This is a genomic window from Thermococcus pacificus (assembly GCF_002214485.1).
Lineage (GTDB): Archaea > Methanobacteriota_B > Thermococci > Thermococcales > Thermococcaceae > Thermococcus > Thermococcus pacificus.
This window is the reverse complement of record NZ_CP015102.1, coordinates 1,264,462-1,487,700: the sequence shown is the minus strand read 5'-3', so window position 1 is coordinate 1,487,700 and position 223,239 is coordinate 1,264,462. Positions and strand designations below refer to the sequence as shown.

The following is a 223,239-nucleotide window of genomic DNA, read 5'->3' as shown; positions in this document are numbered from 1 at the left end:
TCTGCCGGCTATGACGTTTATGTTTCCGCACTCGTACTTTGCACAGAGCCCTATGCATTCCGCCACGCTCACATTAAAGCCCCGCTCTTTAAGGGCTCTAACAACATCCTTCAGGTTTTCCCCGGCACAGAATTTGCAAACTCTCGCTTCCATAAGCACCCCTTCATAACCTCTCCGGGGGCTTTTATGACGTTTATTTTTTGCGGAGTGGAAAAGTCAAAGTGGGGGATATTCCAGATTGAAAGGCTTCTGAGGGAGATGGAAAAACAAAACTTTTCGGAAATGATGAAATAATAGGCCTAAGAATCTCCAAACGCCTCTTTCAGCTGTTTTACCCTCAACCTCCCCCAGGTGAAGCCAACTACCGCGGCCACCATGTTTCCGAGCACGATTCCCATCCATACCCCTATAAGGCCAAAACCCGTGTAGTTGGCGAACAAGTATGCAAAGCCCACCTGCATAACTACCGTCCGAAATATCGTGAGCACGAGGGACTTTTCGCCCTCCCCGATTCCCTGGAACATTGCCGAGGTCATCATGCCGAATGGTGTGAGCACGAGAAAAATCGGAAGGGTTCTGAGGGCCTCTATTAGGCCTTCTTTTATCACGAGCGCCGATTCTGAGTAGGTGAAGAGGTACGAGATCTGAGGGGCAAATACCATTATGAACGCCACGACCCCGAGCTCTATCATAAAGGCGAGCTTTATGGCATACAAGTAAGCAGTTTCGAGCTTTTGGATGTTCCTTTCGCCATAGGCGGCTCCCGTAACCGCTGTCGTGGCGGAAGCCATTCCGAGGATGGGCACTATCCCGAGCATCGTGACGCGCCACGCACTCGTGAACACCGCAACCCCGTTTTCGCCCCCTGCCATGATAGCTATCCTGTTGAGGAAGAACATAGCTATGGACATCGTGAGCTGTGCAAGCGACGAGGGGATTCCGACGCGGAGTATGTCCTTCAGGACTTCCTTGCTGGGAGAGAAGTCCCTCAGGGTTATGTCCACATAGGTATCGCGCTTTATGAAGAGCCAGTATGCTATGAAGAGAGACGTCACGATCATCGAAAGGAGCGTGGCGTAGGCTGCCCCAACTACTCCAAAACCAAGGGTGTAGATGAATACCGGGTCGAGGACTATGTTCAGACCCGAGCCGAGGACCATGGCATACATAGCCCTGTTCGCGTCTCCCTCTCCCCTTAGAATCCCGTTGCCAACGTTGTTGAAAACCATAACCACCGCACCTATCAGGAGGACGCGTGAGTACTCAATGGCAAGTTCAACAGCCCTGCCCTTTGCGCCCATGGCCGTCAGAATCTGACCTATGATGGGGAGCATGGTAACGGTCAGCAGAATGCCAAGGATGAGGGCTAAAATCAGGGAGTGTATCGCGGCATTGTCGGCGCCCTTTTTGTCTTTAGCCCCTATCCTTCTCGCTATCGCCGAGCTCGCACCTATTCCGAGGCCGGAGGAAAGGGCTATTATACCCATGAAAACCGGGAAAAACAGACCCACCGCAGCCAGCGCCTCAGGGCCAAGGCCGGAGACCCATATACCATCGGCCAGATTGTAAACCGTCTGGACGGACATGCCTATCATCATGGGTATTGAGAGCTTTATTATGGCTTTTTTAGGGTCTCCCCGTAAAATTTGGACGCCCTTTGTGACTTTCTCGCCCATTCTTCCCCCTCCAAACCTTCTACGGCTTTTGTTGAGTAGTTAAAGGCCATGAAATTTTCTCATGACCCCAAATTTCAATGGAAACCCTGAACTTAAAAATGCTCGGACTGCCTTTTGACAACTTTCCCCCATAGAGGCCATTGATGTTCGTTGCTGCACGAAGGAAGTCCTTAATGGAAAAAATTTTATACTCGAAAATGATAAACCTCTGGGGTATTGCCATGAGGGTGCTGTCTCCAGGGAGAGTCAACCTGATAGGGGAGCATACGGATTACACCTTTGGCTACGTAATGCCAATGGCAGTAAACCTCTACACGGTCATTGAGGGGGAGAAGGCAGGGGACGTGAAGCTTTATTCGGAGCACTTTAACGAGGAGAAGGCGTTCTCCCTGAATGAGCTCGTTAGGGAAGGCTCCTGGATGGACTATGTCAAGGGAGTCTACTGGGCCCTCTTTGAGGAGGGATATAAACCGGGCGGGATTCATGGCAGAGTAGGCGGCAACCTTCCCCTAGGGGCCGGGCTGAGCTCATCGGCGAGCTTTGAGCTAGCTGTGGTGGCCTTCTTGAATAAGGCATACAACTTAAATCTGTCCAGACTTGAAATGGTCCTGCTGGCCAAGAAGGCCGAGAACGAGTTTGTGGGCGTCCCCTGCGGGATACTCGACCAGTTTTCAATAGCCTTCGGGAAAAAGGGTCACGTGATCTTTCTCGACACCGACACGCTCGAATACGAGTACATACCCTTCCCCGAAGACGTTTCGGTTCTCGTCTTCTACACCGGCGTCAAGAGGGAGCTCGCCTCTTCCGCCTACGCCGAGAGGAAAGAGGTGGCTGAAGAGGCCCTGCGCCTCCTTGGAAAGAGGACTTCGAAGGAAGTGAGCGAGGAAGAAGTCTCAAGGCTCCCGGCCCTCTACGCCCGCTATCTGGGCTACATCGTGAGGGAAAACAGGCGCGTGCTCGAGGTCAGGGACGCGCTGAAGGAGGGCGACATCACGACGGTCGGGGAAATCCTCACGAGGGCGCACTGGGACATAGCGAAGAACTACGGGGTGAGCAGCGACGAGCTCGACTTCTTCGTGCGGAAGGCGAACGAGCTTGGAGCTTACGGCGCGAGGCTCACGGGGGCGGGCTTCGGTGGTTCTGCGATAGCCCTCGTGGACAGGGAAAGGGCAGAGGAGCTTGGAAGGGCAATTTTGGGGGAGTACCAGAGGGCCTTCCCGTGGAGGGCCGAATACTTCGTCGTTGAGCCTTCGGACGGGGTGGAGTGAATGAGGGCCCTCGTTTTTCACGGCAACCTGCAGTACGCGGAGATTCCCAAGGCAGAAATCCCAAAGGTCATTGAAAAGGCCTATCTCCCCGTCCTCAACGAGCTCCTGAAGGCGGAAGTCCCCTTCGGCCTCAACGTGACGGGCTACACCCTCGGCCTTCTCTCCGAGGAGGTTCTTTCCCTTATCCGCGATGGAATAGAAACCGGCCTCATAGAAATCATCGGAACATCTTACACCCACGCCATTCTTCCTCTCCTCCCCCTCGACAGGGTGGAGGCCCAGGTGGTGAGGGACAGGGAAATCAAGGAAGAGCTCTTTGGGGTCTCCCCGAGGGGATTCTGGTTGCCCGAGCTTGCCTACGACCCCATAATCCCGGCCATTCTGAGGGATAACGGCTATGAGTACCTCTTCGCCGACGGCGAGGCAATGCTCCTCTCGAACCACCTCAACTCCGTGGTAAAACCGATAAAACCCCTCTATCCGCACCTAATAAAGGCCCAGCGGGGAGAGGGGAACGTGTACCTAAACTACCTCCTCGGCCTCAGGGAGCTGAAGAAGGCGATAGGCCTGGCCTTTGGGGGCAAAGTCACCCTGAAGGCCGTCAAAGACATCGAGGCCGTGCCGGTCTGGGTTGCAATCAACACGGCGGTGATGCTCGGCATAGGGCGCTTCCCCCTCATGAGCCCCAAAAAGGTCGCCGGCTGGCTCAGGGAAAAGGACGACGTGCTCCTCTACGGCACTGACATAGAGTTCATAGGCTACCGCGACCTGGCCGGGAGGAGGATGGACGTTAAAGGCCTCCTCGAACTTCTCGAGGAACTCGGGACGGAGCCCTGCCTTCCGTCCAGGATGAGGCACAGCGGGAAGGAGCTCTACCTGAGAACCTCAAGCTGGGCCCCCGACAAGAGCCTGAGGATTTGGACGGAGGACGGGGGCAACGCGCGGCTCAACATGCTCACGCCCTCTGCTAAAGGGGAGCTCGCCTTCCTTGCTGAAAACAGCGATGCCCGGGGCTGGGAGCCCCTCCCCGAGAGGAGGCTCGATGCCTTCCGGGCGATTTATAAATCATGGAGGGGTGAAGAATGAGGAACCTGCGCAGAAAGGTCTCTATTGTTTTGCTTGTGTTGATGGCGGCGTTTTTGATGGCCGACCAGAACCTGCTTCCCCCAAACTACGAGGAGATAATGGCGGAGTTCGGCATAAGTGAAACCCAGATGGGGCTTGTTTCAACGATATTCGTTGCCACGAGCGCTATAATGACGATGCTCTGGGGCTTCCTGTCGGACATTGGACAGAGAAAGAAGCTCCTCGTGATAGGCGTCCTCCTCGGTGAAATCCCGTGCTTCCTTACGGCCTACGTCAACAGCTACTACCAGCTCTTGGCCATGAGGCTCCTCACGGGAATAGGCATAGGCTCGATAATACCCATCGGATACTCCCTCATAGCGGATATGTTTGAGGAGGAGAAGCGCGGCAGGGGCTACTCGTATATCGAGACGGCCTTCGGTTTTGGAACGCTCTTTGGAATGATAGTGGCGGGCATGATAGCGAGCTGGAGAACACCGTTCATAATCGCGGCCGTTCCGAACTTTATACTGGCGCCGCTCTTCTACATAATCGCCGAGGAGCCGAAGAGGGGGGAAGGCGAGAAAGAGCTAAGGGAAGTCCTCGAAGCTGGCTATGAGTACACCTACCGCCTGAACTGGGAGGCCATCAAAAAGTCCTTACAGACAAAGACGAACATCCTCATCTTCCTGCAGGGCATAATAGGAACCGTGCCGTGGGGCGTCATAATGTACTGGCTCGTCTCGTTTCTTCGGGTCACAAGGGGAATGGACAAGACCACTGCAACTTTCGTCCTCCTGATAATCGGAATCTCCAGCGTCGTTGGGAGCCTCCTCGGCGGCTTCGTCGGCGACTACTTTGAGGCAAGACAGAGGGGAGGAAGGGCAGTCATAACGGGCCTCGCCATCTTCATAGGCATGCTTGCCGCTATAGGGATAATCCTCTACCCGCTCCCGAGCAAGCTAACCCTCCAGCACTGGGTTGGAATAGCCATTTACTCCGTCCTCTTCGTCCAGTTCGTTTCCTATGCGGGGCCGAACGTCAGGGCCATAGTGTCCCAGGTCAACCTGCCTGAGGACAGGGGCACGGTTTTCGGCCTCTTCAACATCCTCGACAACGTTGGAAAAGCCACGGGGCCGCTGTTCGGCGGCTTCCTCATCGAGGTCCTAAAGGGCATGGGATACAGCAAGGCCCTGGCCTACCAGTACACCCTCCTCATAGGCGCGCTGTTCTGGATACCCTGCGCACTGGTGTGGCTGTGGATAAGAAAGAGCTACCCAGAGGACAGGGACGCGGTAAAGGAAATACTGAGAAAGAGGGCAGAGGAACTTAAGGCCTCAAAGGCCCTTTAAGCCATATTTTTTAATGAGTTCCTCTCCTATCTCTCCTTTCTTCGCTATCTCTCCGTAAAGGTACGCGCTCTCCCTCGGCTTCCTTTCGAAGGTGTCGTAGTCCACCTCTATGAGGCCAAACCTCGGCTCAAACCCTTCTCTCCACTCGTAGTTGTCCATTAGCGACCAGTAGAAATAGCCCCTGACGTCATAGCCCTCGCTTATGGCCTTGTGCACGTACTGGAGATGCTGGACTATGAACTCCTTCCTCCACTCGTCGTCGAGGGTTGCTATGCCGTTCTCCGTTATGTACATGGGCTTTTTGTAACCGGCCATTTTGCTGATGACCCGATATATGCCCTCGGGATAAACGCTCCACCCCATCTGGGTCTTTCTGTCCCCGATTTCGGCGTCCCTGGCATCAAAGAAGAACTTCAGCGGGTTCCAGCTGTGCCTTACCTCCGCCGCAGTGTAGTAGTTTATCCCGATGAAGTCAACGTCGCTCTCCGGGACTCTGTAGGATTTAAAGGCTCCCCTGAAGTTCCCGCTCCATATCGCGTCCATGAAGTTCCAGTTGAAGAGGTTGTCCGCCTTCTGAGCAGCTTTTCTGTCCCTCTCGCTATCGCTCGCGGGAAGCATTACTGGGACGTTCTTGACGATGCCCACGTTGAAACTGCCGTGGAGCGTCTCGTAGGCAATTGCATGTGCCTTGAGCAGGTTAGCAGCGACTTTAAACGCTTTGAATGCACTCTTGACGAAAGGCGGCCAGTAGGCGGTCAGGTAGCCCATCATGACGTATACCATCGGCTCGTTGAAGGTCGCGACGAGTTTTACCCCCTTCAGGATGTCGGCAACGGTTTCCACGTACTTCTCCCAGTATTTGAGGTTCTCCTCCCTGAGGAAGCCCCCCTTCTTCATGAACCACAACGGCGAGGTGAAGTGGTGCAGTGTCACGTTCGGCTCTATGCCCTTCCTGCGGAGCAGCTCAAGGATTTCAGTATAGCGGTTGAGGGCATCTTCGTTCAATCTGCCCTCCTCCGGGAAAATCCGGCTCCACTCTATTGAGAAGCGGTACGCGTTGTAGCCGAGTTCAGCCATAAGCCCAATGTCCTCTTCGTATTTCTCCCAGTGGTTGCAGGCTTTGCCTGATTTGTATGGAAGTTTCCCTATTTGCTCGTAGTACCACCAGTCGTTCCAGCGGTTTTCGCCCTCTATCTGGTGTGCGGCGGTTGCGGTGCCAAAAAGGAAACCCTCCGGGAACTTTAGGGCCATGGTTTCACCCGGAAAATATAATAAGCTTAAAACTAATTAAACTTGCGGTGGTAGGATGAGAGAACTCCGCTACAACCCTTTAACAGGACAGTGGGTAATGGTATCGGCGGTGAGAAAAAAGAGGCCTTGGAGGCCCAAGGATTACTGCCCCTTCTGCCCAGGGAGTGAGGAGACCGGCTACGGCTGGGAAGTCCTTATCCTGCCGAACCGCTTCCCGATGCTCTCCTTCGACGCACCAAGGCCAGAAAACGCTGGGTTCTACAAGAAGGCCCGCGCCATCGGCCAGTGCAGCGTGATAGTGGAAACCCCGGAGCACGACCTCAAGGACCTCGACTGGCTCACTCACGAGCAGATGGCCAAGGTTGTTAAATTATGGAAAAATGTAACTGAGGAATTAAAGAAAAATCCCAAAGTTGCCTACCTCGCCATCTTCAGGAACAAGGGCGAGGAAATCGGGGTAAGCCTCATACACCCCCACGGCCAGCTCTACGCGCTTCCGTTCATACCGCTGAAGGCGAGGCTCAAGCTTGAGAACTCAAGGAATTATTACAACCGCCACGGGGAGTGCCTCTTCTGCAGAATCCTCGAGGAAGAGCTCAAAGGGGAGAGGCTGATCTACGAGAACGGGAGCTTTGCCGTCTTCATGCCGTTCTTCGCGAGTTGGCCCTTTGAAATCCATATCTACCCAAAAAGGCACGTCCAGTGGCTGACCCAGCTGGAGGAAAACGAGGTGGAAGACCTAGCGGAGGCTATAAGGGTGGCCACGGGAACTCTCAACGAAGTCCTTGGCAGGGACATGCCCTACTCCATGATGGTCCTCCAGGCGCCCTTCAAAGGAAACTATGAGTTCTACCACCTTCACATAGAGTTCTACCCCATACTGCGCGACAACGGCAAGATAAAGTACGCCGCGGGAATAGAGATGGGGACGTGGGAGTTCACCTACGACGGTGTTCCAGAAGAGAACGCCGAGAAGCTGAGGGAGGCGTGTAAAAAGGTTTTAGGAAGGCTTGGTGCGAAAGGGGGATGTCCTGAAGCCGTGGAATGAGCAGGGGGTTAGGGTTTAAACGGCCTCCCGAACTCGTTTTTACTAGCCTTTTCCCATTCGAAAACCTCATCCCCGTGCGGAGGCTTCTTCTCCGCGGGATAGCCAATCCCAATGATGCAGAGGACTCGGTAGTTTTCGGGGATGTTCAAGAGCTCCCTGACGTAGTCCTCGGCCGTTTTATCTTCACTGTGCACCCTGTTCCTTATCTGCACCCAGAAGGAGCTTAAACCAAGGGCAAAACTGGCCAGATGAATGTGCTCCGCCGCTATGCTTGCATCCTCAATCCATACGTCGCTCCTGCTCTCGTCAGCCGTGATAACTATCGCCAGCGGCGCGGTGGCCAGACCCGAAGCCCCGAGCTTGGCCTTAGACAGAGCCTTCAACTTCTCCTTGTCGTCAACCACGATGAAGTGCCAGGGCCTTTTGTTGAAGGAACTCGGTGAGAGGAAGGCCGCCTCTAAGAGCTTCTCCACAAGCTCCTCCGGAACGGGCTTATCCTGAAAGCGCCTCACGCTTCTCCTCCTGCGAAGGACTTCGAAGAACTCCATGCCACCACCATTAAGGGTTCTCCAAAGGCTTTAATACCCTTACGCCGCTTCCCATGCATCGTCACCGGAGACAGCCTCAGTCAGGTCGCCAGTCAGATCCTCGCCAACCTCTACTTTGGGACCATGAGCGCGTTGATTCCCCGCCCACAGGCCCCTCCTGGGCATGGACAAGGAGGAGATAGTGGCGATAGCCAGGGGGATGGGAACCTACGGGGCGTTCCTTGAGTACCCCTACTGCGACTGTCCCTTCCATCCGGAGAGGGTCGTGACAGGGGGTAAACTTGAAGAGTTCGAAAGGGTAAGGGGAGAGCTCAAAAAAGTGGGCCTCATATGAACGGAACTAAAACTTAAATACTCCAAATGAGAACATACTACGGTGATGGCGATGTTGAGTGAAAGGATGCTTAAGGCCCTGAACGAACAGATGAACAAGGAGCTCTATTCCGCGTATCTCTACTTTGCTATGGCAGCTTACTTCGATGATCTCAGCCTCGAAGGCTTTGCAAACTGGATGAAGGCCCAGGCGGAGGAGGAGCTCGGCCACGCGTTGAGGTTTTACAACTACATCTACGACCGGAACGGAAGGGTTGAACTCGGGGAAGTTCCGAAGCCGCCTAAGGAGTGGGAGTCCCCGGTTAAGGCCTTTGAGGCGGCCTACGAACACGAGCAGTTCATAAGCAGGTCAATTCACGAGCTGGCGGCTCTGGCGGAGGAGGAAAAGGACTACCCGACGAGGGCGTTCCTCGAATGGTTCATCAATGAACAGGTTGAGGAAGAGGCCAACGTGAAGAAGATTCTCGACCAGCTCAAACTCGCCCAGGACAGTCCGCAGATGGTCTTCATGCTCGACAGAGAGCTTGGCGCGAGGGCTCCCCAGCTTCCGGGCCTCCTGCTGCAGGGTGAGTGATACTCCTTTTTATTCCACTTTTTGAGAATAGAAGCTTTAAATCCCAATCGTGATTAGTACGAATCATGATTGGTGAATTTGTGGACCGCGAAAACGAGCTTAAGTTGCTCGAGGAGCGGTGGGCGAATCTTCCCTCGTTTGTGGATTGATATGGGGGGAGGTCTGGAAAAACCCGCCTTTTAGTCGAGTTTTCAAAGGAAAAAATAGGCGTTCTTTTACACGTTTATGGACTTCTTCGTTCAGTTCTTTCTGGGGATGCTCATCTACGGGGGTTCAAAGGATAGAGTCCTCCGTTACGGTTCGGATGTTCTCTCCTTCTGACTTAAACCTAACCTCCCGCTGCTTATCCCAGCAGTATCCCATCTCACTGGAAAGCTTTATAATCCGCGTTTGTGTCTCGGGGGCGGTGGGGGATAGTGGCTAGGGGCCTGAAGGAATTTATAAGGAGGGAATGGTTCCTCTCCTCACTCCTCGTGCTCTACGTAGTCCTGCTTCTCAGAGACGGCTCGCTTCTCAAAAGGACGCCTGCTCTCATAGACTGGGGCGGGCTTTCACTGATAACCTCGCTTATACTCGTCTCCAGAGGACTTGAACTGTCAGGGGCCTTCATGAGGCTCTCGCTCCAAATCATTGCCCTCTCCCGCGGTTCAGAAAGGAGGCTTGCCCTGATTCTCCTCCCGGCCATAGCGTTGTCGTCGGCAATCATAATGAACGATACAGCCATGCTTATTTTCATCCCCTTTATTGTAGCTCTCTCGCGCCTCATTGAGAGGGACATGACAGCTTTGGTCGTCTTTTCGGCCATAGCGGCGAACGTCGGCTCCGCCCTGACCCCGATAGGAAACCCCCAGAACATAATAATCTGGAGATATTACGGCGTTCCCTTCCCGGACTTCGTGGCCTATATGCTCCCCTTCGTCCTGCTCTGGCTGATCCTTCTCCTCCTCTTTGCCTTTGTGACATTCAGAGGTTCCCTCCCCGAAAGAAAGCTCCACCAAGTGAAGGTTCGTGAAGGCCTGCTGTGGAGTTCACTCTTCCTGCTGATAGCTAACATCGTGCTCGCCCGGGAAGGAAAGGCCCTCTGGACGTTGCCCCTCACCGTGGGAGTCCTCTTTCTGGTCGGGAGGGACGTTTTACTCAGCTTCGACTGGGCCCTGGTGTTGACCTTCGCATTCATCTTCGTGGATTTCGGCGAACTCTCCGAGATTATGGCCTCGCTGGGTCTCCACCCACCTTCATCGGAGATCGGGCTTTTCATCTCTTCAGCACTCCTCAGCCAGGTGGTGAGCAACGTGCCCGCCACTGTCCTGCTCCTTTCCGCAGAGAACTGGGGCCCGCTCGCCGTAGGAGTTAACGCCGGCGGGACGGGCTTTATGGTGGGCTCACTGGCGAACCTGATAGCGATAAGGATAGCGCGGATGAGCATAAGGAAGTTCCACCGCTATTCGGTGCCGTATTTCCTTCTAATCCTTCCTCTATCCACCCTGTTCCTCTGGATTCTCCCTTAGGCGGAATTCGGTTGGTGAAACGCGCTCCAAACCTTCCTCGGAGAAGCCGCTGGTCAGGTTTGCCTGTCCAAGCATTTAAATGCTCCAATCTCCACTGCAAAAGCGGTGATCCTACGATGGGTGAGGGTTTTTGGCCTCAGCAGGGCAATTAGGAAAAGCAAAAAGAACGCCGTGATAGCGGAGCTAAAGGTCTATTCTCCCAAATATGGAGACCTCTTAAATGGCAGGGACCCCTTTGAGATCCTGAGGGCGTATGAGCGGGCCGGGGCCGTTGGAATTTCTTACATCACCGAGCCCCAGTATTTTCACGGAAGCTTCGAGTTCCTGAAAAGGCTTTGCAGGGAAACAGAGCTGCCGGTCCTCAGAAAGGACTTCATAACGACAAAGGAAGAGATAGAGAGAACTGCTGAAGCCGAAGCCTCGGCGGTTCTCCTCATAGCACGCCTCCTCGGCGAAAGCCTTGGGGAGTTCGTTGATTATGCAAAAGAGCATGGATTGGACAGCCTCGTCGAGGTTCACAGCAGGAAGGAACTTTCCCTGGCCGTTGAAACGGAGACAACGATGATAGGGATCAACAACAGGGACATAAGAAAGCTCGAACTCGATGACGGGAACGTGAGCCTCACCGAGGAGCTGGCACCCCTGATTCCGAGGAGGTACGTCAGGGTCAGCGAGAGCGGAATATCCTCAGTTGAAGACCTCAGAAGGGCGTTGAAACACGCCGATGCCGCCCTCATAGACACGGCCCTAATGAAGGTGGACGATCCAGAGAAGTTCCTCAGACAGCTTCGTGGAGGTGAGGTTATGAGCCTTCTGGAAAAAAGCTGATAGAGCGAAAGAACCTGAGCTTCGAAGAGGCCTACGAGCTATTCATGGAGCTGAAGAACGAGAGCGACGTCAGAATAGCGGCATACCTTGCGTCGCTCCAGACGAAGGGCTTCACGGGAGAGGAGATAGCGGGCCTCGCGAGGGCCATGCGGGACAGTGCTGTAAAGGTGAACCTTGGAGAGGTCGGCGATACAGCCGGAACCGGCGGGGACGGTTCCTCAACGATAAACGTAAGCACAGCATCGGCGATTGTACTATCGTACTTCACCAGGGTGGCAAAGCACGGCAACGTCTCAATAACCTCAAAGAGCGGCTCCGCCAACGTCCTGGAGGCGATGGGAATAAACATCCGGCTCCCGCCCGAGAAAGCCAGAGAGATGGTGGAGAAGACCAACTTCACCTTCCTCTTTGCACCCCTATATCATCCCGCACTAAAGCCGATAATGCCGGTGAGGAAAGCCCTGAAGTTTAAGACAGTGTTCAACGTCCTCGGGCCCCTCCCCGAGGAGGGCCAGGAAGTAAGCCCTGTGAGTGTAGCTCTTCGACGGTGGGGCCCTCACCTCTCCCTGTATTTCTTCCTGTGGCCTTATAATTACCCGCATACGTTATTCGGACGGCTGTGCGCTATTTATGTTTTTGGGCAGGTCTCCCTGCCTTGATAGGGGAAGTTTTTGGCAAGCCGTCCATAGGCGAAGGCGCTCTTTTTTGGAATACGCTCCCATGTCTCTGGATTAAACGAGACCAACCCAAACTTGGGAACAAAACCTTTGTCCCACTCATAGTTGTCGATGAACGACCAGTAGAAGTAGCCTCTGACATCGTATCCCTCTTCCATGGCTTTTTTAACCCAATTGAGGTGATCCTGAATGAATTTGATCCTTTCGTCTTCGTTCTCGGTGGCTATGCCGTTTTCAGTTATATATATCGGCTTTCCATATTTGGAAGCTTTCACTATCGCTTCGTATATACCTCTAGGATAGATTTTCCACCCCATTTGAGTCCTCCCGTAGCCCCCGAATTCGTACTCGTAAAGACCCCTGAGAGGTTCTGTATCCTTAGAAACAATGTGGAGTGTGTAGTAATTCACCCCAATAAAATCCATGGACGAGGGAAGAACTCTCATATCTCCAAGGGGCGTTTTGAGAACTCCCTCGAATATTGCGTCGAGGAAATAGAAGGTCTGAAGGTTCTCAACTTCTTCGGCAACTTCCCCATCTGGAAACTTTATGGATGGCATGCTTTTGACTATACCAACTTCGTGCTTTCCGCTCAGCGTCTCATAAGCTATGGAATGTGCGTTGATCAGGTTCTTTTCCACCTGAAATGCCGTCTTTGGATCGCGAAGGAAAGGCGGCCAGTTTCCGGTAAGGTAGCCCTCGATGACGAGCTCCATCGGTTCGTTTGTAGTCGCTATGAGCCTTACACCATTGAGGATGTCGGAGACTGCATTAAGGTATCTTTCCCAGTACTTAAGGTTCTCATCCCTTGCGAAGCCGCCCTTTAGGGCGAACCATGTCGGTAGCGTAAAGTGGTGCAGGGTCACCATGGGGTCAATTTTGCTCTTAAGGAGCAGCTCTATGATCTCCCTGTATCTCGCGAGCGCCTCTTCGTTTATTTTGTCCTCCTCTGGAAATATCCTGCCCCATTCTATTGAAAAGCGGTAGGCATTGTAGCCGAGTTCTGCCATCAATTTTATATCCTCTTCGTATTTCTCCCAGTGGTTGCAGGCCTTACCGGCCTTGGGAAGTCTTCCCTTTTCGCTCCAGTACCACCAGTCGCTCCACCTGTTGTCCCCTTCAATTTGATAAGCTGCTGTGGACGTTCCGAACAAAAATTTCCTCATTCTTTCACCTCCATTAGGTTAATAAGTTCAACAGCACCCGCGGCGCTCCACGCTTGAGGGGAATTCGCGTAGGGCAGGGGAGTAAGTTCTTCCAGCCCGCTGAAAAGCTCCGGGATTTTTCCTAACCTGTATAGAGCGTTCAAAAGTGATGAAGCCAGTTTAAGGGCCTGATTCTTAAACCCAGCTTTCCATAGCCCGAGAACAATTATAGCGTTGTCATGGGGCCACACACTGCCGTTGTGATAGCTGAAGGGGTCATAGGCCCTTTCCTTTGAGCTGAGAGTTCTAATTCCCCATCCTGAGAACATATCCCCCTCAATCAATCTCTCGGCAACCGCTCTGGCCCTCTCCTCCGGCAGTATCCCGGTAATTAGAAGATGCCCCATATTGGAAGAAACCACCTTTGAAAGCCGGTTTTCGCCATCTAAAGCTATTCCATAATGTTCCCCGGTCCAGAACTCTTTGTTAAACCTCCTTTTCAATCTCTCGGCTGTCTTTTCGAGCATCTTTTCATCGTAATCCGTTAGATTGAGTTCAGACGCCGTTTTAAGGGCCAAATATGCGTATCCCTGGACTTCCACAACCGCGACAGGGTGCTTAACCTGCACCCCATTTTCATCGGGTATGCTGTTCTTCCAGTCCTTCCATCCCTGGTTCTCCAGACCTAGAGGAGTTTTGTCGTATCTTATATAGCCCCCTCCCTCTTCCAAACGTCTCAGAATCCATTCCACTGCCATGTTCAAATTGTTTTTTATTGAATCAAGAAAAGCCCTATCTTCGGTTCTTTTGAGGTATTCACCAGCCAAGGCAACATAAAGGGGTGTCGCATCAACGGTGCCGTAGTACGGGTTGAACGGTATCACTCCCGCCTGACAGAGTTCACCAAATCTGAACTCGTGGGGAATCTTTCCGGGCTCCTCTTCAGTCTTAGCGTTGAATCGCTTTCCCTGAAGCCGGGAGAGAACTTTCAGGACCCCTCTGGCTATTTGGGGGTACTCCTCCAGCAAAAAGAGCGCCGTCCAGATTGAGTCCCTGCCGAACACCGCTCCAAAGTCCGGAAGACCGGCGAGGGGGAAGGGATACCCATCTATGTCAACTATCAACTGTTCCAAGTCCTCAATGGCCCTGAGGTAAACAGCCGATTCAACCCTTTCAAGGGGTTTCCAGTTGAACTGGAAAGACGCTTTCCTGAATGTTGGAAGCAGAAATTCCCCTTCAACGAAAGGAGTTGCTGAGAATTCAATCCTCCCAAACCCTCTGGGGGGAATGGAAACCCTGAAACTCTCCCCTGAGATCCTTACGGTTCTCCTTCTCCCATCCATTCCGAGATAGGCGTAGACATTTCCCTCGCGTTCGATTTTTCTCTGTGGAGATGCCTGGGGATAATCCCTTTCAAGAATGTCCGCCATGGGGACGGTAAAGACGTATCTCCCTTCAATGACCCTCTCGTCATCAGCCCGGCTGAAAAAGATCACCCTCTCCCTGTAACCCCCTCCCAGCTTGACCCTTCTTACGGCCCTGATGCCCTCTCCGGAGTACGTGATTACCACTTCATCGCTGGAGCGAGTGATTTCGAGGGGCTCCAAAGGAACGCTGGTGGACAGCCTTATTCCGCTTAAAAAGAGCGTATCGTAGGCGTAGAAATCCACAGTCCCTTCTTCTGCCTTAAAGACCAAAAATTCGTGGCCAGAAGAGATTACGTGCCTCATAGTGCTTCCCCCACACCTGTAGTTAAGGGACTTGATATATGCTTTTTGGTTCATCTCAGCTTGGTCACCATTACCTCCCCAAACCTGTTCCATTCATGGATAAGGTTTTCTGGCTCCTCAGCCAGGGCAAAGAACGCCGGCCCCTTCCCGCTCAAGTCGGGGATAGCGCCAAGCTCAAGGGCGATCTTAATCGGCTCCGGGTTATAACCGAGGTAGGTTGAATATACCGGACCGTTCAACACGAGGGCCTTTTTCCACCCGCCTCTAAGGGCGAGCTCAAAGGCTTCCTCAACGTAAGGTGCTATAACCGAGAAGTCCCTCCCGCGGAGGCTTTCCGTCAGAACCCTTTCCTCCGGAAGGAGAACTACCATAGGGGTTTTCTCGACATCTTCCATCTTCAGCACTTCGTCCGAACGGTTGTCTGTCAGACAGAGGGAACCCAAAGTAGGGAGGCACAGGCATCGTCGAAGGCACCGGTGAATCGACCGCCGTCCCAGATAAATAGCCGTGAGATTGTTCACTCAAAAATCAAAAGAGCCCCAGAAAGGTCATTGTTTAGCCTCCTCACGGATAATCCTTATCGCCCAGTAAACGCGAGCAGGCATCGAACAGTTGAAAATGAAAGAAGAGCAATTGTCAGGTTTTCCTCTTTTCTTCCCGCTAGAGAGCTTTTTGAGTGTCTATCAGGCAGGGCAACGCAGGCATCTCATCCTTCGAGGAGCTCCTTCAATACCTCACGCATCTCATCCCTGTCTTTCTTTGCCCTCTCTATGAGCGTCCTTATCATTGAGGCCAGCTCTGTATCCTGGAGGAGCATCTTAATGGAGTCCTCTATGACGTTTTCGTCAATGTATATCATCTTCTTCGTCATTCCGCCGTCTATGACCACGTTGATACCCGTCATCCAGCCGGCTTCGTCGGAAGCCAGAAAAGCAACGAGCGCGGCAACATCCTCCGGCCGTCCGACCCTTCCAGCAGGGTGCTGTCCGTGGTCAAGGGGGCTTAACTCAGGTTTTCTTGGGGGTATCTGCCACTCACTCGTGTCTATCCAGCCGGGAGAAACTGCCAGGACCCTTATCCTGTAAGGCGCGAGGCTCATCGCGAGGGCGTGCGTTAGTGCGAGCAATCCGCCCTTGGAGGCCGAATATGGCTCCGTATTCGGCTCGGACTGGAGTGCCCTCGTGGAGGCTATGTTTATTATCACACCTCCTCTCTCCTTCATGTATCTGACCGCATGTTTGGCACATAGATAGGGCCCGGTGAGGTTAACATCTATTACTCTCCTCCACTCATCAAGCGTCTGGAGCTCCAGAGGTTTTCCGTATCCTATGCCGGCATTGTTCACAAGGACGTCGATCGAGCCAAAAGTTTCATAAACCTCCTCAATGGCTTTGGAAACTTCCTCCTCAACGGAGACGTCCGCCTTGAAGAACTTGACCGATAAACCCATTGAAGTGAGCTGCTTCTCCCTTACCCTTCCTGCCTCTTCGTCAACGTCCAGGATGGCCGTTTTACAGCCCTCAGATGCGAGGCGGTGGGCTATCGCCGCACCTATGCCCCTTGCACCCCCGGTTACGATGCAGGTTTTGCCCTCAAATCTACCGGACATTTTAACACCTCCCAGAGCCCTTCCTGTCGTTTAAGCATTTCCCAAGCCCATACTCCTAGAATATACTTCTTTTTAAGAAAGTTTACGCCGTGGAAAAGCGGGAAGAGAGGCTCGATTACTTGAAGAAGCGCCTTGAAGAGGAGGGCTTTCTCCTCATAGGGGAGCGTATTCCAGTGGCCATTGTAGGGAGGGAAGACGGAATTGTGGCAGACTACCACCTCCTCTTCATCTGCCACAGCGAGCTCGTGGAGGAACTGATCAGGATAGACCCGAACATAGGTGCCCTTCTCCCGTGCACTGGCTTCGGCTACCGCAGGGAGGACGGGAACTACCTCGGCGTTACCCTGCCAAGTGTAGCGTGGAAAATAGCTGGAGAAGATGTGGCTAGGCTTATGAAGCCTATGGAGGAAAGAGTTATCAAGATTGTAAACTCCTCATGATTCCCAATTTTTCAGGCTTTCTTCTATGGATTTTCCATTCTGGGAACGATAAGCCCCATAAGCTTTCTCTCCGAGTTCTAAGTGGTGATGCTAATGACGAAGGCAGTTTTGAAGATACCCAACATGAGCTGCAAGCACTGCGTTATGAGGATTGAGAAGGCAATAAAGAGTGCTGGTGCAGAGGGGAAGGCCGACCTCGAGACCAAAACGGCAGTGGTCGAGTTCGACCCCGGAAAGGTCCGCCTGGAGGAGATAATCAAAGCCATCGAGAGGTATGGCTACGAGGTGAAGTTGGGCTGAACGCTGATTAACACTCTCTCCAGAATGGAGCCAGTGAGGAACTTAACTTAAAGGTGAATGCGAAGAGAAACCCACTGTTTTCGCTTTTCCCTGTAGGGCCTAATTTGGAGAAACTGGGGTAACTTTTATGTGAAAAAACGCTCATTAATTTCTGGGTGATGGTATGGAGGTCAAACTGCCCGAGCCGAGGACTCAAGGTGAAATGAGCCTTGAGGAAGCAATATACAGGAGAAGGAGCATAAGGGGATACACGACAGAACCACTGACCATTGAAGAGCTTTCCCAGCTTCTATGGGCCGCTTATGGAATAAACGCCTGGGGTAAGAGGACGTCTCCAAGCGCTGGGGCGAGGTATCCTTTCGAGGTCTACGTGGTAGTGGGCAATGTGGAAGGCCTTAGGCCAGGTCTCTGCCACTACGATGGGAAGAACCATGTTCTAAAGCTTATTCGCGAGGGAGACTTGAGGAAGGAGCTTGCAAGCGCATGCCTTGGACAGAGGCATGTTGAGGAAGCCCCGGTCAACATTGTAATAGCGGCCCACTACGAAAGGACGACGAGCAGATATGGACAGAGGGGGATAAGGTACGTCCACATCGATGCGGGACATATGGGGCAGAATATTTATCTTCAAGCGACGGCGTTGGGCCTTGGAACCGTTGCTGTTGGCGCTTTCCGGGACGATGAGGTCAAAAGGGTAATCGGCGTTGAAGGGGAGCCCCTGTACATCTTCCCCGTTGGGAGGCCCGTGGAGTAAAGGCACTGGTTTAGAAATTGAATTGGAAGTTCCCAAAACTAAATCGCAGTGCAGGCCTGTAGACTATCGGCTCGCCTGTAATCTCTTTCCCGCAGTAGTTGCAAATAACAGGGGATACCATTTTTTCATCAACTCAAACCATCAGACGGGCCACCAGAACCACGAAGAGCGTCGATAATATATCTGCCAGCGTCGTTATCGTTGGCACTGTTACATTGTCCGGGTCGAGTCCGAGCCTGTCTCCGAGTATCGCGGTGAAGTAGGCAACCCACATTGCCACGAAGACGATGAAGGGGTAGAGGAGAATGAACGGCAGGACTATTCCAACGGTCTTGCCAAAGAGAAACCGAACGACGCCGATGCTTATGAGGTTTCCAATGAGGGCCAGCGGGAAGGCCAGGGCAGTGTAGGTTCCTATCTCCAGGAGGATTGAGCGGCTGAAAAGGCCTTCCAGCTCTCCAAGGTGTATCTTTGTCGAAGTTTTTGCTCCGATTATCGAGCCTATGTTCCCGGTCGTGTCGAGGACCATAGGATACATCACGCTGAAAATCAGTGTCTTCTCGATGACCTCGCTGTAGGACTCGAGTAGGGATCCCGAGATGCTGGAGAGGAGTGCAAGCCCCCCCACGACCATAAGAAGCTCTCTCGTGTTTTCTATATCCCTCTTCGTGAGTTTGGCCCTCCACCCCAAGAGGAGCAGCAGGAAAACGGCAACGGCCGTCATAAGGGCAAACTGGGAGCGATGGGGATAGAGAAGCATGAACCCAACGAGCAGTGGGACCGTTATAAGGTCCGCAACAGAGGTAATCACCGGAGCCGCTACGGAATCGGGGTCAAGGCCTTTTTTAAACGGAATTATCGAGACCAGCGCGGTGGAATAACCGAGGATCAGACTCGCATATACCGTGGACATAAAAACTATCAGGAGAACCGCCACAGCTACTCCCGGGTCTCCAACCTTTATCGCGCCCACCGTCCAGAGGAAGATAACCGGAATTAGAGAAAGGACTATGCTGAGAAAAATGTTTCTCATGACTTTTCTATCCCTGAGGCTCGGCTCCATTTCACCGAGGTAGAGCATCGTGGAGAACCTCGAAGCGAGGGCCCCAAAGATGTTACCCCTCATTCCCATAAGTCCCGGGAGAATGACGAGAATTATCGGGTAGCGTGTCCTTATCAGGGTGAAGAACTTTCCGAGGAATACTCCCGAGAAGAAGTCAAGGAATACACAGACTACCAGGGCTGGAAACGACACCAGGAGGGCGTCTCTGATGAAGCTCTGCCTTCCTGATCCGTTCCTGCCTACTGCAAGGCTCATCCCTGTCACCCCCCATCCCTGAGCACCTCCCTGGAATCGTTTTGTTCCACAGGGGTTTGTCCATTGACGTTATAACTTTTTCCTCTCTTGCTCGAACAGCCACTAATTTTGTGGTATTGGTAGCAATCCATAAATAACTCTTCGAACAAAACTCCACCAGGCGGACCGGATGGGTTCAAAAGTATCCCGGGTGTGCCGGACTCAGGAGGAGGCAAAGAAGCTCTACGACAGAATCAGCAGATTCTACGATTTGTTCGCTTTTCCCGAGGGGAAATACCGGGAGAGGGCGCTGGAGCTCCTCAGCATCAAAACCAGAGAAACGGTTCTAGAGATAGGCTTTGGAACGGGCCATGCCCTGGTGAGGATGGCCGAGCTTGTGGGGAAGGAGGGAAAGGTCTATTTGATGTCGTCTTCATGAGCTTCACCCTTGAGCTCTTTGACACGCCCGAGATTCCGAAAGTGCTCGGCGAGGTTAAAAGGGTTCTAAAACCTGGCGGAAGGTTTGGCGTGGTGGGTATGTCAAAGGGTGAAGGGCTGACCGTGAGACTCTACGAATGGCTTCACGAGAGGTTTCCCCAGTACCTAGACTGCCGGCCGATTGATCTCCCTGAGGTCGTGAAGGGTGCTGGCTTTGTGGTGGTGCACGAGGAGGAAGGGCGGATTTTCGGGCTTCCAGTTACAATCGTCATCGCATTAAAACCCAAGAGGAATCACCATGGGGAGGGCACTCGTTAGAAGGCTCACCTCCACGACTACTGACGTACCTGCCCCTCATGAACGTCTGGATTGAGGTGAACGTCCCGGTGGCGCTGGTCACGTCATCTGCTGGCCTACTTCTGTTTCTGAGGGCGGTTTATAATGGCATCAGGGAGAGGGGTTAATTCTGGCATAAACGCGAGGCTTTTGGGGCCTGAGTTTTTATTCCTCTTTTAGATTTACGAGACAGTATATGTACTCCCTCAAGGTGCTCTCAGATTTTTTAATGTCACTAAGGTCATAGTACATGACGTGAACTTGTCTCTCTTTAAATCTAAATACTTCGGTAGAAGTTCTTTTTCCCCATGAAGGATAAATTAGCAGGCTATTCTTAATACCAAATTTCTCAGCGTAGAGCAAGATTTGATAAAAGTCATCAGTGACCGGTTTAGATTTATATTTTGCATCAACAACAAGAACTGGCTTGTCATCTTTTAAGATTAGGTAATCCAGTTCTAAGCTGTACTTATTATTATCATCAAAGAGTTGCTGAGTAGGGTGTAACTTAACACGATACTCGTATCCCAGTTGTTCTTTCAAAACTGCATATAGATAATTTTCAAAGACTTTGTTCATGTATACTGCAAAGGCTCTAACCTTAAACCTCTTTGGAGATCTAAACTCCAGAGTTGAATTAGCTATAAAAAACATGCATAAATTGAGTATGCTATAATAGTAGCTTCTGCTATTTGGGAGAGCCCGAAAAGTTAGTATCTTTTCGATTTCTTCTATAAAGCTCATATTTTTTGGCAAACTAACATCCTTGAACCATAAGTATTTCTTAAAAAGCTCATTTTTTATTTCATCTCCTAGTAAGTTGGAGTACATATTAATTAAGCTCCATAGCGTGAACTTTATGGAGCTATTAACTATGTTATCCTTCGAGAGCTCAAATTTCTCACACACTACTTTTTGTTGGTTTCCCCTTAGCCATTCATTGATCGTTTCTTTGGTTAGCACTTTTCCTTTTATTATTTTGTCTTGGGTGACATGCTGTGAAGTTTTTAGAAATCCCAGCCTTTTCAGTTGTTCTAACTCGGCCAATAATGCAGTTATTAGGAAATGGAATACATTAGGGTGTTCTATCCCATATTTTCTTCCCGCTTGGGCAATCTTCTTGATATCCTTTATATCCAACTTTATCCCCTGCGCTTTATAGAACATATAAAGAAAATCTTCCACTGGGGCTTTTGGACTAACCGTTAGTATAATGTCATCACTCAATGGAAAAACACCTACGTAATCTCTCGCCTTAATTTTAACTCCGCGGGGGGAAATATCAACTATATCAATGAATTTTTTTACATCTGGGGGTATGCTCCTAATTGGTATGAAGGGATTGTCTTTAAATTCAGGTATCTCACTTATATCCTGCCATTCCTTGAGGTCAATCCTCAAGTTCAAGGCCCTCCCAGTAAATCCTCTTGATCGTTTCATACGTCTCTTTTTGCAGATCTGTGAAGTATTCCTTCAAGAGAAATGAGAGCTGGTGATTCCAGAGCAACTTTAGATCCTGCTTGGATTTTACATCTTTAAAGTACGCATGCCCAAGGGGGTAATATTCCTGGATCTGCTTGAAAACGTTGATAATCTTCTCTATTAACTCCTCTTCAACCTCATTTTTCACAAGCATCTTCCTGAGAACATTTGGATCTGGATTGACCTCAAAGAACTTAAACCGCCTCATCAATGCAAAGTCTAGATCAACTGTGGACTTGTCTATTGTGTTCATGGTTCCAATGATGTAAAGATTTGATGGGATAGTTAACTTTTCTCCAGAGTACAGCAACCTAATGGCTTCCTTTCTATATTCAAGCGCGGAGAATATCTCTCCAAAAACTTTTGAAAGATCCGCTCTGTTTATCTCGTCGATTATGAGGACGTACTTTTTGTCTGGATTAGCATCTGCCTTTTTACATAACTTTTTGAAGACCTTGTCCTTAATATTGAATTTTATAATCTTCGTCTCCTCATCTACCTCAGGAAAGATGCTTTCTACGAAGTCTTCATAGGAATATGAGGGATGAAACTGAACAAGTTCAACGTTATTAGGATCATTGGTTATCGCAAGTGCCAGTCCCTTTGCATAGTATGTTTTACTTGTTCCGGGGGGGCCGTATAAAATTACCTGCTTGTAGTTTTCTATCGCCTCGAATACTTCCCTCATCCTTGGATCTTCTAAGTTTATCTCGGGGATAGGAGCGATTTCACGTGGTGGATTCCAGACTTCTAGGCATATATTCATGGCATCTAGAAGGTCATCCCAATCGGTGATAAGAGTGCGCAGTCTATCTCTGTATGCCCTCAGATAGTCATTGAGCACATAATCTAAATAGTCCCTCTTTATATTGGATGGACAGTACGGATTGTTAACAATAGCCTTAACCACCCGGGGATTTTCTTTGTGGTCATTGTACAGGCTTTCTAGAACCCTTGGATCATCAGTAGTCTGGGCTAATGATAAAGCTCCTTTCTCAGTACGTGGAATATCCCTAAGCCCAGAAATACCATCCTCTTTCATGACTCATCCCCCACACTCTTTAAGCCAAGAAGTCTGTTGAGTTCTTCCATAGCTTGAGAATGAAGTTGTTTAGAAAGCAGAAGATTGTTTATTATGTTTTTCATTTTATCCGAGATTGTACGCATGTCATTAGCAGATAGTATAGGAACTAGGATTTCTGATATATCCTTCTCAAGGACTGCTGGATAATTAGCATTGCTCATTCTTTGGGTTAGTTGAATTAGACCATATTTAGATTTTAAGAATGCGCATAGATAGTAGCTATCTACTGGGCTATTTGGTTTTGGATATGAAACAGAGAACCCAGTGGTTGCTATTGCACCGTCATACCGAGAATCAACAACTGCTATTGCGCCCCTGTAAGGTCTTGTTAAAGGGATTAGAAGCGCATCTTTCCTAATTATTTTTCTTGCCCTGCTTGGTGCATTAGAGCCTTTAACTACACTATGGCTAGATATGAATCCATAGGTAATATCCACATCGGCAATTTCTACGTAGATAAATTCATCAATCTCTGAGGGGTTAATAGTTTCTCTACTAAATTCCACTAATTTAGACATTTTTTCTATTTTTAAACCAGAGTTTTTCAATAAGTCCAAGACTTTTAAGAATCCAGGAAAATAAAAATGTGGATCCAAGCGCTCATATTCGAGAACTTGAGAAAACTTATATGTATAACCTCCTAATTTCTCAAAATCTATATCTCCTAAGTTCTGCTTAAAAATTTCTTGGATCTCTCTCCTTTTCTCTTCAGCTTCAATCTTTTTATCTATAGCTTCCTTTAGTTTGTTCCCTATGGAGTCTTGGATCTCCCTTGGAGGCAAGAGTACGGGCAAGTCTTCAATATCCTTAGGGTACAGATGAACTGTTTGTCCTCTTACTGAATAATTAAGGAGATACTTTCCAATAGCGCTGTTAAGGTATAGTGTAAGGTAGTAAGGATTAATCTTGGAAGTATCTGGTCTTAATCTAATAAGTTCTCCTATGCAAATCGCCCTCTCATTTTTATCAAGGCGTACTATTGAGGTGTTCGTCCCAATGTATCCTTCAGCATGGGCAGCAGATAGCACAAGTATATCTTCGTTTTGTAGACGCCCTTTTTCAGATGCATTATATGCTTCTTCTGTTGTCGTTTCACAGTTTGTGAGGTCTACGAAAAATAAACTCGTCAAATTTGCTGGCTTTACTATCTTAACGTCTCCATTCTGTGATAGAGGCAATCCACTTCTCCCAGAAGAAGGAGGCAATTTTAGAAGTTCTACTAATGGTACAATGTCATATCCATACTCCTTAGCTATTTGGTTAAGGTGCTCAATGCCTTTAACCTTCTTCGGATGGGCCGAATACGGGTCAGCACGATAGTTTCTTTTGAGTTCTTGGAGGTTCAGGACTACTGAAATATTTGAAATGGCCCTCATACCCCTTCCCCCTTACAGGTCTGCTCTCTCAATTTTCTCTCTCCACACTGGGCAGTATCCCTTCTTGTACCAGTCGCAACATTCCTCGATTTTTGAATTCGGGTCTTTGCACGGCTCGCACATCCGTCCTAATCCCAGATAGAACCTCCAGTCACACAATACCTTTCCTAGGTCATTGTGATCAGGGTCAGGTGGAGTGTCCTGTTTGTTGAGAACATAACCAAGGTGCTGGGGTAAAGCGCCAAAAATTTCATAGTCTTCCGGTGGATTTCTTAGTTTCTGATAAAGGATTACTGCGGTTTTAACTCCAGTCCCTGCAGCTTTGAATGCATTGTGGGGGAACTCAACGATTGCATGTATCCGTGAATTCCTATACAGGAATCTTCTTACATACTCATCTTCGCTGTTGGATAGAACCCCTGTATCAACAACTGTGAATACATATCCACCCTCTTTAACGAACCTTAAGAACTCCTCTAGGAAAACAACCTGTTTAGGTAGTGCCTCTTTGAAAAGAATGGGTTCTCCATCCTCGTTATAGTAGATGGTGTGTTCATCTCCTGTGGCACTGTCCTTTATGGTAAGTTTCGTGGAGTAGTCATATACGTCTTCGACAGTAATCCACTCCCTCCCCAGTTTTTCTTGGATCTTGGAATAGAGGAATTCTCCGACCTTGGATTTCCCTCCTACTTTGTCATACAAGATCCTAGACGCAAGTTTTTTGATGAATGAGTCGGGCAAAGAGTCTATGCTTAGGGATAACTCCCCGTCAATTAAAATTTCGCGGTTAAGTTTGTCTTTAAGAGCGTCAACTATTTCCTTCTTGGATTTTCCTTTTGTTGGAATTCCATGTTTTTGGGCGAGTCTCTTTAATAGTTTGCTTGGTAGATCATTAAATTTGATCTCATATTCTTCTCTTGTCTCTCTGATTTTCAGCTCTTTTAGACTTTTCCTGTAGAAATCTACTACGTCCATTTCAAACTGCTTTTCTATCAATTTTTCGGCGAGTTCCTTGCTAATATCCCCAAGCCAGAGTTCCGTTGCTAGTTTATATTGACAAAGAATGTATGGATCAGTTACCATCAAGTCTTGACTACCCCTTCCAAAAGGAGGGTTCGTTATTATTAAGTCAAATCCATTCTTGATGTGCGGATGCTCCTTCACCCATTTCAACTTTACAATCTCAGAGATGCTTTTGAAATCTCTCCTCTTGCTGAGTTCTTCCAAAGTTGGCCATTTTATGTTATATTTGTGATGGAGGGATATCAATTTATCAAGCAACCTAAAGAGAGTCTTGACTTCTTCGGATTCCAAATCAATCTCGTTTTTCTCTTTAAGGTCATCAACTATTTGTGCCATTTCTTTCAGTTCATTAATAGCCTCTCCAACATCCCTTTGACGTATTCTTTTGATCTTCTGAAGCTCACTAGGAAGTTCTTCCAGAAGCTTCTGAATCAGATTCCAATGAACCAGAAATCCATACCAATTTAATGAGTCTGCGTTTTCTATGTTGGTTGCCCCGTCTCCATGGAAAATCATGTTCCAAGTTGCCCAGCTTGCGACTTCGGGACTTATATCTATTCCGAATAGGTTGTCGGAATATACTTTCTTAAGCTCCATGTCGGAGATTTCGTATTCTCTTTTGATTCTATTTGCCCAGTGCACCAGATATCTACCTGAACCACAGCAGGGATCACAAACTGAGACTTTAGTTACGTCCACATCTTTTGCCTCGAAGATAGATCCTATCATCTCAACAACCGTCAGGATTATGTTCTTTGGAGTGAAGAATCTTCCTTCTTTTTTATCGAATACCCCACTATGAGCTGCAAGAGTCTCAAAGAGGAGTCCAATGAAGTCTTCCTCACGTTCAAGGCCTTCAAAGAACTTATCAGCTCTAAGAAGTCTTTGTTTTACTCTCTCTATCTTGGCCTCAGGAAGCCTTTCAGGGCTTATCGCGTTCAGGGACTCATTTATTAGTCTCTCTAGAAGAGGATTGATATTACTGTGTTCTCTTTTGATTTTTTGCAATGTCTGCTCCATCATTCTTCTATCTAATTTTTCTAGATCTTTTTTCAACTCTACTATCGGATCTTCGCTCTCATTACTCTTTTTTTCTTTGTATTTGTCAAGAACGGTGAGCATTAAGGGTAGTAAAATCTTTGTATCGTTTAGCTCTTTATATAAAAAGTCATGCACTTTTTGAATCTCGATAATCAAACTGGACTGGGCATTATTAGAGTGTGCGCTCATAGTTCATCCCTCCTAACTATAACTACCAACTCTAGAGTCATATCTTCCATTTGGTACTTTAAAATCTTTTGATAGCAGTATTGAGAAACATTATGAATGCAAATGTATAAATTCGTGCTAGCCTATTGTCCTGTGAAAGTCTCCAATGTCAAAGACCAGGTATCCCTCCTCCCTCAGCCCCTCCTTGTCCTCAACGTGCCTTGCGATAAGCCCGTGGTACCTCTTCTCCCCTTTGATGTTGACCATCTCGCTCTTCTCCTCCAGCCTCCTGAGAACCCTGAGAGCCTCTCTACGGGAGAGCTCTTTCCATTTTGCCTCAAAGAAACCGGCCTCATTGGTTAAGCTGTTCACAGCCACGAGGTCTATCTCCTCCCCCTTGTCCCACCACCGCCCTATCTTCGTGAACCTGAACGGCAGCTTGCCCTTTGCGTTAAGCGCCATCAGGAACTCTCTGGCAACCCTCTCAAAGACCTCGCCAAGGTATACGTTGAAGTCCTTCCTGAGGTCATCAAAGCTTATCGCCCCAATCTCAATGTCGTCCCTGTAGGGATACACGAAGCGGAGCCAGAAGCGGTAGTAGAAGTCCTTAACCCTGTAGATGCCAAACCTCCGCCTCTGCCTAACCGTCACCGGAAACTCCTTGTAAACGAGGTCGAGTGTTTCGAGGGTCTTCAGGTACTTCGGCAGGTTGGTCACCGCGACTTTCGTCTCGCTGGCTATCTCTGTGAGCTTTGTCTTCCCCTCGTTTATCGCTCTGAGTATGTTGAGGTACGTCACCGGCTCCCTCAGCTCGTCTTTCAGGAGTCTCTCGGCGTCCTCGTAGAGGATGCTCACCCTGCTGTAAAAGTTGCGCTCTATGTTCTCTTCGACGCTCATGGAGTCGTCGAAGTACTGGAGGTACGCGGGGATGCCGTCTATGGTTCCATAGACCTTCACGAGGTCCTCCCAGGAGTAGCGGGGAAACGCTTCCCGAAGGTGGAAAAATCCGAGTGTGGAAAGCTTAATCTGCGCCGTCCTCCTCCCGTACAGGGGGTTCTTGTAGCTCATCAGGCTCTCCATTGTGGATATCGAGGAACCCATGAGGATCAGCATGATTTTCGAGTCCATGAGTATTTCGTCCCAGATGTACTGAAAAGTGGAGGGGATGGACTTGTTCTTCTCGACCCAGTAGGGGAACTCGTCTATAACGAAGATCAGCTTCCCAAACTTTCTAACCTCTTCAAAGAACTCCTCCAGGTTTCGGGCCTCTATGAAGACGTTGAACTTCCTGTTGAAGCTCCTGAGCAGGCGGTCGAGCTCAAGCTCCATCGGCTCCTTTCTTGCCAGGAAATAAAAGCTCTGCCTCCCCTTGATGAACTGCTTCACAAGCTCCGTTTTCCCGATCCTCCTTCGCCCGTAGATGAGCACCAACTGGGCCCTGTCCTGGGCGTAGAGCCCTTCAAGGGTCTTGAGTTCAGGTTCGCGGTCAATGAACTTTAGTATCATGATATTAAATATCACGTTATTAAATTTAAGCGTTTCGGAGAGCCAATGCCCAACCTTGGCCCTTCGCGGAGGTTGTGCCGGCAGATATAAAGTTTTTCCCGTTATTTGCTTTATATTGTGTAAAAATTTCCTTGAGGACCTTTCCTATCTGTCAATAATAAGCCCTATAGCCTTTCCCACTGAGAGGCCACTGGAGGTATCAGAATGATGTTTGAAAGCGTTGGAAATGAATTCCTGGCCCACGTTGGAGAAGGAACATGGGGGTGGCACGACATGATGGGATTCGGCTGGTTTGGCTGGTTTGGGATGCTGTTCATGGTCATCTTCTGGGTAGCCGTGATAGTGGGTATAGCGTGGCTGGTGAAGTGGCTCTCCGAGCAGGGCTCAGGTGGGAACAGGAGCTCAAGGAGAAGGGCGCTTGAGATCCTCGACGAGAAGTACGCACGTGGCGAGATAGACGACAAAGAGTACGAAAGGCGGAGAAGAAAGCTTCTGAAAGAGTGACATCTTACCGCTTTATTATTTCTTCTTTTTGAATGCCTTCAACTGGCAACGCAAATTACGACTTCATCTTTTCATTCCTGAAAAAATCAACCTTTTTGGTTGCCAATCTGCGAATAATAAGCATATTATTCCTTCCGACTGACCGCCCTATGGAAACAACGCAAGAGGTGATGCGGAATGGAGTGGAAGTCGCTCTTCATAGGGCTCCTCATAGGGGCGCTCATAGCCGTTCCCCTGGGGATGGCACACAGTGGAGGATTCGACATAGCCGAGAAAACCGACCTGCGCTGGGGCTTCGGCCCAATGGGCGGCTATGGCATGCACGGTGGAATGATGGGCTACGGCATGATTGACGACGAGATGTACGCGCAGATGCAGGACTACATGGTCAGCGGCAACTTCACGGAAATCCATGAGGAAATGGAGGCCGAGATGGAGGAGCACATGGTATTGACTGGAAAGAAATAAAGGAGATGCACGAGGCCTGCGAGAGGTACATGGGTATCGAGGAAGATGGAGAGGAGTGATAGACCATTCCTCACTGGGAGTGCCCTTCGTGGGCGCTTCCTTCTTCCTTCGGCTTGAACTTTTCTATGCTTTCCCTCGTCTTCCTGAACTCCCTCAGACAGGTCGGGCAGCAGAAGAAGTAGACCTTGTTGCGGTATTTGTATACTATGGGCTCCCCGACTATTTCCTTCCCGCAGTAGTCGCACTTGAAGGGCACCTTGACCTTCGGTGGGTTCTTCCTCTCCACGCTCCCCAGAATGGGCATTATCTCGATGACCTCGAAACCGGCTCCCTCGATAACCTTTCTGAGCTCTTCCATGTTTTCAACGGCTATCTTTATGAGGTACTTCCTGCTCGTGAAGCGGTTTATCTCGATTATCTCCTCGAACTCGTTCATCTTCTCGGGCTCATCCGTCTTCACGATGAGCGCGACGACGTTGTGCGCCCTGAGGAGCTCGGGGTTGAGCTTTACGGTGTAGCCCTGGATTACCCCCTCCTTCTCCAGCTTCTCAAGCCTCGCCCGAACGGTCGGCCTGCTCACGCCGAGCCTTTCCGCCAGCTCCGAGATGCTAAGCCGCGAGTCGTCCATCAAAAGGTAGATGAGCTTCAGGTCGAGTTCGTCCATCTTCACGTCCATCCCCGTCCAACTTGGTTCCAAACTATAAAAATTCTCCGGTTCTGCTTTCCAGATTGTAAAAAATAACCCCAATAAAGCCGGCAACGTAGTAACTAACAGGTGAAGAAAATGGAGATCACTCTCAAGGTCAGCGGCATGACCTGTGCGATGTGCGTTAAAACCATAGAGATGGCCCTCAAGGAGCTTCCGGGCGTTAAAGACGCCAGGGCAAACCTGGGGACCGAAACGGTCCTTGTGAAGTTCGACGAGTCGGAAGTGGGCCTGAATCAAATCATCAAGGCCATCGAGGACGTCGGCTACACCGTGGTGCGCGAGAGGAAAGACGTAGTCCTCAAAATCGGCGGAATGACGTGCGCCATGTGCGTCAAGACGATAGAGGCCGCGCTCAAAGAGCTCCCCGGCGTTCTTGAGGCCAGCGTAAACCTGGGAACCGAGACGGCCAGGGTAAGCTACGACCCGAGCGTGGTTGACATTGAGGACATCAAAAAGGCCATCGAGAGCGTGGGCTACCAGTTCATCGGCGTGGAGGGAGAAGAAACGCACGACGTCGAGAGGGAACTGAGGGAGAAAACCCTAAGGGACATGAAGAGGAAGCTGGCCGTCGCGTGGGGCATAGGGATAGCGCTCTTCGCCTCAATGCAGGCCGGTCGCTTCGGGCTCGAGATACCCTACCTGATGCCGCTTCAGTTCGTTCTGGCGACGCTTGCAATAGCCTACGCCGGCAGGGGGATATTCGGGAAGGCCCTCTCCTCGCTCAGGCATAAGAATTTGACGATGGAGGTCATGTACTCCCTCGGCATAGGCTCGGCATACTTTGCGAGCGTTTTGGCGACCGTTGGAATAATCCCCAAGGAATTCAACTTCTACGAGGCGAGCGTCCTGCTCATGGCCTTCCTGCTCCTTGGGAGGTACCTCGAAACGAGGGCCAAAGGAAGGACGAGCGAGGCAATAAAGAAGCTGATAGGCCTTCAGGCGAAGAAGGCCACCGTCCTGAGGGACGGGGAGGAGGTTGAAGTCCCGATAAGCGAGGTTAAGGTGGGCGACGTCGTCATAGTGAAGCCCGGCGAGAGGATTCCGGTTGATGGCATCGTCCTTGAGGGGGAGAGCTACGTTGACGAGTCCATGATAACCGGCGAGCCGGTGCCCGGCCTCAAGCGGGAGGGCGACGAGGTCATAGGCGGAACGATAAACAAGAACTCCGTCCTCAAAATCGAGGCGAAGCGCGTGGGCAGGGACACGGTTCTGGCCGGGATAATAAGGCTCGTCGAGGAGGCTCAAAACACGAAGCCGCCGATACAAAGGCTGGCGGACAAAATAGTGACCTACTTCATCCCTGCCGTGCTTACCATAGCGCTCCTCTCCTTTGCCTACTGGTACTTCGTGGCGGGTAAGCCTCTCCTCTTCGCGTTCACGACGCTCCTCAGCGTTCTGGTTATAGCGTGCCCCTGCGCCTTCGGACTGGCAACTCCAACCGCTCTAACGGTCGGCATGGGCAAGGGGGCCGAGATGGGCATACTCATCAAGAACGGTGAGGTGCTCGAGATAGCGAGGAAGGCGACGGTTGTCCTCTTCGACAAGACCGGGACGCTCACCAGAGGCCAGCCCGAGGTTACGGACGTCATAACCTTCGGGATGGACGAGAAAGAGCTTTTAAAGCTGGTTGCCTCTGCCGAGAGGCGCTCCGAGCACCCGCTCGGCGAGGCTGTGGTGAGGAAGGCTGAGGAACTCGGCCTTGAGCTTGAGGAGCCCGAGAAGTTTGAAGCGATAACAGGGAAGGGCGTTAGGGCAGTAGTCAGCGGAAGGGAGGTCTTGGCGGGCAACAGGAAGCTCATGGTTGAGAGTGGCCTAAACCTCGATGAAGTCGAGGAAACCCTGAGAAAGCTTGAGAACGAGGCGAAGACGGCCGTAATAGTTGCGGTGGACGGGAAAATAACTGGAGTCCTCGGCATAGCGGACACGATAAAGGAAGGCGCCAAAGAGGTCATAGAGGAGCTCCACAGGATGGGCAAGAAGGTGGGTATGATAACCGGCGACAACAGGAGAACGGCCGAGGCGATAGGAAGGGTTCTTGGCGTGGATTACGTCCTCGCGGAGGTTATGCCGGGCGAGAAGGCCAACGAAGTGAAAAAGCTCCAGGAAAAAGGGGAGATAGTGGTCTTCGTTGGGGACGGCATAAACGACGCACCAGCCTTGGCCCAGGCCGACATCGGCATAGCCGTTGGAAACGCGACCGACATAGCGATGGAGAGCGGCGACATAGTTCTCATGAGGAACGATCCAAGGGACGTGGTGAGAGCTATAAAGCTCAGCCAGAAGACCCTCGGGAAGATAAAGCAGAACATCTTCTGGGCGATGTTCTACAACACGATACTCATACCCTTCGCCGCCGGTCTGGCCTTCATCCTCTTCGGGATAGAGTTCAGGCCGGAGTGGGCCGCTGGGGCGATGAGCATGAGCAGCGTGAGCGTCGTTACAAACTCGCTCCTGCTCAAGAGGGCCAAAATCTAAGCCCTCTATTCCTATTTCGCGGAGGTGCATAAGTTGATAGTTGAATACGACGGAAAAACCGACTTCGAAAGCGGAAAGGTCGTACTCTGGTTCTCCATCCCCGGCTGTCCACCGTGCAGGCTCGTCGAGAGCTTTATTGAGGATGTCAGCAGAGAGTTCTCGGAGATTAGGATACTCCACGTAAACGCGGAGGAGTGGAATGACCTCGTGAGCCGCTTTGACGTCCTCAACGTCCCGACGCTGATCTATCTAAAGGACGGGAGGGAGGTGGCGAGGCAGAACCTGATAAGGAGCAAAGAGGAGGTGCTGGTAAGGTTCGAGGAGCTGGCGCGGCTGTAGGGCCACGCTTATAACCCTTCCCCCATCCTTTGTTGGGGAAGGATGATAGGCGCCGTGCTTGCCGGCGGAAGGGGAGAGTGTTTCGAGGAAAACAAGTTCTTTTCAAAGTTAACGGTAAGCCCTTCCTGCTCCACGCACTTGAGCGTCTGGAGAAGGCGAGGAGGATAGAGAAAATCGTCCTCGTGGGTTCCCCAGGCAACAGGAGAAATCTGGAGCAGTTCGGCTACGAGATGGTGGTGGACGAACTCACAGTGGGTCGATGGGGGATACACTGCCCTTGTAGTGAGGGATGCCTTCGTGGTGGCAGAGGACATGCCCCTCTAGTCCTGGAGTTCATTGACCACCTCATAGAGCGCTTTTGTGGGACCAAAAAACTCGCGTGCATCCCAGATGGAGCAACGGTTACCTCGAACCGCTCCACGCAACCTACTCTGTGGAGTTCCGCGGAGTTCTTGAGGAAGCCCTTGGCAGAGGTAGCTACCTACTAAACCAGGCAATAAGGGAGAGCGACGTCTGCTATGTCGAGATAGAGGCGCTCCCGGAGAGGTGGGGGGAGCTTCTTCAACGTGAACACGAAGGGTGACCTAAGGAGAATTCGTGGCTCCGCAATCCCCCAAAAGGTAGACGTTCAAAGCCGAAGGTTGCACTAAACTTGAAAGGGAGGTTGACGTATCATAGGTGTAATACGTTTCGGTGTCTCCGTTCCTGAGGAGCTTCTTGAGAAGTTCGACCGTATAATAGAGGAGAAGGGCTACGTCAACAGGAGCGAGGCCATACGCGATATGATGCGCGACTTCATAGTCAGGCACGAGTGGGAGCAGGGCGACGCTGAAGTGGCCGGGACAATAACCTTGCTCTACAACCCCGACGAGGTCGACGTTGTGAAGGAACTCCTTGATCTGCAGCATGAGTACATAGATGAAGTGGTCTCGAGCCTCCACGTCCACATGGACGAGCACAACTGTCTTGAGGTCGTTATCGTCAAGGGAAAGGCGAGCAGGATAAAGGAGATAGCGGACAGGCTGTTGAGCCTGAAAGGGGTAAAGCACGGCAAGCTCGTCATGACCGGAACCGGAAAGGAGCCGGTTTAGGGTTTGCTGGGGCGGTCTTTATTTCTCCTTTTGGAGTTCTTCATGGGCTAGACGTTTGCAACCTCCGGTTAATAACACCCAGATTAGAAAACTGTTAAAAATCGTGCTACTTTATCCGAAATTGGTGATACCATGCTCACGCTCAACAGGCTCGTTGAGGAGAGGGACGCCGAGGGCATCCTCGAGTACGCGAGGGAATTCCACGGGCACGTCTGCCCCTACCTCGCGCTCGGGATAAGGGCCTCCCTCCTGGCGATGGAGGAACTCGGCGTCAAAAGGCTCGACTACTCCGGCAGCGTTGATGAGAGCATTCTCGCGATAGTCGAGGTGAACAGCTGCTTCACGGACGGCGTGCAAGTTACGACGGGCTGCACCCTCGGGAATAACTCGCTGATCTATCTCGACCTTGGAAAGACTGCCTTGACGCTCGTGAAGCGCTCTACGTGGGAAGGGGTGAGAATCTACGCAGACGCGGAGAGGCTGGCCCGGTACTACCCACCCGGGGCGAGGGAGCTCTTCAACAAAGTCATCCGGGAAAGAAGGGGAACTCCGGAGGAGAGGGCAAAACTCAGGGAGCTCTGGGAGGAAGCCGCTCACAGAATGCTCCACCTGCCGAGGGAGGAGTTCAAGGTCGAGCGCGTTAAAGTGCCGCCGATAGAGCAGGCGCCCATATTCGATAGCGTGCGCTGCTCGAAGTGCGGTGAACTCGTCATGGAGACGAGAGCTGTCCACGTCGATGGAGAGACCTTCTGCCTCCGCTGTGCCGGGGAGAGGTACCTCGGCGTGGTCGGCAGGGGGATAATCGAACTCGGAGGGATGGAGTGAAATGAGGAAATTACTTTCCCTTTTCCTCATCGTGCTGGTTGTATCCCTCAGCGGCTGCATAGGGAGCATGAACACGGGGGGCACTGGTAAGGAGACCGTGACCGTCACTGACGCCCTTGGGAGAACGGTCGAGGTGCCGGCGAAGGTGACGAAGGTTGTCGCCGCTGGGCCAGGGGCATTGAGGCTCATCGTCTACCTCAACGCTAGCGACATGGTGGTTGGTGTTGAAGATTTTGAGAAGCGCTACAACTTTGGGAGGCCCTACATCATAGCCCATCCCGAACTCAAAGAACTGCCCAGTATAGGCCCCGGCGGGCCTGGCAAGCTGCCTGACGTCGAGGCCCTGATAAACCTCAAGCCTGACGTGATATTCCTAACCTACGTCGACGTGAAGACCGCCGACGATATACAGGAGAAGACCGGAATTCCGGTCGTGGTTCTCAGCTACGGCGAGCTGGCAACCTTCGACGACGAGGAGCTCTTCAAGTCCCTTGAGCTCGCTGGCAGGATACTCGGAAAGGAAGAAAGGGCGAAGGAGGTCATAAACTTCATCAAATCCGTCCAGGACGACCTTTCAAAGCGCACTGAGGGTGTGGAGCCCAAGAAGGTCTACGTCGGTGGGATCGGCTACAAAGGCGCCCACGGCATAGAGAGCACCGAGGGGAAGTACCCACCGTTCGTGGCGGTTCGCGCGGATAACGTCGCCGACGAACTCGGCAAAGGGCACCACTCAATAGACAAGGAGAAGCTCCTCGAATGGCAGCCGGACTACATCTTCATCGACGAGGGTGGACTAAAGCTCCTCCTCGACGACTACAGGAAGAACCCTGACTTTTACAGCTCGCTGAAGGCAATAAAGAACGGCAACGTCTACGGCCTGCTCCCGTTCAACTTCTACACGACAAACATAGGCACTGCGCTGGCGGATGCATACTACATCGGAAAGGTCCTCTACCCAGAGCGCTTCAGCGACGTCGACCCAGCGGAGAAAGCAGACGAGATATACACCTTCCTCGTCGGGAAGCCGGCTTACAGGGAGATGGCCGAGCAGTTCGGCGGCTTCGGAAAGATAGACCTTGAGAACGGAACTGTTAAGTACTCACTACCAACCTCACCGTGATGGCCATGGACTACGAGAGGTACGTGGCAAGAAAGCTCTCCATTGGCGTTCTCCTTTTCCTCTTTACGATTCTGGTCAGCCTCTACTCGCTATCCCACGGCTCCTACTCAATCCCCCTCAGGGAAGTGCTCGACGCTCTCCTTGGAAAGGGGAACGAGAGCGCTCACCTTGTCGTCTGGAAGGTCCGCATGCCCCGTATAGTGGCCGGTCTCCTCGTAGGCTCTGCACTTGCCGTCGCTGGCGCTGTGATGCAGGGATTCCTGAGGAACCCCCTTGCCACGCCTTTCACGATGGGCGTTTCCCACGGGGCCATGTTCGGTGCCTCCCTCGCCATAATCCTCGGTGCCGGCTATGCCGAGAGCTCTGGAAGGATATCCCTCGACAACCCCTACGCCGTCGTGCTCTTCGCATTCATCGGCGCAATGACCGCGGTCGGGGTGATTCTGCTCCTGGCAAGGCTTAAAGGCCTGTCCCCGGAGGCTATAATCCTCGCCGGAGTGGCCATGAGCTCCCTCTTCGTCGCCCTCACCACATTCGTCCAGTACTTTGCCGACGAGCTTCAGCTGGCGGCGATGGTCTACTGGAGCTTCGGCGACCTCGGCAGGGCCACGTGGAGAGAGGACGCCATAATGCTGGCCGTGTTCACTCCGGTCTTCATATACTTCGTCATAAAGAGGTGGGATCTGAACGCTTCGGCCGCCGGCGATGAGGTGGCAAAGAGCGTCGGCGTTGAGGTCGAGAGGGTCCGACTGATATCGACCTTTCTCGCGGCGCTGATAACGGCCGTCAGCGTTGCTTTTGTCGGAGTTATCGGCTTCATCGGTTTGATAGCACCGCACGCCATAAGGCTCGTCGCCGGTGGTGACTACCGCTTCCTGATACCGCTTTCAGCCCTCGCGGGTGCGTTCCTGCTCGTGACGGCCGACACCGTTGCCAGGCTGGTACTGGCCCCGATGGTGCTTCCGGTGGGGATAGTGACGTCGTTCCTTGGGGCACCGACGTTCATATACCTGCTCGTGAAGATGGAGGGAAGGAGATGAAAGCTATAAAGGCCAGAAACCTCAGCTTTTCCTACAACGGCGCCGATGTTCTGAAGGGGATAAACCTTGAGGTTGAAGAAGGCGAGTTCTTGGCGATTCTCGGCCCGAACGGGGCAGGAAAGAGCACCCTCCTCAAGTGCATCTCAGGAATCCTGAACTGCAGGGGCGTCGAGGTCTTTGGGAAACCCATCGGGGAGTATTCTCGGAATGAACTGGCCAGAATAATCGCTTACGTGCCCCAGAGAACCGAGCCGGGCTTTATGACGGTTTTCGACACCGTTCTCCTCGGAAGGAGACCTTACATGGGACTGAGGCCATCGAAGAAAGACCTCGAAGCTGTCAAAAGGGCGCTCGAAAGAATGGGGATAGCTGGCTTTGCCCTGAAAATCACCAACAAACTGAGCGGCGGCGAGCTCCAGAAGGTGGGCATAGCCCGAGCACTGGCCCAGGAGCCAAAGATTCTTATGATGGACGAGCCGACGAACAACCTCGACATAAGGAGCCAGCTGGAAGTCATGCGCCTCGCGAGGGAGTTCTCTGCAGAGGGCGGCACGGTCATCATGGTGATGCACGACGTCAACCTTGCCCTCCGCTTTGCCGGACGGTTCGTCTTCATGAAAAACGGCAAAATAGTGGCGGACGGCGGGAGGGAGATACTGAAGCCCTCCATCTTCCGGGAGGTTTACGGGGTTGACGTTATAATAGAAGAGGTGAGGGGAATCCCCCTCGTCGTGCCCGTTTAACTGATCCAGCTCACGAGCTTTCTTACCCCTTCGCGAAGCCTTTCCTCGTCTTCCTGTGTTGGCATACCCCTGCTCTCGACCGTATCGACGAGATCGAACTTGCTCCTGCTGATGAGGGTTTCTATCTTCTTACCCGCGACTCCTCCCCAGCCGAAGGCCCCCACGACGAGGACAGGCTTCTCGTAGTTGGCCTTGTCGAGTATTTCAAAGAGGGCGTAGCGTATGCGCGGGTGTATGTCCGCCTCGTATGTTGAGGCACCGATTATCAAAGCCTCGCTGTCCGGAACCTCGCCGAGTATGTCGCTCACCGCTGGGACCTCCTTGTCCGTGAAGCGGTAAACGATGGGATTCTTGCCGAGCTTCTTCAGCTCATCGATAACGATGTTCATCCTCCTCTCGACGAAGCCGTACATCGAGTCGTAGATTACCAGAACCTTATCCTTGGTCGGAACGCCGGCACCAACGCGCTCGTAGTGCTCGAAAATCCTCACGGGGTTCTTTCTCCACACGAGTCCGTGGCCGGGCAGTATCATCCTGGCGCTTTCAACGATGCCGAGCTCCTTGAGCTTCTTTATGTTCTGGACGATGTACTTGTGGTAGTGGCCGATGACGGTAACGATGTACTTGGTGACGTGGGGTAGATACTCTTCCACAACTTTCTCATCGCTGTCGTCTATCGTTTCCGGAATCCCGTATCCGCCGCCTGCATCGCAGCTGAATATGAGCCTGTCCTCGACGACGTAGGTTATCATCGTGTCGGGCCAGTGGAGCCAGGGAACTGCTATGAAGCGGAAGGTCTTTCCACCTATATCCATCTCCTCGCCGTCCTTGGCGACCTTGAAGTTCTCCACGACCTTGTCGCCGTAGAAGCCCTGGAGGAGGTTCCTCGCGAAGGTGGTGCCTATAAGCTGTGCCCTGTAGCCGTTCTCTTCAAGAACCTTCGGCAGTGCCCCACTGTGGTCAGGCTCGGTGTGGTGAACTATGATGTGCGTTATCTCCTTCGGGTCAACGAGCTTTTTCAGTGCGTCCATGAAGAGGTCTGCATACTCGGCTTTGCTGGTATCGAAGAGCACAACCGCGTCTTTCAGCTTCATCAGGTAGGAGTTGTAAGTTATGCCCTCGGGGATGTCCCATGTTGCCTCGAAGTACCTGATCTTGCCATCGTCAATCCTGATGATGTACAGTTCGGGGTCGGTGCAGAGCTGCTCAACCCTAACTTCAACCATTGGCATCACCGTAGGGAGTTCGAAAGGACGGATAAAAAGGTTTTCATTGAAAAAGTGGAAATTCGAAAAGGGAACTCCCTTCAGGTAGAGAACCGCCAGGGTTATGGCGTAGAGCAGCTAGCCCTTCTTTCTCATGCTTAAAAATCTCCAGAAACTTTAAATTACCCTGCTGAACTCTGTATAATGGTTCAGATTGCATTGTGAACGTGGACTATTGTATCAGCATTAATACCATGACATTTCAAAAAAGTTTAAGTGCTTGAGAGCGTGCTTACTGGGGGGTGAGAGGGTTGTTATCAACCGGTATGGAGAGACTTGATGAGATCCTCGGTGGCGGGATCCGAGAGGGACTCAACGTCGCCCTCATCGGTTCCTTTGATGAGGACAACCTCCTCCTGATGCACCAGATGGCGTATAACTTACTCAAGAGCGGCCACCGCATTCTCGTCGCGGAGTTCCGACAGGCCCCGGACGTTCTCAAGGAATGGCTCTCGTATTACGGGATCAAGTACGATGACTACATTGAAAACGGCCGCCTGAAGATCCTGGATGGGTTTACAAACCTCTATTCATCTCAACCTGTGCGAGGAGAGGGCATAATACCCAACCCGCGTGATCTTGGGATAACTGCGGGGATAATCCAGAATGAGCTCACCTCCGGTAACTACGACGTTCTTATAATCGATGACCTAACAGTTCTCTACGCTCTCCACTCAGATAAAGACGCGTATATCCGGGTGATAATAAGGTTCATCAACTCAATAAAGAAACTCGGGAGGCAGGTGTTCGCAGGGATAAACTCTGAGGTTACTGAGAAGGGAGACCTCGCGAAGCTTCTCCTTCCCTTCGAGTACGTCATTGAGGTAGCGAACGGTCGGATAAAGCCCCTCAGGTCTTACTACCCCCTCAGGCTCCCGGCGGGGCATATCCCGTACAGAAAGACCGAAAATGGCCTGGAGAGCACTTGGGATAGCTATTTATCCCTCCAGGAGCTTAAGAACAGCCTGTACCTGGATGATGAAGGCAACCTGTGGAGCGGAAGCGATAAGGTTCAAATAATCAACGAGGAGAGCGAAGCATCCCTCATTGAGTTCGTGTATCACTACCTTGGCCCAGGAGAGGGCAGGAAGTTCCTTTACCTGTGGGGGCGCTATGAGTTCCGCGGCGTTGGGGAGGCTTATAAAAACATACATGAGTCCCTCAGGGCCGTCCTTGAAGACATCGCCGCCTCAACCGAGACTTCCGGCGGTGGCAGACTGGAAATAGTCCAGCTAGAAGATGATCTAGTAGTCCTAAGGGGCAGGAACCTCTTCCCGCGCATAAAGGGGTTTAAGCATCCAGCTCACGTGAACTACGCCGGTGAAATCGCTCAGCTCCTGGAGGAGTATACCGGGGAAAAATGGGAAGGGGATGAAACCCGCTGTCAGGCGATGGGGCACAACTACTGCGAGTTCGTGTTCAGAAGGAAAGTTTCCTGACCAAAAAGTTGTTGGGCATGCTCTCAGAATATACGACTACAGCTCGGAGCTCTGATAAACTCCAAGGCCTGATTTCCCTTTCATTTTGATGGAGATGTCCCAGAAAAACATGAGTAAACATGAGTAATGTGGAGATATCTATTTTTAGTTTGTCCCATTATCTGGATCTTCTCAGAAAAAGAACCCAAAGCAAATCAGGAAGAAGCAAGCAAAAGGAGAAGAAGCTCACTCGAGCTTCTTGTGGCAGAACCACCAGTCGTAGCACTCGATCTCGCCCTTGGCCTTTGCTTCCTCGCGCTCCTTGATCTGCTCGACGGTCCCTGCGGGCGGAACTATGACCCTGTCGCCGATGAGCTCGTTGTTGGGCCACTTGTGCGGCAGGGCAACGCCCTTCTCGGTGCTTATCTTGAGGGCCTTCACAAGGCGGAGTATCTCGTCCCAGTCCCTGCCGACCTCGGCCGGGTAGTAGACGATGGCCCTTATGGTGCCTTTGTCGTCAACGACGAAGACGGCCCTGGCGGTGTGCGTTGAACCGCTCGGGATCATACCGAGCTTGTCGGCGAGCTCACCGCGGTCGTCGGCTATGACCGGGAAGGTTATCTCCTCGCCGAGGTTCTCCTTTATCCACTCCATCCACTTGAGGTGGCTGAAGACCTGGTCAACGCTCAGCCCAATCGGCTCGACGCCGAGCTTCCTGAACTCCTCGGCGCGCTTCTGCATGGCGTAGAACTCGGTCGTACAGACCGGGGTGAAGTCAGCCGGGTGGCTGAAGAGCACGAACCACTTGCCCTGCTCGGTGAAGTAGTCCGGCAGCTTTATCCTGCCGTGGGTGGTGTTAACCTCAACTTCCGGGAACTTTTCTCCTATGACGACCATTTTTCATCACCTCTCGTTTTTCTGTGTCGTCTTCACTATAAACCTAGTAGGTTCGAATATATAAACCTTTCGGTTCGCCTAACGGCATTAACTTTGTCGAATATCCAAGCTATTTAAGAGCCCACCGGTTAGCCATGCAAAGAATGTGCTCCATTGCTCGTCATTGTGAAAAAAAGGCTAGAGAGAGTTTGTCAGAAATCGACTCAGAAAATCCCTATTTCGCCTTAAACCTTCCTCACGTCCACCCAGGTTGAATGATAGGCAGAGCCGTTGCCGTAGTTTTGAACTGTTTCATCGATCGTGAGGAAGTTTGCGTTCCAGCCGAGCAGCTTAACCCAGAAAGCCTTGTATAAGAGGACGACACCCCTGGGCACGTCGTCGCTGAGTTTTGCGACCGTCCTGATCCGTCCGTTCTCGTTGAAGACTTCCACTGCATCGCCGTCTTGGATACCCCTCTCTTCAGCGTCCGCCGGATTGATGTAAAGGTTAGGGTCTACCATCCCGTAGGTGTTGTGGTACTGGCTCGTTATGGTCATCCGGTACGTTGGAGTGAGGAGCCGGAGTGGGTATTTGCCCTTGAACTTCCTGTACTCCGGGAACGGGCTCAGACCCCTTTCAACCACTCTCTGTGAGTAGAACTCTATCTTCCCGCTCGGCGTTTCCCACTTCCTTGGCTTTTCAGGCACTCTGACGAAGCCCTTCTCCTTGAGCTCGTCCCAGCTCAGGCCGTTGAGTTCGAGGATTTTTCTTATCACTTCCTCGTCGCTCTCGTAGAGATAAGGGTTCTCTATTCCAAGGGCCTTTGCCAAGAGCCTTGTCACCTCGCTGTTGCTCTTTCCATGGAGCCTTGCAACCGGCTCGTTCAAAGCCACGTAGCGATGGTAGTAGCTGTCGGCTATATCAAGCCGCTCGAAGAATGTGTTCGCCGGCAGGACGACGTCCGAGTAAAGTGCCGTGTCCGTCAGAAAGATGTCGTGCGTAACGACGAAGACGTCGCTCTCAACTAGTGCTTTCCTTAACCTGTTCTGGTTCGGCAGGCTCGCGAGCGGGTTGGAGTTGTAGACGTAGAGGAACTTAATTTCACCCCTCTCGATATACTCCGCGAGCTTCACCTGCGGAATTCTCTTCGCCGGCTTGCTCCTCAGGAAGGCCCCTTCCGCGTAGCTTTTATCTATCGTCTTCATGTCGTAGATGAATCCAAAGCGGTGACCGACTAAAGCCGGAAGAATCGCTATTGCCCTGACAGCCTCCCCGCCTGCCAGGGAGCGCTGGAAGCCGTAACCGATGTGGATTACGCCCCTCTTTTCGGCGTAGCCTCTGGCAAACTCCTCAATATCCTCAATGCTCAAACCGGTCTCCTTGCTTACATAATCAAGCGATAATGTTTTTACATAATTCTTGAATTCTTCAAAGCCGTAAACGTTCTCGCGGACAAAGGCCTTATCGTAGAGGTTTTCCTCAATGATGACCTTTGCAACGCTCAGCGCGAATAGAACGTCCGTGTCGGGCCTTATCTGGAAGAACCTGTCGCTCCGCTTTGCAGTCTCTGTTCTTACGACATCTACAGTCCATATCTCGAGGTTGTTCTTCTTAGCCAGCATGAAGCCGTGAAGGTTCGTCCAGAATGCGTTCATCCCCCAGTAAACGAGCAAGCGCTGATTTTTGAGCTCCTCCGGATCCATGCCAACCGCTGTGCCGTAAACGTCCTTCAACGCCTCGTGTCCGGCCCTGTCGCAGATTCCGTAGTCGAGCATAGATGTGTTAAGGTAGTGGAAGAGCCTCAGAGGGAAGGCGTAGTTTACCGCACCCCGATCACCCGCGTACTGGTAAACCAGGACGCTCTCGCTTCCGTGCTCTTCAATTGTCTCCCTGAGCTTGTCTACAACGACCTTTATCGCCTCTTCCCAGCTCGTCTCTCTGAATTCTCCGCTTCCCCTCTCGTCAGTTCTTATGAGCGGTTTCTTGAGCCGGCCCTTTGCGTGGAACCACTTAGGCAGAAGGGCACCCTTTGGACACAGAAAACCAGCGGTTACCGGATGCCTGGGATTTCCCCTAACCGTGAGCTTCCCGTCTTTAAATTCACTTATCATGGAGCAGGTGTCGTAACAATCCCGCATGCAGACGGAGAAGGGCATGGGCATCACGGGGTGAGCCTTATCCTCTCAGCGACATCTCTTTCGACGAGAACCTTCGCAATGCTCCTTGGCAGTATGACCATGTCGCCGGCCCTGAACGGCCCGTACTCTCTCAGCTCCGGGTCGAGTACCCTGGGCAGATCGACCTTGATTATGTATGCCTCGGTTGGAATGCTCTTTTTCGATGGCTCCGATGGCTGCTCTGGAGTGCTCTCGGGCACAGTTTCAGCCAGCTCCCCTCCGGAAAGGGGAACGTTAAGCTCCTCGCGCTCTATAAATGCCCTTAGAATCGTGAATATCTTCCTCTCCTCCTCAGTCATTTCGGCAGGGATGCCCTCTACCACGAGGTCAACGATTTTATGGAGCCTGATTTTTATTATCTCGCGGGCGAGCTTCTCCGCTATCTCCAGCTGGGCCAGGTAGAGGCGCTCCTCCACATCTTCCCCCCTCTCGCGGGAGCTCTCGGCGCTGAGCTTGAGGGCTTTGATGAGGCTGTCGAACTCCTTGTAGAACTCCCCGTCCAGATCCACCAGATCCGGGGAGGAAAGCTCCTGCTCCAGCAGTTCCCTGAGCTTGACGATGTCCACGCTACCACCAGCCTAAGGAGAAGGAAAGAAAAATCACTCCTCGACGCGCGGCGCGAGGAGGAATATGAGCTTGCCCTCGTCCCTTATCGGATACTCCATCTGGAGCGGCATCTCGTTGCCGAACTTGATTATGACCTCGTCGGCCTTGCCGATGCCCTTGAGCATGTCCGCAAGGTAGCTGATTCCGTAGGCACTCTTGGTTTCCTCTTCGACTTCGAGGTCGAGTAAACCTTCGTCCTCAAGGGTGAGCTTTATCTCAACCTCGTTGGTCTCACCCTCGGCCTTCATGATGAACTCGTTCTCCCTGGCTATGAACTTCATTGAGTCACTGACAAGGGAAGCGTCCTTAACGGCCTCCTTGAGAACCTCGCCGAGGACGACGACCTTTGCCGTGAACGGAAGCTCTGGAAGGTCGAGCTCAAGCTCCTCGACCTCTATGAGCGGAAGGCGGAAGGTCCTCTTTGCCGTCCCCTCGAAGGTTATCTCGAGGAAGTTCTCGTCGCCCTTCCTGAGTATGAGGGTGTCCTTGCCCTTCCCGCGCTTGAGAATCTTCTTGAAGTGGTCCATGTTCACTCCAACGGTCTCCTCTTCCTCGACCTCGTACTTGGAGAATATGCTCTCGGGCAGGTTGAGGTCGATGAGAACGACCCTGCTCGGGTCCATGGCACGCATGCTTATTCCTTCCTCGGTTATCTTAAAGGCCGCCTCGTCGATGAGGTTGCTTGCGGTGGCTATAAGATCGGCGAAATCCTTGGCACCATCAAAAACTATCTCGAACGGCATCTTTACCCCTCCTTTAGTATATCGAGCATCAGCCTAACCCTTTCTTTTCCGCGGAATAAATAAGCTTTTCCGTTGTCGGCCTCGGGTATCCTGCGGTAGGCCTCTTCCAGCTCCTTCAGGGCCTTCTCCGCGAGCTTCCTGAGGGTTTCCTTCTCTAGTTCGGTAAGCTCGCGGGAGTTGGTCCGGGTCACTCGTAGGCCCTCCAGACGTGGCCGCACTTGGTGCACTTGTAGAATATCGTGCTCGGCTCGTCTCCAGCGCGGGTTTGCATCTCCCACCAGTAGGCGGTGTCGTTGCCGCACTTGGGGCAGGTTACCTTCGTGGTTGGCAAGGTCTTTACGTCCTGCTCAACGACGATTATGCCCTCGTCGGGTTTGTGCTCGACCTTCTGGGTAATCTTTGTCTTCTCCCTGTCCTTCTCCTCGTCGAAGGGCTCCTCGTAGCCACAGGAACGGCAGACCCAGACCTTCCTCTTCCTGTCCGGAAGCATGAGGTTACCGCACTTTGGACAAAACTTCATCTTTTATCACCCCTTTAGCCGAGGGCTGGGTATGTGGGAGGAGGATAAAAAGTTTTGCTCCGATCATGGGAGTATCTCGAACTCGACGCTGCCGTTCACACAGCCCCGTGGCCAGCCGCAGATTTCTTTGACGAGCCTGTATTCCCCCGGTGGGAGATTGTAAAGCGTGGGAACGGTTCCGGCGCTTTCGTTCTCCGGCAGGTACTTCAGGGCGATTTCCTGTTTCCACGAGCCAAAGGGGAGCAGGTCATAGAGGAGGGAGTTGAAGAAGAAGCCCTGCCTAACGCGGACCCAAGTTCCGTTCTCCCGGCGGTAGAGAGTGTAGGGCTGGCCGAAGTAGATTGGGAGTATACCCGTGTTCCTTAATGTGAGAACAGGCTCCTCTCCCGGGTGATAACTCTCCTTATCAAGGCCCATGTAAAAGTGCGAGCCGGTGAGGCCCCAGATCAGGAGAATTAGAACGACAATAGCCGCACTGGTTTTCCACCTCATTCCACCACCTCGAACTCAGCGGAGAGGGTTATCTCATCGCTCCCCCTCCCGCACCGGCCCCTCTCGATGGTTACCATCTTTGTAATCCTGTACTTGCCAGGAGGCAGCGGCTCAAGCTTTCCAGCGCCGTCAGAAACATGTGTAACGAGCGGAACAACCTGAGTCCAGTTGCCACCGGGAGGTATCGTGTAGCCTATGCCTGTGAAAGAGAACCCGAGGTCGAGCTCTTTCCACTCTCCGTTTTCCAGCCTGTAGAGCCTGTATGAAGCCCCCACGAGCAGTGTCTCGCTCCCGGTGTTGATTATGGTAAGGGTGAGGTCGTCTCCGGCGTGATAAACCTCTTTGTCGAGCCTCATGACGGCGGTCCCGGTATCGGAGGATGTATTTTTGGAGGTCTCGTTTGTCCCGACGTAGAAAATTCCAAGAACAATAATGAGAACGGCGAAAGCGGTCAGGAATCGATTCACCGGCCGGCCCCCATCACTCCCTCACGTCGAACTCAGCCCATACATCTAGGCCAGCGCCATTTTGGTCACCGGGTCGGTGACGGAGACCGTCTTTACTATCCTGTAGTGTCCCTGATCGAGTTTGAGGTCGGCCAGGTTCACCTTCTGCTCCCAGCTCTTCCCGGGCTCGATAACGACCGCAACCTCGATGAAAACCAGGTTGACGGGAACCTCATTCCACGTCCCGTTCTCCAGCCTGTAGAGCCTGAAGGCGTAGCCCGTCGTGATGTTGCCGTCCCCTTTGTTGGTTATCGTTATGAGCATCGTGTCGTTGGGGGAGTAGACGGTTTTATCAAGCTTCAGCAGAGTCTCGGTACCCAACCCGCTATCCGGGGAGGTGTGGGTGAGATCTTTCCCGCCGGAGGAGCCGTCGGCAGGGCTTCCCCAGTACGAAGCGAAGTAATACCCGACCGGAACCAGGAGGATTATCAGCAGAACGGGAATGACCTTTCTCATGCCACACCACCAAATTAGAGTGTGCAGAAATCCTTTTAACGGTTCCCAACGCTTCGAACCGGCTTGAAATGAAAGAATGGAAAGGGGTCACTCCCTCATCGGGAGTCCGTAGTCGAAGGAGTAGTAGACCTTCTGGAACTCGGCGCGGAAGCCGTAGACGTCGCGCCTGACCTTCTTCGGGTCCTCCTTGTCGAGGAGGACGCGCTTGATGAAGTGGGCTATCTCCTTCATGTCGTCCTCCATCATGCCGACGCGGGTCATCTCCTGGACACCTATGCGCAGACCGCTCGGCTTCTCGACCTTCTCGAGCGGGTCCCACGGGAGGAGGTTCTTGTTGAGGATTATGCCGGCCTCCTCAAGGAGAGGTGCCGCCCAACCGCCAGCGGCCTCGTGAAGGTCGCTGACGTCAACGATGACCTGGTGGCTCTCGGTGTAGCCCTTGTCCTCACCGATGACCTTGAAGCCCTCCTCTGCGAGGGCCGCGGCAAGGGCCTTGGCGTTCTTGACTATCTGAGCCGCGTACTTCTCACCGTACTCGAGCATCTCCGCCGCGGTAATCGTCTTTCCGGCCATGTGGTGGAGGTGGTGGTTGCTCAGAACGCCCGGGAAGATGGCCCACTGGAGCTTGGCTATCTCCTCAGTCTCTCCAAACCTCTTGTAGATTATCACACCGCCCTGCGGGCCGGGGAAGGTCTTGTGGGTCGAGGCGGTGATTATGTCGGCTCCTTCCCTGAGCGGATCCTGGAACTGCTTTCCGGCTATGAGACCGAGGACGTGGGCGGCGTCGAACATGACGTAGGCACCGACCTCCTTTGCAACAGGCGCGAGCTCCTTGACCGGGTGCGGGAACGGGAAGAGCGAGCCGCCGAATACGACTATCTTGGGCTCTACCTCGCGGATGAGCTTCTCCGCCTTGTCCACATCTATGTTGAACTCCTCGTTGTCGAAGGGCCAGGTGTAGACCTCAAGGCCCCTCATTCCTGCCGCACCGAAGGGCATGTGGCTTATGTGGCCACCGTGGCTGGTGTGGAGAACTATGGCCTTGTCTCCCGGCTGAGTCAAACCGAAGAAAACCGCCTGGTTGGCGTTGGTTCCGGAAATCGGCCTTAAATCGGCGAAGTCACTCCCGAAGAGCTTTGTGAAGAGCTCGACGCCGATGAGCTCGACCTCGTCAACGTACTTGCAGCCCTGGTAGTACCTCTGCCTCGGCCAGCCTTCTGCGTACTTGTGCATGAAGCCGCTGGCAACGGCGCGGGTAACGCTTGGAGAAGTCACGTTTTCGCTCGCTATGAGGTTTATCGTGTGCTTCCTCCAGTTCTCGTGCTCCTCAATAAAGTCCAGAACCTTGTCGCGGTATTCTCTATATCCTTCAGCCATGGGAAACACCTCGATGGGGATTTGAACGGGGGGAATATAAATCTTACCTAACGTGTGCACGTGCGCAGAAATGTACACTGCAGTATGGGAAAAAGAAGGAGTGAGGATTTCACTTCCGAAGCTTCGCTGACAGCCACATGAGCACGGGAAGCACAATGAAGGCCAGCATGTCCCCTGTGTCACCAGCAAACGCTAAGACGTCGGCGAAGTTTCTGACACCCGCAAAGTAAACAATGGCCGGCGGAACCACCGTCAGGGCCCATGCAATAGGCTTCCTGAGCCTCACGAACTCCTCGCTATTGCTCTGCTGTGCCAAAGCTATGCCTATGTAGCTCGTCGTTATCGCGAGCAGCGGAATGAGGTTGCCCACGAGCCAGCCGGCCCTGCCGTAGAGGGACTCAAGGCCCTGTGTAGCCACCTCAGGAGTTCCCCTGCCGAAGACGAGGAGGAACGATGCCATGAATACCGCGTAGATGACTGTGGGTATAAGGAAAGCCAGCACGAGCACCTTCCTCGTTTTCTCGTAGCTTCCGAGCCCCTTGTAGACGTCCGGTATGATGGTGTGGCAGCCGAGGGCGAAGATGGCAACGCCCATTATGCTCAGGAGTCCAGATAGGTCGGCGTAGAGCCCGTTCTCCAGCTTCGCGTGGGGAACCAGCATGAAGGTGACGCCGATGAAGAGGGCGAGCATGATGTAGCTCATTATAAGCTCGGTCTTTCCGCTCGCTTCGAGGCCGTGGTAGACCACTAACGATGCCAGAACCCAGAATATGGCGCCGCCAATCGTCTCACTGACACCAAAGAGGCTCGCGAACACCTGTCCCATCCCAGCCATGTAAGCCAGCAGGGCCCCAAAGCTCATCAGGGTTATGCTGAGGTACATGAGCCAGCCGCCGGCTTTGCCGAGGGTCCTGCTGGCTATAGTGCTCATCTGGGCTCCGCCCATCTCGGCGCTGAACCTGAGCACTATGAAGGCCGTTCCGAGCATGAGGAGCATTACCCCAATAAGAACTCCAAGGGCAGGAATGAGACCGACCTTGCTCGCGGCGTAGGGGAGTCCGAGGACTCCGGCACCTATCTGCGTTCCGATGAGTATCGCGAGGGCCTCACTCTTTGATATGTGCGCCTTTTCCACCCGTATCGTGCTCGTCCTTATAGCTGCAACCCCCTTCCTCTTCCGCATGAGCTGTATGAGGGTCGCCTTCCGCCTGAGCTTCTTCCGTCTCGCCAGTGCCACCCTCTCAGCGTAGTAGTGACCGTGTGATGTTGTGACCTTACTCCTGGGAACACCATCGCTCACTGGCATCCTCACACCTCCTCCTGAATGTGCCCATGGATACAATTTAAACTCTCGCACGAAAATATGAATTCTTCTTAAAAGATTATTCGAGAACCAGTTCTGGTCTCCTAAACGGCGGGCAGGATTTTTAAGGAATGCCGAATAGTTGGAACCATGATAGAGGAAGCCGCCAAACTGCTGGCACGCTCAAGGTTTGCGATTGCTTTTACCGGTGCCGGAATAAGCGCTGAAAGCGGGGTTCCGACGTTCAGGGGCTTCAACGGCCTCTGGAAGAAGCACAGGCCCGAGGAGCTGGCCACTCCCGAGGCGTTCAGGAAGGACCCACACCTCGTCTGGAGCTTCTACAGGTGGAGGATGGGGCTGATAAGGAATGCAAAACCCAACAGGGCACACTACGCCCTGGCGGAGCTTGAGGAGATGGGCATCCTCAAGGCGGTCATCACTCAGAACGTCGACGACCTCCATCGCGAAGCCGGAAGCAGGAGAATCATTGAGCTCCACGGCAACATCTTCAGGGTCAGGTGCACCTCCTGTTCCTACAGGGAAAACCTCAAGGAGAGCGGCAGGCTTGATGAGTTTCTGGAGGAGAAAGACCTCCCGAAGTGCCCGGAGTGCGGCTCTCTCCTGAGGCCGGACGTGGTGTGGTTTGGCGAGCCGCTCCCTAGGAAGACGCTCGAAGAGGCATTCAAACTCGCAGAGAGGGCCGACCTCGTCCTCGTCATAGGCACAAGCGGCGTCGTTTATCCTGCGGCCTACATACCCCAGATCGTCAAGGAAACCGGGGGAAAGGTCATCGAGGTGAACCCGGAGGAGAGCGGAATAACGCCCATAGCCGACGTTTTCCTGCGCTGTCCTGCGGGAGAAGCCATGGAAAAGCTGATGGAAAGGGTAAGGAGGCTGATGTAATGGGGAAGGTTCTTCTAGTAGGTTTCAGCCCGGATGAAGCGGAGGCCGTCAGAGCATCCCTCGATGGGCTGGGTGTCTTTGAGGTTCCCGAGTACTGCAGGGACTGGGTCGTGAGCGAAATAGTGGCGAAGGCCGGAGAACTGAGCGGTTCCAGCAACTGGCACCTCAGGAAGTTCGTCATAATGCACGGCCTCAGCAACGAGGAGTTGAAAGAAGTTATCCGCTCAGTCAAAGCCCTCAACCCGGGCAGGGTCATCTTCGCCACGACCACGGAGACAGCTCTTGGGTGGAAGCTGGAGGACTACCTTAACGAGCTGATGGAAGAAGACGAATACTTCCAGGCCATGCGCTGGGCCAGGAGGGAGGCCTCTCAAAGGAAGGGGCAGTTCCTCGACATCGGGAAGGGTTAAATACTCCCTGAGCTAAAAGCCTTCGGTGGGGGAGGATGATTAAGGTTGTGTTCTTTGATCTAGACGATACCATCGTGGATACCACCAAACTGGCTGAGATGGCGAGGAGGAACGCAATAGAGAACATGGTGAGGCACGGCCTTCCCGTTGATTTTGATACTGCCTACCAAGAGCTCTTGGAGCTTATAAGCGAGTACGGGAGCAACTTTTCGAGGCACTTTGACTACCTCCTCAGGCGCCTCGACCTGCCGAACAACCCCAAGTGGATAGCGGCGGGCGTCATCTCGTACCACAACACCAAGTTCGCCTACCTGCGGACGGTTAAGGGTGTCAGGCAGGTCCTCCTTGACCTTCAGCGGTCTGGATACAGGCTCGGCATCATCACCGACGGCGACCCGATAAAGCAGTGGGAGAAGATACTCCGCCTGGAGCTCGATGAGTACTTTGGGGGAGTCTTCATCTCTGACCACCTCGGTGTCAAGAAGCCTCACCCGAAGATATTCAGGAAAGCCCTCCGGAAGATGGGGGTCGAGCCAGGCGAGGCCATAATGGTCGGCGATAGGCTTTACTCTGATATATACGGGGCGAAGCAGGTCGGCATGAGGACGGTATGGTTTAAATACGGGAAGTACGCCGACAGGGAGCTGGAGTACCTGGACTACGCGGACTTCACTATAAGCTCGCTGGAAGAGCTGCCAGAAATCCTGAGGGGGTTGAAGCTTGAGGAGGAAAGCGAAGGCGGTTCAGATAAGGAAGTTCATGCTGATTGACTCCGCCTACAAGTCGAGAATCCTGCGCGGCGACAAGGTGACAACGGTACGCTACGGAGACTACGAGGCGAAGCCCGGGAGCGAGGTCTATCTAGTGGTGACCCCGAGCGACACTGCAGTAGCCAAAGTCAGGATAACCCGTGTGGAGAAAAAGAAGGTAAAAGAGCTGACAAACGAAGATGCAAAGCTTGACGGCTTCTCCGATGTCAAAGAACTCCTGGGGGAGCTCAGCAAGATCTACGGCGAGCTCTACGGGGACGACGAGGTCACGATCATAGGCTTCGAGGTCATAAAGCGCTTTGACGACGGGATTCCGCTCAAGTGGCTAAAGGGCCTCAACTACCGCGAGCCTGCCGAGATCGCGAGGCTCTACCTTGAGAATCAGGAGAAGCTGAACCTCAATCGTGAGACCGACTTCATAATGAGGCGCATTTACAACGAAGGCCTCGGAAGGGCCGTCAGAACCTTCGGGCCGAAAAAGGTTCAGAACGCGCTGCTCAAAACCTACCACGCGCTCTACGCGGCAGGGGTTATCTAACTCAGGAGTTCGACAAGGAAAAGCTTTTTTACTGCCCCGACCGTTTTTAGGGTGCCATGGCAAAGTCTGAACACAAAAGAGGTTTCCTGGCACTCACGCTCGCGCTCTTTGCCCTCTTGACCCTGCAGATAACCGGAGCATTTAGCGGGGTAAACGAGTGGGTGAACTCGGTCCTTCCTTCGGGCGGGCCCCTGACCAGTGCCTTCACGGACACGGCGAGCTTCGCCCTCACTGCCGTTTACATCCTTCTCTTTCTCCTGTGGGATTTCAAGGAAAGGGGGAGGTTAAGCAGGTTCACCCTTGAACTAACCGCCGGTATTGCGGTCTCTATGGTCATAGTGGGCCTGTTAAAGGTTCTAACCAGTGTCCCCCGGCCTGGAGAGGCTCAGGTTCACTGGAGTTTGTTCGAAGCAATAAAGAACGCTGACTACTTTGCCTTCCCCTCGGGCCACACAACAAGGGCTGCCGTGCTTGCGTATTTCCTGAGCAGACGCTGGAAGAGGCTCTGGCCGCTCTGGTGGGGCTGGGCGCTTGGAGTAGGCCTTTCAAGGCTTTTCCTCCACGCCCACTGGTTCAGCGACGTGCTCTTTTCAGCGTTCCTCGGGCCGTGGGTTGCCTTGCTGGTCGAGATGACCGAAGAGTGGTGGCTCCCCTACTACCGCGCCGTCGTGAATGCGCTTAAACTGGGGGTGCTGAACGTTGAATGAGTTCCTTCAGGTCTTCCTGCTCTCGCTCATCCCGACATTCGAGGGACGCTACGCGATAGTCTATAGCATAGGAAGGGGGTATTCCCTGTGGGAGACGCTCTTAGCGGCATCCCTCGGCGTCCTGTTCCTCTCTGTCATCCTTCCTGCAGTCCTTCCATACATAGACCGCGTTATGCTCTGGCTTGAGAGAACCCCCTTGAGGAAAATAGCTCACCTCTACCTCTACTACGTCGAGAGAGTGAGGAAAAAGGCACACCCCTACGTCGAGAAGTGGGGTTTCTGGGGCCTCTTCATCTTCGTAGCGATTCCCCTCCCTGGAACCGGCGTATGGACCGGTGCTTTAGCGGCTTATATACTCGCGGTGGAGGAGAATAGGGCGTTTTTGGCCCTCCTCCTCGGCGGGCTGTTCAGCATGGCGATAACCCTTGGCCCGGCGCTGGGTCTGTTCGGATAAAAGAAGAAAAAGAATCGGGCAAAGTTCCAGCACAGGATACCGAGCGAGAAGAGTGCAACGATAACGTCTCTCGACATGATGTTCTCCGCCCTTGTGATGGCTACCTTCTACACCCTCTACGGGTTCGCCGTTGACCGCATGGGACTCCAAAAGGCGAGGCTGGCCTTTGCAGTGCTTCTCCCAGGGATAGGATTGGCCTTCAAAGTTATGCAGAGCATCAGTGTCCTGGGTGATGTCGAGCCAAGACATCTAAGTAAAAGGTGATTAGAACGCGTGCCTTAGATGTCCAGCCTTTCAAACTCCCTCATCAGCATCGCCATCTGCTTCTTGGAATATGCAGAAGGCTCGATTACCACAACGAGGGTTCCGTTGTACTTCACGACGGTGTCCTTCAGGGAGAGCAGGAATTTGAACGCGTTTTCAAAGCCGTTCTCCACCATCAAGTACTCAAAACAGTCGATCACTACGAGGGAATGCCCCTTTTCGAGGTGCCTCTTGACGAGGTCTATGAGGATGCCTATATTGGTTGGGGAGAGCGCTATGATGTTCTCGCCTATCATCCCCGACGCAACCTTGGTCATCCAGAACACCGGAAATTTTGGTTTAAAGCCCTCCAGGGACTTCCTTGTGATGAGAACCCCATTTCCACTGGACTGCATCTCCTGGAGGAGAATATCAAAGGCTCTCCCACTGTCCGAGTAGAAGGCGCCGGTGGGAAGCTCGGTTATTGGCATCTCCGGTGGTTTCACAGTCAGAAAAGCGCACCTCATCATTCCAAGGAACATCATAGCCCTAAAAAGTGCCCCCAACCCGTAGAAATAGCTTGCTACGGAAGTCCTGGCGGTCAGAGGGTAGGTGAGGTTGATGGCTCCCAGCAAAAACGCCCCGACGGGAAAGAGAGTGGATACCGTCTTTAGACCGACTTCCTCTTTAATTAAGGAATAGCCGAGGAACATGAGGGAAACGCCCATGAATGGGACTGGAAACGCCGTGATGACCAGGGGTGAAGCGTCAAGGAGCACTGTAAGCAGGACATACGTTGGGCCGGCGATACCGCAGGCAAGGAGCAAAAACTGGCCCCACAGTGTCTTAATTCGATCCCGAAGCGAAAGAGATGCGGCAATCAGGAGAATGCCCTCAAACACTGCCATGAGCGACATAAGTGGTATCAGGGAAGCTAAGTTAGGGTTTAGGCCGAAATCGGAGAGTACTTGCTTCTGGGTAAGAGCCGCCAAGAAATCCATCCAAAGGGCGATGCTCAGTAGGAGCATGAAGTACTCGCCCCTCTTTCTCCATCTATAAGTGGCAAAACCCCACGTGAGAAACCGCATGATTACGTTTAGTATTTCCAACACCAATCTCACCCGCCACTAGAGCCCTCTGCACAAGCTCTGGTGTCAGGTTATAAAGATTTTTCGTCAATGAATAATGGCAAAAAGAAAGGGAAAGGGCTCACTTCGTCGCCCTCGTTATCCCAACATCCTTCACCAGAACGTAGGGCGTTGAAACCGGCGTATCAACCTCCCACCAGTGGACGTGGTGGCTCTCCTTGGTAAGGGCCGCTATGCTCTCCAGTATGTTCTGGAGGTTGTCGCTGACGCGGATGTTCCTTATCGGCCTAAGCTCGCCGTTCTCGACGAGGAATATTCCGTCCCTCGGGATGGTGGAGAAGTCGCCGGTGACGTAGTTCTGGAAGCGCGTGTACCAGACGTTGGTTATGTAGATGCCGCGCTTGACCTCGCTGAACAGTTCTTCCCTCGAGTAGTCACCCGGCTCGAGGACGATGTTCCACGCGTGCGGCATTATTAAACCTGCGTTGGCCGTTGTCTCGGTCTTGTACTTCCTCGCCAGGCTCGTGTTGAGGAGGAACGTCCTGAAGGTTCCGTTCTCGATTATCGCCGTTTCCCTCGTGGGAACGCCCTCGTCGTCGAACTTTCTGGTCCCGTAGCCGTTCGGCATGTTGCCGACGTCCTTGATTGTCACTATCTCATTCGCAACCTTTTGGCCGAGCTTGTTGACGAGGAAGCTGAAGCCGGCCTCGGCGGCGTAAGCTGACGTCATGAAGCTCATGTAGCTGAGCAGGTTGGCAAACGCTAATGGGTCGAAGATGACGTCAAACTTCCCTTCAGGTCCCTGCTCCGGGTTTCTCGCCAAGCTCGCTATCTCCCCGGCCTTTCTTCCGGCCGATTCGGGGTCGAACTTCTTGAGAACCCTTACGGAGTTCGTCCCGTGGCCGCTCTCGAGGTCGCCGATGAATGCCCTGACGCTTATCTCTATCCCTGTTCCCTCGTCAAAGGCCTCCACGCCGTTGCTCGTGGTGAGGTAAATCCTGTCGTGGTCGGTGTAGAGGACTCCCGCTACCCTCTTGGCACCTTCCTCAAGGGCCGCGTTTATTGCCCTCTCCACGTACTCGTTCGGCTCGTCGAGCTCGACGATGGCTTTATCGAAGGTCTCCGGGATGTCCCTGTACTCAAACGGGCCCTCCGCTATTCCGTAGTAGTCCTCCTTGGGTGCCATTCCCTTCATGTTGCTCAGGAGCGTCTTGAGGGTGCGCTCGATGTTCTCCTCGCTCAGTTCGGTTATCGTCGTCCCGGCTATTCTCTTCTCCAGCTCGACGAAGAGCTCGACCTTTCTCTCGTGCCAGTTTTTCGCCACTGTTATCTCGTTGTTGGCAAAGCGGACCTGCCTCCTGTTCATCTCGTGGGAGAGAACGACGACGTCGCCGAAGCCGAGCTCTTTGGCCTTCTTCAGGATGAGTTCGTTAACGTCAAACATCTCCACCACCTCACGGCCTCCTAAGCGGTATGTCCCTGAGTCTTGCATGCGCTCCACCCATCCAGACCGGGACGCCCTGTCCTGGCTCACCTTTGCCGCAGGTTCCAGGATAGAATTCGACGTCCTTCCCGACGGCATCAACGCTGCTCCAGAGTGCCCTCGTGGTTATCTCCAGAATCGGCCTCCTCACCGGGTGCTTAATCTCGCCGTTCTCGATGAGGTAAGCTTCCCTGCCGATGTATCTCTGCTGATACCTGCGGTCGTCGATGTTCCACTCGTTGAAGCTCACCATGTAGACGCCGAGCTTGATATCTTCAATCAGCTCCTCAAAGGAGTGGTCACCAGGCGCGAGGTAGGTGTTTGCCATCCTCACGATTGGCTCGCGGTTGTAGTTGATGGCGCGGGCCGCTGCGTTCGACCTCTGCCCGAGCTTGGCCGCGTATTCGCGGTTGGTGAGGAACTCGGTGATGATTCCGTTCCGTATGAGGTAGCGCGGGCGGGCTTTCACACCTTCGTCGTCGTAGAGGTAGAAGCCCCAGCTGTTGGGTATCGTCGGGTCGTCTATGACGGTAACGACTTCACTGCCAATCCTCTCGCCGAGCATCTCCGGCTTGACGAAGCTCTCTCCCGCTTGAGCGGCTTCCCTTCCGAGTATCCTATCGGCCTCGTATGGATGCCCGACGCTCTCGTGGACGGCTATGCCTGCCACTTCAGGGCTTATGACGAGGTCGACCTTCCCCTCGGGCGGCTTCTTGCCCTCGTAGATGAGCTTTTTGAGAGCCTGCACATCCTTGACGGCCCATTTCCATGGCTCGTCCTTCTCGATTAGCTCAAGGCCGCCGGAGAATGCCCTCTGGACGAAGGGCGCCTGCTCCATCTGGCCGTTCTCGAAGACGACGAGGTTGTAGGTGGTAGAGATACGCGGGATAACGCTCTCGATGAACGCTCCATCGCTGTTGGCTATTATCTTGTGCCACACCTGGTCATAATACCTTATGAAGCGCATCGGCACGTTCACGCCGGTGGCCTTTACTTCTTCCTCGATTTTCCTGAGGAGTTCAAGCTTCTCCTCGGGAGAAACGTCGCGGAAGTCCTTCTTCATCTTGACCTTGTATGAAATGCGGTGGAAGTTTTCCTCGGAAAAGCGAATCGGCTCGTTCCTAACGCGGGAGGCCGCTTTGGCCAGTTTCACGGCCCTCTTCACCGCCTCGGCAACACTCTCCTTCGTGAGAACGTTGGTGCTTGCAAAGCCCATGCCCCCGTCCACGAGAACCCTTATGCCCATGCCCTTCTCGGCTAGGACCTCCAGGCCCTCCGGAGAGCCGTTCTTCATTGTCAGAGAAGTGCCGTTCTTTTCTTCAAAGCGCGCCTCCGCGTAGGAAGCCCCCAGCTCGAGGGCCTTCTCAACGGCGAACTCCACAAGTTCATGCATGCACACCACCTCGGTTTACTGCATAGAATAGTGCCCGCCGAAGTATAAAAGTCTTTTCGTTTAGATGGCTATCTTAACGTCCACACTTATGAACATCAGCGCTCTATTAAGCTCTTTAAAGCACAAAATTTTTATACACGAAAGACGAACTATCACCGGTGATACCATGGGTGACCCCAGCTCTGCAAGAAATTTGATACACATAGGCGACATAATAAACCTGGTAATCGGTGTTTTGGTGTTCTTGGTAATAGTAGTGTTCAGCTTCGGACTCGGCATAGTGGTCGCATGGATTCCACTGGCCATCGCCATATGGACTCACTTAAGGGCAAAGAGTGCTTTGGAACTGATAGACGAAGGGCGCTACAAAGAAGCAAAGGACAAGATTCTGATACCGGCCATTCTATCGCTGATCTTCAACTCGCTGGTGGGGGGCCTTATAATACTGCTCGGGGCCATATCGCTGCCATCTGAAAACGCCTCAAACCCGGTCGAAGGGACGGTAGAGCCGTTTTGACCTTTTAATTCTTCCTTTGAGTTTTCATTTCAGAGCTTCTCCTCGCACTCGCACGGGTTCTTCCCACAGTAGGGGCACGCTCCCGGATACTTCTTCTTTGCAGCTTCCTCGATGTCTATGCCAAGAAGGTTCGCCAGACTCGCGAGCCACGCCAGAACGTCGGCGAACTCCTCCTCCATCGCTTCGCGGTCGTTCTTCCTTATGGCCTCGCTCAGCTCGCCGACTTCCTCCACGAACCAGAGGAAGGTCTTGTCAACGCCGCGCTTGGAGTCCTTGTGGAAGTAGATGTCTCTAATCATTTCCTGGAATCCCCTGATCTCCATCTCTCTCACCTGAAGGAAGGGGAAGAAAAGGGCTTAAAAATCACTCGGCCGCGAGTTCGATGAGCTTCCTCATGTGGATGGCGGCGGTGTCGAAGACCTCAACGGATACATCGCCGGGCTTTATCGCCAGCGGGAGCTCGGTGCAGCCGAGGATTACCCCCTCGATGCCCTTTTCCCTTGCGTACCTCTCGACGAGTTCTATTAGGTAGGGCTTGCTCTTCAGGTTCTCGAAGGCGAGTTCGCTGAATATTATTCTGTCGATCTCGTCTATCTCCTCTTCGCTCGGCGTTATTACCTCAAAGCCAGCCTCCCTGAGGGCGTTCTTGTAAAAGTCAGCCGTCATCGTCGTCTTGGTACCGAGGAGGAGGACTTTCTTAACGCCCCTGCGCTTCATCTCTTCGATGAGGGCGTCGATTATGCTAACCATCGGCACGTTCACGGCTTTTTGAACCTCAGGGAAGACTATGTGCGGCGTGTTCGCGGACATGGCTATTATCTCCGCCCCGGCCCTCTCGAGGGCCCTGGCCGCGTTTATGAGCATCTCCTTCCTGCCCTCCCAGCCGCGGGGGTTGTTCTTGAACTCCTCGAAGTCTATCGAGTAGACTATCAGCTCCGGGAAAGTGAAGGGGCCGAACTTCTCGCGGCTTATCTTTATGTAGTTCTGGTAATAGTAGCAGGTCGACTCAGGTGTCGTTCCACCTATTATTCCTATCTTCTTCATGAGAACCACCGTTTGGACAATGTCAGGGGAGTTTATGAGAATTTCGGACATTACAAGAAAAGTTCTTCGATCGAGTAAGCCAGCTCTGAGACAGGGTTCTCCATCTCCCACATCTCGCAGAGAAGGGTGCCCGTGCGTGTGGACTCGTGTATTTCGACATCGTAGGGGATCGTTCCTATTACAGGAATCCCCAGCTCATCGACTATGAAGTCCTCGAGTTCTATGAGGTTCTTCTCTGGAATCAAGGGCTTGTTTATGAGTACCCACAGCTTCTCGGCCCCCATGTGGGAGAACTTTATGATCAGGGACTCGACCCACATCTTGAGGTTCCGAAGTGGGACAATTGTGGGGTCAATGACTAAGATCTGGTGATCTATCTCGGGAATGATTGGAAGGGGCTCTACTGGAAGCCCTGGGGGAAAATCCACGATTATCACACCGTAGTGCTCGCGGAGATACGCTATGAGGAACGTCATGAGCTTGAAGGAGTAACGCCTCTGTATTGGCTTCATCGGCTCGCCTAGGATCAAGTAGAGGTTTTTGAGACCTTCATGGGGGGTCACCAGCCATTCTATGTCCATCTCGTGATCTTCGAGGTAGAGGTGGAGTGGGTAGTTCGGCCTCATATCCAGGTAGAAGCTCATATCGGGAAAGTACAGGTTCGCGTCGATGAGGAGCGTCCTGGCTCCATTAACGGCCAGGTATCCTCCGATGTTGATGGCGAGGGTAGTCTTCCCGGCCCCCTCTGGACCTGTAACACCTATTACTGGCATATGCCTCACGTCGTTACATGTTTAATCGAGCTATAAATCAATACCTGAATTAGGTGGGGGAACTTCAAAAACATTTTGATCAAAAATGTGAGAACGGATTCATCCTTCCGTGCCATTGATGTGCACGTCCAGCTGTGGGGATGGTATCTCAATTCCCTCGCTGGTGTAGAGCCCGTAGATACCCTTCGTGAGGTCGCCCTTGGCCGTCCGGTAGTTCTCTGTCTTCGCCCTGGCCCTCAGCTGCAGGTTGATGGAGGAATCCGCGAGGGCGGTTATGGTTACCCCTGTGCACGGAGCGACTCATCCAACGCTACCATGCTATCATCCCGAATGATTTTAGAAAGAATTGGTTAAAATATAAAAAAGTTTCAATTTTTCATGAGAGAATCGAAATGATTTCGTCCCAGAGCCTCTCCGCGAGTTCGCGCTTGCCCATCTTAGGGAGCCGTTTAACGGAGTCTCCGGTGACGAGCAGGACCTCGTTCTCCTCACTTCCAAAGGCGCTGAGGGTGTTGGCAACAACCAGGTCGCTTCCAGCCCTCTCGATCTGTTTCCTGGCCGCCGCTATCAGCTCCTCCTCGCTCAGCCCGGTTTCCGCCTTGAAGCCGACGAGGAAGGTATCTGGCTGAAGCTCCTTAACGCGGTCTATTATCTTCGGTGTCGGCTCGAGTTCGAGCGTTAGGGGCTTTCCGCTCTTTATCTTGACGTCGGCCTTCTCCTTCACCCTGAAGTCACTTACAGCGGCGGCTAAAACGACAACGTCGTACTTCTTTGCCTTCAGCTCGTTTTCTATCGCCGCGAGCATCTCCTCTACCGTTTCGACCTCTATCTGGTTCTCGACGAAGCTTGAGACGCTCCCTCTCGTCTTTATGAGCGTAACTTCAGCGCCACGGAGTTCGGCCTCTTCAGCGAGAGCAACGCCCATCTTCCCGCTGCTCGCGTTGGTTATGTAGCGAATAGGGTCTATGTACTCCCTCGTTGCGCCGGCTGTGACGAGAACGCGCTTTCCGGCGAGGGTCTTCGGGTGGAGCTTTTTGATGACGCGGTAGACTATCTCGTCTATTGAAGCCACCTTCGCCTTGCCCTCCTCGAAGCGCGGTTCTATGAACTCGACGCCGAGCTTCTTGAGCTTCTCTATGTTCTCGACGACTATTGGGTGGTCATACATTGTAGAATGCATTGCAGGGGCTATCATTATCGGTGTATGGGCGAAGGCCGTCGTTACAACAGTAGTGACTGGAGTGTCGTCTATGCCGTTGGCTATCTTCCCTATGGTGTTTGCCGTCGCTGGACAGACTAAAACGAGGTCGGCCTTGTTCTCGTGCTCTCCAGCGAGCTCAACGTGCTCAATGAAGCCGGTGATCTCTGTCACGACCGGGTTTCCAGTGGCGAACTCCATCGCATAGGGGTGGATTATTTTTTGCGCGTTCTCGCTCATGACGGCGTGGACTTCCGCGCCGTGCCTTATAAGCTCCCTCGCGAGCTTGACGCACTCGACTGCCGCTATACTGCCGGGGATGGCCAGGACGATTTTCTTGCCCACCAGCTTTCTGCTCTTGGTTGCGTAAATCAGCCTGACGTGGTGAAGCATGTGAACACCTCCGGAGAGAATTGGCGGAACTGATTAAAATATTACCGGATTCCCGCAGATCAGCCAACTGTCAGAAGATGCTCCGTATAAGTCCTTTCTGCTACACCTGTCTTAAGCCGCATTATCAGGGTGTTGTTGCTCACAGAGCGGCCAACATGGCTGGCGGTGGACAGCCGAACCCGCCCGATGGTGAGGTTCATGACGGAGTCTATAAGCTCTTGAGGGGGGTTCGGGAGCGTGACTATCGTTATGTCCGTCGGGTAGAACACACCCCTGTAGTACTCAAGGAGCACCACAACGGGATAGCCGCCGGAGACAGTGTTTAAATGTATCAAAAAGGCCTCATGGATGTAGGTCTTCTGGTGCTCTGTCTCGGTGATGGTAACCTCAAGGGGGCCTGCCGCCATGGCCAGGCGGAGGAGGAACCATTCCAAACATTCCCTGGGTACAGAAAGCCTAAAGACTGCACTGCCCCTCTTTTCGTTGTAGTACACCCACTCAATAGATGCGTCGTTCCAGACGATCGCGTCCATGACTTGATTAAAGCGTTCCATCGGGATTTCAAATTCGAGCGCAAGCATCTCCACGCCCCCACGGCATTAACGTTTTGTTCTATGTCTATCCCATTCAACATAACATTTCTCATTATCCCCTTATTAAGTTAACGGGTGTTCTAGTTTGACCGAGGGGGCGTAGGAATATTCATCAGAGTTCCCTTATGGCGTCTTCCTCGAACTTCTTAACTTCCTCAGAGGTGCCGACCCAGACCACTATGATGGGCTCAACGGTTATCATGCCGTCCTTTATCATGGGCTTTATCTCACATATCGCCTTCTCTATCTTGTAGCCCCTGTCCACGACCTCGATAACAATCGGCAGATCGGTTGATAGCCTCATGACATCGGCGGAGTGAACACGACTCTTCTTACCAAAACCGTAGATGCCGCGGTAAACAGTTGCCCCGGCGATGCCCATCTCCCGCAGCTTTTCAACTATCGCCTTGTAGAGGGGCTTCCCCTCCCAGCGGTCGTTCTCGCCGATGTAGATTTTAAGGCGAAGGGTGTTCCAGTGCTCGACCTCGACCATTCAATCACCTCCGGGCGAGAATAAATCCCACGAATACTAAGGCAATGGTGATTATAACGTTTGCCGCGACGTTTATGCCCGCCATCAGGTACTCCCTCTCGCGCAGGAGCGAGAACGTCTCGTAAGAGAAGGTCGAGAACGTGCTCAAAGCGCCGCAGAAGCCCGTCCCAAAGAATGCCCTCCAGTCCGCTGGAACGTCCAGTCCCCAGAACATGAGGCCGTAGAGGTAGCCGAGGATGAGGCTCGCGAGACTGTTGACGAGGAGCGTCCCCACGGGAAAGTCTCTGTAAACGGGGAGTATTCCGGACAGATAGAACCTTGTGAGGGCCCCAAGCGCCCCGCCTGTCATGATTGCTATGATTATCCTTGCATTCACGTCCCATCCCCGTCCCTAACGCTTCAGGTGTCCTTAAAAAGATTGAGACCCATGGCTTCAACAACTGCCAGTGCCCTGTAGGTGTTCTGGAAGTTTGAGATGCCGAGCTCCAAAGAACGCCTGAAGCCGCCGTTGGAGTTCTGGAGCTGGCGTATAAACCAGACGTGCCTCTTCGGACAGGACGGCATCTCTCCCTGGAGCTCAAGTCCCCGGGTTGCATAGAAAGTCGGTTCAAGGTACGGAGGAAGGCTGTAGGGAACCTCAGTAAAGCCGCCCCAATCACCGCAGAGCTCGCAGTTCTTAAAGTGCGAGCTTTTCGGCGGCATGTAGCCGAGGGCGTTGAGGGTATAGAGGGCCTGGTAAGTCATCGTTGTCGTCGGCTGCTTCACCCCGTAGCCGTTCCCGTTTCTAAAGCGCATTACGAACTCCCTGATGGCCTCTTTTTCTTCCGGAGAGAACTCGTACCCAATAGCCCTGAACGCCTTAACGACCCAGTAGGTCGCTTCAAGAGGTGTCGCCGTTCCAAACTCCTCGCTGCCGCCGAGGCCGACGGCGAACTTACCTTCGAGAGGGTTGTATTTCGTGAACACGATGTCGGTGTGCTCCACTGCAACGTCCTTCGCCCCAAGGAGGGCAAGTCCCTCTAACGCCATCGCTATGGCAACGACCGCGGTCTGGGGCTGGATTGCCTCCTCAAAGAACTCTATTGTCTTCTCCCCGTTAGGAACCTCTAATCCAAGGAGGTCATAAATTTTAACCGCGTAGTAAGTGTCGTTCACGTTGGTGTCGTCCAGAACGCTCACGAAGCAGTAGCCACCGTCATCGTGGCGTCTCTCCTCGATGTAGTCCAGAATACCCTTTACGTTGATGTAGCGTCTCAGCTCGTAAAGCTTCGAGCCCATTCTACCGCCTCCCAAATTTTCTAGCGGAGAACAGGCGTCATCAGCCCATGAGGGCGGTTCGGCTCGAAGCCCGGGCGGACGCCATCGCCCATGGAACCTCCGAACGGGGCTTAAAAACGTTTGCGGTTCAAGGTTCTAAAGAATCACCTAAAAACTTAATAAGTTTGAAAGGGTCTCCCTTTGTGGTGTAATCATGGAGTTCATAGCCTTCACCTACGTCGGCAACTTCATGGAGAAGGAGGTTATAGACGAGGTAGTTTTCACGGTCTTTGACGAGGCCAACCGCTTCTTCCACGAGAACGATATACCCATGAGGTTCCTCTACATCGATAAACTGAAGCTCGAGCCGGGCTACCTCATCAACCTCAACACCCCCGAGGGGAAAATAAGGGTCTACCCGCTGGAAGCCTTGATTGACGTGCTCCACGCGCGGCTCCTTCAGGAGATAGAGGAGAGGCCGGACATAGCAATGAACAAGATATTCGCCATTACCACCTTCCCGCTCGTCTCGAGGAATCCATACTTTGACTTCTACGAGAAGTTCCTTGGAATCCACGAGACGAGGCTCGGTTTGAGGATAATGGTGCTCTCCATGAAGCCCTTTGAGCCGGAGGGCCTCAACGAGATGCTGAAGGAGATGGCGGGCAGTGAGAACCCGAACCCCAGGCTCAAGAGGAACGTCAGGGAGCAGCTCACCCTCTTCAAGGACAGGGTTCTTAAGGGCGTCCTCCACGAGATAGGCCACGGCTTCGGCCTCGAGCACTGCTCCAACGACTGCGTTATGAACTCCCCCTCGAGCATGGGGGAGTGGGACTCACGCTACCCCGGCTACTGCGACTCCTGCTTCATAAACCTCAAGAGGGCGGTGGAGTGGTCGGAGCTGACCCTGAGACAAAAGGAAGGGGAGAAGCACCAGGACTGAAAGGCCAGTTCAGCCTCCAGCTCTCGCGTGCATGAGCCTCTCCATAAAGCGTTCGACCTCTTCTTCGGGCCCCTCGATCCTCGCCCTATACCGGGGTATCCCATGGAAGGGCTTCACATTCTCGACCGTCAGGCTAACCCGGGCGCTGGACTTCTCGGCGATTTCCCAAGCTCCTCCGGAGAGATTGCGGTTACTATCTCCTCATCATTCTGCTCTCACGAGCTTCTTTGCCTCCTCAAGCACCTTGGCGGCGTGGCCCTTTGCGCGGACGTTGATCTTTTTCCACACGATTTCGCCCTCAGGGTTGAGGATGAAGGTGCTTCTTATAACGCCCTCGTACTCCTTTCCATAGCGCTTCTTCTTGCCCCACGCTCCGAGGGCCTTTATCAGCTCCGCGTTGGGGTCGCTGAGGAGTCTGACCTTCAGGTTGTGCTTCTCCTTGAACTTCAGATGGCTCTTCACGGAGTCCTTTGAGACGCCGATAACCTGGAAGCCCAGCTTCTCGAACTCCGGCAAAAGCTCCGTGAACTCTTTCGCCTCGGTCGTGCAGCCGGGCGTGTTGTCCTTTGGATAGACGTATAGAACCGTCCACCTTCCGAGGACGGCGTCCTTCAGGGGAAGCTCCTTCCCCTCCTCGTCGAGAACCTTGACCTCGAGCGGGTTCATACCATCACCGGATTAATTAGGGCGCCCTAATTCTTAAGCCTTTTGGCAAAGGTTATTAGGAACCATCCCGAAGGGGTAGGGGGTGGAAGATTATGAGGCTCCCATCACACAAGACGAAGATCATAGCCACGATAGGCCCCTCATCCCTCAAGAGAGAAACGATAGAGGCCATGATAAAGGCAGGCATGAGCGTCGCGCGCATAAACTTTGCCCACGGCGATCTGGAGCAGCACGCCCGAACGATAGAGCTCGTCAGGAGCGTCTCAGAGAGGCTCAACAGGCCCGTCGCCATTCTGGGCGACCTGCCAGGAGTGAAAATACGCGTCGGCGAGATAGCAGGGGGTTCCGTGGTTCTGAGGCGCTGGCAGACTGTAACCCTAACAACACGCGACGTTGTGGGCAACGAGGGGGTCATTCCCGTCCAGTTCAAGGACTTTCCAAAGCTGGTCTCCAAGGGGGACATCATATACCTCAACGACGGCTTCATAGCGCTCCGCGTTGAGGAGGTTAGAGAACCGGATGTCATCTGTAAGGTTCTCGTCGGCGGAACGCTCTTCTCCCACAAGGGCATAAACGTCCCCAGGGCGAGGATGGCCATCGATGCTGTTACTGAGAAAGACTTAGAGTTCATAGAGTTTGCCCTCGAGCACGGCATTGACGCGGTCGGTATAAGCTTCGTCGGCTCTGCCTACGACGTTCTCAAGGTGAGGCGCTTCGTGGAGGAGCGGAATGCCAGGATGTTCATCGTGGCCAAGATAGAGCGCCCCGACGCGGTCAAGAACTTCGACGAGATACTGAACGCCGCCGACGGAATAATGATAGCGAGGGGCGACCTTGGCGTTGAGATGCCAATAGAGAGGCTCCCCATCCTCCAGAAGAAGCTGATACACAAGGCCAACTGCGCAGGAAAGCCCGTCATAACCGCCACTCAGATGCTCGAGAGCATGACCGAGGAGAAGCTTCCCACGAGGGCAGAGGTCACCGACGTCGCCAACGCCATCCTCGACGGCACCGACGCGGTTATGCTCTCAGAGGAGACAGCAGTGGGGAAATACCCAGTCGATGCAGTTAGGATGATGGCAAGGATAGCGAAGACGACCGAGGCCTACCGCGACTCCCTCTGGTCTGCCCGCATAGTCGAGCTCAAGATGAGCGAGTGGAAGGGCAGGGTTCAGAGAAAGGGGACCATAAAGGACGCCATAGCTAGGAGCATCATTGAGGCGCTGAACTCAATAGATATCAAGTACATCCTCACACCGACTAGGACGGGTGAGACAGCCAGACTCATCTCTCGCTTCAAACCGAAGCAGTGGATTCTGGCCTTCGTGACCGACGAATGGGTCGGCAACACGCTGATGTTCTCCTACGGCGTCTACCCGTTCACCGTAGAGGAGACGAGCGAGGAGGAGATACTGCGGGTCATCAGGAGTCTCGGGCTGGTCAAGGAGAATGACACTGTGCTGCTGACCAAGGGAACGCCCATAGGCAAGATCGTTGGGACCAACACGATAAGGATATTCACGGTCTGACCCCAAATTTTTTTAGTGCTGCAGTGCAATATCTCGTCCGTTGAGGTGCACCTATGAACATCGATCAAATCCTCGGTACAGCGATTGTTTTCGGGGCCTACGGCTTCATGTTCTATCTTCTCCATGCCCCCCAACCGCACGATAGAGGAGATGAAGAGGCTAAGGTCTGGGAAGCGGAGGAGGTACGCCAAGAAGAGAATAGGCCACGTCCTTGAGGTTCAAAGGAATCCGAGGCACAGGGGGCGGTGAAATGGAGAACAGTGAAACCATCGAGCTCTCCAGAGGTCTCTCGCTCGTTCATCTCATGATATGGGAATAGGATGACTAAAAGCGTGATACCTGAAGAACTGGAGCCGCTCAGTACTTTATCCTCGGGTTGTACTCGAGCAGCATGAGCCCGTTCTTGAATATCCTTATCGTGCCGCTCTCGGAGAGACTTATTGCCATAGCCTTCGTGAGCTTGGTTATGCCCGCGGCCGCTATGTGCCTGCTCCCGAGGCCTGGGGGAAGCATGAGGTCTATCACTCTCGGCTCGACCTGAAGGTATCTTCCAGCGGCCGTTATCCTGCCGTTCTCCCTGATTACAAACGCCCCGTCAAGCTGGGCGAACTCCTTGATTATCTCCTTGCTGTCCCTGTCAAGGACGTTCACCTTGTGGCCTTTGAAGGGGTTTGGGATGAGCTGGTGCGAGTGCCTGAGGACGCGCCTCGTGTCTCCGATGACAAATATCGTCCCAACAGGAGTTCCCTCGCGGCCCTCTATGCTGAGTTCGATGGCTATCTCAAGGAGCCTCTGGAGAACGTTCTGGTTCTGGGCGAAGAATCCGCGCATCGCTGAGAGGCTCTTCTTGACGGTCTTGATTCCGATGGTTTGTCTGGTCACGTAGACGAAAGAATCGCCCTCTCCGAGGATGTTGTGCTCTATCAGGAAGGCGGATATGAGGTTGAGGACGTTATGGATGTCGAGGTTTTGGGGGATGGAGACTCTCTTCACCCTCTCGTTCTCTACATCGAAGGAAGAACCGACTATGACGACGGTAACGTCAACCTCCGGGAGCTCCTCGGGCTTCACGTCCTCGAGGACGACGAGGGCTTTTCCCCCGAGTTCCTTAACGATTCGAACCGCGCTCTCCAATAGCACACTGGGAATTCCCTTCTCCATACGAATCAGCCGTTAAGTGGTACTCTGAACAGTATAAAAATTTACCGACGGAGGAAAACCCAGAAAACGTTAAAACTTGGGGCGCGTAATCAGTTCGGTGCACGGGATGAAGGTGATAGTTGCGATAACCGGGGCAAGCGGGGCCGTCTACGGGCTCAGGCTAATAGAGGTTCTCAGGGAGCTGGGACACGAGGTAGTGACAGTAGCGTCAAAAACAGGTCTGGCGGTTGTGAGACATGAGACCGGAGTGGACTTTAAGCCAGACTACACCGAGGAGAACCTCTTCGCCCCAATAGCGTCGGGCTCGAACCCCTTCGACGCGATGGTGATAGCCCCCTGTTCGATGAAGACCCTCTCCGCGATAGCCAGCGGCTACGCGGACAACCTGATAGCCAGAGCCGCCGATGTGGCCCTTAAAGAGCGCAGAAAGCTTATCCTGCTGGTCAGGGAGACGCCCCTGAACTTAATACATCTGCAGAACATGATGGCCGTTACACAAGCTGGGGGGATAATTATGCCAGCTTCTCCAGGATTTTACACAAAGCCCAAAACTTTGGACGATATGATAAACTTTATAATTGGAAAAATCTTAGACCTTCTTGGAATTGAGAACGAGGTATACCCCCGTTGGAGGAGTTGATATGGTACAGCTCGATGACCTCGACAGGGCGATCCTTCGGGTACTTAAGGAGGATGCCCGGCTTACAATATCGGAGATAGCCGAGAGACTCAACAGGCCCGAATCGACGATACACTTCAGGATAAAGAAGCTCCAGGAAAGAAACGTAATCGATAAGTACACCATCGTCCTCGGCGAGGATCTCCAACCCCGTGCCCTGGCCGTCGTCTACATTCAAGCAGAGACGCCCATAATCGAGGACTTCCTCGAGAGGTATGTCAAACACATAATAAAAACCCTTTCCCTGCTCCCGAACGTTCTGGCCGTAGCCAGGAGCGGTAAGGGCGGGGTGATAGCCCTCATAGGGGAGGAGAGTTCCGAGAAGCTTAACCGGTTCGTTGACGAGACGATAAGGGTCCTCCCGACGCTCAAGAGGGTTGAGGTAATGCACATAGACGAGTTCGGCAAGGGAAAAGACCTCGTGGGCTTTCTGGTGAACGTATGATGGAGATAGAGGTCAAATTCCGTGTGGATTTCAACTCCCTCAGGGCTGTAATAGAAGCCCTCGGTGCATCGTTCGTCCGCGAGGAAGTACAGGAAGACGTCTATTTCTCCATCCCCTTACCCGAGTTGCTTAGGGTTAGACGTATCCCCAACCTCGGGAAGACTTTTCTCACGTACAAGCGCATAGCTGACCCTGGAAGAAACGAGGAGTTTGACGAGCTCGAGGTCGAGGTCTCGGACTTCGAGACTACCGTTGAGATCCTCAAAAGACTCGGCTATAAAGAGGATGTCATCGTTAGGAAGCGCCGTCTCGTTTACAGGCTAAATAGGGTTACCTTCGAGCTGAGCGAGGTTGAAGGTCTCGGCGGCTTCCTTGACATCGAGGTTATCTCCGACGATGTGGCCGAGGCCAAGCGCGAGATCTGGGAAGTGGCGAGGAAGCTCGGTCTTAGCGAAAAGGATGTGGAACCCCGGCTCTACCAGGAGCTGATCCGTGAAAGAACATGATGGATAGCGGGGATAAGAAAATAGAAGAAAACTCCTCTGGCTCAGCGCGCGGTCGCGACTATCTTTATTATGTCGTTGAACTGGAGCTCGTAGTCCTCGCCAACGCGCCTGTGGGTTCTCGCGTTGACCGCGTAGAGGAAGGTCTTCCCGAGGTCGGTATGCACCTTGTAGGCAAGATCGCGTGGTGTCGAACCCTTCGGGAGAAGGTGGACGTGCGGCAGAACGTTCCCGAACTGGTCGGTGAGCTTGTGCTCGTCCTCCACCGGGTAGACCGGGACGAGGTTGAGAAGCTCGAATGTGGCAGTGTTTATGACCTCCTGCACGCCGGTCGAGCCAAACCTGTTCAAAACGCGTTCCCTGATGAGCTCCAGCGCCTTCTCCTGCTTCGGGCTCATCTTCTTGAGGATTTTGAAGTCCGAACTACCGGGAACGTAATCGATGAATCCAGCCTTGGCTGCCTTCCTCAGCGTGAGCTCCGCGGCGGCGCTCGTCGGGATGACGATGTATCCCCTGCTCCTCCCCTTCTTTATGAGCCTCTCTATCTGAGCGTCGGCGGCCGCGTCAGCCTTGTTGGCGGCTATGATTATCGGCTTGTTCACCTTCCTCAGCTCGCGGACGAAGTTGAAGAGGTCCTCGTCGCTCCACTTCGTCGGGTCGTTGTCGAGGCCGAGCTTGTGGATGGCCTCGAAAGCGTCCTCCTCGGTCACGCCTATCCCCGTCAGCTGGTCGGCTATCGCCTGGGCGAGCTTGAGGTGCTGGAGTTTGATGCGCTTGGAGAACTTGTCCCAGTTCTTTCTCAGGATGCCGTATATCCAGTAGTCTATCTCCCTCTCAAGGAACTCGATGTCCTCCACGGGGTCGTGGTGATCCGTCGGCTGCCCCTCGGCGTCGGTCTTTCCGGTCGCGTCGACCACGTGGATCAAAGCCGACGCCATCCTAAGGTCATCGAGGAACTTGTTACCCAAACCCCGTCCCTCGTGGGCACCGGGGACGAGACCTGCGACGTCTATCATCTTTATCGGGATTAGAGACTTCCCCTCGCGGTACTCATAGTTCTGCGGGTTCGGGGTGCAGCCGAGCTCCTTACAGGGGTGCTCAGCTATCGCGTAGGTGACACCGACGTTCGCATCTATCGTCGTGAAGGGATAATTGGCAATCTGGACGTCAACGAGTGTAGCCGCCGAAAAGAACGTCGATTTCCCAACGTTTGGCTTTCCAACGACACCTATCTCCATACTCACCACCGGGCTAATTTCGGGGGAGGGTTTTAAGGGGTTTCGGCGAAAACTATAACTTCTTCTTTGTCCTAATCCTTCCGGTGAAAAACCCATGCGCGTAACCGTCCTCGTCGAGGACTATTCTGGCTATGAAAGCCCGTTTCTGGCGCAGCACGGCGTCAGCTTTCTCGTTGAAAAAGGCGGGAAGAGGATTCTCTTCGACACGGGGCAGAGCGCCGAGCCGGTTCTCCACAACATGGAGCTCCTCGGAATAGAGCCCGGGAGCATCGACTACATCTTCCTGAGCCACTGCCACTACGACCACACCGGCGGCCTTCTGGGAATCCTCAAGGCGGTCGGGAGGAGGATTCCCGTCATAGCGCACCCCGAGATATTCAGGAAGCACTTCATCACGAAGCCCTACTTAAGGAGCGTCGGGATACCCTTCAGGAGAGATGAGATTGAGGAGCTGGCGGAGCTTTATTTCACTGCTGAACTCATCGAGATAGTTGAGGATCTATACTCAACGGGCGAGATAAGGGGGCGCGAGGACTTTGAGAAGGCCAATCTGGAGGTTTACACCCTGAGAGGCAGAAAGGTCATAAAAGATGAACTCCTCGACGACACGAGCCTTGTCGCAAAAACCGAAGAAGGTCTTGTCGTCGTGAGCGGTTGCAGCCACGCGGGCATAGTGAGCATAGTGAAGCACGCGATAAGGCTCACAGGCGAGAAGAGGGTTAAGGCCATCATTGGAGGCTTTCACCTCATCGACGCGAGTGAGGAACGCATCGAGAGGACAGTGAGGGAGTTCCTGGAGCTCGGAGTCGAGGAGGTCTACACCGGGCACTGCACCGGATTGAAGGCTGAAGCTGCTTTCCTCCAAGCCTACGGCGAGCGCTTCCACAAGCTCCACTCTGGGGTGGTGATTGATTTCCCTGACTGAGGTGATCGAATGGGTGAGGAACCGGAGAAGCCGCGGATAACGGTGATAGCCTATTCAAAGGATAGGTTCATGAGCGGGAAGCTCTCCGATATTCGGGAAGTCCTTGAAATAACGGGCTACGACGTCGTCTGGGTGAACGTGGATACCGTCTCCCTCATCCCGGAGCTCAAGGAAGTCCTCGGCATCCACGAGGTTCTCGTGAGGGACTTCAAGAGGGGCGCCGGAAGGCCACGGGTGATGGTTTTCCCGGACTATCTCTTTGTCCTGCTCCACCAGATATACGAGAAGGATGGCGGGCTGAAGAGGGAGCGCATAGGTCTCCTCCTCAAGGGCAACCTCCTCGTCACCGTTCAGGAGATTCCCGGAGATGTCTTCGACCCCATAAGAGAGAGCATCCGCGAGGGGGAGGGACTCTTCCGCGAGCGTGGCGCTGACTACCTCCTCTTCGCACTCCTCGAGGCGATAGTCGAGAACTACGTGCCAATAATAGAGAGGATAAGCTCCAGGATGGAGGAGCTCGAAGCGAGGATACTATCAAAGGGGGATGAGACCGTTCTGCGCAGGATACATAGCATAAGGCAGGAGATACTCTTCATGAGGAGAACCGTCTTCCCGCTCCTCGAGGCCTTCAGGAAGCTCGAACTGGAGGGGACGAGCTTCTTCAGCGAGGAAACCAGGCCCTATATCGAGGAGCTTCACGGTCACGTGATGGAAGTCCTCGAAATCCTCGAGGGACAGCGCGAACTCGCCAACAGCCTCGTGGAACTCTACTATTCGACCATATCGATGAAAACCAACGACATCATAAGAATCCTGACGGTGGTCTCAACGATATTCATCCCGCTTACCTTCATAACCGGCCTCTACGGCATGAACTTCCGCTACATGCCAGAGCTCTACTGGCGCTACAGCTACCCTGTGGTTCTGCTCGCTATGTTGGTGATAGCGGTTGGCATGCTGGTCTATTTCAAGAAAAAGGTGTGGATTTAAAAGTCCTCAAGGCCGAGGGCAAGCTTCACAGCTTTTTCCGCTATCACGTCCATCGGGTCTATCAGGGGGACGCTCAAGTCCTCCTGCCTCAACGCCACGCTCACCTCGGTGCAGCCCGCTATTATTCCATCGGAGCGCCTTTCCAGCCGCCTGGCCACTTCGAGGAGAAGCTTCCTCCCCAGTTCAAGGTTTCCGGCTTTTACCCCCTTGTATATGCCCCTCATAACTTTCTCCTGGTTGGTCTTGTCCGGTACCGCTATCTGGACGCCGTGTTCAAGGAGCGCTCTGTGGTAGACGAGTCCCTTGATGGTTCCATCGGTGGCAAGGAGGCCGACTTTTCTCAGGCCCATTTCCCGAACAACTTTAGCGGTCTCATCAATCATGCTGACGAGGGGAATGCGTATAGCCCTCTGTATAGTCTCTGCGAAGAAGTGTGCCGTGTTGCAAGGCATTATTATGAAGTCGGCACCGCACTCTTCAAGCTTTCTCGCGCTGGCTATCAGCTCGGGCCTTGGGTCTTCACCCTGTCCAAGTATGAACGCTGTCCTGTCCGGTATCTTCGGGTTGTTGTAGATGATTATCCTCGGATGGTCCTGATCGCGTTTCGCGGGGGTCTTCTCAACTATCCTCCTGAAGAGGTCGGCCGTTGCTAAAGGTCCCATGCCGCCGAGGATTCCTATGACACGCTCGGCCATACTCTCACCAGCCTACTCATCCAGCCACACCGAGTCGTCGCCGTAGTAGTTCAGCTTAACCACGAAGAGCCTGAAGGGCTCATCCTTCTCGTTGACGACCCAGTGGACTGTTTTAGGCTTGACGAGGAAGATATCGCCGGGCTTTGCTAAATACTCGGTCTCCCCTATCCCTAGCCTCGCCTCACCGCTTATTATGTAGAACAGCTCGTACTGGCGCTCATGATAGTGCTTTTTGACGGTTTGATTTGGTTTGACCTCGACTATCTGGGCGTAGCTCCCCTCGGGCAGCTCGCCCTCAAAGAGCGGGAGCTTTCGATAAGTGCCCCTATCAATGAGGTTCTTGATTTCGGCCTTCATAGTATCACCGATAGTCCCCTGCGAAGGAGGGATAGATAAACCATTCCCTCAACTAGACGAAGTCAGGCTTCAAAGTCTGAAATCCGTTGGTTATCAGAGCACCCTCTTCCTGAACAGCAGCACGAGCGGGACGAGCCACAGGAGGTGGACCATGACGGCAATTGGGAAATCCGAGTAGTCGTTGGCGGGAATGCCATCAAAGACCTTGTAGAGCCAGTATGTGGGCAGAAAGGCCGTGAACCTGCTCCAGTCGGTGGAAAGGTTCCTCCAAACGACGACGAGCTTTATCAGCGGGGGTAACATCAGGAACCAGCCGAGAACCTTGGAAACCGTTAGCGCCTGCATCCTTGACTCCGAGAACACCGTGATGAGAAGCCCGTAGATCCACACCTCGAGGAGGAAGAGGGCGATCAACGCGAGAATTCCCTTTTGGGGCATCTCTATGTCGAGGATCCAGGGAGCACCGGCGGTCATCAGCGCGGTGACTATGGAAGCCCACGTGAGCCTGTAGGCTAAGAAAGCCTCGCTTGATATTGGAATGACCTGAAGTGCCTGTATGGTCTTGTCTTCCTTCTCGTCGGCCATCATGAAGCCGGGAATCATGCCCAGTATCATGGGAATGAATATCAGCGTCAGGAGCGCGAGGAGAGGGTAGTAAACGCCAACGCGGTCTTTGAAGTAACGGACGATTAAGAGGAGCACCAGCGTCATTGCAACGCTGTAGAGGAGCATCGGATCCCTCCTCAACAGTTTGATGTCCGTCCGGTAAATTGCCCCAAACTTCTTCACAAAGCTCATCTCAATCCCTCCACGGCGTATTTGTAGAACCTCCTTTTGGCGAGGTAATAGGCCACACCCGCCCAAACAACTAGAGCTATTCCCGACTTCACCAGTGTATCCGTTGAAACCTCCACGAAAGGAGCTTTGAAGAAGTAGAGCACCGGGTAGCTTGGAACGGCGTAAAGAACCTTCCAGATTTCGCTCGTGAGGTAGCCGTGGTAGTGGGCGAAGGGCAGGAGGGAGACTATAAGGACCGCCATGATGGGCACGAAGTAGTCGTCGAGGTCGCGGTACTTTGCCGAAACCGCAATCCCGAGGAGTGTATAGACCACCGATGCCAGAAAGGCCCCCACCGCCACATAGCCCAGTCCATCGAGCGAGCGGGTGCCTATGGCCATTATCAAAACCGCCCCGATGACCGACAGCAGGCTCATGATGAGTGTTTTGGCGATGATGTAGTCCCTCCACTCTATGGGCGTCACCGCTAAAGCCCCTATCGCCCCGTCCTTCTTCTCGGCGAATATCTCCGTGCCGACGAACATGAAGCCGACCAGCCCCGGCTCGAAGAGGAGGAATATGGGCACCATTGTCGGAAGGTATCTCTCTGGAAATATCATGAGCATCAGCCCGTAGGCCAGGCCTATCAGGACGTATATCGGGTAGACGTAGCCCCTCACACCGAGGGTGAGGTTCGTCTTCACGAGCCTTCCAATCATACGAGCCTCCTCCCCGTCACCTTCAGGAATATCTCCTCCAGTGTGGGCTCCTCCGTGTTTATCCTCCTGACCTCGTGGTTTTTGATGATATTCAGAAACTCCTCGTTTCTTCCGAGGTTTTCGAGCGGGAACTCGGCCATCTTAACATCATTGTCATCCACGTACTCCACCCTGACGAGCCTCTTCCCCATCTTCACCTTGAGCTCTCCCGGGCTGTCAACGAGGGCTATCTTTCCCTCAACGATGAAAGCTACTCTGTCGCACAGCTCGTCCGCGACGTACATGTTGTGGGTTGTCAGGAAGACCGTCTTGCCGTTTTCCCTCATCTCGAGGAGAAGGTCTTTTATCTTCCTTGCACTCGCGGGGTCGAGGCCTTCAAGCGGCTCATCGAGGAAGAGCACCTCTGGGTCTGGCAGCAAAGCCCTCGCGAGGTCGAGCTTCTTCTTCATGCCCTTGGAGAAGCCGGATACGAGCTGGTCCGCCTCTTTCTCGAGCCCAACCATCTTCAGGACTTCGAGGGGGTCGAGGTGCCTTTTGTAGAAGCTCGCGAAGAATTGAAGGTTTTCCAGGGCGGTTAGCCTCGAATAGACGGCAGGAAACTCGAAGGACACGCCGATTTTGTTGTAGTAGTCCTTTCCCCACTCCCGGAGATCCTTCCCAAATACCTTCACAGTGCCCTCGTAGTCCTTGATGATCTTCACGAGGATTTTGACCGTTGTGGTCTTTCCGGCGCCGTTCGGCCCGAGGAAGCCGTAGATTTCCCCCTCCTCCACCGAGAAGCTGAGCCCATCAACGCCCCTCACATCACCGTAGTACTTCCTAACGTTCTCAACCTCTATGACCGGCATGCTTTCACCGGTTTAGAATACGCGCTTGGTGTAGTTATAGTTAGCCACGCACATGTGCGGGATAAGTTATCAAGTACTTCCACACCTTAAGAAAGGCGTCATTGTGATAGATAAAGCTCTCTATTAAAACAACCCATTGTGCTTGAGAGCCAACTAAAAATCTATAATACTGCCCAAATTGGTTTATCCTAAACAGTGTGTAACGTAGTTAAGAAACCTTTAAATCCTCTTAAAGCCCTATAATTGTCCGAACACAAAAGTTACGGAGGAAGGAGGTTGTGGGAAACACTCACTCCCAGGCGAATCTCACGCTGAAACCAAAGGATATAATCAGAAAAATTCAGGAGGAACTATTTGGAATTGGTATTGATTCCAGTGAATTACCTGAAAATGTAAAAAACTACATTTTACGCAATAACGAGTTTAAGAGAGATGCTGCAAAACTTGCTGAGGATATCCACACTAAAAAGCCCCACTTTGTTTTTGAATTAATCCAAAATGCAGAAGACAACGAATATAAAGAGGCCGTGATACCAAAAATCAAATTTATTCTAACCTCAGATTGTTTAATAGTCCAAAATAATGAGACTGGATTTAAAGAAGAGAACGTCTGGGCTCTATGTAAAATTGGAGGTTCTACCAAAACAAATAAATCTCTGGGATACATCGGTGAAAAAGGGATAGGATTTAAGTCCGTTTTTATGGTGGCAAACGAAGTTTGGATATTCTCAAATGGTTTTCAGTTCAGGTTTGAATACAATAAAAATGACCCTCTAACAATGTTAATCCCAAGGTGGATTGAGCATGTTCCAGATTTTGTTGATCCCACTCAAACAAACATTATACTGGTACTAAATGATGAATCAAAGACAAAGGCCTCTAGATATTTAAATGATGTCCACCCTAATTTGCTACTGTTCCTTCGGAAATTAAAGATAATTGAAATTGAAGACAGAACTCGGGGGATATACAAAAGATTCGAACGTTTTGAAAAAGACAACGTGGTTGAAATCAGAATAGAAGAAAAAGCCGACAAATTAAACAAAACTTCTACACTGAGGTGGTTTGTTGTTAAAAAAACTCTAACAGTGCCTTCTGAAATTTTCGAAGATAAACGGAGAGGTGTAAAGGAAACAGAAATAATCTTAGCGTTCCCATTAAACGAGGATGGCTCTCCAGACGCTTCAAAAGAACAACATGTTTTTGCATTCCTACCGGTTAGGAGGTATGGATTTAAATTTATTCTCCAAGCCGATTTTATCCTCCCCATAACTCGAGAGGATATAATCAGAGATAGCCGTTGGAATGCCTGGCTTAGAGATTTCATCGTGGATGTTTTTATGGATGCTGTTGAAGAATTCAAGAAAGATGATAAACTAAAATATTGCTTTTATGAGTATCTTCCCCTTGATGAAGTTAAAGATGAATTCTTTTTGCCAGTAGTGGAGGGGATATATAGAAGGCTTAAAGAGGAAGAGTGCATCCTAACAGACGCCAATATTTGGAAAAAGCCTTCGGAAGTCATAGTAGGGAATGAAGAGATAAAGAAGATAGTACCCAACGAATATTTGTATCAATTCCTCGGAAAGGAATATTTATCCAGTAAAATAAAAGCCAAAAAACAGGTACTCCACAAATTAGGGATTAGAGATTTTTCAATTGATGACCTGATTAAAATACTTGGGAACACTGAATGGCTTAAAAAACAGGGTGACGAATGGTTTGCAAGTTTGTATAGATATCTCAGCAATAGAAAACTTTCTGAGGAACAGTTAGAGGATCTAAGGGATCTGGATATTGTCAGATTGGAGAATGGGGAACTAACTTCCATAAACAAAGGCACAGTTTTCTTCCCAATAGAAAAAGAGAGAATCTATGGATTTGAAAGTGAACTCAGAATAATTAGAAGAGATGTTATCGATATCATTTCAAAATACGGAAAAGAAGAGGGAGATAAGATTCTTGAGTTCCTTAAAGAGTTGGGAATCAGACATGCAACACCATACGAAATTATCGAGAATTATATCTTACCAGCTTATGAAGGTGAAGACTGGAAACAAAAAGATTCAAGGACATTGATTGGATATATTAGATATATCAAAGATAATATGCACAAATACGAGAGAGAAAGTGACAGAAGATTAAATGCCAATAAAAAATCGTGGGAAACTAAAGAAGATCCATTAAAGCGCCTTAAAAAGTCACTTCTTATACGCATAAACAGAGATGAAGGAGAAGAATGGTATGACAACCCAGAAAATACATATTTGCCTAAGATCTACGGGAACGAGAATGACTTGGAGGAGTTATTTGAGGGAATCGACGTAAGTTTTGTGCATCCATGCTATCTCGAGCAAGATATAAGGCACATCAATAATGAACTCTCTGAATTGGAGAATAAACTAAAGGATAGAAGCAAAACATGGAAGAAAAAGCACAAAAAAGAAATGAAAAAAATAGAAAAGAGAATTAGGGACTTGAAAGAAGAAAAAGAGAAGAGGATTAGGGAATGGAAAGAGTTCTTTCTAAAGCTTGGGGTTCATGAAGTACCTAGGGTCGAATATTATGAGGGGAGCTGTGGGTTAAGCTATTCTCACACTTATTGTGATTTTCAGAGCAGATTTGGAATACCCAAGGAAGAAATGAAATATTCAACTAGAGAGCACAGGATTAGAGACTGGAAGCTCTCTCCAGAACTCGAATACATACTAGAAAATGGGAATGAACGGAGAATGAAGATTTTACTGACCCTACTGGACAAATATTGGAGCGAAAAATACTCAAAATATCGGAATATGGGTTATTGGTGGTTCTATTACCTCGAGTATTATAGGTCATTTCCTTCATCGTTTATCAGAGAGTTAAAAGAAAATATTAAGCTCCCCACAACACAAAATGTCCTTGCAAGTCCCCCAGAGGTATTCCTAGATAAACCAGAAATTCGAGAACTCTTGGGGGATACTGTCCCATATCTGGCAGTGGAAATTAAAAATAATGAGTTCATTGAAGCCTTGGGTATCAACACTCAGGCTAATGTAGGGGGTGTACTAAATTATTTAAAAGCTCTTGTGAGGCAGGAGAGTACAGATAAGGAAAAATTTGAACGGCTGTATGAGTTCTTGGATAAGCATTTTGGGGAAGACGCAACTAACATTAAGAAGGAATTTGCTGAAAATTCTCTTATTTTTGTTCCCAACTCAGGGAAAAAATATTACAGCACTGAGGAAGTTATCTGGAAGGATGTGGGCAATATTTTCGGTAAAAACAGGATATATTTGGAAAAACACTATCCCAAGCTCAAAAAATTCTTTGTGGAAAAACTTGGCATAAGTGAGAAGCCCACCCCAAAAGATTATGCCAACGTATTGGTTGATATCTCCAAAAAAGAGGAGATTTCTAAGGAAGATAAGAAAATTGTTTTGAAGATATACGAAGAACTGAACCGTAGCTTAAATCCTGATAGAGTTGAAACCCTTATATCTCAGGAAGATTGGTGGAAAGATTTCATCGAGGAACCAATATTCTTAACCGACAGGAACGAGTTTTGGTATAACGATAATGACATCTTCATAAACGATGATAACGAACTTTATGAACTGTTTAAAGACGAAGAAAACATCAGTTTTCTATGGTTGCCCGAGGAATACCCCGTAGATAAGATCAAATTTTTCATCGAAGCATGCAATCTTCGTTATATATCTAAAAGCACTAAAGTTGAACCGTTGCTTGAAGAGAGTGAATATTTAAAAGATCAAGAACTCACAAATCGCATTCGGACTCTCATACCCTATGTTTTACGGTATCTTTATTGGAGAGAAAATGCAACATATGAAAAGCTCAAAAAAGAGGGAATATTCGAAAAGATCGGAGAAATTAAAGTTTATATCTCAGAGACTCTAAAGGTTAAATATTCAATAAGTATTAGCGAAAGGAACACAGTAGATAAAATTGCCGAGAGAAAATGTATTTACTATGGCGGCAATTTGTATGTCGAAAGAGAGAATGCTAGCCTCAATGATCTTGCAGTAGAATTTTCCAAAGTGTTCGGAGAAGTTAAGGGTCTTGACTCATTCCTGTTGCTCATTATAAATATCCCTCCATCAAAAATAGAGAAAATCATGGAGATACAAAAAATAGGGAAACTACCCGAGGGTAAGGCTGAGTTTTTAAGAAATGTGCTCAAAGCTGAAAAGATAGAAGAAGAGAAAGAGCTTGAAAAGAGCGCAGAAAAAACCCTTTCAAAAGAAAAAAGACGTGAAGGAATCCATCTTTCAATATTAACAAAAACTACCCCCAAATTGTCAACAAAGCCAAAGGAAGAAGAGAACATTATTGGAAGTAATGAAGGTATCCCAGACGAAACGGGGGAGAAAGAATGGACTCCAGAATTTTCTTCAGAGGAAGTTCCGGTTAGGGTTGAAGAATACAAGCTTCAAAAGCAAAGCCACATACAAGAAGGACATGGCAAAAATTCTTCCATGGAGGAAATTCACACTTTATTATCTTTTAGGTCCACCAATTCACCTCCAGAAAACCTGAGCGAAAAAACAAGAGAGGAGATTGGACGGTGGGGAGAAAAATACGCCTTAAGATGCATCAAAGAAGAGTTAGTGGATAGATACCCTGATGCCTCTTTAGTGGATACTGAACGGGGCTTTAGATTGGAAAGGAGAGGTAATGTGATTGTAGAGGTGATATGGGAAAACAAAAAAGGTGAAAGTGGCAAGCCTTATGACATTAGGATTATACATAAAAGAGAAGGGGACAAAGAAGAAGCTTTTTTTGTTGAGGTTAAGACTACACCTTCAATGGCTAAGGCAATATTTCACTTGTCCGGGAATGAATGGAATTTCATGAAAGAAAACGGTGATAAATACTGTATCTATAGGGTATACGGGGCAGGAGGAAGCAATCCCAAGGTAGTCAAGATCTCAAACCCAATAAAGTTAATATATGAAGGAAAAATTAAAGTGAAAAATGCAACTGTAGAGATAGACTCGTCATAAATTTCAAGAAGAATTGCTACTCTATAACCTCCTCCAGCACCCTCTTCAAGCCCTTCCTCAGGTGCTCCTTCACGGTGGAAGGGCTCAGGCCGAGCATCTGGGAGAGCTCCCTGAGGGTCACGCGCCTCGGATTGTCGAAGTAGCCGCTCTTGTAGGCCAGAAGGAGAACCTCGAACTGCCTCCCGGTCAGCTTCAGGAGTGGATTTTCCCCCGGAGTGTAATCCTCAACGCTGACCACTCTGGCCCCGTAAACTTCCTTAACCGCCGAGATTACGTCCCCGAGGAGGCCTTCCTCGCAGACGACGTAGAGGTAAAACCCCTCCGTGCTGAAGGTGCCCTTCTCAAAGACCACCATGCCCCTTTTCTGCACCTCAAAGAACCGGGAGACGTTCTCCGGAAGGGACGCATGGAGAAGGTTCGCTCTCACGTAGAGCAGGTAGTGATCGTTTTTCGGGATGAGCTTCGCGTCCTTCACGTAGGGAATTTTGAGCAGTTCGCCGAGAACCTCCTCGGGCTTCACGCCCTCCTTAAACTTGACCTCCACCAGCTTGACCACGTCGCTCCCGAGAAGGAAGTAAGTATCTCCATAACCCCACTCCACGGCCTCCAGGAAGCTCCTGAAGGCGTTGAAATAATCAAGGCTGATCGGGATGGAGAACTTTATCCTCTTCATGGGGCATCAAAGGAAGTAGGAACTGGTTGTTATTAGGGTTTCTGAAAAAACAAACTGGCAGGTACACCAAAACCGCAAAAGCTGAGGGTAGCGGCAACTGATATATTTCACCTGTTTTGACTTCCATCGAAGTCCTCACAAGACTTTTATAGGTCGCTTTCCACTCATCAACGGACAAACGTAATCGGTGATGACTATGGAAGCACTTGAAAGAGCCCTTAAATGGGCTGAGGAAAACCTAAAGGCTGAGTACATTGAGCTCCGCTACGAGGATCTGAAGAAGACCACCCTAGGACTCAAGGACGGCGTTTTTACGAGCTTTACAGGAAAGCTCCACAGGGGAGTCGCAATAAGGGTTCTGGCAGACGGCGCCTGGGGTTTCTCATCAACCAGCGACCTTTCTAGCCTCGAGAAGAAGATTGAAGAAGCATACAAACTGGCAAAGGCCGCGGCCCAGACGAAGAGGGAGAAGATAGAGCTGGCCGAGATAAAGCCCGTTGAGGACTTCGTTAAGAGCAAGATGCGCGTTAAGCCCCGCGAGGTTGACATCGAGGAGAAGGTGAACCACCTCAGGGAGCTGGAGAAGCTCCTCAAGGAGGACAGCGCGGTTAAAAGCGTCCAGATACGCTACGAGGACGGCGGCGGCAGAAAACTCCTCCTCACGAACGAGGGGACGAGGATAGAGTGGGATTACAACTACCTCTACCAGGGAACCTACGTCACGGGCAAGGCCGACGGAAAGCTCGCTATGGCGAGGGACAGCATAGGGGCGGTTGACTACGGCTGGGAGCTCATGACCGACCACGAGCCGAACGAGAAGGTGACGGAGAGGATTCTGAGGAAGATGCACAGCCAGCTGAAGGGCGTTGCACCAAAGCGCGGCGAGTGGCCGATCGTTGCAGGCCCGATAGTAGTTGGCATCATCGCCCACGAGGCGCTTGGACACCTTGCGGAGGCTGACTTAACAATAAACTCGCCCTTCAAAGACCTTATCGGCAAACAGATAGCTCCAGAGTACGTAACCATGAGCGAGCGCTACGTTGAGGGAGGCTTTGGTAACGATAAGTACGACGACGAAGGCGTCCCGGTTAAGGACATCCACATAATCGAGAATGGTATTCTCAAGGAGATTATGCTGAACAGGGAATACGCGGCGAAGTGGGGCATGGAACCCAACGGCCACGCTAGAGCTGAGAGCTACCGCTATGCCCCGATAATCAGGATGCGCAACACCATCTTTGAGCCCGGCGACCACTCCTTCGAGGAGCTGATAGAGGACATCAAGTTCGGCTACTACGTCGTTGACTTCCGCGGCGGCCAGGCCCAGCTCAACTCGGCCTTCCAGGTCGGAATTCAGGAAGGTTACGTCATCAGAAACGGCGAGATAGCCGAGCCGATAAGGGACACCTCGATCACGGGCGTTGCCATCGAAGCTCTCAAGAAGATTTCGGCGGTCGGCAAAGACTTCGGCCTCGAGGTCGGCTTCTGCGGTAAGGGACAGACGGCCTTCGTAAGTTCAGGCGGCCCACACATGCGCTTTGATGGAGGAATCCTGATCGGGTGAGGTGGTGAAGATGGAGAACCTCATACGCTTCGGCGAGAAGCTTTTCGACGAGCTCGAGATAGCCGTCTACCGCTCAAGGGACGTCAGCGCGAGCGTCGAGCTGAACGAGATTTCGATGGCCTCGACGAGGAGCGGCGCTGTAACTGTAATCCGCGGAATAAAGGACAAGCGCCTCGGCCTTGCTATCGTTGACAGCGACGAGCCGGAGAGGATCAAGGAGGCCATAGAGCAGGCCGCGAAGATGGCAAAGCTCAACTCCTCAGATGAGAAGTGGGTCTCCCTCCCAGAGCCGGGGAAGTACAGGGAGAAGCCAAAGCCAAACTACGAGCTTAAGGAGACTTCCCCCGACATACTCGTCGAGAAGCTCGTCCACGGAATAAAGCTCGCCCGCGAGAAGGATCCCAACGCGGTAGTAGCTGGCGGCGAGGGCGGCGTCTCCTGGGAGGAGAGAAGAATACTCAACTCCCACGGTATCGACATCTTCCAGGAGGGCGGAGCGGCGTTCTTCTACCTCGAGCTGGTTGGAAGGAAGGGAGACGTCGTAACGCCGGGCATCTTCGACTTCGACGCCAGGAGAGACCTCAACCTTGACGTTGATGGCGTCGTCGAGAGGGCCGTCCAGAAGGTGGGGTGGGCCTACAACGTGGAGAAGAGCAGGAACGAGGAAGTGCCGATAATCCTCGGTCCGTGGGCCATAGCGGGGCTCTTCAGCTACGCGCTCCTTCCAGCGTTCAGCGGTGAGCGCTTAGTCAAAGAGACCACCCCGCTCGCTGGAAAGGTCGGCGAGATGATAGCAAGCGAAGTTTTGACCATCTACGATGACCCGTTCCACCCGCTGTCGCTTGAGCCGGTTATAGCCGACGGCGAGGGCGTTCCGACGAGGAAGAACATCCTCATCGAGGAGGGAACGTTCAAGGGCTTCGTCTGGGACAACTATTGGGCCAAGGTTTACGGAACCGAGAGCACCGGCAACGGGAAGAGGGATTTGAGAAGCGGAGGCATAAACATCGGCTTCCACAGCGTCGTCATCGAGAACGGCAAGCGCTCGCTCGAAGACCTCATAGCGGAGATAGACCGCGGCTACCTCGTGGACGGCCTCCAAGGTGCACACTCCAGCAACCCGGACAACGGAAACTTCGCAGTCACCGCTAACCCGGCCTTCCTCATCGAGGACGGCGAGGTCAAGGGCGCGAGCGTGTTCCTCATCGCTGGAAACGTCTACGAACTGCTAAAGCAGACGAGCGAGGTAACGAAGGAGCAGACGGTCATGCCCTTCATGAACACGATGATAACGCCGCACATAAAGTTCGAGAACGTGAAGATAGCGGGGAAGTGATTACCCTTTCTTTACCCATTCTTCCACGGGCAGGAGCTTGATAACGCGTCCCCCGAGCTTAATTTTCTCCTCCTTCCCTTTTTCCCACGTGACCATCGTTGGCTCTCTGATTCCCGTTTCAGAGGCGGCTTCAATAAGTGCCGCCAGCTCCCTCTCCCTGTTCTCAGGATGGAGTTTCCACGAGACCTGTATTAGCTCCTCTCCGGGGATTATGAAGTCAACCTCCCTGCCACTTCCTGTTACGTAGAAGAAGAGGTCCTCGTTTGGCCTGAGACCGCGTTTGAGGAGCTCGGTGAATACGAGGTTCTCCAAGAGCCTCCCGCGGTCGCTAACTCCGAGAACCGTGAGAAGACCGTTGTCAACGAAGTATGGCTTGAAGCCGAGGAGCTCTTTCTTCTTTTCAGATTTCACATAGGCCCTTAGCGGGAAGGCAACCAGGGCATCGCTGAGGTATTCCACGTAATTGGCCAGCGTCGGCTTTCCGACCGCTATGCCTATGCTCTTCATCGTGGAGTGTAGCTTGGTTACCGACGTGTGGCTTGATGAGGCCAGAAGCTTGAAGAGGAATCTTAGCGCTTTGAGGTTGTCAACGCGCCACCTCTCGACGATGTCGCGGTAGATTGTGACGTCAAGTATCTCTCGCAGAATCTCGCGCCTGAGCTCCGGCTGGAAGACAACCTCAGGGTAGGAGCCCCACTCAAGGCACTCCTGCACAACCCCCAGGAGCTTTCCTCTTGTCTCCAGCCCCAGGAGGGCTTTTTCGAGCCCCCTCACCCTCAGAACCTCGGAGAGCGAGAAGGGGTAGAGGTTCAGGGTTATAGCCCTCCCCCTCAGGACAGTTGCTATCTCCTTTGAGAGAAGCTTTGATGAAGAACCTGTCAGGATTACTTTGTGTCCCATGTCGAGGACGTACCTGACGAAACGCTCCCAGCCTTCAACCACCTGGACTTCATCGAGCAGGAAAAGGAGCTTCTCACCTTTGGGAACGGACATCAGGGAATAATAGCTCCTCAGCATCTCCATTAAGTCCTCGGCGGTTGCCCCAACGAGACGTGGATCCTCGAAGTTTACGTAGAGGCTTCTTCTCCGCTCCGGATCGAGTTCGTCCCACAGCTGGAAGAGGAAGAACGTTTTTCCAGCACGTCTCGGTCCCACAATGGCCAGAGCACGGCTCTTGGGGAGCTTAACCTCGACATCTCGCCTGGTGTATTCCACCCTCAGCTCCAGATAGTCCGAGAGTACTTCCTCCCAAGTTGAGCGTCCAATCATGTTTTATACATAAAACATTCTATTTAAAAAGATTGTTTTATGCAGAAAACATCACTCCACCTTAAAGTCTATAGCGATGTTGAACTGCCTCGGCGCGTAGGGGCGCACTTTCCTCCGGTCAAGGAACTCAACCGAAAGGCCCAGCTCTTTCGCCACCGCTTTTATCTTCACCTCATGCTCGGAAAACAGGTCTTCCTCTGGACCAAAGCCGTAGTAGTGGACTATCCCGCCGGGCTTGACGCTCATCATCGCCTCCCTCAAAAAGCGGTCGGCGAACTTGGGGAGGTTCATTACCACGCGGTCGGCCTTGATTTTTCCGGCCACCTTTCTCACGTCGCCCAAAATCGGGACGACGTTATTGACTTTGTTCAGGCGTACGTTCTCCTCAAGGTAGCGGATCGCCCAGGGGTTTATGTCGCAGGCAAATACGAGCTTTGCCCTCTTCGCAAGGAGTATTGAGTACGGGCCAACTCCGGCGAACATATCGAAGACGACCTCTCCCGGTTGCGTCTTCTCAAAAACCCTCCTCCTCTCGGTGGCGAGCCTCGGGGTGTAGTAGACCCTCGCGACGTCGAGCTTCAGCCTTATCCCGTTCTCGCGGTGGACGGTTTCAGTCCTGCTCTCGCCGGCAAGGTGGATGAGCTCCCTCACGCGGTACTCGCCCTCAACTTTGCTCCCCTTGGCGAAGACCGCCTTTATGTGGCGATGGACTTTTAGAATGGCCTCGCCGATGACCCTTCCATAGGGCATCAGCTTCTCGGGGAGTTCGATTATAGCAATGTCCCCGATGATATCGAAGGAACTCGGAAGGAGCGGTCTAAGCTCTTCGGGAACTTCAACAACCTCGCGGTAGCTGTGATACCTCTTCTCCAGCCTCTCAAACTCGGACTCAACGAGCTCGAAACCCTCAACCTGTCCAGTAACTGGAAAGAGGACAAAGTCTCCCTCCCGTTTTATGGCGTATCCTTTAGCCAGGACGCCCAGTTCGAGGAGCTTCTTCCTGATCTTTTCTGCCTCTCGCTTTGGGACTTTTACGGCGAGCATCGGTGTGGAATGGGAGGGGGGATTAAAAAGGTTTACAGTGGTGGAATGCTCACCAGCTGAACTTGTCCACCAATTTGCCATCGGAATTGTAGAGGTATGCGGTGTCATGGTCGTTGTTCCATATTGCTCTTCCGGAGCCCCAGTAAAGGTCGTGGGCCGTATCGGTTCCTTTTCCCGTGTGGAGGACGATCTCTTTCCCCGGCTGGAGGGTTATCGAGGGAAAATAATAACGGTGGTCTGCCTCATCCTCAATGAACCATCCTTTAAGGTTCACGGGAGTTGAGCCTTTGTTCTTTAGCACTACGTACTCATCATTCAGAACTTCCGTGTCCCTAACGTTAGGTCCGCCGGCATCGTAATGAACCTTCACAATGACGACATCCCCCGTCGATGCCACGTGAGTGGCTACACCATTCACATCCGCATATTTTCCGAACTCACAGCCCCATAAGCCGAGTTTCTTGGATTCTGCGCTCTTCTGGTAAGAGACGTACCTCTGCTCCTTTTTGAACTCTCCCTCGGTATACACCCTAGCGTACCCCTTTTTCACCCAGTGAAATCGGTGCCGTTCTTGAGGTAAATGTACGCCAGAAGACGACCGTAATAACCCCTTCTACCCGCGATGGGATCGAATTCAATATAGACGACCTTGTCTTGGATGTAATCCCTTACAAAGAACTTGGCCGCAACGCCCCAGCTGGCGAGACATTTTAAATCAGTTATGTGGTCGTACTCATTGGCCTTGTTCCTGGAAGCAGAAGTCTCCGGTGTATCCACACCGAGGAAACGGACCCTGTCCACAGTCCCGTTTGGGAAAGCAACGTCAATTGTGTCCCCGTCTATGACCTTAACCACGTAGACTTTAATCGCGTCTGCTGGGACGTTATGGGTGGACGTTGAGAATGTGGAAACCTTTGACACGCTTGTCTCAGTGGAATAATTCTCCGTAGGTGTTGTTGAAGGAGAACCGCCGATGCAGGCTGAGGCAACGACTGAGAAGAGGACCATTGCGAGCACTAAGACGACATATCTGGGGCGCGGGGTCATAGATAACACTTCCAAAGATAACGTCAGAGTTTATGGTAGTTAAGGGTTTTGGGAGGGGAAAAGGACTACTTGTAGCACTCAACCTTTAAGGAACTACGTAGGTCATACTGTCTCTAACCATGACTCAAGATGAGATAATCTGCATATCTTCTTAGAAAGCTGCCATACCACAATACCAATCTGAAAGTAGGTTAACATTTTGCCGCCCAGTAATGGGGGGATCTACCTGAAGTCATGGAGAGCATTAAGAACGGTCATCGAGCTTCAAGGTCATCATCGCCGAGAACGGGGGCATGTTTTCGGGGGTGATAAAGGAGAAAGAGTGAAGAAGCTCTGCATCAGCAGCGATTTGCCATGATTTCTCTCTCAAAGGCATACTCGCCCATCTCTTTAATTTCATGGAAAATGTCCTCAGCTATTTGTCTCATTTCTTTAGATTTCTTCTCTAATTCGGCGGCAAGCCTATGTTTCTCTTCCCTAGGAGTGCCAGGTTTTTTGAATTTGGCGATCATGCCATTATATTCCTCTAACTCGTCCAAAGAGAAGCCCTTCTTTTCAAGTAATCTCTCAATAAATTTTGAGATTCTCCATACCCACCCTTCTTCAGATGGAGATAAGCTGGTACCGATTCTCGTCCGATATCTCTTATAGAAATAAGGATACGGTTTCTCAACAAGGACATAATTCGGAGAAGATGCATTCAATGCCTTAATCAAATACTGAATGTAGCTTACAAGCGAATCTTTAAGTTCCTCTATCCTCATGCGGTCTTTTTTCATTTCCATAAGAGTTTCGCCCATAATTGCTACTTGCTTCTGCATCTCTTCCATGGATCGCTGTGTAAGTTGGGCTTGTCGGATCATTTGTTTTACCTGTTCTTGGGCTTGCTGAGCCATTACAATGGTAGCCCACGCTTGGTAGGCCACGAAACCAGCCATGAAAATTGTAGCAACAACAAGGGCGCTCTCTACCAAAAGAGTATCTCTAAAGAGATATCCTGCACCTGTCCACAGAATGAAAATCGCAAATAAAACTATAATCTGCCATTTAAAAGAGTTCATGCATTTTGCCCCCTCGCGCGTGTTTTGAATCTTCCATTTTAACTCCCTCACGGCACGCCGCCGATGAACTGTCCGTCAAGCGTTATCTTCCATGCAAGGTTCAGAAATACTATTGGCTCAATCTCAAGCACCTTATCCTCATTTTGCCCAACCCTAAACTTCACGGGGCCTTTGATCTTCTGATCGAGCTTGAACCCATTCACCGTGAGCTCCACGTAATTCTTGAGGAGGCCGCTCTTAAACTCCATGACTATCTCGTCGCCATCTACCTCTAGGATAACACGCTTGCTGAGGGTATATAGCACTCCAAAGAAACCAACGAACATCAAAATTCCCCCCAAGGCTTGGTACGCGTCCTTGTCAGTAGTGTCCTGAACTTTCCTGTATACTGCCTCATGGAGAGTGATATACTTGGAAGTCACCACGCTAAAAGAATTGTCCAAATAAATCGTGTATTCTCCGACGCCATACCTGCTCAAATTCACGGTCACGTGAACCGGGTTTGTCAACCGTCCATAATTGACTCTACCAGATGGCGTGTCAATGTAAACATCCAGATCTCCATTCCCACCACTAACGGTCGCGTTAATCTCTAAGAAGGCATCATGAGGACTCTCAAGTTTCCACGTGTGATGATTGTAGTACCCTGGCTTGAGCTCCCAAGACTTGTCCCATCTGTCAGCAACCACGTATTTTACCGTTGGATCGAGCGAAGCACCATAACCTATGAGAACCATGCCAAGGACCAGCATAATGAGGAAAACATACCCAGATGCCCTGAGAAAGGTCTTTTTCTTGAACCTGACCCCTTTAGGAATGTACAATTCCTCAGGCGAATTTTTAGCCTCAGCCACCTTCTTCAGACTAGGAATATTCTCACCCATTCTCCGGGCCCTCCTCCGCTCGTTTTTGAATCAGCAACTAGGACATATTACCACGAAGTATTTTAACATTTCGCCTGTTGCAGGCTGAGAAAAGCCAGAATTCGAAATATTACTCAAAAAGCCGAAAGATCCTGAACACATTACCCCGAGAAATTCACCACTGCGTCCACTCCAGAATCCACCTACAACAGACTAGTATCTTCGTAATCATTACGCATTAGTATGCACTGTGAATACTGGCTATGCAAGATGCATAACATTTATATAATTCCGTACGGAAGAAAGGAACGGTGAGAAAAATGGCCAAATTTGATGGTTACGAACTCATACTGGAGACTCCAGAAGAGCTCCAGAACTTCGTGAGAGCATTTGAAAAAGCCAAAGAGCGGGACCCTAAAGAGATAGATGACACTGTCAGGAGAGCTCTCACCATTGCAGGCCTCATCTGAATTCTTTACTCTTAAATCGCTCAATTAATGCTCTTCTAACTGCAATGGCCTCGGCGGCAAAAGGATAGAACAACTCATAAGTACTACCCTTAGAAACAGCCTGAAATCCACTCGCGAGAGGATTCTTTTTGGGATTCAAATAGAACCGCTTTGCTACTTGCTTTTTAGCATGGAGAGACAAACCAACTCCCCCAATCCGAGCAGCATAAAGAACTGCATAAGGCTTAATGACTTTAGCCAACAACTCCCCACCAATTCCCCTACCTCTATACTCATTCTGAAGGCAGAATTGACCAAGAAGAATCGTAGGTACCGACGAATACTTGATATCCATGCCCAACAGCCTTTCAAGCCGACCCCGTAGCTCCATGACAAGCTCTTTTTTGGGTTCGGGCATATTTTCACGGATTTTCAGACTAACAATAAACGGCGAAAGGGTAAAATATGAAACAAGACGGTTCTCGCTCAGAACAACAAAAACCGTTGAAAGACACCTTCTATGAGAATCCCATGCCTCCTCCCGTGCAAAATTCGTCTGCTCTTCTCCACCCTCCCCACAGTTAACTGATTCAATTAGACCGACATAATCCCCTCTCAAGAACTCAACACGGACCTTATTTCCAAGAGTTGCTAATTCAACCTCGTACGGCCTTAGCATTACAACACCAAACATTACAATGAAGACAGCCCTTAAGTAAATTACGGACGGAAAAATTACTCTCCGAGTTAAACGGCTACAACAAACAAAGAAAAAGACTCAGCGTATTATTATCTTTCTCCGCGCGTCTTTAATGATAATCTCTCTCGAACGGCCTTTTCGTTTAATGTCTCCCTCCAGTACCACAACCTCGGCCCCAAGCTGACGGAGCTTTTTGATATAATTGTCAATGTCCACGTTGGCCCCAACGTCAAGAATCACAGCAATAACCTCGTCGAAGTACTCCACATAATCCAAAACCTGACCGGCCAAACGCTGGAGCTTACTCCTACTCTCCGCAATCTTGATCTCAATTCCAACTCTGCCGTCAACGGCGATGTCAATCTTCTGATCTCCAGCAGGATACTGTCGCGTGACCCTACTTCCGAGGCGTGCTTTAAGGTATTGATAGAGCTGTTTTTCAAGATCCTCTTCATCCCTTACTGTTTCAGGCTCAAAGTCAAAGAGAATGTCCACAATATCCGGTTCCGGCTGGTAATCCCCTTCCCCAAGGATGTATTCCTCAAGGGCTTCCCCACCAAGAGATTCAGCGCTCTCCTCTTCAAGCTCAATGGTAGCAACCTCGTTAGACTCCTCCCCGAAAAGGTGAGCCTTATATTCGTTAAGTTTGCTCCTTGAATGCCCCTAATGCCTCGTTAGCTTCCTCAAGCCATTTCTGGAAGTGCTGAATTATGTGGCGGGACTTGACCTTATACCTCTTGGCGACTTCGGCAACTTCCTCAAGAGTTAAATGGCTCGCAACAACATCAATAAGTTCATCCTTGTTCCGTATCTTGTAGCGGCGCTCCTCGCCATTAACAATTTGTGTTCGGTAAGTAGGAATGCCCTTGGCGGCACAGACAGCCTCAAGCTGCCTCATCTTGAGCTGAGAGAGGATTTCCCTCTTGGCCTCAAACTCCTTTCTTGCAGCTTCTTCTCGGAACTTTCGTTCAGCCTCGGCGATTTCCCTCTTAATATCCAGAGCCTTTGCTCGGTACTTGGCCTCTTTAGCTGCACGATCCATCGCTTTCTTGGTGGCATCCCCAACCTTTTTGAGAAAATTCCCGATTCCCATCAGCACCACCGACCTTTAAGGTCTACTTACGTGAACATATAATAACTTTACGCCAAACTTCACTTGTGTTGAAGTAATAGACGGAATGTATCCCAATCGGATACAGAAAAAAGAAGTATTGTGTGGGTTTACTGGAAGTTTGCGGCTTTTGGAGAGTGTTCATTAAACCGGCTTAACTAGGAGATTTTCTTTCTCGTGGATGGTTGACAGTATCAGCGTGCAGTTTCAAATTCCCGTTAGGTAGGGGTTTAAATTCAATAGAAGCTCCTAAAACTAGTTTGCGCTTCATTCCGGCGTCCGAAGGACGCCTTGAGGAAGGCAAACACTGAGAAATGACCATTGACGAGTAAACCACCTGAAAATTTGCATTTTCAGAAAAGCACGCAATCTTTCCGCCAGCGCTTTGCGAAGCAAAGGGCTGTTTTGGTGCCCCGGCCGGGATTTGAACCCGGGGCGCGGGCTCGAAAGGCCCGCATGTTTGACCGGGCTACACCACCGGGGCTCGATATTAGGGAAGGATGAGGATTTAAAAATCTTTCGTCTGGTGTTTCAGCAACCTTTTTAACCCTCTATCTAAGCCTCCACCCGATGGCTATGAAGACGCTCGCCGACGTATTCAGGGAAGTACTCATGGAGAAGGGCATTGAGAGCATCGGAACCCTCTCGAAGAGGTTTAGGAAGTCAAAGAACAAGCTCCAGGACATAGCGATTGAGATAGTCCACGGAAAGGGAGCAATCTTCAGGGTTCCGGAAAAGACGGCCGTTGCTTGGGACCTCAGTGGAAAGCGCGTTGAGGGCTCTTACTACGCCTACGCCCCGCTCTGCATGATGGAGAAATTCGAGCCCATCTTAACCCCCGACGAGCTCCGCTTAAGGCTCCCGGACTGGCCGTACTTCATAGTTGACCTCCAGCTCTGGGATAAGCACACCCAGAAGGAGAAGGGCAAAGTTTGCCTCCAGATTAACCAGTGCTACGGCCTGCTGAGGGACTACTTCACGGGAAGCGAGGTTGCCGTCACCTGGGCCAACGAGGAATTCAGAAAGATGTTCCACGGCCCGCTCGACAGGATAACCGTTTACGATGACCCAACCGCCGAGTTTCTGAAGGAGAATAAAATAGACGAGGTCGTTCTCCTCGACCCCTGGGCAGACGAGGTTTTGAGCGAGAAGGACTTCGACGTTAAGGCCTTCATAATCGGAGGAATAGTGGACACCGGCGGAGAGAAAAAGCTGACCCCCAAGATAGGAGAGGAACTGGAGAAAGCTGGAATAAAGGTCCGTCGGCGGAAGATTGTTCTCAAAGGCGACATCATAGGCGTCCCCGACAGGATAAACAGGATTCTCGGAATAATCCTCAAGATGATGGTGGAAGGGAAGAGCATGGATGAAGCTGTTTACGAGATGCAAGAACCCCTGCACGCGCGCTGGCGTCTCAGGAAGGAGCTTCCAAAAAGGGCAATCCGCTACAAGGTGGATGGGAAGACCTACCGCGTCGTGGAGAAGGAGCTCTTTGATTACTATTCCAGCTGGCTCAAAATCCGCTGGGAAGACTTCGTGAAAGTCTTGAGGGAGCTTGACCTCATAGCCCTCGAGCGAAAGAGGATACACCACCTCAACAAGATATCCAACGCGCGGATAATCAACGGGAAGGCCTACCGCGTCCTGCTCCTCAAGAAGGCCGCGATGCTGTGCTACAACTGCTGATTTTTTGTCGTTCTTAGATTCTTTATTTCCCGGCAAGTTACGGCAGAAGAAGTCTAAAATGGAAACGAAAATCCCTACCAAAGACTGCAAAACATCATTTCCGGTATCCCCGTCTCCATCCTTCAAACAAGATTAGCAGGAGGGCCAAAACTTTGAGGGCAATTCTCTGGGTTCCAGAAAGCTCTGGAAGTTCGATGCCAAAGTGGACTAAAAGAGCTACAATTGCAACCACTGCCGCAAGGATCATCAGCACTTTTTTCCACCACGGCGGTGAAATTTTGATCCTACCCTCGAAAAGATCCTTGGCAAAGTTCTCGAAACCCTTTTCGCTGGTAATTATGATTTCTTCAACTCTGCCTTTCAGTCTCTTTGCTATCATATCCTTTACTGTAGTGAGCTTGACGTCACCGGGACCCTTGCCATTACCGCTTTCTTGAATTTGTCCGTTCGGAACTGCGTAGAATCCTCCGGGCAGATTCACGACAACTGCACTTCCCTTTTCCATGCAGAGCTTCTTCAGAACTTTGGCTATATCCTTGGGGCCGTATAATTGGATGGGCCAAATATCCATTGATTTAAGTTCCTCCGAGAGCAACACCCACTCTTCAGGCTTTTTTAGTTCCCCCACGTAGTATATGAGGCACCTGCCCATCCCACCACCGGTTGGCTAAAAAATCCGACACCTTAAAAAAGTTACTTAATTTGGTTTTTAGTGAAAAACGAATAAAAAATAGTATTCAGAAGAAGAGAACAACCGCATCTCCAACGACCGCGGTCTCTACCTCCTCGCCCTCGCTGAACACCGCCTTCCTGAGCACTATGTCGTCCTTGGTAAGCTCTACCTTCTGCCCATCAACCTCGAACTCGACCTTTCCGCTCTCCTTGAGGGCCTTCGCCACTTCTTCCGCGTTATCCTTGAGGTAGGCGGTAATCTTGGGCACGAGCTTGCCATAGCGCGGCCCGACCGTCCTGAAGTTCGGCTTGATTTCGATGATTCTCTCCTCAAGCTCGGGCTCGCCTTTGATGATTTCAAGCCTCTCGATGTTCATCGTTCCGGCTATGTCCTTCTCGATGGTCTTGAGCATCTCGTAGGAGTCGGTGGCATATATGGCAACGTGCTTGAGCTTGGCGTTCAAAGCGAGGCCGTGACCGTTCTTATAGCGCCTCATGGCGCCGACTATTTCGCGGGCGAGCTCGCCGAGCTTCTCAGCCTTTTCGTCTATCTTTCCTTCATCGTATTTCGGCCACTCGAGGAGGTGCACGCTCTTGGCTCCGACGTGCTTCTTGAACATCTCCTGGTAGAGCTCCTCGGTGATGTGCGGGACGAATGGAGCGAGCAGGAGCATGATGTTGTAGAGCAGCTCGTAGAGGGCCGCTTTAGCTTTGAGCTTGCTTTCCTCGTCGTCGCCGTAGAGGCGGTACTTGATCATCTCGATGTAGTCGTCGGCAACCTCGTGCCAGACGAAGGTTATCAGCTCGCGCGTGAGCAGGTTGAAGCGGTAGCGCTCCATCTCCTCGGTGGCGAACTTTATAAGCCTGTGGAGCCTGCTGAGTATCCAGCGGTCGAGGGGCTCAAGCTCACTCGGAGCATTAGCCGGGTCGAAGTCCTCAAGGTGCCTCTCGGCGAAGCGGTAGATGTTCCAGACCTTCTGGAGGAAGCGGTAGTTATAATCGACAGTCTCCCACTTGAACGGGTGGTCCTCTCCGGGCGGAGCTAAGGCAGTCCAGAGCCTAAGAGCGTCGGCGCCGTACTTCGGAATGACCTCGTCCGGAGCAACCACGTTGCCGTAGCTCTTGCTCATCTTTCTGCCGTCAGGCCCGGCCACCATACCGTTGATGAGGATGTCGTGCCAAGGCTTCTCTCCGGTCAGAACCCACGTCCTGAATATCGTGTAGAATGCCCACGTCCTTATAATGTCCGTTCCCTGCGGCCTGAGTGCCGTCGGAAAGTTGTGCTCGAACCAGCGCTTGGCTTCTTCATTGCCCTTTATGGCCTCGTGCCACCTGCTTATTATTAGCGGGGTTATGCTCGAATCGACCCAGCAGTCGAGGACGTCTGTTACAGGCTCAAGATCGGCGCCGCAGAGGGGGCACTTCTCCACGGGAGGCTTGTCAAAGCGCGGGTCAACGGGTAAATCCTCCTCCTTAGCAGGAACTACGTGCCCGTTCTTGCAGACCCAGAATGGAATCGGCGTTCCAAAAACCCTCTGCCTGCTTATAACCCAGTCCCAGTCCATTGACTCGGCCCAGTCCTTAAGGCGGAGGAACATGTCCTCGGGATACCAGTTTATCTGCTCGGCAACCTTGACTATCTCGTCGGTGAAGTCCTTGACCTTTATGAACCACTGCTTCTTTGGCAACAGCTCGATCGGTGCCATACAGGAGCTCCTCTCGGTGTGCCTCAGAACGCGGTGGTGGACCTTCTTCCTGTCGTAGAGGAGGCCCATATTCTCAAGGTCTTCGGTGATCTTCTTTCTCGCCTCTTCAGTCTTGAGACCCTTATAAGGCCCGGCCCTCTCATTCATCGTGCCGTCCTCGTTGATGGCAATGATTACGGGTAGGTTGTAGCGCTTCTGCCAGACAACGTCCTGCTCGTCACCGTAGGTACAGTTGTAGACCGCTCCGGTTCCGAAGGTGGGATCAACGTCCTCATCAGCCAAAACAGGCACTTCCCTTTCGAATATCGGGAGCTTAACCTTCTTTCCTACGACGTCCTTGTAGCGCTCGTCATCCGGGTGGACGAAGACGGCAACACAGGCAGGCATGAGCTCGGGCCTGGTGGTTGCTATCGGCACGTGACCGGAACCGTCAGCGAGCGGAAGCTTGATGTAGTAGAGGTAGCCGTCCTCCTCAACGTAGCCAACCTCTGCTTTGGCCAGGCTGGTCCTACACCTGGGGCACCAGTAGACCGGGTGCTCGTCGCGGTAGAGCATGCCCTTCTTGTAGAACTCGAGTAGTGACTTCTGGACGGCAGCCTTGTACCAGTCATCCATTGTGTGGTACTCAAGGTCCCAGTCGGCTGAGTAGCCTATCCTGATGAACTGGTTGCGCATTGCTTCAATAGCCTGCCAAGTCCACTCGATACACTTCTGGAGGAACCTCTCGGGCTGGTCCTTGCTTATTCCAAACTCCTTCTCGACCTTAAGCTCTGTCGGAAGTCCGTGGTTGTCGAAGCCCTGCGGGAAGAGCACGTTATAGCCGGTCATTCTCTTGTAGCGCGCGATTATGTCAATCCACGTGTGGCTGAGCACGTGGCCGAGGTGGAGCGTTCCGCTCGTGAACGGCGGAGGGGTGTCTATAGCGTAAGCGGGCCTCTTTTCGTCCAGCTCGTATTTGTAGATTTTCTCATCCAGCCAGAACTTCTGCCACTTGGGCTCAATCTCGTTGGGGTCGTAGTTCTTGGGAAGCATAGCCATCACCTTTTCGGTTTTTTGAAGATGGAATACCCTCAGAAGGGTGACTTAAAAATCTTAGCCGCGGTGGTGCCAGAGCTGAGACTAACCCAGAAGGGCGGAACGCTTGGGATTCAGGGGTTGAAATCGTTCCTACGGTGGACGATAGGCACCACCAAGGCATAAAAGTAGGCATGGGTTTAAAAATTTTGGGGTTACTTTTTTCTTCTGAAAGCCTCGCCCTTTAGGGCGGGGAGGAGGTCAGCCAACCTTATTATGGGGTTTTCTCAAGGCGATCTCGTGGTTCTGGTGGTGCTGGACATCATAGTCGTGGGAGCTGCCACGCTGGTGGTAATAGTCCCCTGATAGCAATCATAGGTATAATCGGTTGGATCACGGAAAACGCCGAAAGGAATCCAAGGACCTCAAAGACCCCCATGCAGTACGAGGAATGGGAGCACCGGGGCTGGTGAACCCCTCTATTCTGTTAAACGCTTCCGTTTGCTGAAAGGTTATTAAGCCCACCGCGGAGTTTAACTCGGTGGTAGTATGGGCGCTGAGGAGCACAAGAGAAAGGCCCTAAGGAGGTTCAAGTTCGCGGTCGTAACGGTCAGCGATACGGCCAGCAGGGGTGAGAAAGAGGACAAGAGCGGAAAGTTCCTCGTGGAAGAGCTGGAGAAAAACGGCCACGAGAAGGTTTACTACGCCGTCGTTCCTGACGAGAAGATGGAAATCGTCGGGGCGGTGATCAGCGCCTTCAGGGCGGGCGCCGACGTTGTCGTCACCTCTGGTGGAACTGGGATAGCCCAGAGGGACGTCACGATAGAGAGCATCAGACCTCTTTTTGACAAGGAACTAACAGGCTTTGGGGAGATATTCAGGCTCCTGAGCTACGAGGAGATTGGAACGGCTGCCGTGATGAGCAGGGCCACAGCTGGAATCATCAAAAGCTCGGGCAGGGCGATGGTAGTCTTCTGCCTTCCCGGAAGCCTCGGAGCCGCGAAGACTGGCATAAAGATAATTCTCAACGAGGCCGGGCACGTACTGAAGCACGCGGGGGAGTGAGGATGAGGGAGTTCAAGAAGCTGACTCCTTACAAGGAAGCCCTCCGGCTCATGCTGGAGAGCTTGGCGGAGATTGGAGAGGTGGAGGAGGTTCCTCTCGACGGGGCCCTCGGAAGGGTTCTCGCAGAAGATATCGTCTCACCCATAGACAGCCCGCCCTTCGACAGGGCCGCCGTCGACGGCTATGCCCTCCGCGCCGAGGACACCTTCCAGGCGAGGGAGTACAACCCGGTCGAGATCAAGGTCATCGACGAGATAGTGGCCGGGGAGAAGAGTGGGGCTAAAGTCGAACCCGGCACCGCAGTGAAACTGACCACCGGGGCCAAGATACCCGAGGGGGCCAACGCGGTCCTCATGCAGGAGATGGCCGAGCGCGAAAGGGACATCATAAGGGTTCTCAGACCTGTCGCCCCTGGCCAGAACGTCGCCTTCGCAGGGGAGGATGTGAAGAAGGGAGAGGTCGTTCTCAGAAAAGGACAAATCCTGAGACCCCAGGACCTGGCGCTGCTTAAGAGCATCGGGCTCAAAACCGTCAGGGTGAAGAGGAAGCCCCTCGTCGGCATAATCGTCACCGGCGACGAACTCATCGAGGAATTCGACGAGGGAGCCCTCAAAGCCGGCAAGATCCTCGATAGCAACTCGGTGATGCTTAAGGGCCTCGTGAGACAGTACTTCGGCGAACCGAGGTTTTATGGGGTAATCCCCGATGATGAGGAGAGGATTGGAGAGGCGATAAGAAAGGCCAGGGAGGAGTGCGACCTCGTTCTCATCACTGGCGGCTCCGCCTTCGGCGACAAGGACTTCGCTCACCGCTTCGTCAGCCTTCTCTTCCACGGGACGACAATAAAGCCGGGAAGGCCGATAGGCTACGGCGAGAAAACCTTTGTCATGAGCGGCTATCCAGCTGCAGTGTTCACCCAGTTCCACCTCTACGTCAAGCACGCCCTCGCGAAGCTCGTTGGAGCGAGGGACTACGAGGTAAAAGTCAGGGCGAGGCTCACGGAGAGGGTTCCGAGTCAGCTCGGCAGGTACGAGTTCATCAAGGTTCGCTATGAAAACGGGGAGGCGAGGCCGATACGCAAGAAGGGAAGCGGGATAATAAGCTCCCTCGTGGAAAGCAACGGTTACATAGGAATCCCAGAGGACAGCGAGGGGTATCTGGAAGGAGAGTTGGTGGAGGTAGTGCTTTACTAAAGGAATACCGACAGAAACGCTACTCCTCTATTTCCTCTATCAGCTCTTTTTTGTCCGGTTTCTTCACTATTGACTTGATCTCGCCGGGGAGTATGTCCGGGTCGATGAGGCCCTCGACGATTTCAATCGCTTCTTCTCTTTCCTTCGCACGCTCTTCAATAACCTCACTCAAAAACCTGGGATTGCCCCAGGGGAGAACCGACTTGATCTTTTTCTCGTCCTCCTCACTTGGCGCGAGATTCTCTTTCTCGGTCGCCATTTTCATTCCGGGATGTGTCAATATTTCCCCTAATAAGCCTTACTTCTCGACGGGTAGGATATGGCCCGCCCGTAACCCCCGCTCTCATAGGAGCCTGACGGCAGAACTCGAGCGGGTTAACCCGAGCGGGCCGTCTGTGCCCGGCCTGGGTTTCCCGCGGTCATCGCGCTCCGTAACGCGGAAGGCCCTCCCGCGGGGACCTCGCTGTAAGGCCGGGCTGTTGCCCCCGCATCGCCCCCCGGTTCATTCTCCCCGGGGTCCTCGCGCAGGGGCATTGGGGGGTTAAAGAAGAGGGGTATATAAAACTGCTCACCCCTAGTTTGACGGGCTGTGCGTACTTCGTCAACTCCCGGTTTTAGAGGTTTCTGATCTTCTCCCCCCACTTTGTTGTCACAATGCCGAAAACTTATTTAAGGCAATTCTCAAATATCCAGCGGTGGTGCCGATGGATGGAAAGATTATTCACGACGGGATTCACGGTAGCATGAAATTAACCGGACTCATCTTCGACCTCGTCAAAACCCCGGAGTTTCAGAGGCTCAGGAACATAAAACAGCTTGGGCTGGCTTACCTCGTTTATCCCGGTGCGAACCACAGCAGGTTTGAGCACTCACTCGGAGCGTGGAACATCGCTAAAAGGCTCTCCAGCGAAGTTGGCCTGAGCGATGACGAGAGCATGCTCCTCCAGGTTGGCGCGCTCCTCCACGACATCGGCCACGGCCCATTCAGCCACACCTTCGAGAGCATCTACCAGCACTACGTAAAAGAGCGCGACCACATGCGCCTCGGACAGGACATCATCCTCGGAAGGATAAACATAACCGAGAGTGAGAACGGGGGCAGGATTTCCGAGATAATCGAGAGCTACGGCTACGACTTCACTCCCAAGGACGTCGCGGATCTTATCCTCGGAAAGGCGGAGAAGCCGTACCTCGGTCAGATGCTCCACGGGGATGTGGATGTGGACCAGCTCGACTACCTGATCAGGGATGCCCACTACACCGGCGTCGCCCACGGCATAATCGACCTTGAAAGGCTTTTGAAGGTGCTGAGGATCCACGACGGGGAGCTTGTGGTGGATGAGAAGGGCGTTGAGGCCGTCGAGGGAATGATGGTGGCGCGCTCGCTTATGTACTCGCGCGTTTACTTCCACCACACAGTCAAGATTGCCGAGGGGATGCTGACCAGAGCGCTGGAGTTCGCCCTCGAGGAGGGTCACCTCTGGGACTTCTGGAGGATGGTGGACTGCCGTGTCTTAGTCGAGCTTGAGGACCTGGAAGGTCTCCCCGCGGAGATGGTCAGGCGTGTTAAATACCGCGAGCTTTACAAGGCCGCTGTTCTCGCGAGCGCCGACGGATTGAGCACCGAGGAGAAGAGGGAGCTTCTGGCAGCTTATAGGAACGTCAAAAGGCGGCAGGAGATAGAGCGCGCTTTGGCGGATGCAGTTGGCGCGAGGGAGGGGGAGGTCATCCTCGAGTTCAGCATAGCGGACCTGATGCTCAGCGAGCCGAGGCTCAAATCGACGGAAATAAACGTTCTCCTCGAGGACGGTGAGGTTCAGCCGCTTACTAAGGTAACTCCCCTTGCCAACGCCCTCAAAAGGCGCCAGACTCCGAGATGGGCCGTTTTAATAGCCTCTCCGAAGGAGTACGTTCCCAAGCTCAGGGAAGTCTGGAGAAGGGTCATATTCAGCTGATATGAGAAGGGAGGAAGCCGCCAGGCAGATCAACCGAAAAGCTGCCTTTTTATCTCCTTTTTCAGCTCTTCTATGAGGTCGATAAGCTCGTCAGCATCTTTAACCTCTTCAAGGCTATCCTTGGGGATCAGGGGGACATCTCCAACCACTTCCTTTCTCGTCCTTTCGAGGATGAAGACTCCATCGGAGTTGATTATCTTCCCCACCTCAGCCACCATCTCCGCCCTCTTTACAGTCGAGCGGGTCTTGCGCTCGTCTATGCCTGTCAGAATCCTGAATTCATCCTCCTTTGAGACCGCGTTGAACGGTGCCTTCTTCACCTTGACGACTCCGAGGCCGAGCTTCTTCAGGCGGTCGAAGATTTCCTTTTCGAGGGGCGTCTCAGGGTTGACGTTGAGGTTGGCCTCCACCCGCGCGCTTAGCACATCTATTGGCTCGGCGAGGGGTTCATCAAAAAGCTCCTCCATGCGGATGGCCACCTCGAGTGAAACCGCCTGTTCGCCGCGCTCGTAGTTTATGAGGCTCTTCCGCGAGACACCGAGTAGCTGGGCCAGTTCGTTTATTGAATAGCCCCTCTCCTCGCGGAGACGCTTCAGAAGTGCCCCGTTGACCTTTACGTAGAAGCCGCCGCGCTCGGCAAAGATGGCCGGCAGTTCGTTCTCTGCGAGAATGTCGTAGAGGGTCTCGGGTCTGACTGCGTAGATTCCAAAGCGCTCGTAGACAACGCCCTCCTCAAGCTCCGCGTTCTTCGTCTTAACCCCAACGATGAGGGGGGAAGCGTTGAAGAAGCTCGCCAAGCGCTTCAAATCCTCGGCCTGTTCCTCCGTAACGGTGTCGATGTTCGTAGCTACCTTGATGAAGAGAAGAACCATTAACCTGCTCGCCACCACGTCAAAGCACGAGCCCCGGAAATCCATGCGCGCGGTTTTGTATCCTGCCCCTCTGAGCACCGCCTCGACCGTTTTGATGAGCCTTTCCCTGTCCATCATTTTTAAATACGCAAACGGCTTAATAAGTTTAAGGTGTTTCCATGAGGCCAATCCTACTCAAAGGCAACCTCGTGTCCCTGGGCATACTGCTGAGGGAGGATCTGAGGCAGGTCTGGCTCTGGTACAACGACCGCGAGGTCAGGAGGTACCTCGCATTCCCGGAGGAGATATTCTTCTACGAGGACGAGCTTGAATGGTACGAGACCCTGCGGCGGGAAAAGAGGGGCGAGAAGGTATTCTCAATCCTCGAAAACTCCTCGCGCTCGCTCGTCGGGCTTGTGGGACTCCACAGGATAGACTACCACAACGGCCATGCAGAACTGGGCTATTTTCTGGCGAGGGAGCACTGGGGCCACAGATACGGAAGTGAAGCTGTAAAGCTCGCCCTGGAGTACGCCTTCACGTGGCTCAACCTGAGAAAGGTCTACGCCCGGGTGTACGAACCCAACCTTCCTTCGATCAGAATACTCGAAAAGAACGGCTTCCAGCTCGCAGGTAGATGGAAGAGGCATCAGTACGTGCCCGGCGAGGGCTTCGTCGACGTGCTCCTGTACGAGAGGTTCAGGGAGTGAGGGGCTATAAATCGAACCCCTCAATCGCCCCTGCTCTTCAGCTCCGCCGGTTCAAACATAAGAACATACGAGGGTTCGAGAGCCTTCGGGCAGTGCTCCACCCCCTTGGCCACAACGGCCATCTCTCCCTCTTCCAGGGTTATATCCGGCTGGCCTCTAAGCTGAATGACTATCCTGCCCCTGTAGACGTAGAAGAGTTCATCCTCGTTCGTGTGCTTGTGCCAGTGGTATTCGCCTTCAAAAAGGGCCATCCTGACGACGTAGTCGTTCACTCGAGCTATCTCAACCGGCGACCACGGTTCGGTAATCTCCCTAATCTTTTCATCCAGACTAACCTTTGGGATCACGGCTTCCACCGTTCTGGATTGTGCCCTAGGTATTTTAATTTTGGCCACGTTAAAAATATAAGTGCAGACTCCAGCTACCATAAAGGTGGAAAGAATGCAAAGCGTTCATTTAACCAGGCTCCTCGCCCTGATGCTTGCTGGAATGATCGTGTTCTCTGCCGGCTGTCTCGGAAATGGAGGCGCTTCGGTGACTACTTCACCATCGCAGTCCGAAAAGACGACCTCTGACCCTAACGGGACAGCCGGCGTCCCCCACAGCACCACACCCACGACGTCCGCGGCTTCCACAGAATCCACTCCGACAACCACTACCTCAAGTACCACGGCGGCGGAGACAACCTCTTCGGAGACCAGCACAACCACTCAGACGACGTCTACACCCACGGAGACCTCAAGAATGGTCGAAGTCACTTTCATCGTCTCCGTCCCGGACTACACACCGGAGAATGACCCGGTTTACATAGCGGGCGACTTCAACAGCTGGAACCCGGGCGATGAAAACTACAGGCTCAGGAAGCGTGATGACGGAAGGTGGGAGATAACCCTCGAGTTTCCCCAAGGAACGAGCATAGAGTTCAAGTTCACACGCGGCTCGTGGGAGACCGTCGAGAAGGGCAGGAATGGAGAGGAGATAGCCAACAGGCGCTTCACGTTCAAGGAGAGCGGAACCTACGAGTTCACGGTCTACCACTGGAGGGACTACGTGGAGGAAGTCGGCGTCGGCGAGCACACGATAACGGGCAACGTGACGACCTTCAAGATGCTCATCCCCCAGCTCAACAGGACAAGGAGGATATGGGTCTACCTGCCGCCAGACTACGGGACGGACGGGAAGCGCTACCCGGTCCTCTACATGCTCGACGGCCAGAACCTCTTCGACAGGGCGACTTCCTTCGCCGGCGAGTGGGGAGTGGACGAGGCCCTCGAAAGGCTCTACAACGAGAGCGGCTTTTCCCTCATAGTGGTCGGCATAGACAACGGCGGCGACAAGAGGATCGACGAGTACGCTCCCTGGGTGAACGAGGAGTACGGCAGGGGCGGCGAGGGGGATGCGATGGTCCGCTTCATCGTTGAGACGCTCAAGCCCTACATAGACCTCCAGTACCGCACGCTACCGAACGAGACGGGGATAATGGGCTCCTCGCTCGGCGGATTGATGGCAATCTATGCAGGCTTCTCCTACCCTGAGACCTTCAAATACGTTGGCGCGATGAGTTCGGCCTTCTGGTTCAACCCGGAGATATACGACTTCGTGAAGAACGCTCCCAAGGGACCGGAGAAAATCTATATCGACTGGGGGACCAGCGAAGGAAGCGACCCGAGCGAGATGATAGAGACGAACGAGCGGATGGTAGAGATACTGAAGGAAAAGGGCTACGTCGAGGGAGAAAACCTGATGGTTGTCGAGGACGAAGGGGCTACACACAACGAGTACTACTGGGGGAAGCGCTTCCCGAAGGCCGTGCTCTGGCTCTTCGGCGGTTGATTTTTAAACCCCCTCTCCTTTTCTCCAAACATGCTCATCCACATCGGGATCGACGACACTGATTCGCCAAACGGCATGTGTACCACCTACCTCGGTGCTCTCCTCTACCGCGAGCTTTCGAGGATAGCGGAGCCTCTCGATCTTCCGAGGCTGATAAGGCTAAACCCCAACGTCCCATACAAGACGCGCGGCAACGGGGCCGTAACTATGAGCTTTGATGCCGATGAGGGAGTTATTCCGGAAATAAAGGACACCGTCCTCTTCTACGTGAGCCAGCTGTCTGACTTTGAGCACGAGAACACCAACCCAGGAGTGGTTTTCTTTGAGGGTGAAATCCCCGACGAGCTGAGGGAGTTCTCGCTCAAAGCTTTGAGGGAGCACGTTACGATCCAGGAAGCGGAGAAGGTCGCGAGAGAGGTCGGGGCCGAGTACTTCAAGTTCAAGCTCGGCCGAGGAGTTATAGGCTCCTTAGCCGCCATCGGCTACCCCCTGGAGCGGTTCACCTACGAGCTTCTGGCCTACCGCGAGCCGGAGAACTGGGGAACGCCAAGAAGGGTAAACTCGGAGAGCGTTTTCCGAGTGGACAAGTGGGCCTACCCCTTCAGCTACGACAATGTTGATCCATACAAACGGAGCGTTTTGATAACGCCGCACGGCAAAGATCCAGTTCTGGTTGGAATCAGGGGAATTGATAAAACCAAAGTCATTCAGGTCTTCGAGCGCGTTGAGTTCGGGGAGCCGGTCGCGTTCTACCAGCTCTACAAGACCAACCAGAACACCGACGACCACCTTGCTCCGAAGAAAATCGGCGAGCTTAAGCTCTATGACAGCGCCGTCGTGAGGGGTAGGGTCGTGGGAGAATACTGGGAGCGTGGGAGGCACGTCTTCTTCGAGCTGGAAGACGATACTGGAAGAATTCGCGTCGCGGCCTTCGAGCCGACCAAGAAGTTCCGCAACTATGTGAGAAAGCTCCTGCCCGGTGATGAAATCATAGCGGCCGGTGGTGTCAAGGAGCACGAGGGCGTTCTCACGCTCAACCTTGAGAAGTTCTACCCAGTGAAGCTCGTTCCAAAGGTCGAGTACCAAAAGCCGAAGTGCCCGAAGTGCGGCGGGACGATGAAGAGCAAGGGCGACTACCTCAAGTGCAAGCACTGCGGCTACAAAATGCCGAAGAAGCTGATCCCGGTTGAGGTGCTCCGCGACTTGGAGAAGAAAATCTACGAGGTCCCTCCAGATGCGAGGAAGCACCTGTCGAGGCCGTTGGTGTTGCCGGGCGGGGAGGATAAACTGTTGGAGCTTTTGTGATTACTGGATGAACTGACACCAAAAACTCTCTTATAAATCCTGTCCTTGTATAAGGACGATATGCATTCATATCGTCTGGGAAAAAGGACGAAGGGGGCTAACCCCGCATCACCTTCCACACCAGCAGCGGGAACACCAATGTCGCATCTGCCCATATCTCGACGTAATCGGCTTTGGCCCTTATCTTGCCCCAGCTGACGCCTTCGCTCGGCGGTGCACCGCTCAGCGAGCCGTCCCATGGGATGGCTGTTGTAACGTAAATCGCGTAGTCCGTCCCTCCACGGAAGAGGTTGGCGTTGATTATCGCATGCTTCGGTAGCGAACCACCAAGGATTATTGATGCCGTCTCCTTTGCCGTAACCGCGAGGTTGTTGAGCTTCACTATGTCGTTGGCGATGTCTATGATAAGCTCCCTGTCCCCGCGCTCCTCCTTGAAGAAGTAGAGCATGTCTCCTATCGAGCCGTCTGTTATAGCCGGACAGAATATCGGGACGTTCCGCTTGTAGGCCCAGTATATAATCGAGCGCTCCTTCTCCTTTCCGAGCTTCTCGTCCATGTATCTGCCGAGCTCGTAGATGAACTCACTTGCCGTGAGCGGCTTTCCGCGCTCCTTTTCCATCTCCAGAACCCGCTCGAAGAAGGGTATCATGTACTTCTCGAATTCGATGTAGCGGTCGTTGGGAACAAAAATGTTGCCTATCCTGTTGATGCCCTTCTCGCGCATTAAGGCGTCGTTAACGTTCCAGTCGCCCAGGACGAAGGGCTTGAGGGCCTTTATGAAGTCTTCCTCGATTCCTCCGGCTGTGGTTACGATTACGTCAACTTTACCCTCCTTCACGAGCCACGCGATTAGCTCCCTCAACCCGGAGGAGACTATGTTCGAGGTGTAGCCGAGAAAGACGCGGATTTCCTTCCCTTCGGCGCGCTTCCGCTCCACTTTCCTCCAGATCTCTATCGCCTTCCCGAGGTGGGTAGCTTGAAAGCCTATTCTCTCGTAATAATCCAAAACCTCCTCAAGGCTGCTGACTTCATCCAGCCACGGCCCCTCTATTGGCGTTCCTTCGACCTCTTCGCTCTCCTTAAGAACGATGTCTTTCGGCTCGGTCATGGTCTCCGCTTGGAGTGTGGACGTATAAAGTTTTGGTTGGGAAGGTTTTTATCTTCCAGAGACAACCTGCGTTTATGAGTGTGAAAATCGACCTCGATGGGCTTGGAGTCATCGTCACGGCATCCTCCAGGGGAATAGGCTTCAACGTCGCGAGGGAGCTTTTGAGGAGAAACGCGAGGGTTGTGATAAGCTCCCACAGCCTCGAAAACCTGAAGAAGGCTGAAGAAGAGCTGTCCGAATTTGGGGAGGTCCACGCTGTTCAGGCAAACCTGTTCCGGCAGGAAGAGGTTGAAAACCTCGTCAAAGAGGCCTGGGAGCTTTTGGGTGGGGTTGATGCGCTCGTCTGGAACGCCCCGAACGTGCCCTGTGAACCCTGCCTTCTCCACGAGGCAGGCTACCTCGACTGGATCGAGGCTTCCGCACTCCACACCGTCGCCCCGGGCTACCTCACGACCCTGCTCGTCCAGACGTGGCTTGAGAAGAGGATGAAGGGAAGACTGGTCTACCTAAACTCCGTCTCAGTGAAGGAGCCGATGCCGCCCCTCGTTTTGGCGGACGTTACAAGGGCGGGCTTGGTTCAGCTTGCGAAGAGCGTTTCGAGAACCTACGGGAAGTATGGGATAAGGGCCTATTCGGTTCTGCTGGGGAGCTTTGATACCCCTGGCGCAAGGGAGAACCTGAGAGCATTGGCAGAGGAGAGGGGGGAACCCTTCGAGGAGACATGGGAGCGGGAAGTTTTGGAAAGGACGCCGCTCCACAGGACCGGAAGGTGGAGTGAACTTGGCTCTCTCGTGGCGTTCCTCCTGAGTGACGAGGCAGAATACATGCTCGGCTCGACGGTTGTTATCGACGGGGCAATGACGAGGGGCGTTTTCCTCTGAGGGTCCAGGAAAAAGCCAGCCAAAAGCAGGAAAAATAGGGGAATCAGAAGTAAATCCCCATCTCCTCCGCTATCTTCCTAAGGCGCTCTATTCTTGCCTCAGTGGGCGGGTGGGTTGAAAAGAGATTCGCTATGCTCATGCCCCTGAAGGGGTTCACTATGAACATGTGGGCCGTCGCGGGGTTGCCGTTTCTCATGGGCCTGTATCTGACCGCCTGCTCTATCTTCATCAGCGCGCTGGCAAGGGCGTGCGGCTTGCCGCTTATCCTTGCGCCTCCTTCGTCCGCTAAGAACTCCCTGGAACGGCTTACGGCCGCCTGTATGAGCATCGCCGCTATTGGTGCAAGAACTGCAACGAGGATGGCCGCTATAATATCGCCGCCCTCGTCCCTGTCCCTGCTGAAGCCGCCGAATATAGCTATCCATCTCGCCCAGTAGGCGAGCTGCATTATCGCGCCGGCCATTGCGGCGGCAAACGTTCCGATGAGCATGTCGCGGTTCTTAATGTGGGTAAGTTCGTGTCCTATGACGCCCTCAAGCTCGTCCCTGTTGAGAATCTTCAGCAGCCCGGTGGTTACGGCGACTACCGCGTGCTTCGGGTCCCTTCCAGTGGCGAAGGCGTTGGGGGTTTCCGTGGGGACTATGGCAACCTTCGGCATGGGGAGCCCCGCCCTCTCTGCGAGGTTTCTAACGATGGCGTAGAGCTCTGGCGCTTCATACTCGTCAACCAGCCTCGCGTTGTACCAGCTCAGCACGATTCTGTCGCTGTACCAGTAGGTCAGGAAGTTGAAGAACAGCGAGAACAGGAACATGATGAACGCCACATTGGGGCCGCCGAAGAGGTAGCCTATCCCCATGAGCAGCCCGGTGAGTATGGCCATCAGCAGACCCGTTCTGAGCCACATCAGCAGTCCCATTCTCTCACCTCCAATCTGGTTAAAATAACAATGGGGTACTAAAACCTTTTGGTCGGTTCACTCCGACAGCCTCTCCATGCACTCCTCGACCTTCTTGAGGAACTCCTCGCGGGTCAGGCATTTCTCACCGCGCTTGAGTTTCACAGCTGCTATCTTGTAGTTGCCCCTTCCAAAGAAGCGGCAGACCTTTTCGGGCTCATCGACAAGCCTTGCGACGGCCAGGATTTCATTTTCGCACTCAACGTAGTCTATCACAGTGTCCTGGAAGCCCGTGAAGATCACAACGCATTTGCGCGAAGGGTTGAGCGGTTTTAGATCTTCGTCTATCGGTGGAAGCTCTTTGACAACGCAGGATTCGGGATAGCTGCCCGACTTAATGGCCTTTATGATTTCCGGAAGCTCTCCAGTCCGCTCGAAGTGCTCAAGTTCTTCCTTCGAAACATCCACCGGCTTCATTGAGTAGCAGAGCGTCTTTTCATCGTGGTACATCAGGTAGGTGCCGTCTTTAAGGAACATGAAGGCTATTCTCTCCCTCGGAAGGTCGAATATGTAGCCGGCCCGGCTCTTCTTAACTTCGTACATGTTACCACCAGAGGGGTTCCGGAGGAGCCGCTTATAAAAATCTCTGGACAGAAAAGGGAAGTGAAAGGGGCATCACATGCCCATGTCCATGCCGCCCATTCCACCCATACCGCCGGGCATTCCACCGCCCTGGCCGCCCTCGGGCTTGCTGACCTTGGCGGCTATGACGTCGTCGATCCTGAGGATCATTATCGCGGCCTCACTGGCGCTCTTGATGGCCTGCTTCTTGACGCGGAGAGGCTCGATGATGCCGTTGGCGAGCATGTCGGCCGGCTCTCCCTTAAAGACGTCGATGCCTATTCCAAGGCCTTTGTTCTTGTGCTCGCTGATGACCTTGACAAGCATCTCAACGGTGTCGAGTCCGGCGTTCTCTGCCAGGGTCTTCGGGATTATCTTGAGGGCCTCGGCGAAGTTCTCGATGGCCAGGGCCTCCTTTCCACCGACCTCCTTGGCATACTCGTCAAGCCTGATGCTCAGCTCAATCTCAGGGGCACCGCCGGCCGGAAGTACGTAGCCGTCCTCCATGACGTCCTTGACGACCTTGAGGGCGTCCTCTAAAGCTCTCTCAACCTCGTCGATGACGTGCTCGGTACCGCCGCGGATGAGTATGGTGACGGCCTTCGGGTTCTTGCAGCCCTCAACGAAGATCATGCTCTCGCCGGCGATCTTGCGCTCCTCAACAAGGTCGGCGTGGCCGAGATCTTCAGGAGTGAGATCCTTGACGTTGGTGACTATCTTGGCGCCGGTGGCTTTAGCCAGCTTCTCCATGTCGCTCTTCTTGACGCGCCTGACGGCGAGGATGCCCTTCTTGGCGAGGTAGTGCTGTGCCAGGTCGTCGATGCCCTTCTGGACGAAGAGGACGTTCGCACCGGTCTCGGCTATCTTGTCAACCATCTCCTTGAGCATCTTCTCTTCCTGCTCGAGGAAGCTCATGAGCTGGTCCGGGCTGGTGATGTTGATCTTTGCATCGGTCTCGGTCTTCTTGACCTCAAGGGCCTCGTTGATGAGGGCTATCTTGGCTCCCTCTACCCTGCTCGGCATGCGCGGGTGGACGCGCTCCTTGTCAATGACGACTCCCCTAACGAGCTCGCTCTCCTCAACGCTCTCGCCGGCCTTCTTTTCGATCTTAATGTTGTCGAGGTCAACGGTGTACCTGCCGTCCTTCTTCTCGGCGACCTGCTTGACGGCCTCAACGGCGAGCTTCGCAAAGAGCTCCTTGTGGCTCTCGGCGTTCTTGCCGGTGATCGAGGTCATGGCTATCTTCATGAGGGTGTCGTCGTCATCCGGGGTGACCTCGATGGCAATGTCCTCGAGAATCTCCTGGGCCTTCTCGGCGGCCATGGTGTATCCCTTGACGATGATGCTCGGGTGAATGTTCTGGTCGAGGAGCTCCTCAGCCTTCCTGAGGAGTTCTCCAGCGATGACAACGGCGGTAGTGGTACCGTCACCAGCCTCCTTGTCCTGGGTCTTGGCAACCTCGACCATCATTTTAGCGGCCGGGTGCTGGAGGTCGATCCTGTCGAGGATGGTTGCACCGTCGTTGGTGACAACGACGTCCCCAAGGCTGTCCACCAGCATCTTGTCCATACCCTTTGGGCCGAGGGTTGTCCTCACCGTCTCGGCGATAATCCTTGCAGCCAGAATGTTGAGCCTCTGGGCGTCCCTTCCAACGTACCTCTGGGTTCCCTCGGGCAGAATAACAACCGGCTGTCCACTAAGCTGTGCCATTTGACATTCCTCCTATCAGATTTCTTTTTGCAGAAACGCTTCGTCAGCACTCTATAAAAAGTTTTGGGTCGAAAATTTCAAGAAAACGGTTCAAATTTGTTTATATGACAAAAACCTAGTAATAATATGGAGGAAAGGGCTAAAATGGAGGAGAAAGTATTAAGGGCAGGTGCGGGAAATCGACCGCGGGATAAAAACGGGGTGAGAGTGTGGAGTTGATAAAACAGGGCGCGGAGGCGAAGATTTACCTCGCGGGCTTTGCCGAGTTCTTCGGTGCGGACCTCTTGCCAGGTGAGAAGGTCATCGTGAAGCACAGGATCCCCAAGCGCTATCGTATAGAGGAGATAGACAGAAAACTCAGGAAGGAGCGAACCGTCAGGGAAGCGAGGGTGCTCCACAGGGCGAAAGAATTCGGCGTTAACTGCCCCTACGTCTACGAGGTGGACTTAAAGGACATGAAGATCGTCATGGAGTTCATTGAGGGCGATCGCCTCAAGGAGCTCCTAGAAAGCGTTCCAATGGAAGAGAGGCTTAAACTCTGCCGCGAGGTTGGGAGGCAGATCGGGAAACTCCACGAGGCGGGAATAGTCCACGGCGATTTAACGACCTCCAACATGATCCTAAGGGAAGGTAAGGTTTATCTCATAGACTTCGGCCTGGCAGACTTTGACACCACTCTGGAAGCCCAGGGCGTCGACCTGCACCTGCTCAGGCGTGCTATGGAGAGCACCCACTACACCTGGTTCGAGGCGGGGTTTGAGGCAGTTTTAGAAGGCTACGCCGAGATACGCGGGAAAAAGGCCAGAGAGGAGATTGAGGAGAAGCTGGAAGAGATCGAGAGCAGGGGAAGGTACAGGGAGAGGAGCTGGGTGGGATAATCCCCAAGGAGGTGGGGATTACCTCTCCCTGAAGGCCCTCAGAACCCTCTCAAAAATCTCCCTCTCTTTTCCGCGCTTTTTCCTCGCGAGCCTCTCGACTATCAGCTCCGGCGTGCTCCTCCCGAGTTTTCCAAAGGCCGGCTGCCTGTCCACAATGAGGTTGAGGTTCTCGTCCAGACCCTGAGCCTCTATGCCGTCGACCCTCGCGAATGGAAGTTCAGCCTTTAGGTCTTCGCCGAGGTGTGAAACTATGACGACGTGGAAACCTCTCTCGTGGGCCACCTTCAACAACTCCCCGATTATCTTAACCGCGGCACCTGGCTCTGTTATGGCCTCGAACTCGTCTATGAGGATCAGCTTTCTCCCCTCCCCCCGAAGGGCCCTGACAAAGGAGCGGAGGGCCGTCTCGAAGGCACCTGCCCCGTAGGCGCTCCTCTTCCTCCTGAAGAAGAACAGCTCGTCGAGGGGCTCCACCCACGCCTTTTCGGCGGGAACTGGAAAGCCCATGTGCGCTAGGAGTGTTATCTGGGTTATCAGCTCCAGCAGGGATGTCTTTCCACCGCTGTTGGCCCCGGTTAGTATTACAACCTTCTCGTCCTTAACTACCTCGGAACCGGGAACATCGAAGCTCTCCGGTTTTCTCCCAACAACGTAGCTCACCGGCTGGGGGTTCTCGATGAAGAGGTGCCGCCCATTGATGAACGCGATACCACCGTTGTGGATTTTGGGGAAGGTGAAGTTTCCGGCGAAATCCTTTACAGCCTGGAGGAAGTCGAGCTCGTGGACGGCGGAGAGCTCTTCTTTAAGCCTCTGGAGGAGCGGCATGACTTCTTCGAGTATCTCCCTGCTTCTGAGGTAGAGCTCGACCTTCAGCTCCTTCTCAAGCTCCTCCCTGAGCATTTCGACCCTTTCCGGTGGTACGGATACTGGATACAGCTCTTCCCTCGAAAACAGCTCAATCGTGATGCCGATCCTCTCGCTCAGCTCGTTCTCAGCTTCGTTTATCAGATCGAGTATCTCCCCCTCCACCTCGCCGAAGTGGGAGAATATCGCCTCGTAGTTTCCTACCTTCAGCTCACTCAGGAATTCAAGGAGCTCCTTCCCGCTGAGGGTGAGACTGAACCTCTCGAGCTTTTCCGAGATCCGCTCGTTGAGCTCGCGCTCCTTCTCGACTATCAGCTCCTCCAGGTCATCGAGGGTCTTCCGCTTTTCCATAACCTCTCTCAGGCCCTCGAGGGACCTCAGAATCTCCCCAGCGACGCTCTCCCTGCCCGTCAGCTCACCGATTTTGGCGAGGGCTTTGAGCGTTTCCAGGTTCTCCCAGAGGGGCATCACGTAGAGTTCCGGTGCTATCTGGGAGGGAACGAGCTCGACGTCTATTCCATAACCTGCCGTGCTCAGAACGAGGGGGTATCCCTCGGTATCCTCGATCTCAGTGGTCACCTCGCAGAGGCCCAGCTTCTCGGCCCTCTCCAGCTCGGACTCGTCAACGACGAGAATTCTATCGTGGAGGAAGTCACGCCTGAATTTTATATGCCTCACCTTAGAGAGATAGTCCTTCAGCTCGGGCCGTATCCAGGGGAGGGTTCCCCTGAAGTAGGCCTGTCTGCGGAGTATCTCTTCCCTATCGGAGACAGGCCCAAACTCGTCCAAAAGGGAGGCGCTCTCGGGCAGGACTAACCGCCTCTTGATCTCCTCTTGAATTGACCTGTATACCGTCTTCGCCTCGGGGTTGAGCTTGAGCCTCATCGTTTAGGGAACGAGGGAAGGCCTAAAAAACTTACCCTAAAAAGAAAGGCAGGCAAGATTTATAAATTCTGAGAGTAATCCCGACACGATGCGGGTGGGTGTATGGTGATAGTTGAGAAGCTCCTAAGTCCTGCCTACACGGTCACTGTCCTCAACCTCAAGAAGTTCGAGCCCAAAGACCTCCTGGAAGGCTTCAAGAGGAGGGGTTTTCACATCTGGAAGTCCCTTAGTGGGCTTGATATTGAGCTTGAGATCGAATCCTTCATAGCCTCGACCTACGGAAAATACGTCTACGTCCTCAAGTTTAAGGAGGAAACCTACCTGGCCAGGGGCAAGGAAAAGGTTCTCAGAAAAGAGTGGAAGGGGCCTAAGACCTATCTGGTCAGGCATGTGGCCGGACTGAAGCGCCTCCTCCTTCAGGAGCTCTCGCTGAAGGCCAAGCTTAGCCTCCTGTTGCCCCAGTGGATCCTCTGGAGTATGGTAGGCGTTTACGCCTTAAGCTGGCTTAAGGAGGACGTCCTCATGAGCTTCCTGCTGACGATCTTCGGGTTCGCCCTCAACGATATAGTCAAGGCGGTCGATTACCTGATCCTCGGTTACTGCAACGCTTAACCTTTCACCTTCTCGACGACGTGGATGTTCTCTATCCTCGTCACCGGATACTGGCCGTTCTTGTCCTTCTCAACCGCTTTCACCATGTCCCATATCGTGAGGAGAGCGACGCTCACACCGGTCAATGCCTCCATCTCAACGCCGGTCTTGTATGTCGCCCTTACCTCGCAGGTGGCCTCGATGTAGTCCTCCCCGAACTCGAAGCTTATGTCGACGCCGGTAAGAGGTATCGGGTGGCAGAGCGGGATGAGCTCCGGGGTCTTCTTCACCGCTAGAATCCCGGCTATCTGGGCCGTCGCTATGACGTTGCCCTTCTTGGTCTTCCCGGCCTTTATGAGCTCGATGGTTTCCGGCCGGAGGTAGATACGGCCTTTTGCCACAGCTTTCCTGAAAACTTCACTCTTGTGCCCTACCTCGACCATCTTAACGCCCTTCTCATCGACGTGGGTCAGCTCCATCTTCCATCCCTCTCGACAATTGGGGGTAAAGTTTAAAACCCTGACCCCCGACTACACTTAGAATTAGCAAAATCTTACCATTATGTGGGGTGCCTAGTATGTCCACTCAGGCCATAACCGTTGAAAACCTCACAAAGTCGTACGGCCGCTTTAGGGCCGTCGACGGGCTCACCTTCGAGGTTGAGAATGGCGAGGTTTTTGGGTTTCTTGGGCCGAACGGGGCCGGGAAGACGACCACGATCCTGAGCATGCTCGGGATCATAATCCCCGACGGGGGAAGGATACAGATACTTGGCATGGACATGGCCAGGGAGCCCCTGAAGATAAAGGAGAGGATAGGCTACCTCCCGGAGAACGCGACCGTCTACGGCGAGCTTACAGCGTGGAAGAACCTCGAGTTCTTCGCGAACTTCTACAGGATGAGCAACGCGGAGAAGGAGAATAGGATAACCGAGCTCCTCAAGAGGGTGGGTCTCTGGGAGGTCCGCTACCGGAAGGCCAAGACCTTCTCCAAGGGAATGAAGCAGAGGCTTTTGATAGCCCAGACCCTCATAAACGACCCGGAACTGTTAATCCTCGACGAGCCGACGAGCGGCCTCGATCCGGAGGGAGCCCACCTCGTCAAGGAGGTGATCAGAGAAGCAAAGGCGGAGGGAAAGACGGTCTTCTTCTCCAGCCACGTTCTCAGCGAGGTCGAGGAGCTCAGCGACCGCGTCGGCATAATCGTCCGCGGAAAGCTCAAGGCCGTTGGACCCATCGGGGACATAAAGCGGCAGTTCATGGAGCTTGAGGGCTACGAGATAAAGGTCGAAACGAAGGAACCGCTGCCGGAGATCGGGCACGAGGATATAACCCGTCTCGAGCGCGTCGCCCCCAACCGGGCCATAATATTTGCCCGCTCGGACATAAGGGAATGGCTCTCCAAGAACCTTTCCTCGAGGGGAATAACCATCCTCAGCCTTGAGATAGAGGAGCCGAGCCTCGAGGACGTTTTCCTGAAGACGATATATGGGAGGGAGGAGAAATGAAGAAGGTTCTCGCGTTTCTGCTGTCGGTTGCCCTTCTGCTCCCGCTGGTGGGAGCTCAGCCCTACGTGACGGTTTTTGAGGGCAGGCTCGCCGGCGGGCATGCGGTAGTGGTAGGTGACTACACCATAACCATCGTCAAGTCGGCTGGAGGAAGCCCATACTCCATGTACCTCATGCTCAGGAACGGGAGCAGGATACTGGAGCTTAAACCCTTCGTCTTCGGAACCGAGATAGAGCGCGACGACATCAGGATAATCATGGGCAGTTACACCCCGGATGGCGGCTTCATCGTGGTGTCGGTCAAGCCGAGGTTCGTCGGCTCGCTCGAGCCCAAGGTAGGGGCCAAGTTGAGCTTCAACGGCACGACGGTTGAGGTAACCGCTGTGGGGAACAGGACCATCGACGTCTCGGTGAACGGCGTCGTGAGGACGCTCGAAGTCAATGGAAGCGCGGTGGTTGATCTCGTCGCCCTCGAGTACAACGGGAAGGAGGTTAAGGTCTACGCTGCTTCCCCTGCCTCAGAAACCATCAGCGCGGACTACACGGTCTTCTACCCCTACGGGAAGGTGAAGGCCTCGGGACCGGTTGACCTGCCCATAACAGTGGCTAGCTCCACCGACGCCGAGCTGACCCTCCCGCTGAGGGTGCTTTCCCTTCCAGAAGGCTGGAGCGCGAGCTTCCTCTACGGGGGCATCGAAGTCGGCGAAATATCCGTCCCGCCCAGGGGAACGGTCAGCCTGATCCTCCACATCGAGCCCATCAGCAGTGGAGCGATTAGGTTCGCCGTGGGGAACTTCACCGGAACCCTTGAGGTCGAGAGCGCCGGGATAGAAGTTTCCCTCCCCTACCTGAGCCTCGAGGCAGAGGCGGGGACTGCCCTCAGCGTCCCGGTGTCCTTCAGCGGCACAGGAAAGGTTGAGTTCGAGCCCGGCGAACTGCCTGAGGGATGGACGGTCTACCTGACCAACGGCCAGTACAGGCTGAGGAGCTTTGAGGTCGAAGGGAGCTTTACTGCCAGTCTGATGGTGGAGGTACCGAGGAACGCCACCCTGGGAGACCACAGGATTGGCTTCACCCTCAACGGAAGGGCATACAGCCTTGACGTCTACGTCTACAAGACCTACCTCGGCCAGCCAGCGAAGCTCACCGTAGTCCTCACAGACGAGAGCGGCAACCCGGTCAGGGGATGGGTTGCCGTTGAGGACAGAAACGTCACAACATCCCCAGCTGGCTCCGTTGATCTCGAGCTGAAGCCGGGCGAATACACCGTTACCGCCGGGGCGGAAGGTTGCTCTCCCGTTAGCGAGAAAGTGAAGCTCTCCGACGGGGAGGAAAAGACCCTCCAGCTCGAGCTGAAGCGCGCTGAGTACTACTTCACGGCGAAGCTCGAGCGGGACGTACTGACCACCGGACCCAGCGGCAGCGGAAGCACAGAGATAGTAATTCAGAATCTCGGTTCGAGGGACGACGAGTACCGGGTGACGGTGGAGGGCCTCCCCGACGGGTGGATCTACGTCGTCAGCCAGGACCCGAACGGAGCCGTCCCGGTTGGGAGCATCAAGGTGGATAGCGGAGACAGCGCCACCGCTTACCTGGTACTCTTCCCGCCCTTCAACGTCGAGTCCGGCGACCTCAACGCCAGGGTCGTTGTTTCAGGAAGTGCCTCGAAGAGGGAGCTCCCTCTGACGATCCATGTTGAAAACCCCGCCTTCCTCCGTTTGGATGCGGAAATGCCCTCATTGACCGTGAGAGCTGGGGGAAGTACAGCCACGAACCTCTGGGTGGACGCCACAGGTACGGTAACCAACGTCAAGTTCACGGTCCAGGCCCCTAACGGCTGGGACGTCGAGGTTTTGCCGCCAACGATAAGCCGCGTGGGGGCCGAGGCTTACGGCAACGTCGTCACCTACCCAGGACCAAACAGAGTCGAGCTTAGAGTCCGCGTCCCCAAGTCGGCCCCGGCAGGAACGTACACGATAACGGTAACCGCCGCTGGTGATCAAGCAAAGGCCGAAACCGTGATAACGGTCAGGGTTACGCAGGGTTCCAGCGGGACGTGGATCGGGGTCGTCCTCCTGGTACTGGCCTTCGGCGTCGTGATATGGCTGATGAGGAGGGTCGGCAGGAGATGAACCCGGCCTGGAACATCGCCCTCAAGGAACTCTACACCTCGGTGAAGAGCAGGCGCTTTGGAGTTATCGTCGCCATCTACTTCATAATTTTTGGGCTGGCTGTCTACGCGATCAAGGATTACCTGATACAAATGGGCGTCCCGGGCGTTGAGTCCAACGAGCTCTACCTCTGGGGCGTCAACGCCGAAGTCTACACGACGCCCTTCGCCATGCTATTCACGGTCAACATGATGATAATCACCGTCCTCGGAGCGGTTCTCGGAGCGGCCCTGGGGGCGGACGCGATAAACAGGGAGGTCGAGAACGGCACGGCGAAGGTACTGCTCGGACACCCCGTCTACCGCGACGAGGTCATCAACGGCAAGTTCCTCGGGATCGGGACGTTGATAGCGGTGACCTACCTCGTATCCTATGTAGTCATGGTCGCGGTGATGCTGATACTTGGCATACCCCTCGACGGCGACTCCCTGCTGAGGGGCTTCCTTGCGACCCTCGTGACGATCCTCTACACCCTGGTCTTTCTCTCCCTTGGAGTTCTGTTTTCCACCCTCTCCAAGAAGCCGGAAACCTCAATGCTGGCAGCGGTGGGACTGGCGATCTTCCTCACGGTGTTCTACGGCATAGTGGTCGGCATAGTGGCACCGAAGTTCGTCGGCCCCGAGCCGCCCTGGGGAACGACTGCTCACGGGATGTGGGAGGACGAGCTCAACACCTGGATGGCCAGGCTCCACTCGATAAACCCAGCACACCACTACGTCCAGCTCGTCCACTACATCTTCGGCGGCGACAGGTTCATGAACTACTACATCCCGCTTAGCGATTCCTTCACCTACGGCTTCAACAACCTCGCGGCGCTCATGATAATGCTGCTTCTCCCCTTCGCCCTTGCCTACGCCCGCTTCCTCACGAGCGACCTGAATTGACGTCTTTTCTTTTTCCCCAGTTTTCCCTGAGTTCCTGAAGGAGGTGCAAGGGAAGAAACGGGGAGAGCAGAGATCAGCCCTTGGCAACACCCATCGGGCGCATTCTAGCAACGAGGTTGGCTATGCCAGCCTCGTGGACGGTGTTGACGACGTTGTCAACGCTCTTGTAGGCTCCGGGTGCCTCTTCCGCAACCACGCGGAGCGATGCAGCGCGGACATAGATGCCCCTCTGGGCGAGCTCGTTCCTGAGCCTATCGCCGCGGTACTGCCTCGTTGCGGCTTTCCTGCTCAGGAGCCTTCCGGCGCCGTGGCAGGAGCTTCCAAAGGTCTCTCTCATTGAGCCCTCTGCTCCAGCCAGGACGTAGCTGGCCGTACCCATTGAACCTGGAATCAGAACCGGCTGGCCGACGTCGCGGTAGGCCCTGGGAACGTCCGGATGTCCGGCAGGGAAGGCCCTCGTTGCACCTTTCCTGTGGACGACGACCTTGACCTTCTTACCGTCAACCTCGTGTTCCTCGACCTTCGCTATGTTGTGCGCCACATCGTAGACTATGTGCATCTCCATGTCCTCGGCCTTTCTCTTGAAGACCTCCTCGAAGCTCTCCCTGACCCAGTGGGTTATCATCTGCCTGTTGGCCCAGGCGAAGTTTGCAGCTGCCTTCATCGCGCTGAAGTAGCGCTGCCCCTCCTCGCTCTGGAAGGGGACGCTTACCAGTTCGCGGTCGGGCCACGGAATTCCATACTTCCTGTTGGCCTTCTCCATTACCCTGAGGTAGTCGCTCGCAACCTGATGACCGAGACCGCGCGAGCCGGTGTGAACCATAACAACGACCTGCCCCTCAAAGAGGCCGTAGGCTTTGGCAATCTCCTCGTTGAATATCTTATCTACGACCTGGACCTCGAGGAAGTGGTTTCCAGAACCGAGGGAGCCGAGCTGGGGCGCTCCACGCTGCTTCGCCTTCTGGCTTACCGCCTCCGGATCGGCGCCTTCCATCCTTCCGCCTTCTTCGAGGTGCTCAAGGTCCTCCTCCCAGCCGTAGCCATTCTCAACGGCCCACTTGGCACCGTCCGCTAAAACATCGTCCAGCTGTGTCCAGTGGAGCCTTACGCGACCTTTACTTCCAAGGCCACTTGGCACGTTCTTGAAGAGCGTGTCAACGAGCTCCTTGATGCGAGGTCTTACTTCTTGCTCACGTAAATTTGTTCGGATTAGCCGTACTCCACAGTTGATGTCATAGCCCACTCCTCCAGGGCTTATTACTCCCTCCTTTACGTCAAAGGCAGCTACCCCACCGATTGGGAAGCCATAACCCTGATGTCCGTCCGGCATTACGATGGAGTACTTGTAAATGCCCGGGAGCATCGCAACGTTTGCCGCCTGCTCAAGCGTCCTGTCCTGGCGCATCTTCTCTATTAGCGCGTCGTCGGCGTAGACCCTCCCCGGAACGCGCATCCTCTTGTCGAACTTTGGTATCTCCCAGCGGATTTTGTCAATCCTCTTCAGCGGAACCATCCTCTCACCCCCACCTTAGGTCGCCCTAAATTTATTTTAACCTTTCGAGGAACACTTTTGACTACAGGTCAAGCCTCAGCCTCCTCTCCCCCGGCACGTAGTTTATCAGCTTCCCCCCCTTGGCCTTCGCGGAGCCGAGGAAGTAGGAGCGCCATTTAATTATCACCCAGCCGTGGAGTTCTCTGTCCCCAATCTCAACGCTCTCACCGGCCAGATAGCGCCTCACCCTCTCATCGTCGAGCTCAACCACGTTCTTCGTCGCCTTTGGCCCGACTAAGAAGCTTCCCTCTATGCTGAGCCTTATCCCGTCGCTCTCTACTCGAGCAAAGTAGATTCCCTGCCTATCGGGACCTTTAATCTCAATGGAGCACGGCTTCCACGCGTAGACCTTATGGTATCTCCCTCGTATCTCGTATACCAAATCGGGAGCGTAGCCGTAGTTTTCGATGAGGAGTTTTTTCACGAGTTCGGTGTCGTCCGCCTTTCCAACTTCTTCTCTCGGGTTTCTCGGAGTTTCCATGCTCTCCCCGCTCATTCTCCTCCCTCCGGCTTGGTTATCTTCGCTATGAAGAACGCCTCAGTGTCGTTGTCGTTCGGGTGAATCCGGAGAGCCTTCTTCAGCTCGGGCGAGTACTCTCTTCCTTCCCATTCGAGGACTGGCTCGCTTGTTTTAACGGGGAGGTCTATTTTTTCCAGCCTCGCATCCGTCTTCCTGAGGAGATAATCAACCACCTCCTCGTTTTCCAGCGGGTCTATCGTGCAGGTGGAGTAGACTAGCGTCCCCCCGGGCTTTAGAGCGTCGTAGGCCGCCCTTATGAGTCTCTTCTGGATGTTCATGTACTTGATGACGCCCTTCAGGCGCCACTCTTCCAGAAAGCGCCACTTCTTCCTTATCATTCCGACCGAGGAGCACGGAGCATCGAGGAGTATCCTGTCGAAGGCCTTCTCAAAGCGGGCGAAGTAAGCCCCGTCCCTCGTGGTGACGCGCGCTATCAGAACTCCCATCCTGTTGAGGTTCGCGATTAGGACGTTGGCCCTGCTGAGCTTGGGGTCGTTCGCTATTATGCACCCCTCGTTCTCCATGTACTGCGCTATCTGGCCTGTCTTTGAACCCGGCGCGGCGGCCATGTCCAAGACAAGCTCGCCCGGCTTAGGGTCGAGCACAACGGGCGGAATCATCGAACTCGCTTCCTGGCCGAATATCAGCCCCAGACCGTGCTCCGGAACCTTCGCGAGGTTGTCGACGTTTATGAAGAAGCCCTCGCGAACCCAGGGGATGGGTTCAAGCTCAAACTCCTCCCTCAATCTCTCAACAACGACCTCCAGCGGTGCCTTCAGCGTGTTCACCCTTATGCTCTGCCTGAGCGGCTTCACTATGAACTCCCAGAACTCGTCAGTGTCTTCGAGCTTTGAATAGCGCTCGTAGAACTCGGGGTTTACTTCCCTTATCCTGTCCTTCGCGCTCATGAGACCACCTCATAGGTCTGGAACCAGCTGGGCCATCCATCTCCCATCTGGCAGCTGCTTTATCTCCATATCGTGGTAGGTTATCGCCTTTACTTCCTCCTTCGGCTCATGCTTCTCGTAGTCGAGAGGCTCACCGCAGGCTCTCGCCTTGAGTTTGTAGCCATCTCCACTCTCTTCAATCTCAACCTTTACATCTCCAAAGACGAGGCCCTCCATGTCGTGGAGCACCAAAAGCTCCTCGAGGAAGTTGTACAGGAGTGCCATCAGATCCTCACCCTCTACCTCAACCTCTCTGCATTCCCTAGGCTCCACCTTTCTCACGTTCACCATGACATCGAAGAGCGCTAAAGCAACCGCTTCAAAGGCTTCCTCAAGAGTTGAGCCGTATCCGCGGATGCCTATATCGGCCGTGTGCTCGTAGTGCTCCCACTCTCTCATTTCACCCACCTCCAAGGAGTATTGAGTTTAGACCTTCCTCGATTGCCACCTGATGGAGCCTCTTGTCGGCAGTATAAAAGCTCCCCGCCTCCACGTACTTTGCCGAGACTATCTGCAGGGCATCGGCCTGATACATGTGATATTTCTCAATTAGCTTCCAGGCGTCTGCCAGGATTAGGGAGTGAACGGGAACGACCTCTAAGACGCCCAGCCTCGTGAACCGCTTCACCTCCGCTAGGAAGCCTTTTTTCAGAAAGTCGAACTCATCTTTGCTGAGCTGTTCCCTCCTCAGCCTTTTATCGAGTACGCCAATCACCTCTCCGATATTCCAGAAGCTGAAGGCCAGCCTCACCTCCCCCCGGTAGGCGTCCCTGAAGAGCTCCTTTACAACGTCGCTGCCCTCTTCGTCCAAGTATCTCTTCAGAATTGCACTAGTGTCCAAGTAAACGCTTCTCCCTGTCATCTCTCATCTCCCTCACGAGCTTCTCGCTGCTCTCTCCTTTGACTTTCAGAGGCTCAAACCACAGGGGCACCTCTGAGTCGTCTACGTCCTTCAAAACTTCGTTTATGAGGTAGTTCATCAGCGCCTCCTCAAGGAGCTTGCTGACCTCGCTCTTCTCCCGCTGGGCCAGCTCTTTGAACTCCTTCCACAGTTCCTCATCCAGATAAACACTGGTCTTTACCTTCCCCATTATACCACCATTGGTAATTACCTAAATAGGTATATAAACCAATCGAAACGGTTAATTAGACAGGCCTCGAAATGGGGTGGGTGGTGACATGAGAGAGATAACGCCGAGGCACATAATCGAGATGAAGGGGAAAGAAAAGATAGCGATGGTAACGGCTTACGATTATCCCTCCGCGCTGATAGCTGACAAAGCCGGGATGGACATAATCTTCATCGGCGATTCACTCGGCATGGTGGTCTACGGCGAGCCGAATACACTCAACGTAAGTATGGAGCAAATGGTCTTCCACACGAGGGCTGTCGCAAAGGCCGTAAAGCGCGCCCTAGTTCTGGCGGACATGCCCTTCGGAAGCTACGAAGTGAGCGTTGAGGAGGGTGTTAAGAACGCGGTGAGACTCATCCAGGCCGGAGCGGACGCGGTCAAGATCGAGGGCGGCTACGACCACAGGAAGCTTGTCAAGAAGCTGGTTAGGATGGGCATTCCAGTAATGGGTCACACGGGGTTAACACCGCAACGCTACCTTCGCCTAGGCGGCTACAGGCTCATGGGTGAAATTGAGGAGGAGATTGAGGAAATCCTCCGCGATGCAAAGGCCCTCGAAAAGGCGGGAGCGTTTGCCGTTGTTTTGGAGTTCACCCTGGCAGATGTTGCGAAGCTCGTAACGGAGGAAATCTCAATTCCAACCATAGGCATAGGCTCTGGCCCCTGGGTCGACGGCCAGGTTCTCGTCTGGCACGACCTCCTTGGAATCTATGAGGACGTTCCGCCCTTTGTCAAGAAGTACGCTGACATTGGCGGAATGATGCGGCTGGCGCTTGAGAACTACCGGGAGGAGGTCAAAGCCGGGAAGTTCCCGGCCAAGGAGCACTACTGGGAGTTCCTGGACAAGGATGACTTCAGGAGAAAGGCCCAAAAAGCCCTCGAGAAGCTGGAGGATGAGTGAATGCTAAAGGGGAAGAGGATCAGCGTTATCATTCCCGCCTACAACGAGGAGAGACGCCTTCCCCTGGTGTTGGAGAAGATCCCGGATTTTGTCGATGAAGTAATAGTGGTCGACGACGGCTCCTCGGACAAGACTTATGAGGTAGCGAGGGTCTTTGCGGAGAAGGACCCCAGGATAAATGTCATCGGGCTGGAAAAGAACTGCGGCAAAGGCTGTGCGATGCGTGAGGGGGTGAAAAGCTCTAGCGGAGACGTTGTTGTCTTCATGGACGCCGATGGTCAGCACAAGCCCGAGGACATCATCAAACTCGTCGAGCCGATAGCCAACGGAGAGGCGGACATGGTTATCGGGGCGCGGAAGGTTGAGGAAGCCGGGAAGAGGCCCCTCCACAGACGGCTGAGCAACATAATCACAACCAGACTGATCCGCCTCAAGCTCAGAACGTACATCTACGACACCCAGAGCGGCTTCAGGGCTTACAGACGGGACTTCCTGCCGGAGATAGAGAGCGACCGCTACGAGGTCGAGACCGAGATGCTGCTAAAGGCCGCGAAGATGGGCGCGAGGATAAAGGAGGTGCCCGTTAGCATGATATATGACCCGGCCAGGGAGGGGCGTTTTGGTCCCCGGGACGTCATCCGCTTTATAAAGACGTACCTCAAGTTCTGAGCTCGCTTTCTACCTTTACCGCCCCCAGAGTCCCGATGCTTATGAGGACGAAGCCGAGGAGGTGGTAGGCCGTCAGGGTCTCCCCCGTGAGTATTCCTATGCCTATCGCGACCGCTGGGGCGGGGGTTATTATCGCGGTGGCCTTCGACAGGTTTATGCGCTTTATGGAGCCGTACCAGACCACCTGGCCGAGGGCTATTATCACTCCCTCAGCGACAACGAGGGGAGAGAACTCCAGCCCGGTCAGGAGCGCTAGGGGGAGGAGCAACAGGGAACCAAAGGTGTTCCGGAGGGTTGCTATTGTGATGGGGCGATAGGGGAGACGTTTGGCTATCACGTGCCCGGCCTGCCAGAACAGCGGAACGAGGAGAAGGAGAACGTCCCCAAGATGCGGCTCCACGGCACGGCCCTGTGTGATGACGAGGACGAGCCCGGCAAGGATTAAAGAGGAGTAAGCCACTAGCCGCCTGGTTATTTTCTCCCCCAGGAAAATCCCTGCCAGAAGGAACGACCAGAGAACCTCGCTCCTCGTTATAAGGGCGGCGTTTATTGCCGTGCTCATCCTAGCTCCGAAGGAGTATGCTAGATAGGCCAGGGCAGTCCCAAAAAGCCCAACGAGGAAGGCCATTTTTATCCCCGAAGGATTATCCCAAAGCTCCTTTCCACTCCCCTCAAAAACCAGCACCATCCAGAGAAGGAGGGATGCGAAGAGGGCCGAGAATGCAGCGAAGCTCACCGGGTTTGATGGGTTGGCCTTTATGACCACCGGTTCAAAGCCATACAGAAGCATGCCGAAGAGTGCTAGGAGTGTTCCCAGGGATTCCCCGCGCATGGTATCTTCTTGGCCCGCACGCTTATAAACTTCGCTACTAGGAAAGCGGAAGGCTCTTGATTGTCGGCGAGTCCCCATTGGACTATGTACAAACCGACACTGTATCTCCAAATATTGGGGAGAATCTGTTATATGGTGTGATATTGTGATAATTTCAAATACTTTCATAACCAAATGTACATTGAGGGAGGTCAGGATGGTCACTATAGCAATGAGGTCTCGGACGCGCGGAGGGGATTGTGGAGCCGGGACCGGGATTTGAACCCGGGACCTGCGGATTACGAGTCCGCCGCCCTGCCGAGCTAGGCTACCCCGGCACCCGATGTTAAAGAACCGTGGGGAGTTTATAAGTTTTTCTCAGGGGGTTCCCAGCATGCCCCCGATGACCTCCAGGGCCCTCTGCGGGTTGGCCGCAACGACCAGCACTATGAGGGCCAGGAGGAGGTTGAAGACTGTGACCCTCTGCAGGGATGAGACCTCAAGCCGGTATATCCTCTCGGAGATGTTTATGCTCCAGCCCCAGGATGCCTTTGAGACGGCCGCTCCGAGCAGTATTCCAGTGAGGACGTCGTATACCCAGTGGTGGCCAAGGAAGACCGTGGCGAAGGGTATGAGCGTGTTGATGAGTATGAGGGCCTTCCCTCCAAGCCTCTTGCGGTATTTCCAGAGGGTGATTATGTTTATGGTAGCGAATGTGTTGTGTAGCGAGGGCAGGACAAACTCCTGCCTCGTTAGCAGGGTGTTCTCAGAAGTGTATCCGGAAGATTGTAGACTATATGGGGAGCGTAGATGTGTACCACGAGGTATACCGCTCCGGCCACGGCATAGGCAGTGAGGTACCTGGCCAAGAGCTGGTCTGAGGAGTTCAGATCGCGAAGGTACAGGAGGAGGTAGGCCACAATGAGAGCTATGGAACCCGCAAAACCCAGGTAGTAAACGGCGTTGAAGAGCGCATACAGGGGTGGGGTATCCTTGGTGAACTCCACGAGCCCCACGACGAAGTCCCTCGATGTAAAGGGCAGTCGAAGGAATTGCTGGGTGAAGTCGACGCTCCATCTCCCGATGACGCCGTAGATAACACCGAAGGCCACCCATCCGAAGTAGCTTAGGAAGAAGGCGTTTAGCCGTATCAGCACGTCGGGATCCCTCAGGCGCTCCTGGAGCAGGTTCATGGCCTTCTACCTCCAAGTAGTCAGTGGTTTAACTCTGATCTCTTGGATGTACCGAAGTCGACTTCAAAGCTTAAAAACCTTGCACCCCAGTGCCTACGGTGGGAACATGGAGGTACCGAACTACGGGAAGGTCGATTTCAAAGCTGTTCTCTTCGACCTCAATGGGACGCTGGGAGAAAGAGGAAGGATAAACGAGGAGGTAAAGCACCTCCTTGAGAGGCTCGCGGATAAGTACACCGTTGTGGTTCTCAGTGCCGACACCTTTGGCACTCTTGAAGAAGAACTCAAGGGCCTGCCCGTGAGGGTCGAGAGGGTATCGAATGGAGTGGAGAAAGCAGAGATTGCAAAAGGTTACGCCCCATACGCGGCACTTGGCAACGGCAACAATGACGTGGCCATGCTCGAAGGGGCGGAGTTGGCTTTCTGCGTAATCGGGCCTGAAGGAGCGACCGTTGATGCACTACTCGCGAGCGATATCGTTGTAAAGGACGTGAGAGATGCCATAGCGATGCTCCTCGATGAGAGAAAGCTCATAGCGACGCTGAGGGGATGAGGTGAGAGAAGGGTGGGTTACAGGACGCTGAAGGGCCCCGGAACGGCCCAGTTTATCGTTAAGAAGTCGGTCTTCATAGGCTACGCCTCTCCTGCAAACACGGAAGATGAAGCCAAGGCCTTCATAGCAAAGATAAAGGCCCACCACAGCGACGCGACCCACAACGTTTCGGCTTACCTCATTAACGACGGGAAGAACTTCGCGGTTCGCTACGACGATGACGGCGAACCAAAGGGCTCCGCCGGAAAGCCCGTCCTCAAGGTCATCCAGAACAAGGGCCTAAGCAACGTCGTGGTCGTGGTTACGCGCTACTTTGGAGGCATAAAGCTCGGCTACGGCGGGCTGGTTAAAGCGTACAGCGACGCGGCAAGCCTGGCCATTGAGAACGCCGGGATAGTGGAGGTTTATGAGACGGAGCGCTTTGAGGTGACCTTTCCTTACAACCTCTTTCACACGGTTAGGGAGACCGTTGAGAGTGCCGGTGGAAAGGTGGTAGACGAGGAGTACGGAGAGCTGGTGAAGTTCACGGTCGAGACGAGGAAGGGCGAAGCTGAACCCCTGATGGAGCTTTTGACCGAGAAAACGAGGGGCAGGGCAAGGTTGAGGCCGCTGTTTATGAGGCCACTGTGATTTTTACACACCGTGTAAATACATGGAGTGTAAAAATCGCCCTCACTTACCGTCTTCTTCAAAAATCCTCTCCCAGACCCTTATGGCGCTCCACTTGTCGAGGAACTCGTTGAAGGTGCCGCACTTGGGCGAGAGGACGCAGACGGGACAGCCGTCTTTGCAGGAGCAGCCCTTCAGGTGCTCGAGGCTCTTCTCCATGAGCTTCTCAATGTTCCCGTAGATGATTTCCGCCAGACCTGCTCCCCCTTCGTTGCCGTCGTAGATGAAGACCACTGGCATCCCAACGTAGGGCTCTCCCGGAAAGCTCGCGTAGCTGTAGCCACCAAGTTCTCTCGAATCAACGTAGGTGAATATCGGCGCTATCTTGATGAGGTTGTGCTCTATCGCGTGGAGCGCGGAGCCAATCCCGTCCTTGCTGTCCACCATCTTCTTTATCGCGAAGGCCAGCTCCTCGTCGTTTATGCCCGCCTTCTGGAGGGCATCGCCTATCATCTTCCTTATGATGAAGCTCGTGCTCCCGAGGTAGAGAGGGAAGAGCTTCCTCCTGTCGAGGGTCTCGTAGAGATGGAACGCGATGTCTTCAAATCCTTTCTCAGCCGCCTTCCCAAGGAACTCCCGGAACTCCTCGGCCGGGACGTCCCTTATCCACTCGGGGAAGACGAGCCAAACTCCCTCGGTCTCGAACTCCCTCACGTGCGGTTCCTCAAACTCGACCTTCGCAAACTTCTCCCAGTTGAGTATCGAGAAGTCCTCCTCGGCTTCCACCTTCTCCCCGCTCGCCGGAGAGAAGATTTCACCCTTTAGAATTCCCCTCTCCTTCAGCTTCACCAGTTCAGCCACGTAGTTGCCGGTATCGAGGCCTTTAACGGCGTAGCCAGTATAGACGTGCCGGACGCGGAGCTTCCCGAGGCCTATCGTTACTCCCCTGTAGGACTTCTCCTCCTTAATCTCGAGGATTTCAACGTCCTCGCGCTTGCTGGCGAAGGTCTCGACGTCCCAGAGGCGGTTTAACTGCCCCGCGAAGACGAAGTGGAAGTTGCCTATGCTCAGCCTGTCCATCGCCATGTAGAGTTCTCCTCTGGAGAAGTAGGCCATTCCCGGCAGGAGCGAGCGGTGGTACTCGTCCGTGTCGACCTCTTCTATGACGTAGCCCTTCATCTTGAGCCAGTTGATGAAGTTGAGGAGATCGCGCGTTGATGCCTTTTCCATTAGCTTGCCCCTTATCCACGGCTCGTCCTTCACCAGGAAGAAGCTCTCGTCGCTGGCCGTCCTCAGCGAGGAGTAGTTAAAGGCCGGCCTCCTGAGGCGGAGCTCCAGCTTCCCGGTCAGAGGGTTCTTCTTTAAGTCTGCTTTGCGCTCGATGACGAGCCTTTCGGCAATTTTCCTCTCAAACTCGTCCAGCTCGTCCCAGTCGAGGATTCCGAGCTCGGTGAGCAGGTAGTGGAGGTGCTTTTCCGCTATGCGCTCGTTGTCTGTCTTCACAGGCATATACTCGATGATGCCCTTCTCAAGCCTCTCGACAAGTTCGTCAAAGTGCTCGCGGTAGTAGTAGTCGAGGCCGTTCTTCCTCAGGACGATGCCGTTGAGGGCTTCGCGGTCGGCCTTTCTCCCTGCCCTTCCGAAGCGCTGGATGAGGGAGAAGAGGCCATCCGGCGGGATGCCGTAGTTTATCACCGCGTCGAGGTCGCCTATGTCTATTCCCAGCTCAAGGGCGTTGGTGGTGAGCAGAACCAGGAGTTTGCCGTCCTTGAAGTCCCTCTCTATCTCCCAGCGGATGTTCTTTGGGAGCGTTCCTTTATAGGTGCTCGTCCTTGAAAAGGCCGGCGAGTTGAGGAGGAAGCGCATTAGCTTTTCGGTCCCCTTCCTGCTGTCGAAGAAGACGAGGGTCTTGATGCCTTTCTCGGCGAGCCTCTCGACTAGGGCCTTCAAAAGCTGCCTCTCCTCGAGGTTCCTCGGCTCGAAGAGCACCAGATACCTCCTCGGGAAGGGGTTAGTTGCCTCAGTTACCGCCTCGAACCTTGCCCTGAACAGCTTTTCCGCGAACTCCTCCGGGTTCCTCAGCGTTGCGGAGAGGGCTATTATCTGGGGTTTAACTCCGAGGCGCTTTAGCCTGAAGAGTAAGCGTTTGAAAAGCCACGCCGCGTTGCTCCCGAAGACACCGCGGTAAACGTGGAGCTCGTCAACAACCAGATAACGCAGGTTCCTCAAAAGCCACTCGTAGTCCCTCCAGCGACGCAGGACGTTGTAGTGGAGCATGTCGGGAGTCGTGAAGACAACCCTCGGCTTCTCGCGGATTAGCTCCCTCCTCTCGCTCCAGGGGACGTCTCCCGTCAGAATCCTCGCGCTCACGCTCTTTCCCGTTATGCGGTAGAAGACTAGGTTTTGAAGGGAGAACTTCTCGAACTGGTTGTTTATGAGGGCCCTTGTGGGGTAAACGAGGAGGTAAGTCCTCCCCGGGTCCGAGAGGTAGGAGTCGAAGATGGCCAGCCTAAAAATCTCGCTCTTCCCGCTCGCCGTGGGGGTCGTCACGACGATGTTTTTGCCAGAATAGAGCTTTTCGAGGGCTTCAACCTGGTGCCTGTAGAGGGTGAAGCCGAGTTCCTCCAGAAGGGCGTTTATCTCGGGGTTGTTGAACCCGAACTCTCCAAACTCACCCTCACTCGGCGGGAAGACGTGGACTTTAGCTATCTCGGTCTTCAGCGGCTTGAGGACTTCGAATATTGACATGGTCTTTCCTTCACCCGAATCCTCAAAAAGCTGGCGGTGGCTGTTTGCCGGTGTCGTGAGGTCTTTCAGTAGGGCGTGAGGGATTACAAGAGTGAAAATTAGTATAACGGTGGTTATACTAATGGCCATTATAGAAAGGTCGCCGAACTCGAGATAGTCCCTGACAAGGGCCTTCTCCCGAGAAAGCCCGAGAACGCGAAGGCCTTCGACTGGAGGGATGCCCTAGCGCTCGCCCCATAACGGCTCCCAGTCGTCGCAAACGAAGTTCATGTGGACGGTCTTCATGTGCTTTCTGCATATTCCATAGGTCTGAAAGTAGGAGTCAATCGGCCCGAACCAGCGGCAGTTCTTGCAAGCCTTGAGCTTCTCCTCCATGAGGCTCACCAGATGCCTCTGGTTGCCGGGCGTATTAAATTTTTCTGAAAAAAGAAAAGAAAAAATCAGCGGAGGTTTTCGGCCTCCGCGTAAAGCTTGGCCTTCTCGACGAGAACCTTGAGGAGCTCAAGGAGCTCGCGGGCGTTCTTCTCCGAGTAGGGGAGGAGAAAGCTGAGAACCCCGCTGAAGCGGGCATGATCTTCGAGGAGTATAAGGGAGAGCTCGACCCCTCTGACGGACCTTCCGAAGATGCCGTCGTAGGTGCTCTTCAAATAAACCTCATAACGCTTATGGGCCTTCATAAAACCACCTCCCGTGCACGCCCCAAATGGGGCAAAAAAGAAAGGTTACCGGAGCAGGGCCCTTATCTCTTCCTCGCCGAGGACCCGCTCGATGTATTTGGAGAGGACGTAGGCGAGGAGGAAGACGTTCTCGGGGGTTAAGTCAACAGCCTCGTAGATGTAGCGGTCGTAGCCGTCGGCGATGATGAAGCGGAAGCTTCCCGCCTCGAACTGCACCTCGACCCTGAGGGGCCCGTCCACGCTATCTAACTCAAGAACGTAGTAATCAAAATCCATTGCATACACCACGACCACCGCGCAGAAGAGTGGGGGCGCTCTCAGGCGGTTGCGATTCACGACTTCAGGTTTATAAATTTTTCGGTTTCAGCTGAAAAGGAAAGGTCACCGGCCGGCGATGAGCTTCGCCTGCTCCTCCATGAGCCTGCACCCCGCAACCCTTTAAAACCCTCCCCATCAGCCTAAGCCGGTGGTGAGAATGAGCAGGATAGCGGTCATCGATTACGACAAGTGCAACCCCGACAAGTGCGGCCACTTTCTCTGTGAGCGAGTCTGCCCGGTCAACCGAATGGGCGGTGAGGCGATAATCATCGATGAGGAGAACTACAAGCCTATCATCCAGGAAGCCAGCTGTACGGGCTGTGGAATCTGTGTCCACAAGTGCCCCTTCAACGCGATAACCATCGTTAATCTGCCGGAACAGCTCGACGAGGACTGCGTCCACCGCTACGGCATCAATTCATTCGTCCTCTACCGCCTCCCAATCGTCAAGGACGGTATGGTCGTCGGAATCCTCGGGCCGAACGGAACCGGTAAGACAACGGCCGTTAAGATACTCTCCGGCCAGCTCCTCCCGAACCTCTGCGGCGACAACGATTCCTGGGACAACGTGATAAAGGCTTTCAGGGGCAACGAGCTCCAGAACTACTTCGAGAGTCTAAAGAACCGCGAGATAAGGCCGGTCGTCAAGCCACAATACGTTGACCTCATCCCGAAGGCGGTCAAGGGCAAGGTCAGGGACCTCCTCAAGAAGGCAGACGAGGCCGGAAAGTTCGACGAGGTTGTCAGGGAGCTCGAGCTCGAGAACGTCCTCGACAGGGACATAAAGCACCTCTCCGGCGGTGAGCTGCAGAGGGTTGCCATAGCGGCCGCCATACTTCGCGACGCGCACTTCTACTTCTTCGACGAGCCTTCCAGCTACCTTGACATAAGACAGCGCCTCAAGGTCGCGAGGATAATCCGCCACCTGGCCGATTCCGGAAAGGCGGTTCTAACCGTCGAGCATGATCTGGCGGTCCTCGACTACCTCAGCGACATCATCCACGTCGTCTACGGAAAGCCAGGGGCCTACGGTATATTCTCCCAGCCCAAGAGCACGAGAAACGGAATAAACGAGTTCCTCCGCGGCTACCTCCGCGACGAGAACGTCCGCTTCAGGCCATACGAGATAAGGTTTACCAAATCGAGCGAGAGAACGAGCCAGGCGAGCGACATCCTCGTTGAGTACCCGCGCCTCGTGAAGGACTACGGCGGCTTTAGACTCGAGGCTGAGCCCGGAACACTCTACATGGGCGAAGTCGTGAGCATAGTCGGCCCGAACGGTATAGGTAAGACGACATTCGTGAAGATGCTCGCCGGTGTCGAGGAGCCGACCGAGGGCGAGATAGACTGGGAGCTCAAGGTCAGCTACAAGCCCCAGTACATAAAGGCCGACTACGAGGGCACGGTCTTCGACCTCCTCAGCAAAATCGACGCGGCGAAGCTCATGAACAGCTTCTACAAGACGGAGCTCCTCAACCCTCTCGGAATTCCAGACCTCTACGACAAGCAGGTCAACGAGCTCTCGGGCGGTGAGCTGCAGAGGGTTGCCATAACCGCTGCCCTCATACGTGAAGCTGACCTCTACCTCCTCGACGAGCCTTCAGCCTACCTCGACGTCGAGCAGAGGCTGGCCGTTTCGAGGGCCATAAGGCACCTCATGGAGAAGGAGGGGAAGACGGCTTTGGTTGTCGAGCACGACGTCCTCATGATAGACTACATCAGCGACAGACTCATGGTCTTCGAGGGCGAACCGGGAAGGCAGGGTAAGGCCCTGCCGCCGATGGGTATGCGCGAGGGTATGAACAGGTTCCTGGCCAGCGTCGGCATAACCTTCAGGCGCGACCCAGATACCGGAAGGCCGAGGGCCAACAAAGAGGGAAGCGTTAAGGACAGGGAGCAGAAAGAGGTGGGCGAGTACTACTACGTCGCCCCGTGAGCTCGAACCTCCTTTTCTTTTAATCTTGCCAGCCCTATCCCTGCGAGGCGGAAAGGCACCGCTAATCTGACAATAAACCCAGATAAACGTTTACTAACGGTGTTTAACGGTAAAATCCAGAAAAGTCTGGAAACGCGCCCTCCTGTGAACAAAGGCAAATCTAAGGATACGATTTCGTGAAAAAGCCTTAAATAGGGGTTTTTTCATAGAGAATGTCGAGGTGAAGCGATATGATGTGGAAAAAGGGCGTGGCATTGCTCTTTGGTTTGATGTTAATAACTGCCGGTCTGGCCTTCGGGAAGGCCGCGGCAGCCGAAAGCAGCGTGACGGTGATACTCGTCAGCGACAACGAGGCTGACAGTGCACTCGCCGAGTACCTCGCCAACATAACCGGCGCGTTCGTTGTCACTACCACCTGGGGCATCTACGACCCGAACGTTACAGCGGAGATAATGAACTACGCCCCAGACCAGGTGATCATAATAGGTGGCCCCGACGCAGTGGTTGACCAGTACGTCGGCGACCTTGAGAACCTCAACATAACCGTCGAGCGCTGGTGGGATGCCAACAGGTACGAGACCAACGTGGCAGTGATAGGCAACGCCACCGTGAAGCTCAAGCTCAAGTTCGAGAACAGCGTCATAGTCGTCCCGGGCAACGACACCGGCGCCATAAAGGAGGCCCTCAGGAGGGCCGTTAAGGTTCACGGGATAATACTCCTCGCCAACAACACCACGGACCCGGTAAGGGTCATGGCCAAGTTCCAGATAAGGCCCAAGAACATGACCATAATAAGGAGCCACGTCACGAAGGGCGTTGCGGAGAGGGTCAGGGAGAAGGTCGCCAACCAGACGAATATCACGGAGGTTGAGGTCAACATCACTCCAGAAATGGCACTGCAGGCGATAAACATCAGCGAGCAGCGCATAGCGACGGCCGAGGAGATGCTCGCGAACGTCACGCTTCCGCCGCAGATCGAGAGGGTCTCCGAGAAGATGCTCGAGCTCGCAAGGAAGGAGCTCAACATCTCCAAGGAGGCCTACGGCGAGGGCAACTATGGGAAAGCCTACGGACAGGCAATAGCGGCCAAAGCCCACGCGGAGTTCGTCATAAGGATGGCCTCCAAGGAGTGGCAGAACAAGATACGCTTTGATCCGGCGAAGAGGGCTGAGCTCTTCGTACACCGCGTAGAGACACAGCTCAGGATCATGGAGAAGGCGGGAGTGAACGTCACGGAGATAAGGGAGCTTGTGGACCAGCTCAAGACTGCCATAGAGAACAAGGACTACGACACCATCGACGCGCTCATGGAGCGGATACAGCGCAAGCTGCTCGAGACCTACACCCGCGGCAAGGATAAGTTCAGGGATCACATCATGCTCCCAAAACGCGGGAAGCATGGGGAGCCGTGACGTCCTTTTTCATATCTATTCTTTTGGATATCCGTGTCCATTTGGAAGCCACACATTCTCCAGAAACCATTTAAACACCGCCGGCGTTCATATCTCGGGTGTTAAAGCCACTGGCAGGTGATGATCATGCTTCCCCCAGGCAAAATACCCCCTGAGAAGCTTAAAGAGCTCGTTTTCAGCCGCCTCGGTGCCCCTGGTGAGAGGGTTCTGATCGGGGCAGACCTCGGGATCGACGCCGCGGCCATAGACTTCGGCGATAAGGTTCTGGTAGCATCAACCGACCCGATAACTGGCGCTGAGGAGAACATCGGCTTCTACGCCGTTCATGTGAACGCCAACGACGTGGCGACCTTTGGAGCGAGACCAAAGTGGTTCCTCGTGAGTATACTCCTTCCCGAGGGCTCGGACGAGAGAACGCTTGAGCAAATAATGGAGGATCTTCACGCCAGCGCTTCAAAGCTTGGAATAGCGATCGTTGGGGGCCACACTGAAGTTACTCCCGGACTAAAGAGGCCCATAGTGGTCGGAACGATGCTCGGGGAAGTTGAGAAGGGCAAGCTTGTCACCTCCAACGGGGCAAAGCCCGGGGATGCCATAATCCTCACCAAGTGGGCCGGTCTGGAGGGGACCTCGATAATAGCGAGCGAACGGAGCGAGGAGCTTGAGAGGGAGTTCGGGAAGGATTTCGTGGAGAGGGCGAAGTCGTTTATTGACATGATAAGTGTCGTCGAGGATGCACTAACCGCCAGCGAGGTTGGGGTTCACGCCATGCACGACCCCACGGAGGGGGGGATAGCAAACGGCCTCCATGAGATGGCGGACGCGGCAGGGCTGGGCTTCGCCGTTTACGCGGATAAAATTCCGATCAGGGACGAAACCAGGAGAATATGTGAGTTCTACGGCCTCACCCCTCTGGCGCTGATAAGCTCCGGGGCGCTTATGATATCCGCACCGGGGGAAAAGGCCGGGAAGGTCGTGGCGGCCCTCATGGAGAAGGGCATAAACGCCTCCGTCGTAGGGGAGTTCGTTAAAGACCCCGAAAGACGCGTTCTCATCGAGAACGGAGAGGAAAGACCTCTGGAGAGGCCCGAGAGCGACGAGCTGTGGAAGGTGCTCTGATTAGACCTCGACCGAAATCCTCAGCTTCTCCTCTTCTCCCAGCTTTTTGAGCACTTCAAGGGCCGTCTTGGGCTCCAGCTGGATTCTTCTGATGTGCTCGTAGGCCTTCCGGATTTCCTCGGCCTTGCGGCCCTGGGAGCGCTTTTCAAGGTAGAGCAGGACGGAAAGCAGAACCCCCTTGATGCTCTGCTCAGGCAGGGGCAGGAGCTTCCAGCCGCCCTCGTAGACGTAGGCCGCCCTGGGGGTTTCGTTCCCGCTCAGCTCCTCGACGGGAATCGTGCTCGAGCCCTCCCTCGACGTCAGGTATGATAAGAGCATATCATCTGAATAACCCTCCCTTCTGAGACCGGAGAAGCTCAGCTCAAGGGCTCGCAGGAGGGAGGAAAGCCTCTCCATCTCTACTATCCTCGACTTTGACAGGAAGGAGAGCTTCAGAACGACCTTCTCAAGGGGCTCCTTCTCGATGTTGGCGGAGATCAGGATGCGGTCGTGGAGGGATGAGCCTTCCTCAAACGCTTTGATTGCGATCCACACCGCTCCGTTGGTGAGGATGCCGTACTTAACGCCTGAGTTGAAGCAGTAGCGGGCAAGCTGGCGGAGGGGTTCGTCGCGCTTGAGGATATTGACACTAAGGTTCTTGGCCTCGACGTAGGCAAAAACCGAGCCGTTGAGGATGAGCGCGTAGTCTGCCCTGCCGTCCTCGGTTCTCTCCTCAGGCCTGACCTCCTCGGGGTTGTTCCAGTCCCAGCCGAGGGCCTGGAAGATCTCCCCGATCAGGTGCTGCTTTACAGCCTCCTCGTTCTTCTCGTAGAGTTTCCTGTGGGACGCTATCTTTCTCCTGACCCTTACTACCGCCTTCCTAAGCCCCTCCATGACCATGCCTCCAGCTCTAACCAATTCCCGTGGGAGACCTAAAAGCTTTTGGGGACTTAGGGCAAAGTTATCTAGGTGAAAACTAAATGTGCAGGGTACTGTTTGCCGTGGGTAGAGGGGATGAGATGCCACCCCTCGTGGACGCGTTCGTTATGGCGTCGGAGAAAGACCCGTACAAGGAAGCCAGGGGAAAGGGAAGGGAGCACAGGGACGGCTGGGGCTACGTCCTCTTCAAAGACGGGAACGTTAGACACTACCGGTCGCTCAGACCGGTTTTTGAAGATATTGACGCCGTAGAATCACTCAAGTCAGAGCTGGAAGGCTTCGTCGTCCTCATGGCCCACTCAAGGGCTGCATCTCAAGGTTCCAAAAACCTCTTCAACACCCAGCCCTTCGGGTTCTCAACGAGGAGGGGCTTTTCCTACTGGATATACCACAACGGTGACCTGGACAAGGGGAAAATAATCGAGATGGCGGAGTTCGAGGAAAAAGACCTGGAAAGCGCCTCTGACAGCTACGCGATGGCCGCTTATCTCTGCAGGCGGCTTGAATCCTTTGAGGCCAGTGAGCTGCTGAAGCACTACTCAGCGTTGGCCAAAACGGCAAAGACGAGCTTCAACACCGGTACCCTGTTCCTTGGGTCTGATGGAACCGCCGCCGGATTCGTGACGGCCTATTCAAAGCCGCTCTACATAATGAACCCAAAGAACTGGGACTACGTGAGGCAGAACGTCCTCAGGGAAGATGGGCTCTTCGCGGTGGGCTCCTCGACTCTTGAGCTGTATTTCAAAGCCGAATGGAAGCCGGTTGTGAACGGTACGGCCTTCTACGTTGACATTGACTTTGAGAACGAGGCCTTTAATGTGAAGGAGCTGGTTCTGGGTTGAGGTATCGTTTTATACTTTGACACCTTATTCTTTATCCGGTGATCCCCGTGGAGATGAAGGCCCCCGTGAAGGTCTACATGAACCGCAAGCTCATAGGAGTGAAGCCGGATGACACGGTTAAGAGGGCCGGTGAGGTCATGGTGGAGTTCGACATCGGCTCCCTGGTCGTGGTGGACGAGGAAAACTCCGTTGTAGGTTTTCTCACCAAGGGTGACCTCATCAGGCGCGTTATCGTGCCCGGTCTGCCCAACACCACACCGGTTAAGGAGGTAATGACCAAAGAACTCGTCACCGTCCCTGCAGAGACGCCCCTGAGGGACGTCCTCGACATAATGAGCAAGAAGGGCATCAAGCACATCCTCATAGAGGAAAGGGGGAAGATAACCGGCATATTCTCGATAACCGACCTCCTTGAGGCAAGCAGGAGAAGGCTCGAAACGGCCATAGCGGCGGAGTGATGGACATGATAAGGATAGCTCACATAAGCGACACCCACATAACCAGCGAGGGGGCCTTCAAGGGCTACGCCTTCGACCTCATTGTGGAGGAGATCAACAGGGGCAACTTCGACTTCGTTATTCACACCGGAGACATAACCAACCAGGGGCTCCGCGAGGAGTACGAGCAGGCCGCCTATCAGCTCAAGAAGATAAAGAAGCCCCTGGTAGTTCTCCCTGGAAACCACGACGTTAGAAACGTCGGCTACAAGCTCTTTGAGAAGTTCATCGGCCCGCTGAACGGCGTCTATGAGTTCAAGGACGGAGTTGTCATATGGGTGGACTCCACGATTCCAGACCTGAGCGACGGCAGGATAGGCGGCCACAAATTCCGCTGGCTCAAGGAAAAACTCGAAGAATATTCCGGCAAGAAGTTCAAGATAGTCGCGGCTCACCACCACCTCGTCCCCCTTCCCGACACCGGAAGGGAACGGAACGTCCTCTTCAACGCCGGCGACGTCCTCGATCTCCTCCTCAGGAACGAGGTGAACCTCTACACCTGTGGCCACAAGCACGTGCCCAACGTCTACCGCGTTGAGGATCTCGTCATAGACAACGCGGGCTGTACCTCCTGCAAGAAGACCCGGAGGGGAGATGTGAACAGCTACAGCATAATAGAGCTCCGTGACGACGGCAGTGTAAAGGTAACCATAAGGCGCGTTACGGGGGACGAGACGAGCAAGGAGCACAGGCCGGTGAGGCCGAAGATATTCGTTCCCTCCGGGAAGAGGGTGATGAGGATAGTCCAGATGAGCGAGAGCAACGTCTCTGACAGGGTCTACTTCAGGAAGAAGACTCTGGAAAACGTCATCAGGATGATAAACGAGAGATTAAAGCCTGACCTGGTGATCCACAACGGTGACATAGTAGATGCGGGCATAGAACGCTACTACGAGAGGGCCTACGGCTACTACAGGGAAGTTAAGGTTCCCAAGATAGTGATCCCGGGCCACAACGACATAACCTACCTGGGCTACGAGCTCTTTCAGGAGTACTTCGGGGAGCCTGAGATAACGGAGCTCAACGACGTCGTCATAATCCCCCTCCTGAGCGCCCAGTACGAGACGCCGATAGGCGTGGTCGGCAGGATGGGACAGAGAAGGCTCAGAGAGCTTCTCCAGGAGTACGCGGGGAAGTTCAGGATAGTGGCCCTGCACCACAACGTCATCCCGATACACAGGAGCAGGGAGATAGGCTTCCTTGAGGATGCTGGCGATGTGCTGAAGGTGCTGACCGACGAGGGGACCGAGCTGGTTCTTACTGGCCACGGTGGCAACGCCTACGCCGTCAAAATCGAGAGGACGCCGATAGTAAACTCGGGTTCCGTCAGCTGGGAGCTCCACAGGAACCCCTTTGGAAACAGCTTCAACATCGTGGACATCTACACTGATATGGTCGTCGTCTGGGAAGTCCAGTCAACCTGGGGGAGCAGGAAGCTCCTGGGAATATGGAAGAGAAAGGGTTAATCCTCTTCCACTTTCCCCTTGAGCTTTTTCATCATGTCCTCCATTATCGCCGAGACCGTGCTTTCCAGCTCGACGTTCTCTATCACCGGGACACCGAACTCCCTGGCCCTCTCAACCAGGTACTCCTGGATCGCCATTATCCTGTCGGCGTTCTCGATGTACCTCTCCACGCCCCTCGCTGAATAGCGGGCCCTCTCATAGAAATGGGAGATAAGGTGCTCCTCGCTTGGGACGGTTATCAAGTACATGAACTCGTTTCCGGTGGTCTCTACGAAGCCTGGAACGACGTGGATCCCCTCGATGAGTGTGTTCAGCCCCTCCCTGCGCGACCTTTCCAGGACGGCTCTTATCCCGACCGAGACGTGCTTGACCTGGGTCTCGAAGCCGTATACGAGCGGGTTCATCCCCTTGGGCACGCTCACTACCTCCGAGGCCAGGAAGGATGAGACGTGGATGTCCGGGAGGAGTTCCCTTGCTATGACCTTTCTGAGAACCTCTCTTATGGTATCGGTTCCTATGATGCTCCTTATTCCGAGCCTGAACGCCAGCTCTGTGGCTATCGTTGACTTTCCGACGCCTGTGGTTCCGCCCAGGAGGACGGCTAATCTCACGCGCCTCCGCCTCAGGGTTCGCCAGAACAGGTACCTCTCGGCCGCGTCCTTGAGGCCCTTCTCAATAAGCTTCGAGTAAGTGAGCTCCCTGATCTCGTCGGTGGTGACGGCGTACCTCTTCCTCCTTCCAAGCTCTTTCTGAACCTCAGTGGCTATAGCGTAGGCAACGCCAACGTCGATACCAGCCAGGGTTATCGACCTGGTGAGTATGCCCCTTGAGAAGGGGAGCCTGATCTTCCTTTCAGAGTCTGTAACGACTATCAACCCGCAGACCCCCTTGAGAGAACCTTCCTTCCGAGTTTCAGTACTGACTCCCTCAGATCCTTCCCGTCCAGGTTCACCGGCTCGTTGTCGAGGTAGATGACCTCGATCCCCCTCTCAAGCGCCCATCTCGTGACGACGTCCACTGCCGCCGCCTTGAGCTCTACTGCCACTGCGTCTATGCCCCGGAACTTCTCCAGGTCTTTCCTGAGGGCAGGTCTACGTGACAGGTTGCCCGACATCGCCATAACCTCTGCGCCGAGGTTTTCGAGGTGCCTTCTCGCGGTTTCGAGGGCGGTCTCTGACGTCATCACAAGGCCCAGCCTCTTCCCCTCGACAGTTTCAAGGGGCCTCGGTCTGAAGGCCGTGATGTGGAGGTCAGCGGAGGGGTTTATATCCAGGATGGCCCTTTTGAGGGCTTCCAGTTTCCCCTCGTCCGTGAGGTCGGCCATAGTGATCACCACGATATCCGCAAGGGAAATCCTGAACGGGCCGAAGTAGTCCCCTATGAATTCCAGCTTTTGGAGGGCACTGACAACGGTTATGTAGCCGTCCGCCCTGTAAGCCGGGAAAGTGGCACCGCTCCCCTCCAGGAGTATCAGATTGTTGGGCAGACTTTCGGCGAGCTCGACACCTTTGTCCACGACATCGAAGAACGGAAAGCCGGCCATACCCCCTCCACAGCGGCGGCAGCCTATCGTCGTTACCCGGGAGGTCAGCGCGTCCTCAAAGTGGTCGGAGGCGGCGTGTCTACCACTTTCGGACAGCTTGAGAAGGAACTCGGGGGTTATCTCAAATTCCTCCCCCTTTATTAGCTCGGGCTCCTCCGGCCCGCCGCGCCCCATAGTTACAATCACGGGGTTCGCGATCTCCTTCAGGGTTCTCGCCACGAAGCCGCTCACGGCCGTCTTACCCACTCGCTTTCCAGTCCCAATTATGGCGATGCTCGGCTTCTTGGTTTTTTTCAGGGGCCTCGGCCTGAACTCAAAGTCGGCACCCCTGTAGACAACGCCGTGAAGCATGCAGAGGGATGCGATTCTAAACCTATCCTCATAATTGAGAACCGGTTCGTCGCTTAGATCGACCACCTCTTCTATCCCCGGGTTCTCCCGCAGGGCCCTTGAGAGTGCGGACAGGTAATCGGAGGGATCGTAGTAGACTTTAATGCCCAATCTCATCTTTACCTGCTCTAAACTCCCGATCTTCTCACTCCCACCAAGGAAGACGGCGCAGCAGACATCCCCCAGCCTTTCGAGGGCCCACTTCACGACGTCGGGATAGTGCTCCCCATCCACGAGGGCTACTCGCATTCCATCACCCGGCCTCAGTAGGGTTTCGAGGATTTAACCTTTTGCTCGATGGGGGATGGGCAGAGGAAGAATTATAAACTCTGCCTTCCAGACATGGGCGGAGCTGTCCCGAGGACAGCTCTTGAAAGGAGGTGTTAAAAAATGGCCGAGATGATAGTTAAGTCAAAGGTTAAGGAGGCCGTTAAGGCCATCGACCCCGAGATGAGGGTCAGCCCGGAGTTCTACGACGCCCTTGAGGCCGAGCTTAAGGCCCTCGTTGAGAAGGCCGTCAAGAGGGCCCAGGCCGAGGGCAAGAAGACCCTCTACGCCAGGCACGTTTGAACACTTTCCTGCTTTTCCAAATTTCATCGATGGTCTTTTATTCCCTTTATCTAATTCTTCACGGTGGTTGCATGGCACTCAAAAAGCTTGGAGATTCCGTTTATTTATACCCGGGAAGCCCCTCGACGCTCATCAGGGTTCTGGACGGTGGGGAAGCGGTGTTAATTGACCCCGGACACGGGAAAGGCCGACACAAAGATTTGAAAAGAGAAATTAGAAGGCTTGAACTTGAGGTCAAGGCCCAGCTGGCAACCCACGGCCACGCTGACCACATAGCCGTCGCCCCAAAGATAAGCGCGCCGCTCTTCATCCACCGCTTCGAGTTCTCGGTAGCGGAAAGCCCCCTCAACCGGGAGCTTTTAACCTTCGGCTCAAAGGCACCGAAGGGGTTCCTCGTCTTCCAGTTTCCGGAGGAGGTGAAGGTTCACGCGGTCTTTGAGTGGGGGGATGGGCAATTCGGGCTGAATGCCATCAAACTTAACGGCCACTCACCGGGGATGACCGGCTTCCTCGATGAGGAGAACGGGCTAATTTACGCTGGCGACTCATTCTTCGGAGAAAAGCTTATCCAATCCGTTGGGCTGCCCTACCTTATCGACCCCGAATTATTTAAAGCTTCACTTAATGAATTACACAATTACGCAAGGAGGGGCTACCTGCTGATCCCCTCTCACGGGAAGCCCGTTGGAGGGGAAGAAGCAACGGAGCTGCTTGAGTTTAACCTCAGGAGGGTGGAAGAAACTGAATCGCTTATTCTGGGGCTCCTTGAGGAACCTGCATCAATGGACGAGCTGGCCTTCAGAATAATGGAGCACTACGGCGTAGCCATAACCCCTCAAAAGCTCGCCCTCAACCTCGTTCCGGTGAGGGCGTTTATTGCCGAGCTGTACAACAGGGGAGAGATAGAGGCAGTCGTGGACAGGGGGCTTAAGTGGGCAGTGAAACGGGGATAGCTTTGTGGTTACCAACTACAAATATCATTCCTCACCGGGATAGCACAGATACCGGTAGGGACAGAACTTGCAGAGGTAGGAGTATTGTCCCCTCGGCGGTTTCTCCCTTTCATAGGCTTTTTTCACGCTGTAGAAATGCCTCAGCGTCTCCTTGAAGAGGTGCTTGTCGTAGGGGACCTCAAAGGCCCTGAAGTTCGGCCCCTTGACGATGGGAAACTGAGAGAAGTCAATCTTGCTTATGATCTTCGTCGGTTCCTCGTGGAGCTTGATGTAGTAAAGGTAGCCGTACTCCGCCTCGGCCCAGCGCATGTAGATGTTCAGCTGCGCCATGTGGTAGTCGTAGGGCATCCTCGGGAGGCTGGTCTTGCCCTTGATTTCGATGGGGAAGTCCCCTATGGCATCTATCCTGCCGTGTATCTCAAAGCCGAGCCTGCTGGAGCGCAGAACGAGGTGCTTTTCAAGCTCAAAGCCGAAGCGCTTCTTAAGGATCTCACCGAGGACGCTGTGGGTGTTGATGCCCTGGTTTAGCCTAACCTTCACGAACTCGGGCCACCTCTCGGGATAGCCTTTCAGGCGAAAGTATATCCTCCTCGGGCATGTCAGGGCTTCGCTGGCGTAAAACTCCAGGAGACCATCTCCATCGCTTCCGTTGTCGTGCATCGCTCTCCCTCCAGGGACGGGGCGGGTCATCGGCCCGCGAACCTCACCGCCCCTGCGTCAGCTAATACCGACGTCATCACAGTTCAGACTGGGCAAGGGTCGTCATCCGCTTGGAGAGTTAAGCCTAACCAAGCATTTAAACCTTTGGGAGAAGTAAGGGGAAAAGAGAGGAGTCAGAGAACGGTTCCCCTCTTCCTCTTGAGCGAGTAGCTCAGCCCGTAGGCCGGCCAGAGGCTCGGGGGCTGCTCGTAGTGGTGCAGGTTCCTAAGGATTTTCTCTGCAGTCTTCCGGTTCTTAGCCTTGACCCTCAGAACGCCCTCTTCAAGCTCAACGGTGCCGTCGGAGAGCCTGACCGTGATCTTCGAGCCCTTTACCTCGGGCCTCGCTTTCATCAAAAGCGCCTTATAATCCTCGTAGGCCTCCCTGCTGAGCTTCTGCTCAAGAAGTGCGGGTCTTTCACGTGGTTTAAACAGGCGGGAGAACCAACTATTCGGTGGTTCATCATCCATACCCTTCATCGACCTCCGGGGGATTTCTCGCTTTAACTTTGGCCTTTCGGTTTTTAAAGCTTTCCTATCGGTTTTTGCCGAAACGACAATGAGAATCCTTTTAAGGCCCCGAACCGGAGAAAGGGCGATGTCAGGCAGGAGAAAGACCCAACTCATCAAACCCCGCATAAGGGAAATCCTCTCCCGCGAGCTTCCCGAAGGGTTAGTTGAACTTCTCCCCAAGCACTGGGTCCAGATAGGGGACGTTCTCATCCTTCCGCTCAGACCGGAGCTCGAACCCTACAAGGGCAGGATAGCCGAGGTCTATGCCCAGGTAATCGGGGTCAAAACCGTCCTCAGAAAGGGCCGCATCTCCGGCGAGTTCCGCGAGACGAACTACGAGGTGCTCTACGGCGGTGACACGGTAACGGTGCACGTCGAGAACAGGATCAAATACAAGCTCGATGTCGCTCGGATAATGTTCTCGCCGGCCAACGTCAAGGAGCGCGTGAGGATGGCGAAGGTGGCAAAGCCGGGGGAGCTGGTCGTGGATATGTTCGCCGGGATTGGCCACCTCAGCCTTCCGATGGCCGTTCACGGTGGAGCGAGGGTTATAGCCATAGAGAAGAGCCCCTACACGTTTCAGTTCCTCGTTGAGAATATCGAGCTGAACCGGGTTCAGGACAGGATGACGGCCTACAACATGGACAACCGTGACTTCCCTGGCGAGAACATTGCCGACAGGATTCTCATGGGCTACGTCGTCACAACCCACGAGTTCATACCGAAGGCACTGCAGATAGCTAAGGATGAAGCGGTAATCCACTACCACAACACCGTCCCGGAGAGGCTGATGCCGGCGGAGCCCTTCGAGACCTTCCGCAGGATAGCGAGGGAACACGGCTACGAAGCGGAGAAGCTCAACGAACTGATCATCAAGCGCTACGCCCCAGGCGTCTGGCACGTGGTGGTAGATGTGAGGGTGTTTAAGAACTGACCTCTTCCCCGCCCTAAAGGGCGAGGCTTTCAGAAGAAAAAAGTAAAAGCAACACCGGGAGCCGCTACTCTCCCTTCTCCCACGGCGGCTCCCAGTCGTCGCAGACAGAGATCCTGAATAACGTCATCCAAACTGTTCACCGGAGAAAATTTTGAGTCATTCAGATAAACTTTCGGGCCCTCCTGCAGCTCAGCGTCCCCCGATGGTTAACAGATGAACTTAACCTCACACCTTGTGTGAAACGTTTCCTTTTGCGAAGACCTTATATCTTCGGAGCCGAAAATCTTTCGAGGTGATTCTGGCATGGCAATGAAAGGCTGGTGGGGAAGAATCCTCAGGGTTGACCTGACCAACAATAAGGTATGGGTGCAGGAGTACCCCGAAGAGGTCGCCAAGAAGTTCATAGGCGGCAGGGGTCTTGCTGCGTGGATTCTCTGGAACGAGGCCAAGAACGTTGACCCGCTCGGGCCCGACAACAAGCTCGTTTTCGCTTCCGGCCCGTTCAATGGTCTCCCAACCCCAAGCGGCGGGAAGATGGTTGTAGCGGCTAAGAGCCCGCTCACCGGTGGCTACGGCGACGGTAACCTTGGAACCATGGCCACCGTCCACCTAAGGAAGGCCGGCTACGACGCCATAGTCGTCGAAGGTCAGGCCAAGAAGCCGGTCTACCTCTATATCGAGGACGATAACGTGAGCATACTCAGCGCCGAGGGGATCTGGGGCAAGGGCACCTTCGAGACCGAGAGGGAGCTCAAGAAGATACACGGTAAGAACGTTGGAGTCCTCAGCATCGGCCCGGCCGGTGAGAACCTCGTTCGCTACGCAGTCGTGATGTCCCAGGAGGGCAGGGCCGCCGGAAGGCCCGGTATGGGTGCCGTCATGGGGAGCAAAAAGCTCAAGGCCGTCGTCATAAAGGGCACCAAAGAGATACCGGTTGCCGACAAGGAGAAGCTCAGGGAGCTCTCCCAGGAGGCTTACAACGCTATCCTCAACTCACCTGGCTACCCGTTCTGGCACAGGCAAGGAACGATGGCAGCGGTTGAGTGGACCAACGAGAACTCCGCCCTGCCGACAAGGAACTTCCAGGACGGTTCCTTCGAGTTCGCCCGCTCGATAGACGGCTACACCATGGAGGGTATGAAGGTCAAGCAGCGCGGCTGCCCCTACTGTAACATGCCATGTGGAAACGTCGTCCTGGACGCTGAAGGCCAGGAGAGCGAGCTTGACTACGAGAACGTTGCCCTTCTCGGTTCAAACCTCGGAATCGGAAAGCTCAACGAAGTTTCGGTCCTCAACAGGATTGCAGATGACATGGGTATGGACACCATCAGCCTCGGTGGGGCAATAGCATTCATAATGGAAGCCAAAGAGAAGGGCCTGATTAAGGACGACGCCGCTCCGGAGTTCGGCGACTTCAAGAAGGCCAAACAGCTGGCCCTCGACATCGCTTACAGACGCGGCGAGCTCGGCAACCTCGCGGCGGAGGGCGTCATGAGGATGGCTCAGAAGCTCGGTGACGACAGCTTCGCCATGCACGTGAAGGGACTTGAGGTCAGTGGATATAACTGTTACATCTACCCGGCAATGGCCCTCGCCTACGGTACCAGCTCAATCGGTGCCCACCACAAGGAGGCCTGGGTCATCGCCTGGGAGATCGGTACAGCCCCGATAGAGGGCGAGAAGGCCAAGAAGGCCGAGTACAAGATAACCTATGACCCGGAGAAGGCAGCCAAGGTCATAGAACTCCAGCGCCTCAGGGGCGGCCTCTTCGAGATGCTCACCGCGTGCAGGCTCCCGTGGGTCGAGGTCGGCCTGAGCCTCGACTACTATCCGAAGCTCCTTGAGGCCATCACGGGCGTCAAGTACACGTGGGATGACCTTTACAATGCAGCGGACAGAGTTTACGCCCTCATAAGGGCCTACTGGGTCAGAGAGCTCGGCGAGAAGTGGGGCAGGCACATGGACTACCCGCCGAAGAGGTGGTTCACCGAGGGCCTCAAGAGCGGGCCGTACAAGGGCCAGCACCTCGACAGGGAGAAGTACGACGGTCTGCTCAGCGAGTACTACCGTATGAGGGGCTGGGACGAGCGCGGAATTCCGAAGAAAGAAACGCTTGAGAAGCTCGGCCTCGACTTCGTGGTTCCAGAGCTGGAGCAGGTCACGAAGCTCGAGTGACCTCTTCTCTTTTTCTCCGACAAATTTTTAGAGCCCCAGTTCTAACCTCTTATCGGTGGTGAACATGGCCAGGATAAAGCTCATGGGGGCTTTTGCCCACCTCGCGGGAGCGAGGGAGCTTAATGTTAAGGTTGACGGCAAGAAGACCGTTGATGAAATCCTCCGCGAGCTCATACCCCGGTATGACGAGTTCCATGATAAGATAATCATGATAAACGGCCACCCGGCGAGGGGCGATGCCGAGGTCGAAGACACCGACGAGATCAAGGTAATGCCTGTTTTGAGCGGGGGTTAAGGCTTTTCGTTTCTTTGCTGTGGTTTCTATTTCTGAGTAGGCTTCGGGAGTTTGAGAATATAGGAAGCTTTTAGAAAAAGCTTCCCCAAAAGAGCACCCTTCCTCATAAAACCGCTGGGAAAGGTTAGCGTGCACTCTAAAACTCGCGCATGAAACAGGGTTTAACATAAAATCGACTATTAAGGACGCCTTGTGAGGATGGAACGCTATAAACTGCCAGTTATAAAGAGTAAACCCTCTAAAAACAAGTAACTTGAACTTGCACGCCAACTTTGATCAAACTTTGCGCAAGCAAAGTTTGTATGGCGCCGGGGCAGGGATTTGAACCCTGGCGGGCTAACGCCCACGGACTCTCCAGGCCCGCGCCTTCCCAGGCTAGGCTACCCCGGCGCATAAATGAGAGGAATCAGGAGATGAGCTCGATCTCGATGGTGACGTCCTCAGGGACGCGGATGCGCATGATCTGGCGCATGGCCCTTTCGTCGGCCTCAATATCGACCAGCCTCTTGTGAACGCGAAGCTCAAACCTGTCGAAGGTGGCGGTGCCCTCTCCGTCCGGGCTCTTTCTGGTGGTGATCCTGATCCTCTTGGTCGGGAGCGGTATCGGACCGCTCATCCTGACGCCGGTCCTCTCGGCTATCTGCTTGATCTGGTCGGTGACCTCGTTGAGGGCCTTAATGTCCGTGCTTGCGAGCTTAATCCTTGCCTTCTGCATTTCCGTCCCTCCTAAATTTCCAGGAAGTAAAGGAAAGGTCAGAGAAGGGCTTCACTCGCCCTTCTGGATGGATATGACCATACCGGCAGCGACGGTCTGGCCCATGTCACGGATGGCGAACCTGCCCATCTGCGGGATCTCCTTGACCGGCTCGATGACCATCGGCTTGGTCGGCCTGAGGACGACGATTGCTGAGTCACCGGTCTTGATGAACTGCGGGTTCTCCTCGACGATGTTGCCGGTTCTCGGGTCGAGCTTGGCAAGGAGCTGCTCGAACCTGACGGCGACCTGGAGGGTGTGCGCGTGGAGGACCGGGGTGTAGCCGACGGTGATAGCGGTCGGGTGGTTGAGGACGATGATCTGGGCCTTGAAGGTGTCCTTCGGCCTGACGACGGTCGGCGGGTTGGTGGTGTGTCCGGCAACGTCACCGCGCTTTATGTCGTTCTTACCAACGCCACGGACGTTGAAACCGATGTTGTCACCCGGAAGGGCTTCCTGCATCGGCTCGTGGTGCATCTCGATGCTCTTAACCTCACCCTGGATCGGCTTGTGGAAGATCGTGCTGGCCGGCTCGAAGATGACGACGTCACCGACCCTGAGCCTGCCGGTCTCGACACGGCCAACCGGAACGGTACCGACACCCTTAATTGAGTAGACGTCCTGGATCGGGATGCGGAGCGGCTTGTCGACCGGCTTCGGCGGCTCCGGTATCTGGTCGAGGGCCTCGAAGAGGGTCGGGCCGTTGTACCAGGGCATCTTGTCGCTCTTCTTGACGATGTTGTCGCCCTCCCAAGCGCTGGTCGGGATGATCAGAACGTCCTTGTAGCCGAGCATCTGGAGGAGCTTCTTGACCTGGTTGGCGACCTGTTCGAACTTCTTCTGGTCGTAGTTGACCATGTCCATCTTGTTGACGCTAACGATTATGTGGTTGATACCGAGAGTCTTGGCGAGGAAGGCGTGCTCCTTGGTCTGCGGCATGATACCGTCGGTGGCGGCGACGACGAGGACTGCAGCGTCGGCCTGGCTGGCACCGGTGATCATGTTCTTAACGAAGTCCCTGTGGCCCGGAGCGTCAATGATGGTGATGTACCTGTGCGGGGTCTCGAACTTGGTGTGGGCGACGTCAATGGTGATACCCCTCTCCCTCTCTTCCTTGAGCCTGTCCATGACCCAGGCGAACTTGAAGGACTTACCCTTCTCACCCATCTGCTCGAACTTCTGGATGATGTTCTCCGGGATGTTCTGGCTGTCGAACAGGAGCCTTCCGACGGTGGTACTCTTACCGTGGTCGACGTGTCCGATAAAGACAATGTTAATGTGTGGCTTCTCCTTAGCCATTTCCAAACACCTCCAAACTTTGGTCTACTCCGGCTGAGTAGGATGGCTTTTTAAATCTTTCGAACCTCGGCCCCCTCGGGCGGGAAACCCGCCGTTTCTCGGGGAGGCCTCATGAGTCCCGTCCTTAACTTGCAGAGCGGGTTTAAAAACTTAACTACACGGGTTTTCGGCAAAAACCTGTTAAAATGTGTGCAATAGACGGAAACGAAACAGTGGGAAGATTCAAGAAATCTAACAGAGCCTTTGGAGTGGGATTCCTCCATAAATCCTGGAAGAGAAGATGCAACAATGTCCGGGAGCCCAAAGACCGGTAAGGGTACAGAAACTGTAGAACAAGAACATAAGAAGAAAGAATCAGCCCGCTCACTGCTGCGGGCAGACGTCCTGCTCCTTCGGCGGGTTCGGGTCGAGACCCTTCCTCTGGCGTATCTGCCTGATAATCTGCTGGGCCAGCTCGTTCGGAACGCGCTTGAAGCCTGCGTGCTCCGTGCTCCAGAGGGCCCTTCCGCTGGTCGCTCCACGGATGGCACCGGCGAATCCGAACATCTCGGCGACCGGCGCCTCGGCGATGATGATCATGACCTCGCCCTCCTGGCGCATGTCTATGAGCTGGCCGCGCCTCTGGTTGATCTCCCTGCTGACGGCGCCCATGTACTCGTAGGGCACGTTGATGATGACCTTCTGGTACGGCTCGTAGAGGATGGGCTGGGCCTTCATCATGGCGCAGTGGATTGCAGTCCTGATGGCCGGGTAGATCTGGGCCGGACCGCGGTGGACGTTGTCCTCGTGGATCTTAGCGTCGTGGAGGCGAACCATGACCTTCATAACCGGCTCCTTGGCGAGCGGGCCCTCGTCCATAGCCATGTGGAAACCGTCAACGAGGAGGTCCATGACCTCGTTGAGGTACTGGATACCCTTGGTGTTGTCGAGGAAGATGTTGCCCTGGTATACGTCGACTATGCCCTTGGCAACCTCGTAGTCCATGCCGAGCTCGGCAAGCTTCTTGGCGACCGCCTTCGGGTCCTTCGGCCTGCCCTCCGGTATCTCACCCTCACGGATGGCCTGGTAGATCTCGTCCGGGAGCGGCTCGACGGTTATGTAGAACCTGTTGTGCTTGTTGGGCGACTTGCCCTCGACTATCGGGCTGACCTTGCTGACGCTCTCGCGGTAGACGACGATCGGCGGACTGACCTCGACGTCGAGCTTCCAGTCCTCCTTGAGCTTGACGAGCTTGACCTCAAGGTGGAGCTCACCCATACCGCTGAGGAGGTGCTGGCCGGTCTCCTCGTCGATCTTGACGTGCAGGGTTGGGTCCTCCTTGGCGAGCTGGCGGAGGGCCTCGATGAGCTTCGGAAGGTCCTTGACGTTCTTGGCCTCGATGGCAACGGTAACGACCGGCTCGCTTGCGTAGTGGAGGGCCTCGAACGGCTCAATCTGCTCGGTCGAGACGGTCTCACCGGCCATGGCATCGCGGAGACCGGTTACCGCGACGATGTTTCCAGCCGGGACGGCCTCCATGTTGACCCTCTCAGGACCCATGTAGATACCGACCTGCTGGATCCTGGACTTCCTCTTGGCGTTGATGAGGTAAACCTCCTGTCCGGTCTTGACGGTACCGCTCCAGACACGGCCGGTTGAGACCTCACCGGCGTGCTTGTCGAGGATGATCTTGGTGACAACCATCGTCATCGGTCCCTTCGGGTCGCACTTGAGCATGGCCTGGCCGACGTCGCTGTTGACGTCGCCCCTCCAGAGGTGCGGAATCCTGTACTTCTGGGCCTCAAGCGGGTTCGGAAGGTGCTTGACGACCATATCGAGAACCACAACGTGGAGCGGGGCCTTCTGCCTGAGGGTCTTGAGGTCGCCGCTGTTGGTAAGCTCGACGATGTCCTTAAAGGAAACGCCGGTCTTCTTCATGTACGGGACGCTGAGGGCCCAGTTGTAGTAGGCGCTACCAAAGGCGACGCTACCGTCCTCGACCTTGACCATCCACTGGTTCTTGAACTCGTCCGGGGCGTACTTCTTGATGAGCCTGTTGACGTCGGTGATGATCTTGGCGAACCTCTGGAGGATGTCGTTCGGGCCGAGCTTGAGCTCCTTGATGAGCCTGTCGACCTTGTTGATGAAGAGAACCGGCTTGACGTACTCCCTTAGGGCCTGCCTGAGAACGGTCTCGGTCTGGGGCATGACGCCCTCGACGGCGTCGACAACGATAATCGCACCGTCTATGGCACGCATGGCCCTGGTAACGTCACCACCGAAGTCGACGTGACCTGGAGTATCAATCAGGTTGATGAGGTAGTCGTTCCCCTCGTAGTTGTGAACCATCGAGACGTTGGCCGCGTTGATGGTAATACCCCTCGCCTGCTCCTGCTCATCGAAGTCGAGGACGAGCTGCTTTCCGGCGAGTTCTTCACTTATCATTCCCGCTCCAGCGAGCAGGTTGTCGCTCAGAGTCGTCTTACCGTGGTCAATGTGAGCGGCAATACCCATGTTCCTGATCCTCTCGGGCTGGGTCATGAGCTCCTTAATCTTCGCAATCATCTCTTCCCTTCTTCCCATAATACACCACCATCCTCTGATGAGCTTGTCGGCTTAACTTAAAAAGTTCGGTTATAAAGCTTTTCCCGGTTGAGAACCGGGATTGAGGGAGTGCGTTCAAACTACTTAAGGGTTTTGGATGTGATTGGGGATGGCGGCGTGGACTTCTTCAAGATAACAGCTTGTTCACTGCCCGCAATACTCTCTCCCTCACGTCCTCTCTGGCGTAAACTCCCCAGTGCCAGTGGGTGTCCTTGAGTTCAACCAGCGAACGGACGAGCGGTGAAACATCGCTGAGCCTCTTAAGCCCCTCTTCCGTCTCCACGAAGGCGTTTCTCTCCTCGAACTTCGGCTTTGGGGAGTAATCAACTATTGCGAGGTGGCTGAACTCCGCTTCGAGCTCCCTCTTTAGTTCGCTCACCGCATCCGCTCCGGGGTCTTCGTTCGTGTAAACGACGCGCTTGTAGAGCTTCCTGCTGTCTATCGCCTTCATCAGCTCCCTGACCTCCGGCTTTTTGCTCGTTCTAAGTCTGGAGACCAAGTCGATTTCGTCCATTGTCCGGATTTCTTCGTAGGAAATTCCCTCGAGTTCTACTGCCTTAACGAGCATCGCGCCGGCTATCTTCGAGGTGTGGTGCTGGTAAACGGCTGGATACATCATGCTCCTCGCAAGGAGGAGGTTCTGGGCAGCCATTGTCCCCTTCTCGCCAACGACGAGCTTTTCTCCATCCCAGCGGAGGTTTCTGATGAGCCTGTCAAGGTCAACGAGGCCAAAGGCAATGCCGGTGTAGTACGCATCTCTCACGAGGTAGTCCATCCTGTCGGCATCGATGTCGCCGCTGACGAGGGGGTGTTTTAGGAGTTCGAAGAACTCGCGGAGGGAATAACGCTCCCGTATAACGTCCCCGACCTCCCCATTCTTTATTATCCAGCGTGTGCCCTCCTCGTGCCTTGGATAGAGGGCCTCAAGGGTGTGGGAAAATGGATAGTGGCCAAGGTCGTGGAGCAGGGCCGCATAAACGGCCCCCTCCTCGATATCCGGGTTGTGCTCGCGTATCCTCCTCGCCAGGTGAAACGCCCCCAGGGAGTGCTCGAACCGGGTGTGTCTGGCAGAGGGGTAGGCGAGGTAGACCAAACCGAGCTGGGTTATCCTCCTCAGTCTCTGAAACTCCGGCGTATCCACCAGCCTAACCGCGAAGTCGTCCAGCTCGATGTGGCCGTGTATGGGGTCGTGGACGAGCTTCATACCCGTCACCGAGTTCCTCAGCTCCAGGTCTCCGCTATCACATCGTGCTTGTGGATGCTCTCGTTGCTGATTACGCGCACGTGGATTTTGCCTTTGAAGCGCTCCTTGGCCTTGGAGAACACCTCCCTGGCCACGTCCTCGACGAACTTGGGGTTGGCGTGCATGCCCTGAACGACGGCGTTCTCGTCGACGGTCTTGAGCAGGGTGTAGGTCGGGTGGCTGAAGGAGCTTTCAACGACGTCTATCATGTCCTCGAGCGGTATCTCCTCGTTGAAGGGAGCCCTAACTTCCAGCTCCCCAACGGCGCGCTGGATGTGGGTCTTCCCGTTGTTGTTGGCCATCGCGTGTGGGCAGGCGGTGTTTCCGATGACCTTGACGCGAAGGACCTTCTCGAAGGAGCCGTCGTAGTTCTTTATGACACCAACCTCGACGTCGTATGGTTCATAAGAGAGCCTCTTGCTCGCAGGAGTCTCGCGCGGTATTACGAGCTGGGTCTTTATCCAGACCTCTGCCCTTTTGTGCGGGTGCTTTCCCTCGAGGCGCTTGATTATGCACTTTCCAAGCTCTTCAAGAGAGGTGTGGGCCTCTAGGACCTCCTCTTCAACGGCCTCGCTCATGGCCTCCGTTATGCTCTCCACGAGCCTGCTCATGTGGATTCCCTTCTTCTCCTCGGGGACGTCGATAGTTATCTCAAAGATGGGCAGGAAGGTGTAGACCTTCCCCTTCCAGTTTATCTTGGCGACCGTTCTGAGGTTGGTTATCCCGACGCGGTGGAGGCGCTCCCTGATTTTCGGGGTCTCCTCCTGGGTCTCGAATATGGGCATGAGCATCACCTTCTTTTTTAGGGGCATCTAAGCGGGGGGCTTTTTAAAATGTGCGCCGTGCTCATTTGCCCATACACAGGGACAGTAGATGTTCCCGCAGGTTCCTGGCAACACCCTCCCTGAGAACGACTCCATTCCTGGTGATGAAGACCTCCCTTCCCACCCTGGACAGCTCGTATCCGAAAAGACCGAACGGAGTCCCATCAAAGAAACTGAGAATGTTCTCCTCCGGCCCGAACATGTCAGGGATCCAGTAATTGTAGACTCCCTCAAGGCGGGGGTACACGACGGCGGCACTGCCACCTGCAAGGCGGGAATATGAATATATCTGGTAGAGCTCCTCGCTTGTTCTCACCAGTTTTCTCCTCCACTGCCCCATCATTTTCACGAGTAGGCTGCGGTACTTAACCTCGATCACGCACTTTCCGTAGTCCGTCGCAACCAGTATGTCGGGGAGAGGTGGGCCAAAGGTAAAGACGGCACCCAGTTTTGCTTCCACTTTTTGAGCGCCCTCGACGATGTGGGGGAGCCTGTAGTCTCGGTACACCGTGGCCTCCCCTTGGAGGACCCTTCTTATTGTGTGATAGACAAGGGTTTCGAAGAGGTGTGCCATATCCATAAAAATCCCGTGCTGAACGAGGCCCCTCTGTTGTCCCCTGCCGAAACCTTCGAGAACTATCATCGCAAGGGTGTACACGGGCCTGAACCTTTCATTGAGGGAATTAAAAGACACCCTGCCCGGGTCATCGTCCTTAAGCCTGCCAACTTCCCTAAAGTATTCCAGAAGGGCACTGGCTTCCCTTCTAACCCCTTCCCAGCTCGAGTTCTCAGCCACCACCTCAAGTGCGGCTTTCAGCACCCTGTTTAGGGGGTTATCAATCCCCAGAACCGTGTGCCTAATTGGAATATCCAGACTTCCCGGTGTCTTTCGTATCAACCGTGAGAGGAGAACCCTCCCCCGAATGGTCTTGGAGTTCTCTTCCACCTCGCTGTACTCCCGATACATCCCGTGGAATATTTTCCGCCCAAGTTGGGAAGTGTAGAGATAAAAGAACATCTCATGGATCAGCTCGTCCTCTCCCCTGTATGCCGAGACCGCGCGCTCTATATCGCGTTGGCTCATGCCCAGGTTGCCGCTCAGGTTCAGAAGGCTGAGAAAGAACTTCATGGAACGCCTGTGATCCGGGTCGTTTCTGTACGGCTTTGGAAGAACCTGTATCATGAACGGCTCGTCTCTGAGATAGTATGCGAAACCCACGCTGCCATGTGCCTGGATGTAATAGTCGCCCCTGCTGACGTCGTATCTCAGGCTCAGGACATCACCCTCGCGGCCATAAATGCTGTTTATGGACTCAAAAAACCTCTGGAGCTCGGAGGGGGATACGTTTATCCCCTCCGCGTGAAGGCTCTGAAGATACTTTCTCTGGAACTCGTAGATGGTCACGGCCCTCATTCGGACCCCACCAGCCTGCGGAGGGCATCTATGAACTCATCGAGGTCCATCCAGATTATTCTGCCCCTCTCGTCTATGAACTCGAAGCCCGGATAAAGGGATCTAAGATGCTCCCAGTTCCCGTAGAAGTACTCTTGGAAGAGGGGCAGCACCTTGTGGTAGAAGACCATGTAGAGTGCCTGCCTTGGATCGTCTGCGGAGGGTATATCGAGAAAGTAACCGTGCCCTAGGGTGTAGTCTTTACCCTTCTCCTGCTCGATGATTGAGTTTATCCTCGTCAGGAGGTGTTCCAAGTTTATGCCATCAACGTTCACGTCTCTGAGCTTCTCTGGATCCGGAGAAAGTTCCACGAATGCGAATCTCCTCCTGAGTGCAATATCGAGCAGGGCTATGCTCCTATCGGCCGAGTTCATGGTGGCAATGATGTACAGGTTTGGGGGCAGTGCGAAAAGCTCCCGTGAGTAGGGAAGGGTCACTATGACCTCTGTAGGGGCACCCAGCCTCTTATCCGGGTCAAGAAGGGTTATCAGCTCTCCCAGGATTCTGCTTATATTGCCACGGTTGATCTCATCGATTACTATGTAGAACTCCCTCCTGGGAACAATGGGGGTTTTATCCCCTGCCCGTCTCTTTTTCAGGAATTCCTGGACGGCCATCTTCATGTCTTCGTACTCCATGTTCTCTCCACGTCTTCGGAATCCATCCGGCAGGGAATCGTATATTGCCCTCACGGCGAGGCGCTTAAACACGCCATCGGAGACTGTGTATACGACTTTTTCCTCCTTTTCAATGGGCCTGAACCCCTCCACGAAATCCTCATAGCTGTACGACTGGTGGAACGTGACAAACTCCGCGTTCTTGGCAGTTTTTAGTGCCAGATGCGTCTTACCCGTGCCGGGTGGCCCGTATATGATGACCTGTTTGAATCTCCTGAGCAGGGAAATCAGGACCGTCTCTCCAAGATTCTCATCCAGACCCTCTTTCTGGTGTCCCCCACCATGTGCTTCGGAAGCGGTGCCCTCAGGCTCTAAATCGCCGCTCTGCACCTTTGGCGCCTCAAGGAGATACAGGTAGTCAACCTCCCTGCGGAGGAAGTAATAAAAGGTCCCGCCCGAGCTTTTACCCCCGCTCCTTCCGAAGTAAAGCGTCTCACCGTCCCTGGAAATCCCCGCGAACTTAGGATCAACGACACCGGGCACGTACCTTCCCAGAACCACCTCTCCCTGGAAATCTTCCGCCCCTATCTTTTTGGATGTGTTGAGGACATCAAAGGATATGAACCCTGCCCTCAGGTTTCCCCCGTAAACACCGGTTATGACAAAAAGTCCCCTGGAAGTGAACGAAAGGAATACCAGCTCCCCAGGCAACAGTACCGTTTTTGCCCCTGCGGAACCCACAATGTGAACCTCGTTCCCCCCCTTGGTGCCGAGGGTGGCCATAACGGAGCCGTCTTTCAACCATATGTCGCCTATCTGTCGCCCTCCCCTAGGCACTATACTGGACTTCGAGATGACCTCAATGCCGTCCCAGAATTCCAGCGAAGAATAGTACGGAAACATCGGGAGGGGGATCTTCGCCAGCTCCAGGCGCTGCCTTTGATTCTTTCGAAATGTGTAAAGCAGGTAAAGCGAGTCGTCAGTGTCCTTCACGGAATGGATATAAGCGAACCCGTCCTGCGGCGTTGGAATCTTAATAACCTCAACCTCCCCGGGCGCAAAGTACTCAACCTTGTAATCACAGAACACCACCAACCTCTCGCGAGGGGTGAAGCTGACGTAGAAGGGTAGTCTGGTAAAATTTACTGGTAACACCTCAGATTCCGGATCGGCTGACTGAACTGGGTATATTCTGACCTCACCCGTCCCGCATTTCGTAAAGACGGCAAGTTTTTCCTCACCGGGGAGCATTATCGCCTCATCAGCACAGGGTACAGGGAGTCCCTTTTCCCATCCCCCAACTGGCTGTCCCCCCGTCCCAAAAACGTGGATGAACCTTGAGTCGTCATCCAGCCTTACCAGAACCGCAATATACTTTCCGTTGGGGAACAGCTTCATATCCTCAATGACGAATCCAAAATCGCCATACTCCGCGTCTAGGAACCTGTTTATCAAATACATTGAGGTTTTCACCGGCACGGGCCTGATCATTACAACCACCAATAGGAATAAAGGGTAGCATACTTAAATAGTTTTCTTTCCAAATGAAATCGCATGGTTACCCGAAAGCTTCACAGCGCCAACGGGGATTAAAAAGATAACGAAACTAAACACACGCTCATACCGCCCTTCTCAATACAAGAGAACAAGAGAAAAGGAGTTATCTTTTCTCCCGAAAGCCTCGCCCTTCCTGCCGGGGAGGAGTCCAGAAAATGCTATCCCCTCTTTTCGACCTGCTCGATCATGTAGTAGACGGTCCTGAGAGGAATTCCCATGCGGGAGCTTATCTCCTTCGCAGGGACGCCCTTCCTGAGGAGCTCCCTTACCTGCCTGACGGTTCTCTCGTCGTATTTCCTCGGCCTGCCCCTCGGGTAGCCCTCGGGGACGAGCTCGATGCCCATCTGGGCGAGGGCAGCTATCACCTTCTTCGAGACCTTGGGGTAGAGGCTCGGCGGGCAGGATATCTTCCTCACGTTCGGGGCGCGCTCGAGTATCCTGACGAGTATCTCCTTCGTCGGGCGGAGGTTGATGTAAACCTCTGTGACCTCATCGCTGAGGCTCTCGCGAAGCTTTCTGATAAGCTCCTCGTTGTTCCTCGCTTTTATCTCCGCCCTCATGCCCTCACCCCTGGAGGAGGGCCAGGAACTGCTTTGCCCTGTCGCTCTTCGGCATGAACTTCTCGAACTTCTTCGTGTCCGCGAAGAGGGTCTTGTGCAGGCCCGAAATCACGAACTTCTTTATGGCCTCAACGAGTTCGTCCTCGGGGATTCCAAGGAGCTCCGCCACCCTGTTCTCACTGTAATCGCTCATCCCGTAGAGGAGCACGCCGCCAAGCAGGTGGTTCGGGATGTTGGCTATATCCTTCCTCCTCCCGACGAGGGCCTTCTCCATCTCACACTTCCTCATGAGGAGCATGCTCCCGTGGCCGGTTTTGAAGCCGGGCTCGTCCTGGAAGGGCAGGTCAAAGATGGAGTAGTGGCAGTCTATGCAGAGCCTTATGTCCGGGTAGAGGCCGAGGCTCTCCCTGTCGTTCTCTGAGGTAAGGAAGTAGTAGCGGAACAGGTCGAGGCCAAGCTTTTTGGCCCCGTCCTCTGGGTCGAGGATTGAGTAGGCGAGCGCGAGGTTGTCCACGGTGTAGTGGTTGTTTATTAGCACTCCCTTCGTTTTGACGAAGCTGAGAACCCTCCACCTGAACCTCCTTCCGTAGCGCTGCCTGAGCTCGGCCTCTATGTCGGCATCAGTGGGAAGGTCGAGCCTCGCCTTCTTGAGCCTGTTGTTCTCCCAGTACTCGACCTCTATCCTGAGCCCGCGCGTCCTGACCGTCCCCTTCTCGCGGAGCTTTCCTTTTATAAGCTTGAACGACTCCCTCACGGCTATGCTCTCCCTTGAGAGCAGCCTGAGAACGTCGCCGGAGTAGGCCAAATAGGGCAGAACCTCAACCCTGCCGAGCTGGATGGGGTTTGAAACCGCTTTTACGTTCTCTGCGTTCTCCCTGGTTAGCTCTTTGATGGTTATCAGTTTCTTGCCGAGGAAGAAGGTGTAGTTGGCGGAGATCAATGCCAAGGCCATTTTGTGGGCGGTTATAGCCGAGCGGAGGCGCTCCAAAGCGAGGATCCTGTTGCGCTTCTTCTTGTATATCCACTGGATGTGGGGGTCGCGGTTCTTCCTGTCCGAGAAATCAGCCGAGGGTGTGGCCTCACCGACGCGCTTTGAGAGGTCTTCCTCAAGCTCCTGGAGGAGCGAGAGGTTTTCCTTAAGGCGGAGGGAGATGGACGGGATGTCGAAGGTCTCAAATAACCCGTCCATGTCTATCCCAATATCATCCAGTATCTTGTTGACCTGCGCGACGAGCTCCTCGGTCGTCGTCATGGCAGCAGCTCACCGTTGTTTATTTTTCCTGGGAGGTACTCCTTGGCGACGAACTCAAGGCTCTTGTTGGCCAAAGCCTGTTGCTCAATCCTGACCCCCATTTTGAGGGCCATCTTGAGCTGCCTCTGCCACTCTTTGTTCTGGAACCAGGGGTAGTTCATCTCTTCAATGATACGCTTGTAATCCCCCGTCGGGCCACCCTTCTTGTTGGGTGGGATTCCCTTGAGCTTTTCGGTGACGTTCTCCAGACCGTAGCGCTTTATGTCGTCCATGGTCATGCCGACGAACTTCGCCTCGGGCGTTGCCAGCTTGTCGCTGAGGTAAGCGAGGTTAATCGAACCCTGCTTTATTGTCGAGTAGATATACCAACCGTATGGGTCACCGTCGGTGAAGACTATGATCGGTACGCCTTCCTCGTAGTGGAGCCTGTGGATAAGCCTTCTAACGCCGCGGGAGGCCTGTCCCTGCGTCGCTATGATCAAAGCGTTCTCCTTCTTGGGGAACTTTTCCTCAATCAGACGGTCGGCCATAGCTGCAGTCTCGACGACGAGGGCGTAGTCAACGTTTATCTCCGGGAACTGGATGTGCTCCACCGTTCCGGGGACGGCCCAGCCGCCGCTTCCCAGCCTTGAGGCGTTGAACTCGTCTTCCCCATCGCGGATGACTATGTCGCCGTAGATGTAGCCGCGCCTGTCGGCGGTGAGGTGCATCTCCTCACGAAGAACCCCCATCATCCTCTCGAGGTCCTCTATAATCGGGTCGCTCTCGCTCTGATCCTCGAAAGTGTTCTCCCTCGTTCCTGGAATGGTGTGCTTGTTGGCGTAGTAAGCTTCACGAAGGCTGGCGTGCTTGTTCTCACTCACGAGACGCTTCACGTAGGCCATTATGAGCAGGGTTTGCATGAACTTTCTGGCGTGGGCCACGTTGAGGAAGTACCTCCTGGACAGCTTGTCGCCCATCCTGATGACGCGCCTCTTTTCATCGAAGTAGACGTTGCTGAGCCCGCGCATGGGTATGTCAAAGTGGGGGTTCTTCCCGCTCTTTATGTCCTCAAGAATCTGCCTCCCGTACTCCTCAAGCCTGCTGAGTACCCTTTTTGGGTCGTAGGAGAACTTCTCCTTCGGCTTCTCGCGGTGGATCGCTTTGCGTTTAGGCATTCTCGCTCACCTCCTCTGGGGCCTCTCTGGATGCAAAATGGTTCTCAATAAACCTGACGAAGTACTCCCTAATGGCCTCCTCGGGCTCGCCGGTTAATACGCTCAGCGCCCTCGCTATCTCGGGGACGTATTTCTCGAAGGTCTTCCGTCTCTTTACCTGGTGGAGCTTCCTGTGCTTGCCGCTCAGGTATGTCTGGAGCCTTCTGGCGGCGTCCATTAAGGCAAGGCGGATCTCGTTGTAAATGTCCTCGTCGTTGGCTATGCTCTGCTTTCCGGTTCCGGTGTAGGGGACGTGGACGCTGATGACGTTTATCATGACAACGAGGGGCGTCCTGTCCGGGTCATCCACCTTGTAACGCTTCCAGTCTATGGAGCGGGCGGCTATTGTGGTCACACACGAACCGGCATCGAAGAGGAGCGGGACGCGGTTGGCGTACCTGAAGACGTCGAAGCCAGCCGGAATCTCACCACCGTATGCTATGCCTACCTCCACCTGGAAGGGGATTCCTCCGGAGTAAACCTTGGGCGGCCTCGTCACCGCGGTGACGAACTCCGGCTTGAGGATCCCTTTCAGGCCCTTCTCGATGTTCTCCTCGCCTATAGGTCTTAAACCATGGGTCGGGGGGGCGAGGAACTTCATGTACTTGAAGGCCTCGACTATCTCCTCAGCCTCCTGCCAGGTGAGTTTCTCGGGTGGCTTCTCCATGAGCTTTGCCACCTGCTTGACGACCTTTGTGTAGCCCCTAAATGCCCTCAAAACGGATTTAACGTCGCCTTCCATGAGTTTCTGATAGTACTGCTCCTGGAGGTTCTTGTCTTCGACAGTCTTTATGAGCCTGAGAGCGGCTATGTACTCAATAAGCTCATCGACCTTCTTGTCGCTTATCCTTGAGAACTCCCCTACAAGGAAGCGCCTTACGGTGTTTCTCCTCGTCTTCTTGGCCATCCTGTAAACGTCATCGGTGAGGACGCCCCTGGGATGGGGCTTCATCTCAACGGGCGGCTTGGGGACTTCTTCACTCGAGCGCGGGAAGACTATGAGCTTCCCGTCCGGTTCAATGAGCTCGATGTGGGCGTGGGGGTTGGCTATCGCCGTTAGCTTGAGGTACCAGTAAACACCCTGCCTCGAGCGGATGTAGCGGACGTTCTTCACCTCAAGCTCTATCCTCGTCCCGCGCCAGCCGGTCGGGTTTGGGTGTTTTTCCTTCTTGACTATCTTACCCTCGTTCCTGTCCACGTCGATTTTAACCCACGCCTCGATGATCTCATCGTCGCCGGTTGACGTTATGACGCGCGTTGCCTTTCCGCTCGTTATCTGGGCGAACATTACGGCGCCGCTTATACCGATACCCTGCTGGCCCCTGCTCTGAATGTTCCTGTGGGCCTTGGTTCCGGCGAGCATCTTTCCGAAAACGTGGGTTATGTACTTCTCCGGGATTCCCGGGCCGTTGTCCTCGACGACGACCTTGTAGTGTTCGCTTCCAAGTTCCTCTATCTCCACCCTGACGTATGGGGGTATTCCAGCCTCTTCACACGCGTCAAGTGAGTTGGTCACCGCCTCGTGAACCAGCGTTGTAAGCGAGCGGACTTTGCCCGTGTAGCCGAGCATTGCCGCGTTTCGCCTGAAGAACTCGCTGACGCTCTGTATCTTAAACTCCTTAAACAGCTGATTCGCCTCGCTCATCCTCAGTCCTCCCAATACTCGTCGTCTTCAGAAAACTCGGGGTAGTCCCCCGCTTCGCCGGCCCCTCCCTCCAGGGCCTCGTAGTAGTTCGAGCTTTCGAGTTCGAGGTCCTTCTTGCGCCTCTCGAGGTATTTGTAAACGACGCCGTGCGGGGAGCCTTTGGCGAGCTTCTCTATGGCAGTCTTTGCCACCTCAACCTGGAGGGGGTTGCCGATTATTGCGACGGTCTTTCCGTAAACGCTAACGTCCGCACCGCTCATCTCCTCTATGATCTCCCTCGTCCTGCCCTTCCTGCCGATTATCCTACCCCTCACCCTTGGGAGGGCGTTCTTGTCGTTGCCGATGATTATATCCGTGAGGTTGACCACCTCGAGGGTTTCACCCTCATTGAAGAGCCTGAAGGCCCTTTCAGGGGAGAACCCTCTCCCTATGGCCATAACAACATCGCGCGCCTTCCATACCGCTAAAGGATCGTCGGTTTTCTCCGTTGAGGTTATGAAGACCTCTCCCGTCTCGCTGTCTATCTCTATCTTGGTCTTCGTGCGCCTCTCTATCTCCCTCTTCGTCTGGCCCTTCTTCCCGATGACCACCGCGACGCGCTCCTTCGGTATCCTGAGGAACTCCTCCTGCTCACCCTCAGCGGCGTAGTCTATCTCCACTTCGGGCTCTTCCCTTATGGGCCCCCCGTCCTTGTCAACGCGCTCGTACTTTTTCAGCAGTCTCTCAAACTCATCCATACTCTCACCCTCTAACCAGCAAGCTCGCGGAACTTATCGTCGAAATCATCAACGTCAACGCCTTTTCTACCGAAGTAATTGATGATATTCCGCAGATCCCTCTTCAGCAGCTCAACGCTCATGCGGTTCCTCTTAACTGTCGCCTGCGACCAGTCTATTACGACGGGACTATCCCACAGCAGGACGTTGTACTCGCTCAGGTCGCCGTGCACCATATCGCCGCGCTTCCAGAGGCGCTCGATTACACCCATGAGGTAAGTGTAAAGCTCCTCGAAGTCCTCCCGCTGGAGCTCCCTCTCAACGTCCTTAAGCCTTGGAGCCGGAAGTTCGTCTCCTATGAACTCCATGACCAAAACGTTGTTGCGGAAGGTTATCGGTTCCGGGACGCGGACCGCGTACTTGATGGCCCTCTGGAGGTTTTTAAACTCCCTCCTAGTCCAGACGAAGACGAGCTTCCGCATGTCTTTCGGCAGATATCCAATGCGGGGGTCGGCGGCGAGGTATTCCCATATCCTACGGAACTCGGTGGTGTAAGTGCGGTATATTTTGACCGCTATCCGGTTTCCATCTGAATCGACGCCGGCGAAGACGTTGGCTTCCTTGCCCGTGCTGATGACCCCGTGGAGGGCCTCTATCTTCCCCCTGCGGTGCAGGTAGGCGAGGGTCTCCTTAGTACTCCTGTCAAAGACCTCGTTGGCTATCTTGTAGAGCTCACTGTCCTTCTCACGCCTCTCCCTGAGGCCGAGCATGTCCTCAATCTCGCGCTCTATGAAGTCCTCGCGCATCGCTCATCACTGCTCGTCCCTGAAATTGAGAAGCTCAGAACAGGAGCTCGCCGCCGCTTATGAAGTCCTGGCTTATCTTGCCCCTCCGTAGGAGCCAGTCAACCTGAGTTCTCGTGTAGCGGTAGACTATGTCGCCCCTCTCGTCGCTCTGGACTTCCCAGGGCTGGACTATGACGACGTCGCCAACGCGCATCCACATCCTCCTCTTGAGCTTGCCTGGAATCCTGCATCTCCTTATTTTGCCGTCGGAGCAGCGGACGTCCATCCAGCCAGACCCGAGGGCCTGCTCGATGACTCCAAAGAGCTGTCCTTCTTTGGGCAGGGGGACACGGATAACCTCGTCTCCCTGAACCTGCCTATCCTTCTTTTTCTTGTTGTTTCCACTCCTGTGATATGCCATTATCACCACCTCCTTCCGCTCAACTTTGAGCCTTATAAACCTGAGCCTTGCAAAAATTTTCTAATGGGAGTACAGGGATGTGCTTTTAAAATTTTTGCACAAACGGGCCGGAGGCACTGGAGCGGAGGGGCCCGTTACCCACTCCTGTCCATTATGGTGGCATGAAAGTTTAAAAATGAACTGCTCAACAGAAACCAGGAGATGACTATGAATGCAGTAACCGCCGAGAACCTCACGATACTCTACGACGGGAAGCCCGCCCTTGAGGGTGTTACCTTTTCCTTGGAAGAGGGTGAGACGCTCCTCCTCCTCGGCCCTAACGGAGCTGGAAAGACCACCCTGCTAAGGACAATAGCCTGCTTCCACAGGGAGTACACCGGAGACCTCTATGTTTTCGGCAGGAAGCCCTGCAGGGCGAGGGAGCTGATAGGCTACGTCCCCCAGAGCCATAGCCTCAACGAGCGCGTCCCGCTCACAGCTTTAGAGGTCGTTGCAATGGGGGGCATCTACAGGAGGGGCTTCGCTCACTTCAAAATCCCCCGCGAGACTCTACTGAAGGCGGAGGAGGTTCTCGGCTTCGTTGGTCTGGGCAGCGTTAAGGACAGGCTCTTCCGCGAGCTGAGCGGGGGGCAGAAGCAGAGGGTTCTCCTCGCGAGGGCTTTGATGGGCGACCCAAAACTGCTCCTCCTTGACGAGCCACTCTCGGCACTCGATCCCAGCGCGAGGGCTGAGGTCGCGGCAGTCCTCAACAAGATAAAGCGCGAGCGGGGAATAACGATGGTGATAACCACCCACGATATCAACCCTCTCCTCGAGGTTGGGGACAGGGTGATGCTCATAAACAAACGCCTTATCGCCTTTGGCAGACCTGAAGAAGTGCTACAGGACAGCATTATCAAATCTGTCTACGGCCCGCTGGCGAGGGTTGTTCCGGTAGGGGGCAAGCTCTTCTGCATAACAGGCGACGTTCACATCCATAAGCGTGGGGGTGGTGAGCTATGATCCCCGAATACATCATCCGCGCTCTCCTGGCGAGCATAATGGTCAGCGTCCTCCTGGGAATGCTCAGCCCGCTCATCAACACCAAAGGGCTGGCCTTCCTGACCCACGCTCTCTTCCACGCCCTTCTGTTCGGTGCGGTGCTCGGCATGATCCTCGGCCTGCTCTTCGAGAACCTCTCCCTCGTCATGCTCACTGCCCTCTTTGTCACGGTCGTGATAGTCTTGCTCATAGCACACCTTGAGAAGCTCGGCTTCTCCCCGGACTCTGCAGTGGGAATCGTGGCCAGCTTCGTGGCGGGTTTGACCGTTCTTGGCTTCGGCGTCCTCTACAAGGTGATGGCGAGCAGACCATACTTCCCGCTTGGTGAGAGTATAGTGTCTTACCTCACTGGTGACATCTTCCTCATAAGCCTCAACGACCTCACTGCCCTCGTCCTCGGCGGCGCGGCCTTGTTCTTTGTAATGCTCTTCCTCTACCGCGACTTCCTCTACCTGAGCTTCGACCCCGAGGGGATGGAGAGCTACGGGGGGAACGTCAGGGCTTACCTGATGGTTCTCTACGTCCTCGTTGGAGCAATTGGCGCTTTAATCGTCCAGACGGTCGGCCTGATAACCCTCCAGGTCGTGGCGGTGCTCCCCGGCGCGATAGCACTGATGGTGAGCAGCGATTTGAGAAAGGTCATCGGCGTGAGCCTGTTCCTTACCCTTGGAGTCCAGCTCTCATCGGTGGTGCTGGCGTACCTCACAGACATACCGCCGAGCGGCTTAGCCACCATAATGCTCGGTGCAATATACGGCGTCCTTCTCTTCAGGAGGTGAAACTTTGGGCAGAAAGCTCGCTGGGATAGACGAGGCCGGCAGGGGGCCGGTCATCGGGCCGATGGTCATAGCGGCGGTTGTGGTGGACGAGGAGAACGTCCCAAAGCTTGCGGAGCTCGGCGTCAGGGACTCGAAGAGGCTGACGCCAAAGCGGCGCGAGAGGCTTTTCGACGAGATCATCAAACTCCTCGACGATTACGCGGTCATCGAGCTGTGGCCGAACGAGATAGACTCAAGGGAAGGTACCCTCAACGAGTTCGAAGTTGAGAACTTTGTTAAGGCTCTAAACTCGCTCAAGGTCAGGCCCGACGTGATCTACATCGATGCCGCCGACGTCAAGGAAGAGCGCTTTGGGGAAGACATAGGAAAGGGGCTGAACTTCAGGGCGGAGATCGTAGCGGAGCACAAGGCCGACGACAAGTTCGTGCCAGTTTCAGCCGCCTCAATCCTCGCGAAGGTCACCCGCGACAGGGCGATAGAGAGGCTGAAAGAAGAGTACGGTGAGATAGGCTCTGGTTACCCCAGCGACCCAAGGACGAGGGCGTTCCTCGAAGAGTACTACCGGAAGCACGGCGATTTCCCACCTATAGTCAGGAGGAGCTGGAAGACGCTGAGGAAGATAGAGGAGAAGCTGAAGGACGAGGTTAGGCCGAAGGAAAAGAAGAGGGAACAGACAAGCCTGGAGGATTTTCTGAAGTAGTTCATCATCTCCTCAGCCTCACACTGTCCTTTACCTCCAGCAGCCACTCAAGGTAGAGCCACAGGGAGTTCGTGAAGGCCTCCCAGCGGAGGAGTTCTCTGAGAGCAACGCCCATAACGACAGCAGCGGGCGGAACAAGGGCCGTGGCGTAGAAGCTGAACTGAGTAGTTCCCCCGAGGACGTACTGCAGTGTGAAGAAGAAGACAGTACTCCAGAAGATGCTGAATGGGGCAAGAAGGCCGTTCTTTCTCCTGTAAAGCCACGGGAGGGCGAAGATGAAGAGCACCATCGAGAGGAGGAGGAACGGGTCGGTCTGGGCGAACACGTTGGGGTCGTAGTGCAGCGCGAAGGCTTTCTTGTTCACGAACCACTCCCAAACCGGCGAAGCCGCCGGGTGGCCGCCCTTGTTGGAGAGGTGCCATTTAAAGCTCCCGAGGAAGTCCCTGAGCCACTTCTCCGGCCCGACCGCGACCATCGCAGGAACATTCGGGAGCAGGAAGCCGAGAGCGGGAAGCACGAACACAGTGAGAAGGAAGCCAACTATACTCTTCTCCCGTTTGAAGGCCCTGACCAGGAGCACTGGCCAGCCGAAGCCGCCGCTGAGCTTCGTTGCCCCTGCCAGTCCGGCCGCAAACGCCGCCCAGCGGTCCTTTTCATAGGCGAGGAAGAAGACGAAGAGGGCAACCCCAAAGGCGACGTAGATGTCGAGCATGGCAACGGTGGACATAGCCTGAAGCGTCGGGTCGGCGACCGTGAAGACCAGCGCTATGATGGCGGCGAGGTAGCTCTTGCTTATCCTGTAGGTTGCCAGGGCCACGAGGAGCTCCGTTAAAACGAATGCTACTATGCCAGGAACCCGCCAGTTCACGGGCCTATCCTCGATGAGCATGCCAAGCATTATGAAGTCCTTCCCGAGGAAGGGGTGCTCGGTGTTGAGGTAGTCCTGTATGTTCTCCTTGTCAGGATACCAGAAGCCGGGAACGACGTAGTAGACCTCTCCGGGAAGAGAAGACGACAGGTCATCCAGAAAAGCATCGAATTGCTCCGGAGGAATCTCGAAATAAACTCCCGGGAACTTAAGGTACTCCTTCTCGTAGGTGGCCCCGTGCCTCAGAGCTATCTTCTCGACGTCGTACTGGTACTTTACCCCAACGCTCTGATTCAAGAAGATGACGTTCACTCCCATCGAGCCGCTGCTCTCGTTCACGTAGGTGAGGGTAACCCCGAGCCGGTGGAGGATGTTTCTGCTCGCGGGGACGTACCAGACCTCGTCGCTGACGTAGTCGTGAAAAACCGGCTGTGAGGCGAAGTCGTAGACGTACCAGAAGGAGCCCGCCATAGTGATGAGGAGTATTAGAGCGAAGGTGACTTTCCTCCAGTCCATTGAACCACCTCTGGAACTATCGCGGGCAATGTTTTTAAGCCTCTCTCCTTAGGCGAAAACATGCTGGAGAAAATAAGCGAGGAGAAGGTCAGGGAAGCGGTCGAGCTGATAAGGCGCGGCCTTGACGAGAGGAAGCTCCGCGCGAGGCTTGGTGAGGACTGGGAGCTCATAGCCGAGATAGCAAGGGCGAGGATAAAAGCCAGGGACAAGTTCTCACGCGACGACCTCTGGATGGACCTTCAGGGGCTGCGCTACTCAACCCACGAGGAGGTTGCTAAATACCGCGCCAGGCGTCTCAAGGAGTTTGGAGTAAAGAGCATCGCCGACGTCTCCTGTGGCATTGGAATCCAGCTCATCTTCTACGCGATGAATGTTGAGAGGGCCTATGGGATCGACATCGACCCGCTCAAGGTGGAGTTCGCGAGGAGGAACGCCGAGAAGTACGGCGTCTCGAACATCGAGTTCATAAACGCGGACTCACTCTCGCCCGAGATCGCTGAGAAGATTGATGCGGAGGTGATCTTCTCTGATCCCGCGAGGCCCCCGGAGATGCCTGAAAGAAGGCTCGAAGACCTTCTGCCGAGCCCGCTGGAGGTCTACAGGGCATACGGCAGGAAAACCGACGCCTTCATCTTTGACCTCCCACCCCAGATCAGGCGCGAGAGGGTTCCATGGAAGGGCGAGTTCGAGTACATAGATCTCTTCGGGGCCCTCAACAGGCTCACTTTCTACACCGAGCCGCTGGCGAGGGCCGAGAGGAGCGCGGTCATTCTACCGGCTGGAGCCAGGGTCGAGAGCGACCCGAACCTTGAGAACATCGTTGAGTGGACGGATGAGCCAGGTGAATACCTCTACGAGATCCCGCAGTCGGTCGACTATGCTGACCTGATAAACGAACTGCTTCATCTCCTCCCTGTTGAGGCGAGGATGCTCCTCCGCGAGAAGAGGCGCGTTTTGGCGACCGGGGACGAGGAGATCAGGAGTCCCTACCTCAAGAGAACCTACCGCGTCGTTGGGATCGTCCCGTTCCACCCCGTCAGGATAAACGACTTCCTGAGGAAGGAGGGCTTTGGCAGGGCGACGCTCAGGATAAGTGTGCCTGACGGTGAGTACTGGAGGTTCAGGAAGCGCGTGGAGGCAAACCTGAGCGGCGAGAGAAGGGCCTTCGTCTTCCAGCTGGGAGATAGAGCGGTGATAGCGGAGGGGTTATAGCTCCTCTATCCTCGCGTTCCTTATCCTCTTCGAGCCGATGCGGAGCTGTTTAAAGTAATTCACATGCTCCTCTGGCAGAAAAGACTCGAGGCTGGTCGGTTTGAGGCGCTTCTTCCTCTTGCGTGGCTCTTCCTCTGGTTTAACCTTCCGGACGGTGCTCCTGAGGAACTCGTCAAGGGTCTTGTCCATCGGTCCACCCGAAATAGGTATCCCAAGGACTATAAAGGCTTTTTCCTATCGAAAGCTGAACCAAAGGGTATATGAATACACGGAAAGCCCCCCTGAGAAAGGCTTTTAACTCCCGGCGGTTTATCGAGGAAGAGAGTAAAAGCGGGTGGTTGCCGTGTGTGGAATAATAGGGTACATCGGGGACAGGCCTGCCTGCCAGGTGATAGTCAAAGGACTCAAGAGACTCGAATACAGGGGATACGATTCTGCGGGGATTGTAACGGAAGATGGGAGGAGGCTCTTCATAAAGAAGGGTGCCGGCAGGATAGATGAGCTGATCGAGAGGCTTGGCCTCCTTGAGATGCCCGGGAAGAGGGGCATCGGTCACACGCGCTGGGCTACCCACGGGGTCCCCAACGATGTTAACGCTCATCCTCAAACTGACTGCACTGGAAGGATAGCACTCGTTCACAACGGTATAATAGAGAACTTCGCCGAGATTAAGGACGAACTCGTGGCAAAAGGCCACAGGTTCGAGAGCGACACCGATACCGAGGTAATAGCCCACCTGATCGAGGAGGAGCTCAGGGGAGAGTCGGATTTCGAGCAGGCCATGAGGAAGGCCCTTCTCAAACTTCGGGGTTCCTTCGCCCTTGGAATAATATACACTGGGGAACCCGACAGGCTCTACTTCGTCAGGAACGAGAGCCCTCTCGTTTTGGGAATCGGTGACGGTGAGAACTTCGCCGCCAGCGACGTCCCGGCGTTTCTGGAGTACACGAACAGGGTCGTTTTCCTCGACGACAGGGAGTACGCGGTCATCACGAAGGACTCCTGGGTGGTCAAGAACCTCGACACCGGAGAAGTCGTCGAAAAGCCCGTCCACGAAATAGGGTGGACCCTTGAGATGGCCGAAAAGGCCGGGTTCCCGCACTTCATGCTCAAGGAGATATACGAGCAGCCGAGGGCAATAAAGGACGCCATCCACGGCAACGCTGACGTCATAAATGCCGTCGCCAGGGAGATAGCGAAGTACGACAAAATCTTCATAGTTGCGATGGGAACGTCGTACCACGCGGGTATGGTTGGCAGGTACCTCTTCCAGCGCCTCGCGAAGAAGGTTCCCATAGTCGAAGACGCGAGCGAGTTCCGCTATGAATTCGAGGATATAATCGACGAAGACACCCTCGTGATTGCGATAACCCAGAGCGGAGAAACGGCCGACACCCTCGCGGCAATGAAGCTGGCGAAGAAGAAGGGCGCAAAGGTGCTCGCGATAGTCAACGTCGTCGGAAGCATGGCGACGAGAATAGCGGATTTGACGCTCTACACCCACGCCGGTCCGGAAATTGGTGTTGCGGCGACCAAGACCTACACCACGCAGCTGACCGTCCTGACCATGCTCGCCATTGAGCTGGCCAGGATCCTCGGAACCGCCGACGAGGACTATCTCGACGAGCTTGAGGCGGGCCTGAAGGCCGTCCCGAACCTTGTTGAGGAAGTCTTAAAACACGACGGGGGCATTAAAGAGCTGGCCGAGAGTCTGGTAGATAAGAGGGACTTCTTCTACATCGGCAGGGGAGTAAGCGTTCCCACGGCTCTCGAAGGCGCCCTCAAGCTCAAGGAGATAAGCTACATCCACGCCGAGGGGCTGAGCGCCGGTGAGCTGAAGCACGGGCCGCTGGCACTGCTCGAGGATGGCGTCCCCGTGGTCGCGGTAGCCCCCAGCGGGAAGACCTTCGACAAGATCGTGGGCAACATAGAGGAATCGCGTGCGAGGGGCGCGTTTATAATCTCCCTTGGGGACAGCGAAGAGCTGGGACGCGTCTCCAACGCCTTCATCCGGATGCCGGATATGGACGAACTCCTCAGCCCGATAGTTTATGTAGTTCCCCTCCAGCTCATAGCATATCACATGGCGGTTTTGAGGGGCAACGACCCCGATAAGCCGAGGAACCTTGCAAAATCTGTTACAGTCGAATGAGGTGATTCCCATGGTGAAAACTGACGTTAAGGAGAAACAAAAGAAGAAAGAGGTGGGAGCTTCCCCCTCAAGATACTATTCCATTTTCAAGGGCTACGGCCTTCCATTCATAGCACTCCTGCTGGCATACCTGGGCTTCAGACTTAGGAACATAACCTCCAACTACAAAACCTTCCTCGACCCTGACACGTTCTTCCACTACGAGATGTACAGGCAGGCCATAACAGAGTGGATACCCAAGTACTTCGCCTACGCAGAGCCTCCAACCGGCATAAAGGCCACCGGCTACCTGGGTCTTTACACGGTTCAGGCAGCCTTCTACAAGATAACCCACGCCCTCTTTGGGTGGAGCGAACTTCAAGCCTTCAAGGTCTGGCCGCCGTTCGTGGGAGCGATGACCGTCATAGCCGTCTACCTCCTTGGAAGGAAGCTCCACTCTGACTGGGCCGGCATCTGGGGAGCGGCCTTCATGGCCTTCTCCTACGCCAGCTTCACCAAGACCATGTCTGGCAACAACCGTGGTGAAGGGCCCTTTATGATGTTCTTCCTCTTCGCGGTCTACTTCCTGCTGGTCTACCTCGACGAGAAGGAGTGGAACTGGAAGAAGGTGCTCGGCGCGGTGATGTTTCTGGTCACGAGCGTCCTATACATGGGAGTCTGGACAGGAAGCAACTTCGGTGTGGGCATACTCCTCCTGGTCGCAGGCATAACTGTCGTCGTATTCTTCACCTTCGGAATGATGGAGACTCTGAGGGACTTCGTGAGGGACTACTTCACCCTTTACGGCCTCTCCCTCCTGCTCGGTCTGGGCGTGTCTTACACAGGCTTCATAGGCATCAAGGGCTTCCTCATCTTCGCCCTCGAGGCCTTCATAGCCCTCTCAGCCCTCGTTGTGGTGATGCTCTACGGTGAGAGGCTTGGACTCAACTACTCAGACAAGAAGCACAGGTTCGGGACCATACTTGCCATAGCGGTCGTCGGTTTCCTTGCCTTCTACGGCTACTTCGGACGGGACCTCCTCAAGTTCATGGGCGCGGCATACCAGTCCAACCCACTCTACCAGACGGTCGCTGAGCTCGCCAGAACCAGCTGGGGTTATATCAAGGACTCTTTCAGTATTCACTACGTCTATAACGCGAATCTTCGCCAATACGTTGGAAAAGACGGTGCTTTGTTCCTGCTTTCCTTGGCCGGTTTTGTTATTGTGCTTTCCCGTTTTATACTGAAGCTCATTAAACAGGATCTTTCAGGATACAAGGAGATTTTCATCGTGGCTTATTACTTTGGCTCTCTCTACCTTCTCCTAAGTGCAGTGCGTTTCATTTTCCAGGCTTCGGGGACAGTAGTACTCCTTGCGGGTATTGTCATGGCAGAAATATTCATCTACGTGGAGAACATGAAGGAGAACATGGGGACGAAGGCCCTCTATGCAATCCTTCTAATATTCCTGCTTATAATCCCCTACGTCGAAGCTAGAGACGTAAAGTCTGTAGCAGTCTCATATTCAAAGTCTCAGGGCTCCGTTCCAGCAGACTGGGTGAACGTACTCAACTGGTTGAAGGAGAACTCCAACCCGCTCGACAGCGCCACCAGCTGGTGGGACTACGGCTACTGGATTGAGTCGAGTCTTCTCTCGCAGAGAAGAAGCGCAACCGACGGCGGTCACGCTTATGACAGGCGCTACATCGTTGCAGACTTCTTCTCCCACTACGGGAACGAGGCCGAGCAGGACTTCGAGGCATGGGAGCTCAACTACATGATAACCTGGCAGCGGGACATCTACAAGTTCAACGCCATAAGCTACCTCGGCGGCGCGATAGATTACTACGAGTACGGCCACGTCCCGATGTTCCAGCTCATACCCAAACAGTACATTCAGTACGTCAACGAGAGCGGAAAGACGGTCGTCTACGTTGGAACCTCCCAGGGGGCATACCAACCGGTTATGACCCTTGACCTCTCGAGGGGCCAGACCATACCGGGTAGGGGGGACATCCCCTACGTGCTTTACGTCTTCGGCGACTACGGAATGCTGGCGTACAAGAACGTGGCCTTCAGCAACTTCGTTAGACTGGCCTTCCAGCTCCCCTACTCCTACGAGCCGTGGGATGCGCAGAAGCTCTTCGCCAACTTCAAGCCGACCTACAGCAACGGCGGTGTCTCGGTGTACCAGTTCAGGCCCTTCGCGGTTTACAGGATCGATAAGTACCAGAACAGCACGTGGGTGCCCTTCTACAGCACAATGAGCGGTGGAAAGCTCCCGCTCGGGGAGCAGAAGCTCCGTCTCTGGATATCTGCCTTCGGAAGGGACGTTAAGAACGCCACTCTGGTTTTTGAAGCTTACAACGGCACCACCCTTGTTAAGAAGGAAGTCCTAGCCGAGAACCTGAACATCAACTACCTCAACGAGACCCCCGTCGAGGTCAGCCTCGTTGTGCCAAACGCCACGGACTACCGTTTCATCCTAGTCCAGGACGGCCCGGTCGGCGTGCTCAACGGCGAGCCCAAGGTCGACGGGAAAGTTGCAAACCCGAGCTACATCCTGGAAGAAGGGCAGAGTGGCAACCTTGAGCTGAAAGCGGCGTTCAGAAAGGACTACAGCGACGTCCAGCTCACCCTGAGGGCCAGCATCGTATACTACGTCGCCCCCAACGGCAAGGACATAGAGAAGGACAACTTCTACCTGGAACCACACCAGGACATCATAACCTACGTCCCTGTCAAGAGCCTCAGCGTCAAAGCTGGAGACAACGTCATAACTGCGAAGGCCTCAATGCCTGAGAACGTCTTCGAGAACTACATCCAGGAACTATACAAGAAGTACGGTGAGGACAAGGTCGTGATCGTCAGGAAGAGAATCGAGCCGATATTCATAACGAAGAAGGAGTACGTTGTCTGGGAGGGCTGAGCCCTCCCAATCCTGGCCATTTTTACGTCTCCGGGTTTTCTGAGACCTCTTTGCCTTCTTCCCGTGATCTCCCTGAAAGTGGCGCAAAACTAGCATTCATCAGGCACACCTGAGAGACCTTCCATAGAAACCCTTAAAGTGATTTTTGCCTTAGGATTAATTGGAAGTGAAAAGATTGCTGAACGTCGATCCCCCCAACTATTATCCCATAATAAACAAGCTCTTTGCTGCGAGATTAGCTGAGGCTCTTGAAGCCCTGGGTATTCAGCTTGACTCTATTGAAGTGAGGGTTGTCCCCGAGGGAAGAACCCTCCGGCTAATCTTTAAGCTGGTGATCTCAGGGATGGAGGGCTTCGTTCCCATAGACGTACAAGAGACTGTCCAAGGTATTCTGGAGAAGCTGGCGGATGACGCTACCACCACATTCGGCAGGCTGTACTCGGTTCGGTTTGAGGTGGAAGACTTCGAGCTCGTTAGAGCCCCCCAGAGGAATGGCTGGGAGGCCAATGTCAAGCTCATAGTTAACGGTCCCGATGAAAAGCTGGAGCGGCTCAACCGTTTGGGTAGGGGGCTCGTTATAACCCTAAAGGAGTGGGGAATAGCAATATCGGCCCTCACAGTAAGCATGCCCCTTAACGGGCCAGGTTCTCTGAGGATTGTCATAAAGGCGGAGGCAGAACTGTCCGAGGCTGAAAAGAATGAACTCGCGGAAAGGGTCAGGACAAAGGCATGCTCCTTTATGAAGACCCTCTTTGGAAGCGCATGTCCAGTTCAGGTCAGGATAATAGATCCAAAGGATAGGACAATGAAAATTGTGTTGAGGGAAGAGGAACGGCTAGAGGCCCTTGTGAAGGAGCTCTCCAATGATGAAGACATTAAACGGCTGCTCAGCCTCCTTGGGAAGAGTCCTCCCGGGCTTTGATGTAATCTAGGAGGGGCCTTATGCGCTCCCAGACGCCTTCTATACTGTCGTGACCGTCCACCCTCACATACACTCCCTGCTTCTTGTAGAACTTGATTATCGGCTCCATGTTTTTTATGTAGAGGTCGTAGCGCCTGGCCACTATCTCGGGTTTATCGTCGTCTCTCTGGATTAAATCGGTGCCGCAGACGTCGCACTTCCTGGGCACCCTGGAGGGTCTGTACTTGAGGTGGTAGACGGCCCCACACTTCGGGCATATCCTCCTGCCGGAGATCCTCTCGACGCTCTCATCCTTGGAGATGAATATCTCGAGGGCGACGTCGATGCTGAGCCCATGGTCGTAGAGGTAGTTTTCGAGGGCCAGAACCTGCTCGGCCGTCCTCGGGTAGCCGTCGATTATGAAATTCTTCCTGTGGCGCCTCAGCTTTGAGATTATGAGAGTGTTGACCACCGTGTCAGGGATTAGGTCTCCCCGCTCGAGGTAACTCTTCATCTCTCTCCCGAGCTCGGTTCCGGCTGATATCTCGGCCCTTATCATGTCGCCCGACGAGATATAGATCAGACCGTAGCGTTCCACTATGGTCCGAGAATGGGTCGACTTTCCACTCCCAGGCGGCCCAAAGATGAGGATGTTCACTTTTCTCACCGTTAGTTATTTATCCTCCCTGTGCTAAAAGGGTTGTGGTAGCAGTCGTGAGGCTAAGCGCGGGCTTCGTCTGAGCTTCTGGCTACGCCTACAAGGCCAGGTGTGTTCTCTTCGCCATCACAAGGAGAATGTAGATCCCAAGAAAGTTGTCCGCGCCGCCGGGGAGATCAACCAGCGCATCTTCGAGAGGCTCCAGGAGATGGGGTCGAGAAGGGCGACGTGGTGAGGATAACAGTGCCGTTCAGCATCAGGAAGGCACCATCGAGTGGTACTACGACGGCCTTAAGATCGAGGTCTACCGGAGGAGCGAAGAGGAGAAGCTCGCCATGGCTATGGAGGAGCTGGAGGAGCGCGAGAGGGCTCTGGAGGGGAGGATAAAGGAGCTCGAGGAACTGGCACTCAGGCCGAGGGGAGCCAGCAAGGGGCTCCTCGAAAAGCTGGAGGAGTTGAAGCAGGAGCACACCTCGCTGAAGCTCAGGGCGGAGGGGTGAGCGAGTCCAAGTGGATGTTGACGTATGCCACCACGTGGGAGGCGAGGTAGCTCTTCTTCCCTACGCTCACCTTTTCCGCTATTCCGGCGAGAAAAGCCTCGTCTTCTCTGCTTAACCCCTCGTGGTCGCCCAGGACGAAGGCGACGTTCGCCGGGAAGTGGACCTTTTCTATCGGCTTTCCCTCTTCATGTAGGTAGTAGAGGGCAGAGCCTCTCAGAGTCCTCCTGACGATGTCCTCGAAGGTGAGTTTGCTGACGTAGATTCCGGGGAGAACCTCGAGCTCCTTTCCTGGCTCGCGGAGGTTTTCTCCAGCTTTCAGGGCCTTTATTATCAGCTTCGCCGTGCTGAGCTCGTCGGGGTTGAGGGTCTTGGGCCTCATACGCTGGCCCTCAAAGCGTATCGCCTTCGGCGGGTTGGGCGGACCGTAGAGGCTGAGCCAGACCCTGACGTTCTTCCTGAAGCCATGAGAGAGCAGGAAGGCTGAGTTGAGGAACCTGCACAGCAGGTCTATCCTACCGCTCGTGCCTGGCAGATCCGTCAGGCTGAAATCCGCCTTTGTGTGGGCCCTGTTGGCCTTGATGATAAAGGTTCTCATGGTGAGCGGGTAGGGGGGATGCTTTATAACGGTTGCTCAAAAGTGTATCACGTTTAAAGGCCTTCTTTGGGGTAGAAATCTGCTCGCACGCGGGGAATCTAGGAAGCGATGCATTAGAGCGGTCTAGTAATCCAAAATAACGGTTCGTGTGATGGAACATTAAGTTGCACTTTGTTAGAATTTTGTAACGAAATTTCATAGCTGGCGATGAAGGCCGTAATAAAATCATTAGGAGGAACTGGACAAATTTTGAGGAATATGGGGGACGTCCCGTCCCCCTTCAGAAGAGCCACTGGTTCTCTATGCACTCGTCGCACGGCGGCTTCTCACCGGCTATAGCCTTGAATTTGGTGTAGATGCACTCCGGGAGGCCGAGCGGACAGCGCTCGGGGGTCACACCTGGCTTGACCTTCGTCGGGTCGAGCTTTATTTTGATGAAGGCCTCATACTCCTCGACCTTCTTCCACGGGAGCACCTTGGCGCCGTAGATGACGAGGTTGTCGTATATCTTTGCGTAGTCTCCAACCACGGCGTTCTCCTTGAGGATGACGTTCTTTCCAACCACAACACCTTCGCCAAGGATGCTGTCCTTTATCTCCGACTTGGACTTGACTATGTCGCTTCCGATGAGGATCGCGCGCTTGAAGTAAGCCTTGTCCTCGACTATTGTGTTGGGCCCGATGTAGGTGTAGGACTTGATCTTAACTCCGTGGCCTATCTTGGCCCCCTCATCGATGTAGACCGGGCCCTGAATCTCGACGTCATCTGGAACTTCGGCAGTCTCCTTGATCGTCATGTATCCGTTGTCCTTGGCTATCTCGTCCATGGCTATCTGGTGGGCGTAGAAGAGGTCCTCCGGAGTACCGAGGTCTATCCAGTAGTAGTCGCGGGCCATCCTGTAGGCGTAGACTTCGCCTTTGCTGACGAACTTCGGGAGAACTTCCCTCTCGAAGTAGACTTCCCTGTTCTTGGGTATCTCTTCAAGTACTTTCTTGTTGACCATGTATATTCCAGCGTCGACGAGGTTGGTCTTCGGCCTGTGGGGCTTCTCCTCGAAGTGGGTAACTTTTCCTTCCTCGTCGGTCTCGACGACACCGTAGCGCTCCGGGTCGTAGACCTTAGTAACCGCCACCGTTACGAGGCCCTCGTTCTTCCTGTGGGCCTCTATGAGCTCCCTGAAGTCGAAGTTGGTAAAGACGTCGCCGTAGATGACCAGGAAGTCCTCATCAACGTAGTCCTCAACGTTCTTGAGAGCGCCGCCGGTCTCAAGCGGCATCGGGTCGTTGACAAAGCGTATGTCCTTTGGATAGTCCGCCATCTTCTCGTCTATGAACTCCCTTATCTCACCGCGCATGTAGTGAACGGAGAGTATGATTTCGTCTATCTCCGGTATTTTTTCGAGGCTCTCGAGCAGGTACTGGAGGTTGGGTTTTCCGAGAACCGGGACCATCGGCTTCGGCCTGGTCGATGAGAGTGGCCTTAAGCGGGTTCCAAATCCACCGGCAAGAATGACTGCCTTCATGGTATCACCGTTAATCCTTTCAATGAAGGGTTTTATATGTTTTACGGCTGTAAAATATACTACTGGCGGTGACAGGTTTAACTGGCGGTGAAAACTCAGAAAAAGCCCCGTGTTATTGCGGAAATTTCCAGGTTTCCTGCGAAGTTGGTCATTTCCTTGAGCTCTTTTCGAGCTTGACTTCAGCCACTGTGTAGACTTTCCCCTTGAAACGGAAGCACGATCCCGGACAGAAGTTCCTCAGGGGGCAGGTGGCACAGGCCCCCTCCCCTGCATCCACCCTCTCGATGTAGCCCATGCTGGCGAGTACCTCCATCGCTCCGATGACCTCTTCCCTGGGGACGTTGAGCTCTTCCGCTATCTCATCGACGTCCTTTCCCGTTTTAAGCATCTCAAGCACTTTTTCCAGCATTTCCTTCACCTGCAACTTCAGTAGCCCAAGGCACTCCCGACGTTCCATATTATGATTCCAACGATGCTCGCGAGGGCTATCATGTAGGCCACCGCAAAGGCAGCCCACTTCCAGTTGCTCTCCGCCCTTATGGCACCTATCGTAGCTATGCACGGCACGTAGAGCGTGGTGACCATGGCCAGGACGTAAGCCTGCAGGGGGGTCATGACGCTGGCTATCGCGGCCTCATTGCCGTAGATCACGCCGTAGGTCGAGATGACGTTCTCCTTGGCGATTATTCCGAAGAGCAGACTTACAGCGGCCTTCCAGTCGAGGCCCATCAGCCTCATGTAGGGCTCAAAGAAGTAGCCGAGCTTCTCCGCGTAGCTTCCACCGCTGCCCAGAGGCACCGGATAGTTGCTCAGGTACCATATCGCTATCGCGCCGAGGAGGATTATCGTTCCCGCCTTCTTGATGAACTCTTTGCTCCTCTCCCACGAGTGCAGGATCACCGTCTTCCAGCCCGGGACGAGGTACTCGGGCAGTTCGATTATGAAGGGGCTCTCCTCCCCCTTGATGACGAACCTGCTCAGGAGCCAGGCCACCACGAAGGCTATTAACACAGCCGTGGCGTAGATGCTAACAGCTACGAGCGCCTGCCTGCCAGCGAAGAACGCTGCAGCCAGGAAGCTTATGACGCTCAAACGAGCGGAACACGGGATGAGCGGATTGACGAGCATTGTGACCAGTCTGTCCCTCTCGTCGTCGAGGGTTCTCGTCGCCATGACAGCCGGGACGTTGCATCCAAAGGCCAGTACGAGCGGTATGAAGCTCTTACCGGGCAGCCCGAACTTCCTCATTATCCTCTCCATAACAACTGCCGCCCTCGCCATGTAGCCGACGTCCTCGAGTATGGAGAGGGCGAAGAACAGCAGGAACACCAGCGGGAAGAAGCTGAGCACCGACCCGACACCGGCTATGATACCGTCGACTATCAACCCGCGGAGAGCTTCGTTGGTTATGTGCGGTGCAAGCCATTCCCCGAAGTATGAGAACGCACCGTCGAGAAGCTCCTGGAGCGGGAGCCCGAAGGCGAAGACGAACTTGAAGACAAGGTAGAAGACACCGAAGAGTGCTATTAAGCCGTAAACCGGGTGCGTGAGGATGCCGTCGAGCTGGTCGCTGAAGCTCTTACCCTCTGTCTTGGTGTACCTGACGAAGCGGTGCATGAGGCGGTCTATGAACTCGTACTTCTGGCTCGCTATTATTAAATCCATCGCCCTCTTGTAGCGCTCCTCAACCTCTGCGATGTGCCCCATTATCTCGTCGAGCTTCTCGCTCCCGAGATGGCGGAGAACCAGCTTTATGACTCCGTCGTCCCTCTGCAGGAGCTTGATCGCAAGCCAGCGGAGGTTGTACTCTTCTGCCAGAGGAGTCTCTCTGAGGGCGAGAGTTATGTGCTCTATCTCCCTCTCGACTTCGGGGTCGTACTTTGGGATTACCGGTCTTTCCTTCACCATACCGTTGGCCATCTCGTAGATTTTTTTCTTCAGCTCGTCAAGGCCGATCCCTTCCTTCGCGTTAACGGGGACAATAGGGACGCCGAGGGTCTCCTCCATCCTCTTTATGTTTATCTCGACTCCGTGCTTCTCCGCCAGGTCTATCTTGCTGAGGGCTATTATCACGTTGTTCAGACCCATTTCAAGTATCTCCATGGTGAGGAAGAGGTTCCTCATTAGGGCCGTCGCGTCAACCACGTTCACGACGACGTCCGCGCTGCCCTTAAGCAGGAAGTCCCTCGCGACGAGCTCGTCTATGGAGTGGGCCGTCAGGGAATATGTTCCGGGAAGGTCAACGACGAGGAACTTCTGGCCATTGTACTCGAAGACCCCCTCCTTCTTCTCCACGGTGACACCGGGCCAGTTACCGACGTGCTGCCGCATCCCTGTGAGGGCGTTGAAAATAGTCGTCTTGCCCACGTTGGGGTTGCCTGCGAGTGCAACGACCTTCATTGCCATTCTACCACCTCACAGCTTCCGCACCATGACCTTGTCTGCCATTCCTCTGCCTATTGCAAAGCGGACGCCGCCGACGGAGATGATTATCGGGCCGTGGCTGTGGGCCTCTATGATTTGAATTGTCGCACCCGGCGTGAGGCCCATTCCGACGAGCCTCTGTCTCGCCGTGGGGCCACCGAGGATGTTGACAACGACACCCCTCTCGCCGGGTTTGAGTGAGTTTAAAGGTACAATCATGAGCACCACCGTTAGGCTTTCCTAATTTGATATTCACCTCCTTCAAGAACCTTAAAAAGCTTTGGTGAGCCTAACAAATCTCCCAGGTTTGGAATCCAAAATCCTGAGGTTCCAAGGCATCATAATCAAGGCGGGGAATCATGGAAAGGCACTTAAAGATTGGGGATAATCGGGGATAAAATAAAAATCTGAACGGAGGTGTGTTGTTAATGGTGGAAATTCCATCTGAAGAACCCAGAAAAACGTCCCTCGGGATGGATGAGAACGTTGAAGGCCTTTTAGCGTACCTACTTTGGTGGGTCACGGGGATAATATTCCTACTCCTCGAAAAGGACAGCGATTTCGTCCGTTTCCACGCGATGCAATCAACGATAACGTTCCTGGGTATTACAGTGCTCATGTGGCTACTGGCGATTATACCGTTTATTGGATGGGTTCTAGCGAATCTCCTGGGGCTCTTAGGGATTATTCTCTGGATAATCGGGATGGTCAAGGCCTACCAGGGCGAGCGCTACAAGTTCCCCATCGTCGGGGACCTCGCAGAGCAGTGGATGGATAAGGTCAACATCTGAGGCGCAGGTTTTTAAGGCCTCCATTTTTATTTTCCACCATGCCCTCAATAAGAGAGGTCACCCGTGAGATAGAAGCCTTCTCCCGGACGAATGGGCTTTACAAAAAGAAGATCCTCGTGCTATTCTCCGGTGGGAAAGACAGCTCGCTGGTTCTCTATTTGCTGAAAAAAGCCGGCCTGGACGTTTCTGCACTGACATTCTTCCACCGATGGAGCTGGAGGGAGACACTGAACTGGGCTATGGGGTTCACGAAAAAGCTCGGCGTCGAGCACTTTCTCGTCGACGTCACCGACGGTCTCCTCAGAGAAGCGGCAGGCAGGAAGGGTCCGGTCTGCATCAACTGCAAAAAAGTCATGCTCTGGAACGCGAAGTGGTTCGCCCTCAACAACGGCTTCGACGTCTTAGCGAAGGGCGACAACGCCAACGACAAGATAATTGGCGCGCTCCTTGACCAGTGCAAGACTGACATAAGGCTCTGCGGGCTCCCGAAGATAGGCGTGCCCTTCTTCAGGCCCCTCATCAAGTACACCGCCGAGGAGGTCGAGGCCCTCGCTGAAGAAGTCGGGATAAAGCCCCACCGCATGTACGAGCACGCGAGGAGGAGGCAGTGGAGGGAAGGTTGTCCTCTGCAATACATCGACCGCGAGGAGATTGTGACGCCTGAACTCATGGAACTTGCCTACCGCGTGAACTACGAGGTAAGCAAAATCGCCAGAAAGAGAAAAGTCCGCGTCAGCGTCCGCGTGCCCAGCTTTGAGGTCATGTGCTGGGGCTGTGACAGCGAGACGCTGAGGGAAGTCGAGTTTGTGATAGGCAGGTTTAAAGAAGATAAACGGTGATTGAAGTGAAGGAACTCCTCCCGGGAAAGCTCAGGAACGAAGTTTTGCGGGAGATCGTCTTCCAGAACCTCGGCGTTGAGGACACCGCGGTGGTCCACGGGCCGAGGGAGGGCTTCGATTCGGCCGTCCTCGAATACGATGCCGGTCACTACCTCATCGTCGCCACGGACCCGACTCTGGGAGTTCCGCGCGAGACCTTTGGCTTCTTCACATACCACTTCGCCTCGAGCGACGTTGCAGTTTTTGGAGCGAGGCCGAGGTGGCTCGTCGTAGACCTTCTCTTCCCGTCTGGAACCGGGGAGGACTTCCTCGAGGCGGTTATGAGGGACATCAACAACGAGTGCAGGCGCTATGGGAGCACGGTAATCGGCGGCCACACCGGCGCCTACCCGAGCGTCTCCAAGCCGACCGCTACGACGACTGCCATGGGGCTGGTGAAAAAGGAGGAGCTGAAGATACCTGTGGCCAGACCGGGCGATAAAATTGTCGTCACGGCTAAGGTGGGCCTCGAGTTCGCGGTTTCGGCGGCATATTTCAGGGAGGACGAGCTGAGAAAGTTCCTGTCCTTCCGCGAGATAGAGAGGCTGAAGAAGCTCTACCGCTTTGAGACTGTAGTTCCCGATGCCTTAACCGCCAGGCCCTTCGTGAGGGGCATGCATGATGCAACTGAAGGCGGTTTAACGGCCCTGCATGAGATAGCGGGTAACTCCGGTGTTGGTTTTCGTGTTTACGCGGACAGGCTCTGGATAGACCTCCTCGTGCGGAAGGTCCTCGACTTTTACGGCCTAGAACCCTGGAGCGTCTCGTCGAGCGGGACGCTGATAGCTATAACCCCTCCGGAGAACGTTGGTTCCCTAATTGCAGAATTAAACAAAAATGGAATTATGGCATTCGAACTGGGTGAGTTCACAGAGGAAAAAGAGAGAATTCTCGTCGAAAACGGCGAGGAAAGGCCGTTTCCGGAGTTCGAAGGCGATCCGTACGTGAGGCTTTACGGTGTATAAGCGCGATTAGATATAATCGCGTTTCCACCATCTGGACTAACAGTGAAAGACGAAACAGAGCTGGCTCGAAGTTGATAAAACATTCACTTCACCCTGAACCTCAGCAGGGCCGCAAGACCTCCCAGCGCCTTCAGCTTTTCGCCGCCTTCGTGCTCTGAGCTTACAACCACCACCTCACCGCGGGAATACCTGACCGCGTCCATCAGCTCCTCTATCTTCTCCCTGTGCTCTCCTTTGAGGAGTTCGTCCAGAACGAGGAGCGTCTCAACGGCACCGTAGTTTACCGCTTCCTCCACCTCTTTGAGACCATACGCCGCTAAGCCGTTGTTCCTTGCGATGTTCTCCAAAACCTTCTCGACTAGTTGGACTTCCTTGGCAACCCTGTTCTCGTGGTAGACCCTCTCAACGGTCCCGCGCTTGATGACTTCGTAGATGCCCGTTCTTCCCGTCACGCTCGTGTCCTCTATAACGACCTTCTTTGCAAGCTCCGGGTAGTTCTCCTGGAGGAACTTATAGAAGTCCTCCTTTACGAATCCAGGTCCAGCCACAATGGCTTTCTCGACGTTTTCGCGGTTCATAACTTCCTCCATCGTCTTTGCCACGTCGTGGAAGAACTTCTTCTCCTCGCTTTCCCTGTCGGTGTTGTAGCGCTTTCCGCCGAGGTTGTGGCGTATGCTGTTGAGTATCTCAACGCCGTACTCTCTGACGAGAGCCATATCTGCTTCTCCGTCGTCAATGACGACTATCATCACCCTTGCTCTCTTGGAGGCCTCAACCGCTTCCTTTAGCCTTTCGATGTGGTGCTCCTTCCAGCGGGGCTTCTCTATCGTAACGACAGTGCCTTCCTCTATCGCTATCGTGTGGTACTTGCTGAGGGGAACATCTTCCCTGCTCGCGTAGACTATCGGTCCGGTAACTCGAACCTGGTTGGCGAACTTGTGAAAGTTTATCTTTTCCGCTTTAACTCCGAGGAAAACCGGGATAACTTCAACCTTCTCAGCCCTTAGGGAATCGCTCCTCTGGCTCTGCTTGCGGAGGGTTTTTGCGTAGACGATATCGCCAGGGTCGATGATGTGATAGAGATGCCAGAGGTCGTCCAAAGTCTCAGCCTTGACCTTCACCTTGCCCTCTTTGACGTCCTGGTGGATTATCTGCATGGTATCACCCCGACTATTACGCCTGACCCTTAAGCCCTGCCGATAATACGCGGGTGGAGTTTTATCTTTTCCTGTCTGAGACCAGTTCATGGGTTTAATCCCTGTTTTTATATCACTTGTGGTGATACATAAGCAAAAAGTTTTTAAAGTGTGGAATCTGTGTATCACTGGAGGTGATATATGATGACCCCAATGATCTACGTGTGGTTGATAACCGTTGAGCGCGAGGCGAGGCAAAAACTTCAAAAGAAAACCTTAAAGCCCGACGATGCTTTTTAATTTTTAATTGCAGGCCTAAATAAGCTCCCTCTCCGTCTTGGTGAGCCTTCTGGCGCCGTTCTCCGTGATGACGATGGTGTCCTCTATTCTAACCCCGCCGAACTTCGGGAGGTAGATGCCAGGCTCGATCGTTATCACCATGCCGGGCTTAAGGACGGTCTCGTCGAACTGGCTAACCCTCGGCCACTCGTGTATCTCAAGGCCGACGCCGTGCCCAGTGGAGTGGATGAAGTGGTCTCCATAGCCGTACTCCGCTATGATGTCCCTCACGATGGTGTCGAGCTCCTTGGCGGTCATTCCTGGTCTCGCTGCCTCAACGCCCTTCTTCTGGGCTTCCAGAACAATCTCGTAGATTTCCTTCTGCTTCTCGTTGGGACTGCCCACAACTATGGTTCTCGTCATGTCGGAGTGGTAGTGCCTGTAAAGCGCTCCCTCATCGATGACGACAAAGTCACCCTTCTCTATCCTCTTGTCGCTCGCTACCCCGTGTGGTAAAGCAGAACGCCATCCGCTCGCGATTATCGTGTCGAAAGCCGGCTTTTCCGCTCCGTTCATCTTCATGACGTACTCCATCTTGGCCGCAATTTCTCTCTCGCGCTTGCCCTCGCTTATCTCTTCCAGAGCCGCCATCATGGCCATGTCGGCTATCTTACACGCCGCCTCGATGACCTCCAGCTCCTCCTTGGTTTTGATTATGCGGAGCTCCCTTATGACGTCATCGATGGGGGTGAAATCTTCAACGTTGGCTTTCTCCTTAAGCGTCTGTATTGTGGAGAAGCTCGTCTTCCCCTCAATCCCAAGCTTCCTGAGCTTGAGGGAGGAGAGCCTCTCGTAAAGCTCCTTTCCGGTCTTGAACTTTTCAACCGGGACCTTTGAGGTTTCCTTGGCCTCTTCGTATTCAAGCTCCGGAACTATGAAGGTTGCCTCGTCCGGCGTGACGACGAGGTAGCCGCCCAAGACAGGTGCGGAGCCTGTGAAATAGAAGAGGTTCTCGTGAGCCCTTATGAGAACGCCGTCGAGTTCTTTCTCGGCTATAAATTCCCTGAGCTTCTCGATCCTCATCTGCACCACCGCTCATGGTTGGCACCGGGGGATAAAACTCTTTCGGGCGGAAGCGTTATAACTTCGGATGGCCTTATATTCAACCATGGCGGTTTACCTCTTCGACTTCGATGGAACGCTCGTCGACAGCACAGGGGCGGTTGAAAAGGCCCTTAGAATAGCGATTGAGAAGACGATTCCTGCTGTGATAGAGAGCGACCTCTACGACGACTACTACAAGGCCCTCTTTCTCTTCATCAAGGGCAAGCTGACCTACCAGTACCTCGGCGTCATCCACGAACTCGTTGCCCAGGGCACGATACACGAATATTACAAGCTCATGCCGAAGTACATCAAGGACTTTCCCTTCGCCAGGCAGCTCGTCAGGACGCTCAGAAAGCGCGGCCGATATGTGATCAGCTTTTCTGGAGAGCACACCTATCCCGGTGGTAAAGTCATCTTCATGAAGAAGACGAACTGGTACGACGAGTTCGACGAGGTCATAACCTTCAAGGGCACGAAGGACATGCTGACGAAGTTCCAGACGCTGAGGGAGCTTCATCCAGACGAGCCTTTCGTCTGGGTGGACGACAGCCCGAGCAGGTTCACCTACATCCTCGACGAGAACACCCTGCTAGTTCAGAAGGCATCCCCCCACAAGAGCGACGTCGCGTTGCTCTTCGAGAGGCAGAACTTCATAAAGGTCAAATCCCTCCGCGAGATCCTTGAGATGGATGAGAGCTTAATTGACTTCGAGAACAAAGCTTAAAAATCCGGTTGGGAACCCCAGAACGGTAGGACTCGGTGGAGGTGAGGACGATGGCCAGGGTGAAGGCGCTCGTCCTTGCCTACGCCGGGACGAAGGAGCACCAGGACAACCACCACATGATTCTGAAGCCCCTCGGAATAGACGACAGGAACGAGGCCTCAAGGCTGATCGGCAGAAAGGTCGTCTGGAGAACCCCCGCCGGCAGGAAGATGTTCGGGAAGATTCTCAGGCCTCACGGCAACCGCGGCGAGGTCAAGGCCTACTTCAAGCCGGGCCTTCCAGGGCAGGCTCTTGGAGACTACGTCGAGATACTCTGAGGAAAACCCTTTAAACGCCCCCCACCTTTTCTTTCCCCGGTGAGAGAATGGAATTCGTTGAAGTGCGAGAGGGTTTAGCGAGGATACTCGTTCCAAAGGCGGAGAGGATATACGATGCCCCAGTTTTCTACAACCCGGTGATGGCGCTCAACAGGGACGTAAGCGTATTAGCTGTCAAGATCATCCAGCCAGGGAAGGCTCTAGATGCGCTCTCTGCAACGGGAATTAGGGGCATCCGCTACGCCCTCGAAACTCCCACGGGGGAGGTCTGGCTCAACGACATAAGCGAAGAGGCCTTCAAACTCATACTGAGGAACGTTGAGCTTAACCTCGGGGTTGAGGGGAAACCGGTCGGCGAGAAGCGAGTGGCCTTCGAAGGCGAGAAGAGGATCGTGGCAAACCTCGATGATGCAAACAGGCTGATGGCCGAGAACTTCCGCTACTTCGACTTTCTTGACTTGGACCCCTTCGGCTCGCCTGTCGAGTTCCTTGACACCGCCTTAAGGAGCGTGAAGAGGAGGGGCGTTTTAGCCGTTACAGCAACGGATACCGGAGTCCTCTGCGGGGCCTACAGAAACGCGTGCCTGCGCAAGTACCTCGCGGAGCCGATAAGGGGCGATCTTTGCCACGAGGCCGGGCTGAGGATCCTCATCGGGACTGTTGTGAGATACGCGGCCAAGTACGACCTCGGCGTCGATGTCCTCCTCGCCTACTACCGCGACCACTACTTCAGGGCCTTCCTCAGGCTGAAGAGTGGGGCTAAAAAGGCAGATAAAAGCCTGAGCCAGCTCGGTTACCTGTGGCAGGATGAAAACGGGAGGTTTGAGTACGCGGAGGGATTCCTCCCGGAGAGACCGAAAGCGCACGGCCCGCTCTGGCTCGGCCCTCTGAAGGACGGGGAATTCGTTGAGAGGCTGGTTGAGGCGGCGAGGGAGCATCCTTTGGCTCACAGAAAGACGCTTCCCTTCGTAGAACTCCTCAATGAGGAACTGGACGTTCCCTTCCTCTACGACACCCACGCATTGGCGAGGAGGAACGGCCTGCAGGCAAGAAAGCTCTCGGACATGATTGAAATCCTTGAAGGGAAAGGCTACAAAGCAACTAGGACGCATTTCTCTCCGAAGGCCATCAAAACGGACGCGCCCATTGAGAAAGTGCTTGAGGCACTCAGGGTCCTTCAATGAACCGGCCAGACTTCCGATACTCATTTAACTATCCTTCGGAACTTTTAATAGGGGGGAGAAAAATGGACGAGATGCTCAAGCTCGCGAGGGGGTTCTACAGGGACGAGTACGCTGATTCGGTGCTCTACGCTCAGCTCGCCAAGACCGAGAAGGACGCGCGCATAAGGGAGGAGTTCCTCAGGCTCTCAAACATAGAATCAAAGCACGCCAAGTTCTGGCACGATTTTGTCAGAGCTCGCGGGGGAGAGGTTCCGAAGCCAAAGGTCAGAAAGCTCTCGATTCTCAGCACCAAGCTCCTCAGAAAACTCCTCGGCCCCGGGGCTGTGGCTTCCCTGCTGGAGATGGGCGAGAACAGCGCGATTCAGAAGTACTTCAAGTACCTCACAACCTATGCCGACAAGTTCACGGACGAAGAGATGGTGAGGATAAAGGACGTCATCCTCGACGAGCTTGAGCACGAGAGGTTCTTCTACGAAAGTAAGAAGCGCTTCCACGTCGAGAACATCAGGGACTTCGTGCTGGGAATGAACGACGGCCTTGTTGAGATCCTCGGTGCCGTCACCGGTCTTTCCGCTGTCTACCCCGACAGCCCGCAGCTCGTTGGAATAAGCGGCCTCATCGTCGGCGTCGCCGGGGCGCTTTCGATGGCGATAGGAGCGTTTATCTCTGTCCGCTCCCAGAGACAGGTAAACGAAGCTGTACAGGGGAGGATGGAGGTTCTCTTCAAAGTCTCGCCGGGGAGGGTGAAGGAGGAGCTTGTTTCAAGACTTGTGGAGGGCGGCGTGCCGAAGGACGTGGCTGAGAAGACGGCGGAGGAACTTGCCCAGAAGGGAGACGCGGTTATGAGGCTCCTGATTCAAGAGACGGACGAAAACGAACTCCGCTCCGCGCTCTATACTGGCCTCGCGTACCTTCTTGGAGTGGTGTTCCCCGTTACGCCCTACTTCCTCGCCTCAAGCTCCCTGACGGCCCTCCCGCTCTCGGTGCTCTTCGCTGGGACTGCCTTAGCGGTCGTGGCCTCGCTGATTTCCCTGCTGTCGGGCATCTCAGTCAGGAAAAAGGTCGTAGAGATGGTGACAACGGGTTTAGGAGCAGCATTCTTGAGCTATCTCTTCGGGAGGGCAATGGAGGCGCTCTTCCACGTCTCGGCGCTTTAGAAGCGGCTGGTCCCTCAGCAACTTCTTTTTGTTCACACCTTCACGTACTTCCACTTTCCCCTCTTGAACGCCCACCAGAAGAGGGCCGCAGTAGCGAACGTCTCAAGGCTCATAGCTATCCAAGCGGCTACGACGCCAAGCCCCTCAAAGTGAATCTGCCCAATCGTGAACCCAAAGCCGAGAATGTAAGCCGGGATTATGCGGAAGAGGAGCTTGCTGACTGCAGTGATGTACATTGGGGTCTTTGTGTCACCTGCACCCCTCAGAGCACCGCTGAGAACGAAGAGCCAGCCGAGGGGTATCTCGCTTATTCCAACTATTATGAGGTAGATGCTCGCGAGGCGCATCACTTCACCGTAGTGCGGGTCGCTCGGGCTTATAAAAGGCATCACCAGGTAGCGCGGGAAGACGATCAGGATGAATGCCATGATGCCCATGAAGAGGCCCACCATTTTGAGGGCCTCGTAGACGAAGCGCTCCGCCTTCTCCGGCTTTCCCTCACCGAGGCTCTGGCCCACGAGGGCGGAAGCGGCCACGTTGAAGCCGAAGGCCGGCATGTAGGCTATGCTCTCAACGCGCAAGCCGACCTGGTGCGCGGCCAAAGCTATCGTTCCGAAGCGCGTGACTATGCTCATGTAGAGGAAGTTGTAGAAGCTGAAGAGGCCCCGCTCAACCATTGTGGGAAAGCCAATGCGCAGGATTCTCTTCGCCATTTCCGGATGAAAGCTCCAGCTTGGCTTAAACATGAGGACCAGCTTCCCGCGCCAGAGGAGGTAGAGAACTATCAGCATCGAGGTGGTTATACCTATCCCAGAGGCCCAGGCAGCCCCAACGGCGCCCAGCCTGGGGAAGCCGAGCTTGCCGTAGATGAGGAGATAGTCAAAAACCGCGTTGATGACGTTCATCAGTATGCCCAGCTTCATCGGCGTTTTCGTGTCCCCCGCGCCCCTGAGGGCGGAGTAAGCCGTGAACCCAACGAACCTCACGGGGTAGAAGGCGAAAACAACCCTGAGGTAATCGTATCCGAGCTCAACAACATCCGGCCCGGCGCCCATTATTCTGAGGATGTCGTCCCCGAAGAACCAGCCGAAGAGCATGACCGGAATTCCCAGGAGAAACGCCAGATAGAGGCTCTGCTCGAGGGCAAGGGTAGCGTTCTCCTGGTCTTTGGCACCGACAAACCTCGCAACGAGGGCGAGGGTTCCCGTAGAAACTGCCATCATTATGGGCATCATGAACCAGCTGACCTGACCGCCGAGACCGACAGCGGCCAAAGCGAGTGCACCGAGCTGGCCGACCATCATCATATCCACTAGGTTGAGCAGCGTCTGGGAGATGTTGCCCATTATGGCGGGCCATGCCAGTGCCCAAAGCCTTCGCTGGTGCTCGTTGAGGTGTATCATTAAGACGTCCCTCTAAACGGTTAGAGAAGAGTTTATGTTAATAAGGGTTGCGGTAGCTGATCAGAAACGAGCCGATAAACTATAGAAAAGAAAAAGGGTCAGTACTTGAGGTTCCTCTTCTTCTTCCACTTGTGGGACCAGCTGTACTTCCTCATGCGCCTGCTCCTGCCGAAGCCACAGGCGGCGCAGTAGCCCTTCTTGGCGTTGAAGGCGCGCCTTCCGCAGCGCCTGCACCTGATGTGAGTTGGAGTGTGGTTTCTCCTGCCCTTTGGCTCTGTTCCCGCTCCCATTGTATCACCCCATTAGCTCGCTAATCTCACTCAAGCTCGACCGGGGAGATTGCCAGAACGTTGTCTCCCCTGATGACGATTTTACCGTACCTCTTAACGACCTCGCCCTCCTGAATAAGGTCTGCATCGGCGAGGACGACGTTCAGGTGGATGTCGTAACCGATAAGCTTGCCCCTAAACTCCGAGCCCCTCTTCAGGAGCACGAGGACATCCTTGTCAAGGGACTTGTGGACAACATCGAGTGGTCTTTCCGCCATTTTCACGCACCTCCAAATAATCAAAGCTCATAGCCTTAACGAGGAGAACGGTTTATAACTCTTTCTCTCTGGCCTTCGGCGGTGTCCCAGAGAATCTCACCGCCCCAGAAAGCCATATAACTTATATCACCAACGGTGACTATGGTGGGATCATGAGAAAGACTGGCTTGCTGATTGTTCTCCTGCTTCTGGTCTCGGTGGCCAGCGGCTGCATCTCCCAGGGAGTGGAGACACCAACGACGCCAATGACAGGCCCAACGACCACAACTTCATCATCTTCATCCATCATGACGACCTCCACACCTCCGGAGAACAGACTTGAACTTCCTAAGGGCAACTACTCCCCGATTTACACAGGTTCAGAAAAGGGCTGCGCCTCCGGAAGGGTTCCTGTGACCTTCACCTATGACTCAGGAAACAAAACCGTCACATCGATCAGCCTGCGCGGTAGCTTCAACGACTGGGACGAGTGGCCGATGAAGGAGATAAACGGAACGTGGACGATAACCGTCTGCCTCGCTCCCGGCAAGTACCAGTACAAGTACTTCATCAACGGCCAGTGGGTTAAGGACATGTCCAACGACGGCACTGGAAGGCCCTACGATCCAGATGCTGACGGCTACGTTGACGACGGCTACGGCGGAAAGAACGCGGTGAGAATAGTTGAGGGAAGTGCAGCTTTCTACGTGGACTTTGACCCAAGCGATCCAGCTTACCTGAGCATCGCAGACAACAGGACTGTGATAAGGTTCGAGGCGAAGAGGGGCACGGTAAGCTCCGCCACCCTCGTGACCGACAGAGGGAACTACACGATGAGGCTCCAGGTCTGGTGGGACTCTGGAGAGATGTGGCGGGCGGAGGTTCCACTTGTTGAGCCCGTCAAGTATTACATCCTCCTGAGCTCAGCTGATGGGGAGAGGTTCGCCGTCCTTAACACGAGCGAGAACCCCTTCTTCAGCTTCGACGGCGTTGACCGCTTCCCCCAGCTGGAGTGGGTGAGCAACGGGATAACCTACCAGATATTCCCGGACAGATTCAACAACGGGAACAGGAGCAACGATGCCCTCGCCCTCGACCACGACGAACTTCTCCTCAACCAGGTCAACCCCGGAACGCCGGTACTCTCCAACTGGAGCGACCCGATAACGCCGCTCCACTGCTGCCACCAGTACTTCGGCGGCGACATAAAGGGCATCACCGAGAAGCTCGACTACCTGCAGAGCCTCGGAGTCACGATAATCTACCTCAACCCCATCACACTCTCCGGGAGCGCCCACGGCTACGACACCTACGACTACTACAGGCTCGACCCGAAGTTCGGAACTGAGGAGGAGCTTAGAGAGTTCCTCGATGAAGCGCATAAGAGAGGAATACGGGTAATCTTCGACTTCGTGCCCAACCACTGCGGAATCGGAAACCCTGCCTTCCTCGACGTCTGGAAAAACGGGAACCAGAGTCCCTACTGGGACTGGTTCTTCATCAAACAGTGGCCCTTCAAGCTGGGCGACGGAAACGCCTACGTCGGCTGGTGGGGGATTGGCAGTTTGCCGAAGCTCAACACCGCCAACCCGGAGGTTAGGGAGTATCTCATCGGTGCTGCCCTTCACTGGCTCGACTTCGGCTTCGACGGTATAAGGGTCGATGTCCCCAACGAGGTTCTCGACCCCGGAGTTTTCTTCTCTGAACTAAGGAAGAGGGTCAAGGAAAAGCACCCGGAGGCCTACCTCGTCGGCGAGATATGGATGCTCTCGCCTGAGTGGGTTAAAGGAGACCGCTTCGACTCGCTCATGAACTACGCCTTGGGGAGAGACATACTCCTGAACTACGCGAAGGGCCTGCTGAGCGGTGAGACGGCGATGAAGATGATGGGACGCTATTACGCGAGCTACGGTGAGAACGTCGTCGCGATGGGCTTCAACCTCGTCAGCTCTCACGACACTTCAAGGGTCCTCACCGACCTCAGTGGCGGTTCACTGGGGGACACCCCGACGAACGAGTCAATCCAGCGGCTCAAGCTTCTTTCGACGCTCCTCTACGCCCTCCCAGGAACGCCCGTGACGTTTCAGGGCGACGAGAGAGGACTTCTCGGCGACAAAAACCACTACGACGAGCAGCGCTACCCTATACAGTGGGACGAGGTAAACGAAGACGTGCTGAACCACTATCGGGAGCTGGCAAAGCTGAGGAGGAAAACTCCAGCGCTCAGGAGCAGCGCCATAAGGTTCTACACCGCTGATGGCGGAATGATGGCTTTCTTCAGGGGGCATAACGACGAGGTTCTCGTCGTGGCGAACAGCTGGAAGAGTCCAGCGGAGCTAGAGCTCCCACCCGGCGAGTGGAAGGTCGTCTGGCCGGAAAACTACAACGGCCCAACGGTAGTGTCCGATGCCATCGAGGTTCCCCCAATCAGCGTCCTCGTGCTGGAGAGTGGCTGAAGCTCTCCCACCCCCCTTCTCATTTCCTTGACAAACTGACGACGGTGCTCCCAAAAGCTTTTTATGAAATCCCCTTACTCCAGTTTCAGGTGGTGAGCGATGGGAGAAAAGCCCGACAAGTACGAGGTTCTGCAGGATTTGATGAGGAGGAGAGGCTTTGCCTGGGGCAGCTTTGAGATATACGGCGGTTCACGCGGATTCTATGACTACGGCCCGCTCGGGGCGGCGATAAAGCGTAAAATTGAGCGGAAGATAAGAGAGGCCTTCCAGAGGGAGGGCTTCTTCGAGCTCGAGACGCCGGACATAACGCCGGAGAAAGTCTTCATAGCGAGTGGCCACGTCGAGAAGTTCGTCGACCCGCTGGTGGAGTGCCAGAAGTGCGGGGCAAGGTTCAGGGCAGACCACCTCGTAGAAGAGGCTTTGGGCATAGACACCGAGGGCATGAGCGCCGAGCACCTCACCCAGCTCATTAGGGAGCATGACATACGCTGCCCGGAGTGCGGCGGCGAGCTCGGCGAGGTCTGGTACTTCAACCTCATGTTCGAGACGAAGATAGGCCCCTACGGCGACCAGAAGGGCTACCTGAGGCCCGAGACTGCCCAGGGCATCTTCGTCAACTTCAGACGCTTAAACGCCTTCGCGAGGAACAGGCTCCCCTTCGGCGTGTTCCAGATCGGAAAAGCCTACCGCAACGAGATTTCTCCAAGGCAGGGGATGCTCCGCCTCAGGGAGTTCACGCAGGCGGAAGCGGAGATATTCTTCAATCCCAACGAAACGGAGCATCCGCACTTCGACGAGGTTAAAGACGAGGTTCTCCGTCTCTATCCAATAGAGCACCAGCTCAAGAACCTTGGAGAAATTGAGATAACCGCTGAAGAGGCTGTGAAGAAAGGATACATCATGAACACCTTCTTCGCCTACTACATGGTTATGGTGAAGCGGGTTCTCCTCGACATCGGCATCCCGGAGGACAAGATACGCTTCCGCCAGCAGCTGCCGGAGGAGAGGGCCCACTACTCCCGCGACACCTGGGACGCAGAAATCTACAGCGAGCGCTTCGGCTGGGTGGAGTGCGTTGGAGTAGCCAACCGCGGCGACTATGACCTCAGCAAGCACATGAAGATGAGCGGGGCTGACCTTACCGTCCTCATCCACTACGACGAGCCGAAGATAGTCAAGCGCCTCAAAGTAAGCCTTAACATGAAGCGCGTCGGTCCGAAGCTCAAGAAGGACGCCAAGAGGATAAACGACCTCATCCAGAGCTGGGACGAGGAGAAGAAGCGCGAGCTGGTAGAACTCCTTGAGAAGAACGGTAAGATCGAAATCGAGGGCTATGAGCTTGAGAAGGACGACTTCATAATCAAGGAAGTCGAGGAGAAGGTAACGGGCGAGAAGATAGTCCCCCACGTCCTTGAGCCGAGTTTCGGCATAGACAGGCCGTTCTACCTGCTCCTGGAGAACAGCCTCGTTATTGAGGAGGACAGGACCTATCTCAGGCTCAAGAAGGACATGGCCCCGATTGAAGTAGCCGTGCTTCCTCTCGTCGCCAAGGAGCCGCTCAAGAGCATAGCCTACGAAATCTCCAGAACCCTCCAGAAGGCTGGCTTCATAGCCGTCTACGACGAGAAGGACACCGTTGGGAGGAGGTACATGCGCTACGACGAGATAGGTACGCCCTACTGCGTTACCGTCGACAACCAGACCCCAGAGGACGGCACAGTGACGATCCGCGACCGCGACACGAGGGAGCAGGTGAGGGTGAAGATCGAGGAGCTTCCTGAAAAGCTGAGGGAGCTGATCTTTGGGAGCTAGCACTCCGTCTCAATGATTTTCTCAATTTCCTCCTTCAATTCTTCAAGCTGAGAACTCACGATGACCCAAACCACCGAAAGGTCAACACCGAAGTAGTGATGAACGACAACGTTTCTAAGGCCTACAATCCGTCTCCAAGGCACAGTAGGGTATTCTCTTCTTATGTCTTTGCAAACCCCCTCGATGTCTTCTAGCCTCCTAATCATGGACACCTATGACTTCCAAGGATGAAAATTATTTGGTGGCATCATTTTCGGCACTGATTTAAGGAGTTCCACCAACTTAAGCATATGCAGACCGCACTGCTGTCCATGGTATCTCTGATAGCGGGGTTCATCGGCTCCCTCATGAGCGGCGGGAGCATCATTATATTCTCGCTGCTAACCTTCCTTGACCTTCCAGTCCAGACTGCCGTGGGCACGCTAAAGGTAGCCATAACAGCGCTGACGTTCGTCTCGTCGGTGACGTACTATCGCGGCGGCGCCGTGGAGGTTGAAAGCGCCCCCTATCTTGTCGCCTCATCCATCCTTGGCGCCTTGGCCGGCAGTTACTTCTTTGCTTCCCTTTCAGAGAGGACGGCGGGTATGGTGTCCCTTCTCTTCCTCTTCGCGGGCGTTTACGTTTCGCTCAAAGGCGAACCGGAGGGGTTGATATTCACCGTGAAAAAAGCCCATAGGCTGGGAATTTCAGCGGCAGGTTTTTTAATCGGGGTCTACATTGGCATCCTTGGCATAGCTTCCACGCTCATAGTTATAGCCGCCCTGAGGGCATTCTTTGGGATGGACATGCTCCAGGCCAACGGCACGGCGAAGATCCTCATATTTTTCAACAACCTCACCGCGGCCGTTGTGTACGGGCTTGGGGGAAACATAGACTACGCGCTAGTGGCCCCACTACTCGTCCCGGTGTGCATTGGAGCGTGGATCGGGGCGAGGGCCGCCATGAAGCTCGGGGGCGAAAAGCTCAGGTGGGTTTACCTTCTCATCGGCTCCGCAACTGCCTTAAAGCTTCTGAGCGAGCTGTTTTGAGGGATACTATGAAGAGAATCCACCTCACCTACCGCCGTATCCCGAACCGCGTCCTTGAGAGGGGCGATGAAGTAATAGCCGATTTGGGCGACGTTATCGTCGCCAGGTCCCGCTTTGAGGGAATGCTTGCCCCTTTGAAAGTGAACGGCGTGAAGGTGATAGACAACGGCTATGGAATGGTCTACTTCGCCTTCGTCGGAAAGAACTACGATATTTTGAAGGTCTATGACGAAGAGGGAAACTTTAAGGGCCTCTACATTGACGTGCTCGCCTATACAAAGAGGAAAAGAGATACAATAGAGATGCTCGACCTTTTTCTCGATATATTCATCTTTCCAAGCGGTGAAGCCGTTCTTCTCGACGAAGACGAGCTGGAAATGGCCCTGAACTACGGGCTGATCGACAGAAAAACCTTTGAGTTCGCCTACTCAGTTGCCAGAAATATACTCGAAAAGCTTAAACGCGACGAGTTCCCGCCTCAAATCGTGTGGGAGTACGAGTGGGGGTATTGAGATGGCGAAGTTTATCAAAGAGACGAAGGAAGGAACGCTCCTCTTCATTCATGTCCAGCCGAAGGCGAAGAAGAACGCTATTGAAGGAATAGACGAGTGGCGCGGCCGCCTGAAGGTCAAGGTAAAGGCTCCACCCGTCGAGGGGAAGGCGAACAAAGAGGTGGTGAAGTTCTTCTCGAAGCTCCTCGGCGCGGAGGTTGAGATCGTGAAGGGCGAAACGAGCAGGGAGAAGGACTTGCTCGTGAAGGGGTTGAAAGCAGAAGATGTGAGGAAGAAGCTCGGCCTCTGAGCTCAGCGGTACTTCAGGAAGAGCATGTAGAAAACCGCTCCCCCCGCCAGAACTGCCCCGAGAACAAAGCCGTAGAGGGATATTTCTCTCTTTTGCCTCACCGCCAGGGTATAGCAACCGGTCTCGCTCGAATAGCGGTATTTGATGTCCGCCCTTCTCAGGAGCACCTTGTCCCCGTGAACAAGCAGAACGTCGCCAGTTCCCGCGGAGACCTTTAGGTAACCGTTCGAGACGCTGACGGTGTATACCCCGAGCTTCCCGTATGAGCCATCGCAGAACGTCCCCTTCACCAGCTGCCCGGGCAGCAGGAAGGCCAGAACCATCAATAAAAGGCCGGTCACCAGGACGTATTCCTCAGCGTCCATAGCCCATCGAAAAGAGATGGGAGAGGAGCTTAAATGCCTTCCGGCGCCCACTTCAATTCACTTCAAAATCCCCAGGCTCCTGTTCGTCTTCTTTATGCTCTCCCACTTGTCGGCCAGCTCGAACATGGCCCTTATTGCATCGACGTTCTCCGGAACCACGTCGCTCTCCTGGTGCACCGCCTGGATGTAGAAGAGCCTGTTTCCGCGGACGCTGATGCTCTCCTTCCAGACCGCTATCTCGTAGAGGTTGTTCCACTCGCGGTGCAGATCGCGGGCGAACTCTATGAGCTGGGCCGTGCTATCAAAGCCCTTCTCCTTCTCAAAGAGGAGAACCCTGGTCGTGTTCTCGAAGACCTCAATGACGTCCTTTTCGGTTATGGGCTTCTTGAGCTCTATCATGACGCTGTGGACGTGCATGAGCGTCGTCGGCACGACGAACGCGGAGGTCTCGATGTTAATCGGGATAACCGTCTGCACATCGGGACCGTGGTGCGATGGAACGGTAACGCTCGGCGTTATCGCGTTGACCGGGCCGCGCCTGGAGTCGTTAGGGTCTGCTGCGCGGCGTATCATCACCGCGTAGACGTAGTCGATGTACTTCTGCAGGGCCGAGAGCGTTCTGGTTAAGCCGGTCGTGTTGCAGGAGACAACCCTGACGTAGTCTTTTCCGAGAGCCTTCTCGTAGTTGGCCTGGGCCACGAAGGAGACCTCTGCGGTTGAGGCCTTCTCACCGCCCTCAAAAATAGCCTTAACGCCGGCCTTCTCGTAGAGTGCTTTATTTTTGGCCCCCATCCCCCCGGGCGTTGCGTCAACGATGACGTCAACCTTCTCCAGGAGGTCGTTTAAGGTGCCCGCAACCTCAAAGCCGGCCTTTTCAAAGCGCGGGAGAAAGTCCTCGCTCGCGGCATAAACTGGGATTCCAAGCTCTTTAGCCCGGTAAGCTTCGAAGTCAGGCTTCGTCTTCGTGACGCCGATGAGCTCCATATCGTCCTGCTTTGAGACCGCGTAGGCGACGCGCTTTCCAATGGTTCCGTAACCGTTAATTCCCACCTTGACCTTCACCACAACCACCGGGAATTTTACAGTGGTAAAATACTTAAGTCTTGTTTTCACTCGTGGTGAAAAGTGGTTCAACAGGCTCAGATTTTAACACGTACCTGCAAACTCCCTCCGGGCGCTGGGGTTATAAGGCTCTCCTACGTAAGAAGCACAGGTGGTGGAGATGTTCGCTGAGATACTGACGGTAGGCGATGAACTTCTCACTGGAAACACCGTTGACAGCAATTCGACATTCATAGCCCAGAGGCTCACCGAGAGGGGCTACTGGGTGAGAAGAAAGACCACCGTTGGAGACGACGTTGAGGAGATAAAGACCGTTATCCGCGAGATTCTGGACAGAAAGCCGGAGGTCCTGGTTATCTCGGGTGGGTTGGGACCTACCCACGACGACGTTACAATGTTAGCTGTTGCCGAAGCTTTGGGAAAGAGGCTCGTTCTCTGCGAGGAGTGTCTGGAGAAAATCAGGACCTTCTACGAGAGGCTCCACCGCGAGGGCTACATAGATGACCCGGAGCTCAACGAAGGGAGAAGGAAGATGGCCTACCTGCCGAAGGGGGCGGAGCCGCTGGAGAACACGGAGGGAGCGGCTCCTGGAGCCTACATCGAGCACGATGGCGTTAAAATATTCGTCCTTCCAGGGATGCCGAGGGAGATGAAGGCTATGCTAGAAAACGAAGTCCTTCCAAGGCTCGGCAGGAGGAAGTTCATCCAGAGAAAGCTCCTGGCGGAGATAACCGACGAGAGCAAGCTCGCGCCCCTGCTCATAGAGACCCTGGAGCGCTTCAACGTCAGGATTCACTCCTCGCCGAAGGGCTTCGGGAAGTACATCGGGATAATAATCTTCGGCGAGAATGAGGAGGAGATAGAACGCGCCAAGGCCTTCATGGAAGGGAAAGGAGTTCGTTTCGAGGAGGGCTGGTAGCGAAAGGGTGATAAAGCTTCGCGAGATAGTTAGCGAGGAGGAGCTCAAAGAGGCTCTTTCGGAGATTGCAAGAGAAACCGGTTCAAGAGCTGCGGATGCTTACTATGTCCCCCCGCGAAGATAAAAGGGGCCGTCCTCGTGACGGGGGATAGGAAAATGGCTGAGATTTCAAGAGAGTTGGTGTTAAAGTAATCCTGCTGGAGTGATGACCATGCTACCCCAAGAGATCCGCATTATACTCGAAGAAATGCGCTCCGAGAGGATAAGGGGCGCGAGCTGGCTCGCGATGAAAGGGGCGGAGGCGTACATTGCCCTCGCGGACCTGCTCGAGGGAGAGGAGCTGGAGAACGCCCTCAGGGAGATGAAAACCGAAATCCCCGCAGTTAACAGAACGATGGCGTCACTCTATAACCTCTCTCGTTTCATTCCTGTGACCGGAAACCCCGAGGTCGTGAGGGCCAAAGCAGAAGAGTTCATCCGCCTTGCCGAAGAGGCCAGACGCGAGATTGGAAACATAGGGGGCGAGCTTATAGACGAGAACGAGGTTGTAATAACCCACTCCTTCTCATCCGCTGTTCTGGAGATATTTAAGGCCGCCGGTAGGAAGGGAAAGCACTTCAAAGTTGTTCTCACCGAAAGCGCACCGGACTACGAGGGACTGGCGCTGGCGAGGGAGCTGGAAAAGTTGGGGATTCCCTTTGAGATTATAACCGACGCCCAGCTCGGCCTCTTTGCGGAGAAGGCGACACTCGCGCTCGTCGGCGCGGACAACGTCACCCGGGACGGTGCGGTTGTCAACAAGGCCGGAACCTACCTCCTCGCTCTGGCATGCCACGATAACGGCGTTCCATTCTATGCAGCCGCCGAGAGCTTCAAGCTCCACCCAGTGATGACCTCCAGGGATGTTGAACTAGTGGAGAGGCCCTACGCGAGGCAGGGCCACAGAATTAGGAACTACCTCTTTGACGTTACTCCATGGCGCTATGTCCGGGGTGTGATAACGGAGTTCGGGGTTCTGGTGCCGCCGAAGGAGATATGATAAGATTCCGGCGGAGGTCAGAAAACCGGGTGAAGCAGAAAAACTGAAAGTGAAGAATGTGGGGAAGAGGCGCTCACTCCTGGTGGGCGAGCCAGAGGAGCGCTCCCTTTATGAACGGCCAGTTGCTGTCGATGTACTTGTTGTAGTAGCTGTCGCTGAGAGCCTTGCTTGAGCCGTAGGCGATTATTCTTCCAGTTCCAACCTCAACGGCCGCCGCGATGACAGGCTCGCTTCCCTTCTCGAAGACGACGTTTCCGTCGGCGTCAACGGAGTAGCCGGTGTCGTAGGCCTTGATGAGCCAGACAGCGCTTCCACCTATGGTGAGGGTCTGGCCGTTGTAGTACATAGTCCAGTCGTCGGGCACAAACTTCATCGCCGGGTGGTCCTTGTTGTAGATTCCGACGAACGGGTAGTATGGCCTGCCGCTGTTCTGCTCGTCGTCCATAAGCTCATCGGCGTTGAACTTAATGCCGTACTTTCCGACTATCGCGTTGAGGTTCTCGGTGTTGGCGTACTTGTACCAGTCTCCGAGTATGAAGAGACCTCCACCGTTCTCCACGAACTCCTGAATGGCTTGGGCTTCCTCATCGCTGATGTCATCGGTCGGGTTCGTGATTATCAGGACATCGTACTCCTGGAGCTTCTCATAGGTTATCGTTTCGGTGTTTACATCGACGATCCAACCGAGCTCGTTCTTGATGTTGTTTATCAGGGTTGAGAGGCCGCTCTGATCGGTTTTTGTTGGGTTGTAGTACTGGCCGTGGGAGGCGTCAATCAGAACTTTGGGTATGGTTATCGTTATGTTCATGCTTGGGCTCATGTTGGTCTGGTTGGACGGAATGGTCTCGTTGCCTGGAGTAACCTCCGACTCATTACTTGGCACGGTCTCATTAGACGGCTGCTCCTCTGCTGGTGGATTGCAAATCGGCATTATTACGTTATAATTCTTCCAGAGGACGGGAACTACAAAGTTTAGTTCATTCAGGAGTTTTTCTGCCGAGAGGGACGCCTTCCGGGCATGGATCATTACTGCAAAGTAATACGAGCTACCCAGGTATGGGTTTTTCAAGGAAGTTTTCTGGTTCAGCTTGGTGTAAATTTGGTGTTCGAGATCCATTTCCTCTTTTAGCTTATGAACTATCTGTATCTCAGGTTCGATATCTCCTAAGTTTACACCACATTTATCAAACTCCTGAAGTATGAATGTCATGTTTTCATACAAAGGCAGTATTTGGTTTAAGAATTCATTGTATCTTCTCTCATAGTAATAAGTCAGCCCGTAGGCAATTGAATGTGGAGCAGGAATAACCCATGTCTTAAGTTCGATCGAGGATCCCTCTGCAAATATCGAGAGTGTATGCATCCCACTGTCATTCGAAAGTACGTAGACCGTGATTTCCTTGGATTTGCCCAAACCCAACTCGAATTGCTCATCGTGAAGCAGGACACCATCTAAAAGGACTTTTAGGTCTACTGTGGTGTCTTTGTCTCCCTCATTCTTTACAGTTACCCAGACTGGAGACGAAACTCCTTGAATAATGGCATAATACTCGACATTGGTAATCTTGACGGCAGGATTGTAGAGCTCCCAGCTGAGAGGAATAACCTCGTATGAGTTCCTGTAAACGTAAACAAGCCCCGTGAGATACTTAAACTTGGCGCCTGGTTGTAGGTCCGAGGGAAGGCTACTGTAAGAGAACACGTAGGCTTCACCGCTTCCATCGTCGATCCAGAGCTTAGTATAGCCTCTGTCATACCGGTCTATTATCTTTGCGTCCACGAATTTTACCAAGACGCTTTGGTATTCTGATTTGTCGTAGTCCGCCGTCGGGATAACCACTGGCTCTGGCACTTCTGCACTGCCAACTACGTTGTAATACTCCCCGTACCTGGGGTTCACGGAAAGTTCTCTGAGCCCGTCATAATATTTGGGAAAGCCATAGACCTCCACCAGATCCCCGGGTGTAACCGCTGGGTGTGAGTTGTAGCCGGTATAAACATATATTCCAGTGTAAGGACCAGTCCCATTTTGTATTGCAAACCCGCTGTTATCGACATAGGTGACGATGCCCCTGGTAAGGATGTCACCGTTATACGCGTACTCGTCAAAGTTCTGGTTGAGTTCAATCAGTGGGACGTACGTTGCGTCATTTGCCTTTACTGGCTTCACTGCCCAGGTTGGAATCAGACTCAAAATCAAAATCAGAGTTATTGCCATTGCTGATTTCCTCATTGGAATCACCAAAAAAAGTAATGATGAAGATGTATAAATAAGTTTTTACCATACCTATTTCAAACCAGTTATCGCATTTAGTAGCTATTCAAACCAAAAACGATAAAATCTTGGCCTGAGAATTCCTTTGGGGTGATCAAAATGTCCATTACCACGAAAACCGGGGACAAAGGTTTAACCGGCCTTTTCACCGGCGACCGCGTTGCGAAGTACTCGCCGATAATGGAAGCCAACGGGACGCTAGACGAGCTTGACAGCTTTCTCGGTGAGGCGAAACACTACATTCCAGGGGAGATGGCGGAGATACTGGAGAGGGTACAGGTTCAGCTCTACGACCTCATGGCCGAGCTGGCGAGCAAGGGAAAGTACGCGAAGGTTGGAGAGGAGGACGTGAAATGGCTCGAAGGACTTATCCACAAGTACGAAGAGGAGGTTCAGCTCAGGGCTTTTGTTCTGCCTGGCTCAACGATAGCGAGCGCCAAACTGGACGTCTGCAGGGCCATAGCGAGGAGGGCCGAGAGAAAGGTTGCAAAGCTCGTCCTCGACTACGGCTTCGGAAACAACGCACTGGTTTACCTCAACAGGCTCAGCGACCTGCTCTTCATAATGGCGAGGGCGATAGAGAAGAGGGAGGGGAAGCTGAAAGAGGTCAGGTAACCCCCTATTTTCCCTCGACTGCGCTTCAGGCGATCTCCGGAACCTCCGGTTCCGACCTGGTTACCTCAGCCTCCAAGTGCCCCTCAAGGAGACTGCCGTAGCGAAGGTAGTAGTAAGCGGTCACAGCAATCCCCAGGAATCCCGAAACGGCAAACAGGACCCATGCCGGGACGTAGTCAAGGGCAAAGCCGACGAGCGCCATACCTGCGGGGATTGTCATGCCCACTATGAGGTCGAAGACGGAGAAAATCCTCCCCCTCAGTTCGCTGGGTATCGCCTTCTGGAGCTTCGTAACTATCGGGACGTTCACAAGGGCGTTGAAGAAGCCGTCAACGGCGTTGAGGCCCATGAAGAGGGCGAAGAGTGTGAGGGCGCTCATGCTGAGGAGGGGCGATATTAGGATGGCCAACACAAGGACGAGGCCCAGCTGTACAAAGAGCGCGCGGAAGAGCATACCCTCCGCCCTGCTGCCGAGCTTCGCCATTATCGCGACGTTCCCCAGGAGCATGCCCACCATGAACGCCGTCTGGAGGAAGCCGAACCACTGACTCGAAAAGGCCAGCTCCACCCTGTAAACGTAGGGGAGAGCCACGGCGAAGACGGGGTTGAGGAGGAAGTTTATGAAGAGGGCGTAGCTGAGTATAACGGTCAGGTATTTGTTCGAGCGGAGGAAGGCGATGCCCTCCCTCAGGTCGTCTACAACCTCTCCGAGGGACTCTATTTTCCTCGAAGTCCACTCGTAGTGAATGAACGCCTCGAACAGGCCCGAGCCGAAGAAGCTGGCCGCGTTTATGAGTATCGCGAGCCTTATCCCGCCGAAGGCGTAGATGATGCCGCCGAGGGCCGGGCCAGCTATCCTTGCTATCACGCCAAAGCTCTGGAGGAGTGAGTTCGCGGAGGCGAGCTCTTCCTCCCTCACGAGGTCCGGGTACATCGCTCCGGTAGCCGCGCCAAAGAAAGTCCCCATAATGCTCATAGCGACCTGGACAACGAGGAGCTCCCTTATCCCAAGCATGTCAAGGCCGATGACCGCGAAGAGAAGGAGGCCCCTCAGTATGTCCAGCCACACCATGAGGTTCTTCCTGTTGTAGCGGTCGCCTACTACACCGGCTATCGGCGAGAGCAGCGCCCTGGGAAGTATCTCCGCTATGATGAAAAGGCTCATCATGGAGCCGCTCCTGGTCTGGTCGAGCACGTAGAGCGGTAGTGCAACGTCCTGCACCGCCCAGCCGAGCTGCGATACGAAGCGGCCCACCGCGAAGAGCCAGAAGTCCCTGTTGAACCTCATACCATCCCCTCGTTCATGTTTTCAAGGTCCACTTAATTCGGTAATTAAGTTTTTGATTAATTAAACAAGAGTGGGAGCCTCAGACCAGCTCCACCCTCACGCTCCCGTTCACCGTGCTGACCTTAACCTCGTAGTCGCCGGTTCCAATAACGGGGTTCTCTGGGTCAATCCCAACGAAGTGGACCCCGCCGTTCACAGCCTTTGCAGTTATCCTCGCATCGCAGAAGTCGGTGAGGTAGAGTGCTACGCCTCCGTTGACGGTGCTGACCTCGACGTCGCCCTCAAGGTCGTCCAGCGTTATCTCAATGTTCCCGTTGACGGTTGATGCTTTGAGAGGGCCTGCAACCTTCAGGTTAGCCCTTATCCTGCCGTTTACTGTGGAGAGCTTCTCCGCCTCGCAGTCCTCAAGGCTGATCCGTCCGTTAACCGTTGTAACTTCCCCAAAGCGCACGTCCTTGGCTTTGAGCTCGCCGTTCACGTTCTTGGCGTTTACAACGACAGCTTTGGGCACCTTCAGGTTTATTTCGGCCCATCCGCCCTCTCCGAACAGGTTGAGGAACCTCTTCTTCGGCTCCTCCTTTATTATGAGCTTATCCCCCCTCTTCTTGATCTCGACGTCCACCTCGCCGTGCCTGGTGTAGTCAACTTCCACGTGGCTTTGCTCCCAGCCCTCGATATTCAGCTTTCCGTTCACGGCCTTTATCTCGACTTCCTTAACGTTTTCAAAGATCATCCTCATCACCCGAGATAGGCCATCAGCTCGTCTATCAGCTCCTTGACGCGCGAGTTGAGAGCGGCCCTGTTCACGCCGAAGCCCTCGATCAGCTCGGCGCTCTGCTCCTCGACTATCTCCTTCGCCTTCCCTATGACCAGCTGGCAGGCCTCTTGGCTCACTATCGTGTAGCTCTTGCCGCCAACCCTTATCCTGACCTTTCCATCGGAGGCCGTGATTACGGTGTCATCTATCCTGAGCTTTGCACGCCTTTTGCCGACGGTTATCGAGAGCTCACCGGATTTTAGGGAGACGTAGTCCCTCGAAAGTCTCAGCGCCTCTTCCCCGCTCCTGTATGTCACAGAATCGCCGACCACCTCGATGCTGTATTCTTCGGTCTCTATGGCCAGCCTGTCGCCAGCCTTGGTGAGCTGGAAGCCGTTTCCAAGCTCTCTGATCGTTACCATGTCCTCCGGAGGGCTCACAGGTTTGCCATCGTGGACGTGGATCGGGCCGACCTTCACCTTCTCGCCGTGGGGCGTCTCGACGACCTCGACGAAGGGCAGCTTGACGTACTGGAAGCCGTCTCCCTCGTAGACTTTGACGACGCCCAGGTCCACGACCTTTGCGCGCTCCTTGTTCCTGTAGAGCCTGTCCGGGTTGAGCATGGCCTGAACCCTCTCGACGAAGGTGGGATCAGCCTTCTCCTTCGCACCGCCGAGCTTCCGTGAGGTCCAAACTACAACAGGCGGAGATAGAAGCTTTTTCACCCTGCCGAGCGGCGTCTCAGCTTCAACCTCAACCTCGCCGTCAATTACCCAGCCGACGGTCTTCCTTCCAACCTTGACCGGGTAGGCCTTTCCGCTCCCGCTCAGCCTGACATCTCCAAAGTCCGCTCCGCTGAAGGAGTAGGCCTTCCTCTCGACGGTGAACCACCTCCTCGAGCTGAGCCTCCTGAATGGAGTCCTTCCAACGAGGAGGCCCGCTATTGAGAGCACGACGAAGTATGCGAAGGCAGTTCCGGCCGTAAGGAGAGCATCATCGCCGCTCAGGTTTTCTGGCAAACCTATCCACCTGCTACCGACGAAGAGCAGGACCGAGACCCAGAAGAATGCCTTGGCTAAGGCAAAGATAACCCCTGACACGGTAACTCCGAGCCACTTTCCGACGCCCAGAAGTTCGTAGGCGAAGATAAGGCCTATTATGGCCCAGACTATGTACTCCAGGTAGGCCTCAAGCCTGAGCGGTTCCCTGAATATCCAGACGAGTATCAAGACGGCGGTTACCTTTTTCAGGAAATCTGCCACCCTGAACCTCAGGCCCTCTTCGGGATAACCATAAATCCACCAGCTGCTCATTCTTCCACCTCCTCAAGGGCAGTAATTATCTCGAGCAAACGCAAAAACAAACGTCCGTTGGGCGAGATCTCGTACTTCTCCCCTTTTTTCACCATCCTCGTTTTCATAAGGAGCTTTAGGTGGTGGGAAACTGTTGGGCTCTCGACGCCGAGTGCTTCCTTTATATTCTTGAAGCCCATTGGGCTCTTGGAGAGCATCTTGAGTATCCTTATCCTGTCAGGGTTTGCAAGGGCTTTGAGGGTCTTCGCCGCCTTCTCCTCGTCGAGTTCTGGGAGCTTCCCTCCCTCGAGTTTCCTCCGCAGGCGGGCCTTTATGGAGAGCATGACCTCGTCTACTGGGTCTATGTTCTCCTCAAGCACCTCCAGCCTCTTCTTCAGCTCTTCGAGCTGAACTTTCAGGTCCTCCATGCTACCACCGGGTACAGATTTTTGTAGTACACTTTTCTGTACTAAACTCGGCCTGTAGGTATATATAAGTTTATTGGTTTTGGACCTTGAAAGTAAAGCCGGTGGGTGAAATCCCCAAGAGTCTCCAAGAGCGTAGAAATCGCACTAGGGAATCATTCCACGGGAGGACACTCGACACACTTTTAAACGCTGAGACCGTTGGTTAAACCATGAACATCGTCGAGATGCTCGCGCTTATAGCACTCGGATACATTCTAAAACTCGCCCTAAAGGACGAAAGGCCCTTTGACTGGCTACGCCGTATCACTAACGACGTACTCTTGGCTTTCTTCGTCTTCGGCAACGTGGCGAGCAAGGATTTGGCCTACCTGCTCAGCATAAAGACCGTTTTCCTCTACGTCTTCATCATAATCGCCATAAGCCTGGGCTTCTCCTACCTCTACGGGAGGTTCGTTCTCAAAAACGACCCCTGGGCCGGGGCTTTGATGGTCCTCTCGGTTTACCCGAACACTGCGGCGCTGGGCTTTCCCATAGCGAGCCTCTTCCTGAGTGACATAACTCCTGCGATTCTCTACTCGACGACCAATTCAATGATTGTAATCCCAATCGTGACGTTCATAGCGGCCCACTACTCGAGCGGCGGCGCGAGCGTTAAGGAGAGCTTTCTCAAGGCTTTAAAGTTCCCGCCGACGCTGGGGAACCTCCTTGCGCTTGGCCTCGTTATCGCGGGAATAAAACTGCCCGGCTGGTTCATTGAGCCGATTAAAACCATCGGTTGGTGGAGCATCCCTCTCCTCTTAATATACTTCGGCTCGCGGATAACACTGAGGGCTTTCGAGCTTAGAAAGCTCCTTGAAGTTGGAACCTTCAGGATTGCGATTCCTTTCGTTTTTGTCTTCCTAACCCTCCGCTGGGCGAGCAGGGATGTTTTCTACTCAGTCCTTGTGGAGGCCAGCATGCCGCCGGCCATAGCGGCCAACGCGATTTTAGCTCAGTATAGGCTGAAGGCGGAGGAAGCCATAAGCGTCACATTCGTGCTCACCCTGCTTGTCATCGGGCTTTTCATGGCCCTGAAGGCCCTCCTCTGACCGATGCCTTTTTAGCCCTTCGAAGAATTTTTGAAAGGTGATAACATGGAGCGTGTCGTCGAGATTCTGAAGGAGATACTTGAAGTGCCCTCACCGACGGGCTACACGAAGGAGGTTCTGGCCCACATCGAGAAGAAGCTCAACGAAGCTGGCATTAAGACCTACTACACGAACAAAGGTGCACTCATAGCGGGCAACCATCCAGAGCCGGAGCTTGTGATAGCGGGCCACGTTGACACTCTCGGAGCGATGGTAAAGGGAATTCTCCCAGATGGTCATTTAAGCTTCACGAGGATTGGCGGCCTTCTCCTGCCGACCTTTGAGGGCGAGTACTGCACGATAATCACCCGCTTCGGGAAGAAGTTTAGAGGAACGCTCCTCCTCAAGAACCCGAGCGTCCACGTGAACAGGGAAGCCGGGAAGAAGGAGCGCAAGGAAGAGAACATGTACATCCGCCTCGACGAGCTTGTTGAGAAGAGAGAGGACACCGAGAAGCTCGGCATAAGGCCTGGTGACTTCGTGGCCTTTGATCCAAAGTTCGAATACGTGAACGGCTTCGTCAAGGCACACTTCCTCGACGACAAGGCGAGTGTCGCGGTTATGATTGACCTGCTTTTGGAGCTTGGGGCGGAAAAGCTGGAGAAGCTCCCGGTGGCGTTCTTCTTCTCACCCTACGAGGAGGTCGGCCACGGCGGCTCGGCAGGCTATCCACCGAGCACTAAAGAACTCCTCGTCGTTGACATGGGCGTCGTCGGGGACGGTGTTGCCGGAAAGGAGACGGCCGTTTCAATAGCGGCGAAGGACTCCAGCGGGCCCTACGACTACGAGATGACGACCAAACTAATCGAGCTTGCTGAGAAGAGGGAAATACCTCACGTTGTTGACGTCTTCCCATACTACGGCTCCGATGGAAGCGCCGCTCTAAGGGCCGGCTGGGACTTCCGCGTTGCCCTCATTGGCCCAGGGGTGCACGCAAGCCACGGAATGGAGAGGACGCACGTTAAAGGGCTTCTGGCCACGAAGGAGCTGATAAAGGCCTACATTGAGGATAAGTTCGGAAGGTGAGCTTTTCTCTCCCTTTAGATTTTGTGGCAGAAAAATGGAGAGGTTTAAAGGCGCCGCCTCAAACTTATCCCTTCCTGCCCTTAAGGAACACCAGCACCAGTATCAGCAGGACTCCCAGACCTATAGCATAGGGAAGCCAGGTGCCGGGTGAGGTTTCCGGCTCCCCTCCGCTCTGGTGGATCGGAGAGCTTTTCGGGGAGGCTGAAACAGGGGCTGTCGTGGTGATGTTTGGGGGAGCGATGGGACTTGAGCCGTTGAAGGCCCTCAGCCCCATGAACAAATTCTCCGGGATGTTCTTCTCAATGTAGAAGGGGCCGTCGCTTATGACAGCGTTGCCGAAGGCGTCTATCCATTTGATGAGCCTCGCGTAGCCCTCCTCCGGGTCGCTCACCTCGCCGGCAATCGCGGGAGGAATGGCGCCCCTGTCCTTCAGAGACGTCAGAATTCTCCTCAGGTCGGCGACGTATTCCTTGGTCAGGAGGTTGAGGCACTCCACCCTCCCCTCGGCGTTGCCAAGGGAGTACTTCTCATAGATGCCGTAGGCACTCCCGTTCGCCACGAGCTCGCCCATCGCGTAGTAGAGCTCCCACGGAGACTTTGGGTAGAAGACGTACTCCTTCGCCGTGAGGTCATCGGCGATTGGGTGAGAATAGCTGCCGTAGACGACGTAGCCGTCGTCCCTAAATTCGAAGCCGAGAACGTTCCGGAGCGAGTTCGCGGTGTCCGAGAGGTCGTCCTCATAATAGAGGTCGTTGGGGACATCCTCATAGGCCCAGGTGTAGAGGAAGGCGATGTAGTACTTGATGTCAGCCGTTCTCATCTTAATCCCATTCTGCCACTCGCCGAGATCGCAGGAGACCCTAACCCGGATCCTGGCCGTTTTGCCCGCATGCAGAGGTATCCAGCCCCGGGTCTGGTTGTAGATCACAGCGTCCTCCGGGACCGTGAAGTTCCCCCGTTCAACGCTCCACATGCACCTGTAGGGTGTATAGATGCCGTTCTGATCGGTGTACCCAGCCGGGTCATGGAGGAGGTCCCAAAGGTCGATTGGAAAGACGGGGTACCGGGACTCCACTGCAGGGTTAAATGGGAGACACGTACAGCCACACGTGGGAACGAAGTAGGCAACCCTCAGAACGCCGTCTGGCGTTTCCGCGCTCAGGAGGCTCCACCTGTTGAAGAGGCCCACGTTCGGATCCGCATCTATCCCGAAGACCCTCTCTCTGTTGACGGGTGAAAGCTCCCAGACCTCCGTGAGGAAAACCCTCGCGCTCTCCATTATGCCCAAGCCTATCGATATCTTCTGGAGGTCCCAGTACTGCTCGGCGCTTTCGAGGGTGTAGTTCTCACCATCAGTCTCAAGGCTAAAGCGGACGAGCAGTTTCGTCAGCTCCTCCTCAGTCCAGTTGAGAATCCCTCTCAGCTCAGAGGTGCTTTTGTAGTACTCCGCCCCTATTGCCCGGAGCCCCTCATCCGCATCGCCGTTGCCCACGTACCTGAAAAACTCACCCACGGTAACGGTGTTCCTGTGTTTGGGTTCGTCCTTGCCCGGCAGGTAGCCGTACCAGGCGGCGTAGAACCGGGCGGTGTAGTCGTCAACCCAGACGCTCGGGACTTCACTGAGCCTAACGTTCCAGCCACCCGTGTAGAGGTTCCATTCGTACTCTCTCGGTGAGGTTGCAAAGACGACCTGACCGGCCTTCTGCCTGTCCCACTCAAGGCGCTCGACCCTGAAACCAAAATACCTCTCAATCAAATCGACAACGTAGCGGCCGATTTTCTGCCTCTCATCCTCTATCAGGATAACGGACTTAACCGTAACCGGCTCACCGTCGAAGTACCACGTGCCGTTGACCTTTTCGAGGGTGTGGTTGTACCTTGAGACCGCTTGAGCAGCTTTGCCCATTCCCTCGTTGAAGAGCTCTATGGCGCGCTCAGCGTTCTGGGAGTCGGAGAGGTTAAGGGCAGAGTAGACCGGCTCGAAATACCTGTCCGCCGGGTGGCTGGGTCCTACGCAACCAAACATCGGGGCAGCACCGCCCTTGTATATCTCCCGGACGATGTAATTCCTGTCTATGAGGTAATTCAGCGCGAAGCGTACTTCCCGAACCGCGAAGGGGTTGAAGTAGACATTACCACCAACGGTAACCAGCGGAGCATCTTTGTCAGGATTGTGATAAGTGTTGAAAGTCAGCTCGTTGTATGAGACTGTCCTGCTGTATAAATCGAGGCTTTTGAGAACGTCGCCGCCGAAAAGCAGGTAATCCTCCATAGGTAGGGAGAAGAGTCCGATGTCGTACTGCCCCTCGGCGACCTGGCGGGTAACTCTCTCGAGGTACTGGGCGCCCTGAAACTCTATGATGGATGCCTTGGGATCCAATGCCTGAACTGAGGGCATCACTAAGAGGAAGGATAGGAGCAGAGCGAGGAAGAACCTTCTCATGTCTGAACCTCCCAAGTTGCCATCCGCACTCCAATTATCCCAACACCAGATGGCTGATTAGAACCCAACAAATAGTATATCTCGTGACATCATATAAACCTTACTACAAACAAAAAAAAGAAGTGGCAAGGAGCCAGTCACTCTATCTTTGCCCCACACACAGGGCAGAACTTCGCCCCCCTCTGGGACTATGTGACCGTTGGGACAGCGATTTATCTCGTGGCCGCAGTAGGGGCAGATCGCCACTATCGTCTCGAGCGACATCTCAAGCGGTGCCCCACACCCTCACACCTGAAGTCCGCTTCCATGGTGACCACTAAAAGGTGCAGGAGGTGGTTGGGGTTAGACCTCTGGGGAACGTTTGGAGAAGAGTTCCTTCACGAGTTCCACAAGCTCCCAGAGGTCTTTCACGTAGTAGTCAGCCCCCTCAACCTTTCCAAAGCGCGTTACGTTGACGGTTCTCAAACCGGCCCCCTTGCCGGCTAAAACGTCGTGGGCACTGTCTCCGACCATTAAGGCCTCCTCAGGCTTCAGGTTGAGGGCCTTCAGGGCCTTCTCGACAAGGTAGGGGTTGGGCTTGACGCCGTCGAGGTTGGAGTAGTCCTTGCCGTAGACGACGTCGAAGTAGCCTCTCAGATTAAAGAGATCAAGGACGAACTCCGTGCAGTCCTGGGAGGCGTTACTGACAGCGGCAAGCTTCAATCCAAGGTTCCTCAGCTCTTTCAGTGCGGAAACATCCGGGAATGGCTTTATCCTGCCGAGCCTCGCCATCTCCTGCCGGTAGGAGAGGTTGACCCGGTCGACCAGCTTCCAGAACTCAACGTGGTCGATGCCAAACCGCTCCACGTAGCTCCTTGGGAGTTCACCGGTTACGGTTCTCCTGTATGTTTCGTAGTCAAGGGCAATGCCATGCTTCTCCAGCTCGGGCTTTACCCATTCCTCATACCAGTCGCGGTGGTTGTAGCCCTCGTAGTAGACCAGGGTCTCGTCAACGTCGAAGATTAACCCCCTAAGCATTTTGACTCCCTAGGAAAATTGGAGTGAATATTTAAAGGTCTACTCCTCGAGTCCCTTCAGTAGGGTAAACTCTCTGGGATCCCAAGCGAGCTCGTCGGTGACGAGGTAGACTCGCCCGCTAAACAGAATCGCGTAGTCCCTTACGTCGTTGAGGAACCTTACGAGAGCCCTAAAGCCGTTGTGGAGGGCAAGGTATTCGGGGCAGGCTATGACGATTGCCTTGTCGGGGTCGTTTTTGAGGCTTGCTACGATACCCTCAAGGATTCTTCGTAACTCCTTCGGTCCAAAGAATCCCCTCACGGCGCTAACCGTGATTGACTCCCATCCAGGAGGAACCCTTTCGCCACCCCTGCCTATAACGACCGCATTCTCCGTGGATATCTCCTTGAGGGAGCGGACTATCCTGAAGTTTAATGACTCGGCTTTATCTCCGGGAGTTCCCGTGAGGAGGGAACGAGAGACCTCAACATTTTCTTACCGTTCCATTTAGGGGAGTGGAAGTCTATATCCTTTGAAAGTGGTTATGTAGGTGCAGGCCCTCGGTTTCCTGGACTGGTCATCACGGTTCAGCCGGTTGATCCATCGTCATCGGGCGAAGAAGGAAAGGTGGGGAGGTTAAAAACCTTCAGAACAGCTCCTCGAGCTTGACGTCAATCTTGTCCGGGTTGAAGGGAAGGACGTGCCTGGTGGTCTTCGGTGAGTAAACTTCACCGCGCTTGACGAGTTCCATGACTTCCTCCTTGGTCGGGGCCTTCCTGATGAAGACGTAGTCGATCTCGCCCTTGGCCATGTCCTCCCTGGCGTCCTCCTTGAGGCCGTAGTAGATGAGCTCTATCCTTCCTTCAACGCTCATCTCATCGAGCACTTTACTTACCTTCTTCTGCTCGTCGAGGCCGCCAGGAATGGCGAAGCTCTTCTCACCAACGAGGGCGAAGGCTATCTCTCCCCTCTCGGCCTTCTCCTCTGCCTCCAGATCCTCGATGACCTCGAGGCCCTCGGCCTTGAGCCTCTCAATGACCTCGTTGAGGTCTCCCTTGAAAGCTGGATACCAGGTGTAAACTTTGACGTCGTCGCTGAAGTAGTCGAGTATGACCGACGGAGCCCTCTTCGCTCCGAGCTTCTGCAAACCCGCCCAGCGGTGGTGGCCGTCAACGATGAGGTACATGTCCTCGCCTGGAACCTTCGCGAGGAGCATCGGCTTCCAGAAGATGCCGCTTCCAGTAACGCTCTCGATGAAGGCCTCAAGCTCCTTCTGGACGAGCTGCTCGTGGGGCTTCATCTTGTCGAGCTCGATAAAAACGTAGTCAACCTTCTTGGTCGGGATGTCGTACTTCGGAACCTTTTCAACTCCCATTCTCAACCCTCCGTAAGCGTTAAACCTTCAGACCTCTCTCGAAACGAGGGGTAAAAAGGCTTTCCCTTTCATAAGGACAACATTTCCCGGGCATTTTGCGAAAAAGCATGGAAAATCCTGAGGATTTTAAGGGACAACCGTTAAAACACCAAAGGCCCAAATAGCTCCGATGAGGAACGTCGCCGATTTACCCCTCCACGGCGGCCACGTCCCGGGGTGGCTCGCCCAGCGAATGAGGAAGCTGACAAGGTTAGTTCTCATCTTAGCCGTCGAGGAATACGGGACGAGAGGCCTCCTCAAGAGGCTCTTCGACCCGGTGTGGTTTCAGGCCTTCAACAACGTCATCGGGATGGACTGGGACAGCAGTGGCTCGACAACGGTAACGGCCGGTATGATAAAGGACGCCCTTTGGAGGGAGGAACTTGGAGTAAAAGCAGCCGGCGGAAAGGGGAAGAAAAGCCGGGCGACTCCCGAGGAGCTGAAAACCATCGCGGAGCTCTACGAGCTCGACCCCGAGCCGTACGTTAGAACCTCCCGGCTCGTTGCTAAGGTTGACACAGTCGCCCTCCAGACCGGCTACCAGCTCTACCACCACGTCTTCTTCCTCGACGAGGAGGGCAACTGGGCTGTGGTACAGCAGGGAATGAACGAGAGGGAAAGGCTCGCGAGGCGCTTCCACTGGTTCGACACTGAAACCTTCACCCTCGATCCACACAACGCCATATCGGGCCTTAAAAGGGAGTTCGCCCTCAATACCGTATCAAGGGAAGCGAGGGAGTACCAGAAGACTCTCCTCGACGTCATCCAGGAAAAGCCGGCGAAGATAGAGCGCGAGCTTGAGGGTTTGAAGGCCATAGCGAAGGGCTACCGTCCGCTGGTCTATTACAAACCCCGCGAGCCCTGGGAAAAAGACATCCTTAAACGCTACGAGAGCCTTGGAAAGTTTGAGCTGAACAAGAGGGCCTTAGAATTTGCGAGAGAACTCAGCGTTTCGAACTACGAGGAGTTTCTGCTTTTGAAGGGCCTCGGGCCGAGCACTCTAAGGGCTCTCTCGCTCGTCCTTGAGCTGGTTTACGACGTCCACCCGAGCTGGAAGGACCCAGTAACTCATCCTCCTGATCCGTTCAAGTTCAGCTATGCTGTCGGCGGCAAGGACAAAGTACCGTTCCCGATTGACAAGCCGGCCTACGACGAGCTGATTTCTTTCTTAGAAGAGCTCGTCTCAAGACATCCCGAGGAGAAGGCCCTCGTGAGGAACGTCACAAAGATAACGAAGAACTGGGAGTTCCCGGAGGGGGAGAAAAGGGCAACATAATAATGGGGATATATGAAAAGGTCGTATCGCGGCTATTTTTTGGCCAAACATAGGACTACCTTCACGTTGTCGCCCTCTATCTGCCCCTTAACCCAAAATCTATTATAAGTTCCCAAGTCAGAAACAACCCTTCTGCTGCCTGTTATCCGGGAATACATGTAATCAACGAACTCATCGTGGAATATGGGGTTGTAGTGCTCGGTGAAATCCGGAAACGTAGTTTTCCACGTGACCCCAGCAGAGTAGCCATACGGCAAATACGCAGTAGTGTCAAGGTTAGAAATCTTTGAGTCCAGCTGCAGGTTTGGGAACTCCCTAAGGAACCTTGCCCTCAAGTCCGAGATAAGCCTTGTTAAATCGGTCTCTGAGAAAGTGTAATCGTGTTTCTTGAATTCTTCACCAGTCAGAGTTCCCACGTAGTCAACAACAACTTTTTCCGACTCCAATCTTGCTTCGTAGACCTTTGCAGAGGATATTATCAAATTCTTTAAGGTTCCGCCGGAGTATTCGCTGCGCCAATAGGCCCAATACTTCCAGTACGTCCCCAAATCCATTATCGGTGGATGCTGGTCTATCACAAAGAACTGCCCATTAATTTTTATCGCAGCGGCTGCATGCCCCATCTGGTCGTTTGAGAAGTCAATTTCAAGTACATATACTGGAGAATAGTTCATCGCCAAGAGCAGGCCCGCAGTCAAGACAGCGTAATCTACGCAAACCCCCGAACCACTCTGAATGGTCTCAGATGGCTTCTGTATCTTGGTTGATCCCAAACCGTTGTATTTTGCCCAGTCGTATTGGATGTTCTGATCCTCCCACTCCAAGATGTTCCATGAGCTCTCCTGCAGGGTTGAGCCCTTTAGTCGGGACGCCAAAGGGCCCAAGACTTGGAACTCATCTGGATCGTTGAGGTAACATTCCAACGCAGCTTCCAAAGAATAATCCGCCCGGGAGCATGCAACTGCAGTGGATGTCAGTGACTTTACAGAAGCTGTTTCCCCAGTGAAGTTCTTAGCTGTGCCCCAAAACTCTGAAATCTTAGCCTCAATCTCGTCGGGAATAACCTGTCGCACAAGTCGTCCGTTAGTATGACTCAGATCGTAGAGGGCGAAGAATACCAAAAACACCAATATAATCCCGAAGAACTTTTTCCAAGGAAACTTCCATTTTCGCTTTTTATTAGGGTTTTCTTGGAAGGTGTTGGGAGAAACGGTTCTTTTGTTATGGGGATGGACAATTTTTCTTTCTGACTCAAAGATGGACTTTCCAGCCAATCTTTTGCTCGCTCTACTGCCTATGTCAGCTCTCTTCTTCTGTTCCTCCAGTTTCCGTCTGAGCTCTTCATCCCTTTTTCTAATTTCAAGCGCCTTGTTGGTGAAGTACTCTTTCCTTGACTCCAAATAGCCATTGAGTTCAAGATAGCCCTCTATTTCCCCCGCCATTCTCCACAGATCGGACATTATCCTGCTCTTGCTGTCGTTGTCAGGAAGTTTAGCTTCAATCCGGATCATGATTTCAAGAAGAGAATCCAGAATCTCAGCACCACGCTCAAGAAAATCCTCCTTGTACTTATACCAGAGATTATCCCTCCATCCTTCAAGCTCTGAGGCAAACGTGTCGCTTAAGGTATGATCCACCCAATGGATGCTGGTATACCCATCCCGGCCATGTAAGACACGATTGTTAGAACGCAAAGAAGCGATAATCCAATTCAAATGGGGGTTGATAATTCGAGTAATAAGGTAATGAAGATCCTTTTCAGACATTTGGTAACCCCCAGACCATCTTAAGGAAGCTCATAGATGATTGTTACGAGGAACTATAAGAAAGTTTCGGCACTCTAGAATGCACTCAAATATGCAATTCTATGCTCGACTGTTACCAAATGGTTTGAATGATCCCACAGGCGGTTTATTAACCTGTTCAGAGTTCCGAAAAAAGGGACGTGAGTTGGGGTGCTCTTCAACTACAAGGTGATAGTATACTATCGGGGTGGTATTTACCCCTTCAAACAAACCATACTCCCCTGCGGCACTCCGAGTTCCCTTGCTATCGGCCTGCACTTCGCTTTTAGTAGGTAGAAGACGCGGTTATCTTTCACCTCGCTCAGCGTCTCGAAGTTGCCCTGTCCCTTGGCAATTATGACATCGGCTTTCTCAAAGACCTCCCTGAACTCATCGGAAACCCGGTCGAGCGGAACACCGACTATCCTCGTGCCAGTGGAGATTATCCCGGCGAACTCCCCAAAGCATGCCTTCCTCAAATCTTCAACCGTTGCGTCGTTGATTATCGGGCCGTCCTTCGCCGCGACGTAGATTTTCAGGTACGGAAATGCCTCCTTTAGCTTCTTTATAAAGAGCCTGTCGAAGTAGATTTCCCCGCAGTTGTCCGCGAGGTAGAGGAGGGTTTTAGCTTTCCCCAGCCTCTCGAAGAGCTCGTCGGAGTGGTCAACGTAGAGCTCTTCGCTGAGCATTGCCTTAACGTCCTCCTCGATTCTCTCCGGGGAGTAGCCGACGGCGAAGTCTATCACGTTGCCGATTATGGCGAGCTTTAGCGCGGTCTTAAGGTTTGGCCCTTCCTTCTCGATGTCTGAGACGACCTTCTCAGCCAGCCTGTTCGAGAGCTCCTTGTACTCCTTAAACGGGTCGTCGTTGCCTATGACCCTGTAAACGCCTAGGAATACCTCGCTCCCGAAAACCGCCGGAATGGAATCTCCGTTTATCCCCGCCATTAGCTTCGCCGCCTCGATGACACCCCTCCTCCTGAGCTCAAGGTCGTTTGTGCCAATCTCAACGATTTTCTGACACTGGTTCGCGGCACAGGCGAAGCACTCGTAGTGGACCTTCATTTTCACCACCCTGAGATGACAAGTTTTTCGAACTTTTTAACACCACCGGCAGAGCTGCGGAGGAGTCACCCCAGGGATTTGAGAGGAAGCTTTTGGAAAAAGCTTCACCAAAAGTTCGTGGTTCTTCTTAAATTGCCGGTTTGAGAAGGGTTCCATTGAGACGAGCTGGAGTGAGTCTTGGATTCCACCTGTTGACCTAGCTTTTTATTATGAGTTCAATTTTAACCGACGCTTTACTAGGACTCGCCATAAACTTAAACCTAACGCCCCACTGTTTATCCTGACAGTATGACTAAAACCACCACAAAGTATGTTTGTCAAATAAATTGAGGCCACCATGAATCATCGTCAGATTTCTTCCTTTTTCTTCCACGTTTCTTTTTATGTTCGTCAAAGAAACTGAAGTCAGGCTCTATAAAACTAAATTCGTCTCTAGGTTTTGTATTGGAAGGCCTTCTGGATTTGCTCCTGTTTAAGACACGTTGGATAGCACTTTGGACTTCCTTCGGTCTATTTCTAACTTTCTTTCTTAGCTCTGTTCTCTTTATTATGGCATTGTCAGCCTTCCTATGACAGTCGCCACATAGAACTATGATATTAGAGGGAGTAGTCTTTCCACCTTCTCGAACTGGTGTGATGTGATGGATATAACCAGTAGTTGTAGTTATCCGCCTCCCACAATATTCACATTTCCTCTTTACAATCTCAATGATGTCTCTTCGCATAGCTCCCGTTATGTCCCTCCTACTGGCAGATTTTTTCTCATCATCCCAAAAGAACATGGAGACCACCATAGAATTCTTGCTCTCAATACTGATATATGTTACGGTTGTCAGTTGACATCCGAAGGGCGTCAAAGGAGGGAACTCCTGGAGAAGAGCACCAATGAGAGAATTCAAGCATAGGGTTGTCTGTTAAGGATAATGGGAAACCCTTCATCAATTTAGCATTCTAAAAACAGTCAACAACATTCCGCCAGCGCTTGCTTTGCGAGGGCTGATTGGGGGGTGTGGGGGCGTTAGCCCCCCAGTAGTTTAAGAAAAACGGGGTTGCGGGGCTTCACCCCGCATCGGGGGTTTGAGAGTACAGAGAGATAAGGGGGCGGAGCCCCCTTGTCTTTCGTTATGGTGGGCCCGCGGGGATTCGAACCCCGGACCTCCACCTTGTAAGGGTGGCGTCATAACCATCTAGACCACGGGCCCGCCCGCAATAGGAAAAGGGAGGGGGGTTATAAAATTTTCTACTTCTCGATGCCCCTCCTGACCTTTACCGCCAGCCCGCTCTGAAAGACCTTAAGCTCCTCCCCGCTAAGAAGCGTCTGACCCGTCGCCAGAAGCTCGTCCCTCTCGTTCACCACCAAAACCTCGTCGTAGGGCCTTATCTCCGGATCCGCATCGATCACAAACTTCGCGAAGACGTTCTTCCCCTTCCTCGCGAAGGGCTCGGCATCCTCGTTGACCACAACACGCATCCTCGGGAATGGGAGAACCTCGTGGAGTCTCCTCGCCCCCTCTATTCCGAGCGTTAGGAGGCCATCTTCGGCTCTGAAGGTGGCGAGGTGCTTGCCCTTGGCCTTTATCTGCCTTGGCATGCCGGTCTTTCTAGAGAGCTCAACGAATGCATCTCTGAACGCCTCTCCAGCCCCTTCACCGAACTGGTACTCCGCTATAGCCATGACGTAGCTCCTCGCCTCGTCCTTGGAGGGCTTCCTTATGCTGAAGTCCTTCTCTCCCTCACTCTGGGCGAATGGGTAGCTGAGGCTTAGATACTTTGGAATCTCACCGAATATCGGGTGCTCTATCGTCTTCGGAAACTTGTCTTTAACGCGTTCTGCCCTCTCCTTCGCCCTCACCGCCGTCGGCCACCTCAGGGATTCCTCGCTGACCTTGAAGAAGGCGCTCGCCTTGGTAACCGGCTCATTCTTCTCAAGATACTCCCTGTACTCGAGCAGCCTCTTGTAGGCGGCGAACATCTTGGGGTGGCTCCTCGCCCTCTCGTCTACAAGCTCCCACAGCGTTCCCTCCTTCACCGCCTGCTTCACGCGGTTCAGCTCCTCCCTTATGACCCAGAGGTTGTGAAGGGCCAAAAGCCTCGTCCGCTCCTCCTTGGGCATCTCGCGGAGCTCCTGAGGAGTGTAGCGACTGCAAACCGGACAGGAACACGGGAAGTAGTCGAGCTCCTCCAGGCGTTTCGTTCCCTCCGGTGTTAGATAGCGGTCGTCCTTGGCATAAAGGGCGTAGCTGGCAGAATCGAAGAGGTCTATCCCCATAGCGACGGCTAGAGCAAAGATCATCGGGTGGCCGGCACCAAAGAGGTGGACAGGCCTGTCAGGCCTCAATCCCTGCTTCGAGGCGATAACGACGTCAACGAGGTCTTTGTAGCGGTAACTCTCCATGAGCGGGACGACGGCCCCAACTGGATGAATCTCAAAGTTCATCTCGCCCAGCTTCTTTGCCGCGTAGGTTCTCAGGTCGAGGTGAGTCGAGCCTTGGACGGCCGCATTCATCGCTATCTCCTTTATCTCCTCGGCTTCCTTCGCCCTCTCCAGTGTTATCCTCAAATCTTCCTCCGCCTTCTCACGGGGAGCATCGGGCGGGGTCGGTATGTCGAGGAAGGTGCCTATGTCAACGCCGATATCGTGCTGGAATTCGACTATCTCGCGGTTGGTGACCTCGACGCCCCCATAGCGCATGAGCTGGAAGCTGCCGGAGTCCACCTCGATTATGCCATCGTAGTCGAGAAGCCTGTGAATTCCCACCTCAAGCGCCTTCTCCCTCAGTTCGGGCGTCTTGTAGATGATGTATGAGTTCGTGATGATAATTCCGAAGCCCATCTCCTTAAGCTCCTTCGGGGTTACTATGAGCTGCTTCGGGTTTACAACCGGCATTATCGCCGGTGTCTCTATCGTCTTGCCGTTTACAGTCAGCTTTCCAATCCTCCCGGCAGCGTCTCGCGCCTTGACCTCGAACCTGAAATCGACCATCTCGCAACACCTCCCCGGGAGTAGGGCGGCCGGTTTAAAAGTCTAAGCCAGAATGGTGATCATGACGTACGAGAGCGCCCCTGCCGCGATGGGAGCAACGACCCAGCCGCGGGCTATCCCCACCAGCAGCCCGAGGTTGACGTTCTCCCCCTTATAGAGGCCGAGACCACTGATGGCACCCACTATGGCCTGACCCGAGCTGACCGGGAGGCCGAAAAGGTTGGCGGCACTGACCGCGAGCGAGGCGCCGAACTGGGACGAGAAGGCGGAGGTAGGTCCTAGTGGGGCTAGCTCCCTCCCGACCGTCATCATAACGTTGTAGCTGAAGGTCAGGGCGCCGAGGGCGAGGGTTAGGGCCAGGACAAGCTTAAAGGGCCCGTCCACGCCGAGGCTCTGGAGCAGGCCGGCGACGTTCGAGAGCTCGTTGGCTCCGAGATTGAAGGAGGAGTAGGCAGCCGCTGTGAAGACGAGCCACTTCTGGGCAAGCTCAAGGTTGCGCAGGCCCTTTATTCCCTTCATCGCGGGTTTGTAAATCCTGTAAACGGCCACCGCAAAGAGGGCGGCAATAAGGGGAGAGAGAACCCACGCCGAAACTATCTTTCCCACCGTCCACCAGTTGACCGGAAGGCCCAGAGCGAGGGAAGCTCCCACCAACCCACCGATTATGGACTGGGTGGTTGAAATCGGCCTTCCCCAGAGGCTGGCGAGGGTTACCGCGGTGGCGGCGCTGAATAGGACGAGACCGACGTGGGTGGGGTTCATCCCCTCGGCCATCCCTGAGATGGTTCCGGAGACGCCGGCACCGCCGAGGAAAACGCCGAGAGTTACGAATACCCCGATGAGGAGGACGGCGCGCTTGAACCCGATGACACCAGAGCCTACGGCGGTGCCTACAGCCTTCGCGCTGTCGTTCGCCCCTATCGCCCACGCCATGAAAAGTGCTGAAGCAAGCAGTACCATTCCCGCCACCACTATAATCTATTTGTCGCTACATAATCTATATAGTCAACCGACGGAAGGGCACTTAAAAATATTTCGAACCGGAATCAAAGCCTTCCCAGAAGGAGCCGGACGTAGCCGTAGATATGGAGCGTCAGGTAAAAAGCCGCCCAGAACCAGACTATCATCGGAAAGAGGAGCGCGTTGGAGAGCCTTCCCCCCTCAAAGAGCGTCGGGAGGAACATAGTGAACGTCTCGAA

General features: G+C 53.9%; 230 protein-coding genes, 4 tRNA genes, 4 pseudogenes and 1 riboswitch (2 of these 239 cut by a window edge). Of the genes and pseudogenes, 99 read left to right on the top strand and 139 right to left on the bottom strand.

All coding sequences use genetic code 11. The annotated features are described in order from the left end of the window. Together A3L08_RS08180 and A3L08_RS08175 are read right to left on the bottom strand one after the other, a co-directional pair. Positions 1-153: the 5' portion of a hypothetical protein gene (locus A3L08_RS08180; protein WP_088854541.1), read on the bottom strand. The gene continues 54 nt to the left of window position 1, outside the view; 153 of the gene's 207 nt are visible here — the first part of the coding sequence; it begins with the start codon at positions 151-153; its stop codon lies off the left edge, out of view. 146 nt (positions 154-299) lie between these two features. Then, complete coding sequence (locus tag A3L08_RS08175; protein WP_088854540.1) at positions 300-1,676, bottom strand: MATE family efflux transporter; 1,377 nt, start codon at positions 1,674-1,676, stop codon at positions 300-302. A gap of 221 nt (positions 1,677-1,897) precedes the next feature. On the opposite strand from A3L08_RS08175, the gene A3L08_RS08170 reads away from it, so the two are divergent. The 3 genes from A3L08_RS08170 to A3L08_RS08160 are packed head-to-tail and all read left to right on the top strand — an operon-like array spanning position 1,898 to position 5,361. Next, a complete protein-coding gene (locus A3L08_RS08170) occupies positions 1,898-2,944 on the top strand; it encodes a galactokinase (RefSeq protein ID WP_088854926.1) in 1,047 nt (348 codons plus the stop codon). Continuing rightward, positions 2,945-4,030 (top strand): polysaccharide deacetylase family protein, encoded by a 1,086-nt coding sequence (locus A3L08_RS08165; RefSeq protein WP_088854539.1) that lies wholly within the window; start codon positions 2,945-2,947, stop codon positions 4,028-4,030. It abuts the gene before it with no gap. Beyond that, positions 4,027-5,361, top strand: coding sequence for an MFS transporter (locus tag A3L08_RS08160; protein ID WP_088854538.1), 1,335 nt, complete (start codon positions 4,027-4,029; stop codon positions 5,359-5,361). The genes A3L08_RS08165 and A3L08_RS08160 overlap by 4 nt, the downstream gene beginning before the upstream one ends. Here A3L08_RS08160 and A3L08_RS08155 read toward each other — a convergent pair. Beyond that, entirely contained in the window at positions 5,347-6,612 is a 1,266-nt protein-coding gene (locus A3L08_RS08155; protein ID WP_088854537.1) for a glycoside hydrolase family 1 protein, read from the bottom strand. The genes A3L08_RS08160 and A3L08_RS08155 overlap by 15 nt on opposite strands. A 55-nt stretch (positions 6,613-6,667) precedes the next feature. Here A3L08_RS08155 and galT point away from each other — a divergent pair, with 55 nt between their 5' ends. Then, entirely contained in the window at positions 6,668-7,660 is a 993-nt protein-coding gene (gene galT, locus A3L08_RS08150; RefSeq protein ID WP_088854536.1) for a galactose-1-phosphate uridylyltransferase, read from the top strand. 8 nt (positions 7,661-7,668) lie between these two features. Here galT and A3L08_RS08145 read toward each other — a convergent pair whose 3' ends face one another. Next, on the bottom strand, positions 7,669-8,208 hold the full coding sequence (locus A3L08_RS08145; protein ID WP_088854535.1) for a nitroreductase family protein: 540 nt from the start codon (positions 8,206-8,208) through the stop codon (positions 7,669-7,671). Here A3L08_RS08145 and A3L08_RS10270 point away from each other — a divergent pair. From A3L08_RS10270 to trpD, 6 genes and pseudogenes are all read left to right on the top strand, one after another. Continuing rightward, the gene (locus A3L08_RS10270) at positions 8,155-8,433 is read left to right on the top strand and encodes a hypothetical protein (RefSeq protein WP_335755223.1); all 279 of its coding nucleotides are present in this window, start codon (positions 8,155-8,157) and stop codon (positions 8,431-8,433) included. The genes A3L08_RS08145 and A3L08_RS10270 overlap by 54 nt on opposite strands. Then, on the top strand, positions 8,372-8,542 hold the full coding sequence (locus tag A3L08_RS10265; protein WP_335755208.1) for an adenine nucleotide alpha hydrolase family protein: 171 nt from the start codon (positions 8,372-8,374) through the stop codon (positions 8,540-8,542). Before A3L08_RS10270 ends, A3L08_RS10265 begins: the two co-directional genes overlap by 62 nt. 51 nt (positions 8,543-8,593) lie before the next feature. Continuing rightward, positions 8,594-9,115, top strand: coding sequence for a ferritin (locus tag A3L08_RS08135; RefSeq protein WP_088854534.1), 522 nt, complete (start codon positions 8,594-8,596; stop codon positions 9,113-9,115). A 416-nt stretch (positions 9,116-9,531) separates the two neighbouring features. Beyond that, positions 9,532-10,623, top strand: coding sequence for an SLC13 family permease (locus A3L08_RS08130; protein WP_232461707.1), 1,092 nt, complete (start codon positions 9,532-9,534; stop codon positions 10,621-10,623). 120 nt (positions 10,624-10,743) lie between these two features. Then, positions 10,744-11,451 carry an indole-3-glycerol phosphate synthase TrpC gene (gene trpC / locus A3L08_RS08125; RefSeq protein ID WP_088854533.1) on the top strand — a complete coding sequence of 236 codons (708 nt, stop codon included), beginning with the start codon at positions 10,744-10,746 and terminating at the stop codon, positions 11,449-11,451. Between the two features lie 44 nt (positions 11,452-11,495). Beyond that, positions 11,496-11,951, top strand: a pseudogene (gene trpD, locus A3L08_RS08120) (anthranilate phosphoribosyltransferase); the annotation flags it as partial. Positions 11,952-12,079: 128 nt separating this feature from the next. Here trpD and A3L08_RS08115 read toward each other — a convergent pair. From A3L08_RS08115 to A3L08_RS08100, 4 genes are all read right to left on the bottom strand, one after another. Next, the gene (locus A3L08_RS08115) at positions 12,080-13,294 is read right to left on the bottom strand and encodes a glycoside hydrolase family 1 protein (protein ID WP_088854532.1); all 1,215 of its coding nucleotides are present in this window, start codon (positions 13,292-13,294) and stop codon (positions 12,080-12,082) included. Next, entirely contained in the window at positions 13,291-15,003 is a 1,713-nt protein-coding gene (locus A3L08_RS08110) for an amylo-alpha-1,6-glucosidase (RefSeq protein WP_157721604.1), read from the bottom strand. The genes A3L08_RS08115 and A3L08_RS08110 overlap by 4 nt, the downstream gene beginning before the upstream one ends. Positions 15,004-15,053: 50 nt before the next feature. Then, positions 15,054-15,398 carry a hypothetical protein gene (locus A3L08_RS08105; protein WP_088854530.1) on the bottom strand — a complete coding sequence of 115 codons (345 nt, stop codon included), beginning with the start codon at positions 15,396-15,398 and terminating at the stop codon, positions 15,054-15,056. A gap of 311 nt (positions 15,399-15,709) precedes the next feature. Beyond that, complete coding sequence (locus A3L08_RS08100; protein WP_088854529.1) at positions 15,710-16,612, bottom strand: SDR family oxidoreductase; 903 nt, start codon at positions 16,610-16,612, stop codon at positions 15,710-15,712. Positions 16,613-16,701: 89 nt separating this feature from the next. On the opposite strand from A3L08_RS08100, the gene A3L08_RS08095 reads away from it, so the two are divergent. The 3 genes from A3L08_RS08095 (at position 16,702) to A3L08_RS08085 (ending at position 18,106) form a co-directional block, all read left to right on the top strand. Further along, positions 16,702-17,052, top strand: coding sequence for a DUF302 domain-containing protein (locus tag A3L08_RS08095; protein WP_232461706.1), 351 nt, complete (start codon positions 16,702-16,704; stop codon positions 17,050-17,052). A gap of 87 nt (positions 17,053-17,139) precedes the next feature. After that, positions 17,140-17,352, top strand: coding sequence for a heavy-metal-associated domain-containing protein (locus tag A3L08_RS08090; RefSeq protein ID WP_394335141.1), 213 nt, complete (start codon positions 17,140-17,142; stop codon positions 17,350-17,352). 163 nt (positions 17,353-17,515) lie between these two features. Next, the gene (locus A3L08_RS08085) at positions 17,516-18,106 is read left to right on the top strand and encodes a SagB/ThcOx family dehydrogenase (RefSeq protein WP_088854526.1); all 591 of its coding nucleotides are present in this window, start codon (positions 17,516-17,518) and stop codon (positions 18,104-18,106) included. A gap of 10 nt (positions 18,107-18,116) precedes the next feature. Here the strand turns inward: A3L08_RS08085 and A3L08_RS10300 are convergent, their stop codons facing one another. Together A3L08_RS10300 and A3L08_RS08075 are read right to left on the bottom strand one after the other, a co-directional pair. Next, a complete protein-coding gene (locus A3L08_RS10300; RefSeq protein WP_088854525.1) occupies positions 18,117-18,227 on the bottom strand; it encodes a TRASH domain-containing protein in 111 nt (36 codons plus the stop codon). Positions 18,228-18,239: 12 nt separating this feature from the next. Then, positions 18,240-19,424, bottom strand: coding sequence for a magnesium transporter (locus tag A3L08_RS08075; RefSeq protein WP_088854524.1), 1,185 nt, complete (start codon positions 19,422-19,424; stop codon positions 18,240-18,242). Positions 19,425-19,593: 169 nt separating this feature from the next. On the opposite strand from A3L08_RS08075, the gene A3L08_RS10015 reads away from it, so the two are divergent. Both A3L08_RS10015 and A3L08_RS10010 read left to right on the top strand, forming a co-directional pair. Continuing rightward, positions 19,594-19,842 carry a hypothetical protein gene (locus tag A3L08_RS10015; protein ID WP_198362108.1) on the top strand — a complete coding sequence of 83 codons (249 nt, stop codon included), beginning with the start codon at positions 19,594-19,596 and terminating at the stop codon, positions 19,840-19,842. Next, positions 19,839-20,159: a hypothetical protein gene (locus A3L08_RS10010; protein ID WP_198362107.1), complete on the top strand. Its 321-nt coding sequence runs from the start codon at positions 19,839-19,841 to the stop codon at positions 20,157-20,159. Before A3L08_RS10015 ends, A3L08_RS10010 begins: the two co-directional genes overlap by 4 nt. 183 nt (positions 20,160-20,342) lie before the next feature. Here A3L08_RS10010 and A3L08_RS08065 read toward each other — a convergent pair whose 3' ends face one another. The 5 genes from A3L08_RS08065 to A3L08_RS08045 all read right to left on the bottom strand — a co-directional run bounded on the left by A3L08_RS08065 (position 20,343) and on the right by A3L08_RS08045 (position 27,857). Further along, positions 20,343-21,578: a 5-methylcytosine restriction system specificity protein McrC gene (locus tag A3L08_RS08065; RefSeq protein WP_157721603.1), complete on the bottom strand. Its 1,236-nt coding sequence runs from the start codon at positions 21,576-21,578 to the stop codon at positions 20,343-20,345. After that, a complete protein-coding gene (locus tag A3L08_RS08060; protein WP_088854522.1) occupies positions 21,568-22,701 on the bottom strand; it encodes an McrB family protein in 1,134 nt (377 codons plus the stop codon). The genes A3L08_RS08065 and A3L08_RS08060 overlap by 11 nt, the downstream gene beginning before the upstream one ends. Beyond that, on the bottom strand, positions 22,698-24,119 hold the full coding sequence (locus tag A3L08_RS08055; RefSeq protein ID WP_088854521.1) for a restriction endonuclease subunit S: 1,422 nt from the start codon (positions 24,117-24,119) through the stop codon (positions 22,698-22,700). The genes A3L08_RS08060 and A3L08_RS08055 overlap by 4 nt, the downstream gene beginning before the upstream one ends. Before the next feature lie 12 nt (positions 24,120-24,131). Beyond that, positions 24,132-26,264, bottom strand: a complete 2,133-nt coding sequence (locus A3L08_RS08050; protein WP_198362106.1) for an N-6 DNA methylase — start codon at positions 26,262-26,264, stop codon at positions 24,132-24,134. 225 nt (positions 26,265-26,489) lie between these two features. Continuing rightward, a complete protein-coding gene (locus tag A3L08_RS08045; protein ID WP_088854519.1) occupies positions 26,490-27,857 on the bottom strand; it encodes an ATP-binding protein in 1,368 nt (455 codons plus the stop codon). Positions 27,858-28,061: 204 nt separating this feature from the next. On the opposite strand from A3L08_RS08045, the gene A3L08_RS08040 reads away from it, so the two are divergent. Continuing rightward, positions 28,062-28,361, top strand: a complete 300-nt coding sequence (locus A3L08_RS08040; protein ID WP_232461705.1) for an SHOCT domain-containing protein — start codon at positions 28,062-28,064, stop codon at positions 28,359-28,361. 177 nt (positions 28,362-28,538) lie between these two features. Next, positions 28,539-28,829, top strand: coding sequence for a hypothetical protein (locus tag A3L08_RS08035; protein ID WP_232461704.1), 291 nt, complete (start codon positions 28,539-28,541; stop codon positions 28,827-28,829). Positions 28,830-28,899: 70 nt separating this feature from the next. Here A3L08_RS08035 and A3L08_RS08030 read toward each other — a convergent pair whose 3' ends face one another. Further along, the gene (locus tag A3L08_RS08030; protein WP_088854518.1) at positions 28,900-29,505 is read right to left on the bottom strand and encodes a TRASH domain-containing protein; all 606 of its coding nucleotides are present in this window, start codon (positions 29,503-29,505) and stop codon (positions 28,900-28,902) included. A 108-nt stretch (positions 29,506-29,613) separates the two neighbouring features. On the opposite strand from A3L08_RS08030, the gene A3L08_RS08025 reads away from it, so the two are divergent. The 8 genes and pseudogenes from A3L08_RS08025 (at position 29,614) to A3L08_RS07990 (ending at position 37,171) form a co-directional block, all read left to right on the top strand. Beyond that, complete coding sequence (locus tag A3L08_RS08025) at positions 29,614-32,013, top strand: heavy metal translocating P-type ATPase (protein WP_088854517.1); 2,400 nt, start codon at positions 29,614-29,616, stop codon at positions 32,011-32,013. A 33-nt stretch (positions 32,014-32,046) separates the two neighbouring features. Then, positions 32,047-32,352 (top strand): thioredoxin family protein, encoded by a 306-nt coding sequence (locus A3L08_RS08020; protein WP_088854516.1) that lies wholly within the window; start codon positions 32,047-32,049, stop codon positions 32,350-32,352. Positions 32,353-32,394: 42 nt separating this feature from the next. Next, positions 32,395-33,002, top strand: a pseudogene (mobA, locus tag A3L08_RS08015) (molybdenum cofactor guanylyltransferase MobA). 24 nt (positions 33,003-33,026) lie between these two features. Then, positions 33,027-33,443 carry a nickel-responsive transcriptional regulator NikR gene (gene nikR, locus A3L08_RS08010; RefSeq protein WP_088854515.1) on the top strand — a complete coding sequence of 139 codons (417 nt, stop codon included), beginning with the start codon at positions 33,027-33,029 and terminating at the stop codon, positions 33,441-33,443. A 132-nt stretch (positions 33,444-33,575) separates the two neighbouring features. Next, complete coding sequence (locus A3L08_RS08005; protein WP_088854514.1) at positions 33,576-34,268, top strand: FmdE family protein; 693 nt, start codon at positions 33,576-33,578, stop codon at positions 34,266-34,268. 1 nt (position 34,269) lies between these two features. Next, positions 34,270-35,388: an iron ABC transporter substrate-binding protein gene (locus A3L08_RS08000; protein WP_088854513.1), complete on the top strand. Its 1,119-nt coding sequence runs from the start codon at positions 34,270-34,272 to the stop codon at positions 35,386-35,388. A 5-nt stretch (positions 35,389-35,393) separates the two neighbouring features. Beyond that, entirely contained in the window at positions 35,394-36,428 is a 1,035-nt protein-coding gene (locus A3L08_RS07995) for a FecCD family ABC transporter permease (RefSeq protein ID WP_088854512.1), read from the top strand. Beyond that, positions 36,425-37,171, top strand: a complete 747-nt coding sequence (locus A3L08_RS07990) for an ABC transporter ATP-binding protein (RefSeq protein ID WP_088854511.1) — start codon at positions 36,425-36,427, stop codon at positions 37,169-37,171. The genes A3L08_RS07995 and A3L08_RS07990 overlap by 4 nt, the downstream gene beginning before the upstream one ends. Here A3L08_RS07990 and A3L08_RS07985 read toward each other — a convergent pair. Beyond that, positions 37,168-38,397, bottom strand: coding sequence for an FprA family A-type flavoprotein (locus A3L08_RS07985; protein ID WP_088854510.1), 1,230 nt, complete (start codon positions 38,395-38,397; stop codon positions 37,168-37,170). The two genes, A3L08_RS07990 and A3L08_RS07985, sit on opposite strands and share 4 nt — an antisense overlap. A 305-nt stretch (positions 38,398-38,702) precedes the next feature. On the opposite strand from A3L08_RS07985, the gene A3L08_RS07980 reads away from it, so the two are divergent. Further along, entirely contained in the window at positions 38,703-39,875 is a 1,173-nt protein-coding gene (locus tag A3L08_RS07980; RefSeq protein ID WP_088854509.1) for a V4R domain-containing protein, read from the top strand. A 225-nt stretch (positions 39,876-40,100) separates the two neighbouring features. Here the strand turns inward: A3L08_RS07980 and A3L08_RS07975 are convergent, their stop codons facing one another. From A3L08_RS07975 to A3L08_RS07925, 11 genes are all read right to left on the bottom strand, one after another. Next, positions 40,101-40,751, bottom strand: a complete 651-nt coding sequence (locus A3L08_RS07975; RefSeq protein ID WP_088854508.1) for a peroxiredoxin — start codon at positions 40,749-40,751, stop codon at positions 40,101-40,103. Positions 40,752-40,975: 224 nt separating this feature from the next. Continuing rightward, the gene (locus A3L08_RS07970) at positions 40,976-42,886 is read right to left on the bottom strand and encodes a molybdopterin-dependent oxidoreductase (RefSeq protein WP_088854507.1); all 1,911 of its coding nucleotides are present in this window, start codon (positions 42,884-42,886) and stop codon (positions 40,976-40,978) included. Positions 42,887-42,891: 5 nt separating this feature from the next. Then, positions 42,892-43,473 carry a DNA replication complex subunit Gins51 gene (locus A3L08_RS07965; protein WP_088854506.1) on the bottom strand — a complete coding sequence of 194 codons (582 nt, stop codon included), beginning with the start codon at positions 43,471-43,473 and terminating at the stop codon, positions 42,892-42,894. A 33-nt stretch (positions 43,474-43,506) separates the two neighbouring features. Further along, entirely contained in the window at positions 43,507-44,256 is a 750-nt protein-coding gene (locus tag A3L08_RS07960; protein ID WP_088854505.1) for a DNA polymerase sliding clamp, read from the bottom strand. Positions 44,257-44,258: 2 nt separating this feature from the next. Beyond that, entirely contained in the window at positions 44,259-44,447 is a 189-nt protein-coding gene (locus tag A3L08_RS07955; RefSeq protein WP_088854504.1) for a hypothetical protein, read from the bottom strand. After that, positions 44,444-44,776 (bottom strand): transcription factor S, encoded by a 333-nt coding sequence (locus A3L08_RS07950; RefSeq protein WP_088854503.1) that lies wholly within the window; start codon positions 44,774-44,776, stop codon positions 44,444-44,446. Before A3L08_RS07950 ends, A3L08_RS07955 begins: the two co-directional genes overlap by 4 nt. Positions 44,777-44,839: 63 nt before the next feature. Further along, positions 44,840-45,268, bottom strand: a complete 429-nt coding sequence (locus tag A3L08_RS07945; RefSeq protein ID WP_088854502.1) for an immunoglobulin-like domain-containing protein — start codon at positions 45,266-45,268, stop codon at positions 44,840-44,842. Beyond that, a complete protein-coding gene (locus tag A3L08_RS07940) occupies positions 45,265-45,735 on the bottom strand; it encodes an immunoglobulin-like domain-containing protein (protein WP_088854501.1) in 471 nt (156 codons plus the stop codon). The genes A3L08_RS07945 and A3L08_RS07940 overlap by 4 nt, the downstream gene beginning before the upstream one ends. Positions 45,736-45,780: 45 nt before the next feature. Then, positions 45,781-46,230: an immunoglobulin-like domain-containing protein gene (locus A3L08_RS07935; RefSeq protein WP_088854500.1), complete on the bottom strand. Its 450-nt coding sequence runs from the start codon at positions 46,228-46,230 to the stop codon at positions 45,781-45,783. Between the two features lie 87 nt (positions 46,231-46,317). After that, the gene (glyA, locus tag A3L08_RS07930) at positions 46,318-47,607 is read right to left on the bottom strand and encodes a serine hydroxymethyltransferase (protein WP_088854499.1); all 1,290 of its coding nucleotides are present in this window, start codon (positions 47,605-47,607) and stop codon (positions 46,318-46,320) included. Between the two features lie 109 nt (positions 47,608-47,716). Beyond that, the gene (locus A3L08_RS07925) at positions 47,717-48,913 is read right to left on the bottom strand and encodes an aromatic amino acid transport family protein (RefSeq protein WP_088854498.1); all 1,197 of its coding nucleotides are present in this window, start codon (positions 48,911-48,913) and stop codon (positions 47,717-47,719) included. Positions 48,914-49,060: 147 nt separating this feature from the next. Between A3L08_RS07925 and cobB the strand changes: the two genes are divergently transcribed. From cobB to A3L08_RS07890, 7 genes are all read left to right on the top strand, one after another. Then, the gene (cobB, locus tag A3L08_RS07920) at positions 49,061-49,813 is read left to right on the top strand and encodes an NAD-dependent protein deacetylase (RefSeq protein WP_088854497.1); all 753 of its coding nucleotides are present in this window, start codon (positions 49,061-49,063) and stop codon (positions 49,811-49,813) included. Then, positions 49,813-50,223, top strand: coding sequence for a DUF3783 domain-containing protein (locus A3L08_RS07915; RefSeq protein WP_088854496.1), 411 nt, complete (start codon positions 49,813-49,815; stop codon positions 50,221-50,223). Before cobB ends, A3L08_RS07915 begins: the two co-directional genes overlap by 1 nt. Before the next feature lie 35 nt (positions 50,224-50,258). Further along, a complete protein-coding gene (locus A3L08_RS07910; protein WP_088854495.1) occupies positions 50,259-50,993 on the top strand; it encodes a TIGR02253 family HAD-type hydrolase in 735 nt (244 codons plus the stop codon). Further along, positions 50,983-51,531 carry an ASCH domain-containing protein gene (locus A3L08_RS07905; protein ID WP_088854923.1) on the top strand — a complete coding sequence of 183 codons (549 nt, stop codon included), beginning with the start codon at positions 50,983-50,985 and terminating at the stop codon, positions 51,529-51,531. Before A3L08_RS07910 ends, A3L08_RS07905 begins: the two co-directional genes overlap by 11 nt. Positions 51,532-51,587: 56 nt before the next feature. Further along, a complete protein-coding gene (locus A3L08_RS07900) occupies positions 51,588-52,238 on the top strand; it encodes a phosphatase PAP2 family protein (RefSeq protein WP_088854494.1) in 651 nt (216 codons plus the stop codon). Further along, positions 52,231-52,692 (top strand): COG2426 family protein, encoded by a 462-nt coding sequence (locus A3L08_RS07895; RefSeq protein WP_088854493.1) that lies wholly within the window; start codon positions 52,231-52,233, stop codon positions 52,690-52,692. The genes A3L08_RS07900 and A3L08_RS07895 overlap by 8 nt, the downstream gene beginning before the upstream one ends. A 75-nt stretch (positions 52,693-52,767) precedes the next feature. Further along, the gene (locus A3L08_RS07890; RefSeq protein WP_088854492.1) at positions 52,768-52,956 is read left to right on the top strand and encodes a hypothetical protein; all 189 of its coding nucleotides are present in this window, start codon (positions 52,768-52,770) and stop codon (positions 52,954-52,956) included. 14 nt (positions 52,957-52,970) lie between these two features. Here the strand turns inward: A3L08_RS07890 and A3L08_RS07885 are convergent, their stop codons facing one another. The 3 genes from A3L08_RS07885 to A3L08_RS07875 all read right to left on the bottom strand — a co-directional run bounded on the left by A3L08_RS07885 (position 52,971) and on the right by A3L08_RS07875 (position 56,899). Further along, the gene (locus tag A3L08_RS07885) at positions 52,971-54,047 is read right to left on the bottom strand and encodes a DUF835 domain-containing protein (RefSeq protein WP_088854491.1); all 1,077 of its coding nucleotides are present in this window, start codon (positions 54,045-54,047) and stop codon (positions 52,971-52,973) included. Between the two features lie 97 nt (positions 54,048-54,144). Continuing rightward, positions 54,145-55,467: a TldD/PmbA family protein gene (locus A3L08_RS07880; protein ID WP_088854490.1), complete on the bottom strand. Its 1,323-nt coding sequence runs from the start codon at positions 55,465-55,467 to the stop codon at positions 54,145-54,147. A 10-nt stretch (positions 55,468-55,477) separates the two neighbouring features. After that, complete coding sequence (locus A3L08_RS07875; RefSeq protein WP_088854489.1) at positions 55,478-56,899, bottom strand: TldD/PmbA family protein; 1,422 nt, start codon at positions 56,897-56,899, stop codon at positions 55,478-55,480. A 166-nt stretch (positions 56,900-57,065) separates the two neighbouring features. Here A3L08_RS07875 and A3L08_RS07870 point away from each other — a divergent pair, with 166 nt between their 5' ends. Then, the gene (locus A3L08_RS07870) at positions 57,066-57,416 is read left to right on the top strand and encodes a hypothetical protein (RefSeq protein ID WP_088854488.1); all 351 of its coding nucleotides are present in this window, start codon (positions 57,066-57,068) and stop codon (positions 57,414-57,416) included. 29 nt (positions 57,417-57,445) lie between these two features. Here A3L08_RS07870 and A3L08_RS07865 read toward each other — a convergent pair whose 3' ends face one another. The 9 genes and pseudogenes from A3L08_RS07865 to A3L08_RS07825 all read right to left on the bottom strand — a co-directional run bounded on the left by A3L08_RS07865 (position 57,446) and on the right by A3L08_RS07825 (position 63,188). Further along, positions 57,446-57,739, bottom strand: a complete 294-nt coding sequence (locus A3L08_RS07865) for a MazG nucleotide pyrophosphohydrolase domain-containing protein (RefSeq protein ID WP_088854487.1) — start codon at positions 57,737-57,739, stop codon at positions 57,446-57,448. Between the two features lie 40 nt (positions 57,740-57,779). Continuing rightward, on the bottom strand, positions 57,780-58,460 hold the full coding sequence (locus A3L08_RS07860; protein WP_088854486.1) for an aspartate/glutamate racemase family protein: 681 nt from the start codon (positions 58,458-58,460) through the stop codon (positions 57,780-57,782). Between the two features lie 50 nt (positions 58,461-58,510). Beyond that, a complete protein-coding gene (locus A3L08_RS07855) occupies positions 58,511-59,233 on the bottom strand; it encodes an AAA family ATPase (RefSeq protein ID WP_088854485.1) in 723 nt (240 codons plus the stop codon). A gap of 99 nt (positions 59,234-59,332) precedes the next feature. After that, positions 59,333-59,527: pseudogene (locus tag A3L08_RS10170) on the bottom strand (mechanosensitive ion channel family protein); the annotation flags it as partial. Positions 59,528-59,609: 82 nt separating this feature from the next. Then, complete coding sequence (coaBC, locus tag A3L08_RS07845) at positions 59,610-60,824, bottom strand: bifunctional phosphopantothenoylcysteine decarboxylase/phosphopantothenate--cysteine ligase CoaBC (RefSeq protein ID WP_088854484.1); 1,215 nt, start codon at positions 60,822-60,824, stop codon at positions 59,610-59,612. A 59-nt stretch (positions 60,825-60,883) separates the two neighbouring features. Further along, positions 60,884-61,411, bottom strand: a complete 528-nt coding sequence (locus A3L08_RS07840; RefSeq protein WP_198362105.1) for a hypothetical protein — start codon at positions 61,409-61,411, stop codon at positions 60,884-60,886. A gap of 118 nt (positions 61,412-61,529) precedes the next feature. After that, complete coding sequence (locus A3L08_RS07835) at positions 61,530-61,910, bottom strand: DUF190 domain-containing protein (RefSeq protein ID WP_088854482.1); 381 nt, start codon at positions 61,908-61,910, stop codon at positions 61,530-61,532. 4 nt (positions 61,911-61,914) lie between these two features. After that, positions 61,915-62,286, bottom strand: a complete 372-nt coding sequence (gene crcB / locus A3L08_RS07830; protein ID WP_088854481.1) for a fluoride efflux transporter CrcB — start codon at positions 62,284-62,286, stop codon at positions 61,915-61,917. Between the two features lie 23 nt (positions 62,287-62,309). Further along, positions 62,310-63,188: a prenyltransferase/squalene oxidase repeat-containing protein gene (locus tag A3L08_RS07825; RefSeq protein WP_088854480.1), complete on the bottom strand. Its 879-nt coding sequence runs from the start codon at positions 63,186-63,188 to the stop codon at positions 62,310-62,312. 24 nt (positions 63,189-63,212) lie between these two features. Beyond that, a riboswitch (Fluoride riboswitch) is annotated at positions 63,213-63,286 on the bottom strand. A 95-nt stretch (positions 63,287-63,381) separates the two neighbouring features. On the opposite strand from A3L08_RS07825, the gene A3L08_RS07820 reads away from it, so the two are divergent. Continuing rightward, positions 63,382-64,110, top strand: coding sequence for a zinc metalloprotease (locus tag A3L08_RS07820; protein ID WP_088854479.1), 729 nt, complete (start codon positions 63,382-63,384; stop codon positions 64,108-64,110). Between the two features lie 9 nt (positions 64,111-64,119). On the opposite strand, the gene A3L08_RS10260 is transcribed toward A3L08_RS07820, so the two are convergent. Further along, complete coding sequence (locus A3L08_RS10260) at positions 64,120-64,227, bottom strand: TIGR04140 family protein (RefSeq protein WP_335755206.1); 108 nt, start codon at positions 64,225-64,227, stop codon at positions 64,120-64,122. A gap of 87 nt (positions 64,228-64,314) precedes the next feature. After that, positions 64,315-64,776 (bottom strand): peroxiredoxin, encoded by a 462-nt coding sequence (locus A3L08_RS07810; protein WP_088854478.1) that lies wholly within the window; start codon positions 64,774-64,776, stop codon positions 64,315-64,317. A 92-nt stretch (positions 64,777-64,868) separates the two neighbouring features. Between A3L08_RS07810 and pyk the strand changes: the two genes are divergently transcribed. Then, positions 64,869-66,305: a pyruvate kinase gene (gene pyk / locus A3L08_RS07805; RefSeq protein ID WP_088854477.1), complete on the top strand. Its 1,437-nt coding sequence runs from the start codon at positions 64,869-64,871 to the stop codon at positions 66,303-66,305. Positions 66,306-66,662: 357 nt separating this feature from the next. Here pyk and A3L08_RS07795 read toward each other — a convergent pair whose 3' ends face one another. Beyond that, on the bottom strand, positions 66,663-67,466 hold the full coding sequence (locus A3L08_RS07795) for a DNA integrity scanning protein DisA nucleotide-binding domain protein (protein ID WP_088854476.1): 804 nt from the start codon (positions 67,464-67,466) through the stop codon (positions 66,663-66,665). A 106-nt stretch (positions 67,467-67,572) separates the two neighbouring features. Here A3L08_RS07795 and A3L08_RS07790 point away from each other — a divergent pair, with 106 nt between their 5' ends. From A3L08_RS07790 to cyaB, 3 genes are read left to right on the top strand one after another with little or no spacing between them, the layout of a single operon-like run. Continuing rightward, entirely contained in the window at positions 67,573-68,106 is a 534-nt protein-coding gene (locus tag A3L08_RS07790) for a UbiX family flavin prenyltransferase (protein WP_088854475.1), read from the top strand. Between the two features lies 1 nt (position 68,107). Next, positions 68,108-68,590 (top strand): Lrp/AsnC family transcriptional regulator, encoded by a 483-nt coding sequence (locus A3L08_RS07785; RefSeq protein WP_088854474.1) that lies wholly within the window; start codon positions 68,108-68,110, stop codon positions 68,588-68,590. After that, the gene (cyaB, locus tag A3L08_RS07780; RefSeq protein WP_088854922.1) at positions 68,590-69,096 is read left to right on the top strand and encodes a class IV adenylate cyclase; all 507 of its coding nucleotides are present in this window, start codon (positions 68,590-68,592) and stop codon (positions 69,094-69,096) included. The genes A3L08_RS07785 and cyaB overlap by 1 nt, the downstream gene beginning before the upstream one ends. A 41-nt stretch (positions 69,097-69,137) precedes the next feature. On the opposite strand, the gene A3L08_RS07775 is transcribed toward cyaB, so the two are convergent. Further along, positions 69,138-70,331 (bottom strand): redox-regulated ATPase YchF, encoded by a 1,194-nt coding sequence (locus A3L08_RS07775; protein WP_088854473.1) that lies wholly within the window; start codon positions 70,329-70,331, stop codon positions 69,138-69,140. A 94-nt stretch (positions 70,332-70,425) separates the two neighbouring features. Here A3L08_RS07775 and A3L08_RS07770 point away from each other — a divergent pair, with 94 nt between their 5' ends. Both A3L08_RS07770 and corA read left to right on the top strand, forming a co-directional pair. Then, entirely contained in the window at positions 70,426-71,256 is an 831-nt protein-coding gene (locus tag A3L08_RS07770) for an MBL fold metallo-hydrolase (RefSeq protein WP_088854472.1), read from the top strand. Positions 71,257-71,265: 9 nt separating this feature from the next. After that, the gene (gene corA / locus A3L08_RS07765; RefSeq protein WP_088854471.1) at positions 71,266-72,246 is read left to right on the top strand and encodes a magnesium/cobalt transporter CorA; all 981 of its coding nucleotides are present in this window, start codon (positions 71,266-71,268) and stop codon (positions 72,244-72,246) included. On the opposite strand, the gene A3L08_RS07760 is transcribed toward corA, so the two are convergent. The 5 genes from A3L08_RS07760 to A3L08_RS07740 form a co-directional block, all read right to left on the bottom strand. Continuing rightward, positions 72,243-72,941: a cysteate racemase gene (locus A3L08_RS07760; RefSeq protein ID WP_088854470.1), complete on the bottom strand. Its 699-nt coding sequence runs from the start codon at positions 72,939-72,941 to the stop codon at positions 72,243-72,245. The genes corA and A3L08_RS07760 overlap by 4 nt on opposite strands. A gap of 12 nt (positions 72,942-72,953) precedes the next feature. Beyond that, positions 72,954-73,298, bottom strand: coding sequence for a cupin domain-containing protein (locus A3L08_RS07755; RefSeq protein WP_088854469.1), 345 nt, complete (start codon positions 73,296-73,298; stop codon positions 72,954-72,956). Between the two features lie 93 nt (positions 73,299-73,391). Continuing rightward, entirely contained in the window at positions 73,392-74,096 is a 705-nt protein-coding gene (locus tag A3L08_RS07750) for an ABC transporter permease (protein ID WP_088854468.1), read from the bottom strand. After that, positions 74,093-74,794 (bottom strand): fluoroquinolone export ABC transporter permease subunit, encoded by a 702-nt coding sequence (locus tag A3L08_RS07745; protein WP_088854467.1) that lies wholly within the window; start codon positions 74,792-74,794, stop codon positions 74,093-74,095. The genes A3L08_RS07750 and A3L08_RS07745 overlap by 4 nt, the downstream gene beginning before the upstream one ends. Continuing rightward, on the bottom strand, positions 74,791-75,642 hold the full coding sequence (locus tag A3L08_RS07740; protein ID WP_088854466.1) for an ABC transporter ATP-binding protein: 852 nt from the start codon (positions 75,640-75,642) through the stop codon (positions 74,791-74,793). The genes A3L08_RS07745 and A3L08_RS07740 overlap by 4 nt, the downstream gene beginning before the upstream one ends. A gap of 278 nt (positions 75,643-75,920) precedes the next feature. Between A3L08_RS07740 and A3L08_RS07735 the strand changes: the two genes are divergently transcribed. Further along, on the top strand, positions 75,921-80,648 hold the full coding sequence (locus tag A3L08_RS07735) for a DUF3883 domain-containing protein (RefSeq protein WP_088854465.1): 4,728 nt from the start codon (positions 75,921-75,923) through the stop codon (positions 80,646-80,648). A gap of 16 nt (positions 80,649-80,664) precedes the next feature. On the opposite strand, the gene A3L08_RS07730 is transcribed toward A3L08_RS07735, so the two are convergent. Further along, positions 80,665-81,321 carry a helix-turn-helix domain-containing protein gene (locus A3L08_RS07730; protein WP_088854464.1) on the bottom strand — a complete coding sequence of 219 codons (657 nt, stop codon included), beginning with the start codon at positions 81,319-81,321 and terminating at the stop codon, positions 80,665-80,667. Positions 81,322-81,517: 196 nt separating this feature from the next. Here A3L08_RS07730 and A3L08_RS07725 point away from each other — a divergent pair, with 196 nt between their 5' ends. Together A3L08_RS07725 and A3L08_RS07720 are read left to right on the top strand one after the other, a co-directional pair. Next, on the top strand, positions 81,518-82,885 hold the full coding sequence (locus A3L08_RS07725) for a TldD/PmbA family protein (RefSeq protein WP_088854463.1): 1,368 nt from the start codon (positions 81,518-81,520) through the stop codon (positions 82,883-82,885). Between the two features lie 10 nt (positions 82,886-82,895). After that, a complete protein-coding gene (locus tag A3L08_RS07720) occupies positions 82,896-84,221 on the top strand; it encodes a TldD/PmbA family protein (protein WP_088854462.1) in 1,326 nt (441 codons plus the stop codon). On the opposite strand, the gene A3L08_RS07715 is transcribed toward A3L08_RS07720, so the two are convergent. The 6 genes from A3L08_RS07715 to A3L08_RS07695 form a co-directional block, all read right to left on the bottom strand. Then, the gene (locus A3L08_RS07715; RefSeq protein ID WP_088854461.1) at positions 84,222-85,490 is read right to left on the bottom strand and encodes an ATP-binding protein; all 1,269 of its coding nucleotides are present in this window, start codon (positions 85,488-85,490) and stop codon (positions 84,222-84,224) included. 51 nt (positions 85,491-85,541) lie between these two features. Beyond that, positions 85,542-86,534, bottom strand: a complete 993-nt coding sequence (gene trm5b / locus A3L08_RS07710) for a tRNA (guanine(37)-N1)-methyltransferase Trm5b (RefSeq protein ID WP_088854460.1) — start codon at positions 86,532-86,534, stop codon at positions 85,542-85,544. Between the two features lie 49 nt (positions 86,535-86,583). Next, the gene (locus tag A3L08_RS10165; RefSeq protein ID WP_250638360.1) at positions 86,584-87,063 is read right to left on the bottom strand and encodes a lamin tail domain-containing protein; all 480 of its coding nucleotides are present in this window, start codon (positions 87,061-87,063) and stop codon (positions 86,584-86,586) included. A 17-nt stretch (positions 87,064-87,080) separates the two neighbouring features. Beyond that, positions 87,081-87,581, bottom strand: a complete 501-nt coding sequence (locus tag A3L08_RS10160; RefSeq protein ID WP_250638359.1) for a thermonuclease family protein — start codon at positions 87,579-87,581, stop codon at positions 87,081-87,083. Between the two features lie 338 nt (positions 87,582-87,919). After that, positions 87,920-88,693 (bottom strand): hypothetical protein, encoded by a 774-nt coding sequence (locus A3L08_RS07700; RefSeq protein ID WP_088854459.1) that lies wholly within the window; start codon positions 88,691-88,693, stop codon positions 87,920-87,922. Next, entirely contained in the window at positions 88,690-89,526 is an 837-nt protein-coding gene (locus A3L08_RS07695; protein WP_088854458.1) for a hypothetical protein, read from the bottom strand. Before A3L08_RS07695 ends, A3L08_RS07700 begins: the two co-directional genes overlap by 4 nt. A 290-nt stretch (positions 89,527-89,816) precedes the next feature. Between A3L08_RS07695 and A3L08_RS09920 the strand changes: the two genes are divergently transcribed. Then, complete coding sequence (locus tag A3L08_RS09920; RefSeq protein WP_157721602.1) at positions 89,817-89,975, top strand: hypothetical protein; 159 nt, start codon at positions 89,817-89,819, stop codon at positions 89,973-89,975. Here the strand turns inward: A3L08_RS09920 and A3L08_RS07690 are convergent. From A3L08_RS07690 to A3L08_RS07675, 4 genes are all read right to left on the bottom strand, one after another. Continuing rightward, complete coding sequence (locus tag A3L08_RS07690) at positions 89,968-90,633, bottom strand: GNAT family N-acetyltransferase (RefSeq protein ID WP_232461703.1); 666 nt, start codon at positions 90,631-90,633, stop codon at positions 89,968-89,970. The genes A3L08_RS09920 and A3L08_RS07690 overlap by 8 nt on opposite strands. A 99-nt stretch (positions 90,634-90,732) precedes the next feature. Then, entirely contained in the window at positions 90,733-91,149 is a 417-nt protein-coding gene (locus A3L08_RS07685; RefSeq protein ID WP_088854457.1) for a hypothetical protein, read from the bottom strand. 145 nt (positions 91,150-91,294) lie between these two features. Continuing rightward, positions 91,295-91,756: a hypothetical protein gene (locus A3L08_RS07680; RefSeq protein WP_157721601.1), complete on the bottom strand. Its 462-nt coding sequence runs from the start codon at positions 91,754-91,756 to the stop codon at positions 91,295-91,297. Between the two features lie 415 nt (positions 91,757-92,171). Further along, a tRNA-Glu gene (locus tag A3L08_RS07675) sits at positions 92,172-92,249 on the bottom strand. Positions 92,250-92,341: 92 nt separating this feature from the next. On the opposite strand from A3L08_RS07675, the gene trm10 reads away from it, so the two are divergent. Continuing rightward, positions 92,342-93,451 carry a tRNA (guanine(9)-/adenine(9)-N1)-methyltransferase gene (gene trm10 / locus A3L08_RS07670; RefSeq protein WP_088854455.1) on the top strand — a complete coding sequence of 370 codons (1,110 nt, stop codon included), beginning with the start codon at positions 92,342-92,344 and terminating at the stop codon, positions 93,449-93,451. A 94-nt stretch (positions 93,452-93,545) separates the two neighbouring features. On the opposite strand, the gene A3L08_RS07665 is transcribed toward trm10, so the two are convergent. Both A3L08_RS07665 and A3L08_RS07660 read right to left on the bottom strand, forming a co-directional pair. Further along, complete coding sequence (locus A3L08_RS07665; RefSeq protein WP_088854454.1) at positions 93,546-94,103, bottom strand: hypothetical protein; 558 nt, start codon at positions 94,101-94,103, stop codon at positions 93,546-93,548. 85 nt (positions 94,104-94,188) lie between these two features. Continuing rightward, positions 94,189-96,861, bottom strand: a complete 2,673-nt coding sequence (locus tag A3L08_RS07660) for a valine--tRNA ligase (RefSeq protein WP_088854453.1) — start codon at positions 96,859-96,861, stop codon at positions 94,189-94,191. A gap of 531 nt (positions 96,862-97,392) precedes the next feature. Here A3L08_RS07660 and A3L08_RS07655 point away from each other — a divergent pair. Beyond that, the gene (locus A3L08_RS07655) at positions 97,393-97,908 is read left to right on the top strand and encodes a MogA/MoaB family molybdenum cofactor biosynthesis protein (RefSeq protein ID WP_088854452.1); all 516 of its coding nucleotides are present in this window, start codon (positions 97,393-97,395) and stop codon (positions 97,906-97,908) included. A 2-nt stretch (positions 97,909-97,910) separates the two neighbouring features. Further along, a complete protein-coding gene (locus A3L08_RS07650) occupies positions 97,911-99,101 on the top strand; it encodes a molybdopterin molybdotransferase MoeA (RefSeq protein ID WP_088854451.1) in 1,191 nt (396 codons plus the stop codon). 19 nt (positions 99,102-99,120) lie between these two features. Here the strand turns inward: A3L08_RS07650 and A3L08_RS07645 are convergent, their stop codons facing one another. After that, positions 99,121-99,366 (bottom strand): hypothetical protein, encoded by a 246-nt coding sequence (locus A3L08_RS07645; protein ID WP_232461702.1) that lies wholly within the window; start codon positions 99,364-99,366, stop codon positions 99,121-99,123. 439 nt (positions 99,367-99,805) lie between these two features. Here A3L08_RS07645 and A3L08_RS07640 point away from each other — a divergent pair, with 439 nt between their 5' ends. After that, positions 99,806-101,056, top strand: coding sequence for an HD domain-containing protein (locus tag A3L08_RS07640; RefSeq protein WP_088854450.1), 1,251 nt, complete (start codon positions 99,806-99,808; stop codon positions 101,054-101,056). Between the two features lie 29 nt (positions 101,057-101,085). On the opposite strand, the gene A3L08_RS07635 is transcribed toward A3L08_RS07640, so the two are convergent. Then, the gene (locus A3L08_RS07635; protein ID WP_088854919.1) at positions 101,086-102,042 is read right to left on the bottom strand and encodes a transcriptional regulator; all 957 of its coding nucleotides are present in this window, start codon (positions 102,040-102,042) and stop codon (positions 101,086-101,088) included. 44 nt (positions 102,043-102,086) lie between these two features. Between A3L08_RS07635 and A3L08_RS07630 the strand changes: the two genes are divergently transcribed. Beyond that, a complete protein-coding gene (locus A3L08_RS07630) occupies positions 102,087-102,617 on the top strand; it encodes a GNAT family N-acetyltransferase (protein ID WP_088854449.1) in 531 nt (176 codons plus the stop codon). A 20-nt stretch (positions 102,618-102,637) separates the two neighbouring features. Here the strand turns inward: A3L08_RS07630 and A3L08_RS07625 are convergent, their stop codons facing one another. Both A3L08_RS07625 and A3L08_RS10005 read right to left on the bottom strand, forming a co-directional pair. Then, complete coding sequence (locus A3L08_RS07625) at positions 102,638-102,973, bottom strand: cupin domain-containing protein (protein WP_232461701.1); 336 nt, start codon at positions 102,971-102,973, stop codon at positions 102,638-102,640. A 96-nt stretch (positions 102,974-103,069) separates the two neighbouring features. Further along, a complete protein-coding gene (locus tag A3L08_RS10005; protein ID WP_198362104.1) occupies positions 103,070-103,327 on the bottom strand; it encodes a hypothetical protein in 258 nt (85 codons plus the stop codon). 34 nt (positions 103,328-103,361) lie between these two features. Here A3L08_RS10005 and A3L08_RS07620 point away from each other — a divergent pair, with 34 nt between their 5' ends. Both A3L08_RS07620 and tiaS read left to right on the top strand, forming a co-directional pair. Beyond that, positions 103,362-104,450 carry an alpha/beta hydrolase-fold protein gene (locus A3L08_RS07620; RefSeq protein WP_198362103.1) on the top strand — a complete coding sequence of 363 codons (1,089 nt, stop codon included), beginning with the start codon at positions 103,362-103,364 and terminating at the stop codon, positions 104,448-104,450. A gap of 30 nt (positions 104,451-104,480) precedes the next feature. After that, positions 104,481-105,755 (top strand): tRNA(Ile2) 2-agmatinylcytidine synthetase TiaS, encoded by a 1,275-nt coding sequence (tiaS, locus tag A3L08_RS07615; RefSeq protein ID WP_088854447.1) that lies wholly within the window; start codon positions 104,481-104,483, stop codon positions 105,753-105,755. Positions 105,756-105,852: 97 nt separating this feature from the next. Here tiaS and A3L08_RS07610 read toward each other — a convergent pair whose 3' ends face one another. Next, a complete protein-coding gene (locus A3L08_RS07610; RefSeq protein ID WP_088854446.1) occupies positions 105,853-106,863 on the bottom strand; it encodes a deoxyhypusine synthase in 1,011 nt (336 codons plus the stop codon). A 74-nt stretch (positions 106,864-106,937) separates the two neighbouring features. Between A3L08_RS07610 and A3L08_RS07605 the strand changes: the two genes are divergently transcribed. Further along, positions 106,938-107,744, top strand: a complete 807-nt coding sequence (locus A3L08_RS07605) for an SDR family oxidoreductase (RefSeq protein ID WP_088854445.1) — start codon at positions 106,938-106,940, stop codon at positions 107,742-107,744. A 43-nt stretch (positions 107,745-107,787) separates the two neighbouring features. Here A3L08_RS07605 and A3L08_RS07600 read toward each other — a convergent pair whose 3' ends face one another. The 3 genes from A3L08_RS07600 to thsB form a co-directional block, all read right to left on the bottom strand. Continuing rightward, positions 107,788-108,660 (bottom strand): zinc metalloprotease HtpX, encoded by an 873-nt coding sequence (locus A3L08_RS07600; protein WP_088854444.1) that lies wholly within the window; start codon positions 108,658-108,660, stop codon positions 107,788-107,790. 57 nt (positions 108,661-108,717) lie between these two features. Beyond that, positions 108,718-109,242, bottom strand: a complete 525-nt coding sequence (locus A3L08_RS07595; RefSeq protein WP_088854443.1) for a hypothetical protein — start codon at positions 109,240-109,242, stop codon at positions 108,718-108,720. A 72-nt stretch (positions 109,243-109,314) separates the two neighbouring features. After that, a complete protein-coding gene (gene thsB, locus A3L08_RS07590) occupies positions 109,315-110,970 on the bottom strand; it encodes a thermosome subunit beta (protein ID WP_088854442.1) in 1,656 nt (551 codons plus the stop codon). A 209-nt stretch (positions 110,971-111,179) separates the two neighbouring features. On the opposite strand from thsB, the gene A3L08_RS07585 reads away from it, so the two are divergent. Then, positions 111,180-111,848, top strand: a complete 669-nt coding sequence (locus A3L08_RS07585; RefSeq protein ID WP_088854441.1) for a Kae1-associated kinase Bud32 — start codon at positions 111,180-111,182, stop codon at positions 111,846-111,848. Between the two features lie 18 nt (positions 111,849-111,866). On the opposite strand, the gene A3L08_RS07580 is transcribed toward A3L08_RS07585, so the two are convergent. Next, positions 111,867-113,597: a DNA mismatch repair protein gene (locus A3L08_RS07580; protein WP_088854440.1), complete on the bottom strand. Its 1,731-nt coding sequence runs from the start codon at positions 113,595-113,597 to the stop codon at positions 111,867-111,869. Between the two features lie 102 nt (positions 113,598-113,699). Here A3L08_RS07580 and A3L08_RS07575 point away from each other — a divergent pair, with 102 nt between their 5' ends. Next, a complete protein-coding gene (locus tag A3L08_RS07575; protein WP_088854439.1) occupies positions 113,700-114,209 on the top strand; it encodes a hypothetical protein in 510 nt (169 codons plus the stop codon). Here the strand turns inward: A3L08_RS07575 and moaC are convergent. Next, complete coding sequence (moaC, locus tag A3L08_RS07570; protein WP_088854438.1) at positions 114,206-114,667, bottom strand: cyclic pyranopterin monophosphate synthase MoaC; 462 nt, start codon at positions 114,665-114,667, stop codon at positions 114,206-114,208. The two genes, A3L08_RS07575 and moaC, sit on opposite strands and share 4 nt — an antisense overlap. Positions 114,668-114,765: 98 nt before the next feature. Here moaC and A3L08_RS07565 point away from each other — a divergent pair, with 98 nt between their 5' ends. The 3 genes from A3L08_RS07565 to A3L08_RS07555 are packed head-to-tail and all read left to right on the top strand — an operon-like array spanning position 114,766 to position 118,750. Next, positions 114,766-115,695, top strand: a complete 930-nt coding sequence (locus A3L08_RS07565) for an ABC transporter ATP-binding protein (protein WP_088854437.1) — start codon at positions 114,766-114,768, stop codon at positions 115,693-115,695. Beyond that, positions 115,692-117,827, top strand: coding sequence for a COG1470 family protein (locus A3L08_RS07560; RefSeq protein ID WP_088854436.1), 2,136 nt, complete (start codon positions 115,692-115,694; stop codon positions 117,825-117,827). The genes A3L08_RS07565 and A3L08_RS07560 overlap by 4 nt, the downstream gene beginning before the upstream one ends. After that, a complete protein-coding gene (locus A3L08_RS07555; protein WP_232461700.1) occupies positions 117,797-118,750 on the top strand; it encodes an ABC transporter permease in 954 nt (317 codons plus the stop codon). The genes A3L08_RS07560 and A3L08_RS07555 overlap by 31 nt, the downstream gene beginning before the upstream one ends. Before the next feature lie 73 nt (positions 118,751-118,823). Here A3L08_RS07555 and A3L08_RS07550 read toward each other — a convergent pair whose 3' ends face one another. From A3L08_RS07550 to A3L08_RS07525, 6 genes are all read right to left on the bottom strand, one after another. Beyond that, positions 118,824-120,263, bottom strand: a complete 1,440-nt coding sequence (locus A3L08_RS07550; protein WP_088854434.1) for an RtcB family protein — start codon at positions 120,261-120,263, stop codon at positions 118,824-118,826. Positions 120,264-120,324: 61 nt separating this feature from the next. Further along, the gene (locus tag A3L08_RS07545; protein WP_088854917.1) at positions 120,325-120,783 is read right to left on the bottom strand and encodes a methyltransferase RsmF C-terminal domain-like protein; all 459 of its coding nucleotides are present in this window, start codon (positions 120,781-120,783) and stop codon (positions 120,325-120,327) included. Between the two features lie 11 nt (positions 120,784-120,794). After that, positions 120,795-121,730: a tRNA (cytosine(49)-C(5))-methyltransferase gene (locus A3L08_RS07540; RefSeq protein WP_088854433.1), complete on the bottom strand. Its 936-nt coding sequence runs from the start codon at positions 121,728-121,730 to the stop codon at positions 120,795-120,797. 9 nt (positions 121,731-121,739) lie between these two features. Next, positions 121,740-122,168 carry an archease gene (locus tag A3L08_RS07535; protein WP_088854432.1) on the bottom strand — a complete coding sequence of 143 codons (429 nt, stop codon included), beginning with the start codon at positions 122,166-122,168 and terminating at the stop codon, positions 121,740-121,742. A 1-nt stretch (position 122,169) separates the two neighbouring features. Next, positions 122,170-122,631, bottom strand: a complete 462-nt coding sequence (locus A3L08_RS07530) for a type II toxin-antitoxin system VapC family toxin (RefSeq protein WP_088854431.1) — start codon at positions 122,629-122,631, stop codon at positions 122,170-122,172. Further along, positions 122,600-122,860 (bottom strand): ribbon-helix-helix domain-containing protein, encoded by a 261-nt coding sequence (locus tag A3L08_RS07525; RefSeq protein ID WP_088854430.1) that lies wholly within the window; start codon positions 122,858-122,860, stop codon positions 122,600-122,602. The genes A3L08_RS07530 and A3L08_RS07525 overlap by 32 nt, the downstream gene beginning before the upstream one ends. Before the next feature lie 88 nt (positions 122,861-122,948). Between A3L08_RS07525 and panB the strand changes: the two genes are divergently transcribed. Beyond that, positions 122,949-123,803: a 3-methyl-2-oxobutanoate hydroxymethyltransferase gene (gene panB, locus A3L08_RS07520; RefSeq protein WP_088854429.1), complete on the top strand. Its 855-nt coding sequence runs from the start codon at positions 122,949-122,951 to the stop codon at positions 123,801-123,803. Beyond that, complete coding sequence (locus A3L08_RS07515) at positions 123,804-124,472, top strand: glycosyltransferase family 2 protein (protein ID WP_088854428.1); 669 nt, start codon at positions 123,804-123,806, stop codon at positions 124,470-124,472. Here A3L08_RS07515 and A3L08_RS07510 read toward each other — a convergent pair. The 4 genes from A3L08_RS07510 to A3L08_RS10150 all read right to left on the bottom strand — a co-directional run bounded on the left by A3L08_RS07510 (position 124,462) and on the right by A3L08_RS10150 (position 126,476). Further along, positions 124,462-125,304, bottom strand: a complete 843-nt coding sequence (locus A3L08_RS07510) for a DMT family transporter (RefSeq protein WP_088854427.1) — start codon at positions 125,302-125,304, stop codon at positions 124,462-124,464. The two genes, A3L08_RS07515 and A3L08_RS07510, sit on opposite strands and share 11 nt — an antisense overlap. 240 nt (positions 125,305-125,544) lie before the next feature. Further along, positions 125,545-125,621, bottom strand: a tRNA-Thr gene (locus A3L08_RS07505). Positions 125,622-125,661: 40 nt separating this feature from the next. Next, positions 125,662-126,018 (bottom strand): phosphatase PAP2 family protein, encoded by a 357-nt coding sequence (locus A3L08_RS10155; RefSeq protein WP_232461789.1) that lies wholly within the window; start codon positions 126,016-126,018, stop codon positions 125,662-125,664. A 17-nt stretch (positions 126,019-126,035) separates the two neighbouring features. Further along, positions 126,036-126,476 (bottom strand): hypothetical protein, encoded by a 441-nt coding sequence (locus tag A3L08_RS10150; RefSeq protein ID WP_232461795.1) that lies wholly within the window; start codon positions 126,474-126,476, stop codon positions 126,036-126,038. A 106-nt stretch (positions 126,477-126,582) separates the two neighbouring features. Here A3L08_RS10150 and A3L08_RS07495 point away from each other — a divergent pair, with 106 nt between their 5' ends. Together A3L08_RS07495 and A3L08_RS07490 are read left to right on the top strand one after the other, a co-directional pair. Beyond that, positions 126,583-127,029, top strand: coding sequence for an HAD family hydrolase (locus A3L08_RS07495; protein WP_088854426.1), 447 nt, complete (start codon positions 126,583-126,585; stop codon positions 127,027-127,029). A gap of 12 nt (positions 127,030-127,041) precedes the next feature. Next, a complete protein-coding gene (locus A3L08_RS07490; RefSeq protein WP_088854425.1) occupies positions 127,042-127,659 on the top strand; it encodes a YigZ family protein in 618 nt (205 codons plus the stop codon). A gap of 42 nt (positions 127,660-127,701) precedes the next feature. On the opposite strand, the gene A3L08_RS07485 is transcribed toward A3L08_RS07490, so the two are convergent. The 4 genes from A3L08_RS07485 to A3L08_RS07475 all read right to left on the bottom strand — a co-directional run bounded on the left by A3L08_RS07485 (position 127,702) and on the right by A3L08_RS07475 (position 131,339). After that, on the bottom strand, positions 127,702-130,386 hold the full coding sequence (locus tag A3L08_RS07485) for a DEAD/DEAH box helicase (RefSeq protein WP_088854424.1): 2,685 nt from the start codon (positions 130,384-130,386) through the stop codon (positions 127,702-127,704). A 222-nt stretch (positions 130,387-130,608) separates the two neighbouring features. Continuing rightward, the gene (locus A3L08_RS09915; RefSeq protein WP_157721600.1) at positions 130,609-130,770 is read right to left on the bottom strand and encodes a hypothetical protein; all 162 of its coding nucleotides are present in this window, start codon (positions 130,768-130,770) and stop codon (positions 130,609-130,611) included. 56 nt (positions 130,771-130,826) lie between these two features. After that, positions 130,827-131,063: a hypothetical protein gene (locus A3L08_RS07480; RefSeq protein ID WP_088854423.1), complete on the bottom strand. Its 237-nt coding sequence runs from the start codon at positions 131,061-131,063 to the stop codon at positions 130,827-130,829. A 45-nt stretch (positions 131,064-131,108) separates the two neighbouring features. Then, on the bottom strand, positions 131,109-131,339 hold the full coding sequence (locus tag A3L08_RS07475; protein ID WP_232461788.1) for a hypothetical protein: 231 nt from the start codon (positions 131,337-131,339) through the stop codon (positions 131,109-131,111). A gap of 199 nt (positions 131,340-131,538) precedes the next feature. Here A3L08_RS07475 and A3L08_RS07470 point away from each other — a divergent pair, with 199 nt between their 5' ends. The 3 genes from A3L08_RS07470 (at position 131,539) to A3L08_RS07460 (ending at position 135,848) form a co-directional block, all read left to right on the top strand. Next, positions 131,539-133,317 carry a ribosome biogenesis/translation initiation ATPase RLI gene (locus A3L08_RS07470; RefSeq protein ID WP_088854421.1) on the top strand — a complete coding sequence of 593 codons (1,779 nt, stop codon included), beginning with the start codon at positions 131,539-131,541 and terminating at the stop codon, positions 133,315-133,317. A gap of 230 nt (positions 133,318-133,547) precedes the next feature. Further along, complete coding sequence (locus A3L08_RS07465) at positions 133,548-134,729, top strand: cell wall-binding repeat-containing protein (protein ID WP_088854420.1); 1,182 nt, start codon at positions 133,548-133,550, stop codon at positions 134,727-134,729. A gap of 126 nt (positions 134,730-134,855) precedes the next feature. Then, positions 134,856-135,848, top strand: coding sequence for an AIR synthase family protein (locus A3L08_RS07460; protein ID WP_088854419.1), 993 nt, complete (start codon positions 134,856-134,858; stop codon positions 135,846-135,848). Here A3L08_RS07460 and A3L08_RS07455 read toward each other — a convergent pair whose 3' ends face one another. Continuing rightward, positions 135,849-136,721 carry a type I restriction enzyme HsdR N-terminal domain-containing protein gene (locus tag A3L08_RS07455; protein WP_088854418.1) on the bottom strand — a complete coding sequence of 291 codons (873 nt, stop codon included), beginning with the start codon at positions 136,719-136,721 and terminating at the stop codon, positions 135,849-135,851. 125 nt (positions 136,722-136,846) lie between these two features. Between A3L08_RS07455 and A3L08_RS07450 the strand changes: the two genes are divergently transcribed. From A3L08_RS07450 to A3L08_RS07440, 3 genes are read left to right on the top strand one after another with little or no spacing between them, the layout of a single operon-like run. After that, positions 136,847-137,608, top strand: a complete 762-nt coding sequence (locus A3L08_RS07450) for a class II glutamine amidotransferase (RefSeq protein WP_232461699.1) — start codon at positions 136,847-136,849, stop codon at positions 137,606-137,608. 47 nt (positions 137,609-137,655) lie between these two features. Beyond that, complete coding sequence (locus A3L08_RS07445; RefSeq protein WP_088854416.1) at positions 137,656-138,066, top strand: CBS domain-containing protein; 411 nt, start codon at positions 137,656-137,658, stop codon at positions 138,064-138,066. Between the two features lie 5 nt (positions 138,067-138,071). Continuing rightward, the gene (locus A3L08_RS07440; RefSeq protein WP_198362152.1) at positions 138,072-139,571 is read left to right on the top strand and encodes a metallophosphoesterase family protein; all 1,500 of its coding nucleotides are present in this window, start codon (positions 138,072-138,074) and stop codon (positions 139,569-139,571) included. Here A3L08_RS07440 and A3L08_RS07435 read toward each other — a convergent pair. Both A3L08_RS07435 and A3L08_RS07430 read right to left on the bottom strand, forming a co-directional pair. Then, positions 139,568-140,446 carry a 2-phosphoglycerate kinase gene (locus A3L08_RS07435; RefSeq protein WP_088854415.1) on the bottom strand — a complete coding sequence of 293 codons (879 nt, stop codon included), beginning with the start codon at positions 140,444-140,446 and terminating at the stop codon, positions 139,568-139,570. The two genes, A3L08_RS07440 and A3L08_RS07435, sit on opposite strands and share 4 nt — an antisense overlap. Further along, complete coding sequence (locus tag A3L08_RS07430) at positions 140,443-141,753, bottom strand: 2,3-diphosphoglycerate synthetase (RefSeq protein ID WP_088854414.1); 1,311 nt, start codon at positions 141,751-141,753, stop codon at positions 140,443-140,445. Before A3L08_RS07430 ends, A3L08_RS07435 begins: the two co-directional genes overlap by 4 nt. 141 nt (positions 141,754-141,894) lie before the next feature. Between A3L08_RS07430 and A3L08_RS07425 the strand changes: the two genes are divergently transcribed. Together A3L08_RS07425 and A3L08_RS07420 are read left to right on the top strand one after the other, a co-directional pair. Next, positions 141,895-142,074: a hypothetical protein gene (locus A3L08_RS07425; RefSeq protein WP_088854413.1), complete on the top strand. Its 180-nt coding sequence runs from the start codon at positions 141,895-141,897 to the stop codon at positions 142,072-142,074. Between the two features lie 71 nt (positions 142,075-142,145). After that, positions 142,146-143,027, top strand: coding sequence for an MBL fold metallo-hydrolase (locus tag A3L08_RS07420; protein ID WP_088854412.1), 882 nt, complete (start codon positions 142,146-142,148; stop codon positions 143,025-143,027). 24 nt (positions 143,028-143,051) lie between these two features. On the opposite strand, the gene cas4 is transcribed toward A3L08_RS07420, so the two are convergent. Both cas4 and A3L08_RS07410 read right to left on the bottom strand, forming a co-directional pair. Next, a complete protein-coding gene (gene cas4 / locus A3L08_RS07415; protein ID WP_232461698.1) occupies positions 143,052-143,717 on the bottom strand; it encodes a CRISPR-associated protein Cas4 in 666 nt (221 codons plus the stop codon). A gap of 143 nt (positions 143,718-143,860) precedes the next feature. Then, complete coding sequence (locus A3L08_RS07410) at positions 143,861-144,196, bottom strand: hypothetical protein (RefSeq protein ID WP_088854915.1); 336 nt, start codon at positions 144,194-144,196, stop codon at positions 143,861-143,863. 127 nt (positions 144,197-144,323) lie between these two features. Here A3L08_RS07410 and taw2 point away from each other — a divergent pair, with 127 nt between their 5' ends. The 3 genes from taw2 to A3L08_RS07395 all read left to right on the top strand — a co-directional run bounded on the left by taw2 (position 144,324) and on the right by A3L08_RS07395 (position 147,642). Then, on the top strand, positions 144,324-145,172 hold the full coding sequence (gene taw2, locus A3L08_RS07405; RefSeq protein WP_088854410.1) for a tRNA(Phe) (4-demethylwyosine(37)-C(7)) aminocarboxypropyltransferase Taw2: 849 nt from the start codon (positions 144,324-144,326) through the stop codon (positions 145,170-145,172). Between the two features lie 309 nt (positions 145,173-145,481). Further along, positions 145,482-147,347, top strand: coding sequence for a tungsten-containing formaldehyde ferredoxin oxidoreductase (for, locus tag A3L08_RS07400; RefSeq protein ID WP_088854914.1), 1,866 nt, complete (start codon positions 145,482-145,484; stop codon positions 147,345-147,347). Between the two features lie 64 nt (positions 147,348-147,411). Continuing rightward, complete coding sequence (locus A3L08_RS07395; protein WP_088854409.1) at positions 147,412-147,642, top strand: MoaD/ThiS family protein; 231 nt, start codon at positions 147,412-147,414, stop codon at positions 147,640-147,642. A 303-nt stretch (positions 147,643-147,945) separates the two neighbouring features. Here A3L08_RS07395 and A3L08_RS07390 read toward each other — a convergent pair. The 15 genes from A3L08_RS07390 to eif1A all read right to left on the bottom strand — a co-directional run bounded on the left by A3L08_RS07390 (position 147,946) and on the right by eif1A (position 164,547). Next, positions 147,946-148,032 (bottom strand) — tRNA-Ser (locus A3L08_RS07390). 16 nt (positions 148,033-148,048) lie between these two features. Beyond that, complete coding sequence (rpsJ, locus tag A3L08_RS07385) at positions 148,049-148,357, bottom strand: 30S ribosomal protein S10 (RefSeq protein ID WP_014011815.1); 309 nt, start codon at positions 148,355-148,357, stop codon at positions 148,049-148,051. Positions 148,358-148,408: 51 nt separating this feature from the next. After that, a complete protein-coding gene (gene tuf / locus A3L08_RS07380) occupies positions 148,409-149,695 on the bottom strand; it encodes a translation elongation factor EF-1 subunit alpha (RefSeq protein WP_088854408.1) in 1,287 nt (428 codons plus the stop codon). Positions 149,696-150,058: 363 nt separating this feature from the next. Then, complete coding sequence (locus A3L08_RS07375; protein ID WP_088854407.1) at positions 150,059-152,257, bottom strand: elongation factor EF-2; 2,199 nt, start codon at positions 152,255-152,257, stop codon at positions 150,059-150,061. Positions 152,258-152,405: 148 nt separating this feature from the next. After that, positions 152,406-153,482 carry an HD domain-containing protein gene (locus tag A3L08_RS07370; protein WP_088854406.1) on the bottom strand — a complete coding sequence of 359 codons (1,077 nt, stop codon included), beginning with the start codon at positions 153,480-153,482 and terminating at the stop codon, positions 152,406-152,408. Between the two features lie 17 nt (positions 153,483-153,499). Then, a complete protein-coding gene (locus A3L08_RS07365) occupies positions 153,500-154,306 on the bottom strand; it encodes a GTP cyclohydrolase IV (protein ID WP_088854405.1) in 807 nt (268 codons plus the stop codon). Positions 154,307-154,367: 61 nt separating this feature from the next. Continuing rightward, positions 154,368-155,759, bottom strand: coding sequence for a 5-methylcytosine restriction system specificity protein McrC (locus tag A3L08_RS07360; RefSeq protein ID WP_088854404.1), 1,392 nt, complete (start codon positions 155,757-155,759; stop codon positions 154,368-154,370). Continuing rightward, positions 155,756-157,906, bottom strand: a complete 2,151-nt coding sequence (locus A3L08_RS07355) for an McrB family protein (protein WP_088854403.1) — start codon at positions 157,904-157,906, stop codon at positions 155,756-155,758. Before A3L08_RS07355 ends, A3L08_RS07360 begins: the two co-directional genes overlap by 4 nt. Before the next feature lie 224 nt (positions 157,907-158,130). Next, a complete protein-coding gene (locus A3L08_RS07350) occupies positions 158,131-158,532 on the bottom strand; it encodes a DUF1699 family protein (RefSeq protein ID WP_088854402.1) in 402 nt (133 codons plus the stop codon). Positions 158,533-158,536: 4 nt separating this feature from the next. Further along, positions 158,537-159,784, bottom strand: a complete 1,248-nt coding sequence (locus A3L08_RS07345; protein WP_088854401.1) for a DUF530 family protein — start codon at positions 159,782-159,784, stop codon at positions 158,537-158,539. After that, positions 159,781-160,941 carry a DNA topoisomerase IV subunit A gene (locus A3L08_RS07340; protein ID WP_088854400.1) on the bottom strand — a complete coding sequence of 387 codons (1,161 nt, stop codon included), beginning with the start codon at positions 160,939-160,941 and terminating at the stop codon, positions 159,781-159,783. The genes A3L08_RS07345 and A3L08_RS07340 overlap by 4 nt, the downstream gene beginning before the upstream one ends. After that, positions 160,934-162,625, bottom strand: a complete 1,692-nt coding sequence (gene top6B, locus A3L08_RS07335; protein WP_088854399.1) for a DNA topoisomerase VI subunit B — start codon at positions 162,623-162,625, stop codon at positions 160,934-160,936. The genes A3L08_RS07340 and top6B overlap by 8 nt, the downstream gene beginning before the upstream one ends. 2 nt (positions 162,626-162,627) lie before the next feature. Then, positions 162,628-163,362, bottom strand: coding sequence for a KH domain-containing protein (locus A3L08_RS07330; RefSeq protein WP_088854398.1), 735 nt, complete (start codon positions 163,360-163,362; stop codon positions 162,628-162,630). 11 nt (positions 163,363-163,373) lie between these two features. After that, positions 163,374-164,147: a serine protein kinase RIO gene (locus tag A3L08_RS07325; RefSeq protein WP_088854397.1), complete on the bottom strand. Its 774-nt coding sequence runs from the start codon at positions 164,145-164,147 to the stop codon at positions 163,374-163,376. A gap of 34 nt (positions 164,148-164,181) precedes the next feature. Further along, on the bottom strand, positions 164,182-164,547 hold the full coding sequence (gene eif1A, locus A3L08_RS07320; RefSeq protein WP_088854396.1) for a translation initiation factor eIF-1A: 366 nt from the start codon (positions 164,545-164,547) through the stop codon (positions 164,182-164,184). 207 nt (positions 164,548-164,754) lie between these two features. Between eif1A and A3L08_RS07315 the strand changes: the two genes are divergently transcribed. Genes A3L08_RS07315 through rnhB form a run of 3 tightly spaced genes read left to right on the top strand, consistent with a single transcriptional unit; the run spans position 164,755 to position 167,067 of the window. Beyond that, the gene (locus tag A3L08_RS07315) at positions 164,755-165,549 is read left to right on the top strand and encodes a metal ABC transporter ATP-binding protein (protein ID WP_088854395.1); all 795 of its coding nucleotides are present in this window, start codon (positions 164,755-164,757) and stop codon (positions 165,547-165,549) included. Further along, on the top strand, positions 165,546-166,367 hold the full coding sequence (locus A3L08_RS07310; protein ID WP_088854394.1) for a metal ABC transporter permease: 822 nt from the start codon (positions 165,546-165,548) through the stop codon (positions 166,365-166,367). Before A3L08_RS07315 ends, A3L08_RS07310 begins: the two co-directional genes overlap by 4 nt. A gap of 4 nt (positions 166,368-166,371) precedes the next feature. Continuing rightward, positions 166,372-167,067 carry a ribonuclease HII gene (gene rnhB, locus A3L08_RS07305; protein ID WP_088854393.1) on the top strand — a complete coding sequence of 232 codons (696 nt, stop codon included), beginning with the start codon at positions 166,372-166,374 and terminating at the stop codon, positions 167,065-167,067. A gap of 4 nt (positions 167,068-167,071) precedes the next feature. On the opposite strand, the gene A3L08_RS07300 is transcribed toward rnhB, so the two are convergent. Next, positions 167,072-168,451, bottom strand: coding sequence for a dolichyl-phosphate-mannose--protein mannosyltransferase (locus tag A3L08_RS07300; protein ID WP_088854392.1), 1,380 nt, complete (start codon positions 168,449-168,451; stop codon positions 167,072-167,074). Positions 168,452-168,511: 60 nt separating this feature from the next. On the opposite strand from A3L08_RS07300, the gene A3L08_RS07295 reads away from it, so the two are divergent. Beyond that, positions 168,512-169,663 (top strand): methyltransferase domain-containing protein, encoded by a 1,152-nt coding sequence (locus tag A3L08_RS07295; RefSeq protein WP_088854391.1) that lies wholly within the window; start codon positions 168,512-168,514, stop codon positions 169,661-169,663. Here A3L08_RS07295 and A3L08_RS07290 read toward each other — a convergent pair. After that, entirely contained in the window at positions 169,658-169,852 is a 195-nt protein-coding gene (locus A3L08_RS07290) for a PCNA-inhibitor (protein WP_088854390.1), read from the bottom strand. The two genes, A3L08_RS07295 and A3L08_RS07290, sit on opposite strands and share 6 nt — an antisense overlap. A 154-nt stretch (positions 169,853-170,006) precedes the next feature. Between A3L08_RS07290 and glmS the strand changes: the two genes are divergently transcribed. From glmS to A3L08_RS07275, 3 genes are all read left to right on the top strand, one after another. Next, entirely contained in the window at positions 170,007-171,815 is a 1,809-nt protein-coding gene (gene glmS / locus A3L08_RS07285; RefSeq protein ID WP_088854389.1) for a glutamine--fructose-6-phosphate transaminase (isomerizing), read from the top strand. 10 nt (positions 171,816-171,825) lie between these two features. Beyond that, positions 171,826-174,723 (top strand): glycosyltransferase family 39 protein, encoded by a 2,898-nt coding sequence (locus A3L08_RS07280; protein ID WP_088854388.1) that lies wholly within the window; start codon positions 171,826-171,828, stop codon positions 174,721-174,723. A 160-nt stretch (positions 174,724-174,883) separates the two neighbouring features. Beyond that, positions 174,884-175,645 carry a hypothetical protein gene (locus A3L08_RS07275; RefSeq protein WP_157721599.1) on the top strand — a complete coding sequence of 254 codons (762 nt, stop codon included), beginning with the start codon at positions 174,884-174,886 and terminating at the stop codon, positions 175,643-175,645. Here the strand turns inward: A3L08_RS07275 and A3L08_RS07270 are convergent. Further along, positions 175,611-176,282, bottom strand: coding sequence for an adenylate kinase (locus A3L08_RS07270; RefSeq protein WP_088854386.1), 672 nt, complete (start codon positions 176,280-176,282; stop codon positions 175,611-175,613). The two genes, A3L08_RS07275 and A3L08_RS07270, sit on opposite strands and share 35 nt — an antisense overlap. Before the next feature lie 155 nt (positions 176,283-176,437). On the opposite strand from A3L08_RS07270, the gene A3L08_RS07265 reads away from it, so the two are divergent. Further along, on the top strand, positions 176,438-176,782 hold the full coding sequence (locus A3L08_RS07265) for a hypothetical protein (protein WP_335755205.1): 345 nt from the start codon (positions 176,438-176,440) through the stop codon (positions 176,780-176,782). Here the strand turns inward: A3L08_RS07265 and trmY are convergent. From trmY to A3L08_RS07240, 5 genes are all read right to left on the bottom strand, one after another. Continuing rightward, on the bottom strand, positions 176,766-177,377 hold the full coding sequence (gene trmY, locus A3L08_RS07260; protein WP_088854385.1) for a tRNA (pseudouridine(54)-N(1))-methyltransferase TrmY: 612 nt from the start codon (positions 177,375-177,377) through the stop codon (positions 176,766-176,768). The two genes, A3L08_RS07265 and trmY, sit on opposite strands and share 17 nt — an antisense overlap. 280 nt (positions 177,378-177,657) lie before the next feature. After that, positions 177,658-178,899: a sugar phosphate nucleotidyltransferase gene (locus A3L08_RS07255; protein ID WP_088854384.1), complete on the bottom strand. Its 1,242-nt coding sequence runs from the start codon at positions 178,897-178,899 to the stop codon at positions 177,658-177,660. Positions 178,900-179,047: 148 nt separating this feature from the next. Then, positions 179,048-179,308 carry a helix-turn-helix domain-containing protein gene (locus A3L08_RS07250; protein ID WP_088854383.1) on the bottom strand — a complete coding sequence of 87 codons (261 nt, stop codon included), beginning with the start codon at positions 179,306-179,308 and terminating at the stop codon, positions 179,048-179,050. A gap of 17 nt (positions 179,309-179,325) precedes the next feature. Continuing rightward, complete coding sequence (gene feoB / locus A3L08_RS07245; RefSeq protein WP_088854382.1) at positions 179,326-181,305, bottom strand: ferrous iron transport protein B; 1,980 nt, start codon at positions 181,303-181,305, stop codon at positions 179,326-179,328. A gap of 9 nt (positions 181,306-181,314) precedes the next feature. Then, complete coding sequence (locus tag A3L08_RS07240; protein WP_088854381.1) at positions 181,315-181,542, bottom strand: FeoA family protein; 228 nt, start codon at positions 181,540-181,542, stop codon at positions 181,315-181,317. A gap of 209 nt (positions 181,543-181,751) precedes the next feature. On the opposite strand from A3L08_RS07240, the gene A3L08_RS07235 reads away from it, so the two are divergent. The 3 genes from A3L08_RS07235 to A3L08_RS07225 are packed head-to-tail and all read left to right on the top strand — an operon-like array spanning position 181,752 to position 183,957. Continuing rightward, complete coding sequence (locus A3L08_RS07235; protein WP_088854380.1) at positions 181,752-182,114, top strand: DUF4870 domain-containing protein; 363 nt, start codon at positions 181,752-181,754, stop codon at positions 182,112-182,114. A gap of 38 nt (positions 182,115-182,152) precedes the next feature. Next, complete coding sequence (locus tag A3L08_RS07230; RefSeq protein ID WP_088854379.1) at positions 182,153-182,953, top strand: 7-cyano-7-deazaguanine synthase; 801 nt, start codon at positions 182,153-182,155, stop codon at positions 182,951-182,953. 5 nt (positions 182,954-182,958) lie between these two features. After that, on the top strand, positions 182,959-183,957 hold the full coding sequence (locus A3L08_RS07225; protein ID WP_088854378.1) for an AIR synthase family protein: 999 nt from the start codon (positions 182,959-182,961) through the stop codon (positions 183,955-183,957). A gap of 83 nt (positions 183,958-184,040) precedes the next feature. Here the strand turns inward: A3L08_RS07225 and A3L08_RS07220 are convergent, their stop codons facing one another. Both A3L08_RS07220 and pepQ read right to left on the bottom strand, forming a co-directional pair. Further along, positions 184,041-185,114, bottom strand: a complete 1,074-nt coding sequence (locus A3L08_RS07220; RefSeq protein WP_088854377.1) for an mRNA surveillance protein pelota — start codon at positions 185,112-185,114, stop codon at positions 184,041-184,043. 294 nt (positions 185,115-185,408) lie between these two features. Continuing rightward, a complete protein-coding gene (gene pepQ, locus A3L08_RS07215; protein WP_198362151.1) occupies positions 185,409-186,461 on the bottom strand; it encodes a Xaa-Pro dipeptidase PepQ in 1,053 nt (350 codons plus the stop codon). Positions 186,462-186,540: 79 nt separating this feature from the next. Here pepQ and A3L08_RS07210 point away from each other — a divergent pair, with 79 nt between their 5' ends. The 4 genes from A3L08_RS07210 (at position 186,541) to A3L08_RS07195 (ending at position 189,861) form a co-directional block, all read left to right on the top strand. After that, entirely contained in the window at positions 186,541-187,203 is a 663-nt protein-coding gene (locus A3L08_RS07210; RefSeq protein WP_088854913.1) for a haloacid dehalogenase, read from the top strand. Positions 187,204-187,253: 50 nt separating this feature from the next. Next, positions 187,254-187,520, top strand: coding sequence for a 50S ribosomal protein L35ae (locus A3L08_RS07205; RefSeq protein WP_088854375.1), 267 nt, complete (start codon positions 187,254-187,256; stop codon positions 187,518-187,520). Positions 187,521-187,567: 47 nt separating this feature from the next. Beyond that, positions 187,568-188,704, top strand: a complete 1,137-nt coding sequence (locus A3L08_RS07200) for a tRNA (guanine(10)-N(2))-dimethyltransferase (RefSeq protein WP_088854374.1) — start codon at positions 187,568-187,570, stop codon at positions 188,702-188,704. 62 nt (positions 188,705-188,766) lie between these two features. Next, entirely contained in the window at positions 188,767-189,861 is a 1,095-nt protein-coding gene (locus tag A3L08_RS07195) for a VIT1/CCC1 transporter family protein (protein WP_088854373.1), read from the top strand. A gap of 32 nt (positions 189,862-189,893) precedes the next feature. Here the strand turns inward: A3L08_RS07195 and A3L08_RS07190 are convergent, their stop codons facing one another. The 3 genes from A3L08_RS07190 to A3L08_RS07180 all read right to left on the bottom strand — a co-directional run bounded on the left by A3L08_RS07190 (position 189,894) and on the right by A3L08_RS07180 (position 191,811). Beyond that, complete coding sequence (locus A3L08_RS07190; protein WP_088854372.1) at positions 189,894-191,264, bottom strand: MATE family efflux transporter; 1,371 nt, start codon at positions 191,262-191,264, stop codon at positions 189,894-189,896. Positions 191,265-191,362: 98 nt separating this feature from the next. Further along, complete coding sequence (locus tag A3L08_RS07185; protein ID WP_088854371.1) at positions 191,363-191,554, bottom strand: 50S ribosomal protein L37e; 192 nt, start codon at positions 191,552-191,554, stop codon at positions 191,363-191,365. A gap of 26 nt (positions 191,555-191,580) precedes the next feature. Continuing rightward, positions 191,581-191,811: an LSm family protein gene (locus A3L08_RS07180; protein WP_088854370.1), complete on the bottom strand. Its 231-nt coding sequence runs from the start codon at positions 191,809-191,811 to the stop codon at positions 191,581-191,583. Between the two features lie 152 nt (positions 191,812-191,963). Between A3L08_RS07180 and A3L08_RS07175 the strand changes: the two genes are divergently transcribed. Together A3L08_RS07175 and glyS are read left to right on the top strand one after the other, a co-directional pair. Beyond that, positions 191,964-194,246: an alpha-amylase family glycosyl hydrolase gene (locus A3L08_RS07175; RefSeq protein ID WP_088854369.1), complete on the top strand. Its 2,283-nt coding sequence runs from the start codon at positions 191,964-191,966 to the stop codon at positions 194,244-194,246. Positions 194,247-194,345: 99 nt separating this feature from the next. Next, positions 194,346-196,058 (top strand): glycine--tRNA ligase, encoded by a 1,713-nt coding sequence (gene glyS, locus A3L08_RS07170; RefSeq protein ID WP_088854368.1) that lies wholly within the window; start codon positions 194,346-194,348, stop codon positions 196,056-196,058. Here the strand turns inward: glyS and A3L08_RS07165 are convergent. Further along, a complete protein-coding gene (locus tag A3L08_RS07165) occupies positions 196,055-196,264 on the bottom strand; it encodes a HepT-like ribonuclease domain-containing protein (protein WP_157721598.1) in 210 nt (69 codons plus the stop codon). The genes glyS and A3L08_RS07165 overlap by 4 nt on opposite strands. 84 nt (positions 196,265-196,348) lie before the next feature. Between A3L08_RS07165 and A3L08_RS07160 the strand changes: the two genes are divergently transcribed. The 3 genes from A3L08_RS07160 to A3L08_RS07150 are packed head-to-tail and all read left to right on the top strand — an operon-like array spanning position 196,349 to position 197,887. Beyond that, positions 196,349-197,086: a sulfite exporter TauE/SafE family protein gene (locus tag A3L08_RS07160; protein WP_088854366.1), complete on the top strand. Its 738-nt coding sequence runs from the start codon at positions 196,349-196,351 to the stop codon at positions 197,084-197,086. An 8-nt stretch (positions 197,087-197,094) separates the two neighbouring features. Beyond that, positions 197,095-197,598 carry a DUF402 domain-containing protein gene (locus A3L08_RS07155; protein ID WP_088854365.1) on the top strand — a complete coding sequence of 168 codons (504 nt, stop codon included), beginning with the start codon at positions 197,095-197,097 and terminating at the stop codon, positions 197,596-197,598. 1 nt (position 197,599) lies between these two features. Beyond that, positions 197,600-197,887 (top strand): DUF167 domain-containing protein, encoded by a 288-nt coding sequence (locus tag A3L08_RS07150; protein WP_088854364.1) that lies wholly within the window; start codon positions 197,600-197,602, stop codon positions 197,885-197,887. 2 nt (positions 197,888-197,889) lie between these two features. Here A3L08_RS07150 and A3L08_RS07145 read toward each other — a convergent pair whose 3' ends face one another. Both A3L08_RS07145 and A3L08_RS07140 read right to left on the bottom strand, forming a co-directional pair. Next, positions 197,890-198,252 carry a hypothetical protein gene (locus tag A3L08_RS07145; protein ID WP_088854363.1) on the bottom strand — a complete coding sequence of 121 codons (363 nt, stop codon included), beginning with the start codon at positions 198,250-198,252 and terminating at the stop codon, positions 197,890-197,892. 57 nt (positions 198,253-198,309) lie between these two features. After that, positions 198,310-199,314 (bottom strand): phosphorylating glyceraldehyde-3-phosphate dehydrogenase, encoded by a 1,005-nt coding sequence (locus A3L08_RS07140; RefSeq protein WP_088854362.1) that lies wholly within the window; start codon positions 199,312-199,314, stop codon positions 198,310-198,312. 160 nt (positions 199,315-199,474) lie between these two features. Between A3L08_RS07140 and A3L08_RS07135 the strand changes: the two genes are divergently transcribed. Further along, positions 199,475-200,233 (top strand): molybdopterin-binding protein, encoded by a 759-nt coding sequence (locus tag A3L08_RS07135; protein ID WP_088854361.1) that lies wholly within the window; start codon positions 199,475-199,477, stop codon positions 200,231-200,233. A 211-nt stretch (positions 200,234-200,444) separates the two neighbouring features. After that, the gene (locus A3L08_RS07130; RefSeq protein ID WP_088854360.1) at positions 200,445-201,272 is read left to right on the top strand and encodes a translation initiation factor eIF-2B alpha/beta/delta subunit family protein; all 828 of its coding nucleotides are present in this window, start codon (positions 200,445-200,447) and stop codon (positions 201,270-201,272) included. Positions 201,273-201,345: 73 nt separating this feature from the next. Here the strand turns inward: A3L08_RS07130 and A3L08_RS07125 are convergent, their stop codons facing one another. Next, positions 201,346-203,505 carry a Gldg family protein gene (locus tag A3L08_RS07125; protein ID WP_088854359.1) on the bottom strand — a complete coding sequence of 720 codons (2,160 nt, stop codon included), beginning with the start codon at positions 203,503-203,505 and terminating at the stop codon, positions 201,346-201,348. Between the two features lie 141 nt (positions 203,506-203,646). On the opposite strand from A3L08_RS07125, the gene A3L08_RS07120 reads away from it, so the two are divergent. After that, positions 203,647-204,162: a cob(I)yrinic acid a,c-diamide adenosyltransferase gene (locus tag A3L08_RS07120; protein ID WP_088854358.1), complete on the top strand. Its 516-nt coding sequence runs from the start codon at positions 203,647-203,649 to the stop codon at positions 204,160-204,162. 25 nt (positions 204,163-204,187) lie between these two features. Here the strand turns inward: A3L08_RS07120 and A3L08_RS07115 are convergent, their stop codons facing one another. From A3L08_RS07115 to A3L08_RS07100, 4 genes are all read right to left on the bottom strand, one after another. After that, entirely contained in the window at positions 204,188-205,450 is a 1,263-nt protein-coding gene (locus tag A3L08_RS07115) for an MFS transporter (RefSeq protein WP_088854357.1), read from the bottom strand. Between the two features lie 79 nt (positions 205,451-205,529). Continuing rightward, the gene (locus A3L08_RS07110; RefSeq protein ID WP_335755204.1) at positions 205,530-206,189 is read right to left on the bottom strand and encodes a DUF4097 family beta strand repeat-containing protein; all 660 of its coding nucleotides are present in this window, start codon (positions 206,187-206,189) and stop codon (positions 205,530-205,532) included. After that, positions 206,189-207,520, bottom strand: a complete 1,332-nt coding sequence (locus A3L08_RS07105) for a hypothetical protein (protein ID WP_088854355.1) — start codon at positions 207,518-207,520, stop codon at positions 206,189-206,191. Before A3L08_RS07105 ends, A3L08_RS07110 begins: the two co-directional genes overlap by 1 nt. Then, on the bottom strand, positions 207,517-207,927 hold the full coding sequence (locus A3L08_RS07100) for an ArsR/SmtB family transcription factor (RefSeq protein ID WP_088854354.1): 411 nt from the start codon (positions 207,925-207,927) through the stop codon (positions 207,517-207,519). Before A3L08_RS07100 ends, A3L08_RS07105 begins: the two co-directional genes overlap by 4 nt. A 209-nt stretch (positions 207,928-208,136) precedes the next feature. Here A3L08_RS07100 and A3L08_RS07095 point away from each other — a divergent pair, with 209 nt between their 5' ends. Then, entirely contained in the window at positions 208,137-209,015 is an 879-nt protein-coding gene (locus A3L08_RS07095) for an AEC family transporter (protein WP_088854353.1), read from the top strand. Between the two features lie 45 nt (positions 209,016-209,060). Beyond that, positions 209,061-210,080 (top strand): M42 family metallopeptidase, encoded by a 1,020-nt coding sequence (locus A3L08_RS07090; RefSeq protein WP_088854352.1) that lies wholly within the window; start codon positions 209,061-209,063, stop codon positions 210,078-210,080. 64 nt (positions 210,081-210,144) lie between these two features. Here the strand turns inward: A3L08_RS07090 and A3L08_RS07085 are convergent, their stop codons facing one another. From A3L08_RS07085 to serK, 5 genes and pseudogenes are all read right to left on the bottom strand, one after another. Next, a complete protein-coding gene (locus A3L08_RS07085; RefSeq protein ID WP_088854351.1) occupies positions 210,145-212,523 on the bottom strand; it encodes an ABC transporter substrate-binding protein in 2,379 nt (792 codons plus the stop codon). 137 nt (positions 212,524-212,660) lie between these two features. Beyond that, a pseudogene (locus A3L08_RS10255) lies at positions 212,661-212,763 on the bottom strand (zinc-ribbon domain-containing protein); the annotation flags it as partial. Positions 212,764-212,865: 102 nt separating this feature from the next. Next, entirely contained in the window at positions 212,866-213,540 is a 675-nt protein-coding gene (locus tag A3L08_RS07080) for an HAD family hydrolase (protein WP_088854350.1), read from the bottom strand. Between the two features lie 39 nt (positions 213,541-213,579). Beyond that, entirely contained in the window at positions 213,580-213,897 is a 318-nt protein-coding gene (locus tag A3L08_RS07075; RefSeq protein ID WP_394335140.1) for a DUF835 domain-containing protein, read from the bottom strand. A 268-nt stretch (positions 213,898-214,165) separates the two neighbouring features. After that, entirely contained in the window at positions 214,166-214,894 is a 729-nt protein-coding gene (gene serK / locus A3L08_RS07070; protein WP_088854348.1) for an L-serine kinase SerK, read from the bottom strand. Between the two features lie 169 nt (positions 214,895-215,063). Between serK and A3L08_RS07065 the strand changes: the two genes are divergently transcribed. Continuing rightward, on the top strand, positions 215,064-216,209 hold the full coding sequence (locus A3L08_RS07065; RefSeq protein WP_088854347.1) for a DUF763 domain-containing protein: 1,146 nt from the start codon (positions 215,064-215,066) through the stop codon (positions 216,207-216,209). 32 nt (positions 216,210-216,241) lie between these two features. On the opposite strand, the gene A3L08_RS07060 is transcribed toward A3L08_RS07065, so the two are convergent. From A3L08_RS07060 to A3L08_RS07030, 7 genes are all read right to left on the bottom strand, one after another. Then, a complete protein-coding gene (locus A3L08_RS07060; protein ID WP_088854346.1) occupies positions 216,242-217,975 on the bottom strand; it encodes a transglutaminase-like domain-containing protein in 1,734 nt (577 codons plus the stop codon). A gap of 233 nt (positions 217,976-218,208) precedes the next feature. Further along, positions 218,209-219,057: a damage-control phosphatase gene (locus A3L08_RS07055; RefSeq protein WP_088854345.1), complete on the bottom strand. Its 849-nt coding sequence runs from the start codon at positions 219,055-219,057 to the stop codon at positions 218,209-218,211. A 317-nt stretch (positions 219,058-219,374) separates the two neighbouring features. Continuing rightward, positions 219,375-219,851 (bottom strand): HNH endonuclease, encoded by a 477-nt coding sequence (locus tag A3L08_RS07050; RefSeq protein WP_157721596.1) that lies wholly within the window; start codon positions 219,849-219,851, stop codon positions 219,375-219,377. Positions 219,852-220,182: 331 nt separating this feature from the next. Then, positions 220,183-220,259, bottom strand: a tRNA-Val gene (locus tag A3L08_RS07045). Positions 220,260-220,297: 38 nt separating this feature from the next. After that, positions 220,298-222,040, bottom strand: coding sequence for a tRNA guanosine(15) transglycosylase TgtA (gene tgtA / locus A3L08_RS07040; protein WP_088854343.1), 1,743 nt, complete (start codon positions 222,038-222,040; stop codon positions 220,298-220,300). 42 nt (positions 222,041-222,082) lie between these two features. Beyond that, positions 222,083-223,000, bottom strand: coding sequence for an inorganic phosphate transporter (locus A3L08_RS07035; RefSeq protein WP_198362102.1), 918 nt, complete (start codon positions 222,998-223,000; stop codon positions 222,083-222,085). An 86-nt stretch (positions 223,001-223,086) separates the two neighbouring features. Then, positions 223,087-223,239 carry the end of a glycosyltransferase gene (locus A3L08_RS07030; RefSeq protein ID WP_088854342.1) on the bottom strand. Its footprint extends 897 nt past the window's final position, so only the last 153 of its 1,050 coding nucleotides appear in the window; its start codon lies beyond the right edge, outside the window — the gene reads right to left on this strand; its stop codon occupies positions 223,087-223,089.

Excerpts from the sequence above, each read along its gene's own strand:
- moaC (WP_088854438.1), bottom strand. The coding sequence starts at position 114,667 with ATGGAGCTGACCCACGTCGATGAGAAGGGCGTTAAGATGGTCGAGGTA.
- A3L08_RS07060 (WP_088854346.1), bottom strand. The coding sequence starts at position 217,975 with ATGTCTGAAAAGGATCTTCATTACCTTATTACTCGAATTATCAACCCC.
- A3L08_RS07575 (WP_088854439.1), top strand. The coding sequence starts at position 113,700 with ATGGTGATAGTTGAGAAGCTCCTAAGTCCTGCCTACACGGTCACTGTC.
- A3L08_RS07770 (WP_088854472.1), top strand. The coding sequence starts at position 70,426 with ATGCGCGTAACCGTCCTCGTCGAGGACTATTCTGGCTATGAAAGCCCG.
- A3L08_RS07460 (WP_088854419.1), top strand. The coding sequence starts at position 134,856 with ATGCTTCCCCCAGGCAAAATACCCCCTGAGAAGCTTAAAGAGCTCGTT.
- A3L08_RS07315 (WP_088854395.1), top strand. The coding sequence starts at position 164,755 with ATGAATGCAGTAACCGCCGAGAACCTCACGATACTCTACGACGGGAAG.
- A3L08_RS07865 (WP_088854487.1), bottom strand. The coding sequence starts at position 57,739 with ATGGAGATCAGGGGATTCCAGGAAATGATTAGAGACATCTACTTCCAC.
- A3L08_RS07880 (WP_088854490.1), bottom strand. The coding sequence starts at position 55,467 with ATGTTTGACGTTAACGAACTCATCCTGAAGAAGGCCAAAGAGCTCGGC.
- A3L08_RS07565 (WP_088854437.1), top strand. The coding sequence starts at position 114,766 with ATGTCCACTCAGGCCATAACCGTTGAAAACCTCACAAAGTCGTACGGC.
- A3L08_RS07730 (WP_088854464.1), bottom strand. The coding sequence starts at position 81,321 with ATGAAGAGGATAAAGTTCTCCATCCCGATCAGCCTTGATTATTTCAAC.
- top6B (WP_088854399.1), bottom strand. The coding sequence starts at position 162,625 with ATGAGCGAGGCGAATCAGCTGTTTAAGGAGTTTAAGATACAGAGCGTC.
- A3L08_RS07795 (WP_088854476.1), bottom strand. The coding sequence starts at position 67,466 with ATGGAGAAGGGAATTCCCAGTGTGCTATTGGAGAGCGCGGTTCGAATC.
- A3L08_RS08090 (WP_394335141.1), top strand. The coding sequence starts at position 17,140 with ATGCTAATGACGAAGGCAGTTTTGAAGATACCCAACATGAGCTGCAAG.
- A3L08_RS07655 (WP_088854452.1), top strand. The coding sequence starts at position 97,393 with ATGGGCGCTGAGGAGCACAAGAGAAAGGCCCTAAGGAGGTTCAAGTTC.
- rpsJ (WP_014011815.1), bottom strand. The coding sequence starts at position 148,357 with ATGCAGAAGGCAAGGATTAAGCTCGCAAGCACGGACATTAAGGCCCTC.
- A3L08_RS07485 (WP_088854424.1), bottom strand. The coding sequence starts at position 130,386 with ATGTCAATATTCGAAGTCCTCAAGCCGCTGAAGACCGAGATAGCTAAA.
- A3L08_RS07775 (WP_088854473.1), bottom strand. The coding sequence starts at position 70,331 with ATGGAGATAGGTGTCGTTGGAAAGCCAAACGTTGGGAAATCGACGTTC.
- A3L08_RS07325 (WP_088854397.1), bottom strand. The coding sequence starts at position 164,147 with ATGCGCGAGGACTTCATAGAGCGCGAGATTGAGGACATGCTCGGCCTC.
- A3L08_RS07110 (WP_335755204.1), bottom strand. The coding sequence starts at position 206,189 with ATGAGGATGATCTTTGAAAACGTTAAGGAAGTCGAGATAAAGGCCGTG.
- A3L08_RS07205 (WP_088854375.1), top strand. The coding sequence starts at position 187,254 with ATGGCCAGGGTGAAGGCGCTCGTCCTTGCCTACGCCGGGACGAAGGAG.
- tiaS (WP_088854447.1), top strand. The coding sequence starts at position 104,481 with ATGCTCATCCACATCGGGATCGACGACACTGATTCGCCAAACGGCATG.
- serK (WP_088854348.1), bottom strand. The coding sequence starts at position 214,894 with ATGGGAGTTGAAAAGGTTCCGAAGTACGACATCCCGACCAAGAAGGTT.
- A3L08_RS07535 (WP_088854432.1), bottom strand. The coding sequence starts at position 122,168 with ATGAGAGAGTGGGAGCACTACGAGCACACGGCCGATATAGGCATCCGC.
- A3L08_RS07420 (WP_088854412.1), top strand. The coding sequence starts at position 142,146 with ATGGCACTCAAAAAGCTTGGAGATTCCGTTTATTTATACCCGGGAAGC.
- A3L08_RS08040 (WP_232461705.1), top strand. The coding sequence starts at position 28,062 with ATGATGTTTGAAAGCGTTGGAAATGAATTCCTGGCCCACGTTGGAGAA.
- A3L08_RS08075 (WP_088854524.1), bottom strand. The coding sequence starts at position 19,424 with ATGAGCCTTGCAGTAGGCAGGAACGGATCAGGAAGGCAGAGCTTCATC.
- trmY (WP_088854385.1), bottom strand. The coding sequence starts at position 177,377 with ATGAGAACCTTTATCATCAAGGCCAACAGGGCCCACACAAAGGCGGAT.
- A3L08_RS07180 (WP_088854370.1), bottom strand. The coding sequence starts at position 191,811 with ATGGCGGAAAGACCACTCGATGTTGTCCACAAGTCCCTTGACAAGGAT.
- A3L08_RS07745 (WP_088854467.1), bottom strand. The coding sequence starts at position 74,794 with ATGATTGGAAGGCTCGTGAAGACGAACCTCACCCTCGGTGTGAGGGGC.
- A3L08_RS07135 (WP_088854361.1), top strand. The coding sequence starts at position 199,475 with ATGTTCGCTGAGATACTGACGGTAGGCGATGAACTTCTCACTGGAAAC.
- A3L08_RS07755 (WP_088854469.1), bottom strand. The coding sequence starts at position 73,298 with ATGAAGGCCGAAATCAAGAACCTCATTGATAGGGGCACTTATCGAAAG.
- A3L08_RS07720 (WP_088854462.1), top strand. The coding sequence starts at position 82,896 with ATGGAGAACCTCATACGCTTCGGCGAGAAGCTTTTCGACGAGCTCGAG.
- A3L08_RS07080 (WP_088854350.1), bottom strand. The coding sequence starts at position 213,540 with ATGCTTAGGGGGTTAATCTTCGACGTTGACGAGACCCTGGTCTACTAC.
- A3L08_RS07095 (WP_088854353.1), top strand. The coding sequence starts at position 208,137 with ATGAACATCGTCGAGATGCTCGCGCTTATAGCACTCGGATACATTCTA.
- A3L08_RS08060 (WP_088854522.1), bottom strand. The coding sequence starts at position 22,701 with ATGAAAGAGGATGGTATTTCTGGGCTTAGGGATATTCCACGTACTGAG.
- pyk (WP_088854477.1), top strand. The coding sequence starts at position 64,869 with ATGAGGCTCCCATCACACAAGACGAAGATCATAGCCACGATAGGCCCC.
- A3L08_RS07035 (WP_198362102.1), bottom strand. The coding sequence starts at position 223,000 with ATGGTACTGCTTGCTTCAGCACTTTTCATGGCGTGGGCGATAGGGGCG.
- A3L08_RS08025 (WP_088854517.1), top strand. The coding sequence starts at position 29,614 with ATGGAGATCACTCTCAAGGTCAGCGGCATGACCTGTGCGATGTGCGTT.
- A3L08_RS07465 (WP_088854420.1), top strand. The coding sequence starts at position 133,548 with ATGATGTGGAAAAAGGGCGTGGCATTGCTCTTTGGTTTGATGTTAATA.
- A3L08_RS07810 (WP_088854478.1), bottom strand. The coding sequence starts at position 64,776 with ATGAACCCGCTCGAGGTCAAGGTTCTCGACGAGGAGGGGAAGGAGCTT.
- thsB (WP_088854442.1), bottom strand. The coding sequence starts at position 110,970 with ATGGCACAGCTTAGTGGACAGCCGGTTGTTATTCTGCCCGAGGGAACC.
- A3L08_RS08110 (WP_157721604.1), bottom strand. The coding sequence starts at position 15,003 with ATGAGGCACGTAATCTCTTCTGGCCACGAATTTTTGGTCTTTAAGGCA.
- coaBC (WP_088854484.1), bottom strand. The coding sequence starts at position 60,824 with ATGCTTCACCACGTCAGGCTGATTTACGCAACCAAGAGCAGAAAGCTG.
- A3L08_RS07365 (WP_088854405.1), bottom strand. The coding sequence starts at position 154,306 with ATGCCCATATTCGAGACCCAGGAGGAGACCCCGAAAATCAGGGAGCGC.
- cas4 (WP_232461698.1), bottom strand. The coding sequence starts at position 143,717 with ATGACCCGCCCCGTCCCTGGAGGGAGAGCGATGCACGACAACGGAAGC.
- A3L08_RS07825 (WP_088854480.1), bottom strand. The coding sequence starts at position 63,188 with ATGGGCTCGAAGCTTTACGAGCTGAGACGCTACATCAACGTAAAGGGT.
- A3L08_RS07295 (WP_088854391.1), top strand. The coding sequence starts at position 168,512 with ATGCTGGAGAAAATAAGCGAGGAGAAGGTCAGGGAAGCGGTCGAGCTG.
- A3L08_RS07905 (WP_088854923.1), top strand. The coding sequence starts at position 50,983 with ATGCTGATTGACTCCGCCTACAAGTCGAGAATCCTGCGCGGCGACAAG.
- A3L08_RS07580 (WP_088854440.1), bottom strand. The coding sequence starts at position 113,597 with ATGAGGCTCAAGCTCAACCCCGAGGCGAAGACGGTATACAGGTCAATT.
- A3L08_RS07220 (WP_088854377.1), bottom strand. The coding sequence starts at position 185,114 with ATGCAGATAATCCACCAGGACGTCAAAGAGGGCAAGGTGAAGGTCAAG.
- A3L08_RS08170 (WP_088854926.1), top strand. The coding sequence starts at position 1,898 with ATGAGGGTGCTGTCTCCAGGGAGAGTCAACCTGATAGGGGAGCATACG.
- A3L08_RS08160 (WP_088854538.1), top strand. The coding sequence starts at position 4,027 with ATGAGGAACCTGCGCAGAAAGGTCTCTATTGTTTTGCTTGTGTTGATG.
- A3L08_RS07875 (WP_088854489.1), bottom strand. The coding sequence starts at position 56,899 with ATGCATGAACTTGTGGAGTTCGCCGTTGAGAAGGCCCTCGAGCTGGGG.
- A3L08_RS07980 (WP_088854509.1), top strand. The coding sequence starts at position 38,703 with ATGGAGAGACTTGATGAGATCCTCGGTGGCGGGATCCGAGAGGGACTC.
- A3L08_RS07740 (WP_088854466.1), bottom strand. The coding sequence starts at position 75,642 with ATGCCGGTCATAGAGGTTGAGAACGTTAGGAAGTACTACGGTGATGTG.
- A3L08_RS10150 (WP_232461795.1), bottom strand. The coding sequence starts at position 126,476 with ATGAACCTGCTCCAGGAGCGCCTGAGGGATCCCGACGTGCTGATACGG.
- corA (WP_088854471.1), top strand. The coding sequence starts at position 71,266 with ATGGGTGAGGAACCGGAGAAGCCGCGGATAACGGTGATAGCCTATTCA.
- A3L08_RS07175 (WP_088854369.1), top strand. The coding sequence starts at position 191,964 with ATGAGAAAGACTGGCTTGCTGATTGTTCTCCTGCTTCTGGTCTCGGTG.
- A3L08_RS07715 (WP_088854461.1), bottom strand. The coding sequence starts at position 85,490 with ATGATTGGACGCTCAACTTGGGAGGAAGTACTCTCGGACTATCTGGAG.
- A3L08_RS07925 (WP_088854498.1), bottom strand. The coding sequence starts at position 48,913 with ATGCCAGTGAGCGATGGTGTTCCCAGGAGTAAGGTCACAACATCACAC.
- A3L08_RS07515 (WP_088854428.1), top strand. The coding sequence starts at position 123,804 with ATGCTAAAGGGGAAGAGGATCAGCGTTATCATTCCCGCCTACAACGAG.
- A3L08_RS07125 (WP_088854359.1), bottom strand. The coding sequence starts at position 203,505 with ATGAGGAAATCAGCAATGGCAATAACTCTGATTTTGATTTTGAGTCTG.
- A3L08_RS07290 (WP_088854390.1), bottom strand. The coding sequence starts at position 169,852 with ATGGACAAGACCCTTGACGAGTTCCTCAGGAGCACCGTCCGGAAGGTT.
- A3L08_RS10010 (WP_198362107.1), top strand. The coding sequence starts at position 19,839 with ATGAGCTTCACCCTTGAGCTCTTTGACACGCCCGAGATTCCGAAAGTG.
- feoB (WP_088854382.1), bottom strand. The coding sequence starts at position 181,305 with ATGGCAATGAAGGTCGTTGCACTCGCAGGCAACCCCAACGTGGGCAAG.
- A3L08_RS08030 (WP_088854518.1), bottom strand. The coding sequence starts at position 29,505 with ATGGACGTGAAGATGGACGAACTCGACCTGAAGCTCATCTACCTTTTG.
- A3L08_RS07155 (WP_088854365.1), top strand. The coding sequence starts at position 197,095 with ATGAAGAGAATCCACCTCACCTACCGCCGTATCCCGAACCGCGTCCTT.
- A3L08_RS07100 (WP_088854354.1), bottom strand. The coding sequence starts at position 207,927 with ATGGAGGACCTGAAAGTTCAGCTCGAAGAGCTGAAGAAGAGGCTGGAG.
- A3L08_RS07910 (WP_088854495.1), top strand. The coding sequence starts at position 50,259 with ATGATTAAGGTTGTGTTCTTTGATCTAGACGATACCATCGTGGATACC.
- A3L08_RS07345 (WP_088854401.1), bottom strand. The coding sequence starts at position 159,784 with ATGACGACGACCGAGGAGCTCGTCGCGCAGGTCAACAAGATACTGGAT.
- A3L08_RS07300 (WP_088854392.1), bottom strand. The coding sequence starts at position 168,451 with ATGGACTGGAGGAAAGTCACCTTCGCTCTAATACTCCTCATCACTATG.
- A3L08_RS07540 (WP_088854433.1), bottom strand. The coding sequence starts at position 121,730 with ATGAGCGCGAAGGACAGGATAAGGGAAGTAAACCCCGAGTTCTACGAG.
- A3L08_RS07555 (WP_232461700.1), top strand. The coding sequence starts at position 117,797 with ATGGCTGATGAGGAGGGTCGGCAGGAGATGAACCCGGCCTGGAACATC.
- A3L08_RS07340 (WP_088854400.1), bottom strand. The coding sequence starts at position 160,941 with ATGCCTAAACGCAAAGCGATCCACCGCGAGAAGCCGAAGGAGAAGTTC.
- A3L08_RS07635 (WP_088854919.1), bottom strand. The coding sequence starts at position 102,042 with ATGGACAGGGAAAGGCTCATCAAAACGGTCGAGGCGGTGCTCAGAGGG.
- A3L08_RS07545 (WP_088854917.1), bottom strand. The coding sequence starts at position 120,783 with ATGGAAACTCCGAGAAACCCGAGAGAAGAAGTTGGAAAGGCGGACGAC.
- A3L08_RS07085 (WP_088854351.1), bottom strand. The coding sequence starts at position 212,523 with ATGAGAAGGTTCTTCCTCGCTCTGCTCCTATCCTTCCTCTTAGTGATG.
- A3L08_RS07645 (WP_232461702.1), bottom strand. The coding sequence starts at position 99,366 with ATGAAAATGGCGACCGAGAAAGAGAATCTCGCGCCAAGTGAGGAGGAC.
- A3L08_RS08050 (WP_198362106.1), bottom strand. The coding sequence starts at position 26,264 with ATGCTCACCGTTCTTGACAAATACAAAGAAAAAAAGAGTAATGAGAGC.
- A3L08_RS07605 (WP_088854445.1), top strand. The coding sequence starts at position 106,938 with ATGAGTGTGAAAATCGACCTCGATGGGCTTGGAGTCATCGTCACGGCA.
- for (WP_088854914.1), top strand. The coding sequence starts at position 145,482 with ATGAAAGGCTGGTGGGGAAGAATCCTCAGGGTTGACCTGACCAACAAT.
- A3L08_RS07790 (WP_088854475.1), top strand. The coding sequence starts at position 67,573 with ATGAAGGTGATAGTTGCGATAACCGGGGCAAGCGGGGCCGTCTACGGG.
- A3L08_RS07120 (WP_088854358.1), top strand. The coding sequence starts at position 203,647 with ATGTCCATTACCACGAAAACCGGGGACAAAGGTTTAACCGGCCTTTTC.
- A3L08_RS07595 (WP_088854443.1), bottom strand. The coding sequence starts at position 109,242 with ATGTACGAAGTTAAGAAGAGCCGGGCCGGCTACATATTCGACCTTCCG.
- A3L08_RS07480 (WP_088854423.1), bottom strand. The coding sequence starts at position 131,063 with ATGAAGGCCCATAAGCGTTATGAGGTTTATTTGAAGAGCACCTACGAC.
- A3L08_RS07970 (WP_088854507.1), bottom strand. The coding sequence starts at position 42,886 with ATGCCCTTCTCCGTCTGCATGCGGGATTGTTACGACACCTGCTCCATG.
- A3L08_RS07455 (WP_088854418.1), bottom strand. The coding sequence starts at position 136,721 with ATGGAGGGGCTTAGGAAGGCGGTAGTAAGGGTCAGGAGAAAGATAGCG.
- A3L08_RS07240 (WP_088854381.1), bottom strand. The coding sequence starts at position 181,542 with ATGATTGTACCTTTAAACTCACTCAAACCCGGCGAGAGGGGTGTCGTT.
- A3L08_RS08135 (WP_088854534.1), top strand. The coding sequence starts at position 8,594 with ATGTTGAGTGAAAGGATGCTTAAGGCCCTGAACGAACAGATGAACAAG.
- A3L08_RS07280 (WP_088854388.1), top strand. The coding sequence starts at position 171,826 with ATGGTGAAAACTGACGTTAAGGAGAAACAAAAGAAGAAAGAGGTGGGA.
- A3L08_RS07395 (WP_088854409.1), top strand. The coding sequence starts at position 147,412 with ATGGCCAGGATAAAGCTCATGGGGGCTTTTGCCCACCTCGCGGGAGCG.
- A3L08_RS07495 (WP_088854426.1), top strand. The coding sequence starts at position 126,583 with ATGGAGGTACCGAACTACGGGAAGGTCGATTTCAAAGCTGTTCTCTTC.
- A3L08_RS07525 (WP_088854430.1), bottom strand. The coding sequence starts at position 122,860 with ATGGGGAAGGTAAAGACCAGTGTTTATCTGGATGAGGAACTGTGGAAG.
- A3L08_RS07150 (WP_088854364.1), top strand. The coding sequence starts at position 197,600 with ATGGCGAAGTTTATCAAAGAGACGAAGGAAGGAACGCTCCTCTTCATT.
- A3L08_RS08175 (WP_088854540.1), bottom strand. The coding sequence starts at position 1,676 with ATGGGCGAGAAAGTCACAAAGGGCGTCCAAATTTTACGGGGAGACCCT.
- A3L08_RS07560 (WP_088854436.1), top strand. The coding sequence starts at position 115,692 with ATGAAGAAGGTTCTCGCGTTTCTGCTGTCGGTTGCCCTTCTGCTCCCG.
- A3L08_RS07640 (WP_088854450.1), top strand. The coding sequence starts at position 99,806 with ATGGATGGAAAGATTATTCACGACGGGATTCACGGTAGCATGAAATTA.
- glyA (WP_088854499.1), bottom strand. The coding sequence starts at position 47,607 with ATGGCTGAAGGATATAGAGAATACCGCGACAAGGTTCTGGACTTTATT.
- A3L08_RS07725 (WP_088854463.1), top strand. The coding sequence starts at position 81,518 with ATGGAAGCACTTGAAAGAGCCCTTAAATGGGCTGAGGAAAACCTAAAG.
- A3L08_RS07475 (WP_232461788.1), bottom strand. The coding sequence starts at position 131,339 with ATGGATTTTGATTACTACGTTCTTGAGTTAGATAGCGTGGACGGGCCC.
- A3L08_RS08155 (WP_088854537.1), bottom strand. The coding sequence starts at position 6,612 with ATGGCCCTAAAGTTCCCGGAGGGTTTCCTTTTTGGCACCGCAACCGCC.
- A3L08_RS07860 (WP_088854486.1), bottom strand. The coding sequence starts at position 58,460 with ATGAAGAAGATAGGAATAATAGGTGGAACGACACCTGAGTCGACCTGC.
- A3L08_RS07975 (WP_088854508.1), bottom strand. The coding sequence starts at position 40,751 with ATGGTCGTCATAGGAGAAAAGTTCCCGGAAGTTGAGGTTAACACCACC.
- A3L08_RS07255 (WP_088854384.1), bottom strand. The coding sequence starts at position 178,899 with ATGAAGGCAGTCATTCTTGCCGGTGGATTTGGAACCCGCTTAAGGCCA.
- A3L08_RS07470 (WP_088854421.1), top strand. The coding sequence starts at position 131,539 with ATGAGCAGGATAGCGGTCATCGATTACGACAAGTGCAACCCCGACAAG.
- A3L08_RS08105 (WP_088854530.1), bottom strand. The coding sequence starts at position 15,398 with ATGGAAGATGTCGAGAAAACCCCTATGGTAGTTCTCCTTCCGGAGGAA.
- trm5b (WP_088854460.1), bottom strand. The coding sequence starts at position 86,534 with ATGCTCGCCGTAAAAGTCCCAAAGCGAGAGGCAGAAAAGATCAGGAAG.
- A3L08_RS07950 (WP_088854503.1), bottom strand. The coding sequence starts at position 44,776 with ATGAAGTTTTGTCCAAAGTGCGGTAACCTCATGCTTCCGGACAGGAAG.
- eif1A (WP_088854396.1), bottom strand. The coding sequence starts at position 164,547 with ATGGCATATCACAGGAGTGGAAACAACAAGAAAAAGAAGGATAGGCAG.
- A3L08_RS07410 (WP_088854915.1), bottom strand. The coding sequence starts at position 144,196 with ATGGATGATGAACCACCGAATAGTTGGTTCTCCCGCCTGTTTAAACCA.
- A3L08_RS07900 (WP_088854494.1), top strand. The coding sequence starts at position 51,588 with ATGGCAAAGTCTGAACACAAAAGAGGTTTCCTGGCACTCACGCTCGCG.
- A3L08_RS07660 (WP_088854453.1), bottom strand. The coding sequence starts at position 96,861 with ATGCTTCCCAAGAACTACGACCCCAACGAGATTGAGCCCAAGTGGCAG.
- A3L08_RS07065 (WP_088854347.1), top strand. The coding sequence starts at position 215,064 with ATGAGGAACGTCGCCGATTTACCCCTCCACGGCGGCCACGTCCCGGGG.
- A3L08_RS07370 (WP_088854406.1), bottom strand. The coding sequence starts at position 153,482 with ATGAAGCTCGTCCACGACCCCATACACGGCCACATCGAGCTGGACGAC.
- A3L08_RS07695 (WP_088854458.1), bottom strand. The coding sequence starts at position 89,526 with ATGGGTGAGAATATTCCTAGTCTGAAGAAGGTGGCTGAGGCTAAAAAT.
- A3L08_RS07550 (WP_088854434.1), bottom strand. The coding sequence starts at position 120,263 with ATGGTTCCGCTGAAGAGGATTGACAAAATCCGCTGGGAGATACCAAAG.
- A3L08_RS07055 (WP_088854345.1), bottom strand. The coding sequence starts at position 219,057 with ATGAAGGTCCACTACGAGTGCTTCGCCTGTGCCGCGAACCAGTGTCAG.
- A3L08_RS07115 (WP_088854357.1), bottom strand. The coding sequence starts at position 205,450 with ATGAGGTTCAACAGGGACTTCTGGCTCTTCGCGGTGGGCCGCTTCGTA.
- A3L08_RS07630 (WP_088854449.1), top strand. The coding sequence starts at position 102,087 with ATGAGGCCAATCCTACTCAAAGGCAACCTCGTGTCCCTGGGCATACTG.
- tuf (WP_088854408.1), bottom strand. The coding sequence starts at position 149,695 with ATGGCTAAGGAGAAGCCACACATTAACATTGTCTTTATCGGACACGTC.
- A3L08_RS07090 (WP_088854352.1), top strand. The coding sequence starts at position 209,061 with ATGGAGCGTGTCGTCGAGATTCTGAAGGAGATACTTGAAGTGCCCTCA.
- A3L08_RS07985 (WP_088854510.1), bottom strand. The coding sequence starts at position 38,397 with ATGGTTGAAGTTAGGGTTGAGCAGCTCTGCACCGACCCCGAACTGTAC.
- A3L08_RS07050 (WP_157721596.1), bottom strand. The coding sequence starts at position 219,851 with ATGGTGGTCTCCATGTTCTTTTGGGATGATGAGAAAAAATCTGCCAGT.
- trm10 (WP_088854455.1), top strand. The coding sequence starts at position 92,342 with ATGAAGACGCTCGCCGACGTATTCAGGGAAGTACTCATGGAGAAGGGC.
- A3L08_RS08045 (WP_088854519.1), bottom strand. The coding sequence starts at position 27,857 with ATGATACTAAAGTTCATTGACCGCGAACCTGAACTCAAGACCCTTGAA.
- A3L08_RS10160 (WP_250638359.1), bottom strand. The coding sequence starts at position 87,581 with ATGACCCCGCGCCCCAGATATGTCGTCTTAGTGCTCGCAATGGTCCTC.
- panB (WP_088854429.1), top strand. The coding sequence starts at position 122,949 with ATGAGAGAGATAACGCCGAGGCACATAATCGAGATGAAGGGGAAAGAA.
- A3L08_RS07145 (WP_088854363.1), bottom strand. The coding sequence starts at position 198,252 with ATGGACGCTGAGGAATACGTCCTGGTGACCGGCCTTTTATTGATGGTT.
- A3L08_RS07785 (WP_088854474.1), top strand. The coding sequence starts at position 68,108 with ATGGTACAGCTCGATGACCTCGACAGGGCGATCCTTCGGGTACTTAAG.
- A3L08_RS08055 (WP_088854521.1), bottom strand. The coding sequence starts at position 24,119 with ATGAGGGCCATTTCAAATATTTCAGTAGTCCTGAACCTCCAAGAACTC.
- A3L08_RS07250 (WP_088854383.1), bottom strand. The coding sequence starts at position 179,308 with ATGCTGGAAAAAGTGCTTGAGATGCTTAAAACGGGAAAGGACGTCGAT.
- A3L08_RS07450 (WP_232461699.1), top strand. The coding sequence starts at position 136,847 with ATGCCACCCCTCGTGGACGCGTTCGTTATGGCGTCGGAGAAAGACCCG.
- A3L08_RS07105 (WP_088854355.1), bottom strand. The coding sequence starts at position 207,520 with ATGAGCAGCTGGTGGATTTATGGTTATCCCGAAGAGGGCCTGAGGTTC.
- A3L08_RS07915 (WP_088854496.1), top strand. The coding sequence starts at position 49,813 with ATGGGGAAGGTTCTTCTAGTAGGTTTCAGCCCGGATGAAGCGGAGGCC.
- A3L08_RS07935 (WP_088854500.1), bottom strand. The coding sequence starts at position 46,230 with ATGAGAAAGGTCATTCCCGTTCTGCTGATAATCCTCCTGGTTCCGGTC.
- A3L08_RS08005 (WP_088854514.1), top strand. The coding sequence starts at position 33,576 with ATGCTCACGCTCAACAGGCTCGTTGAGGAGAGGGACGCCGAGGGCATC.
- A3L08_RS08145 (WP_088854535.1), bottom strand. The coding sequence starts at position 8,208 with ATGGAGTTCTTCGAAGTCCTTCGCAGGAGGAGAAGCGTGAGGCGCTTT.
- cyaB (WP_088854922.1), top strand. The coding sequence starts at position 68,590 with ATGGAGATAGAGGTCAAATTCCGTGTGGATTTCAACTCCCTCAGGGCT.
- A3L08_RS07690 (WP_232461703.1), bottom strand. The coding sequence starts at position 90,633 with ATGCTAAGGCCGTACGAGGTTGAATTAGCAACTCTTGGAAATAAGGTC.
- A3L08_RS07375 (WP_088854407.1), bottom strand. The coding sequence starts at position 152,257 with ATGGGAAGAAGGGAAGAGATGATTGCGAAGATTAAGGAGCTCATGACC.
- A3L08_RS08100 (WP_088854529.1), bottom strand. The coding sequence starts at position 16,612 with ATGTCCGGTAGATTTGAGGGCAAAACCTGCATCGTAACCGGGGGTGCA.
- A3L08_RS07425 (WP_088854413.1), top strand. The coding sequence starts at position 141,895 with ATGGCCGAGATGATAGTTAAGTCAAAGGTTAAGGAGGCCGTTAAGGCC.
- A3L08_RS07360 (WP_088854404.1), bottom strand. The coding sequence starts at position 155,759 with ATGAGGGCCGTGACCATCTACGAGTTCCAGAGAAAGTATCTTCAGAGC.
- A3L08_RS07200 (WP_088854374.1), top strand. The coding sequence starts at position 187,568 with ATGGAATTCGTTGAAGTGCGAGAGGGTTTAGCGAGGATACTCGTTCCA.
- A3L08_RS07440 (WP_198362152.1), top strand. The coding sequence starts at position 138,072 with ATGATAAGGATAGCTCACATAAGCGACACCCACATAACCAGCGAGGGG.
- A3L08_RS07620 (WP_198362103.1), top strand. The coding sequence starts at position 103,362 with ATGGTCGAAGTCACTTTCATCGTCTCCGTCCCGGACTACACACCGGAG.
- A3L08_RS10015 (WP_198362108.1), top strand. The coding sequence starts at position 19,594 with ATGGGTTCAAAAGTATCCCGGGTGTGCCGGACTCAGGAGGAGGCAAAG.
- A3L08_RS07995 (WP_088854512.1), top strand. The coding sequence starts at position 35,394 with ATGGACTACGAGAGGTACGTGGCAAGAAAGCTCTCCATTGGCGTTCTC.
- galT (WP_088854536.1), top strand. The coding sequence starts at position 6,668 with ATGAGAGAACTCCGCTACAACCCTTTAACAGGACAGTGGGTAATGGTA.
- A3L08_RS07820 (WP_088854479.1), top strand. The coding sequence starts at position 63,382 with ATGGAGTTCATAGCCTTCACCTACGTCGGCAACTTCATGGAGAAGGAG.
- A3L08_RS07310 (WP_088854394.1), top strand. The coding sequence starts at position 165,546 with ATGATCCCCGAATACATCATCCGCGCTCTCCTGGCGAGCATAATGGTC.
- glyS (WP_088854368.1), top strand. The coding sequence starts at position 194,346 with ATGGGAGAAAAGCCCGACAAGTACGAGGTTCTGCAGGATTTGATGAGG.
- A3L08_RS07230 (WP_088854379.1), top strand. The coding sequence starts at position 182,153 with ATGCCCTCAATAAGAGAGGTCACCCGTGAGATAGAAGCCTTCTCCCGG.
- A3L08_RS07610 (WP_088854446.1), bottom strand. The coding sequence starts at position 106,863 with ATGACCGAGCCGAAAGACATCGTTCTTAAGGAGAGCGAAGAGGTCGAA.
- A3L08_RS07160 (WP_088854366.1), top strand. The coding sequence starts at position 196,349 with ATGCAGACCGCACTGCTGTCCATGGTATCTCTGATAGCGGGGTTCATC.
- A3L08_RS07890 (WP_088854492.1), top strand. The coding sequence starts at position 52,768 with ATGATGTTCTCCGCCCTTGTGATGGCTACCTTCTACACCCTCTACGGG.
- A3L08_RS07650 (WP_088854451.1), top strand. The coding sequence starts at position 97,911 with ATGAGGGAGTTCAAGAAGCTGACTCCTTACAAGGAAGCCCTCCGGCTC.
- A3L08_RS07835 (WP_088854482.1), bottom strand. The coding sequence starts at position 61,910 with ATGGTCGAGGTCGAGCACTGGAACACCCTTCGCCTTAAAATCTACATC.
- A3L08_RS08085 (WP_088854526.1), top strand. The coding sequence starts at position 17,516 with ATGGAGGTCAAACTGCCCGAGCCGAGGACTCAAGGTGAAATGAGCCTT.
- A3L08_RS07130 (WP_088854360.1), top strand. The coding sequence starts at position 200,445 with ATGCTACCCCAAGAGATCCGCATTATACTCGAAGAAATGCGCTCCGAG.
- A3L08_RS07330 (WP_088854398.1), bottom strand. The coding sequence starts at position 163,362 with ATGGATGAGTTTGAGAGACTGCTGAAAAAGTACGAGCGCGTTGACAAG.
- A3L08_RS07750 (WP_088854468.1), bottom strand. The coding sequence starts at position 74,096 with ATGAGCTTTGTGAAGAAGTTTGGGGCAATTTACCGGACGGACATCAAA.
- A3L08_RS07945 (WP_088854502.1), bottom strand. The coding sequence starts at position 45,268 with ATGAGGTGGAAAACCAGTGCGGCTATTGTCGTTCTAATTCTCCTGATC.
- A3L08_RS07960 (WP_088854505.1), bottom strand. The coding sequence starts at position 44,256 with ATGCCGTTCGAGATAGTTTTTGATGGTGCCAAGGATTTCGCCGATCTT.
- A3L08_RS10265 (WP_335755208.1), top strand. The coding sequence starts at position 8,372 with ATGGACAAGGAGGAGATAGTGGCGATAGCCAGGGGGATGGGAACCTAC.
- A3L08_RS07190 (WP_088854372.1), bottom strand. The coding sequence starts at position 191,264 with ATGATACACCTCAACGAGCACCAGCGAAGGCTTTGGGCACTGGCATGG.
- A3L08_RS07235 (WP_088854380.1), top strand. The coding sequence starts at position 181,752 with ATGGTGGAAATTCCATCTGAAGAACCCAGAAAAACGTCCCTCGGGATG.
- A3L08_RS07350 (WP_088854402.1), bottom strand. The coding sequence starts at position 158,532 with ATGAGGGCGGAGATAAAAGCGAGGAACAACGAGGAGCTTATCAGAAAG.
- A3L08_RS08000 (WP_088854513.1), top strand. The coding sequence starts at position 34,270 with ATGAGGAAATTACTTTCCCTTTTCCTCATCGTGCTGGTTGTATCCCTC.
- A3L08_RS07760 (WP_088854470.1), bottom strand. The coding sequence starts at position 72,941 with ATGGCCGAGCGTGTCATAGGAATCCTCGGCGGCATGGGACCTTTAGCA.
- A3L08_RS07600 (WP_088854444.1), bottom strand. The coding sequence starts at position 108,660 with ATGGGACTGCTGATGTGGCTCAGAACGGGTCTGCTGATGGCCATACTC.
- A3L08_RS07195 (WP_088854373.1), top strand. The coding sequence starts at position 188,767 with ATGGACGAGATGCTCAAGCTCGCGAGGGGGTTCTACAGGGACGAGTAC.
- A3L08_RS07355 (WP_088854403.1), bottom strand. The coding sequence starts at position 157,906 with ATGATCAGGCCCGTGCCGGTGAAAACCTCAATGTATTTGATAAACAGG.
- A3L08_RS07855 (WP_088854485.1), bottom strand. The coding sequence starts at position 59,233 with ATGCCAGTAATAGGTGTTACAGGTCCAGAGGGGGCCGGGAAGACTACC.
- A3L08_RS07165 (WP_157721598.1), bottom strand. The coding sequence starts at position 196,264 with ATGATTAGGAGGCTAGAAGACATCGAGGGGGTTTGCAAAGACATAAGA.
- tgtA (WP_088854343.1), bottom strand. The coding sequence starts at position 222,040 with ATGGTCGATTTCAGGTTCGAGGTCAAGGCGCGAGACGCTGCCGGGAGG.
- A3L08_RS07870 (WP_088854488.1), top strand. The coding sequence starts at position 57,066 with ATGGGTGACCCCAGCTCTGCAAGAAATTTGATACACATAGGCGACATA.
- A3L08_RS07990 (WP_088854511.1), top strand. The coding sequence starts at position 36,425 with ATGAAAGCTATAAAGGCCAGAAACCTCAGCTTTTCCTACAACGGCGCC.
- A3L08_RS07530 (WP_088854431.1), bottom strand. The coding sequence starts at position 122,631 with ATGACAGGGAGAAGCGTTTACTTGGACACTAGTGCAATTCTGAAGAGA.
- A3L08_RS07665 (WP_088854454.1), bottom strand. The coding sequence starts at position 94,103 with ATGGGCAGGTGCCTCATATACTACGTGGGGGAACTAAAAAAGCCTGAA.
- A3L08_RS07430 (WP_088854414.1), bottom strand. The coding sequence starts at position 141,753 with ATGCGAGTAGCCCTCGTGGATGGGGAGCACTATCCCGACGTCGTGAAG.
- taw2 (WP_088854410.1), top strand. The coding sequence starts at position 144,324 with ATGTCAGGCAGGAGAAAGACCCAACTCATCAAACCCCGCATAAGGGAA.
- A3L08_RS07210 (WP_088854913.1), top strand. The coding sequence starts at position 186,541 with ATGGCGGTTTACCTCTTCGACTTCGATGGAACGCTCGTCGACAGCACA.
- A3L08_RS10300 (WP_088854525.1), bottom strand. The coding sequence starts at position 18,227 with ATGGTATCCCCTGTTATTTGCAACTACTGCGGGAAAGAGATTACAGGC.
- cobB (WP_088854497.1), top strand. The coding sequence starts at position 49,061 with ATGATAGAGGAAGCCGCCAAACTGCTGGCACGCTCAAGGTTTGCGATT.
- A3L08_RS07510 (WP_088854427.1), bottom strand. The coding sequence starts at position 125,304 with ATGCGCGGGGAATCCCTGGGAACACTCCTAGCACTCTTCGGCATGCTT.
- A3L08_RS07185 (WP_088854371.1), bottom strand. The coding sequence starts at position 191,554 with ATGGGAGCGGGAACAGAGCCAAAGGGCAGGAGAAACCACACTCCAACT.
- A3L08_RS08035 (WP_232461704.1), top strand. The coding sequence starts at position 28,539 with ATGGAGTGGAAGTCGCTCTTCATAGGGCTCCTCATAGGGGCGCTCATA.
- A3L08_RS08165 (WP_088854539.1), top strand. The coding sequence starts at position 2,945 with ATGAGGGCCCTCGTTTTTCACGGCAACCTGCAGTACGCGGAGATTCCC.
- A3L08_RS08115 (WP_088854532.1), bottom strand. The coding sequence starts at position 13,294 with ATGAGGAAATTTTTGTTCGGAACGTCCACAGCAGCTTATCAAATTGAA.